Source organism: Pseudomonas sp. TAE6080, assembly GCF_018732265.1.
Taxonomy (GTDB): Bacteria; Pseudomonadota; Gammaproteobacteria; order Pseudomonadales; family Pseudomonadaceae; genus Aquipseudomonas; species Aquipseudomonas brenneri.
Map to the genome: position 1 here is coordinate 1 of NZ_JAHIDY010000010.1, position 161861 is coordinate 161861.

163 protein-coding genes, 2 tRNA genes and 4 pseudogenes are annotated in these 161861 nt (G+C 60.3%); 78 read left to right on the forward strand and 91 right to left on the reverse strand.

Annotation, left to right across the window (positions count from 1 at the left end; all coding sequences use genetic code 11):
- Positions 1–1688: 1688 nt before the first annotated feature.
- Positions 1689–1799 (forward strand): annotated as a pseudogene (locus KL786_RS30085) (hypothetical protein); the annotation flags it as partial.
- A 228-nt stretch (positions 1800–2027) separates the two neighbouring features.
- Positions 2028–2732 (forward strand): methyl-accepting chemotaxis protein, encoded by a 705-nt coding sequence (locus KL786_RS30090; RefSeq protein WP_370588167.1) that lies wholly within the window; start codon positions 2028–2030, stop codon positions 2730–2732.
- A gap of 55 nt (positions 2733–2787) precedes the next feature.
- Here KL786_RS30090 and KL786_RS09570 read toward each other — a convergent pair whose 3' ends face one another.
- The 4 genes from KL786_RS09570 to KL786_RS09590 all read right to left on the reverse strand — a co-directional run bounded on the left by KL786_RS09570 (position 2788) and on the right by KL786_RS09590 (position 4884).
- Complete coding sequence (locus KL786_RS09570) at positions 2788–3072, reverse strand: hypothetical protein (RefSeq protein ID WP_425311902.1); 285 nt, start codon at positions 3070–3072, stop codon at positions 2788–2790.
- A 216-nt stretch (positions 3073–3288) separates the two neighbouring features.
- Complete coding sequence (locus tag KL786_RS09580) at positions 3289–3570, reverse strand: type II toxin-antitoxin system YafQ family toxin (RefSeq protein ID WP_011282522.1); 282 nt, start codon at positions 3568–3570, stop codon at positions 3289–3291.
- Positions 3557–3820 (reverse strand): type II toxin-antitoxin system RelB/DinJ family antitoxin, encoded by a 264-nt coding sequence (locus tag KL786_RS09585; protein WP_020303033.1) that lies wholly within the window; start codon positions 3818–3820, stop codon positions 3557–3559. The genes KL786_RS09580 and KL786_RS09585 overlap by 14 nt, the downstream gene beginning before the upstream one ends.
- A gap of 170 nt (positions 3821–3990) precedes the next feature.
- Complete coding sequence (locus KL786_RS09590) at positions 3991–4884, reverse strand: cation efflux transmembrane domain-containing protein (protein WP_033902376.1); 894 nt, start codon at positions 4882–4884, stop codon at positions 3991–3993.
- 100 nt (positions 4885–4984) lie between these two features.
- Between KL786_RS09590 and cadR the strand changes: the two genes are divergently transcribed.
- The 7 genes and pseudogenes from cadR to KL786_RS29520 all read left to right on the forward strand — a co-directional run.
- Positions 4985–5392, forward strand: a complete 408-nt coding sequence (gene cadR, locus KL786_RS09595; protein ID WP_024015046.1) for a Cd(II)/Pb(II)-responsive transcriptional regulator — start codon at positions 4985–4987, stop codon at positions 5390–5392.
- A gap of 130 nt (positions 5393–5522) precedes the next feature.
- Positions 5523–5870 (forward strand): DUF3703 domain-containing protein, encoded by a 348-nt coding sequence (locus tag KL786_RS09600; RefSeq protein ID WP_024015047.1) that lies wholly within the window; start codon positions 5523–5525, stop codon positions 5868–5870.
- On the forward strand, positions 5867–6376 hold the full coding sequence (gene lspA, locus KL786_RS09605) for a signal peptidase II (RefSeq protein ID WP_003452327.1): 510 nt from the start codon (positions 5867–5869) through the stop codon (positions 6374–6376). The genes KL786_RS09600 and lspA overlap by 4 nt, the downstream gene beginning before the upstream one ends.
- A complete protein-coding gene (locus KL786_RS09610) occupies positions 6376–7122 on the forward strand; it encodes a helix-turn-helix transcriptional regulator (RefSeq protein ID WP_024015048.1) in 747 nt (248 codons plus the stop codon). Before lspA ends, KL786_RS09610 begins: the two co-directional genes overlap by 1 nt.
- Positions 7123–7190: 68 nt before the next feature.
- The gene (locus KL786_RS09615; RefSeq protein ID WP_024015049.1) at positions 7191–8057 is read left to right on the forward strand and encodes a sterol desaturase family protein; all 867 of its coding nucleotides are present in this window, start codon (positions 7191–7193) and stop codon (positions 8055–8057) included.
- A 307-nt stretch (positions 8058–8364) separates the two neighbouring features.
- Positions 8365–9228, forward strand: a pseudogene (locus KL786_RS09620) (integrase domain-containing protein); the annotation flags it as partial.
- Positions 9225–9473 (forward strand): annotated as a pseudogene (locus KL786_RS29520) (hypothetical protein); the annotation flags it as partial. The pseudogenes KL786_RS09620 and KL786_RS29520, both read left to right, overlap by 4 nt.
- A 149-nt stretch (positions 9474–9622) precedes the next feature.
- Here the strand turns inward: KL786_RS29520 and KL786_RS09625 are convergent.
- The 3 genes from KL786_RS09625 to KL786_RS09635 all read right to left on the reverse strand — a co-directional run bounded on the left by KL786_RS09625 (position 9623) and on the right by KL786_RS09635 (position 11617).
- Positions 9623–10846: a tyrosine-type recombinase/integrase gene (locus tag KL786_RS09625; RefSeq protein WP_060765846.1), complete on the reverse strand. Its 1224-nt coding sequence runs from the start codon at positions 10844–10846 to the stop codon at positions 9623–9625.
- 165 nt (positions 10847–11011) lie between these two features.
- A tRNA-Met gene (locus KL786_RS09630) sits at positions 11012–11088 on the reverse strand.
- 208 nt (positions 11089–11296) lie between these two features.
- Positions 11297–11617, reverse strand: a complete 321-nt coding sequence (locus KL786_RS09635) for a DUF6124 family protein (protein WP_065944320.1) — start codon at positions 11615–11617, stop codon at positions 11297–11299.
- A gap of 426 nt (positions 11618–12043) precedes the next feature.
- On the opposite strand from KL786_RS09635, the gene KL786_RS09640 reads away from it, so the two are divergent.
- Entirely contained in the window at positions 12044–13261 is a 1218-nt protein-coding gene (locus KL786_RS09640; protein WP_215517454.1) for an MFS transporter, read from the forward strand.
- Positions 13262–13299: 38 nt separating this feature from the next.
- Here KL786_RS09640 and KL786_RS09645 read toward each other — a convergent pair whose 3' ends face one another.
- On the reverse strand, positions 13300–13851 hold the full coding sequence (locus KL786_RS09645; protein WP_215517455.1) for an RNA polymerase sigma factor: 552 nt from the start codon (positions 13849–13851) through the stop codon (positions 13300–13302).
- A gap of 381 nt (positions 13852–14232) precedes the next feature.
- Here KL786_RS09645 and sctW point away from each other — a divergent pair, with 381 nt between their 5' ends.
- The 11 genes from sctW (at position 14233) to sctU (ending at position 24327) form a co-directional block, all read left to right on the forward strand.
- On the forward strand, positions 14233–15204 hold the full coding sequence (sctW, locus tag KL786_RS09650; RefSeq protein WP_353844655.1) for a type III secretion system gatekeeper subunit SctW: 972 nt from the start codon (positions 14233–14235) through the stop codon (positions 15202–15204).
- The gene (gene sctV / locus KL786_RS09655; protein ID WP_215517457.1) at positions 15201–17297 is read left to right on the forward strand and encodes a type III secretion system export apparatus subunit SctV; all 2097 of its coding nucleotides are present in this window, start codon (positions 15201–15203) and stop codon (positions 17295–17297) included. Before sctW ends, sctV begins: the two co-directional genes overlap by 4 nt.
- 69 nt (positions 17298–17366) lie before the next feature.
- The gene (locus tag KL786_RS09660; RefSeq protein ID WP_215517458.1) at positions 17367–18272 is read left to right on the forward strand and encodes an FHA domain-containing protein; all 906 of its coding nucleotides are present in this window, start codon (positions 17367–17369) and stop codon (positions 18270–18272) included.
- On the forward strand, positions 18269–19627 hold the full coding sequence (locus tag KL786_RS09665; protein WP_215517459.1) for a FliI/YscN family ATPase: 1359 nt from the start codon (positions 18269–18271) through the stop codon (positions 19625–19627). Before KL786_RS09660 ends, KL786_RS09665 begins: the two co-directional genes overlap by 4 nt.
- Positions 19614–20039, forward strand: a complete 426-nt coding sequence (gene sctO, locus KL786_RS09670; RefSeq protein WP_215517460.1) for a type III secretion system stalk subunit SctO — start codon at positions 19614–19616, stop codon at positions 20037–20039. The genes KL786_RS09665 and sctO overlap by 14 nt, the downstream gene beginning before the upstream one ends.
- A complete protein-coding gene (locus KL786_RS09675; protein WP_215517461.1) occupies positions 20036–20494 on the forward strand; it encodes a type III secretion system HrpP C-terminal domain-containing protein in 459 nt (152 codons plus the stop codon). Before sctO ends, KL786_RS09675 begins: the two co-directional genes overlap by 4 nt.
- Positions 20491–21513, forward strand: a complete 1023-nt coding sequence (locus tag KL786_RS09680) for a FliM/FliN family flagellar motor switch protein (RefSeq protein ID WP_215517462.1) — start codon at positions 20491–20493, stop codon at positions 21511–21513. The genes KL786_RS09675 and KL786_RS09680 overlap by 4 nt, the downstream gene beginning before the upstream one ends.
- Entirely contained in the window at positions 21510–22163 is a 654-nt protein-coding gene (gene sctR, locus KL786_RS09685; protein WP_032857804.1) for a type III secretion system export apparatus subunit SctR, read from the forward strand. The genes KL786_RS09680 and sctR overlap by 4 nt, the downstream gene beginning before the upstream one ends.
- A 7-nt stretch (positions 22164–22170) precedes the next feature.
- The gene (gene sctS, locus KL786_RS09690; protein ID WP_032857802.1) at positions 22171–22434 is read left to right on the forward strand and encodes a type III secretion system export apparatus subunit SctS; all 264 of its coding nucleotides are present in this window, start codon (positions 22171–22173) and stop codon (positions 22432–22434) included.
- Between the two features lie 10 nt (positions 22435–22444).
- Positions 22445–23233: a type III secretion system export apparatus subunit SctT gene (sctT, locus tag KL786_RS09695; RefSeq protein WP_215517463.1), complete on the forward strand. Its 789-nt coding sequence runs from the start codon at positions 22445–22447 to the stop codon at positions 23231–23233.
- Positions 23230–24327, forward strand: coding sequence for a type III secretion system export apparatus subunit SctU (gene sctU, locus KL786_RS09700; RefSeq protein WP_215517464.1), 1098 nt, complete (start codon positions 23230–23232; stop codon positions 24325–24327). The genes sctT and sctU overlap by 4 nt, the downstream gene beginning before the upstream one ends.
- Here sctU and KL786_RS09705 read toward each other — a convergent pair.
- The 19 genes from KL786_RS09705 to KL786_RS09790 form a co-directional block, all read right to left on the reverse strand.
- Complete coding sequence (locus KL786_RS09705) at positions 24324–24686, reverse strand: transcriptional regulator (RefSeq protein WP_215517465.1); 363 nt, start codon at positions 24684–24686, stop codon at positions 24324–24326. The two genes, sctU and KL786_RS09705, sit on opposite strands and share 4 nt — an antisense overlap.
- A 5-nt stretch (positions 24687–24691) precedes the next feature.
- Positions 24692–24895: an HrpT family type III secretion system protein gene (gene hrpT / locus KL786_RS29525; protein WP_252193671.1), complete on the reverse strand. Its 204-nt coding sequence runs from the start codon at positions 24893–24895 to the stop codon at positions 24692–24694.
- The gene (gene sctC / locus KL786_RS09710) at positions 24892–27033 is read right to left on the reverse strand and encodes a type III secretion system outer membrane ring subunit SctC (protein WP_215517466.1); all 2142 of its coding nucleotides are present in this window, start codon (positions 27031–27033) and stop codon (positions 24892–24894) included. The genes hrpT and sctC overlap by 4 nt, the downstream gene beginning before the upstream one ends.
- Before the next feature lie 14 nt (positions 27034–27047).
- Entirely contained in the window at positions 27048–27440 is a 393-nt protein-coding gene (locus KL786_RS09715; protein ID WP_215517467.1) for a type III secretion protein, read from the reverse strand.
- Position 27441: 1 nt separating this feature from the next.
- Positions 27442–27660 carry a hypothetical protein gene (locus KL786_RS09720; protein WP_032857794.1) on the reverse strand — a complete coding sequence of 73 codons (219 nt, stop codon included), beginning with the start codon at positions 27658–27660 and terminating at the stop codon, positions 27442–27444.
- Between the two features lie 96 nt (positions 27661–27756).
- Complete coding sequence (gene sctL, locus KL786_RS09725) at positions 27757–28362, reverse strand: type III secretion system stator protein SctL (RefSeq protein WP_353844657.1); 606 nt, start codon at positions 28360–28362, stop codon at positions 27757–27759.
- Positions 28352–28930 (reverse strand): type III secretion protein, encoded by a 579-nt coding sequence (locus KL786_RS09730; protein ID WP_252193672.1) that lies wholly within the window; start codon positions 28928–28930, stop codon positions 28352–28354. The genes sctL and KL786_RS09730 overlap by 11 nt, the downstream gene beginning before the upstream one ends.
- Complete coding sequence (sctJ, locus tag KL786_RS09735; RefSeq protein WP_215517468.1) at positions 28902–29711, reverse strand: type III secretion system inner membrane ring lipoprotein SctJ; 810 nt, start codon at positions 29709–29711, stop codon at positions 28902–28904. Before sctJ ends, KL786_RS09730 begins: the two co-directional genes overlap by 29 nt.
- A gap of 6 nt (positions 29712–29717) precedes the next feature.
- Positions 29718–30083, reverse strand: a complete 366-nt coding sequence (locus KL786_RS29530) for a hypothetical protein (protein WP_252193673.1) — start codon at positions 30081–30083, stop codon at positions 29718–29720.
- Positions 30084–30195: 112 nt separating this feature from the next.
- The gene (locus KL786_RS09745; RefSeq protein WP_215517469.1) at positions 30196–30396 is read right to left on the reverse strand and encodes a hypothetical protein; all 201 of its coding nucleotides are present in this window, start codon (positions 30394–30396) and stop codon (positions 30196–30198) included.
- A gap of 191 nt (positions 30397–30587) precedes the next feature.
- On the reverse strand, positions 30588–31511 hold the full coding sequence (locus tag KL786_RS09750; protein WP_215517470.1) for a sigma 54-interacting transcriptional regulator: 924 nt from the start codon (positions 31509–31511) through the stop codon (positions 30588–30590).
- A gap of 405 nt (positions 31512–31916) precedes the next feature.
- Positions 31917–33017: a redox-regulated ATPase YchF gene (gene ychF, locus KL786_RS09755; protein WP_032857783.1), complete on the reverse strand. Its 1101-nt coding sequence runs from the start codon at positions 33015–33017 to the stop codon at positions 31917–31919.
- A gap of 22 nt (positions 33018–33039) precedes the next feature.
- Positions 33040–33624: an aminoacyl-tRNA hydrolase gene (gene pth, locus KL786_RS09760; protein ID WP_032857782.1), complete on the reverse strand. Its 585-nt coding sequence runs from the start codon at positions 33622–33624 to the stop codon at positions 33040–33042.
- A gap of 168 nt (positions 33625–33792) precedes the next feature.
- Positions 33793–34389, reverse strand: a complete 597-nt coding sequence (locus tag KL786_RS09765; RefSeq protein WP_215517471.1) for a 50S ribosomal protein L25/general stress protein Ctc — start codon at positions 34387–34389, stop codon at positions 33793–33795.
- 138 nt (positions 34390–34527) lie between these two features.
- Positions 34528–35469, reverse strand: coding sequence for a ribose-phosphate pyrophosphokinase (locus KL786_RS09770; protein ID WP_003208392.1), 942 nt, complete (start codon positions 35467–35469; stop codon positions 34528–34530).
- Between the two features lie 45 nt (positions 35470–35514).
- A tRNA-Gln gene (locus tag KL786_RS09775) sits at positions 35515–35589 on the reverse strand.
- A 37-nt stretch (positions 35590–35626) separates the two neighbouring features.
- Positions 35627–36475, reverse strand: coding sequence for a 4-(cytidine 5'-diphospho)-2-C-methyl-D-erythritol kinase (gene ispE, locus KL786_RS09780; RefSeq protein WP_215517472.1), 849 nt, complete (start codon positions 36473–36475; stop codon positions 35627–35629).
- A gap of 1 nt (position 36476) precedes the next feature.
- Complete coding sequence (gene lolB / locus KL786_RS09785; RefSeq protein WP_032857778.1) at positions 36477–37094, reverse strand: lipoprotein insertase outer membrane protein LolB; 618 nt, start codon at positions 37092–37094, stop codon at positions 36477–36479.
- A gap of 4 nt (positions 37095–37098) precedes the next feature.
- A complete protein-coding gene (locus KL786_RS09790) occupies positions 37099–38823 on the reverse strand; it encodes a tetratricopeptide repeat protein (RefSeq protein WP_090292999.1) in 1725 nt (574 codons plus the stop codon).
- Between the two features lie 305 nt (positions 38824–39128).
- Between KL786_RS09790 and hemA the strand changes: the two genes are divergently transcribed.
- The 6 genes from hemA to KL786_RS09820 all read left to right on the forward strand — a co-directional run bounded on the left by hemA (position 39129) and on the right by KL786_RS09820 (position 44495).
- A complete protein-coding gene (gene hemA / locus KL786_RS09795; protein WP_215517473.1) occupies positions 39129–40418 on the forward strand; it encodes a glutamyl-tRNA reductase in 1290 nt (429 codons plus the stop codon).
- Complete coding sequence (gene prfA, locus KL786_RS09800) at positions 40415–41497, forward strand: peptide chain release factor 1 (RefSeq protein ID WP_029295658.1); 1083 nt, start codon at positions 40415–40417, stop codon at positions 41495–41497. The genes hemA and prfA overlap by 4 nt, the downstream gene beginning before the upstream one ends.
- Positions 41498–42328 (forward strand): peptide chain release factor N(5)-glutamine methyltransferase, encoded by an 831-nt coding sequence (gene prmC, locus KL786_RS09805; RefSeq protein WP_215517474.1) that lies wholly within the window; start codon positions 41498–41500, stop codon positions 42326–42328.
- Positions 42322–43077 (forward strand): molybdopterin-synthase adenylyltransferase MoeB, encoded by a 756-nt coding sequence (locus KL786_RS09810; protein ID WP_215517475.1) that lies wholly within the window; start codon positions 42322–42324, stop codon positions 43075–43077. The genes prmC and KL786_RS09810 overlap by 7 nt, the downstream gene beginning before the upstream one ends.
- On the forward strand, positions 43070–43864 hold the full coding sequence (gene murI, locus KL786_RS09815; protein ID WP_215517476.1) for a glutamate racemase: 795 nt from the start codon (positions 43070–43072) through the stop codon (positions 43862–43864). The genes KL786_RS09810 and murI overlap by 8 nt, the downstream gene beginning before the upstream one ends.
- 112 nt (positions 43865–43976) lie before the next feature.
- Positions 43977–44495: an acyloxyacyl hydrolase gene (locus KL786_RS09820; RefSeq protein WP_032857767.1), complete on the forward strand. Its 519-nt coding sequence runs from the start codon at positions 43977–43979 to the stop codon at positions 44493–44495.
- Between the two features lie 73 nt (positions 44496–44568).
- On the opposite strand, the gene KL786_RS09825 is transcribed toward KL786_RS09820, so the two are convergent.
- The 11 genes from KL786_RS09825 to KL786_RS09875 form a co-directional block, all read right to left on the reverse strand.
- Positions 44569–44874 (reverse strand): YkgJ family cysteine cluster protein, encoded by a 306-nt coding sequence (locus KL786_RS09825; RefSeq protein WP_215517477.1) that lies wholly within the window; start codon positions 44872–44874, stop codon positions 44569–44571.
- Between the two features lie 190 nt (positions 44875–45064).
- Entirely contained in the window at positions 45065–46336 is a 1272-nt protein-coding gene (locus KL786_RS09830; protein WP_215517478.1) for an SAM-dependent methyltransferase, read from the reverse strand.
- On the reverse strand, positions 46323–47126 hold the full coding sequence (locus KL786_RS09835) for a DUF1365 domain-containing protein (protein ID WP_215517479.1): 804 nt from the start codon (positions 47124–47126) through the stop codon (positions 46323–46325). The genes KL786_RS09830 and KL786_RS09835 overlap by 14 nt, the downstream gene beginning before the upstream one ends.
- A complete protein-coding gene (locus KL786_RS09840) occupies positions 47123–48370 on the reverse strand; it encodes an NAD(P)/FAD-dependent oxidoreductase (protein ID WP_215517480.1) in 1248 nt (415 codons plus the stop codon). Before KL786_RS09840 ends, KL786_RS09835 begins: the two co-directional genes overlap by 4 nt.
- On the reverse strand, positions 48367–49149 hold the full coding sequence (locus KL786_RS09845) for an SDR family NAD(P)-dependent oxidoreductase (protein ID WP_215517481.1): 783 nt from the start codon (positions 49147–49149) through the stop codon (positions 48367–48369). The genes KL786_RS09840 and KL786_RS09845 overlap by 4 nt, the downstream gene beginning before the upstream one ends.
- Complete coding sequence (locus KL786_RS09850; RefSeq protein ID WP_215517482.1) at positions 49146–49568, reverse strand: nuclear transport factor 2 family protein; 423 nt, start codon at positions 49566–49568, stop codon at positions 49146–49148. The genes KL786_RS09845 and KL786_RS09850 overlap by 4 nt, the downstream gene beginning before the upstream one ends.
- A complete protein-coding gene (gene phrB / locus KL786_RS09855) occupies positions 49561–51006 on the reverse strand; it encodes a deoxyribodipyrimidine photo-lyase (RefSeq protein ID WP_215517483.1) in 1446 nt (481 codons plus the stop codon). Before phrB ends, KL786_RS09850 begins: the two co-directional genes overlap by 8 nt.
- The gene (locus KL786_RS09860; protein ID WP_215517484.1) at positions 51007–51933 is read right to left on the reverse strand and encodes a MerR family transcriptional regulator; all 927 of its coding nucleotides are present in this window, start codon (positions 51931–51933) and stop codon (positions 51007–51009) included.
- A 3-nt stretch (positions 51934–51936) separates the two neighbouring features.
- Positions 51937–52908, reverse strand: a complete 972-nt coding sequence (locus tag KL786_RS09865; protein WP_215517485.1) for a YbgA family protein — start codon at positions 52906–52908, stop codon at positions 51937–51939.
- Positions 52909–53018: 110 nt separating this feature from the next.
- Complete coding sequence (locus tag KL786_RS09870) at positions 53019–53234, reverse strand: TIGR02450 family Trp-rich protein (protein ID WP_215517486.1); 216 nt, start codon at positions 53232–53234, stop codon at positions 53019–53021.
- Positions 53231–54217 (reverse strand): NAD(P)/FAD-dependent oxidoreductase, encoded by a 987-nt coding sequence (locus KL786_RS09875; protein WP_215517487.1) that lies wholly within the window; start codon positions 54215–54217, stop codon positions 53231–53233. The genes KL786_RS09870 and KL786_RS09875 overlap by 4 nt, the downstream gene beginning before the upstream one ends.
- 196 nt (positions 54218–54413) lie before the next feature.
- On the opposite strand from KL786_RS09875, the gene KL786_RS09880 reads away from it, so the two are divergent.
- On the forward strand, positions 54414–55313 hold the full coding sequence (locus KL786_RS09880; RefSeq protein ID WP_215517488.1) for a TIGR01777 family oxidoreductase: 900 nt from the start codon (positions 54414–54416) through the stop codon (positions 55311–55313).
- A 14-nt stretch (positions 55314–55327) separates the two neighbouring features.
- Positions 55328–56350: a ferrochelatase gene (hemH, locus tag KL786_RS09885; RefSeq protein WP_215517489.1), complete on the forward strand. Its 1023-nt coding sequence runs from the start codon at positions 55328–55330 to the stop codon at positions 56348–56350.
- Between the two features lie 46 nt (positions 56351–56396).
- On the opposite strand, the gene KL786_RS09890 is transcribed toward hemH, so the two are convergent.
- The 3 genes from KL786_RS09890 to algW all read right to left on the reverse strand — a co-directional run bounded on the left by KL786_RS09890 (position 56397) and on the right by algW (position 60464).
- Positions 56397–57116, reverse strand: coding sequence for a DUF4198 domain-containing protein (locus KL786_RS09890; RefSeq protein ID WP_215517490.1), 720 nt, complete (start codon positions 57114–57116; stop codon positions 56397–56399).
- A 12-nt stretch (positions 57117–57128) separates the two neighbouring features.
- Positions 57129–59234 (reverse strand): TonB-dependent siderophore receptor, encoded by a 2106-nt coding sequence (locus KL786_RS09895; protein ID WP_215517491.1) that lies wholly within the window; start codon positions 59232–59234, stop codon positions 57129–57131.
- A gap of 75 nt (positions 59235–59309) precedes the next feature.
- The gene (algW, locus tag KL786_RS09900) at positions 59310–60464 is read right to left on the reverse strand and encodes a Do family serine endopeptidase AlgW (RefSeq protein ID WP_032857740.1); all 1155 of its coding nucleotides are present in this window, start codon (positions 60462–60464) and stop codon (positions 59310–59312) included.
- 102 nt (positions 60465–60566) lie between these two features.
- Here algW and KL786_RS09905 point away from each other — a divergent pair, with 102 nt between their 5' ends.
- The 3 genes from KL786_RS09905 (at position 60567) to cysN (ending at position 64322) form a co-directional block, all read left to right on the forward strand.
- Positions 60567–61325 (forward strand): Nif3-like dinuclear metal center hexameric protein, encoded by a 759-nt coding sequence (locus KL786_RS09905; protein ID WP_032857738.1) that lies wholly within the window; start codon positions 60567–60569, stop codon positions 61323–61325.
- Positions 61326–61496: 171 nt separating this feature from the next.
- On the forward strand, positions 61497–62414 hold the full coding sequence (cysD, locus tag KL786_RS09910; protein ID WP_215517492.1) for a sulfate adenylyltransferase subunit CysD: 918 nt from the start codon (positions 61497–61499) through the stop codon (positions 62412–62414).
- A 9-nt stretch (positions 62415–62423) separates the two neighbouring features.
- The gene (gene cysN / locus KL786_RS09915; protein ID WP_215517493.1) at positions 62424–64322 is read left to right on the forward strand and encodes a sulfate adenylyltransferase subunit CysN; all 1899 of its coding nucleotides are present in this window, start codon (positions 62424–62426) and stop codon (positions 64320–64322) included.
- A 185-nt stretch (positions 64323–64507) separates the two neighbouring features.
- On the opposite strand, the gene yihG is transcribed toward cysN, so the two are convergent.
- Genes yihG through KL786_RS09930 form a run of 3 tightly spaced genes read right to left on the reverse strand, consistent with a single transcriptional unit; the run spans position 64508 to position 67906 of the window.
- Positions 64508–65407 (reverse strand): 1-acylglycerol-3-phosphate O-acyltransferase, YihG family, encoded by a 900-nt coding sequence (yihG, locus tag KL786_RS09920; RefSeq protein ID WP_215517494.1) that lies wholly within the window; start codon positions 65405–65407, stop codon positions 64508–64510.
- Positions 65408–67507, reverse strand: coding sequence for a phosphate acetyltransferase (gene pta, locus KL786_RS09925; RefSeq protein ID WP_032857730.1), 2100 nt, complete (start codon positions 67505–67507; stop codon positions 65408–65410). It lies immediately after the preceding gene.
- Between the two features lie 60 nt (positions 67508–67567).
- Positions 67568–67906 carry a DUF3565 domain-containing protein gene (locus KL786_RS09930; RefSeq protein ID WP_215517495.1) on the reverse strand — a complete coding sequence of 113 codons (339 nt, stop codon included), beginning with the start codon at positions 67904–67906 and terminating at the stop codon, positions 67568–67570.
- Here KL786_RS09930 and KL786_RS09935 point away from each other — a divergent pair.
- From KL786_RS09935 to KL786_RS09945, 3 genes are all read left to right on the forward strand, one after another.
- A complete protein-coding gene (locus KL786_RS09935) occupies positions 67875–68360 on the forward strand; it encodes an FKBP-type peptidyl-prolyl cis-trans isomerase (RefSeq protein WP_215517496.1) in 486 nt (161 codons plus the stop codon). The two genes, KL786_RS09930 and KL786_RS09935, sit on opposite strands and share 32 nt — an antisense overlap.
- A gap of 135 nt (positions 68361–68495) precedes the next feature.
- Positions 68496–68978, forward strand: a complete 483-nt coding sequence (locus KL786_RS09940) for a glutathione peroxidase (protein WP_215517497.1) — start codon at positions 68496–68498, stop codon at positions 68976–68978.
- 223 nt (positions 68979–69201) lie between these two features.
- The gene (locus tag KL786_RS09945; protein ID WP_215517498.1) at positions 69202–70305 is read left to right on the forward strand and encodes an NADH:flavin oxidoreductase; all 1104 of its coding nucleotides are present in this window, start codon (positions 69202–69204) and stop codon (positions 70303–70305) included.
- Between the two features lie 103 nt (positions 70306–70408).
- On the opposite strand, the gene KL786_RS09950 is transcribed toward KL786_RS09945, so the two are convergent.
- The 4 genes from KL786_RS09950 to cysZ all read right to left on the reverse strand — a co-directional run bounded on the left by KL786_RS09950 (position 70409) and on the right by cysZ (position 73979).
- Positions 70409–70771, reverse strand: coding sequence for a hypothetical protein (locus KL786_RS09950; protein ID WP_215517499.1), 363 nt, complete (start codon positions 70769–70771; stop codon positions 70409–70411).
- 118 nt (positions 70772–70889) lie between these two features.
- Complete coding sequence (locus KL786_RS09955; RefSeq protein ID WP_215517500.1) at positions 70890–72068, reverse strand: glycosyltransferase family 4 protein; 1179 nt, start codon at positions 72066–72068, stop codon at positions 70890–70892.
- A gap of 79 nt (positions 72069–72147) precedes the next feature.
- The gene (locus KL786_RS09960; RefSeq protein ID WP_215517501.1) at positions 72148–73140 is read right to left on the reverse strand and encodes a cytochrome-c peroxidase; all 993 of its coding nucleotides are present in this window, start codon (positions 73138–73140) and stop codon (positions 72148–72150) included.
- An 83-nt stretch (positions 73141–73223) separates the two neighbouring features.
- Positions 73224–73979, reverse strand: coding sequence for a sulfate transporter CysZ (gene cysZ / locus KL786_RS09965; RefSeq protein WP_215517502.1), 756 nt, complete (start codon positions 73977–73979; stop codon positions 73224–73226).
- Between the two features lie 294 nt (positions 73980–74273).
- Here cysZ and trxB point away from each other — a divergent pair, with 294 nt between their 5' ends.
- The gene (gene trxB, locus KL786_RS09970; protein ID WP_215517503.1) at positions 74274–75236 is read left to right on the forward strand and encodes a thioredoxin-disulfide reductase; all 963 of its coding nucleotides are present in this window, start codon (positions 74274–74276) and stop codon (positions 75234–75236) included.
- Positions 75237–75420: 184 nt separating this feature from the next.
- On the opposite strand, the gene KL786_RS09975 is transcribed toward trxB, so the two are convergent.
- The 5 genes from KL786_RS09975 to KL786_RS09995 all read right to left on the reverse strand — a co-directional run bounded on the left by KL786_RS09975 (position 75421) and on the right by KL786_RS09995 (position 77831).
- A complete protein-coding gene (locus KL786_RS09975) occupies positions 75421–75759 on the reverse strand; it encodes a HopJ type III effector protein (RefSeq protein ID WP_215517504.1) in 339 nt (112 codons plus the stop codon).
- Positions 75752–76048, reverse strand: a complete 297-nt coding sequence (locus KL786_RS09980) for a DUF1244 domain-containing protein (protein ID WP_032857713.1) — start codon at positions 76046–76048, stop codon at positions 75752–75754. The genes KL786_RS09975 and KL786_RS09980 overlap by 8 nt, the downstream gene beginning before the upstream one ends.
- Positions 76049–76071: 23 nt before the next feature.
- Positions 76072–76443: a dihydroneopterin triphosphate 2'-epimerase gene (gene folX / locus KL786_RS09985; RefSeq protein WP_032857710.1), complete on the reverse strand. Its 372-nt coding sequence runs from the start codon at positions 76441–76443 to the stop codon at positions 76072–76074.
- Between the two features lie 55 nt (positions 76444–76498).
- Positions 76499–77209 carry a dihydromonapterin reductase gene (folM, locus tag KL786_RS09990; RefSeq protein WP_215517505.1) on the reverse strand — a complete coding sequence of 237 codons (711 nt, stop codon included), beginning with the start codon at positions 77207–77209 and terminating at the stop codon, positions 76499–76501.
- Positions 77210–77270: 61 nt separating this feature from the next.
- On the reverse strand, positions 77271–77831 hold the full coding sequence (locus KL786_RS09995; RefSeq protein ID WP_215517506.1) for a putative antibiotic biosynthesis monooxygenase: 561 nt from the start codon (positions 77829–77831) through the stop codon (positions 77271–77273).
- A 215-nt stretch (positions 77832–78046) separates the two neighbouring features.
- On the opposite strand from KL786_RS09995, the gene KL786_RS10000 reads away from it, so the two are divergent.
- A complete protein-coding gene (locus KL786_RS10000; RefSeq protein ID WP_215517507.1) occupies positions 78047–79006 on the forward strand; it encodes a MerR family transcriptional regulator in 960 nt (319 codons plus the stop codon).
- Between the two features lie 2 nt (positions 79007–79008).
- Here the strand turns inward: KL786_RS10000 and KL786_RS10005 are convergent, their stop codons facing one another.
- Positions 79009–79614 carry a hypothetical protein gene (locus KL786_RS10005; RefSeq protein WP_215517508.1) on the reverse strand — a complete coding sequence of 202 codons (606 nt, stop codon included), beginning with the start codon at positions 79612–79614 and terminating at the stop codon, positions 79009–79011.
- 58 nt (positions 79615–79672) lie between these two features.
- Positions 79673–80140: a PAS domain-containing protein gene (locus tag KL786_RS10010; protein ID WP_215517509.1), complete on the reverse strand. Its 468-nt coding sequence runs from the start codon at positions 80138–80140 to the stop codon at positions 79673–79675.
- A gap of 128 nt (positions 80141–80268) precedes the next feature.
- Between KL786_RS10010 and KL786_RS10015 the strand changes: the two genes are divergently transcribed.
- The 7 genes from KL786_RS10015 to KL786_RS10045 all read left to right on the forward strand — a co-directional run bounded on the left by KL786_RS10015 (position 80269) and on the right by KL786_RS10045 (position 90262).
- Positions 80269–80724 carry a flavodoxin gene (locus tag KL786_RS10015; protein ID WP_215517510.1) on the forward strand — a complete coding sequence of 152 codons (456 nt, stop codon included), beginning with the start codon at positions 80269–80271 and terminating at the stop codon, positions 80722–80724.
- A gap of 243 nt (positions 80725–80967) precedes the next feature.
- A complete protein-coding gene (locus KL786_RS10020; RefSeq protein WP_215517511.1) occupies positions 80968–81750 on the forward strand; it encodes a class II aldolase/adducin family protein in 783 nt (260 codons plus the stop codon).
- Positions 81750–82685 carry an alpha/beta fold hydrolase gene (locus tag KL786_RS10025; protein ID WP_215517512.1) on the forward strand — a complete coding sequence of 312 codons (936 nt, stop codon included), beginning with the start codon at positions 81750–81752 and terminating at the stop codon, positions 82683–82685. The genes KL786_RS10020 and KL786_RS10025 overlap by 1 nt, the downstream gene beginning before the upstream one ends.
- Positions 82686–82816: 131 nt before the next feature.
- Positions 82817–83728 carry an SDR family oxidoreductase gene (locus KL786_RS10030; protein WP_065944289.1) on the forward strand — a complete coding sequence of 304 codons (912 nt, stop codon included), beginning with the start codon at positions 82817–82819 and terminating at the stop codon, positions 83726–83728.
- Between the two features lie 595 nt (positions 83729–84323).
- A complete protein-coding gene (locus KL786_RS10035; RefSeq protein ID WP_215517513.1) occupies positions 84324–86114 on the forward strand; it encodes a DUF1302 domain-containing protein in 1791 nt (596 codons plus the stop codon).
- A gap of 30 nt (positions 86115–86144) precedes the next feature.
- The gene (locus KL786_RS10040; protein WP_215517514.1) at positions 86145–87512 is read left to right on the forward strand and encodes a DUF1329 domain-containing protein; all 1368 of its coding nucleotides are present in this window, start codon (positions 86145–86147) and stop codon (positions 87510–87512) included.
- Between the two features lie 209 nt (positions 87513–87721).
- Positions 87722–90262 (forward strand): LuxR C-terminal-related transcriptional regulator, encoded by a 2541-nt coding sequence (locus KL786_RS10045; protein WP_215517515.1) that lies wholly within the window; start codon positions 87722–87724, stop codon positions 90260–90262.
- 131 nt (positions 90263–90393) lie between these two features.
- Here KL786_RS10045 and KL786_RS10050 read toward each other — a convergent pair whose 3' ends face one another.
- On the reverse strand, positions 90394–91182 hold the full coding sequence (locus KL786_RS10050) for an IclR family transcriptional regulator (RefSeq protein WP_215517516.1): 789 nt from the start codon (positions 91180–91182) through the stop codon (positions 90394–90396).
- Positions 91183–91301: 119 nt separating this feature from the next.
- Here KL786_RS10050 and hmgA point away from each other — a divergent pair, with 119 nt between their 5' ends.
- From hmgA to KL786_RS10070, 4 genes are all read left to right on the forward strand, one after another.
- Entirely contained in the window at positions 91302–92585 is a 1284-nt protein-coding gene (gene hmgA / locus KL786_RS10055; protein ID WP_215517517.1) for a homogentisate 1,2-dioxygenase, read from the forward strand.
- 3 nt (positions 92586–92588) lie between these two features.
- Positions 92589–93887: a fumarylacetoacetase gene (gene fahA, locus KL786_RS10060; protein ID WP_154843361.1), complete on the forward strand. Its 1299-nt coding sequence runs from the start codon at positions 92589–92591 to the stop codon at positions 93885–93887.
- A 12-nt stretch (positions 93888–93899) separates the two neighbouring features.
- Complete coding sequence (gene maiA, locus KL786_RS10065; RefSeq protein ID WP_032857679.1) at positions 93900–94535, forward strand: maleylacetoacetate isomerase; 636 nt, start codon at positions 93900–93902, stop codon at positions 94533–94535.
- Positions 94536–94665: 130 nt separating this feature from the next.
- Positions 94666–96024: an MFS transporter gene (locus KL786_RS10070; protein WP_215517518.1), complete on the forward strand. Its 1359-nt coding sequence runs from the start codon at positions 94666–94668 to the stop codon at positions 96022–96024.
- 82 nt (positions 96025–96106) lie between these two features.
- On the opposite strand, the gene KL786_RS10075 is transcribed toward KL786_RS10070, so the two are convergent.
- Positions 96107–96910, reverse strand: coding sequence for a SirB1 family protein (locus KL786_RS10075; protein WP_215517519.1), 804 nt, complete (start codon positions 96908–96910; stop codon positions 96107–96109).
- A gap of 188 nt (positions 96911–97098) precedes the next feature.
- On the opposite strand from KL786_RS10075, the gene KL786_RS10080 reads away from it, so the two are divergent.
- Positions 97099–98118: a Leu/Phe/Val dehydrogenase gene (locus KL786_RS10080; RefSeq protein WP_215517520.1), complete on the forward strand. Its 1020-nt coding sequence runs from the start codon at positions 97099–97101 to the stop codon at positions 98116–98118.
- Between the two features lie 81 nt (positions 98119–98199).
- Here KL786_RS10080 and KL786_RS10085 read toward each other — a convergent pair whose 3' ends face one another.
- Complete coding sequence (locus tag KL786_RS10085; RefSeq protein WP_215517521.1) at positions 98200–99159, reverse strand: hypothetical protein; 960 nt, start codon at positions 99157–99159, stop codon at positions 98200–98202.
- Positions 99160–99357: 198 nt separating this feature from the next.
- A complete protein-coding gene (locus KL786_RS10090) occupies positions 99358–99618 on the reverse strand; it encodes a YebG family protein (protein WP_003188807.1) in 261 nt (86 codons plus the stop codon).
- 423 nt (positions 99619–100041) lie between these two features.
- Between KL786_RS10090 and KL786_RS10095 the strand changes: the two genes are divergently transcribed.
- From KL786_RS10095 to KL786_RS10110, 4 genes are all read left to right on the forward strand, one after another.
- Positions 100042–100377: a DUF6124 family protein gene (locus KL786_RS10095; protein WP_215517522.1), complete on the forward strand. Its 336-nt coding sequence runs from the start codon at positions 100042–100044 to the stop codon at positions 100375–100377.
- Positions 100378–100531: 154 nt separating this feature from the next.
- Positions 100532–100720 (forward strand): type II toxin-antitoxin system RelB family antitoxin, encoded by a 189-nt coding sequence (gene relB / locus KL786_RS10100; RefSeq protein ID WP_076962803.1) that lies wholly within the window; start codon positions 100532–100534, stop codon positions 100718–100720.
- Positions 100710–100979 (forward strand): type II toxin-antitoxin system RelE/ParE family toxin, encoded by a 270-nt coding sequence (locus tag KL786_RS10105; RefSeq protein WP_215517523.1) that lies wholly within the window; start codon positions 100710–100712, stop codon positions 100977–100979. The genes relB and KL786_RS10105 overlap by 11 nt, the downstream gene beginning before the upstream one ends.
- Before the next feature lie 206 nt (positions 100980–101185).
- A complete protein-coding gene (locus tag KL786_RS10110; RefSeq protein WP_154841150.1) occupies positions 101186–101635 on the forward strand; it encodes a phosphate-starvation-inducible protein PsiE in 450 nt (149 codons plus the stop codon).
- Position 101636: 1 nt separating this feature from the next.
- On the opposite strand, the gene KL786_RS10115 is transcribed toward KL786_RS10110, so the two are convergent.
- The 3 genes from KL786_RS10115 to KL786_RS10125 all read right to left on the reverse strand — a co-directional run bounded on the left by KL786_RS10115 (position 101637) and on the right by KL786_RS10125 (position 104938).
- A complete protein-coding gene (locus tag KL786_RS10115) occupies positions 101637–101954 on the reverse strand; it encodes a DUF3509 domain-containing protein (protein ID WP_215517524.1) in 318 nt (105 codons plus the stop codon).
- A 257-nt stretch (positions 101955–102211) separates the two neighbouring features.
- A complete protein-coding gene (locus KL786_RS10120; protein WP_215517525.1) occupies positions 102212–103501 on the reverse strand; it encodes a serine/threonine transporter in 1290 nt (429 codons plus the stop codon).
- 60 nt (positions 103502–103561) lie between these two features.
- Entirely contained in the window at positions 103562–104938 is a 1377-nt protein-coding gene (locus KL786_RS10125; protein WP_215517526.1) for an L-serine ammonia-lyase, read from the reverse strand.
- 137 nt (positions 104939–105075) lie between these two features.
- Between KL786_RS10125 and KL786_RS10130 the strand changes: the two genes are divergently transcribed.
- Together KL786_RS10130 and KL786_RS10135 are read left to right on the forward strand one after the other, a co-directional pair.
- Positions 105076–106023, forward strand: coding sequence for a LysR substrate-binding domain-containing protein (locus KL786_RS10130; RefSeq protein WP_032857665.1), 948 nt, complete (start codon positions 105076–105078; stop codon positions 106021–106023).
- Between the two features lie 212 nt (positions 106024–106235).
- Positions 106236–106643, forward strand: a complete 408-nt coding sequence (locus KL786_RS10135; RefSeq protein WP_032857663.1) for an HPF/RaiA family ribosome-associated protein — start codon at positions 106236–106238, stop codon at positions 106641–106643.
- A gap of 198 nt (positions 106644–106841) precedes the next feature.
- Here KL786_RS10135 and fecA read toward each other — a convergent pair whose 3' ends face one another.
- The 3 genes from fecA to KL786_RS10150 all read right to left on the reverse strand — a co-directional run bounded on the left by fecA (position 106842) and on the right by KL786_RS10150 (position 110707).
- Positions 106842–109187 (reverse strand): TonB-dependent Fe(3+) dicitrate receptor FecA, encoded by a 2346-nt coding sequence (gene fecA / locus KL786_RS10140; protein WP_215517527.1) that lies wholly within the window; start codon positions 109185–109187, stop codon positions 106842–106844.
- Between the two features lie 90 nt (positions 109188–109277).
- Positions 109278–110222 carry a FecR domain-containing protein gene (locus tag KL786_RS10145; protein ID WP_215517528.1) on the reverse strand — a complete coding sequence of 315 codons (945 nt, stop codon included), beginning with the start codon at positions 110220–110222 and terminating at the stop codon, positions 109278–109280.
- Positions 110219–110707: a sigma-70 family RNA polymerase sigma factor gene (locus tag KL786_RS10150; protein WP_215517529.1), complete on the reverse strand. Its 489-nt coding sequence runs from the start codon at positions 110705–110707 to the stop codon at positions 110219–110221. Before KL786_RS10150 ends, KL786_RS10145 begins: the two co-directional genes overlap by 4 nt.
- A 374-nt stretch (positions 110708–111081) precedes the next feature.
- Between KL786_RS10150 and KL786_RS10155 the strand changes: the two genes are divergently transcribed.
- The 8 genes from KL786_RS10155 to dacB all read left to right on the forward strand — a co-directional run bounded on the left by KL786_RS10155 (position 111082) and on the right by dacB (position 119177).
- Positions 111082–111384 (forward strand): DUF3649 domain-containing protein, encoded by a 303-nt coding sequence (locus KL786_RS10155; RefSeq protein WP_215517530.1) that lies wholly within the window; start codon positions 111082–111084, stop codon positions 111382–111384.
- On the forward strand, positions 111381–112955 hold the full coding sequence (locus tag KL786_RS10160; RefSeq protein WP_215517531.1) for a PepSY-associated TM helix domain-containing protein: 1575 nt from the start codon (positions 111381–111383) through the stop codon (positions 112953–112955). Before KL786_RS10155 ends, KL786_RS10160 begins: the two co-directional genes overlap by 4 nt.
- Entirely contained in the window at positions 112955–113281 is a 327-nt protein-coding gene (locus tag KL786_RS10165) for a DUF3325 domain-containing protein (protein ID WP_215517532.1), read from the forward strand. The genes KL786_RS10160 and KL786_RS10165 overlap by 1 nt, the downstream gene beginning before the upstream one ends.
- 6 nt (positions 113282–113287) lie before the next feature.
- The gene (locus KL786_RS10170; RefSeq protein WP_032857649.1) at positions 113288–113866 is read left to right on the forward strand and encodes an RNA polymerase sigma factor; all 579 of its coding nucleotides are present in this window, start codon (positions 113288–113290) and stop codon (positions 113864–113866) included.
- Positions 113863–114840 carry a FecR family protein gene (locus KL786_RS10175; RefSeq protein ID WP_215517533.1) on the forward strand — a complete coding sequence of 326 codons (978 nt, stop codon included), beginning with the start codon at positions 113863–113865 and terminating at the stop codon, positions 114838–114840. Before KL786_RS10170 ends, KL786_RS10175 begins: the two co-directional genes overlap by 4 nt.
- 108 nt (positions 114841–114948) lie before the next feature.
- A complete protein-coding gene (gene ykgO, locus KL786_RS10180; RefSeq protein ID WP_020297337.1) occupies positions 114949–115098 on the forward strand; it encodes a type B 50S ribosomal protein L36 in 150 nt (49 codons plus the stop codon).
- A 110-nt stretch (positions 115099–115208) separates the two neighbouring features.
- Positions 115209–117638 (forward strand): TonB-dependent siderophore receptor, encoded by a 2430-nt coding sequence (locus KL786_RS10185; RefSeq protein WP_215517534.1) that lies wholly within the window; start codon positions 115209–115211, stop codon positions 117636–117638.
- Positions 117639–117707: 69 nt separating this feature from the next.
- A complete protein-coding gene (gene dacB / locus KL786_RS10190) occupies positions 117708–119177 on the forward strand; it encodes a D-alanyl-D-alanine carboxypeptidase/D-alanyl-D-alanine endopeptidase (protein ID WP_215517535.1) in 1470 nt (489 codons plus the stop codon).
- A gap of 82 nt (positions 119178–119259) precedes the next feature.
- Here dacB and KL786_RS10195 read toward each other — a convergent pair whose 3' ends face one another.
- Positions 119260–120141: a helix-turn-helix domain-containing protein gene (locus KL786_RS10195; RefSeq protein ID WP_215517536.1), complete on the reverse strand. Its 882-nt coding sequence runs from the start codon at positions 120139–120141 to the stop codon at positions 119260–119262.
- A gap of 138 nt (positions 120142–120279) precedes the next feature.
- Between KL786_RS10195 and KL786_RS10200 the strand changes: the two genes are divergently transcribed.
- Positions 120280–121191, forward strand: coding sequence for a DMT family transporter (locus KL786_RS10200; protein ID WP_215517537.1), 912 nt, complete (start codon positions 120280–120282; stop codon positions 121189–121191).
- Positions 121192–121231: 40 nt separating this feature from the next.
- Here the strand turns inward: KL786_RS10200 and norR are convergent, their stop codons facing one another.
- Positions 121232–122773, reverse strand: coding sequence for a nitric oxide reductase transcriptional regulator NorR (norR, locus tag KL786_RS10205; RefSeq protein ID WP_215517538.1), 1542 nt, complete (start codon positions 122771–122773; stop codon positions 121232–121234).
- Between the two features lie 155 nt (positions 122774–122928).
- Between norR and hmpA the strand changes: the two genes are divergently transcribed.
- Both hmpA and KL786_RS10215 read left to right on the forward strand, forming a co-directional pair.
- The gene (hmpA, locus tag KL786_RS10210) at positions 122929–124110 is read left to right on the forward strand and encodes an NO-inducible flavohemoprotein (protein ID WP_215517539.1); all 1182 of its coding nucleotides are present in this window, start codon (positions 122929–122931) and stop codon (positions 124108–124110) included.
- Positions 124111–124352: 242 nt separating this feature from the next.
- The gene (locus KL786_RS10215) at positions 124353–124859 is read left to right on the forward strand and encodes a disulfide bond formation protein B (protein ID WP_032857633.1); all 507 of its coding nucleotides are present in this window, start codon (positions 124353–124355) and stop codon (positions 124857–124859) included.
- 553 nt (positions 124860–125412) lie between these two features.
- Here KL786_RS10215 and KL786_RS29935 read toward each other — a convergent pair.
- Positions 125413–125627: pseudogene (locus KL786_RS29935) on the reverse strand (hypothetical protein).
- Positions 125628–125654: 27 nt separating this feature from the next.
- Here KL786_RS29935 and cyoA point away from each other — a divergent pair.
- From cyoA to cyoE, 5 genes are read left to right on the forward strand one after another with little or no spacing between them, the layout of a single operon-like run.
- Positions 125655–126593, forward strand: a complete 939-nt coding sequence (gene cyoA, locus KL786_RS10220) for a ubiquinol oxidase subunit II (protein WP_032857631.1) — start codon at positions 125655–125657, stop codon at positions 126591–126593.
- 3 nt (positions 126594–126596) lie between these two features.
- Positions 126597–128615, forward strand: coding sequence for a cytochrome o ubiquinol oxidase subunit I (cyoB, locus tag KL786_RS10225; protein ID WP_032857630.1), 2019 nt, complete (start codon positions 126597–126599; stop codon positions 128613–128615).
- Positions 128616–128618: 3 nt separating this feature from the next.
- The gene (gene cyoC, locus KL786_RS10230) at positions 128619–129242 is read left to right on the forward strand and encodes a cytochrome o ubiquinol oxidase subunit III (protein ID WP_029300213.1); all 624 of its coding nucleotides are present in this window, start codon (positions 128619–128621) and stop codon (positions 129240–129242) included.
- Positions 129242–129577, forward strand: a complete 336-nt coding sequence (cyoD, locus tag KL786_RS10235; protein WP_032857627.1) for a cytochrome o ubiquinol oxidase subunit IV — start codon at positions 129242–129244, stop codon at positions 129575–129577. Before cyoC ends, cyoD begins: the two co-directional genes overlap by 1 nt.
- Before the next feature lie 11 nt (positions 129578–129588).
- Entirely contained in the window at positions 129589–130476 is an 888-nt protein-coding gene (cyoE, locus tag KL786_RS10240; RefSeq protein WP_215517540.1) for a heme o synthase, read from the forward strand.
- Between the two features lie 200 nt (positions 130477–130676).
- Here cyoE and KL786_RS10245 read toward each other — a convergent pair whose 3' ends face one another.
- From KL786_RS10245 to KL786_RS10280, 8 genes are all read right to left on the reverse strand, one after another.
- Complete coding sequence (locus tag KL786_RS10245; RefSeq protein ID WP_215517541.1) at positions 130677–131381, reverse strand: hypothetical protein; 705 nt, start codon at positions 131379–131381, stop codon at positions 130677–130679.
- 107 nt (positions 131382–131488) lie between these two features.
- Complete coding sequence (locus tag KL786_RS10250; RefSeq protein ID WP_215517542.1) at positions 131489–132406, reverse strand: CobW family GTP-binding protein; 918 nt, start codon at positions 132404–132406, stop codon at positions 131489–131491.
- Entirely contained in the window at positions 132403–134139 is a 1737-nt protein-coding gene (locus KL786_RS10255) for an amidohydrolase (protein ID WP_215517543.1), read from the reverse strand. Before KL786_RS10255 ends, KL786_RS10250 begins: the two co-directional genes overlap by 4 nt.
- Positions 134140–134226: 87 nt before the next feature.
- Entirely contained in the window at positions 134227–135408 is a 1182-nt protein-coding gene (locus tag KL786_RS10260; RefSeq protein WP_215517544.1) for a pyridoxal phosphate-dependent aminotransferase, read from the reverse strand.
- A 21-nt stretch (positions 135409–135429) separates the two neighbouring features.
- Positions 135430–136119, reverse strand: a complete 690-nt coding sequence (locus tag KL786_RS10265) for an ABC transporter permease (protein WP_032857620.1) — start codon at positions 136117–136119, stop codon at positions 135430–135432.
- A gap of 12 nt (positions 136120–136131) precedes the next feature.
- Positions 136132–136845 (reverse strand): ABC transporter permease, encoded by a 714-nt coding sequence (locus KL786_RS10270; RefSeq protein ID WP_032857618.1) that lies wholly within the window; start codon positions 136843–136845, stop codon positions 136132–136134.
- 18 nt (positions 136846–136863) lie between these two features.
- A complete protein-coding gene (locus KL786_RS10275) occupies positions 136864–137637 on the reverse strand; it encodes a transporter substrate-binding domain-containing protein (RefSeq protein ID WP_215517545.1) in 774 nt (257 codons plus the stop codon).
- A gap of 47 nt (positions 137638–137684) precedes the next feature.
- On the reverse strand, positions 137685–138467 hold the full coding sequence (locus tag KL786_RS10280; RefSeq protein ID WP_029300232.1) for an ABC transporter ATP-binding protein: 783 nt from the start codon (positions 138465–138467) through the stop codon (positions 137685–137687).
- Between the two features lie 305 nt (positions 138468–138772).
- Here KL786_RS10280 and KL786_RS10285 point away from each other — a divergent pair, with 305 nt between their 5' ends.
- The 3 genes from KL786_RS10285 to KL786_RS10295 all read left to right on the forward strand — a co-directional run bounded on the left by KL786_RS10285 (position 138773) and on the right by KL786_RS10295 (position 143583).
- Positions 138773–139657 (forward strand): LysR substrate-binding domain-containing protein, encoded by an 885-nt coding sequence (locus KL786_RS10285; protein ID WP_032857614.1) that lies wholly within the window; start codon positions 138773–138775, stop codon positions 139655–139657.
- Positions 139658–139775: 118 nt separating this feature from the next.
- Positions 139776–141383: a 5-guanidino-2-oxopentanoate decarboxylase gene (locus KL786_RS10290; protein ID WP_215517546.1), complete on the forward strand. Its 1608-nt coding sequence runs from the start codon at positions 139776–139778 to the stop codon at positions 141381–141383.
- Positions 141384–141549: 166 nt separating this feature from the next.
- Positions 141550–143583, forward strand: a complete 2034-nt coding sequence (locus KL786_RS10295) for a c-type cytochrome (RefSeq protein ID WP_215517547.1) — start codon at positions 141550–141552, stop codon at positions 143581–143583.
- A 48-nt stretch (positions 143584–143631) separates the two neighbouring features.
- Here KL786_RS10295 and KL786_RS10300 read toward each other — a convergent pair whose 3' ends face one another.
- Positions 143632–144882: a 2-aminoadipate transaminase gene (locus tag KL786_RS10300; RefSeq protein ID WP_215517548.1), complete on the reverse strand. Its 1251-nt coding sequence runs from the start codon at positions 144880–144882 to the stop codon at positions 143632–143634.
- A gap of 158 nt (positions 144883–145040) precedes the next feature.
- Positions 145041–145937, reverse strand: coding sequence for a LysR substrate-binding domain-containing protein (locus tag KL786_RS10305; protein WP_215517549.1), 897 nt, complete (start codon positions 145935–145937; stop codon positions 145041–145043).
- Positions 145938–146085: 148 nt separating this feature from the next.
- Here KL786_RS10305 and KL786_RS10310 point away from each other — a divergent pair, with 148 nt between their 5' ends.
- The gene (locus KL786_RS10310; protein ID WP_215517550.1) at positions 146086–147114 is read left to right on the forward strand and encodes an amino acid ABC transporter substrate-binding protein; all 1029 of its coding nucleotides are present in this window, start codon (positions 146086–146088) and stop codon (positions 147112–147114) included.
- A gap of 3 nt (positions 147115–147117) precedes the next feature.
- Here the strand turns inward: KL786_RS10310 and KL786_RS10315 are convergent, their stop codons facing one another.
- The 4 genes from KL786_RS10315 to KL786_RS10330 form a co-directional block, all read right to left on the reverse strand.
- The gene (locus KL786_RS10315; RefSeq protein ID WP_215517551.1) at positions 147118–148122 is read right to left on the reverse strand and encodes a diguanylate cyclase domain-containing protein; all 1005 of its coding nucleotides are present in this window, start codon (positions 148120–148122) and stop codon (positions 147118–147120) included.
- A gap of 153 nt (positions 148123–148275) precedes the next feature.
- Positions 148276–150195, reverse strand: coding sequence for an alkaline phosphatase D family protein (locus KL786_RS10320; RefSeq protein ID WP_215517552.1), 1920 nt, complete (start codon positions 150193–150195; stop codon positions 148276–148278).
- A gap of 94 nt (positions 150196–150289) precedes the next feature.
- A complete protein-coding gene (locus tag KL786_RS10325) occupies positions 150290–150553 on the reverse strand; it encodes a hypothetical protein (protein WP_032857601.1) in 264 nt (87 codons plus the stop codon).
- Complete coding sequence (locus KL786_RS10330; RefSeq protein ID WP_215517553.1) at positions 150543–151328, reverse strand: MlaA family lipoprotein; 786 nt, start codon at positions 151326–151328, stop codon at positions 150543–150545. The genes KL786_RS10325 and KL786_RS10330 overlap by 11 nt, the downstream gene beginning before the upstream one ends.
- A gap of 164 nt (positions 151329–151492) precedes the next feature.
- On the opposite strand from KL786_RS10330, the gene KL786_RS10335 reads away from it, so the two are divergent.
- Both KL786_RS10335 and KL786_RS10340 read left to right on the forward strand, forming a co-directional pair.
- The gene (locus KL786_RS10335; protein ID WP_032857599.1) at positions 151493–152203 is read left to right on the forward strand and encodes a response regulator; all 711 of its coding nucleotides are present in this window, start codon (positions 151493–151495) and stop codon (positions 152201–152203) included.
- Entirely contained in the window at positions 152200–153516 is a 1317-nt protein-coding gene (locus KL786_RS10340) for a sensor histidine kinase (RefSeq protein ID WP_215517554.1), read from the forward strand. The genes KL786_RS10335 and KL786_RS10340 overlap by 4 nt, the downstream gene beginning before the upstream one ends.
- 35 nt (positions 153517–153551) lie before the next feature.
- Here KL786_RS10340 and KL786_RS10345 read toward each other — a convergent pair whose 3' ends face one another.
- Positions 153552–153929: a response regulator gene (locus KL786_RS10345; RefSeq protein ID WP_215517555.1), complete on the reverse strand. Its 378-nt coding sequence runs from the start codon at positions 153927–153929 to the stop codon at positions 153552–153554.
- A gap of 108 nt (positions 153930–154037) precedes the next feature.
- Positions 154038–154757 carry an SDR family NAD(P)-dependent oxidoreductase gene (locus KL786_RS10350; RefSeq protein ID WP_215517556.1) on the reverse strand — a complete coding sequence of 240 codons (720 nt, stop codon included), beginning with the start codon at positions 154755–154757 and terminating at the stop codon, positions 154038–154040.
- Positions 154758–154941: 184 nt separating this feature from the next.
- On the opposite strand from KL786_RS10350, the gene KL786_RS10355 reads away from it, so the two are divergent.
- Entirely contained in the window at positions 154942–155325 is a 384-nt protein-coding gene (locus tag KL786_RS10355) for a c-type cytochrome (protein WP_215517557.1), read from the forward strand.
- Positions 155326–155374: 49 nt separating this feature from the next.
- On the opposite strand, the gene phnX is transcribed toward KL786_RS10355, so the two are convergent.
- From phnX to KL786_RS10390, 7 genes are all read right to left on the reverse strand, one after another.
- Positions 155375–156202, reverse strand: coding sequence for a phosphonoacetaldehyde hydrolase (gene phnX / locus KL786_RS10360; RefSeq protein ID WP_215517558.1), 828 nt, complete (start codon positions 156200–156202; stop codon positions 155375–155377).
- An 82-nt stretch (positions 156203–156284) separates the two neighbouring features.
- Positions 156285–157157 carry a LysR substrate-binding domain-containing protein gene (locus KL786_RS10365; RefSeq protein WP_065944258.1) on the reverse strand — a complete coding sequence of 291 codons (873 nt, stop codon included), beginning with the start codon at positions 157155–157157 and terminating at the stop codon, positions 156285–156287.
- A gap of 37 nt (positions 157158–157194) precedes the next feature.
- Positions 157195–158490 carry an MFS transporter gene (locus KL786_RS10370; protein ID WP_215517559.1) on the reverse strand — a complete coding sequence of 432 codons (1296 nt, stop codon included), beginning with the start codon at positions 158488–158490 and terminating at the stop codon, positions 157195–157197.
- 92 nt (positions 158491–158582) lie between these two features.
- Positions 158583–159674 (reverse strand): iron-containing alcohol dehydrogenase PsrA, encoded by a 1092-nt coding sequence (psrA, locus tag KL786_RS10375; RefSeq protein WP_032857585.1) that lies wholly within the window; start codon positions 159672–159674, stop codon positions 158583–158585.
- A 205-nt stretch (positions 159675–159879) separates the two neighbouring features.
- Positions 159880–160251 carry a PH domain-containing protein gene (locus KL786_RS10380; RefSeq protein WP_029300265.1) on the reverse strand — a complete coding sequence of 124 codons (372 nt, stop codon included), beginning with the start codon at positions 160249–160251 and terminating at the stop codon, positions 159880–159882.
- A gap of 29 nt (positions 160252–160280) precedes the next feature.
- Positions 160281–160610: a hypothetical protein gene (locus KL786_RS10385; protein ID WP_215517560.1), complete on the reverse strand. Its 330-nt coding sequence runs from the start codon at positions 160608–160610 to the stop codon at positions 160281–160283.
- A gap of 149 nt (positions 160611–160759) precedes the next feature.
- On the reverse strand, positions 160760–161674 hold the full coding sequence (locus KL786_RS10390) for an AraC family transcriptional regulator (RefSeq protein WP_252193675.1): 915 nt from the start codon (positions 161672–161674) through the stop codon (positions 160760–160762).
- Positions 161675–161861 lie beyond the last annotated feature (187 nt).

The window sequence follows — 161861 nt, forward strand, 5'->3', positions numbered from 1 at the left end:
ACCAGCAGATGTGCAAGCTCGCCGATGGTGCCTTCGCTCCGGGTGAGCAGGTAGCTGTACCGGCTTGCAATCGAAAACGGCCGTGCTCGCAATCAGCGCAATTTCCGGCTCAGATTAACTGCGACTGACGGAGCCGTCTGGCTCAGATTATTTGCGAGCGAGCTTGCATTCAGCCGCGCCGGCTTGCATTCCATCGTTCCCTACTCACATTAACTGCAACTAGCCCCGTCTTTAGAGGTGGTAAAGATGCCGATGATGGCCATGGTGTTCTCCTTTCGGATTCATGGTCGCGCCCATCGCGTCCTTGTTGTGAGCCGATCGGCGGGTGAGGGCCGAACGCACTGCCAATGCAGCCGAAACGTAGAGAAGGACCTTGAGCTCCGAACAATTTGTTGCGCGAGAAAGCCGCTCGCCGGCGGGGAAAATGTTCGGTGGGAACGGTTGTGGGCCCAGGTCCGATCCCGCCAGGATTCACGACGACTCAAGGACGCATGGCTGACCGGCCGGACAGGAGTATTGGCCGACTCTAAACACCAGTCGTAGGCGCTGGAATCTCGCGACATGCGTAGCCCTTGCTTGGCGAAAAATATTCCCGATCGCCGAGCGCTCGATCTGACATTCGTCGTTCGGTATAGTAAAGAGTGTAGACCAGGCAGATAGGGGCGCCGGTAGCTTAAGGCCAAACCAGAGACGAGCCGCGCGAATGCTCGCCGAGGACCCGGTTTTCAAGCGCATGAGCTTATTTGACCGCGACGGAAACTTGGTCTCCTCAAGCCACGCGGATGAACCGCAAAAACTCCCTGCGGGTTGGCTGTCGCAACTGCGCGAACACACGGGTAGAAGTGCCCCGGCCAGGCGCGGAGGCTTCGATGAGCGCGGATCGGACATCTTGTCCTAACGGTCGACCCCGCCAGCGGGGGCTTCGTCAGCACCGCGCTGCAATTGCCGGCAGGGCTCTGGGACAACCATCTGCGTCTGGTCTGAAAGCGTTCAAGTATCGCAGCGGTACGCCGACATAAGGGGGCGAACGAACGGTCATTTGGCTGACCGCTCGCTCAATCTTGCGTATGACTCAAGCGCCCCCCTTTCGATACGAGACCGCCCAGATGCTCTTGAAAAAATCCCTGCGCGCTCAGCTGCTCACACTGATCGGCGGCAGCCTGTTGGTGATATTGCTGATCGCCTTCGCCAGTTTTTCCTTCTTGTCGGATGACATTTCCAAGTATCAACAACTACTCAAGGGTCCGATCGAAACGTCGCGCCTGATCGACGAAGCCAACGTGGAATTCAAAGTGCAGGTGCAGGAGTGGAAGAACGTCTTGCTGCGTGGCAAATCACCTGAAGCCTTGAGCAAGTACTGGCAAAGCTTCGAGAACCAGGAACGAAAGGTCCAGGACATCCTGGGCAGACTCGTTGAGCGAAGCGAGCACAACCCTGCCCTGTCAAAGCAGCTCCGCGACCTGCACGAGGAGCACCGGCGCCTCGGCGCCGCCTACCGCGCGGGCCGTGCGGCCTACATCGCCGGCGGAAACGATCCATTCGCCGGCGACGAGGCGGTTCAAGGCATCGACCGTGCCACCAGCGAACAGCTCAGTGGTTTGGTCATCCAGCAGCGCGATTCGGCGCTGCATCGTTCGGAAACCATCAGCGAAGCCGCAGATCGTAAAATAGTCGTCGGCTCGTTGGTAATGCTAGCCGCTGGCGTTTTCATCGCCTTGCTCAGCCTATGGTTGGTAAACCGCAATCTGATCGCCCCCATCCGTCACCTGATCGACCACATCGCCAAGCTCAGCCAGGGCGACTTTGCACAGCGCGTCGATGCGTCCCGTGCTGACGAATTGGGACGTCTGGCAGTTGCCGCGAATATCCTGCGTGACTTCCTTGCCGATACGTTCACCCTCCTGCAACGCAACACCTCGGACCTGGACAGCGCCAGTGGTGAATTGAGCGCCATCGCCGCACTGATGGGCCAAGGCACTCGCGAGCAGTTCTCGCGCACCGATCAGGTCGCTACCGCCATGCATGAAATGTCCGCTACGGCGCAGGAAGTCGCCCGTCACGCCGCCGAAGCCGCGCGTGCAGCGGATGCGGCCGATCATTCGGCGCAGCAGGGTGAGACCATGATGCGTTCGACTATCCAGACCATTACCCACATGCGCGGCGAGATCAGCAACACCGCCGAGGTAATACGCCGTCTGGAGACCGATAGCGGTCGCATTGGCAAGGTGCTGGAAGTTATTCGCGGCATCGCCGACCAGACCAATCTGCTGGCGCTAAACGCAGCCATCGAAGCCGCCCGCGCGGGCGATGCCGGACGCGGGTTTGCCGTCGTTGCCGACGAGGTGCGCACGCTGGCCAGGCGCACCGCCGACTCCACCGCTGAAATTCATCAGATTATCGACACGGTGCAGACCGGCGCGGTGGATGCGGTGCGTGCGATTGAAAATGGACAAACCCGCAGCAACGAAGGTGTCGAACAGGTTACGGAAGCGGGCAGCATGCTTCAGCGCATCACCCAAGAAGTCGAAGCGATCCGCGACATGAACCGTCAGATCGCTACCGCTGCCGAAGAGCAGACGTCCGTGGCGGAAGATATCTCGCGCAATCTGACCGAAATTACCGCCATCGCCACCACCAACCAGGACAATGTCGAGCGTACCGAGGCAGCCAGCCAGAACCTGCATACGCTGTCGGCCCAGCTCAGCGAAGTGACGCACCGCCTCGCGGGCTGACACAGGCTCTGCTCCGGCCCTAGATGATCGGTGTCACCACGTTGCTAGGTCCGACTCATCCGAGTTCGAGGGAGTTGGGGCAGGGCCGATCAACATGGCTTGTCTCGTGCTTGGTCGATTCGTTCCTGCATCGCCTGCATGACTTCTCGTGGGTGTACGACTTGGCGTTGGGGTCGTCGGCCTCACGGAGAGCTTCTTCGACCTCGCGGGTCATCCGCTCATATTCTTCTGGCCACAGCGCTTGCTCCATGCGCAGCGACGCCTGCCCCAGTAGGTGCAGACCGAACAGACGCATGTCATTGGTGGCGATGACGTGCTCTCGAATCCGCACCTGGATCACCTCATCGCCAGTTGATGCAGCTTCAACAGGTCGGTGCGCAGTTGCGGAGGCCCGCCGTCTGCGTTGTCACTCAATCGCCGCGCAGCTCGTCCACGGCATCGACTGCCCGCAGCAGTGCGGTGGTATCGAAACTCTCGGGAGTCAGTTCGTTCCAATCGTCGTCGGTGATGCTGATTGTCATGTAGCTTCTTTCCTTGTCCTGGGCAGACCCCGGCGTTACAGGCCAAGCTCGCTATGCGATCCGAGACGCACGAGTTGCAGCACGGCGTCATCCGGCTTGCGGTAAATCAACACCAGGTCGGGCTTGATGTGACAGTCCCGGTGGTCTTTCCAGTCGCCGGTGAGGGCGTGGTCACGGTGCTTCTCGGCCAGAGGCTGGTTATTCGCCAGGGCTGTGACGACGGCAATGAAATCGCTCGCCAGCGTCTGACGATGCGGGCCTTTGGCTTCGCGTTTATAATCGCGTTTGAACCGGCTGGTCTGTTCAATCGTCCGCATTCAGATCCGCCATCAGATCCTCGACGGAAGCGAACGACTTCAAGCCGCCACGGCGCGCTTCCTTCATCGCCTCGATGGTGGTGGCGTTCGGAATCAGCGGCTCGAACGGCAAGGCTTTCTCGCGGGCGACTCGGGTCAACATGATGCGGAAGGCGTCAGACACGGTGAGTCCCATCGCTGCCAGCACGACGGTCGCCTCTTCCTTGATGTGCTCGTCGATACGGGCACGGACTACAGCATTTGCGGACATGGTTTGATCCTCCAGATTGATGAGCTACATTGTAGCTCAATCCTTCCAGGAGTGCACCCAGCACACCTCGCCAGAGGCGTCTATCAAACGAAGGTTTATTGGACTGTCCGTACCATTGATGTTCACTTGTAGAAAGTGAGCCCATCGCGATGGAATACAGGATCGGTTGGTCAGGCTTTCAATGCCAGGATTCGGCGCGCACCGTTCAATACGATGAGGCCAACGACCGTACCAATCACCAAGTCTGGGTAGGGAGAGCCCGTCCACGCAACCAGCGCGCCGGCGACGATAACGCCAATGTTCGCGAGCACATCGTTGGCCGAAAAAATCCAGCTCGCTTTCATGTGTGCACCGCCTTCGCGATGGCCATAGATCATCAAGAGACAGCTGGCGTTTGCGACGAGTGCAACTAAGCCAATCCCCATCATCAGCATCGACTCAGGTTCGCTGCCATAGTGGAAGCGTCTAGCCACCTCCACGAGTACGCCCAGTGCCAACAGGATCTGAAAGAAACCCGCCAGGTGCGCAGCGCGAACTTGCAGCTGTGCACTGCGGCCGACGGCAAAGAGAGCCAAGCCATAGACGGCAGCATCCGCAAACATGTCCAGCGAGTCGGCAATAAGGCCCGTCGACTGAGCGATCAACCCTGCGCCCATCTCGATAACAAACATGGCAGCGTTGATGCCGAGCAAAATTTTCAGGGTGCTCGCCTCTTTCGACGCCGCTAATTCCTCATCAGCGCGATTGGTCGAGGCTGCTTCCTGACTAGCTGGTTGAGTCCCCAGTAGCGCTGCCCCTAGACCCAGGGACTCCAGCTTGGTAGTGATTGGGTCAACCGCCCCGTCATGGAAAGCGAGTACCTGCCTGCTGCTCAGATCAAAGGACAACGAACGAAGCTCAGGCAAGCTATTCAGCGCGAGCCGAATCATTCGCTCTTCCGAAGGGCAATCCATCTTGGGTACAGAAAAATGGCTGACCCAGGCTCCTTCGGTCGAGGGCGCGCTCGCTGCTTCAGCAGGCGCTGACACTGAACCGCAGCCACAGGATTTTTCACACGAGCTCATGATCCGCCTCTCCTATCAGGTTCAATTCTGGCAATTGAAAACCATATAGCAGGTATAGGGTCAAGCCTGGATATACTGGCTGTTTATCGAGGAGCAGCCTATGCGCATTGGTCAACTTGCACAGCTGACGGGAGCGGACATTCAGACCATTCGTTTCTATGAGCGCCAGGGCCTGCTTGCATCGCCCAATCGCCAGGCAAATGGCTACCGAGCCTACGAAGCGGATCATGTGGAGAAACTGCTGTTCATCCGCCGTTGCCGGTCCTTTGGCATGTCGTTGGACGAAATTGGTGTTTTGCAGAGCGTTCAAGCACAGCCGCAGCAACCGTGCGCGGCGGTCAATACGCTGCTTGATAGCCATATCGCCCAGGTCAGGGCCCAGATCGCATCCTTGCAAGCCCTGGAAAACCAGTTGGTGACGTTACGCAGCTGCTGCGATGACGAACGACAAAGCCTGGACTGCGGAATACTTTCGGGTCTAGTGGAGGGAGGCAAACGGCTTCCATAAGGCGCGCTAGAAAAGTGCCATTCGCTTCTGCTCAAAGCGTAGAGCTTGACCCTATAGCGGCTACAGGGTGTTCACTTGCACGATCGGCCCAGAATCATGGCCTTCCAACTGCTGCGCAAGTGAGTTCCAGATGAATACCGCCCTCCGCAATGCCATCGATGAAGCCTTTTTCCAGGCAAGGACAGCACTCCGTGAAAAGGCGCCAACCGAGGCATTCCCCTGGCTCGAGCGCGCCCACATCTTGAGCCAGCACATGCCCGTCCTGCATGCGCGGAGCCATTGGTTGATGCTAAGGGCTGGCTGGCAGTTGCGCGACTACCGGGAAATGTTCGGCCAAGCACCACGGATCATCGCTGCCGTGTTGTTCTCGAAGATCTGGGTACCGCTCGGCAATACCGGACGCGCGAGGATCAGTGCATTCGCGCCGATGCCCGTCTCACCCGGATTGCAGCGACTGTTTCAGGGAGCGAAACAATGAAATCGCCACTTGGAATGGCGCACCGTATCACTCCCGGGCTCTGGTGGACGCTATCGCTAGCCGTTGCCCTGGCCGACCAGGCGATCAAATATGTAATTGAGGGTTCGCTCTCGGTCGGCGCCGTGGTTCCTCTGACCCCAGTCTTCAATCTGGTCCATTTCTGGAATACCGGCGCAGCGTTCAGCTTCCTAGCTGACGCGGGCGGTTGGCAGCGCTACTTCTTCATTCTCCTCGCACTGGTTGTTTCGATTGGGCTCGCGTTGCTCTTGCGTAAGCCCAGGGCCAAGCTCGAAGCGCTGGGCTATAGCCTCATACTGGGAGGGGCAGTGGGGAATCTGATCGATCGCAGCTTCCGAGGCCATGTGATCGACTATCTGGATTTTTTCTGGCAATCCTGGCATTGGCCTGCATTCAACTTGGCGGACATCGGCATCGTGGGCGGTGCCGCCATGTTGCTCCTGAGCAGTGTGCTGAGTCCAAGCGCGGAACTGGACCGGGGCAGATAATGCGAAGCTCGGATGCCGCAGAAGTGGCTCGCTGGTCAGGCCATGCCTGGGTCGGCCCCGGTATCGGCGTCTTTCTCGGCCATGCCGCCCACCAGGATTGGCACCATCATCAAGCACATCAAATTGCAGTGGGGCTCGACGCCGCGATAACGGTTGAAACGCCGTTGGGTGGGCAATCTGGGGCTGCCATCTTGATTCCGGCAGGCTTGAAGCACCGGCTCAGTGCTGGGCATGTCCTGTCGATCTACCTGGATGTGCTGTCCGATGAGGCGCGTGCCTTGCGGGTGAGCGGAGCCGTGAGGCTGATGGAGATCGTAGCGGCCGATATTGCTGCGATGGTCGAGGCACTGAGGGCGTCGGGGCATTCGCCTGTCCAGTTGCAGGCGCAGGTACGTCGGCTGTTGCGGCTTGCCGATCCACCAATCCCTGATCCGCGCTTGACCAAGGTCACCGCAGCGCTGCGCGAAGGCCAAATGGGGCGTGAGGCAATGGCCGCGTTGGTGCATTTGTCACCCACGCGTTTTTCCCATTGGTTCGTGGAGCAAACCGGCCTGCCGTTGCGCAGCTATGTCAAATGGCTGCGCCTCACCCAAGCCCTGCAACACCTGGCCAAAGGGGGACGGCTGACCGAAGCCGCGCATGCGGCAGGTTTTTCCGACTCGGCGCATTTCTCCCGGACATTCAGGGCGCTGCTGGGCATCGATCCGTCCTCCGCCCTGGCTGCGGTCGATCTCCAGAAGTCATAGCTCTTTCGTTCAAGTCGAACGTCGTCCTCTGCACCTACCGTGAAGGCTCTCTACATAGGAGCTGAGCGATGTCCACTTCTCTTCGATTCGCCCTACGCTGGTTGAGCTATCCGCTCGTGTTTGGTGGCAGCGCCGCCTTCATGGTCTGGGCCTTGTACGCCGGGGTGCCGTACTGGCCCAGCACACCCTTGGTAGCCGCAGTCGGTCTATTGGCCGTCGCGGGGCTGGAGCGTATCCAGCCTTTCCGGGAGGGCTGGCTGGAGGATCACCAGGACACCCTGACCGACCTGGTGCATATGCTGGTGAATCTTTCCGTCATCCAGTTCACCGCCGAAATCCTGGCCAGGCTGGGCGATGCAGTGCCGGCTACAGTTCGTCTCTTCCCAGTCGAGAGTCCACTTTGGGTTCAGCTGCTGCTGGTCGCCGTCGTGCTCGATCTGAGCCTGTATGCCATGCACCGCATCAGCCACCACGTACCCTGGCTGTGGCGTTTTCACATGATTCACCACAGCGCCGAGCGCTTGTACTGGATGAATGGGGAGCGCCGGCATCCCCTACATGCGATGCTCATGGCTGGCCCGGGATTGGTGCTGCTGTTTGCATCCGGCGCGCCTTCGGCAGTGGTTGCCACCTGGTTCGGCATTCTGACCGTTCACTTGGGCTTTCAGCACTCGAACCTGGATTACCGGCTGGGTTGGCTGCGCCATGTCATCGGGGTGGCTGAAATTCATCGTTGGCACCACAAGCGCGACTTCGAAGATGCCCAGGTGAACTGCGGCGAATTTCTGATGGTGTGGGATCGGCTATTCGGGACGTTCTACGACAGTACAGGAAAGCAGGGCGACGCCAATGTCGGCTTGCGTGAGAGGGACTATCCCAAGGGTTACCTTGGTCAGTTGACCGAACCCTTTGGGCGAGACCGAGCCCGCACATAGCGTAGTGGGCCTCAAAGCTGTAGGCCCCATGTGTTTGCCTGGAATGATCTGGCTCGTGGGCGGAAGAGACTAGATGTTCCCGCATGCCAAGCAGACATGCGCTCTAACGAGGCAATCGATTCACTACCTATAAGCCCCGTCATTTGCAATTAATGCTGGTTGGTAGCCATGGAATGCAGGTCAGCGCGGATAAATGCAGGTTCATTCGCAGCTAATACTGGTTTGCCGGGCCGGTCAGTCGCAGTTAATTCCGGTCGAAAATCGTATTGATTGCAGGTCGGGACGTTTTCGTTTGCAAGCCGTTACACATAGTGATCGCTGGCAGGCGTTCGTGCGTTGGTGTCGATCCGATGAAGGACCGAGGGTCAACGACGCGCGCCAGATAGACCGCGACATCCTCATGCGGTACGCCGTTCACGTGCGGGAGCAGGTTGATCAGGGCAACGTCGGCATTGCCACCGCGCAGAACCGACTGTCCAGCGTGAACCGAACGATGGCCGCGCTGCGCGGTGATCAGTACGTCAAAATCCCCAGTCCGAGCAAGGCGATTGGCTTGCAGCGCTCAGGTGTGCGTAGTGAGGCCCCGCAAGGCCAAGACCGTGTCCAGGTCGAGTTGATCGCACAGGCGTTGTCAGAGCGAGGCCAGCAATCGAGGGTGAGTGCCATTGTGCTCCTTGCTCGGGAGACCGGCATGCGTCTGCGTGAAGCGATCTTGGCGGACTTGCCCCGGCTGCAACGTGAGGCTCGGCAACTGGGCAAGATCAATATCCAGGACGGCACCAAAGGCGGTCGATCAGGCGCATCGGCACCGCGTTGGATTGCGGTCACGGATCAAGTTCGTGGCGCCCTCGACAGGGCCAGCGAGGCTTCACCCAAGGGCAGTCGGAATCTGTTAACACCTGATGAAAGCTACAAAGATTTCCTACAGACAATCGTGCGACCGGCACGGGACATCCTGCATGAACATGGATTGAAAGGCTTTCATGAACTAAGGGCGGCTTACGCCTGTGAGCGCTATGAGCAACTGACCAGCTTCTCCGCGCCCATCAATGGCGGTCGTTGTCATCGAGAGGATCGAGCACTCGATCAGCGTGCACGCCAGCAGATCAGCCACGAATTGGGGCATAACCGCATCGACGTGGTGAGTGCCTACATCGGAGGTCGTCGATGAAGTCCGAGTTCGATATGGCGTTGTTTTTGAGCCCTCTGCTTAAAGGTGCGCATGCCACGCGGCAGCGGCACATCAGGCAAGCAGAAAGGATGCACGAGGCGATTCGTGAACGCTGGGGTTGCGCGACTCCCTGGTCTTGGAGGGAAAAACACGTGAGATGGTTTCTGGAGCACTATTTGCGATGCTCAGCTCCAGCTACCGTCTACTATTACGAGTTAACAACAGCTCTAATTCGTAGGCGGCGTGAAAGTATTAAAGCTGACATTCAGCTCAATTTGGATAAGTGCTCACCAAGCTGTGGCATCCCGCAACCTAAATGGTCGACTTCAAGCTAAGCCTATCAGGAAGCTCTGCGGACGCTCTTCACTGGGCAAGAAGCTAAGAGGCCGTAGTTTTATACGGCTCTGATATTTCCTGTTTCAAGCCCGTCAAGATGATCGGCGTACCACTGCATCATCGTCGTACGTTGCTCCAGGTACTGAGCCTTGTTATAGATCCCTCGGACACCTGTCGGCTTGTGACTGAGCTGGGCTTCAATGTGGTCCGCTGGAAAACCGTGCTCGTTGAGTACGGTGCTTGCAATATGACGGAAGCCATGTCCGGTCTGTCGTCCTTCGTAACCAAGGCGCCTTAGCGCCATCAGAAAAACGGTATCGCTGCGAGGCTTGGTTCGATCACTTCGACCAGGGAACAGCAATGGGTACGCTCCCGTGATTTTCCGTAGTTCAGTAAGAGCGCTTAGTGCCTGCTTGCAGAGTGGTACAAGGTGTTCACGCCCTTTTTTACGGCCTTTGCGTTCAACGGGGATGGTCCAAAGCCGTTTGTCAAAGTCGAACTCAGCCCAGTATGCCTCTCGAAGCTCGCTGGGGCGGACAGCCATGAGAGTAAGCAGTTGGAGGCCAAGCTGGACATCCCTGGCGTGTGGGTATGATCGTATTGCTCTGAGCAGTGCGGGAAGTTCTTCCAGGGAGACATGGGCGTAGTTCTCGACCTTTCCCGATGACAGAAATTTATGAACCCCCTCTAAGGGGTTGTTCATCGCCCTGCCGGTTACGCGAGCCAGGTCGTAGATGTCTTTGCAGTAAGCCCTCACGCGACTCATCTGCTCGAGGATTCCCTGACGTTCGAGCCCTCTCAAAAGCTCCATCCATTCCATCGACATGATGGAGACATAAGGACGTTTTCCGACAAGAGGGAACACGTGGCGTTCCAAGGCTCCAAGGACTCTTTTTGCTGTGCCGCTATCCCAGCCAGCCAAGCGAGACGTATGCCATTCACGAGCCAAGGCTTCAAAGGTTTCGTTTGTTGCTGCTATCTCCGCAGCTTTTCTAGCTTTCTTAGCGGCTATCGGATTTTTGCCTTCTGCTGCATCCGATCTCAATTCGGCAGCTTTTTGCCGAGCAAGGGCGCCGCTGACTTCTGGGTAACCGCCAAGCCCGAGCCACGACCATTTGCCGTCGGGCTTCTTATAGCGCAACTCCCACGATTTCTGCCCGTTAGGCTTTACTCTGAAATACAGCCCCGAGCTGTCTAGCTCACGGTAGGCCCCCGCTTCGGGAGCGAGATTGACTAGTGCGGTATCGGAGAGAGGACGGCGTTTAATATCGCTGCGTTTCATCCGTGTATGCCTCCAGTTCAATTTTTATTGAAGCATACATGGAGGCATACAAGATGTGAAGGATGTAGGTGGATCAGCTTGGACATCCAGATACAAGAAAGCCCGCACGAGGCGGGCTTCTTGAGGTGATTTATAGACATCCTTGGATCTCTATAAATCGGTACTTGGTGGCTACACAGGGACTTGAACCCCGGACCCCAGCATTATGAATGCTATGCTCTAACCAACTGAGCTATGTAGCCAAGTGGCGCGCATTATTCGCTCAGAACGAAGAAGCGTCAAGCGCTTTTTTTGAAAATTTATCTACGCTATCAACTGTTTAAGCAAAAACGCCGGGTGAGGCGACCAGTGGCTGGGGGTTTGCCCAGTTCTCCAGGCCGCGAAGATCTGAGTGTGGGAGCGAGCAAGCCCGCTCCCACATTGGGTCTGTGGTGTTCTACCGTCGGCGGACTAGGTTGCGCGCGGGTGCAGGCAGGTGATCGAGCGGTCGACCATGGCCTTGGCGATTTCCAGCAGGTGCCACACGGCGAGGACTTTGGCGCGTTCGGCGCTTTGCAGGTGTTCGCCACAGTCCATGGCGGTGGCCGAGGCGCTGTGCAGCAGGTCGGCGGTGTAGAGCAAGGCGTCTTCGAAGCTGATGTCGTCGCTGACGGTATAGACGTGAGGTGACGGTTGCGGCGGGTCGGTGGGTAAGTAGTGGTCGAGCGCGCGGTTGAAGGCGGCGCGGTCTTTGGCTTGGTCACGGGGTGGGTCGGGGACAATCTTGAACATGGTGTAGCTCCTATTGACCTGAGGAAGCTGTCACCGTCGCTGCTAAACGAGAGGTGGCGGCTGTACGCGGGTTAGCAGACCGGTCAATAGGAAAACCGGCGCACCCGAAGGTGCCCCACGCACAGCCACCATAAACTGGGGCGTAAAGCGTGTGCCTATTGAGTCCAGGCTGCTAAACCCGATCACTGAAAACCAGCGACGGACCGAAGACTAGCCACCGACCCCACCAGGCACAAGGCCGAAAGATTCTCTAGGAAACGTCCCTCAAATTAAAGGGATTCATCTTGCTGGCCCTTTACAAGGCATGACCGCTGCATCGATTCACCTACTCGTTAGCCTCCTAACGGGATAGCCTTCCTACCCACAAAAGTGGCACATTGTCACACCTGCACCTGTGCATCCATCTGCTGTACGGAAACGTTCCTCATGGCTCTTACCAACTCCCAGCCTTCAGTGGCTACGACACCGGCCGCCGGGCAATCCAGCCCCTTGGTCATGTCGATCATCGGCGCCGTGGCGCTGGCGCACTTGATCAATGACCTGATCCAGGCGGTGTTGCCGTCGATCTATCCGATGCTCAAGGAAAGTTATGGCCTGACCTTTACCCAGGTCGGCCTGATTACCCTGACGTTCCAGCTCACGGCCTCGTTGCTCCAGCCGTGGGTGGGGTATTACACCGATCGCCATCCCAAGCCATTCCTGCTGCCCTGCGGGATGATCTGTACGCTGATCGGCATTCTGATGATGTCCCAGGTCGGCAGTTTCCCGCTGATTCTGCTGGCGGCGGCGTTGATCGGCATTGGTTCCTCGACCTTCCACCCGGAGGCGTCCCGCGTGGCGCGCCTGGCGTCCGGTGGGCGCTATGGCCTGGCGCAGTCGACCTTCCAGGTGGGTGGCAACGCAGGTTCGGCATTTGGCCCGTTGCTGGCGGCGGCGATCATCATTCCGTTTGGCCAGGGCAACGTGGCCTGGTTCGGTTTGTTCGCGGTGTTTGCCCTGGGAGTGCTGTATGCAATCAGCCGCTGGTACCGCAACCATTTGAACCTGTTCAAGCTCAAGCAGGGCCAGGCCTCCACCCATGGCCTGTCGAAAAACCGCGTACTGGGGGCGCTGGTGGTGCTGGGGCTGTTGGTGTTTTCCAAATACTTCTACATGGCCAGCTTCACCAGTTACTTCACCTTTTACCTGATCGAGAAGTTCGACCTGTCGGTGGCCAGTTCCCAGTTGCATCTGTTCCTGTTCCTTGGGGCGGTGGCGGCGGGGACGTTCTTTGGCGGGCCGATCGGCGACAAGATCGGCCGTAAGGCGGTGATCTGGTTCTCGATCCTCGGCGTTGCGCCATTCACCCTGCTGCTGCCCCATGTCGACCTGTTCTGGACCAGCGTGCTCAGTGTGGTAATCGGTTTTATCCTGGCCTCGGCGTTCTCGGCGATTGTGGTGTACGCGCAGGAGTTGGTGCCAGGCAACGTAGGAATGATCGCCGGGGTGTTCTTTGGCCTGATGTTCGGTTTTGGCGGGATTGGTGCGGCGTTGCTGGGCTATCTGGCAGATATCCACGGCATCGAATACGTGTACACGCTGTGCTCGTTCCTGCCGCTGCTCGGGGTGCTGGCGATTCTGTTGCCACGGTCGAAAAAAGCCTGACAGCCGGGAGGGTGGCCCTATCCCTGGGCGATCCTCTCCTACTGGAACGGGTGAGATTTTGTCGCGCGTTTCAGCTGTTCCCGTGCCCGGGACAGGCGTGAGCGGACGGTACCAATCGGGATCGCCAGGGCATCGGCGGTGTCCTGGTAGCTGCCGTCGGTTTCCAGTGAGGCATACAAGGTATTGCGCATTTCCAGCGGCAGGTGCTGGATCGCATTGAGGGTGGTTTCCAGCCGGCGGTTGATCTCGAATTGGCGCGCCAGGTCCAGCTCTTCGTTCTGCCCGTGGGAAAGTGACTCATCGAACTCGCAATGCACTGGCTTGGCATAGAGGCGGCGAAAGTGATTGCGGATCAGATTCAGCGCGATCCCGCACATCCAGGTGCTCAGTGACGCCTGTGCGCTGAAGTGATGTCGGTTGCGCCAAGCCTCCAGATAGGTCAGTTGCAGGATATCGTCCGCATCCTCCGGGTTCAGCACACGCTTATGAATGAACCTGCGCAGGCGTTTGTGATGGTCGTCGGACAGATCCTGGATGGATTGGCTAGGGTCACGGGGAAGATTAACTAAAACACTGATAGGGATATCCATGATTTTTCCTCAGGGTATAAGCAGTCGAAATGGTTTCGACGAGAACCCTGTTAGCACCGCTTGTGCCAAACGAAAATAATCACTATCTATTTGAAAAATATAAGGAAATATCTTGTTTTAGGTGTTTTTTTTGCAATGGGTTGCACAAAGCACCGTGGGTTTGTGCCGGTATTTTCATCATTCATGCGACGAGGATGAAGATGGAACCGTATCGGGTGTTCCCGCCACACAAGGATACGAATCTCTTGTTCTGGCACTCCCATGAAAGTCGATCCCAACCTTGATGTGCAAAATCCCGCGCACCTGAATCAACCGGCACCTGCCCGGATTGAAAGTGGGTCGCTTTCTCAGATAAACCCCCCCGTTGTTGACGACCTCAGTGTGCTGTTCACCCAAGAGGTTGAACTCAACGCGAAGGCGCTGGGCCAGCGCCCACTGGGCTTGCGCGCACCTGCAGCCGAGCAGTTGACTCAGCTCTATGAGCAACTGGGTCATCCGGCCCAGGCGAAAATGGCGACCATCGCTCGTAATGCCAGGGTGCAATTGCTGCTCGGTGCCGGCGTCGGCAAGATGATGGAGCTCACCGGCAACGACCCGGCGCGGGCCTATGTGGTGCTCAAGCACGTAGCGCTCCAGGCGGATGCCGAGGGGCGTACCGCAGAGGCGACCCTGGCACGCGGTTCCCTGGCTGACCTGGAGGTCCACTACAAACCGCAGATCCAGGCGGGCCTGAACACCGCTTTGGCGCTACAGGCGGGCAGTGATGACCCGCAGCTGCGTCAGGCTGTACGCAGCATGTATTACACCAGCGTGGTCACGACCCAATCGCTGGCGACCCTGATGCAGTCGTTGCTGGGGCTGTTCGGTGAGGGGGATTTTGCGTCCGGGTTGAAGCTGATCCGCCGGGCCCTGGCCGATGATATTGCTGCGCAGACCTCGTCGGTCGACCGGGGTCAGCTGCGTACCCTGCTGTTGGGCCTCAACGACTGCAGTCGATTGAGTGGCGTGCTCGCGCGCTGCAAGGAGCTGATCGGGCAGTCCCTTCTTTTGTACCCCGAGCTGCACCTGGATCCGGTGGGTTTGTTGCAACGCTTGCTGGGGTATGCGGCCAGCGGTCTTACGCCCCACGAAATCAAGCACCTGGCCCGGGACTTGGGGGGAGATGAGCTGGTTCACCAGTTGAGCTCCCTCAGCGCTTTTTTCCCGGAACTCAAGGCTCTGCCCCTGGCCTGGTGGTGTGATGCAAGGCGGCGCGAAGAGGCGCTGAACAGCTACAAGCAGGTGCTGTTTGAATACGCTACGCAGGAGCGAGGCTCGCGGCACACCCACACTTGGCCGGGATTCAGGGCATGAGTGCCTTGCGGGCAATCAACGCGGTGCTGTTGAAGGTTGCACAACGTGCCGAGGTGCTGGGCGCGGTGGTAGTCATGGCCATTGTGTTTATCTTTATCGTGCCGTTGCCCACCTGGCTGGTGGATATCCTGATTGCTCTCAATATTTGTATTTCGTGCCTGTTGATCGTGCTGGCGTTGTACTTGCCGGGACCTTTGGCCTTTTCCTCGTTCCCGTCGATTCTGCTGTTGACCACGATGTTTCGCCTGGCGTTGTCGATTGCAACAACGCGCCTGATCCTGCTGGAACAGGACGCCGGTGACATTGTCGAGGCGTTCGGCAACTTTGTGGTGGGCGGCAATCTGGCGGTGGGCTTGGTGATCTTCATGATCCTGACCCTGGTCAACTTCCTGGTGATCACCAAGGGTTCGGAACGGGTCGCGGAAGTGGCGGCGCGCTTTAGCCTGGACGCAATGCCCGGCAAGCAGATGTCCATCGACAGTGACCTGCGCGCCGGTCTGATCGATGGCAACCAGGCCCGGGACAAACGTGAGCAACTGTCGCGCGAAAGCCAGTTGTTCGGGGCCATGGACGGGGCGATGAAGTTCGTCAAGGGGGACGCCATCGCGGGGCTGATCATTGTGGTGATCAACTTGCTCGGTGGTTTTGCCACCGGCATGTTCCAGCATGGCATGAGTGCCGGCGACTCGATGGCGTTGTACTCGGTACTGACTATTGGTGATGGCCTGATCGCGCAGATTCCGGCCCTGCTGATCTCGTTGACGGCTGGCATGATCATCACCCGTGTAGCCCCGTCCGGCCGCAACAAAGGCAGCAATAACATGGGCGCCGAGATTGCCCGGCAGATGACCAGCGAACCCAAGAGCTGGATGATTGCGTCGGTGGGCATGCTCGCTTTCGCGGCGCTGCCGGGGATGCCCACGGTGGTGTTTATCCTTATTTCGCTGATGACTGGCAGCCTGGGTTACTACCTGATGCGCCAGCGTCAGCGTGAGGAGAAATCGCAGGAACCCGTCACCGATACCATCCCGCCAGAGCAGAACGGGGTGGAGGACCTGCGTGGTTTTGATCCGTCGCGGCCGTACCTGATGCAGTTCCCGGTGGCCCTGCAGGATAGCCCGCTGGTGTCGGAAGTCATCCACGGGGTGCGCCAGAGCCGCAATAGCCTGGTGACCCAGATTGGCTTGACGCTACCGCCGTTTGAAGTCGAGTTCGCGCCTGCGTTGGCCGACGATGAGTTTCGCTTCTGTGTGCATGAAGTGCCCATGCTGAAGGCCACGCTCGGCCATTGGGTTGGCGTGGAGCTTGCGGCACTGCCGGCCGAGCCTGAAAGCGGGAGCAGGGGCCTGGCCGAGCGCGACGAACAGGACTGGGTGTGGTTTTCGCCCGAAGACCCCGTGCTTGCCGATGAACACCTGGCGCGCTCGACGGCGTACAGCTTGCTTCAGGAGCGGATGACCCGGGCGATGTTGCTCAGCGGCCCGCAGTTCCTCGGGATCCAGGAGAGCAAGGCGATTCTCAGTTGGCTGGAATTCAACCAGCCGGAGTTGGTGCAGGAGCTGCAGCGGATCATGCCGCTTTCGCGGTTTTCGTCGGTGTTGCAGCGCCTGGCCGGTGAAGGCGTACCACTACGGGCCGTGCGGTTGATTGTCGAGGCACTGATCGAGCACGGCCAGCATGAGCGTGAACCGGATGCCCTGGCCGACTATGCGCGCATTGCCCTCAAGTCACAGATTCTTCACCAGTACAGCGAAGTCGACGGCCTGCATGCCTGGCTGCTGTCACCACATACCGAAAACGTGTTGCGCGATGCCCTGCGCCAGACCCAGACGGGGGTGTTTTTTTCCTTGGATAACGAAAGCAGTGCGGCGCTGATCAGCCTGCTCAAGCAAGCCTTTGCCGTGCGCCCCAAGAGCAAAAGCGTATTGCTGGTGGCGCAGGATTTGCGCAGCCCCTTGCGCACCTTGCTGTTGGAGGAGTTCAACCATGTGCCGGTCCTGTCGTTCGCCGAGCTGAGTGCTTCGTCCAAGGTCAAGGTGCTTGGGCGCTTCGATCTGGCTCAAGAGAATCTGTATCGGGAGGAAGTGGCATGAGGGCGTTTTGGGTTCTGGCGCAGAGTCCTGAGCGGGTCGCTGTCGTTGTAGCAGTAGTGAGGCCCGGCGATGTTTGAGCTACGAGTGCTGGACGGTTCGCGCCAGGGGGCGGCGTTGCCGTTGTTTGGCGGGCAATGGAGTATTGGTGCGCATCCGGATGCCGACCTTTCGCTGTATGACGAGGGGGTTGCCGAGCGCCATGTGGTGTTGCGGTGTATCGAGCAGCGCTGGTCGGTGCAGGCTCAAGAGGGGTTGGTGCGGGCCAATGACGGTCAGCTCCTGGCACAGATTGCCGACTTGGCACTGGACGTGCCTTTTTCGATTGGCAGCATTCGACTGTGCATCACCCTGGCCGACCAGCCTTGGCCGCAATCCCCGGATGCCGCGCCCATTGCTCCACCGGTCCGGCCGGTCAATGAAGCGGTACCGACGCTGATGTTGTCCTCGATATCCGGGACGCAACAGAAACGGTTGATCAGCCTGGTGGTAGTGGTCGCGGCCATCATCATGGCGGTGGGCCTGGCCTCGACGGGAGAGCACGAGGCCCAGGCTTCGTTGATGCCGGTGCACAGTCAGAAAAGCGAGTTGGACTCACCCTACGAAGTCCGCCAACAGCTGCTGAAAATGCTCAATGAGCGTGAGTTGGGAAATCGGATCCGCCTGCAGGTGATCAATGGACAGGTGACGCTCGACGGGGATGTTGCCCAAGAGGAGGTGGGGCTGGTGTCGCGCATGCTCAGTCGTTTTGGCGAGCAGTTCGATACGCCTGTGCCGGTGATCAGCCGGGTCAAAGAGCGTAGCTCTGGGCTGCCGTTCAAGATTTTGCAAATCGTTGGCGGGCCCAATGGCCATGTGGTCCTGGATGAAGGCAGCCGGCTGTTTGTCGGGGATGAAGTGGATGGCTTGCGTCTAGTCCTGATCGACAATACCAAGGTGGTGTTCGACGGCGTACAGCGTTATGAGGTGCGCTGGTGAGTGCCGACTTGCAGGCACGCCTGGAGGCCTGGCAGCAGGACCGATCACAGGCGCTGGCCAGTTTTGCGCCGGTCTCGGTGCGTGGACGTATCCAACGCGTCAACGGCATGTTGCTGCAATGCCGTTTGCCTCACGCGCGTATCGGCGATTTGTGCCAGGTTGAAAAGTCCACCGGCGATTACATGCTGGCTGAGATCATCGGTTTCGATCAGCAGGACGCGGTGCTCAGTGCCTTGGGCAATCTTGAAGGCGTGCGGGTGGGCGCCAGTGTCGAGCAGTTGGGCGTATCACACCGGGTGCGTGTCAGTGATGACCTGTTGGGCCAGGTGCTGGACGGCTTTGGGCGCCCGATCACGGGAGAGGGGGCCAGTGCCTTTGTCGAGGCGCACGCCGAGGATACCAGCCTGGTGTTGTGCGAGGCGCCCTTGCCCACCGAGCGGCCCCGGATCCACCGGGCACTGGCCACTGGGGTACGTTCGATCGATGGTCTGCTGACCCTGGGCGAAGGCCAGCGCGTTGGCCTGTTTGCCGGGGCCGGCTGTGGCAAGACCACCTTGCTTGCGGAGATCGCCCGTAACGTTGACTGTGATGTGATTGTGTTTGGCCTGATAGGTGAGCGAGGCCGCGAGTTGCGTGAGTTTCTCGATCACGAATTGGATGAGCAACTGCGGGCCAAGGCGGTGCTGGTATGCGCGACTTCCGACCGCTCAAGCATGGAGCGCGCCCGTGCGGCTTTCACCGCGACGGCATTGGCCGAAGGCTATCGCCGCAAGGGCAAGCGGGTATTGCTGCTGATCGACTCCCTGACCCGTTTTGCCCGGGCCCAGCGTGAAATCGGCCTGGCGGCTGGCGAACCGCTGGGGCGTGGCGGTCTGCCGCCTTCGGTGTACAGCTTGCTGCCGCGCCTGGTGGAGCGTGCCGGCTTGACCCGCGAGGGGGTGATCACGGCGATCTACACCGTGCTTATCGAGCAGGATTCCATGAGTGATCCGGTGGCCGATGAAGTGCGTTCGCTACTGGATGGCCATATTGTTTTGTCGCGCAAATTGGCCGAGCGCGGCCATTACCCTGCGGTGGATGTCCTGGCCAGTCTTTCACGGATTCTGAGCAACGTCGCCGAACCTGCGCATATCCAGGCCGGCACGGCACTGCGCCGCTTGTTATCGGCGTACCAGCAGATTGAATTGATGCTCAAACTGGGGGAATACCAACCCGGTAGCGATGCCCTGACTGACCTGGCGGTGGACAGTCGCCAGGCGGTGGATGGGTTTCTGCGCCAGGACTTGCGCGAGCCCGCGCCGATGTCCATGACACTCGACCAACTGATGAGCCTGACCACCTATGTCCCTTTCTGAAGTCGAGACCTTGCGGCGCCTGCGTCGGCATCGGGCAGACCGTGCCGAGCGCGCGTTGCGTGAGGCCAAGCGGCACCAGCAGGCCTTGCTGGCGCAGATCCAGCAGGCCCAAGAGGCGCTTGAACAAACCCGCTTGCTGGAAATCCAGCAAACCGCGGAGCTGTTGGATAAGCACCAGGGGCAGGTGCTCTCGCTGTCGCAGCTCAAGTCCTGGAGTACCCAGGAGCGCAGTTTGTCTGCCGGGACCCGGCGTGAAGAAGGGCAGTTACATGAACTGCATGGCCAGAGGGAGCAGCAAGTGGTGCATATCGCCAGTGCACAGAAACAGGTGAGCCAATGCCTGCGCCAGGTCGAGAAATTGCAGGAGTTGTCCGTTTTGTTGATCGAGGAAGAGGTTCAGGAAGAGATATGACCCAAGTCCAAGCAAGCAAGCCTGAACGCCCGCGCCCGCGTGAGCCACGAGCGGAACAGGAGCCTGCATTGTCGGGTGTTGTGCCCTGGGAGCAGGGGCGGTTATTTGCCCAACTACTGGACAGCGATGCAGAGGGTGCAGGCTACGGCACCTCTGCGTCGGGAGCCGGGGTGTCAGCCGATACCTTGATGATCGAGGCAATGACGGCGCAATTGGCACCCCGGATCCACGGGAGTGCGCAATGGCCTTTGCAGGCGGTGCTTTACCTGCCGCGCCTGGGGCGGATCAACGCCAGTGTGCGCCGTGAGCAGGGTATGTGGCACATCGAGCTGGCGGCTGAGCAAGAGCTTGCCGCGCGTTGGCTGGGTGGCGTGCGGCAAGGCAGCCAGGAGCGTTTGGCCGAGGTGTTGGGCCAGCCTGTCGAGCTGCATCTGGTCCATGTGGGCGCGGCATGATCATGCCTGCTCTCGCTATACCTTTGGTCAAAAGTGCCACGGTTGCGGCACGCCTGCGTCTGGGGCGAGGTTTGCGCATGCCGTTTCAGGTGGCAGACCAGCACGGTGAACTGCTGCTTGAGCCTGGGCGTGCGCCCAGGAGCGCCGCCCCTCTGTACTTCGAAAGCGCCTGTGGACTGTTGGCCTTCAGCGAGCCAGGGCCCATGTTCAGCCTGCTGGGGGAGTGCCCAGTGACGCTGGCAGAGGCAGGCAATGATCCGGACTCCTGGTTCTGGGAACTGTTTCAGCACCACTTGAGCCCTCAGGTTCGAGCACTGTTTGGCTACCTGCGGTTAAGGGCATCCCCTGGAAAACTGAATTTCGGTTGTCGGCTCACGGTGACGTTGGGAGCCTCCAGGGTGGTGGGGTACCTGTTGCTGGCACCCGAGAGTTTGTTGGGACTGTGTGATGCGGGGCGCTGGCAACCGACAGCCTTGCCATTGCCACCCTCGTTTCAACTGACGGTTGCCGTGACGTTGGGACGCTTGCAGCTAGCCCTGAGCCAGGTTCGCAGCCTGCGCGCCGGCGACGTCGTGATGCTGGAACAGGCCTTTTTTGACGTGCAGGGCAGCGGTCGGTTACGGATTGGAAAGCATCGCCTGCATGGGCGCATTGACGATGAATCGGGGCCGGTGCTCCTGACACTTATATCTATCGAGGAAACGTCTGTGGACGAGGATCTTTCAGCACAACACTACTCGGGGTATGAAGAGCATGATCTTGATGAACCTGTGGTAGATGTTTTTGGCCATGAGCCTTTCGATGAGTTGAGCATGGCCTTGAATGTGCGCTGTGGAACGCTGAACTTGACCCTCGGTGAACTGCGCAATCTTGCCCCCGGTGCGGTGTTGAGCATCTCGGGCTACGCCCCCGGCATGGCAGGGCTCTACTATGGCGATCGACCGATTGGCCAGGGCCAGTTGGTCGAGATGGATGGACGCCTGGGCTTGCAGTTGTCCCGTGTGATTTTCGCACGATGACATTCCAGGGGGTTGAACCTCTTATTCTGGCGCTTTTCATCGCCGCATTGGCATTGATGCCGATGCTGTTGATCGTGTGCACGGCCTTTTTGAAAATCATCATTGTGCTGATGATCACCCGTAACGCCATTGGCGTGCAGCAAGTGCCACCCAGTATGGCGCTGAACGGCATCGCGCTGGCGGCGACCCTGTTTATCATGGCGCCGGTGGGGTATGCCATCGCCCAGAATATCGAGCAAGCACCGGTGGACCTGAGTAGCGTGCAACGCCTCCAGGAGACGGGGCTTGTGGCCATACAGCCGCTGCGCCTGTTCATGACTCGCAACACCGACCCGGACATCCTCACCCACCTGGTGGAAAACACGGCGCGCATGTGGCCGCCGGAGATGGCGCAGAACGCCCACCGCGACGACCTCATGCTGCTGATTCCGGCTTATGTGATTTCGCAATTGCAGGCCGGGTTCGAGATCGGCTTCCTGATCTATATCCCGTTCATCGTCATCGACCTGATTGTCTCCAACCTGCTGCTGGCCCTGGGCATGCAGATGGTCTCGCCGATGACCATTTCCCTGCCCCTCAAGTTGCTGCTGTTCGTATTGGTTTCCGGGTGGTCGCGGCTGCTCGACAGTCTGTTCCTTTCTTATCTGTGAGTGGCTTATGGAACCGATCGTACTGTTCAAGCAAGGCATGCTGCTGGTGGTGGTGCTCTCGGCGCCACCGCTGATCGTCGCGGTGATCGTTGGGGTGATGACATCCCTGGTACAGGCCCTGATGCAGATACAGGACCAGACATTACCCTTCGGGATCAAGCTGGTGGCCGTCGGTATCACCCTGATCCTGACTGGGCGCTGGATTGGCGTGGAGTTGATCCAACTGATCAATATGACGTTCGACATGATTGCCCGCTCGGCACTGAACTGAGGAACGACGCGTGCTCCTTTACCTTGAGTTTTTGCCCAGCCTGTTGATCAGCATGGCGCGCATCTATCCGTGCATGTTCCTGGTGCCGGCGTTTTGTTTCCAACATGTACGCGGGATGACCCGGCACACGATCGTGATGGTCGTGGCTTTGTTCCCCACGCCCGGCATTCATGCTGCATTGATGGGCAAGGACTACTCTGCGCTGATGCTCGGCGGGCTGGTTTTCAAGGAGATGGCCCTGGGGTTCTTGTTGGGGGTTTTGCTGTTCATGCCGTTCTGGATGGTCGAGTCGGTAGGCGCGTTGCTCGATAACCAGCGTGGCGCCTTGGCGGGCGGGCAACTCAACCCCTCGCTGGGGCCAGATGCGACACCGGTCGGGCATTTGTTCAAGCAGTTGGCGATTTTTCTATTGATAACGACCTTCGGGCTGGGCGCGTTGACGCAGGTTATCTGGGACAGCTATCTGATCTGGCCACCCACCGCTTGGGTGCCACTGCCAGCGGTCAACGGCTTCAGCGTGTTCCTGGGCCTGCTTGGCGATACCTTCGTGCACATGATGCTCTACGCGGCACCGTTTATTGCGGTGCTGTTGCTGCTGGAGTTCGGCTTTGCCTTGCTCGGGCTCTATAGCCCGCAGTTGCAGGTGTCGACCCTGGCAATGCCGGCAAAAAGCCTGGCCGGATTGGCTTTTCTGCTGCTGTATTTCCCGCTGTTGGAGGATTTGATCGCCGGGCGCATGGGCCTGCTGATGGACCTTAAACATTTCCTTGGCCTGATGTTTCGGGGCCCGGGGCAATGAGTGATTCGGGCGAGAAAAAACACGCGGCGACCCCCAAGAAGCTCAAGGACCAACGTAAGAAAGGCCAGGTTGCGCAAAGCCAGGACGTGGCCAAACTGCTGGTGCTCACTGCGATCAGCGAGATCGCCTTGTTCACTGCCGAAACCAGTATGCAACGCTTCCAACAATTGATGGCGCTGCCTTTTTCGCGCATGGGCCAGCCGTTTATCCGCGCCCTGGAAGAAGTACTGATGGATGGCCTGATCGTGTTTTTCTCGTTCGGCCTGCTGATGTGTGGGGTGGCAATTGTGGTAAAGCTGATGAGCAGTTGGATGCAGTTCGGCTTGCTGTTTGCCCCGGAAAGCCTGAAGCCGGATTTCAATCGCCTCAACCCGCTCAACCAACTCAAGCAGATGTTTTCCGCCCAGTCTGTGATCAACCTGCTGATGGGGCTGGGCAAGGCGTTGTTGCTCTCGCTGATCCTGTATGTGGTCATCACCCCTGCATTGCAGGTGCTGATCAACCTGGCCACCAGCGATCTGCAGAGCTATATCGTGGCGCTGATCGCCTTGTTCCGACACTTGCTGCATGCCTGCCTGGGGCTGCTACTGGTGCTCGCGCTGATCGACCTGTCCATGCAGAAGTATTTCTTTGCCAAGCGCATGCGCATGACCCAGGTGGAGGTGGTCAAGGAGTACAAGGACATGGAGGGCGACCCTCACGTCAAGGGCCAGCGCCGCTCCCTGGCCTACCAACTCGCTCAGGAAGAGCCGAAGGTCAAGCTGCCCAAGCTGGAAGAGTCCGACATGCTGGTGGTCAACCCCACGCACTTTGCCGTGGCGCTGTACTACAGGCCCGGCAAGACGCCGCTGCCGATGCTGGTGGACAAAGGCACCGATGTCCAGGCCCGCAAATTGATTGGACGGGCCAAGGCCGCCGATGTGCCGGTGATCCAGTGTGTGTGGTTGGCGCGCATGTTGTATGAGCGCAAGCTGGGGGCCCCGATTCCCCGGGAGAGCTTGCAGGCGGTGGCGCTGATCTATCGCACCTTGCGTGAGCTGGATGATGAGGCCAAGCGCCAGACCCTGGAGCTGCCGGAGCTTGCGCGCCGCTAGGGCGCGCGGTGTGTATCCAGGGTTTCGAGTTTGGCCAGCGAGAGCATCCGACTAATGATGTCATCGAGTGCCTGGACGTTTGATGTCAATGCATGCCAGATCATCAGGCTGCCCTTGGCGTCGAGATAGACAAAGCACCCATCGAACACAATTGCATGTGTAAAACGTCGTTCCAGGACCCGTTCCAGCTGGCCGGTTTGCAATGCCTGCGGCGCAATCTGCAAGGCCAGGCCAGGCTTCTGGCCTACATTCAAGCGGCACAGGCTGATGCCTGGGCACAGAGGCTGGTAAGCGGTGTTGCCGCTCACCAGATTGTCCAGAAGTACCTGGCGACGCGAATCATCGTCGGGCAATCCCATGGCGGTCATTGCTCCAGCGAGATCGTCTGATAGTCCGCCCTTTCGCCCGAGGGGCCAGGTTCGACACGCATCTGCGGCGGCCACCAGACCACCATCTTGCCAGCGCTCGATTGCGGCCGTGAGCAGGAGTCACCCTTGCACGTCGGTGTACACCCAGCCATAAGCAGCGCCAGGCCAAGGAGTGTGATGCAGGAGAGTCGCTGTTTCATGGCGCAGTCTTCCGTGTTGGGGTGAGCAGGGAGGGGCGGGACACACCGATATGTTCATCCTTGACCACCGGGCGCATGGCGATGAATACCTCCGCCTCTTCACCTGGCTTGAGCCAGGCCCTTGGCCAGACGCTGACGGCTAGGGTCTGGGCGTTGCTGCATTCGTTCTCATCGATGCGCACATTGCGCTTGAACTGATTGCGCATCACCACCACCGCTACGTTGAACTGCGGGCCGGCGTACCACTGGCTGCGTTCGGTATTGAGCGCCAGCAGGTTGCGTGGGTTGCACAAGGTGTTCAGGCCCAGGGGCATCGGCGCGGCGTTGAAGGTGTCAGGCACTTGCCCGGTCACGAGGTGGGCGAGGGCGCTGGTGATATCGCTGCGCTTGATCACCGGTTGATGCTCGGCATAGCGCCTGGCCAGGGGCTTGAGGGCTGCCTGGAGTTCCACCTGGTCGTCCTGGGGTAAATAACGTGACGGGTCGGCCTGGTCGCCGATCACCCGCGGGGTCAGGATAAACAGGCGTTCGCGACGGTTGTTCTTGCGCTCGGTGGAAGAAAACAGCGTCTTGCCCAGTAACGGGATGTCACCCAGTACCGGCACCTTGTTGCGTCTATCGGCGCTTTCAGTGACATGGAACCCGCCGACCACCAGCGAGCGTTTTTCCGCCATCACCGCTTGGGTACTGACTTTGCCTCGGCGTACATCGGGGCCGATCCGTTCGGGGTTGGTTTCGTCGAAGTTGCCGTCTTCAATATCCACCGCCAGATGGACCTGGTGATGTCCGCGCGTGGTGATGACCCGCGGCACCACCTGGAAACTGGTGCCGACGGTAATGGGCAGGATGGTCGCGTTTTCGACGCCAGCGGTCAGGTACTGAGTACGGTTGAAGTCAATGACGGCGGGTTGGTTTTCCAGGGTCAGTACCGAAGGGTTGGACACCATGGTCGCCAGGCCCTTGGCCTCCAGTGCCCGGATATCGGCATAGAAACGGTCGCGGTTTTCAATCGACATTTGCGCGGAGGTGCCCGGCGCCATATTTACACCGCCACGAAAACGGCTGTTCTGAAAGCCCCAGTTAACACCGAACTCGCGCAATTGCGTGCGCTCGATATCGAGGATGATGGCGTCGATCTCCACCAGCTTGCGTGCCACATCGAGTTGGGCGATCAGCTCGCGGTACATTGCCTGGCGCTCTGGCAGGTCGTAGATCAGTACGGCGTTGTTGCGCACATCCGCTTCGACACGGATCTTGCCTCTTGCAACCGGTGCCCTGGCGGTGAGCGACATGCCTGGATTCATCGGCCCAAGAGGAGCCTGTGAGCCGAGCATCTGGTCCAGCATCGGATTGCCCAGGCGGGGCAGGATCGGGGTGACAGGCGAGGGCTGCGATGATGAGGCGGGGCGTGGGCTCATAGACGACAGTCCTGAGTTGTCCCGAGGTTCCAATAACCCCCGCAGCATGCTGGCAACCCCTGAAATGACCAGCTTTTCGCCACGATAATCAATCGGGCGGTCTGCTGCGTTGGCGAACTTCAGCGGGAACGTCAGTACACTTTGTTTCTCATCGGGAGATTTACGCTGGCTGCTGAACTGCTTGATCTGGTCGATATAGCGCTTGGGGCCTGACACCAGCACCACGCCATCGTCGGGCAGTTCCCCCCAGCCGAAACGGCTATCGAGCAGGCCAATGTCCGTCAATGCCTGTTTCAAGTCGGCAACGGTTTCGGATGAGACCTCCAGGCGTGCGGACTCCTGCTGATCCAGGGTGCTGATGTACAGCGTGTTGTTGTACATGTACCACTGGAAGCGGTGTTCTACTCCCAATCGGTCGAGTAACGACTGCGGGGTATTGGCGCGTATCTTGCCATTGACGTTGCCCTCCAGCAGGCCGTCGATCTGCAGTTGCGTGCCAAAGGTCTGGGCGAAATCCTCCAGCACATCACGTACCTGCTTATGTTCGGCTTCATAGGCATACGCGGTATTTTTCCATTCGGCGGGAATAGCGGCGAGCGGGCTTTGCAAGGGCAAAAGCAACCAGGGCAGTACCAGCAGGTAGCGCCAATGGACGCCTTTTTGGGGCGCAGCAGGCGAGACGGCGCGCAAGCGAGTGCGCTTGTGTTTATTGTTATACATTGGGCGTTCTCTGATTAGTGCGGCGGCGAGCGGAGTGACGTGGGTTGGAACCGTTGGGCCGGTTTTGCAAGGCGTGTGATCATTGCGCGCCAGGTATCGCGCTGGTTGAGCAGGGCTTCGAGACTGTCTAGCAGACGCTTCTCGCCGGCGCTTTCCTGTAGGCACTGAGTCAACCAGAGCGCACCCGTTGCAGGTGCCTGCGCGAGTGCGCCCTGAAAGTGACTCAGGCTTGCGTTACCTAGGCGCATCCAGGTTTTGAGGTGTGATTTATCCGGGCGATCTCGGGTCAGTTGCACCTGCAATAACAGGGTGTTAGAACAATGGCGCAGGATTATTTCGTCATTGTCTTCGAGGAGTGTTAGTTCTTCGGTGCGGTTACTCAACCAGTTGCTAAGTAGTGCCTTCAATTTATTGTCCGCTGTCCAGACCAGACTTCAGTAGCATATGCCTTGCTCTGATATGTTCAGTGAAAACGTATTCGGACTTACGATTAGTCATCAAAAGTTCATAGAACAAAGCCATATCCTCCTCAGATCCAGAGTTTTCTTCCATCAAGTCGTAGACATCGCGTTTGCTGCGCTTCGCATCGCTTAGAAGCCGCTCTCTGTAACCTTCGTAGTAGCTCATGGCTTTGCTCCTTTTGTGTTTCCTCTCAGTGGTTTGTATTTCGAATTGGTTCCATGTGTAGCAGTTTATTTGAGGGGGTATACGCGTGTTTAAAAATCAATCGTCCACCCGCTTTTTGCTTTGGTCTAGAAAGGAGTCATGCATGGTGGCCCAATCAATACAGAAGTCCCCTTCTTCGGTCTGTAATAGCAGTGTCTGGGGTTTGATTGTGTCGTCGGCGCGTAGTACCCAGAGTGTATTATTGTGGGCTGCGAGATACTGTCGGGCGGCCTCCAGTTCAAGTGGATGGCACAGCAAGGCCGCCTTGACCACCGGCATCTGGCTGGCCATCAGTTGTTTGAGCAGGGCTGCCATGCGTTGTGGCGGGGGAGTCTCTTCCAGCAGGAGATGAATCGCCTGGTTGGCAATTGAAGAGGCATAGCGCTCAAGGTTGTCGTACATCGTCTGGCGTTCGACTTCCCAGCGCTTGAACTGGGCATCGGCACGTCGCCAGATTTCAAGGCCAGCGTTTTCCAGAAGTTTTTCACGCTGCTTTTCTGCCAACTTCAGTAATTGTCTGGCTTGGGCCTTTGCGTGCTCCAACGCATTATTGGCCTGCGTGTAACCCGCCAGTGTTTCGCGGGGGATCAGGGTTTCGGGAAAGGGGCCGGTACCTTTGGGCAAGTCGATTTTATGTCGGCAAAACATCGTTTCAGTCTCCATGGTCCTTGGCGTAAGGCGCTTTACCGTCGCTGTTGATCGTCGCAATACGCCAGACTACGGCGTGCCATAGGGTATCGAGGCGGCTATACGAGTCTCCGAGCGCAAGGGCTTTTTTTTCCAGGTCCAGAACGCGCTGTCTAGGGAATCTCAACCTGATGCGTTGCCAGGTGGCTGGGTTGACCCAGGTACGTAGCAACTGCAAGGGGTCGTCATCGGGCAGCAGCATATCCGGGGGTAATGCCTTGGAGAGTCTGTTGCACCACTGCTGGAGGTTTTCATTTAATGCACTGGCATAGGTCGGGTGACACGTGCTGTCGATCAATGCCAGTACCAGGTCAAGTTGGTCTGGCGATGCGAGAGCCAGTTGAAGCAGTGTGGGCTGAGGCGTTGGAGGCAGGCAGGGTGCGACGCCGTAGATTTTGCCGATGCGTAAGTGTCGACTGTGATAAAGCCCACTCAGCGCAGTGTGTTCATCAACCGTTCGCCAGTCTTCGCACGAATACAGCCAGGGGGTTGCCCACCACTGGACCCATGCCAGGTTACTCATCGTGCGGGCGGATTGGCGCATCAGGGGATGGTCCGGCCGATTGGGCATGCGGCAGCACTCGCTGTCCTCTGATCCGCCAGAACGTTACGGCGATAATGAGCAGCACTAAAATGATCATTGTGAAACTGACACTGGCCCGCCAAAAACCAATGTCATCTCCCGGCACCAGGAACGGACCGAAATAGGCCAGGCGTTGCTGCTCCAGATAGGCTGTCGCCGGGACGAATACCACCGTTAGTTTTTGCGGGTTTTCGACGGCGTTGGTCATACCTGGAATGCTGCTGGCGACCATCCGGCGAACACGGGCCTGGATATTGTCGGGGTCAAGCCGAGGATCGTGCTTGATGAACACTGAGGCGGAGGCGGGTTGTACCGGTTCACCCGGTGCCACACGCTCGGGCAGCACTACGTGGACTCGGGCGACGATCACCCCATCGATGTTCGATAACGTTGTTTCCAGCTCCTGGGACAAGGCATAGATGTAGCGCGCTCGCTCCTCAAGCGGGGTCGAGATGACCCCTTCCTTGCGAAAGGTGTCGCCCAGGGTAGTGCGGGCTGCCTTGGGCAGTCCGACGGCGTCCAGGGTGCGTACGGCACGCCCGATATCGGAGGCGTTGACCACAACCACAACACCGTCTTTGGCCGGAACTTTACTGGCGCGTATATGTTTGTCTGCCAACTCTGCAATGACCTCATTGGCTTCCTGCTCGGAGAGTTGACGATGAAGTTCGACATGGTCACTACAAGCATGCAGCATGAATGACAACACTAGTGTCAACGTAATACGCAGAAGGCGAGTCATGTTTATCTACTGGAGGTTGCAGATTTTATCGACGCATTGTGCGGTTTTACCCACACTCTTAACGAGAATATGCGTCAGCAATAACGTATCGGAAAGTTGGTCCGGATATTTTCGTGCTTCGTCAAACTTATTGTCGCCGCTCAAGGCGCGTAGGCTTTTGGTCATGCGCTGGGTCACGGAAGCCAGTTTGCCTGATGCGTCGGAAAGCATGCTCTGTGGCGTAGTGTAACTTGGCGCCGTACTGGCAAGTGCCGACGGGTCCATGAGTGAGGTAAAGTAGTTGACATCGGTGCGAGAGATTGATGATTCCTGTGCGCTAGAAGAACCATTGATATCATCATGTTCAGCAGAGCGTACTCTTCCTATAAACATATGGCGCCTCTTACATAAAAACTTAGGGGGGCGTGCTTGTTGTTATTGATGCGGCGGTGAAGTGACCCTCCCGCGACTAAATCCCGGGAAGGTCAAAAGGTGCCAGACTTGATTACAACCGGAGTGCATCAGAGGCTGTTTTTATACCCGCGGTATTTTGGTTTACCGCAGTTTTCCATGCGTTTTTCACACCGTCCGCTCTCTTTTTCGCTTCTGCGGCTTCAAGGCCTGCGTCCGCTTGTTCTGCACTCATGCCACCAGCGCCGCCACCGAAGGGGCTGGCCCCTGAAGAGCCAATTGAACCAATACTCATATTTTTTACTCCGTACTTGACGTTAATCTCACCGGACTTAAGCGATGCTGAGATATGGATGTGTCACATCCAATTTCGCTGTTCCACAATTTATGTGGCTCAGGAAATATATGCGTTCCAAATGCACCTGAGGGGTATGTTTCAAAAAGTGTAATTCTTTCGGAGCGTTGCTGGCGGGCCGTGGAATGTACTCAGGTCAGTGATATTGCCAATTGCTTCATCCGGTAATAGAGCGTGCGCTTGGCAACACCTAACTCAACGGCCACGACGTCTACGTTGTGGGCATGACGGTTCAGCGACGCTTCAATCAGCGACTTCTCGATTTGCTGTAGTCGTTCCTTGAGAGGTATTTCCATCTCTTGGCGCTCTGTTACAGGCACAGAGAGAGGGGGGAGCCCCAGGACGAAACGTTTGGCTGTCGAACGCAGTTCGCGCACGTTCCCCAGCCAGGGATGACACAGAAGCTGTGAAAGCAGGGCGCTGGCAGGGATGGGCACAGGGCATTTGAAGTACTCGGCCTCCTGGCGGATCATTTTCAAGAACAGGGGGATGATGCGCTCTCGTTGCTCGCGCAGTGGCGGGAGGTTGATATTGACGACGTTCAGGCGAAAGTACAGATCGCGCCTGAAGGCGCCTTGCTCGACCATCTCATGCAAGGATTGCTGGGCAGACGCGATCACTCGCATGTCTACGGGGATAAACCGCGTCGAGCCCAAACGTTCAACTCCTCGGGACTCCAGTACCCGCAGCAACTTGGCTTGCAGAGGGAGCGGCATGCTGTCTATTTCGTCCAGATACAAGGTGCCCAGGTGCGCCGCTTCGACAGAACCAGCACGTGATTGCATGGCCCCGGTGTAGGCGCCGCTGTTGACGCCGAACAGCTGGCTTTCGGCAAGGTTCTCCGGTATCGCGGCACAGTTGACCGCGACGAAATTGCCTCGTCGCCTTGATAGGCAATGAACACGTTGCGCCAAGGTGTCCTTGCCGGTACCTGTTTCCCCGAGTAACAGAATGTCGATGTTGAGCGGGGCGGTGTTAATGATGGTTGTTTCTATGTCTGGGCATTCATTGAACGGTGTATCTGTTTCAATTTCATTCTGATAGGAGGCCGACATATTGCTATTACTCCAATAGAGTTGTCGCTCGCTATTGTTTGAATTAGCTAGTGATATTGGCCAGTAGACCGGAAATTTTCCAGGTTGTCATCGCGAAAGGGTGTTTAGGTTAGCCCTGGTTTTACTAGATGTGCTGGATGGATTTGAACTTGAAAGATATTCAAGGTTTTGTAGGCATGGTATTTACGCTTTTGCGTAGGATAAGTCTTAAAGATTTTGTGGATTTTATTAATGATGAGGATCGTATGCTTGTGGTGTTTGTTTTATAGTTTATTGTCTATGTTGTTTTTTAAGTACGAAACGATGTCTTAATGTGTCATCGACATTTTAATCGTTGGATTGCCCACAAAAAAGCCGATGCAGGGCATCGGCTTTTTTTTCTACGGCTTGAGCCGTACAGGCAGCTTACACGTTGAAGCGGAAGTGCATCACATCGCCATCCTTGACGATGTATTCCTTGCCTTCCAAACGCCACTTGCCGGCTTCCTTGGCCCCAGCTTCACCCTTGAACTGGATAAAGTCGTTGTAGGCGATTACTTCGGCACGGATAAAGCCTTTTTCGAAGTCAGTGTGGATCACACCCGCAGCTTGTGGCGCGGTGGCGCCGACCTTGACGGTCCAGGCACGCACTTCTTCGACACCGGCGGTGAAGTAGGTCTGCAAGTGCAGCATTTCGTAGCCCGCACGGATCACACGGTTCAGGCCAGGCTCTTCCAGGCCCAGGGCCTCAAGGAACATGTCCTTCTCTTCGCCGTCATCGAGCTCGGCGATTTCCGCTTCGATCTTGTTGCACACCGGCACAACCATCGCGCCTTCTTCTTCGGCAATGGCCATGACCACGTCGAGCAGCGGGTTATTTTCGAAACCGTCTTCAGCCACGTTGGCGATGTACATCACAGGCTTGGTGGTGAGCAGGTGGAAGCCCTTGATCACGGCCTTTTCGTCGATGCTCATGTTCTTCATCAGGCTACGTGCAGGCTTGCCCAGGGTGAAGTGCGCGATCAACTGCTCCAGCAGGGCCTTCTGGACCACTGCGTCCTTGTCGCCGCCCTTGGCGTTGCGCGTGACCTTTTGCAGTTGCTTCTCGCAGCTGTCGAGGTCGGCGAAGATCAGTTCCAGGTCGATGATCTCGATGTCGCGTTTCGGGTCGACGCTGTTGGATACGTGAATCACGTTCTCGTCTTCAAAGCAGCGGACTACATGAGCGATGGCATCGGTCTCACGGATGTTGGCGAGGAACTTGTTGCCCAGGCCTTCACCTTTTGACGCGCCGGCTACCAGCCCTGCGATGTCGACGAATTCCATGGTGGTCGGCAGGATGCGCTTGGGATTGACGATGGCCGCCAGTGCGTCCAGGCGCGGATCGGGCATCGGCACGATACCGGTGTTGGGTTCGATGGTGCAGAAGGGGAAGTTCTCCGCCGCAATACCGGACTTGGTCAGGGCGTTGAACAGGGTGGACTTGCCGACGTTGGGCAGGCCGACGATGCCGCAATTGAATCCCATGGTGTTTCCCCTCGGGTAAAAGTCAGGCCTTCTGGCTGTGCAGGTTTTTCATCGCGCGGTTCCATTCACCGGCGAAGATATCCGGCAGCACGCCGAGGGCAAAATCGATGCTTGCATCGAGTTTTTCCTGTTCGGCGCGTGGCGCACGACCCAGGACGAAATTTGAAACCATACTGGCAACGCCTGGGTGGCCAATGCCGAGCCGCAGGCGGTAAAAGGTATTCTGATTGCCCAACTGCGCGATGATGTCGCGCAGGCCATTATGACCGCCATGGCCGCCGCCTTGCTTGAGCTTGGCAACGCCGGGTGGCAGGTCCAGTTCGTCATGGGCCACCAGGATTTCTTCGGGTTTGATCCGGAAGAAGCCCGCAAGCGCCGCGACAGCCTGGCCGCTGCGGTTCATGTAGGTGGTGGGAATCAGTAGACGAACATCCTGACCCTGATGCGAGAAGCGTCCGGTCAGGCCAAAATATTTGCGATCGGCCACAAGATTGATGCCTTGGGCGTGGGCGATGCGCTCAACAAAAAGGGCCCCCGCGTTATGCCGGGTCTGTTCGTATTCGGCGCCTGGATTTCCCAGGCCAACGATCAGTTTAATGGCAGTCACGACAGGGGCCCTTCCTTTGGAGTTGTGGATAACATCGCCGCAACCTCGTTGCGGCGAAAGTGGACGACAGGAGCTCACTTATCCAGAGATAAACTTCGCGTTATCGCCCGCTTTCTCGCTACGTTTCGGTCCGCGATGTTTCCTCAAGCTCCGACATTACAGAGTGAATTACTCTGCAGCGCCTTCTGCTTCTGGTGCAACGCGTGGAGCGTGTACGTTTGCAACAGCTTTGTCATCACCGTGAGCCAGTGCAACAAACTCAACGCCTTTAGGGGCCTTGAGGTCGGACAGGTGGATGATCGCGCCGATTTCAGCGTTGGTCAGGTCGACTTCGATGAACTCAGGCAGGTCCTTCGGCAGGCAGGAAACTTCGATTTCCGAAGTCACGTGCGAGATCTCGCCGCCTTTCTTGATCGGAGCCGCTTCGCCAACGAAGTGGACTGGAACGATAGCGGTCAGTTTCTGACCAGCAACAACGCGTACGAAGTCAGCGTGCAGTACGTGACCTTTGGACGGGTGGCGCTGCAGAGCCTTGATGATAACGTTCTGCTTTTTGCCGCCAACGTTCAGTTCGATAACGTGGCTGTAGGCCGCTTCGTTTTCGAGCAGTTTGGCAACTTCTTTAGCCAGCATGCTGATGGATTCAGGGGCTTTGTCGCCACCGTAAACTACAGCTGGAACCAGGCTTGCGAGACGACGCAGGCGGCGGCTCGCACCTTTCCCCAGGTCGGAACGCACTTCAGCATTCAGAGTAAAATCGTTCATGTTGTATCTCCAAAATAACCACATTCGCCCCAGCGTTTGCGACCAGCGCTAAAGGCGATATGGGCAAAAAAGCCCCGCCCCAACAATATGCTGGGGCGGGGCGCTTTTCGTCAGGTTGATGCCGCGAAGGTTTGACCCTTAGCGGAACATCGCGCTGATCGATTCTTCATTGCTGATGCGGCGAACCGCTTCGGCAACAACCGGTGCGATATCCAGTTGACGGATACGCGAACAGGCTTGAGCAGCTGCGGACAACGGGATGGTGTTAGTCACCACCAGTTCGTCCAGCATTGAGTTCTCGATGTTCTCGATCGCTCGGCCCGACAGCACAGGGTGTGTGCAGTAGGCGAAGACTTTTGCTGCACCGTGCTCTTTCAAGGCTTTTGCCGCGTGGCACAGGGTGCCGGCGGTATCAACCATGTCATCGACCAGAATACAGGTACGCCCTTCGACATCACCGATGATATGCATCACTTCAGAGTGATTGGCTTTCTCACGGCGTTTGTCGATGATCCCGAGGTCCACGCCCAGGGACTTGGCAACAGCTCGTGCACGCACGACGCCACCAATGTCCGGGGACACGATCATCAGGTTTTCAAAGCGCTGGTCTTCGATGTCATCCACCAGGACGGGGGAGCCGTAGATGTTATCTACCGGAATATCGAAGAACCCCTGGATTTGGTCAGCGTGCAGGTCAACCGTGAGAACACGGTCGATACCTACCACGGTCAGCATGTCAGCGACGACTTTCGCGCTGATAGCCACACGTGCGGAACGCGGACGGCGATCCTGACGGGCATAACCAAAGTAAGGGATTACAGCTGTGATTCGAGTCGCTGAGGAGCGGCGGAAGGCATCAGCCATCACGACGAGTTCCATCAGGTTATCGTTGGTCGGAGCGCAAGTCGGCTGAATAATGAAAACATCTTTACCGCGGACATTTTCATTGATCTCGGCTGTGATTTCGCCGTCGGAAAACTTACCGACAGAGATGTCACCGAGAGGGATATGCAGCTGACGTACAACACGCCGAGCCAGATCGGGGTTAGCATTCCCCGTAAAGACCATCATCTTGGACACGCGCAGTACCTAGAGGCTGAGGGTAACCTGGATGAGTATAGAAAATGGCAGGGGCGGCTGGATTCGAACCAACGCATGGCAGGATCAAAACCTGCTGCCTTACCGCTTGGCGACGCCCCTGTATCTGTTGCAACGAGTACCCAGTACTCGGTTCCTTTTAGAGCAGACTTTGCAGCTTGCGATGCAACATCGAAACGTTGCTTCCCTTTGCTACAAACCCTGTAAGGGTCTCTGTAAGAAGGGCCGAGACTTTATCAGCTTCAGCTTTGTTTGGGAAGCCCCCAAACACACAACTTCCAGTTCCGGTGAGTTTTGCTTCGGTAAATTTACCTAACAAATTCAATGCGTTACGTACATCTGGATAACGCCTTGCTACCACCGGTAAGCAGTCATTTCGACTGTTTCCCTTGGGAACGGGGCGCACTTTAATGGGAGAAGAGTTACGTGTCAACAACGGATCTGAAAAAATTTCTGCTGTACTTACAGATACTTGCGGAACAAGCACGACATACCACGGCTCTTCGGGGTCTACAGGGGTGAGTTTTTCCCCGATACCCTCAGCAAATGCGGCGTGTCCACGCACAAAAACCGGGACGTCGGCACCCAGCGTCAGGCCCAGCGCGGCCAGGCGATCTTCATCCCAGCCCAGTTGCCACAAGTGATTGAGACCGAGCAGGGTGGTCGCGGCATTCGAGCTGCCGCCGCCGATGCCGCCGCCCATGGGCAGGATTTTATCGATCCAGATATCGATGCCGAGGGGGCACGCGGATTGTTCCTGAAGTTTTTTGGCTGCCTTCACGATCAGATTGCTGTCGTGAGGCACACCTTCGAATTCGGTGTGCAGGCGAATCACGCCATCGTCGCGCACGGCGAAGGTCAGTTCATCGCCGTAGTCGAGGAATTGAAACAGCGTCTGCAACTCGTGATAGCCGTCTTCACGGCGACCGAGGATATGCAGCATCAAATTGAGTTTGGCCGGGGAGGGCAGGGTCAGGCGTTCGCTCATGTCACTGCCCCAGCTTGCGTGGTTGCCAGTCCTTGATCACCAGCGTGACGTCAAGGTTGCTGCCGTGCAGCTTGATGCGCTCGGGTAGCCAGTAGCCGCTTTGTTCCACGTAGCTCAGGTATTCGACCTGCCAGCCATCCTGTTCCAGAGTGGCCAGGCGGCTGTCGCCATTGAGGCTCAGGCGGCTCTTGCTGTCAGGTGCGGGCAGGCCGCGAACCCACCAGACCAGATGCGAGACCGGCAGCTTCCAGCCGACCTGCTCTTCGAGCAAGGCTTCCGGTGATGGCGCTTCATAGCGGCCCTGGTTGGCCACTTCGAGGCTCACTTGCCCCGGGCGCCCGGTCAGGCGTGCAGCGCCACGGCCCAGGGGGCCAGAGAGGCGGATATCGTAATAGTCCTGGCGTTGCAGCCAGAACAAGGTGCCGCTGCCCGAATCCTTCGGTGCGCGCACCCCGATCTTGCCTTCGATCTGCCAGCCATCAATGCTGCTGAGCTGATCCTTGTGTTGGCGCCACTGCGCCGGGTTGCCCTGGCCTTCGACGGACTCGCGGGCGCCGAAGCCCGCACAACCGGCGAGCAAGGCGATAAGACTGAAAACGATGGCGTGGCGCAAAAACATAGAATTAAAGAGTCTCGGATCCGGTCAGGCGCTTGATGGTGCTGCGCAGGATAGGGCTGTCGGGTTGTTCCTTGAGGAACTTGCCCCAGATTTGTCGGGCTTCGCGTTGTTTGCCCTGGGCCCAGAGCACTTCGCCCAGGTGAGCGGCGACTTCCTGGTCGGGAAACCGCTCCAGGGCCAGGCGCAACAGGCGTTCGGCTTCATCGAGGTTGCCCAGGCGGTAATTCACCCAGCCCAGGCTGTCGAGTACTGCCGGGTCTTCCGGGTTGAGCTGGTGGGCCTGTTCGATCAGGGTCTTGGCCTCGGCATAACGCGTCGTACGGTCTGACAAGGTGTAGCCCAGGGCGTTCAGTGCCATGGCATTGTCCGGATCGCGCTTGATGATCAGGCGCAGGTCCTTTTCCATCTGGGCCAGGTCATTGCGTTTTTCGGCCTGCATGGCGCGGGTGTACAGCAGGTTCAGGTCGTCGGGGTATTGCAGCAGGGCCTGGGCGAGGATTTTCCAGGCGCGCTCCCCCTGATTGTTGGCCGACAAGGTTTCGGCCTGGATCAGATACAGCTGGATGGCGTAGTCCGGCTCGGCATCGCGGGCAGCGGCCAGGCGTTTTTCGGCTTCGTCAGTGCGGCCGTTGTTCATCAGGATATCGGCCTGGCGCAGTTGGGCTGGCAGATAGTCGTTGCCGGGGCCGACCTGGGCGTATTCGATCAGCGCGCCTTGCGGGTCGTTGCGTTCTTCGGCGATGCGTCCCAGGTTCAGGTGGGCCGAATCGACATGGCTTTCGCGGGCGATCAGGTCTTCCAGATAACCCTTGGCCTCTTCCCAGGCCTTGGCTTCCAGGCACACCAGCGCCAGTGAATAGCGCAGTTCGTCGTCATCCGGGTATTGCTGGACCAGGCTGGCAAACTCGACCTTGGCGTCTTCCATGCGGTCCTGTTCCACCAGCATGCGCGCGTAGGTCAGGCGTAGACGCTTGTCGTCCGGATACTTCTTGATGCTTTTTTGCAGCAGCGGCAAGGCTTCCTTGCCGCGGTTGAGGCTTTGCAGCAGTCGCGCACGCAACAGCAGCGGGGCGATCTCACCTTCTTCCGGCGGGTTTTGCTCCAGCAGCTTGAGGGCGGCTTGCGGTTCGTCATCCTGTTGCAGCAGCAATGCCTTGCCAAACACCAGTTGGCTATTGCTCGGGTGCTTTTGCAGCAGGCGGTCGAAACTCTTCATCAGTCCGTCGCGGGTGTCCTGGTCGGTATCGGCGGCCGACAGGGCGAGGAAGTCGAAATGGGTATCGCCCTTGCCCTGCAAGACCTTCTCCATATAGACCATGGAGTCGTCGTAGCGCCCGGCGCGTGCCAGTTGGATGGCTGCGGCGCGCTGGGCTTCGAGGTCATCCGGCGCATTCTTCGCCCAGATCATCGCCGTATCCAGGGCTGCCTGGTCGGCGCCAAGGTATTCGGCGATGCGAAATGCGCGCTCGGAAATCCCCGGATCCTGGGTGTTGATGGCCTGGGTCACGTAGTTATCCAGGGCAATGTCGAATCGATTGCGCTGGCCGGCGAGCTCCGCGCTCAACAGGCTGAAGATCGTTTCTTCACTGAACGAGGAATAAACCTTGGGCTTTTCAGGGGCGGGGGTGCTGTCTTCCACTGGCGCAGGACTCTGCGACGATACGGGGGCCATGGACTGGCAGCCGCCGAGGAAGGCAAGGGCAAGGAGCAACGCGGAAGATCTATTCATATAGGAAGAGGACGACACTAACCTGCGGTCGGATCATCATGACACAAGCCCTCGGCCAAACATAACCGGGGCACTCCGATTGCCTTAAATGCTCCCCCTGTAGAAGCGAGCTTGCTCGCGAAAAACGCCAAGGCGCCGCGTTTACCCAGGGTGCCAGCGTTATCGTTGACGATTTTCGCGAGCAAGCTCGCTCCTACAACGGGCCTTTATAGGCATAAGGCATTAGGACAATAGACGACGGTGGTTGTTCTGAGTCAGTCGAAGTAGGACAATTGTCGGCTTCTCGACATCATCAGCGATATTGAATGGCCTTCCTTGCTCTGGGTATCAACCACAAGACTGCGTCTGTAGACGTCCGCGAGCGCGTGGCGTTTACCCCGGAGCAGTTGGTTGAGGCTTTGCAGCAGCTGTGCCGGCTCACCGACAGCCGCGAAGCTGCGATCCTTTCCACCTGCAATCGCAGTGAGCTCTATATAGAGCAGGAACATCTGTCTGCGGATGTCGTGCTGCGCTGGCTGGCTGACTACCATCATTTGAGCCTGGATGACCTGCGCTCCAGTGCTTATGTACACGAAGATGATGCGGCAGTTCGTCACATGATGCGCGTTGCGTCCGGGCTTGATTCGCTGGTGTTGGGTGAACCGCAGATCCTCGGCCAGATGAAGTCGGCCTACGCCGTGGCCCGCGAAGCCGGGACCGTGGGGCCGCTGCTGGGGCGTTTGTTCCAGGCCACCTTCAATTCGGCCAAGCAGGTGCGCACCGATACGGCGATTGGTGAAAACCCGGTCTCCGTGGCATTTGCCGCCGTCAGCCTGGCCAAGCAGATCTTCAGCGACCTGCAACGCAGCCAGGCCCTGCTGATCGGCGCGGGTGAGACCATCACCCTGGTCGCCCGGCACCTGCATGACCTGGGCGTCAAGCGTATCGTGGTGGCCAACCGGACCCTGGAGCGCGCCAGCATCCTGGCCGAAGAGTTCGGTGCCCACGCGGTATTGCTGGCCGATATCCCGGCCGAACTGGTGCGCAGCGATATCGTGATCAGCTCCACCGCCAGCCAGTTGCCGATCCTTGGCAAGGGCGCGGTGGAAAGTGCCTTGAAGCTGCGCAAGCACAAACCGATTTTCATGGTGGATATTGCCGTCCCCCGGGACATCGAGCCAGAAGTCGGCGAATTGGACGACGTTTATCTATATAGCGTCGACGATCTGCACGAGGTGGTCGCTGAAAACCTCAAGAGCCGCCAGGGCGCTGCCCAGGCTGCCGAGGAAATGGTCGCGATTGGTGCCGATGACTTCATGGTGCGCCTGCGCGAACTGGCCGCCGTGGATGTGCTCAAGGCCTATCGCCAACAGGGCGAGCGTTTGCGCGACGAGGAATTGATCAAGGCCCAGCGGCTGCTGGCCAATGGCGCCAGTGCTGAAGATGTTTTGATGCAATTGGCCCGTGGCCTGACCAACAAGCTGTTGCATGCTCCCAGCGTACAGCTTAAAAAACTGACTGCCGAAGGCCGCCTCGATGCGCTGGCCATGGCCCAGGAACTCTTTGCCCTCGGTGAGGGCGCGCCAGACAGCTCTTCGGATAAAAAACCGCAATGAAAGCGTCACTGCTCAATAAACTGGACGTGCTCCAGGACCGTTTCGAAGAACTGACCGCCTTGCTCGGCGACGGCGAGGTCATTTCCGATCAAACCAAGTTCCGTGCCTATTCCAAGGAATACGCCGAAGTTGAGCCGATCGTGACCACCTATTCACAACTGCTCAAAGTGCAGGCCGACCTCGAAGGTGCCCAGGCACTGCTCAAGGACAGCGACCCGGACATGCGTGAAATGGCCGTGGAAGAAGTCCGTGAGGCCAAAGAAAAGCTCGTCGAGCTGGAAGGCGACCTGCAACGCATGCTGCTGCCCAAAGACCCTAACGATGGGCGCAACGTGTTCCTCGAAATCCGCGCCGGTACCGGCGGCGACGAGGCGGCGATCTTCTCCGGCGACCTGTTTCGCATGTACTCGCGGTATGCCGAGCGTCGCGGCTGGCGCGTGGAGATCCTCTCGGAGAACGAAGGCGAGCACGGCGGCTATAAGGAAATCATCGCCCGGGTCGAAGGCGAGAACGTCTACGGCAAGTTGAAATTCGAATCCGGCGCTCACCGCGTACAGCGCGTGCCGGCCACCGAGTCCCAGGGCCGTATCCACACCTCGGCCTGCACCGTGGCGGTATTGCCCGAGCCGGACGAGCAGGAAACCATCGAGATCAACCCGGCAGACTTGCGCGTCGACACGTATCGCTCGTCGGGCGCCGGTGGTCAGCACGTCAACAAGACCGACTCGGCAATCCGCATCACTCACTTGCCGTCCGGCATTGTGGTGGAGTGCCAGGAAGAACGTTCCCAGCACAAGAACCGCGCGCGGGCCATGTCCTGGCTGTCGGCCAAACTCAACGACCAGCAGACCAGCGCCGCCGCCAACGCGATTGCCAGCGAGCGCAAGTTGCTGGTGGGCTCGGGCGACCGCTCTGAACGTATCCGCACCTACAACTACGCCCAGGGCCGGGTCACCGACCACCGGGTCAACCTGACCCTCTACTCCCTGGACGAAATCCTAGCCGGGGGCGTGGATGCCGTGATCGAGCCGTTGCTGGCCGAATATCAGGCCGACCAACTGGCGGCGATAGGTGAATAAATGACCATTATTGCCAGCTTGTTGCGCGCCGCCGACTTGCCCGACTCGCCGACCGCGCGCCTGGATGTGGAATTACTGCTGGCCGCTGCCCTGGGCAAGTCCCGCAGCTACTTGCACACCTGGCCAGAAAAAATCGTCAGCAGCGAGGACGCGTTGGTCTTCGCCGATTACCTGCAACGGCGCCGCAGCGGAGAGCCGGTGGCCTATATCCTTGGCCAGCAAGGCTTCTGGAAACTCGACCTGGAAGTCGCACCGCACACGCTGATCCCGCGCCCGGACACTGAGTTGCTGGTGGAAGCGGCCCTGGAACTGTTGCCCGCCACCCCGGCGACTGTCCTCGACCTGGGCACCGGCAGCGGTGCCATTGCCCTGGCCTTGGCCAGTGAGCGCCCGGCCTGGAGTGTGACCGCCGTTGACCGCGTGCTGGAGGCCGTGGCGCTGGCCGAACGCAATCGCCAGCGCCTGCACCTGGACAACGTCACGGTGCTCAACAGTCACTGGTTCAGTGCCCTGAAAGATCACACCTACCACCTGATCATCAGCAACCCACCTTATATAGCCGACAACGATCCACACCTGGTGGCCGGCGATGTGCGCTTCGAGCCGGCCAGTGCGCTGGTTGCAGGCGAGGATGGGCTGGACGACCTGCGCTTGATCATCGCCCAGGCGCCCGCGCACCTGGAGGCCGGCGGCTGGTTGTTGCTTGAGCACGGTTACGACCAGGCTCCCGCCGTGCGCGACCTGCTGCTGGCGCAAGGTTTTGACGAGGTCCACAGCCGTATCGACCTCGGCGGCCATGAGCGCATCAGCCTGGGACGCCGGCCGTGCTGACCGATCAGGAGCTGTTGCGCTATAGCCGACAGATTCTGTTGCAACAGGTCGACATCGAGGGCCAGTTGCGTCTGAAAAGCAGCCGCGTACTGATTGTCGGTCTTGGCGGCCTGGGGGCTCCGGTGGCCCTGTACCTGGCGGCGGCCGGTGTCGGCGAGTTGCATCTGGCAGACTTCGATACCGTCGACCTGACCAACCTGCAACGCCAGATCATCCACGACACCGACAGCGTCGGCCTGAGCAAGGTCGATTCGGCTATCAAGCGGTTGAGTGCAATCAACCCGGATATTCAACTGATTGCCCACCGCACGGCGCTGGACGCTGATTCGTTAGCCGCCGCCGTGGCCGCTGTGGACCTGGTGCTCGATTGCTCCGATAACTTTTCCACCCGTGAAGCGGTGAATGCGGCGTGCGTGGCGGCTGGCAAGCCACTGGTCAGCGGCGCGGCGATTCGCCTGGAAGGCCAGCTCTCGGTGTTCGATCCGCGACGCCCGGAAAGCCCGTGTTACCACTGTTTATATGGGCATGGCAGCGACACCGAACTGACCTGTAGCGAAGCCGGCGTCGTTGGCCCGCTGGTAGGGCTGGTTGGCAGCCTGCAAGCCCTGGAAGCCCTGAAGCTGCTGGCCGGCTTTGGCACACCGCTGGTCGGGCGCCTGCTGTTGATCGATGCCCTGGGCACACGTTTTCGCGAGCTGCGGGTCAAGCGTGATCCAGGTTGCAGCGTTTGCGGTAGCCAGCATGGTTAAGGATGCACCGATTGGTGTGTTCGACTCCGGCGTCGGCGGCTTGTCGGTGCTGGATGAAATTCATCGTTTGTTGCCCCATGAGTCGCTGCTGTACGTGGCGGATTGCGGGCATATCCCCTACGGCGAGAAAACCCCGGCATTCATTCGTGAGCGTTCGCGGGTGGTCGCAGAGTTTTTCCGCGAGCAGGGCGCCAAGGCCTTTGTGATTGCCTGTAATACGGCGACCGTGGCGGCGGTCGCTGACCTGCGCAGTGATTATCCGGACTGGCCACTGGTGGGCATGGAGCCGGCGGTCAAGCCCGCAGCGGCCGCGACCCGCAGCGGTGTGGTCGGGGTGCTCGCCACCACGGGCACCCTGCAAAGCGCCAAGTTCGCCGCGTTGCTGGATCGCTTCGCCACCGATGTGCGGGTGATTACCCAACCTTGCCCGGGGCTGGTGGAGCTGATCGAAGCCGGCGACCTGAACAGCCTGGCGCTGCGCCAGATGCTGCAAGGGTATGTCGCACCATTGGTCGAGGCCGGCTGCGACACCATCATCTTGGGCTGCACCCACTATCCTTTCCTCAAGCCATTGCTGGCGACGCTGCTGCCACCGACGATCATCCTGATCGACACCGGGGCCGCGGTCGCGCGTCAGTTGCAGCGCCTGCTGGACGAACGCCAACTGCTGGCCGAGGGCCCGCCTCGGACTGCACAGTTCTGGACCAGCGGTGATCCGCAACACCTCAGAAATATCCTACCCACACTATGGAAATTCACTGGCGTTGTGCGAAGCTTCGATCGGTAAAAAATCGTGAAATAGTCGGTTTTTTAGCTGAACTTCTGCGTAATCCAGGATTTCTATAGCTGTTGATACGTATCAAAAAACATACAACTTCGTTTGGTAAAGGATGTTTCTTATGAAGCGCTTGTTCTGTGTGGCTGCGATTGCAGCCGTAGTGGTGGGACACTCGGTTTCGGCCCAGGCTGCTGGCCTGGAATTTGGGGTGGGGCATACCAGTGATTCGACCATGACCTATCGTCTGGGCCTGCAATCGGACTGGGACAAGAGCTGGTGGCAGAGTGATGTCGGTCGCCTGACCGGCTACTGGAGCGGTGCTTATACCTTCTGGGATGGCGACAAACGCGCCAGTGTCAGCAGCCTGTCCTTTTCGCCGGTGTTTGTGTATGAGTTCGCCGGCGAGTCGGTCAAGCCCTACATCGAAGCGGGGATTGGCGTGGCGCTGTTTTCACGCACGCGTGTCGAAGACAGCAACATTGGCCAGGCTTTCCAGTTTGAAGATCGCCTGGGCTTTGGCCTGCGCTTTGCCGGTGGGCATCAGGTGGGGATCCGTGCCACGCACTATTCCAATGCGGGCATCAGCAGCCATAACGATGGTATCGAGAGCTACTCGTTGAACTACACAATGGCGCTCTGATATTCCCCAGGCACATGCCCAACCTATGTGGGAGCGGGCCAGCTCCCACATTTGATCTTCACCGTTTGCAGAATCAGCGGTAGACCGTCGCAATCCCCTGGCGCTCGTCAATGCACTCCGGCGCGCCCATCTCGAACTCCCGGCAAATCAACGGTCGCTTTTCATAGATGGTGCACATCATCGTGTCGCGATCCAGCGCCGCGCACCAGCCATCGTCCAGGCGCAGCATGACTTCGCCGCCCCAATCGTCGGTGTCGATAAAACGATCAGGCACGCCGGTGTCGGTGATCAGCATGACTTCCAGCTGGCAGCAGCAGGCTGCGCACGTGGCACAGGTGACGGCGGGTTCGGCGATTTGGGTGTGGGGGATGGTGGTCATGGGGCGCAGCTTCAAGCTTCAAGCGCCCAGCTGCAAGCAAAAGCCGACCGGTTTCAGTTTTTTTGCCGTTGTGTCGCTTGCCAACCCCTGTAGGAGCGAGCTTGCTCGCGAAGGGCTCCAACGATAACCCAGGTTTTCTGGTTAAACGCAGCGCTCTCAAGTTTTTCGCGAGCAAGCTCGCTCCTACGGTTCAAGCACTGAAGCGCCCCAGCAGCGGTTGTGTCACCGCGCAGGGCTTGGCCAGCAGCAATTGCGCGGTGCCGATAGTGCGTTCCATGAAGCCACCTTCGCAGTAGCACAGGTAGAACTCCCACAGCCGCAGGAAGTATTCGTCGTAGCCCAACTCCGTCAGCCGACCATGGGCGCGGCGAAAATTCTCATGCCACAAGCGCAGGGTTCGCGCGTAATGCAGGCCGAAGTCTTCCATGTGCAGCAGGTTCATATCGGTGTCGCGGCTGACGATCTGCAACATCTTCTGCACACAGGGCAGGGCCCCGCCGGGGAAGATGTAACGCTGGATAAAGTCGACGCTGCCCTTGGCCTGCTCATAACGTTGTTCGCGGATGGTGATGGCCTGCAACAACATCAGGCCGTCGCTCTTGAGCAAGTGTGCGCATTGCTTGAAGTAGGTGGGCAGGAAACGATGGCCCACGGCCTCGATCATTTCGATGGACACCAGCTTGTCGTACTGCCCGCTCAGGTCGCGGTAGTCCTGCAGCAGCAGCGTCACCTGATTCTGCAAACCCAAGGCCTGGATACGCTGTTCGGTGTAGGCAAATTGCTCTTTGGACAAGGTAGTCGTGGTGACGTGGCAGCCATACTGCTGCGCTGCGTACAGGGCCATGCTGCCCCAGCCCGTGCCGATTTCCAGCAGGTGGTCCGAGGGCTTGAGTGCCAGTTTCTGGCAGATGCGTTCCAGTTTGTTGAGTTGTGCCTGTTCCAGCGTGTCGTCGGCGGTGAGGAACTGCGCCGCCGAATACATCATGGTCGGGTCGAGAAACTCCTGGAACAGGTCGTTACCCAGGTCGTAGTGGGCAGCGATGTTTTTTTGCGAACCTTTGCGGGTATTGCGGTTGAGCCAGTGCAAGCCCTGGGTGAGGGGGCGGGCCAACTTGGCCAGGCCGCCTTCAAGGGCATCGAGTACGTCGAGGTTGCTGACCATCACGCGTACCACGGCGGTCAGGTCCGGGCTGCTCCAGAACCCGTGAATAAAGGCCTCGCCGGCGCCGATGGAGCCGTTGGCGGCCACCAGGCCCCACACGGCCGGGTCGAGGATCTGGATCTCCCCCAGCAAGTGTGCCTCGCGCGCGCCGAATACCCGGCGTTCACCGTCCTCGATGACCACCAGTTGGCCATGGCGCAACTTGCCGAGTTGGCGCAACACGGCCTTGCGCAACAGCGCGCCGGTCAGGCCATTGATATTCGGGCGATGGGATTTGACCGATAAGCTAGGGGATTTCATGGCGGTGATCCTTGGAATACCCAGCTGCACAGGCGCCATCGGCCGCCTGATGGGGAACAATCGGTGTGCGTTTGAGCAGCAGGCGCAGGGCTTGCCAGTAGATTGCCAGGCAAGTCTTGGCGGTCATCCACGGAAAGCGCCGCAGGTAACGATGCAGGCTGGCCTGGCTCAATGCTTCGCGTTGCAGGCTCAAGGTTGCGTCGAACACCTTGGCGTCACCTTGCCAGTCGGCCATATGCACCCCCAGGCGCTGGCCGGGTGGGCTGAAGCTCATGCGGTACTCCAGGTCCCTGGGCAAGAACGGCGACACATGAAAGGCCTTGGCGACCGCGAAATGCTGATGCCCGCCGCCCGCCAGGGCCCCGGCGGGCAGTACATAGTGATAGCGCTCGCGCCACGGGGTGTTGGTCACTTCACAGAGAATCGCGGCCAGTTGCCCATCGGCCTCGAAGCAGTAGAAGAAACTCACCGGGTTGAACGCCAGGCCCCAACTGCGGGCCTGGGTCAGCAGGCAGATAGCGCCCTGGGGAGCATGCCCCAGCGCAGTGCCGATGACTTGGCGCACGGCATTGCTCAAGCAGGTGCCGTCGCGGGTCAATGCCCGCAGGTAGTCCTGCTGGCGGAACGAAAAAGGCGCGAAGCGGCCACTACCGGCCAACGGTGACAGGCCCAGGACTTGCTCCTGTTCGCTGAGGTCCAGGTACAGCAGGCCGATGCGATAGCGAAAGGCATGCCCCTTGGGCGTGAATCGCCGGTGGGCGATCCAGCCACTGTACAGCGCGCTGTTCACAGGGTTTCCCCAAAGGCCTGGGCCACGCGCAGGGCGCTGACCACACCGTCTTCATGAAAGCCGCTGGCCCAGTAGGCCCCGCAATAATAGGTGTGCCGGGCACCATGCAACTCCTCCCAGCGCGCTTGCGCCGCGACCGCCGCCAGGCTGTATTGCGGATGGGCATAGGTGTAGCGGGCGAGGATTTTCAGCGGGTTGATAATCGCGGTCTGGTTAAGGCTGACGCAAAAGGTGGTGGCGCTGTCGATGCCTTGCAGGATGTTCATGGCGTAGGTGACGGCTGCCGGTTTGTGCGTGCTGGCGTCCAGCCGATAGTTCCAACTGGCCCAGGCCAGTGGGCGGTCGGGCAGCAAACGGGTGTCGGTGTGCAGGGCCACGTCGTTGTTGGCGTAGGTCATCGCCCCAAGGATCTGTTGCTCGGCCAGGCTCGGATCCTCCAGCAGGGCCAGGGCCTGGTCGCTGTGGCAGGCGAAAATCACCTTGTCGAAATGCTCACAGCCATCGGCACTGTGGATCACGACCCCCTCAAGCGTACGCTCGACCTTGTGCACCGGGCAGTTGAGGCGGATCTGCTGGCGGAACGAGCGGGTCAGCGGCTCGATATAGCGGCTGGAGCCACCTTCAATCACGCACCACTGCGGCCGATTATTTACCGACAGCAAACCGTGGTTATTGAAGAATCGCACGAAGAACTGCAGCGGAAACTGCAGCATGTCCGCCAGCGGCATCGACCAGATCGCTGCGCCCATGGGCACGATGTAGTGGCGGATGAAACGCGGGCCATAGTTGCCCGCCTGTAAGTATTCGCCCAGGGTCATCTGCGCGCTGATGCGTTGTTCCTGCAAATCCAGGGGCGCCTGGCGATTGAAGCGCAGGATGTCGCGCAACATGCCCCAGAAACCCGGGGACAGGATATTGCTGCGCTGGGCGAACAGGCTATTGAGGTTGTTGCCGTTGTACTCGACATTTTCCTCGGGAGCGCACACCGAAAAACTCATCTCGGTCGGCTTGAACGGCACGCCGATCTGCCCTAGCAGGCGGATGAAGTTGGGGTAGGTCCAGTCGTTGAACACAATAAAGCCGGTGTCCACCGCATACCGTTGGCCCTCGACCGTCACGTCGACCGTGTGGGTGTGGCCGCCAATCCGGTCGCCGGCTTCGAACACGGTGATGTCATGGCGGCGGCTGAGCAGATAGGCACTGGTCAGCCCGGAAATTCCGCTGCCGACAATCGCGATCTTCACAGGTTGTCCTTGTGCGGCGGCGGGCTGCGCAGCATGCGCTTGCCGATGATCAGTTGCGCGCGGTTCGGCAGTTTCGACAGCGGCCACAAGGTGGCGATAAACAGCGCCGGGAAGGCGATCTCCAGTGGACGCTTTTGCAGTTTGTCGAAAATATGCTGCGCGGCCTTATCGGCCGGCCAGCTCAAGGGCATCGGGAAATCATTGCGTTCGGTCAACGGCGTATCGACGAAACCGGGGCTGACCACGGTCACATCTATGCCTTCGGGAGACAGGTCGATGCGCAGGGATTCGAACAAGTAGCGCAGGCCAGCCTTGGATGCGCCGTAGGCTTCTGCGCGGGGCATCGGCAGGTACGTGACGGCACTGGCGACGCCTACCAGGTGCGGAGTCAGCCCCGCACGCAGCAGTGGCAATGCGGCCTCGATGCAATAACTGCTGGCCAGCAGGTTGGTGCGCACTACGTGTTCGATAATCGAGGCATCGAACTGCCGGGCATCCACGTATTCGCAGGTGCCGGCATTCAAAATCACTGTGTCCAGCGCGCCCCAGGCTTGCGTGATGTGTTCGCCGATTTCGCGTACCACCTGGCTGTTGGTCAAATCACCCTCCACCAGCAACACTTGTCCTGGGTAACGTTGGGCAAGCTGCTCCAGCGGTGCCTTGGAGCGCGCACTCAGCGCCACGTGGGCGCCGCTGTCGAGCAGCACTTCTGCCAGTGCGGCGCCAATGCCACTGCTTGCCCCGGTCAGCCAGTAACGGCGTGGCGATATCAGGCTCATGCCATTCTCCCTTTCAACCAACGGACGATTCGCCCCAGTACCGGCAGGTGTTCGTAAAGCAGCGCTCCGGCATCAAAATAGTCGCGGTGCCGGTAAACCTTGTCGTGCCATAACAGGTGGGAGCAGCCCTCGACCTGAATCTGCTGGCCGCCCGCCAGGCGCGGATGGCAAAAGCTCATGGTCCAGCGCAGATAACCCTCATTGTCGGCCGCATAGTCGAAGCCGTGGAAGTCAAAATGCAGTGCGTTGACGTTGCTGTAAAGCTCGGCAAAGTACGCTTTCAGCGCGCTGATGCCGTGGACCTGATGCAGTGGATCGGTAAACGATATGTCCTGGCTGTACAGGCTGTCGAGCAGGTGCAGGTTGTGTTTGTCCAGGGTGGCGAAGGACTGGGCGAACTGGCGCAGGAAATCACTCATACACGCCTCCCGCCGCTTGGCGCGAGGGCAGGGCGCGAAAAGCCTCCAGCGCGCGCTCACGGGAGCGCTTCAGATCGACGATGGGCCGTGGGTAGTCGGCCACGCCAAACAGGCCGCCGGCGGCGTCGGGGTTGTGTACGTCCTTCTTGTTCAAGCCCGACAGTTGCGGCAGCCAATGCTTGATGAAACGCCCTTCGCCATCGAACTTCTCGGACTGACTCAGCGGGCTGAAAATCCGGAAGTACGGCGCCGAGTCGGTGCCAGTGGACGAGCTCCACTGCCAGCCGCCGTTGTTGGCTGCCAGGTCGCCGTCGATCAGGTGGCGCATAAAGAAGCGCTCGCCCTCGCGCCAGTCGATCAGCAGGTTCTTGGTCAGGAACATCGCCACCACCATGCGCAGGCGGTTATGCATCCAGCCGGTTTCCAGCAACTGGCGCATCGCAGCATCAATGATCGGCAGACCGGTACGCGCCTCTTGCCAGGCGGCAAGGTCTTCGGGCGCGTGACGCCAGGCCACCGCTTCGGTTTCCGGGCGAAAGGCGCGATGGCGCGATACCCGTGGGTAGCCCACCAGGATGTGTTTGTAGAACTCACGCCACAGCAGCTCGTTGATCCAGGTGACGGCACCGGTGTCGCCACTTTCGAATTCACCCTGGTTGCTTTGCAATGCGGCATGCAAACACTGGCGCGGCGAAACCACGCCAGCCGCAAGGTACGCAGACAACTGGCTGGTGCCGGGCTTGGCCGGGAAGTCGCGTTCATCCTTGTAGTAGCTGATCTGTGCGTCGGCAAATTGCCCAAGGCGTCGGTGCGCCTCGTCCTCTCCCGCCGGCCAGAGTGCGCGTAGGGTGTCGCTGGGCGGGGCAAATCCCTTGACCTGCTCGGGAACGGCATCGCTGGCCAATGACTGTGTGGCCTGGGCCTTGGGGGTCGGTATCCGGCGTGGCAGGGCGCTGTGCAGGCGGTTGTAGCAGACCTTGCGAAACTGGCTGAACACCTGGAAGTAGGTGCCGGTCTTGGTCAGCACACTGCCGGGTTGGAACAGCAGTTGGTCCAGATAACTGTGAAAGCTCACGCCTTGTGTTTGCAGGGCCTGGGCCACAGCGGCATCGCGCAGGCTTTCGTGGATCCCGTATTCGTCGTTGACGTGAACCGTCTCGACCGACAAGGCCTGGCATAACTCGACCAGCACCTGTGGCACCTGATCCCAGGTGTCGGCATGGCGGATCAGCAGGGGAATATTCAGTTGGCCCAGGGCGTGGCTCAGCGTCTTGAGGTTGCGCAGCCAGAAGTCCACTTTGCACGGCGCATCGTCATGGGCCAGCCACTGCTCGGCAGTGATCAGGTACACCGCCGCTGTCGGGCCGCGCTGGCAGGCGGCCGCGAGGGCGGTGTTGTCATGCAGGCGCAGGTCGCTGCGCAGCCAGATCAAATGCATTTAGAGAAGCCCGCGCTGGGTCAGGAGCTGGTGGGCCGACAACGGGTCTTCGGCCAACAACAGTTCTGGGATGTCCTGGGTTAATACCGCCAACTCGGCCTGATGGATGCACACCGTTGGTCCGGCGATGAGGATTGGGCAACTGGCGTTGCTCAGTAGTTTCGACAGGGCTGCCAAATGGATGGCCTTGCTTGAGTACAGCAACACGGCCCGCGGTTGCAGGTGTTCGACCGCCAGGGCCAGTTCGCCGGTGGGCAGCGGCCAGTCGAAGACCTCCACCGGACAATCGGCGCTGCTGGCCAGCCAGGCGCTCAACCACAGGTGGGGCTCAAGTGGCAGGTCGGAATGATTGATCAGCAATAAAGGGCGGCCGTTAAGCTGGCGATTGTTGTGATACATCCGCGCGCCGAATTTACTGCGCAGCCAGGAATGGAAAAACACCCGCTCCATCTGCGCGCCGAATTGGCCCTGCCAGCGCTGTTCCAACTCCTTGAACAGCGGCAACAACAGTTGTTCGCACAGGGTGCGCGGTGGGTAGAGGGCCATGGCCTGGTTGAACACATCATCCACCCGGCGCTCGGCCAGTTGGCTGATGGCGTGTACCAGAGCCTGGCGCAGGTCCTGCCATTCGTTTTCGGCGCTGTCGTCCACCGGCTGGGCGTTGTCGATCAACTGCTTGACCTGGCTGACCGGCACGCCACGGTTGAGCCACGTCAGGATGGTCTGGATGCGCTGCACATGCTCGGTGCTGAACAGCCGATGGCCCTTGGGCGTGCGTTGCGGCACGATCAGGCCATAGCGACGCTCCCAGGCACGTAGGGTCACCGCGTTGACCCCAGTCTGGCGGGCCACTTCGCGGATCGGCAGCCAGCCTTGTTCCAGGGCCAGGGCCAAGTCTTCGGCGGGGTGTTGCGTAGAAACGTTCATGGGTTAAATCGCATTGCGCAGGCTGAGGTTTTCCGGATGCGGTTGCAGGTACGCCTGCTGCGCGATGTAGTGGTCCGGGTGTTGGCGAAAGTGATGCTTGAGCAGGGTCAGCGGTACCACCAGCGGCACGATGCCGTGACGGTATTGGCCGATCAGGGTCTGCATTTCCTGTTTGTCTTCAGCGCTGATGACTTGCTTGAGGTAACCGCTGATGTGTTGCAGCACGTTGGAGTGGGTGCCGCGGGTGGCGCACTTTTTCAGTGCGCTCATTAGCTCGCTGAAATAGTCAGCGGCAAGGGCTTGCAGGTCGCAGCCCTTGCCCATGCTTCCCAACAGGTTGCCCAGGCTTTTGTAGTGGGCCGGGCTGTGGGCCATCAACAGGTATTTGTAGCGCGAGTGGAAGGCCAGCAGACGGTGACGGGTCAGCCCTTCAGCGAGCAATTGCTGCCATGTGGCGTAGACAAACACCCGGGTCAGGAAATTTTCCCGCAACACCGGGTCGTGCAGGCGGCCATCTTCTTCCACCGGCAGGTTGGGGTGACGGGCGCAGAATGCCTGGGCATAGATCCCACGCCCGCCACCATCGACCGGGGTGCCGTTGTCGCGGTAGACCTTGACCCGCTCCAGGCCACAGGACGGTGACTTCTGCATGAAGATGTAGCCGCACAGGTCGGTATGCTCGGCGGCCACGTCCTGGCCGTAGGCGTCCAGTGCGCCGGTCACGTTCAGGTCGCGGTGGACGGTACCCACGGCTTGCGGTTGTTGCGGGTCGCCCACCAGGCGAATCGGCTCGCGGGGGACGCCCAGGCCGATGGCGACTTCGGGGCACAAGGGCACAAAGTCGAAGTAGTCGGCGAGTGCCTGGCTGCACAGGGGCGATTGCTTGTGCCCGCCATTGAAACGCACGTTCTCGCCGAGCAGGCAGGCGCTGATGGCGATCTTGGGTTTGCCGGTGGTGGGCGCGGGGCTGGGCATGGCAAACCTCTGCAAAATTCCTGTACAGGGATTATTTTCTGTACAACTAATCTCATCATAGGTTCTGATGTGTACAAGTCAAATATTTTGTACAGGTTTTTCGGTCGAGGTTACTTCCAGCCCATTTTCCAGTGCTCGGCATCTTGCAGGCTGTGCCAGGCCAGGCGTTCTGCCCGGTGGGTCAGCACGGCCTGCAGTTCAATCTCCAGTACTGTGCCCTGTTCATCGCGGAACAGCTCGGTGACCAGGAAATGTTTTTCCTTGTGCCGAGGGCGGGTTGCTGTCCATTTTGATAACAGCAACTTCGCCGGATTGATGCGGTTCATTGCAGGTGTTCAAGCAGGCGCCGCGCTGCTTCCTGGCCGCTGAGCCAGGCACCTTCAACCCGGCCCGACAGGCACCAGTCGCCACAGACATATAGGCCCAGGTCGGCATCGGCCAATACTCCCCATTCATGGCCGCCAGCAGGCCGGGCATACAGCCAGCGGTGGGCAAGGCTGAAGGAGGGCGCCGGCATGCTGCAGTGCAGCAGTTCGGCAAAGGCGCCGTGCAACAACTCGATGATGGCTTCCTTGGGCAAGTCCAGGTGCTGTTTGCTCCAGGCACTGGTGGCGTGCAGGATCCAGGTATCTGGCGTGGCGTCACGCCCTGGTTTGCTACGGTTGCGGGCCAACCAGTCGAGGGGGCTGTCTTGTACGAAACAGCCTTCCATCGGGGTATCCAATGGCGTTTCGAAGGCCAGGGCGACGGCCCAGGTCGGGTCCATTTTCACCCCGGCCGCCGTGCTCGCCAGTTTGGGCGCCGCAGCCAGCAGGGCTGTGGCCTGGTGCGCCGGCGTGGCGATGATCACGTGGCTGAAGGGGCCATGGTTATTGCCGTCGGCGTCCAGCAGGTTCCAGTGCTGCTGGCCCTGGAACACTTCGGTGATACGGCAGCCAAACTCCACCGGCAGGTCATCGAGCAGTGCGCGGGTGATGGCGCTCATGCGCGGGGTGCCGACCCAGCGGGTCTGTTCGTCAGGGGAGGGGCTCAGTTGTCCGGATTGGCAGTTGTAGAGCTGCGGCTCCCACTCGGCAGCCCAGCCATTGGCTTGCCAGCGTTGCACTTCATTGACGAAGCGTCGGTCGCGCGCGGTGAAATACTGTGCGCCCAGGTCCAGTGCGCCGGCCTCGGTGCGCTTGCTGGACATGCGCCCGCCACTGCCGTGGCTTTTATCGAAGAGTTGTACAACGTGCCCGGCATCGTTTAACGCTCGGGCGGCCGAAAGTCCGGCGATGCCGGTACCGATGATCGCAATGGGAACAGTCATGGGAGGCCTCGTTTTACCTTTGGGTACAGACTACGCCGACACCAATAGCTGTACAATATTGTTTTTTGGTATAAGTTTCGGCATGCCTTAACGTGTGGCGTGACCTATGGTTAAACCTAGGTCTGGCCAATTAAAAAGATCCCTGCTTATAAAATAGACCAGCGATGCCCGGCCAACGTTACAGGAGGAAGATCTCATGCATATTTTGCTGACCGGCGGTACGGGTCTGATCGGCCGCCAGCTCTGCCAGCACTGGAGCGCCCAGGGGCATCGGTTGACGGTCTGGAGCCGCAACCCCGCGCAAGTCGCCAGGTTGTGCGGTGAGCAGGTGCAGGGTGTCGCCCGTTTGCAGGACATAACGCAGCCGGTGGACGCGGTCATCAACCTGGCGGGTGCGCCGATAGCCGATCGCCTCTGGACGCACAAGCGCAAGGCGTTGCTGTGGAGCAGTCGGATCAGTCTGACGGAAACCTTGCTGGCCTGGCTTGAGGGCCTGGCGGTGAAACCTGCGGTCTTGATTAGCGGTTCGGCGGTGGGCTGGTACGGCGATGGCGGTGAGCGCGAGTTGACCGAAGCCAGCGGCCCGGTGCAGGACGATTTTCCCAGCCAGTTGTGCATCGCCTGGGAAGAAACCGCCCAGCGCGCCGAGGCATTGGGCTTGCGGGTGGTTTTGGTGCGTACTGGCCTGGTGCTAGCGGCTGAGGGCGGCTTTTTGTCGCGGCTGGTGCTGGCGTTCAAACTGGCCCTGGGCGGGCCTATCGGCAGCGGTCGGCAGTGGATGCCGTGGGTGCATATCAAGGATCAAATCGCCCTGATTGATTTTCTTCTGCACAAACCTGATGCCAGCGGTCCTTATAATGCCTGCGCGCCGCATCCGGTACGCAATCGCGAGTTCGCCAAGACCCTGGGCCAGGTCCTGCACCGCCCGGCGTTCATGCCCATGCCGGCGTTTGCTTTGCGGGTAGGGTTGGGAGAGTTGTCCGGCCTGTTGCTGGGCGGGCAGAAGGCGCTACCCGAGCGGTTGTTGGCTGACGGTTTCACTTTTCAGTTCACTGAGTTGCACGCGGCCCTGGACGACTTGTCCAGCCGCCTCTAGAGATAGGATGTTGCATGACGGATCACGCGTTGTTACTGGTCAACCTGGGTTCACCGGCGTCCACTTCGGTGGCCGATGTGCGCAGCTACCTCAATCAGTTCTTGATGGACCCGTATGTGATTGACCTGCCGTGGCCGGTCCGGCGCTTGCTGGTGTCGCTGATTCTGATCAAGCGTCCCGAGCAGTCGGCCCATGCCTACGCCTCGATCTGGTGGGACGAGGGCTCGCCGCTGGTCGTGCTCAGCCGGCGCCTGCAACAGCAGATGACCACCCAGTGGACCCAGGGGCCGGTGGAACTGGCGATGCGCTACGGCGAGCCTTCGATCGAGAGCGTGCTGACCCGCCTGGCCGGGCAGGGCATCCACAAGGTCACGCTGGCGCCGTTGTACCCACAATTTGCCGACAGCACCGTGACCACGGTGATCGAAGAAGCGCGGCGTGTGGTGCGAGATAAAAAGCTCGACCTGCAGTTCTCGATCCTGCAACCGTTCTACGACCAGCCGGAATACCTCGACGCCCTGGTGGCCAGCGCCAAGCCGCATTTGCAGCAGAACTACGACCACCTGCTGTTCAGCTTCCACGGCCTGCCGGAGCGGCACTTGAACAAACTCAACCCCGGGCATTCGCTCGAAGGCGCGGGTGACTGCTGCGCCAATGCCTCGCCTGACGTGCGCACCACCTGTTATCGCGGGCAATGCTTCAGCGTCGCCCGCGACTTTGCCGCGCGCATGGGCCTGCCAGACGATAAATGGTCAGTGGCGTTCCAGTCGCGCCTGGGCCGGGCGAAGTGGATCGAACCCTACACCGAAGCCCGCCTGGAAGCGCTGGCCCGGCAAGGCGTGAAAAAATTGCTGGTGATGTGCCCGGCGTTTGTCGCCGATTGCATCGAGACCCTGGAAGAGATTGGTGATCGCGGGCTGGAGCAATTTCGCGAAGCCGGGGGCGAGGAGTTGGTATTGGTGCCGTGCCTCAATGATGATCCGCAGTGGGCGGCGGCGCTCAATACCTTGTGTGAAAGAGCCCCCGTCAGCCTCTAACGTGGCAGCGGGCTTGTGTGGGAGCTCCCACAGGGTTCAGTGGTGTTTATTCGTGGTGCGGTTGGCCAAGGAAGGTCAGTGAGCTGAACAGCGCGCGAGTCTGAATCTCGCTATCGTCTTTGACCGGTACTTCCACTTGCGCCGCAATCACATTCAGCGCCTCGTTGCGCACCAGTACCTGGGCCCGGCCATCCTGGTCGGTCTCGGTGCTCAAGGTGTTCGGCGCGCTGCGGTAGTCGCCAATCAATTTGATCCCGGCCGCAGGCTTGCCATCGATCAGTACGCGCACGGGCAGCAGCTTGCCTGGGCCGACGGTCAGTGGGTCGACCTCGGGTACGATCACCATTTTCAACTGATCCAGGCTGGGCAGCTTCGCCCCGGCCTGATAGATCGCCAGGCTGTACTTCAGGGCCTGGGTGGTCTCGACGGCGCCGGGGACCTGGCTACGGCCCTGGTTCACCCATTTCTTGTCCGGGGTTTGCGACCACAAGCCATTATCAAACGCCACGGCCAGCACGGCAGGGGACTTGAGCGGCTGCAGGCGCGCCTGGTCGTCCAGGCGCTGCACGGTCACCGGGATCATCCGCCCACTTGCGTCATAGGCCCAGGCACCGCTGACCTTATTCGCCTTGAAGGCTTCGTCCTCGGCACCGTGGCCGTAGACCACTTCGATATGCCCACGGCGTTGCTCGGTCCACAAGCCATGGGCCGATACCTGGGTGGCGAACAGCAGGCCGAGCACGGCCAATGATTTGAGCGCTTGCATGGTGAGGTCCTTTTACAGGTTGAGGGTCAGGCTGACGGTAAAGTTGCGCGGCTCTCCGGGGGCGACCCAGTAGTTGCTGAAGGAGCGCTCGAAGTACTTTTCGTCGAACAGATTGTTGAGGTTCAGGCCCACGGTTACGTTATCGCTGGCCTTGTAATGGGCCAGCAGGTCGACGGTGTGGTAGGCCGGCAATTCAAAGCTTTTGCCGGCTTCGCCGGAGCGGTCGCCGACATAGGTAAAGGCTGCGCCAAGGTCAGAACCGCGCAGGGCGCCATCCTGGAACTCATACACGCCCAACAGGCTGCCACTGCGCTTGGCCACGCCGAGAATGCGGCTGCCGGTGGGGATATCTTTGTCACCCTTGGTCACTTCGGCGTCGATATAGGCAAAGGCGCCAATCACTCGCACGGCGTCAGTCAGTTGCCCGGTCAATTGCAGGTCGAAACCCTGGCTGCGGGCCTTGCCGATGGCGCGTTTGGTGTCGGTGGCCGGGTCCGTGGCCAGGGTGTTTTCCTTGTCGATATGGAAGACGGCGAGGGTGGTGCTCAGGCGGTCGTCGAACAGCTCGCTCTTGATCCCCACTTCATAACCGACGCCTTCCTCGGGCTTGAGGAAATCTCCGGCCGCGTCCAGATCGCTTTGCGGTTTGAATGAAGTGGACGCGTTGGCGAACACCCCCACTTGCGGCGTTAGTTGGTACAGCAGGCCGGCGCGCTGGGTTATGACGTCGTGGGTTTTCTGGCTTTTTTTACCGTTGGTGAAGTTATCCGAGCTTTGTTCAACGTGCTCCAGGCGCGCACCGAGCATGCCGCGCAAGCGGTCGGTAAAGATAATCTGATCCTGCAGGTTCAGCGCCTGGCTTTTGGTCTGGGCAAGGAAGTCACTGCCCGAGCGCTGGCCATTGGGCTTGGCCAGGCCGTAGATCGGCTTATAGATGTCGATGGGATAGCTGCCGGCGATGGCGGTGACGCGCTCTTTCTTGCGGTAGTCCTCGTACTCGGTGCCGATCAGCAACTCATGCTGCCAACTGCCGATATCGAATCGGCCACGCAGTTCCAGTTGGGTGATGCTGTCATGCCAACCCATGGAGCGCTCGCGGTAGCGGCGGTTGATGGTATGACCGTCGGCATTCAACGCGCGGTTTTCCGAGGCGTAGCCCCACAGGCTGCCTTGCTTGTAATGGCTGGCCAGGCGCAGTTGCCAGGCGTCGTTCAGGTGATGTTCGAGGGAGGCTTGCAGGCGGTTGTTGTGGTTATCGATATCACCGTCGTTGGGCTCGCCGAGGAAGGTCGAGCGGGACATGCCGCTCCAACGGTTATTCGGCGCGACGATGCCGCGGTCGAACGTCGAGCTGTGGCGCACGAACTCACTTTCCACCAGCAGGCGGGTGTCCGGGTCCAGTTGCCAGTTGAACGAGGGCGCAACAAACACCCGCTTGCTCTGCACGTGATCGCGGAAGCTGTGGTTGTCTTCCACTGCCAGGTTGACCCGCGACAGCACGTTACCTTCGCTGTCCAGCGGGGTGTTGATATCGAGGGCGGTGCGGTAGCGGTCCCAACTGCCGGCGCTGGTCTGCACAGTGGTGAAGGCTTCGGGTTGGGGTTTCTTGGTGACGATATTCACGGTGCCGCCGGGGTCGCCACGGCCATACAGGCTGGCGGCAGGGCCCTTGAGCACTTCGATGCGTTCGATATTGGCCGTGTCCGGCGTACTCGGGTAACCACGTGCAGCGCTGAAACCGTCCTGGTAGAACTCCGAGGTGGTGAAGCCGCGCACGCTGTATTCGTAGAGCGTCAGGCCACCAAAGTTGTTCTGCTTGGACACGCCGCCAGCAAATTCCAGGGCGCGTTCGACGTTGTTGCTGCCCAGGTCCTTGAGCACCGTGGCGGGAATCACACTGATCGATTGTGGAATATCCCGCAGGGCAGTGTCGGTCTTGGTCGCGCTGGCCGAACGGGTCGCGCGATAGCCCTTGACCGGGCCGGTGGCGGACTCATACGCCTCGCCGGTGATGCTGGTGGTGCCCAGTTCAAGGGTGTTGGTGTCTTCTGCAAACACCGGGTCCACCAGCAACCCCAAGGCGAGACCGGCCAGGGGGGCAAACTTTCGAGACGTCATGGTCTAACATTCCAATATCAATATTGAAATAATATAACATGACCATTGAGAATATATCTCTTTAAGGTGAGCCCTTTATTCTTGCTCTTTCACCGGTGCAGGCGGTGGACGCAGGCCCACTTCGGCCAGCAACTTGATCTCCTTGCCGTTGCGCATCACCTGGATCGCGACCTTTTCCGTCGGCTTGATCCGCGCCACCTGGTTCATCGACCGACGGCCATCGCCAGCCGGTTCGCCGTCGATGCTGAGGATCACGTCGCCGACCTGCATCCCGGCCTTTTCCGCCGGACCGCCGCGCAGGATGCCGGCGATCACGATGCCTGGGCGCCCGGTCAGGCCAAAGGATTCCGACAACTCCTTGGTCAGCGGTTGCACTTCAATCCCCAGCCAGCCACGGATTACCTGGCCGTGCTCGATGATCGACTTCATCACTTCCATCGCCAGCTTCACCGGGATCGCAAAACCGATGCCCTGTGAGCCGCCGGACTTGGAGAAAATCGCGGTGTTGATGCCCGTCAGGTTGCCACTGGCATCCACCAGCGCGCCGCCGGAGTTACCCGGGTTGATCGCCGCGTCGGTCTGGATGAAGTCTTCGTAGCTGTTGAGGCCCAACTGATTGCGCCCGGTGGCGCTGATGATGCCCATGGTCACGGTCTGGCCGACGCCAAACGGGTTGCCGATCGCCAGCGCCACATCACCGACCCGCAGGCCTTCGGAGCGGCCGATGGTGATGGATGGCAGGTTCTTCAGGTCGATTTTCAGCACCGCAAGATCGGTTTCCGGATCGCTGCCCACCACCCGCGCCAGGGTTTCGCGGCCATCACGCAGGGCCACCACAATCTGGTCGGCGCCGGTGCTCACGTGGTTGTTGGTCAGGATGTAACCTTGCGGGCTCATGATCACCCCGGAGCCGAGGCTTGATTCCATGCGCCGCTGCTTGGGCGAGTTATCGCCGAAAAAACGCCGGAACTGCGGATCTTCGAACAGCGGATGCGCCGGTTTGTTGATGACCTTGGTGGTGTACAGGTTGACCACGGCGGGCGCCGCGACCACCACCGCATCGGCATAGGTCACCGGGCCTTGTTGCACCGCGCTGGTTTGCGGTGCCTGTTGCAGGTTGACGTCCAGGCTTGGCAGGCCGACCCATTGCGGATAACGCTGAATGATCAGCATCGCGATCAGCACGCCGGCCAACAATGGCCATCCAAAAAAACGCAGCGCCTTGAGCATCAAGTAAGTCCTGACAGGTTGCAGGGGGCGTGGGAGCGCCCATAATGTCGCGCATTATACGAGGCCGCGAGCGCCTCTGAACGGGATATTTAGGAGTCTTTTATGGCCGTCGCCCTGAGCACCCTGGTTGAAGAAGCGGATCGCTACTTGAACAGCGCGAAAATTGCCGACTACTGCCCCAATGGCCTGCAGGTCGAAGGGCGGCCGCAGGTGTTGCGTATTGTCAGTGGCGTGACTGCCAGCCAGGCGTTGCTGGATGCCGCGGTGGAAGCCGAGGCGGACCTGGTGCTGGTGCACCATGGCTATTTCTGGAAGGGCGAAAACCCTTGCATCACCGGCATGAAACAGCGCCGGCTCAAGACCCTGCTCAAGCATGACATCAGCCTGCTGGCCTATCACCTGCCGCTGGACCTGCACCCGGACGTGGGCAACAACGTGCAGTTGGCCCGCCAGTTGGACATCACCGTCGAAGGCCCGCTGGACCCGGACAACCTCAAGGTCGTCGGCCTCGTAGGCTCCCTGGCCGAACCGCTGTCGGCGCGGGATTTCGCCCGCCGCGTGCAGGAAACCATGGGCCGCGAGCCGCTGCTGATCGAAGGCAGCGCCATGATCCGCCGCGTCGGCTGGTGCACGGGTGGTGGCCAGGGTTATATCGACCAGGCCGTGGCGGCCGGGGTCGACTTGTACCTGAGCGGCGAAGCGTCGGAGCAGACGTTCCACAGCGCGCGGGAAAACGACATCAGCTTCATCGCTGCCGGCCATCACGCCACCGAGCGTTATGGCGTGCAGGCCCTGGGGGATTACCTGGCCCGACGCTTTGCCCTGGAGCATCTGTTCATCGACTGCCCCAACCCGATCTAAGCCTCACTGCAATACACATGTGGGAGCTGTCGACGGGCAAACACAGTGGTATATCCATATACCGTTTCGATCTATCCAGCTCCCTGAATAGAAGAAGATGCTGTGCTAGCATGCCTCGCTCGAACACGGCCCGCAGGCCGTCCAAAAAGAATCGTTTTCCCGTGAGTAGCCATGGTCGACAAACTGACGCATCTCAAACAGCTGGAGGCGGAGAGCATCCACATCATCCGTGAGGTTGCCGCTGAGTTCGACAACCCGGTAATGCTCTACTCCATCGGCAAAGACTCCGCCGTGATGCTGCATCTGGCGCGCAAGGCATTCTTCCCGGGCAAGCTGCCGTTCCCGGTGATGCATGTGGACACCCAGTGGAAATTCCAGGAAATGTACAAGTTCCGCGACCGCATGGTCGAGGAACTGGGCCTGGACCTGATCACTCACGTCAACCCGGACGGTGTGGCGCAGGGCATCAACCCGTTCACCCACGGCAGCGCCAAGCACACCGATATCATGAAGACCGAAGGCCTCAAACAGGCCTTGGACCAGCATGGTTTCGACGCAGCTTTCGGCGGTGCCCGTCGCGATGAAGAGAAATCCCGTGCCAAAGAGCGCGTGTACTCGTTCCGCGACAGCAAGCACCGCTGGGACCCGAAAAACCAGCGCCCGGAGCTGTGGAACGTCTACAACGGCAACGTCAACAAGGGCGAGTCGATCCGTGTGTTCCCGTTGTCCAACTGGACCGAACTGGACATCTGGCAGTACATCTATCTGGAAGGCATCCCGATCGTGCCGCTGTACTTCGCCGCCGAGCGTGATGTGATCGAGAAGAACGGCACGTTGATCATGATCGACGACGACCGCATCCTCGAACACCTGTCCGACGAAGACAAAGCCCGCATCGTCAGAAAGAAAGTACGTTTCCGTACGCTTGGCTGCTACCCGTTGACGGGTGCGGTGGAGTCCGAAGCCGAGACGCTGACGGACATCATCCAGGAAATGCTCCTGACGCGAACTTCCGAGCGCCAGGGCCGGGTCATCGACCACGATGGCGCCGGCTCCATGGAAGACAAAAAACGTCAGGGTTATTTCTAAGGGGTTGTCATGTCGCACGTATCTGATTTGATCAGCGAGGACATCCTCGCCTACCTGGGCCAGCACGAACGCAAGGAAATGCTGCGCTTTTTGACCTGTGGCAACGTCGACGACGGCAAGAGCACCCTGATCGGGCGCCTGTTGCACGACTCCAAGATGATCTACGAAGATCACCTGGAAGCCATCACCCGTGATTCGAAGAAAGTCGGCACCACCGGTGACGACATCGACCTGGCGTTGCTGGTCGATGGCCTGCAGGCCGAGCGTGAGCAAGGCATCACCATCGATGTGGCCTACCGCTATTTCTCCACCGCCAAGCGCAAGTTCATCATCGCCGACACTCCAGGCCATGAGCAGTACACGCGCAACATGGCCACCGGTGCGTCCACTTGTGACCTGGCGATCATCCTGATCGACGCGCGCTACGGCGTGCAGACCCAGACCCGGCGCCATAGCTTTATCGCCTCGTTGCTGGGCATCAAACACATTGTGGTGGCCGTCAACAAGATGGACATCAATGGCTTTGACCAACGCGTATTCGAGTCGATCAAGGCCGATTACCTGAAGTTTGCCGACGGCATCGCGTTCAAGCCGAGCACCCTGGCCTTCGTGCCGATGTCGGCGCTCAAGGGCGACAACGTGGTGAACAAGAGCGAGCGTTCGCCCTGGTACACCGGCCAGTCGCTGATGGAGATCCTTGAAACCGTCGAGATCGCCAACGACCGCAACTACACCGACCTGCGGTTCCCGGTGCAGTACGTCAACCGTCCGAACCTGAACTTCCGTGGCTTTGCCGGCACCCTGGCCAGCGGCGTGGTGCACAAGGGCGACGAAGTCGTGGTGCTGCCGTCGGGCAAGAGCAGCCGCGTCAAGTCCATCGTCACCTTCGAAGGTGAACTGGAACACGCAGGTCCCGGCCAGGCCGTGACCTTGACCATGGAAGACGAGATCGACATCTCCCGTGGCGACCTGTTGGTGCATGCCGACAACGTGCCGCAAGTGACCGACGCCTTCGACGCCATGCTGGTGTGGATGGCCGAGGAACCGATGCTGCCGGGCAAGAAGTACGACATCAAGCGTGCGACCAGCTACGTGCCGGGCTCGATCACCAGCATTGTTCATCGCGTGGACGTGAACACCCTGGAAGAAGGTCCGGCCAGTGCCTTGCAGTTGAACGAGATCGGCCGGGTCAAGGTCAGCCTCGACGCGGCCATCGCCCTGGACGGTTACGCCAGCAACCGCACCACTGGCGCCTTTATCGTCATCGACCGTTTGACCAACGGCACCGTGGCGGCGGGCATGATCATCGCGCCACCGGTCGGCCATGGCGGCGCGGCGCAACATGGCAAGTTGGCCCACGTGGCCACCGAAGAGCGTGCGCAGCGTTTCGGCCAGCAGCCGGCCACCGTGTTGTTCAGTGGCCTGTCGGGCGCGGGCAAAAGCACCCTGGCCTATGCGGTCGAGCGCAAGCTGTTCGACATGGGCCGTGCGGTGTTTGTACTGGATGGGCAGAACCTGCGGCATGACCTGAACAAAGGCCTGCCACAGGATCGTGCCGGGCGTACCGAGAACTGGCGTCGTGCCGCCCACGTGGCGCGTCAGTTCAACGAAGCCGGCCTGCTGACCCTGGCCGCGTTTGTTGCGCCGGATGCCGAAGGCCGTGAACAGGCCAAGGCGTTGATCGGCAGTGATCGTTTGCTCACCGTATACGTGCAGGCATCGCCGCTGGTATGTGCCGAGCGTGACCCGCAAGGTTTGTACGCAGCCGGTGGGGATAACATCCCCGGCGAGTCGTTCCCGTACGACGTGCCGTTGAATGCCGACCTGGTGATCGACACCCAGGCCCTGTCGGTGGACGACAGCGTCAAGCAGGTGTTGGAACTGCTGCGCCAGCGCGGCGCGATCTAAACCTCGCCGCCATAAAAAGCCCGCCACCGATCACTCGGTGGCGGGCTTTTCACATTCTTAAGATCAACACCGTCAATGTGGGAGCTGGCTTGCCTGCGATGCAGGCACCTCGGTCTGTCAGTTACACCGTTGCGATTCCATCGCAGGCAAGCCAGCTCCCACAGGGAATTATGTCCACAGGTCGATCAGCGGTGGCCTGGGAAATCTGTGTGCAGCTTTTCCAGCAACGCATCCTTTTCAGTCCACAGGTTATTGATCCAGCCCTGGAACGCCAGCCGATACTCCCCATCCTGCTCATAATTCTTGCCAATGAACTCGGCCGGGATCTGCACCTCTTCAAACTGCACCACCACCTCCCGCACATTGCCGCACAGCAGGTCCCAATAGCCGGGACGCCCGCCAGGGTAGTGAATGGTCACGTTGACCAGTGACTTCAACTGCTCGCCCATGGCATCCAGCACAAATGCAATGCCACCGGCCTTGGGCTTGAGCAGGTAACGAAACGGCGACTGCTGCTGCGCATGTTTGCCTGGGGTAAAGCGTGTGCCTTCGGCAAAGTTGAAAATGCCCACCGGGTTGTCACGAAACTTCGCACAGGTCTTGCGGGTGGTTTCCAGGTCCTTGCCTTTCTTCTCCGGGTGTTTTTCCAGATAGGCCTTGGTGTAGCGCTTCATGAACGGGAAGCCCAGTGCCCACCACGCCAGGCCAATCACCGGCACCCAGATCAGTTCCTGCTTGAGGAAAAATTTCAGCGGGCGGATGCGACGATTGAGCACGTACTGCAACACCATGATGTCGACCCAGCTCTGATGGTTGCTGGTCACCAGGTACGAGTGCTGGTAATCCAGACCCTCAAGGCCCTTGAGGTGCCAGCGCGTGCGGCGCACCAGGTTCATCCAGGCCTTGTTATTGCTGATCCAGGCCTCGTGGGTGTGGTTCATCAGCCACTCGCTCAAGCGCTTGGCAAACGGCAGCAGCTTGCACAGCGCGACGATAAACAGGAACGAGCACAACAGGATCGTGTTCAACGCCAGCAGCAGCGAGGCGATTACCCCGCGCACGGCGGCAGGCAGAAAATCCAGCATTTAGATATCCATAGGTCGGTTGGCGGCTTGAATCGCGGTCAGGGCGATGGTGTAGACAATGTCATCCACCTGGGCCCCACGGGGCAGATCGTTCACGGGTTTGCGCAGGCCTTGCAGCATCGGGCCGAGGCTGACGCAATCGGCACTGCGCTGCACTGCCTTGTAGGTGGTGTTGCCGGTGTTGAGGTCGGGGAACACAAACACCGTGGCCTTGCCCGCTACCTGGCTGTTGGGCGCCAGTTGCCGGGCGACGCTTTCGTTGGCGGCGGCATCGTACTGCAACGGGCCGTCGATCAGCAGCGAACTCTGTTGTTCGTGGGCCAGCAGGGTGGCTTCGCGGACCTTCTCCACCTCTTCGCCGCTGGCCGAGTCACCGCTGGAATAGCTGATCATCGCCACCCGCGGGGTGATGCCGAAGGCGGCGGCCGAGTCGGCGCTTTGCAGGGCGATTTCCGCCAGTTCCGCTGCGCTTGGGTGCGGGTTCATCACGCAGTCGCCGTACACCAGCACCTGCTCGGGGAACAGCATGAAAAACACCGATGACACCAGGGTGCAGCCCGGTGCGGTCTTGATCAGTTGCAAGGCCGGGCGGATGGTATTGGCGGTGGAGTGGATGACCCCGGAGACCAGGCCGTCCACTTCATCGAGCGCCAACATCATCGTGGCGATGACCACGGTGTCTTCCAGTTGCTGCTCGGCCATCGGTGCATTGAGGCTCTTGCTCTTGCGCAGCGCCACCATCGGCTCGACATAACGCTCGCGGATCAGGTCCGGGTCAAGAATCTCCAGGCCTTCGGGCAACTCGATGCCTTGGGCACGGGCCACGGCTTCGACGTCGGCCGGCTTGGCCAGCAACACGCAACGGGCAATGCCCCGGGCTTGGCAAATGGCGGCGGCTTGCACGGTCAACGGCTCGCTGCCTTCGGGCAACACGATGCGCTTGTTGGCCGCCTGGGCACGCTGGATCAACTGGTAGCGGAACACCGCCGGTGACAGGCGCATCTCCCGTGGCGTGCCGCAACGCTGGTGCAACCAGCGCGCGTCCAGGTGGCTGGCGACAAAGTCGGTGATGATCTCTGCGCGCTCGCGGTCATCAATCGGAATTTCCTTGTTCAGGCTGTTGAGCTGGTTGGCGGTGTCGTAGGAGCCGGTGCTCACCGACAGCACCGGCAGCCCGGCCTGGAACGCGCCACGGCACAGATCCATGATGCGCGGGTCGGGCAGGGTGTCGCTGGTCAGCAACAGGCCGGCCAGGGGCACACCATTGATTGCGGCCAGGCTGACGGCGAGGATGATGTCGTCGCGGTCTCCCGGCGTCACCACCAGGACACCGGGCTTGAGCAGTTCCACGGTGTTGCGCATGGTGCGCGCGCAAATGATGATCTTGGTCATGCGCCGGGTTTCATAGTCACCGGCATTGAGCACTTGGGCGCCCATCAGGTCGGCCACGTCACGGGTGCGCGGCGCATTGAGCTCCGGTTGGAACGGAATGCAGCCCAGCAGGCGGAAATCGCCACTGCGCAGCAACGGCGAATGCTCCTTGAGGCGGGCGGCGAAGGCTTCCATGCTTTCGTCGGTCTGCACCTTGTTGAGGATCACGCCGAGCACTTTCGGGTCTTTCGGGCCGCCGAACAGTTGCGCCTGTAATTCCACGCGACCGGACAGTTCGGTCAGCACTTCGTTTTCCGGCGCCGAGACGAGGATGACTTCGGCATCCAGGCTTTTGGCCAGGTGCAGGTTGACCCGGGCCGCATAGCTGGCGCTGCGGGTTGGCACCATGCCTTCGACAATCAGCACGTCCTTGCCCACGGCGGCCTGCTGGTAAAGGGTGATGATTTCTTCGAGCAATTCATCGAGCTGGCCATCGCCGAGCATTCGCTCGACATGGGCCAGGCCCAGGGGTTGTGGCGGTTTCAGGCCGTGGGTGCGCGCCACCAGCTCGGTGGAGCGCTCAGGCCCGGTGTCGCCGGGGTGCGGCTGGGCAATCGGCTTGAAGAAGCCGACTTTCAGCCCGGCCCGCTCAAGGGTACGCACCAGCCCAAGGCTGATGGAGGTCAGACCCACACCAAAATCGGTGGGCGCGATAAAAAAAGTCTGCATGCGAATTCTCTGAAGGTGCATGGCTTGGGTGGCGCTCTATGGTTGAGCGTCGACCGCGAATCAGGTGCCAAGGGTATCGTTATCCGGGCCCTGCGCACACCAGCCACAGGCAAAGGGCTGGCCTATTTTTGCCAGGCGTTGCGCCGGGTCAAGGACCCAGGCCCGGGATTGCCAGGGCGGCTGGTGGCGCAGGTGCTGCGTATGGCCGCAGGACAGCGCGACAACCCAGTGTCCGTCTGCGTCCTGCTGAAATCCTGCGACCGTCGGGTCACCGGATCGACCCCGTCTGTCCGGGTTCTGTTCGCTTTCGGGCAAATCCTTGTTTAGACTTGTCCGTTCTTCATTCTTATGCAAAAGGTCTCGCCCCATGACGATCGCCGCTAACAAGGCTGTCTCCATCGACTATACCCTGACCAACGACGCTGGTGAGGTCATCGACAGCTCCTCCGGCGGCGCGCCGCTGGTCTACCTGCAAGGCGCAGGTAACATCATCCCAGGCCTGGAAAAGGCCCTGGAAGGCAAGAACGTTGGTGATGAGCTGACCGTTGCCGTAGAACCTGAAGATGCCTACGGCGAGTACTCGGCCGAACTGGTCAGCACCCTGAGCCGCAGCATGTTCGAAGGCGTTGACGAACTGGAAGTGGGCATGCAGTTCCACGCTTCCGCGCCGGATGGCCAGATGCAGATCGTGACCATTCGCGACCTGGACGGCGACGACGTGACCGTCGACGGCAACCACCCGCTGGCAGGCCAGCGCCTGAACTTCCAGGTCAAGATCGTTGCCATCCGCGACGCTTCCCAGGAAGAAGTGGCTCACGGCCACGTGCACGGCGAAGGTGGTCACCAACATTAATTGACGGTCATAGCCCGTCAGTTGAAAAGAAAGGCGCCTTCGGGCGCCTTTTTTGATTGGCGGCTATTCTTGCCGACTTGACGGTTGTAATCTCGAATGGCCGTTACGAAGAATATGGGAAATCTGGAGTTTGTCATGAGTGCTTTCCACGACCTGAAACTCAAAGCCCTGGATGGTCAGGAGCTGCCTCTGGCGCCCTACAAGGGGCAAGTCGTGCTGGTGGTCAATGTCGCCTCCAAATGTGGGCTGACCCCGCAATACGCCGCGCTGGAAAACCTCTACCAGCAATACAAGGACCAGGGGTTTACCGTACTGGGCTTGCCGTGCAACCAGTTTGCGGGGCAGGAGCCGGGAACGGAGGAAGAAATCCGCGAATTTTGCAGCCTCAACTACGGCGTGACCTTTCCATTGGGCAGCAAGTTGGATGTGAACGGTCCTGATCGCCATCAGTTGTATCGCTTGCTGGCGGGCGAGGGCGCCGAGTTTCCCGGGGATATCACCTGGAATTTCGAGAAGTTCCTGCTGGGCAAAGATGGACGGGTTTTGGCGCGGTTTTCCCCGCGCACAGCGCCTGATGACCCCACGATTGTCCAAGCCATCGAAAAAGCCCTGGCCTGACCTGTTTAGGAGCCGGCTTGCCGGCGATGGCGCCTGGAAGAGCACCTCGGTGTCAGGTAGACAACATCACCGTTAACGCGCATCGCCAGCAAGCTGGCTCCTACAGTGTTTTGTGTAGCTCCCGGCTTTTGCACCTTAATCACCGCAATCAATAGTGCTATCCAGCCCTCCGCGCGCGCCATATTATCCGCATCATAAAATCCCTCTGCCGCGGAGTGCTCCCATGCCTGTCCAAGCCTTGTTCAAACCTTTCCAGCTCGGCGCACTGCAATTGCCGACCCGCGTGGTCATGGCGCCGATGACTCGCTCGTTTTCCCCCGGTGGCATACCGAACGCCAAAGTGATCGAGTACTACCGTCGCCGTGCGGCGGCCGGTGTAGGCCTGATCATTACCGAAGGTACGGTGGTGGGCCATCAGGCTTCCAACGGGTACCCGAACGTTCCGCATTTCTACGGTGAAGCGGCATTGGCCGGCTGGAAGAAAGTCGTCGATGCGGTGCATGCCGAAGGTGGCAAGATTGTTCCGCAACTGTGGCACGTGGGTAGCGTGCGGCGCATCGGCACCGAGCCGGATGCCAGCGTGCCGGCCTATGGCCCGATGGAAAAGCTCAAGGATGGCAACGTGGTGGTCCACGGCATGACCGCCCAGGATATCAAGGAGGTGATCGCGGCCTTCGCCCAGGCTGCCAAGGATGCCCAGGATATCGGCATGGATGGCGTGGAAATCCACGGTGCCCACGGTTACCTGGTCGACCAGTTCTTCTGGGAGGGCAGCAACCAGCGCACCGATGAATACGGTGGCAGCCTGGCCAATCGTTCGCGCTTTGCCATTGAATTGATCCAGGCTGTTCGGGCCGCAACAGGGCCTGAGTTTCCGATCATTTTCCGTTTCTCCCAATGGAAGCAGCAGGATTACACCGCGCACCTGGTGCAAACCCCTGAGGCGTTGGGGGAGTTTCTCAAGCCGTTGTCTGACGCCGGTGTGGATATTTTCCACTGCTCCACCCGCCGGTTCTGGGAGCCTGAGTTTGATGGCTCCGAGCTGAACCTGGCGGGCTGGACGCGCAAGCTCACGGGCAAGCCGACGATCACCGTGGGCAGTGTCGGGCTGGACGGCGAGTTCCTGCAGTTCATGGTCAACACCGACAAAATCGCACAGCCGGCGAGCCTGGAAAAACTCTTGGAGCGCTTGAGCAACGATGAGTTCGATCTGGTGGCTGTGGGCCGGGCGTTGCTGGTGGATCCGGATTGGGCGTTGAAGGTCCGTGAAGGCCGTGAAGGCGATATCTTGCCGTTCAGTCGTGAGGCGTTGATGACACTGGTGTAAAGATAGCGGTGAGCCGTCTAATGGCACCGAACATCTTAGCTGCTGTGGATGGCAGGGCTGTCCGGTGCCCTTGAAAGTGCCTTATTTTTAGGCTGAAAAATATTTATGACGTTAGGAATGGCAGAGGCTTCAAAATAGTCCGACGGTTGTCAGTCGTGGGTGCAACCCCCCCGTTGGGGAATTGGCTAAAAGGGTGCTGCTTTGACGATATTCCCAGTTCCCCCCGGAGCTGGTTTCGTGCCATTTTTTGTTTGAGTGCTGTTTCATCAGGGAGGTCCGCCTCGAGCGTGAGCCGGTGGAATCGTTTACTGCTGAGCAGTTTTTGCTCATTGGCGGTGTATGGTTCCATATCCCTGCCGTACTTTTGCCATAGTTGATCGTTCTGTGTTTGATCTTGATGGCTGTTTTGCGTGATCGTAGTGGGCGCAATTGATTGAAATGTGTGGGTATTGAGGTTGATTGACATGTTTTATGACTCCGTCTGGTGATTGCCAACCCTAGGCCGAACGTACCTGAGGGCGAATCACTTCTTGTATGGCGCCAGACTAGTTTGGGGTTCCATGTCTAAAGTAAACAGATGTGTGTCATACCCAATGCGAGTTGCCTGTAGCCACACGGTTTTCATCACAAGCCCCGCGTAACTGGCCCTCGAACTGCTCGATAATCGCCGGCCAACCCTGGCGGCTGGCATGCTGGCGCGCATTCAGGCGCACCCGGCGCAAACTCTCTGGCTCTTCGAGCAACCAACTGGCCGCGTCGCAAAATGCGTCCTCGTCTCCCGGCATTGCCACCGCACCACTGTAGCCATGGCGGATATGCTGGGTGGCGGCCGCCTGGTCGTAGGCGACCACGCCCAGTCCTGATGCCATCGCCTCCAGCACCACATTGCCAAAGGTTTCGGTGAGGCTGGGAAACAGAAACAGGTCCCCGCAGGCATAGTGTCGGGCCAATTCCTCACCGCGTTGCGCCCCGCAGAAAATCGCTTCTGGAAGAGCCTTTGCCAATGCTTCGCGTTGCGGTCCGTCACCGACGACGATCAGCTTCAAACGCCGTTGTGGATAAGTCGCCTGCAACCCGTCGAAGCAGCGTTTGAGCAGCCCCAGGTTTTTCTCCGGCGCCAGGCGCCCGACATGCACGATTGCAATATCTTCATTGCCCAGCCCCCATTGCCCACGCAGGGCATTGTCACGTCTGGCCGGGTGGAACAATTGGCTGTCGACGCCGCGTGACAACAGGTCCAGGCGCTCGAAGTGGCGGCGCTCCAGCTCCAGGCGCTGGCTGACGCTGGGCACCAGGGTCAGGGTGGAACGGTTGTGGAACCAGCGCAGGTAATGGGTCAGCACCCGGCTGAGCATGCCCAGGCCGTACTGGCTGGAATACTGCTGGAAGTTGGTATGAAAGCCGCTGACCACACTGATCCCCAGGCGCCGTGCCGCACGCAGGGCCGACAAACCCAGTGGGCCTTCGGTGGCGATATACAGCACGTCGGGGCGCCGGCGCTTCCAGCGGCGTAGCAGTTTGTGCATTGAAGACTGGCCCCATTGCAGCCCGGGATACCCCGGCAAGGGCCAGCCGCGACACAGCAGCAGGCCGTCGTCGCTGGGGCGACTCTGGTCGCCACCCTGGCGCGGGCGCACCAGTTCCACCTGATGCCCACGTGCGCGCAGGCCGTCACATAGGCGGCCAAGGGTATTGGCCACGCCGTTGATCTCGGGTGGGAAGGTTTCGGTAATCAGGGTGATATTCAGGAAAGCTGTCGTCATGCTGCCAGTGTCGGCGCGGGCCATGTCGTCATTGTGTCATCGCAATGACGGATTTATGACGACAGGGCCCGCTACTGGCTTAGTTGAACGGTGTAGGACGCGGGGTCTTGGCCGAGGACGGCGGCAGGATCGGCAGCTTGAAGTCCGGCTGGTCGCCGGTCAGGGTGTCGAGGAACGCGACAATCTGGCTGACCTCATCGGTGCTCAACTTGCGCCCCAGTTGCAGGCGGGCCATGACGTCCACCGCTTCGGTCAGGTTCCAGTAGGCACCGTCGTGGAAGTAGGGGTAGGTCAGGGCGACGTTACGCAAGGTTGGCACCTTGAACATCATCCGGTCCTGATCCTTGCCGGTCAGGCCCGCCACGCCCTGGGCCGGATTTTTGGTGGCGTAGGGTTCGACCATGCCCATTTTCTGGAAGGTGCTGCCACCGACCGCCTCGCCGTTATGACAGGCCACGCAGCCGATGCTCTTGAACAACTGGTAGCCCTGCGCTGCCGTGGCGCTGATGGCTTTTTTATCGCCCAGCAGCCAGCGGTCGAACGGGGCGTTGGGGGTGACCAGGGTTTCTTCGAAGGCGGCGATGGCGTTGGTCACATCGTCGAACTTGATGCCGTCATCGCCATACACGTTCTTGAACGCGGCCTGGTATTGGGGGATCGAGCGCAGCACGTCCACGGCCAGGTCATGGGTGAAGCCCATTTCGCCCGGGTTGGCGATCGGGCCACCGGCCTGTTCCTGCAGGGTCGCTGCGCGGCCATCCCAGAACTGCGCGACGCTCATGCTGGAGTTGAGCACCGTCGGTGAGTTGATCGGCCCCTGGTGCCAGTTATGCCCGATGGAGGTGGGCAGATTGTCACTGCCGCCCATGCTCAGGTTGTGGCACGAGTTGCAGGAAATAAAACCGGACTTGGACAGGCGCGGGTCGAAGAACAATTGCTTGCCCAACTCGACCTTGGCGGCGTCAGTGATTTTCGCCGGCTGCACCGGCAGGATCGGCTCGCTGGCGGCTGCGGCCCCCCAGGCCTCACCGCCCAACATCAACCCAAACATCAGCATCAACGGTCTGTACATGGCTTGCTCCCCACAGGCTTATAGTTTTAATAACCATGTGCTTTATGTGGGTAAATCGTCATGATCCAGGTCAATCGAACCGATCAGGGTTTTTCCGCCAGCATGGTTTCGGCGCCGCGCTCACGGACCCAGAACAATGTGGCCCCGGCCACCGCCGCCGGCATCATCAGCAGGTTGACCACCGGCACCAGCAACACGAGGTAGACGATCCCGCCAAAGCTCATGCTCTGCCAGCGCTTCTGGCGCAGCCAGGCGAGCATTTCGTTCCAGCCCAGTTTGTGGTTATCCGCCGGGTAGTCGATGTATTGGATCGCCATCATCCATACCCCGAACAGCAGCCACAGGGGGGCGGCGATCAGGTTGACCACGGGAATGAACGACAGGATAAACAGGCCGATGGCGCGTGGCAGGAAGTAACCGAGCTTGCGCATTTCCCGCGCCAGTGTGCGCGGGACCATGGCGAACAGCTCGGCCCAACTGAAAGCCGGGAAGTTATCGGTACCGCGCACCACCACTTCGACCTTCTCGGCGAGAAAACCATTGAAGGGTGCCGCGATGATATTGGCGAGCATGGTGAAGCTGAAAAACACCATAAAGGCCACCAGCAGCACAAACAGCGGCCACAGGATGTAACTGAGGAAGCTCAGCCAACTGGGCAGCGTCGGCATCAAGGTGTCGACCCATAGGCTGAACTGATGACCAGCAAAATAGATCAATCCGACGAACAGTATCAGGTTGATCGCCAGGGGCAGCAGGACAAACAGACGCAGGCCTGGGCTCAAGACCAGTTTCAGGCCTTCGCGCAGGTATTGTGGGCCTGACAGAACGGGGGCGGGCATGGGTAACTCCGGGTAAAAGGGCAAACGCGCCGACCTTACCGGCTTTGCGAAAGCGGTGAAAGCACGGTCAGCGAGTCGACATTAACGGTAACAAACATGTCGATTAATAGGGGGTACAGGATAGAGACCACCTATGAGCTGGATTGTTATTCCGTATTTCCTTAATCTTGCCCCCCTCTATACGCTGCACCCATTATTTTTCAGGACCTTGCGAGTTCAAGCCTTCCCCAAGTGCTTCGCGGTCCTTTTTTATTCCAGCCGCTCTGTAGTCCGGGCGGTCGATAGGAGTGAGTCATGTCTGATAGCCGTCATTCGCGAGTGATTATTCTCGGTTCCGGCCCTGCCGGTTACAGCGCTGCGGTCTACGCGGCCCGGGCCAACCTCAAGCCGTTGCTGATCACCGGCATGCAGGCGGGTGGTCAGTTGACCACCACCACTGAAGTCGACAACTGGCCGGGCGATGTCCACGGCCTGACCGGCCCGGTGCTGATGGAACGCATGAAAGAACACGCCGAGCGCTTCGAGACCGAAATCGTCTTCGACCATATCAATGCCGTGGATTTCTCGAAAAAGCCCTACAGCCTGACCGGCGACAGCGGCGTCTACACCTGTGACGCGCTGATCATTGCCACCGGCGCCAGCGCCCGTTACCTGGGCCTGCCGTCGGAAGAGGCATTCATGGGCAAGGGTGTTTCGGCCTGTGCAACCTGCGACGGTTTCTTCTACCGCAACAAGCCAGTGGCTGTGGTCGGTGGCGGCAACACGGCGGTGGAAGAGGCGCTGTACCTGGCCAACATCGCCAGCACCGTGACCCTGGTTCACCGCCGCGAAACCTTCCGCGCCGAGAAGATCCTGATCGACAAGCTGCACGCGCGGGTTGCCGAAGGCAAGATCATCCTCAAGCTCAACGCTACCCTGGATGAAGTCCTGGGCGACAACATGGGCGTGACCGGTGCCCGCCTGAAAAACAACGATGGCAGTTTCGACGAGCTGAAAGTCGACGGCGTGTTCATCGCCATCGGCCACACCCCGAACACTTCGCTGTTCGAAGGTGTGCTGGAAGCCAAGGACGGTTACCTGGTGGTGAAGGGCGGCCGTGAAGGCAATGCCACCGCGACCAACCTGGAAGGCATCTTTGCTGCTGGCGATGTGGCTGACCACGTTTACCGTCAGGCCATCACCTCGGCCGGCGCCGGTTGCATGGCGGCCCTGGATGCCGAGCGTTACCTCGATGGTTTGAAAGACGCTTCTTTCTAAACCGTTGCAATAAAAAAACCGGCCAAAAGGCCGGTTTTTTTGTGTGTAACTGGACGAGCGCCGCAATCTCAATCTGGCAATCCAATCAATGTGGGAGCTGGCTTGCCTGCGATGGCGGTATGACAGTCACCACCGCCATCGCGGGCAAGCCCGGCTCCCACATTGACCGGGTTTGCAAGCGGGATCAGCGGCGGGTCAAAGGCGGCTGGACAAACTTCACTCCCGCCAACCCATGCTCGATCAACGCGCGGATGTTGCTGTGATCTGTGCCCTCAGGCGTGGCCAGTACCGAACGGTAATGCTCACCAAACGCCAGCAGTGCTTGCTGGTCGCTCAAGCCTTCAAGCAGTGCCAGGCCCAGGGTCTTGCACGAACCTTCGTTCTGCCCGGCGGCGTTTTCTACGCTGCCATTGGTGAAGGCCTGTGGCTGGTAGTCGTAGCCGGCGGCAATAAAGGCCAGGGTATCGGCAAAGAGGTGTTCGCCGCTGTCGAGGCTGGCGCGCAGGGTGTTCAGGTCAGTCATGGGTTTTTCCTTTGGCAAACGCCGCTTGTTGTTCGGCGCTGGCTTCTTGCTGGTATTGGGCTTTCCACTCGGCGTACGGCATGCCGTAGACCACTTCGCGGGCGTCATCGAGGCTGACCTCGATCTGGCGCTCATCGGCCTCGGCCTTGTACCACTTGGACAGGCAGTTGCGGCAGAACCCGGCAAGGTTCATCAGGTCGATGTTCTGTACATCCTTGCGGCTGTCCAGGTGCGCCACCAGTCGGCGGAAGGCAGCGGCTTCGAGTTCCAGGCGTTGTTGATCGGTCATAGGGTTCACGCAGATTCAGGGGGTTAACGGCTGGCCGCGAGCGTAATCGACACCGACTCGGCAAAGCGCAGCGCATGGGGCTTGTCGACTTCGACTTCGGCATACAGCACCGACTCATTGCTCATCACCAGGTCCAGCAGTTCCTGGGTCAGGCGTTCGAGCAGGGCAAAGCGATTGCCTTCGACGTGGGCGATGATGGCCTTGGTGATGGTGCGGTAGTTCAAGGCATGGTCGATGTCGTTGTCGCGCACGGCGTCTTGTGCGGCATACAGGATGGTCAGGTTGATCAACACGTCCTGCTTGTTGAGGATCTCATCCTCGTTGATGCCGATAAAGGTGCGCAGACACAGGTCCTTGACCCGGATGCGCGCCATACCTGGTTGAAGTTGTGGCATTGCTACTTGCTCCGTCCAATCAGTTGCAGGAACCCCAGGCGGCTGGCGTTCGGGTTTACTTGACATGCCGCCCGCCGTTGACGGTCAGGGTGGTGCCGGTCACATAAGGGTTGTCCAGCAGGTAACGCACGCTCTGGTAAATCACCTCGGGCCCGGGCTCGATGCCCAGCGCCGACTTGGCCAGGACCTTGGCACGGTAGGCCGCATCGTCGCTGTCGTTGAACATCACCATGGCCGGCGAGATGCCATTGACCTTGATCCGGGGCGCGTATTGGGCGGCGAAGGACAGGGTCAGGCTGTCGAGCCCGGCCTTGGTGGCGCAGTAGGCGATGTGCTGGCGGCTGCCCTTGCGGGTGACATCGTCGCTGATGTGCACAATGTCGGCCAGTGTCGAGCGGTGCAACAAGTCTGCACAATGCAGGTTGATCAGGTACGGCGCAAGCATGTGTACGCTGAACATATCGATAAAGGCGTGGGCTTCGTCACCGGGTGTTTCTACGGCCCAGGTCGAGGCATTGTGGACGATCGCCCGCAGGCTATCGGTATGGGTCTTGAGTTCGCTGATGAACGCCAGGATACCGGCCTCGCACGAGAAATCGGCAAATACGCCAATCGCGCCACGCTCGCGCAAGGCCTGTACGCCAGGGCGTTCATTGCGATAGCTGAAGATCACCGGTTGGTTGTCGTCCAGCAGGCGCAGTGCGCAGTGCAGGCCGACACGTTGGCCGGCGCCGGTAATCAGGATCGGGGCGGGGGTGACGGTCATGGGAGGCTCGGGTCGCGGGCAAGCTAAAACTATACCAGCGACCGGCCTGTTGCGGATGGGCTCAAACGGTTGCTTCGGCAGGTTTGACCCGTGACGGTGCAGGATTGAGCCAGCCTGCCAGCAAATGGGTCGACAAGGGGATGAACAGATAGACCATCAATGGCGTCAGGGCCAGGGTGCTGACCAGCACGCGACTGAACATGCCCAGCTCGGCCAGCAACGGCTCAAGGCCAAAGTTGAACAGCAGCGATACCGGGAAAAATGCCAGCCAGATGGCGACGGCCTGTTTCCAGCGCGGCGGGCGCTGGTCCACGGCACCAAACCAGCCTTCCATGCCGCTGACGCGATGCTCCATGGGGTCTGCGAACAACTCGCTGCCACGTCCGAGCCAGGCGCTGCGCGAGGCCGAGAACTCCCAGGCGTGCAGGGTTTTTTCGTCGGCGAAGCGGAAGATAATCTGGAATTCGCCGCCATCGGCCGGCGGTGCAAGCACGCCTGAGCCCAGGTAGCCGGGAAAGTCGGTAGCCAGTTGCTCGCCTTCACGCAGCCAGCTCATCATGTCCTGATAACGACCTTGGGCAGCGCGGCGCGCGACCATCAAGGTGACGGGTAGGGTAGACATTGTGTATCTCCGAATATGTGGGAGCGCTGCACCGGGTAGGTAGGCGTCCCTGGCGAAACCGCGGGGTAGGGCGGTTACGCAAAAAAACAAGCAAGGATTATTCCTGATTTGACGAAATACGCCAGCAACATTGGACGGCTGGCCGGATCCCTTGAAAAAGACAGGTAGATAAGCGTTAAATGGGATCCAACTATGCATAAATTTTTGGTTCATTGATGTCTGTAATCACAGCACCCTCCCACGGTCTTGAACAAGGCGACCCGTCCGTTACCGATGAGTTGTTCCCGATTCGTGAAGTCGCAAGATTGACAGGTATCAACCCGGTCACCCTGCGGGCGTGGGAGCGGCGTTATGGTTTGATCCAGCCGGTACGCACCGAAAGTGGGCACCGCCTGTACACACAGAAGGACATCGAGACCGTTCATCGAGTTATGGATTGGATCGAGCGTGGTGTGGCTGTCAGCAAAGTTGGCAAGATTCTCGCGCGCGACGATGCGCAGGCCTCTTCCCTGCGCCAGTTGCAGGGTGGCAGCGATGAGCACGAATGGACGCAGTGGCAGCAGCAGTTGCAACTCGCCATCGGCGTTTTTGATGACTTGCAACTGGAACGCCTCTACGGCCAGATTTTTGCGGCGTACCCCGCTGCGGTGGTGTTCCAGGACATCCTGATGCCCCTTTGGCATCAGTTGTTGCGGCATCAGGGGCGTTTCGGCCAAGCCAGCGAATGGCTGTTTTTCGACAGCTTCCTGCGCGCGCGGGTTTCCCAGCGCCTGCAAGTGACCCGCGCAGGCCGCACACCGCAGGTATTGCTGGCAGCCATTGCCGGTGAATGCCGAGAGCTGGAATTACTGGTCGCAGGGCTCATGTTCAGTGGTGATGAACTGGCGGTTCATGTGCTGAGCGTGGGCCAGCCCCTCGATGAGTTGACGCTGATCTGCGAGAAGACGCGCCCGCAGGCGCTGGTGCTGTTCTCTAACCGTTCACCGACCCAGGAACTGCCCAAGCGCCTGGAACGGTTGGCCCTGACCCTGGAATGCCCGCTGCTGCTGGCCGGTGATGCCGCGGACATGGCCGAGCAGCAACTGGCCGGCAGCGCAATAGGTTGCCTGGGCAATGAAGGACGGTTGATGCAGCGGCGCTTGCAACAGTTTCTCGGTGGAACCCTGGATACCTGAAATCAGGCATGCACTTCGGGGTGGGCCAGGCGATGCTGTTGCAGGATGAACTGGCGCAGGCGTTCGGTTTCATCCACATCGGTCTGGTTCAAGCGGTAGGCAAACAGGCCGCGAGCGGTCTCGCGCTCCAGTGTGCCACGCACCGCAATCCGCTCGTAGCCCGACGGGCTGAACCACATCGAGAAGGTGCGTGGTGGTTTGCTGCGGCCCCGGGACTGCACCAGCAGGCCCTTGAACGACACTTCATGCACCCACAACGCACCCGGCTGGCCCCTGACGTTTTCCAGGGCGACCGGCTCTTCGAGCACCAGGCGCCAGGGCCGGATCATCGGCCCGTCCTCGAAAATGCTCGGCACCCCAAGACGCAAGTGCAGGGCATGGAACTCGTCTTCCACCAGTTGCAGTGGAAAGGTCATTTGCTGGTTATCGAATTGCGCCTGGATCGTCACATGCTCATGGGCCGCAAGCCGCGTGAGCAGGTCGCGGATCTGCGCGCCGCCGTTGACCGTCAGGCTCGACGTCACATCCCGCACATTCAGTTGCGGGTTGTGGTGCATGTTCTGGATGAAGTCCAGCTCGTCCTGCGTCAAAAGCGCGTCGCGTTGCATTGATCTGGCTCAAGAAAAGGCGTGGTAAAAGCGATTATCACCCTAAAGACCGCATTTTCTAAAGTTTGTTAGATCCGCTCGTCGCCCGGAGCGCTGCCAACTGCGCCGTAAGCTCGGCCACCTGGGCTTCCAGCTGGGTTACACGCTGCTGGGCCTTGACCTGAGTCGTGACATCTTTTTGTACGCCGACGAAGTAGGTTTGCTTGTCGGCACTGTTGTAAACCGTCGAAAGTGACAGTTCATTCCAGAAGTGCGTACCGTCCTTGCGGTAGTTGCGCAGGATTTCCCGGCACGCGCCGCCACTGTCCAGGGCTTCGCGAATGGCCATCAGGGCCGGCTGGTCGCGGTCGCCCGATTGCAGGAAGCGGCAATCCTGATAAAGGATGTCGTCCAGGGCGTAGCCAGTCAGGCGTTCGAAGGCCGGGTTCACGTAAATCAGTGGCTTGTCCTTGCCTTCCCTTTCTGCCACGACGATCCCGTCGTTGGAGGCGTTGACCACCATTTGCATCAGCTTGGCGTTAATCATCGAGCGATCCATTGCTTGTTTGTGGACCTGGCAGTGTAAGACACCCCGCCAAGCTGTCCACTGGCTGCTGTTCAATAGTGTGAAGCTGTTAATATCCCAGGCTTTCACTCAACTACAGGATCAGATTGATGAAAGTCGCCATCCTTTCCGGCTCGGTCTATGGCACCGCAGAAGAAGTCGCCCGCCACGCCCTGGAGATACTCAAGGCCGCCGGTTTCGAGGCCTGGCATAACCCGCGGGCGACCCTGGCCGATGTACAGGCCTTCGCCCCGGATGCCTTCCTGGCCGTCACCTCCACCACCGGCATGGGTGAGTTGCCGGACAATCTGATGCCGTTGTATTCGACCATCCGCGATCAATTGCCAGGCGCCTGGCGCGGATTGCCGGGGGCGGTGATCGGCCTGGGCGACGCCAGCTACGGCGACACCTTCTGCGGTGGCGGCGAGCAAATGCGCGAGCTGTTTGGCGAGCTGGGCGTGCGCGAAGTGCTGCCGATGCTGCGCCTGGATGCCAGCGAAAGCGTCACCCCCGAAGCGGACGCCGAGCCCTGGCTGGCAGAGCTGGTCACGGCCCTGCGCGGCTGATCGGGAACTCACGTAGCAACACCACGTCCTTCGTCATGCTCGGCGGGGTGTTGCTCAAGTGGTTGCCGCACCTTATTGGCGTCGCTTCTCTGACGCCACATTGTACGAATCCGAACTATCCTCACGGTTGACCCGCTCGGTCATCAAGCTGGCTGCCAACGCAACTACGGCTTGCCCGAGGTCTGACTAGACTGGCCCTTCACCCCAAAATAATAAGAACACCACAGCGTCGAGGTCATTGCCGTGAGCCTAGCCCCCGTTCAATCGACACAGAGTGTAAAAGACCAGGTCAGCGCTGCCGAATGGCAGACCCGTGTCGACCTGGCAGCCTGCTATCGCCTGGTGGCCCTGCATGGCTGGGATGATCTGATTTTCACCCACATCTCGGCCAAGGTGCCGGGCACCGAAGACTTCCTGATCAACCCGTTCGGGCTGATGTTCCACGAAATCACCGCCTCCAGCCTGGTCAAGGTCGACCAGGCCGGCAACAAACTGATGGCCAGCCCCTACGAAATCAACCCGGCGGGCTACACCATCCACAGTGCGGTACACGAAGTGCGACACGATGTGGTCTGCGTGCTGCACACCCATACCGCCGCCGGTGTGGCCGTCTCGGCGCAGAAGCAAGGTGTATTGCCCATCAGCCAGCAGTCGCTGTTTGTGCTGTCCAGCCTGGCCTATCACGGCTATGAAGGCGTGGCGTTGAACCACGAGGAAAAGGCCCGCCTGCAAGCCGACCTGGGGCCGAACAATTTCCTGATGCTGCACAACCATGGCTTGCTGACCTGTGGCGCGACCATCGCCGATACGTTCCTGATGATGTTCACCTTCCAGCGCGCTTGCGATATCCAGGTGCTGGCGCAAAACGGCGGAGCCGAATTGATCGCCATCGAGCCGCAGATTCTCGCGGGTGCCAAGGCGATGATTGCCGGCGTGACCAAGAGCGCCCAAGGCATGGGCGGCGCGCTGGCCTGGCCGGCGCTGTTGCGCAAGCTCGACCAACAAGACCCTGGATACCGACTCTGATGCCGCTGACAGAGATTCCCCTGAGTGCCTGGCGCAAGTGCGGGCAGAGCTTTGTCTTTCGCGGGCAGACCATCCGTTATTGGGTGGCCGGGCAGGGCGAGCCATTGCTGCTGATCCACGGCTTCCCCAGTGCCAGTTGGGATTGGCATTACCTCTGGCAACCCCTGGCCCAGCGCAACCAGGTGATCGCCTGCGACATGCTCGGCTTCGGTGACTCGGCCAAGCCCCTGGACCACACCTATTGCCTGCTGGAACAGGCTGACCTGCAACAGGCCCTGCTGGCCCATTTGCGGGTGCGGCAGCCGGTGCATGTCATGGCCCATGACTACGGCGACAGTGTGGCCCAGGAACTGCTCGCCCGGCACTACGAGGGCAGGTTCCAACTGGCCAGTTGTGTATTTCTCAATGGCGGGTTGTTCCCCGAGACCCATCGTGCGGCGCTGGTGCAAAAACTGTTGCTCAGCCCCTTGGGGTGGATGATCGGCCGCGCCTTTGGGCGCAACGCCCTGGCCGACAGCTTCAAGCAGATCTTCGGCCCGGCGACCCGCCCCAGTGAAAGTGCCCTGGATGATTTCTGGAGCCTGATCGAAAACAACGGTGGCCCGCGGATATTGCACAAACTCATCGCCTACATCCCCCAGCGCCGTCAACAACGCGAGCGCTGGGTGGCGGCCATGCAACGTGGCGAGGTGCCGTTGCGGGTGATCGATGGCGAAGTCGACCCGATTTCCGGCGGGCATATGGTCGCGCGTTATCGCGAGCTGATAGCGGATGCCGACACGGTATTGCTGCCCAATATCGGCCATTACCCGCAGGTCGAAGCGCCGGTGCAGGTGCTCAAGCATTACCTGGCATTTCGCGAGGGCATTGAAAACAACCAGGATCGCCTATGGGAACTGGCTTGTGTGGGAGCAGGCAAGCCAGCTCTCACATAAGCCAGCTCCTACACGAGCCGATCATCCCCGTACCTTATTGCGCACCATTCACCCCCGCCCGTATTTATTGTGACCAGAAGCCCCGTGCCCGACACTCAGCCCATCGTCCACTGTCATTGCTGGAGTTCCCTATGAGTGAGTCTGTGCAGTTCCAAGATAAAGTCGTGATCGTCACCGGTGCCGGTGGCGGTTTGGGTCGTGCCCATGCGCTGCTGTTCGCCAGGCACGGGGCCAAAGTATTGGTCAACGACCTTGGTGGCTCGACTCAGGGCGAAGGCGCCAATGCGTCGGCCGCCGACCGTGTGGTGGCCGAGATTCGCGAGGCCGGCGGGATTGCCGAGGCCAACCATGATTCGGTGACCGACGGCGAAAAGATCGTGCAACACGCCCTCGATGTGTTTGGCCGCATCGACGTGGTGGTGAACAACGCCGGGATCTTGCGCGACAAGACCTTCCATAAAATGGAAGACGGCGACTGGGACCTGGTTTACCGGGTGCACGTCGAAGGTGCCTACAAAGTGACCCGCGCCGCCTGGCCGCATATGCGCGAGCAAGGCTACGGCCGGGTGATCTTCACGGCGTCCACTTCCGGCATCTACGGCAACTTCGGCCAGTCCAACTACGGCATGGCCAAGCTTGGCCTGTATGGCCTGACCCGCACCCTGGCGCTGGAAGGGCGCAAGAACAACATCCTGGTCAATGCCATCGCGCCCACTGGCGGTACGCGCATGACCGAAGGCCTGATCCCGCCACAGGTGTTCGAACGCCTCAAGCCCGAGTTGGTCAGCCCGCTGGTGGTGTTCCTGGGCAGCGAGGCGTGCCAGGAAACTTCCGGGTTGTTTGAAGTGGGCGGCGGTTGGATCGGCAAGACCCGCTGGGAACGCAGCCTGGGCGTAGGTTTTGACCCCGAGGCTGGTTTCTCGCCAGATGACGTGGCGGCGCACTGGCAGCAGATTTGTGACTTTGAAGGGGCGGCCCACCCCAAGGACAACATCGAAGCCTTGAAGGAGATGATGGACAACCTGCAGAAATACAGCCTGTGATCGTTACCTGAAAAACATTCAATCCTGCGGGGCGCTGATGGCGCCCCGTTTTGTTTCAGGCATAAAAAAGGCCGCTGCATTAGCAGCGGCCGAAGTAAGACGTTGGATCAAGGAGCTACAAATCAACGTCAGTGAACACGGGTAACAGACTGAAAATACGCTTCAATCTGTTGAAGACTGGCTTCCAGGAAACACATGGTTTGTTCTGAAAGTTCGGTAAGAATAGTCCCTTGTAACGGAATGAAAAATACTGATTCAGGACAAGGACTGTTACCAAAACAACAACAGTGCCAGCCCCCTGTAGGAGCGAGCTTGCTCGCGAAAAACGTTAACGATGACGCGTTTTGTCTGGTTTAACGCGGCGTCCTCAAGTTCTTCGCGAGCAAGCTCGCTCCTACAGGGGGCGGGAGAGGGAGGGGGTTATCCATTCTCTTGATAGCGCTTCATCCACTGCGTCGATAGGCCCGCCAATACCCACGCTAGAGCCTGTGTTAATCCTTTCGAGCGACAAAACGAATACCTCCTTGGTGCGCTTATCGCTCCTGATGGCGGGCAGTAGGGTGGGGCCTTCTGTCACACCACCCTAGGAAGACGCATGACAAAAACAACAATGCGCGCCATCTTCAGGCCACAGGCGCTGGCCGCTGCGGTTGCTTTGGGTTGCTGCGTCCAGGCGCAGGCTGTTTCATTCAACATCGGCGAGATCGAAGGGCAATTCGACTCGTCGCTGTCGGTCGGTGCCAGCTGGGGCATGCGCGATGCCGACCGCAAGCTGGTGGGCACGGTCAATGGCGGCAGTGGCCAGGCTTCCACTGGGGATGATGGGCGCCAGAACTTCAAGAAGGGCGAGACGTTCTCGAAAATCTTCAAGGGCCTGCACGACCTGGAGCTCAAGTACGGCGACACCGGTGTATTTGTGCGGGGCAAATACTGGTACGACTTCGAGCTCAAGGACGAAGACCGCGAGTTCAAGCCCATCAGTGACCACAACCGCAAGGAAGGCTCCAAATCCAGCGGTGCGCAGATCCTCGATGCCTTCGTCTATCACAACTATTCCCTGGGGGACCTGCCGGGCACCGTGCGCGCCGGTAAACAGGTGGTCAGTTGGGGCGAAAGTACCTTCATCGGCAACTCCATCAACAGCATCAACCCCATCGACGTCTCGGCCTTCCGCCGGCCGGGCGCCGAGATCAAGGAGGGCCTGATTCCAGTCAACATGCTGTTCGCGTCCCAGGGCCTGACCAACCAACTGACCGTGGAAGGTTTCTACCAGTTGGAATGGGACCAGACGGTGCTGGACAACTGCGGCACCTTCTTTGGGGGTGACGTGGCGGCCGATGGTTGCACCGACAACTACACCGTTGGCAGCCCGGCGATCCGTCCGCTGCAACCGGTGGCCGCCGCGTTCGGCCAGGGTTTTGGCGTGACCAATGAAGGGGTGATCGTGCGCCGCGCCGCCGACCGTGACGCGCGGGATTCCGGGCAGTTCGGCATGGCCTTGCGCTGGCTTGGCGATGACACCGAGTACGGCCTGTACTTCATGAACTACCACAGCCGCACGCCGACCGTGGGCACCCTCACGGCCAACACTAACCTTGCGACCATCGGCAATATTATCAACGCGGCCAACGGCATTGCCCCCGGCAGCGGCGCCGGCCTGGCGCAGAGCGTGATGCTCGGACGCGGCCAGTACTACCTGGATTACCCGGAAGACATTCGCCTGTACGGCGCCAGCTTCTCCACGACCCTGCCCACCGGCACGGCCTGGACCGGGGAAATCAGCTACCGCCCCAACGCCCCCGTGCAACTCAACACCACGGACCTGACCCTGGCCTTGGTCAACCCGATTGCCGGCAACGCCGCCTCGCCGATCAAAAGCTCATTCGGTGCCGACAATACGGGCTACCGGCGCAAGGAAATCACCCAGTTCCAGACCACCATGACCCAATTCTTCGACCAGGTACTGGGCGCCGAACGCCTGACCGTGGTGGGCGAGGCGGCCATCGTGCGGGTCGGCGGGCTGGAGAACAAAACCAAACTGCGCTACGGCCGCGATTCGGTCTACGGCCAATACGGCTTTGGTGGTGATACCGATGGCTTCGTCACGGCGACGTCCTGGGGTTATCGCGCCAGGGCGATCCTGGACTACAACAACGTGATCGCCGGGATCAACTTCAAGCCCAACCTGTCCTGGTCCCATGACGTCAAGGGCTACGGCCCCAACGGCCTGTTCAACGAAGGGGCCAAGGCGCTCAGCGTCGGGGTCGATGCGGACTACCGCAACACCTACACCGCGAGCCTGAGCTACACCGACTTTTTTGGCGGTGACTACAACACCCTGACCGACCGCGACTTCCTCGCCCTCAGCTTCGGCGTGAACTTCTGATTCGGCTTAAAAAGAACAAGGACAACAACCATGCGTAAGATGATTTTGCAGTGCGGTGTGCTGGCCCTCAGCCTGTTGGCCGCCAACGTGATGGCCGCCGTGTCACCGGAAGAAGCTGCCAAGCTGGGGAGCACCTTGACCCCGATGGGCGCGCAGAAGGCCGGTAATGCCGATGGTTCGATTCCGGCCTGGACCGGTGGCATCCCGAAAAACGCCGGGGCGGTGGACAGCAAGGGCTTTTTGGCCGACCCGTTTGCCAATGAAAAACCGCTGTTCGTGATCACTGCCGCCACCGTCGACAAGTACAAGGACAAGCTGTCGGATGGGCAGGTGGCGATGTTCAAGCGTTACCCTGAGACCTACAAGATCCCGGTCTACACCACTCACCGTACGGTCAACCTGCCCGAGGATATCTACGAATCGATCAAGCGCAGCGCACTCAACGTCAAGTCGATCAACGACGGCAACGGCCTGGAGAACTTCACCGGCAACCGTTACTACGCCTTCCCGATCCCGAAGACTGGCGTCGAGGTGTTGTGGAACCACATCACCCGTTACCACGGTGGCAACCTGCGGCGCATCATCACCCAGGCCACCCCGCAGACCAACGGCAGCTACACGCCGATCCGCTTCGAGGAAGAGTTGGCGGTGCCGCAATTGATCCCGGACATGGACCCGGCCAAGGGTGCCAACGTGCTGACCTTCTTCAAGCAGTCGGTCACCGCCCCCGCGCGCCTGGCGGGTAACGTACTGCTGGTGCACGAAACCCTCGACCAGGTGAAGGAACCGCGCCTGGCCTGGATCTACAACGCCGGGCAGCGCCGCGTACGGCGTGCGCCGCAAGTGGCCTACGATGGGCCGGGCACCGCGTCCGACGGCCTGCGTACCTCGGATAACTTCGACATGTTCTCCGGCGCGCCAGACCGCTACGACTGGAAGCTGGTGGGCAAGAAGGAAATGTACATTCCCTACAACGCCTACAAGCTCGACTCGCCGTCGCTCAAGTACGACGACATCATCAAGGCCGGCCACATCAACCAGGACCTGACCCGCTACGAGTTGCACCGGGTGTGGGAAGTGATCGGCACGGTCAAGCCAAACGAACGGCACATCTACGCCAAGCGCCACATGTACATCGACGAAGACAGCTGGCAGGTGGCGCTGGCCGACCACTATGACGGTCGTGGCCAACTGTGGCGCGTGGCCGAAGGGCATGCGCAGTTCTACTACAACAACCAGATCCCCGCCTACACCGTCGAGACCCTGTACGACATCATCGCCGGGCGCTACATCGCCCTGGGCATGAAGAACGAGGAGAAGAGCAGCTTCGTGGTTGGCTTCAAAGCCAAGGCAGCGGACTACACCCCGGCAGCCCTGCGGGCCTCGGGCGTGCGCTGATCTATCCGATTGCAACGCGATCAAAATGTGGGAGCGGGCCTGCTCCCACACTTGGCCATGTTTCAGTATTCAGATTTTGTGCCGGGTTTCATTTGAAACCCGGCTTTTTTATGTCCGGCAATCAGCCCGCTGAATACTTCTTCAACAACGCCCATTGACAGGACTACGGTAGACCGCACGCCGCATAACAATAAAAAAGGGACGCTGGAATGACCGCCATGACCCGTCGCCTGGATCGCCCTGGATTCATGCCGCGTTTGTCTTGCCACCATTTGCTGCGCCCACGCCTGGCCGAGCCGTTGCTCCATGCCGAGGCGCGGGTGAAATTGCTGTGCGCGCCGGCCGGCAGTGGCAAGAGCGCCTTGTTGGCCGAATGCGCCCTGCAGGCCCCGGCAAACTGCCAGGTGTATTGGTTGCCACTCAATGGCGCCGCCCTGGAGCCGCTGGATTTTTGCCAGCGCCTGGCACAAAGCCTAGGGCTGGCGTTTGTCGACGAAGCCAGCCTGTTGCTGGACCTGAGCCGCTGGCAAGCGCCGGCCTGGCTGTTTCTCGATGACTATTGCCGGGTGGCGGCGCCGGCCTTGGATGCCTTGCTCGATCGCGTGTTGGCGGCCAGCAGCCCGGCCTTGATCTGGTGGCTGGGCGCGCGGCGCCGACCTGCCTGCAATTGGCCGCGGCTGTTGCTCGATGATGAACTGTGGGAGTGCGGTACTACGGAATTGGCGTTCGATCAGCAAGAGGTCCTGCAATTGATCGAGCATCACGCCGGTGCCGGGCAGACCGCCGACAAGGTCCTGCAATTCAGCGCCGGTTGGTGTGCCGGCGTGCGTATCGCCCTGCTTGAAGGCGACAGCCATCCCGACAGCGGCGCCTGGCATGGTCGTTCGCAGACCTTGCTCGACTACCTGCAACACGAACTGTTCAGCACGTTGCCCAGCGAGCTGGAGGAAGTTTGGCGTGTCCTGGCGCACCTGCCGCGTTTCAACCCGGGATTGTGCGAGCACTTGTTCGGGTTTGGCGATGGAGCCGACTACCTGCGTGATCTTCAGGCCCTGGGTGCGTTTATCGAGCCCTGGGAAGATTCGCCGGACTGGCTGCAAGTCTTCACCCCCCTGGCCCAACTGCTGCGCGACGAACCCTGGCCGGCCCGGCGCTCCTGGCACCGGCGCGCCTGCCAATGGTTCACCGCCGCGCAGGATTGGCAGGCGGCGTTTGAGCAGGCGCTGTTGGCTGAGGAATACGAAGTGGCGGTCAGCCTGTTGGAGCACTTCAGTTTCGAAGACCTGTTCCGCCAGCAGAATGCGGTGCTGCTGTTACGCCTGCATGAGCAACACGGCGATGAGTTGATGCTCGGCTCGGCGCAACTGGTGGGGCTGGTCACGGCTGCCTTGCTGTTTGCCGGGCGTTTCGACCAGGCTGCGCAATGCATTGATCAACTGGCGCGTTTCACCCCGCAACCCACGGCCGCCTTGCAACGGCATTTGCTGGCGCGCTGGCAGGCGCAGTGGGGTTGGCTGTTGCACCTGGGAGGCGAAGCGGCGCGGGCGCGGGCGCACTTTCTCGATGCCTTGAATGATCTGCCGGACAGCGCCTGGACATCGCGCCTGATGTGTCTGTCCGGGTTGACCCAGCAAGCGTTGTTGCGCGGCGAACTGGACGTGGCACAGGCCCTGAACCGCGAGGCGCTGTGCCTGGCGCGGGCCCATGGTTCACTGCTGCTGGAGGCGGTGCTGGAACTTGATCATGCGCAATTGCTGGAGCAGCGGGGCGCCCCGTATCGGGCCCAGAGCCTGCTGGAAGGCGTGCAGGCGATGCTGCTCCAGCAGCGTCTCAAGGCCGGGCCGCTGATGGGCCGGATCGCCCTGCGGCGTGGACACCTGGCATTGCGCCAGGGGCACGACGCCCTGGCCATCGAGTGCCTCGAAGCCGGCCTGGGCATGTGCCTGCACAGCCAGGACAAGCGCGTGCTCTATGGGTTTCTCGGGTTGTCGATGCTGGCGGCCAACCGCGGCGACTATGCCCAGGCATTTATCCAGTTGCGCGACGCCGAGCGCCTGATGCAGCGCCGGCATGTTCCCGACACGGTCTACCGGGCCGTGTTGCTGTTGCTCAGCGGGCATTTCTGGTTGCAGCAGGGGCGCGCCGAACTGACCCTGGAAGCCGTCAGCCGAGTGCTGCGCCACTTCCATGGCCCCCAGGCGAAACAGGCGCCGCCGGCGACCCTGGAGCTGATCCCCAGGCTGGAATACCTATTGGTGCTGGCTCAGGTGAAGCTGCGCCAGGCTGATCAACCGATCCTTCGGCTTACGGCCTTGCTGGACACCGCTCGCGAACGTGGCATGCAGTGCCTGGAAGTGGAGTTGCAGTTGGTGTTGGGCGAGGTGGCCTGGCAACTGGGGGAGCGGGCCTTGGCGGTGCGCTCGCTGCAAAGCGGCCTGGCCCTGGCGGCGCGCTGCCAGGTGCAGCAGGCGGTGCGTGAACTGCGCCTGCGCCAACCTGGGCTGCTCAGTGAGCTGGGGCTTGAACCTCAGGAGACGGTGGCGGCACCTGGAGAAAACCCGCTGAGCCAACGGGAGTTGGAGGTGTTGCAACTGATTGCGCTGGGCAATTCCAACCTGGAAATTGCCGATCTGTTGTTTATCTCGCTGCACACCGTGAAGACCCATGCACGGCGGATCCACAGCAAGTTGGGGGTGGAGCGCCGTACCCAGGCAGTGGCCAAGGCCAAGACACTGGGCCTGATGGCCTGATTATTCCAGGCAACGCAGATCAAAATGTGGGAGCGGGCTTGCTCGCGAAGGCGGTGTGTCATTCAGCGCATGCCTTGACTGATCCACCGCCTTCGCGAGCAAGCCCGCTCCCACATTGGCCCGCGTTTCTGTCAGGGCTGATAGCCCATGCGCCAACTCACCGCCTGGCTCGCGGCAAGCAATTGCCTGGCTGCCGGCCCATCTTCATCGGCATGGAATAACGACGTCGGCCCCACCACGGTCATCACCGCCACCACGTGCCCCATCGCATTAAATACCGGCGCCGATAGCGCATCGACCCCAGGCATCAGCAAGCCATGGACAAAGTGCAGGCCGCGCTGGCGAATCTGCTCGCACGTTTGCGCATGCGCCTGATTGTCCGCCAGTGCATGGGCGGTGCCGGCCTGGATTTCCAGTTTGCGCAGGTCGACGGTTTCCCGCTCGGGCAAGAAAGCACTGAACACCAGCCCCGTGGATGAGCTGAGTAGCGGCAGCACCGACCCCAGTTGCGTCACCACCGTGACCGCGCGCACCGCCGGTTCGATATGCACCACGGTCGCGCCATGGTTGCCCCACACCGCGAGAAAGCAGGTTTCATTCAACTCATCGCGCAACTGCGCCAGGGGCAGGGTGGCGACTTTCAACACGTCCATGCTGCCCAGCGCCGCGAGCCCCACGCGCAAGGCCTCGCGGCCCAGGCCGTAATGGTTGGTGGCAGTGTTCTGTTCGGCAAACCCCGAGGCAATCAGGGCCTGCAAGTAGCGGTGGACCTTGCTGGCTGGCATCTGCACATGTTCGGCCAGGCGCGACAGGGACGTGGCCGGCGACAGTTCAGCCAGGGCCTTGAGGATATCGGTTCCGACCTCGGCCGAACGGACTTTCTGTTTGCTTGTGTCGCGGGGGGCGGGCGGCTTTTCCATGGAGTGCGTGTGTCCGAAAGACGAATGGCGGTCTTTATAGCTTGACGGTGGATACGGAGCAAATTACGTTATGCGTAACTGGATTACGATAAAAACAACTTCCCTACTGAGGACGATCCATGACCCTCGAATACCAATCGGGCTTTGGCAATGAATTCGCCAGCGAAGCCTTGCCTGGCGCCCTGCCTGTCGGCCAGAACTCCCCGCAAAAAGCGCCCTACGGGCTGTACACCGAACTGTTCTCCGGCACTGCCTTCACTATGGCGCGCAGCGAAGCCCGGCGCACCTGGATGTACCGCATCCAGCCGTCGGCCAATCACCCGGCGTTTATCAAGCAGAAGCGGCAGTTGGCCGGTGGCCCGCTGGGTGAGGTGACGCCCAACCGCCTGCGTTGGAACCCGCTGGATATTCCCGCAGAACCTACCGACTTTATCGATGGGCTGGTGGGCATGGTGGCCAACGCCGGTGCTGAAAAACCTTCCGGCATCAGCATCTATCACTACTGCGCTAACCGCTCCATGGAGCGAGTGTTCTTTAATGCCGATGGCGAACTGTTGATTGTTCCCGAGCAAGGTCGCCTGCGCATTGCCACCGAGTTGGGCGTGCTGGAGGTCGAGCCGCTGGAAATCGTCGTGCTGCCGCGGGGCCTGAAGTTCCGCATCGAGCTGCTGGATGCCCAGGCGCGCGGCTACGTTGCCGAAAACCACGGCGCACCGCTGCGCCTGCCCGACCTGGGGCCGATCGGCAGCAATGGCCTGGCCAACCCGCGGGACTTCCTGACCCCGGTTGCCCACTACGAAGACCTCTCGCAACCCACACCCCTGGTGCAGAAATTCCTCGGCGAGCTGTGGGGCTGCACCCTGGACCATTCGCCGCTGAACGTGGTGGCCTGGCACGGCAACAACGTGCCGTACAAATACGACCTGCGCCGCTTCAACACCATCGGTACGGTGAGTTTCGATCACCCGGACCCGTCGATCTTTACCGTATTGACCTCGCCCACCAGCGTCCATGGCCTGGCCAACCTCGACTTCGTGATCTTCCCGCCGCGCTGGATGGTGGCCGAGAACACCTTCCGTCCACCGTGGTTCCACCGCAACCTGATGAACGAATACATGGGCCTGATCCAGGGCGCCTACGATGCCAAGGCCGAAGGCTTCCTGCCGGGTGGCGCGTCGCTGCACAGTTGCATGAGCGCCCACGGCCCGGATGGCGAGACCTGTACCAAGGCCATCGCCGCGGACCTGGCGCCGCACAAGATCGATAACACCATGGCCTTCATGTTCGAGACCAGCCAGGTGCTGCGCCCGACCCGCTTTGCCCTGGACTGCCCGCAACTGCAAAACACTTACGACGCTTGCTGGGCCACGTTGCCGGCAACCTTCAACCCGAATCGGAGATAAACCATGACTCAGTCCACTCTCACCCGTAGTTGGGTGGCCTCGGCCAACGGTCACACGGATTTCCCCCTGCAGAACCTGCCCCTGGGCATCTTCAGCCTCAACGGTTCGGCACCGCGCAGTGGCGTGGCGATTGGCGAGCATATTTTTGATCTGCAAGCGGCCCGTGAGCTGTTTGACGGGGATGCCCGCCGCGCCGTCGACGCCATGGCGGACGGTCAATTGAACGCCTTCTTCGAACTGGGCCGTGCCCCACGGGTTGCCCTGCGGGCCCGCCTGCTGGAACTGCTCGCCGAGGGCAGCCGCCAGCAAGCGCAACTGCAAGGCCTGGGCGCCCAGGTGCTGCCACTGGCTGCCGATTGCCAGATGCACCTGCCAGCGAAAATCAATGATTACACCGACTTCTATGTCGGCATCGAGCACGCGCAAAACGTCGGCAAACTGTTCCGCCCCGACAACCCGTTGCTGCCCAACTACAAGTACGTGCCGATCGGTTATCACGGCCGGGCTTCGACGATTCGCCCGTCCGGCACCGACGTACGCCGGCCCAAGGGGCAAACCCTGCCAGCCGGCCAGACCGAACCGACTTTCGGCCCTTGCGCGCGGCTGGACTATGAGCTGGAACTGGGGATCTGGATTGGCCAGGGCAATGCCATGGGCGACTCGATTGCCATTGGTGATGCGGCCGATCACATCGCCGGTTTCTGCCTGCTCAACGACTGGTCGGCCCGGGACATCCAGGCCTGGGAATACCAGCCGCTGGGGCCGTTCCTGTCAAAAAGCTTTATCACCAGCATTTCGCCGTGGGTGGTCACCGCCGAAGCCCTGGAGCCGTTCCGCAAGGCCCAGCCCGCCCGCCCGGCCGGCGACCCACAACCGCTGCCGTACCTGCTGGACAAGCGCGATCAAGCCGGCGGCGGTTTTGACATCGAACTGGAAGTGCTGCTGACCACCGCCGCGATGCGCGAGCAGAACCTGCCAGCCCATCGCCTGACCCTGAGCAACACCCAGCACATGTACTGGACCGTGGCGCAAATGGTGGCGCACCACAGCGTCAACGGCTGCCAGTTGCAGGCCGGCGACCTGTTTGGTTCGGGCACCTTGTCGGGCCCAGCGGCAGGCCAGTTCGGCAGCCTGCTGGAAATCACCGAAGGCGGGAAAAAACCAATCGAACTGGCCTCCGGTGAGGTGCGCAAGTTTCTTGAAGACGGCGACGAAATCATCCTGCGTGCCCGCTGCCAGCGTGATGGATTTGCCTCCATCGGCTTCGGCGAATGCCGTGGCACCGTGGTCGCGGCGCGCTAAGAGGGCAGGGGCATGGAACTCTATACCTACTACCGTTCCACGGCGTCCTACCGGGTGCGCATCGCCCTGGCGCTCAAGGGTCTGGGCTTCACCGCGCTGCCGGTCAACCTGCTGGTGCCCAAGGGTGGCGCCAACCGCCAGCCCGAGTACCTGGCGATCAACCCGCAGGGCCGGGTGCCGGCCTTGCGTACCGACGAGGGCGAACTGTTGATCCAGTCGCCGGCGATCATCGAGTACCTGGACGAACGTTATCCACAGGTACCGCTGCTCGCCAAGGACTTGGCGATGCGCGCCCACGAGCGCGCGGTGGCGTCGATCATCGGCTGTGACATTCACCCGCTGCACAACTCCAGTACCCAGAACCTGCTGCGCCAGTGGGGGCATGACGAGGCGCAGTTGCTGGAGTGGATCGGGCACTGGATCAGTCAGGGCCTGGGCGCGGTGGAGCAATTGATCGGCGACCAGGGTTACTGCTTCGGCGAGCAGCCGGGGATGGCGGATACATTCCTGATTCCGCAGTTGTATGCGGCAGAGCGCTTCAAGGTGGCACTGGATGGCTACCCACGAATCCTGCGGGTCGCCGCATTGGCGGCCAAACACCCTGCATTCATCCAGGCCCACCCCGCCAACCAACCTGACACCCCCTAGATCAATGTAGGAGCTGGCTTGCCTGCGATGGCGGTGTGTCAGTCAATATTCCTATGACTGATACACCGCCATCGCAGGCAAGCCAGCTCCTACAAGTGATACCCCATAAAAACAATACAGGTACCTTGCGATGCACAATCAGATTGCCAGCTTTCGCGCGGCACTCGACGCCCGTCCGGTGTCGCGCTACCAGTGGTTGATTCTCCTGTTGTTGGCGTTGTTGCTGGTCACCGATGGCTACGACGCCCAGGTGCTGGGCTACGTGGTCCCGGCGCTGGCCCAGGACTGGGGCCTGGAAAAAGCCGCCTTTGGCCCGGTGTTCAGCGCCAACCTGCTGGGGTTGACCCTGGGTTCCCTGGCCGTGACACCCCTGGCCGACCGCTTCGGTGTGCGCCGCATCCTGCTCGCTTGCGTGCTGATCTACGCCTGCCTCACGGTGTTGATGGTGTTCGCCAATTCCCTCGAAACGCTGATGGTCGCGCGGTTCATCTGCGGCATAGGCATGGGCGGGGCGATGCCCAGCGCCATGGCCCTGATGTCGGAGTATTCGCCACCACGCATGCGCACCTTGATGGTGACGTTGGCGGCGTGTGGTTTCTCTTTCGGCGGTGCGGCGGGTGGTTTTGTCGCGGCGGGTTTTATCGACAGCTTCGGCTGGCAGGCCGTATTCCTGGCGGGGGGCGTAACGCCATTGCTGCTGTTTCCGTTTCTGGCATGGCTGCTGCCTGAATCCCTGCCACGTCTGTTACGCGATGCACCGCCTTATACACGCCTGCAAAAAGTCACGGCGCGCATGCTGCCAGGCTGGCAGGCACCAGCGGCGAGCGAGGAACAGAATCGCCAGGAGCAGGGCAGCAAACTGACGGTGGTGGAGTTGTTTCGCAACGGTTATGCACGGCCAACGCTGCTGATCTGGTCGACCTTTTTTGTCAGCCTGATCCTGCTGTACTTCATGATCAGCTGGTTACCGTCGCTGCTGCTGGAAAGTGGCATGACGTTGAACAAAGCCAACCTGGTGACCTCGATGTTCCTGTTCGCGGGCACCCTGGGCGCGATTGGCATGGCCTGGTTTGCCGACCGCCTGAAAAGCAAAGTGCGCCTGCTCTCGGGGGTGTTGGCCGGCGCCGCGGTGTGCACGATCCTGCTGGGGCTCAACCATGACAACCCGCGCTACCTGGTGGCGTTTGTGTTTGCCGCAGGCTTTTGCATCATTGGCGGCCAGTTGACCCTCAATGCGTTTGCCAGCAACTTCTACCCGGCCCATGTGCGGGCTACCGGCACCGGCTGGGCCCTGGGCGTGGGGCGCTTTGGTTCGATCCTGGGGCCGCTGTTTGGCAGCATGCTGCTGGCGATGCAGGTGCCGGTGCAGCAGATTTTCTTCTTCTGTGCGATTCCGGCAGTGATTGCGGCGTTGCTGATCATTCAGGTGCGTTCGCCCGGGGCCACGACGCCAAAAGATTCGCTGCGTGGCGATATTCTCAAAACCTGAGGAGCACCCTGCCTACCTGTGGGAGCTGTCGAGCCACGGCGAGGCTGCGATGGGGGCGACGCGGTTTAACGCTCGACCCCATTCAATGCACCACCGCGCCAGGTGGCAGGTGGCCCAGGCGTTCCGTCAGTCTCAGCCGCTGCACCGGGTCCTCGCTGAGCAACAGCGCATGCTCAAGGTCAAAACGCTCGGCATTCGGGCAGTCCAGATGTTTATACAGGCTGGCCCGTGCCAGATAGTCGGCAGCATTGGCATTACCCAGCTCCACCACCCGTTCAGCGTCAATCAGCGCCGCCAGGTGATTGTCATGGGTAAGGTGCAACTGCCGCAGGTTGCGCGACAGTCGTTGCAGGATCAGTCGTGGTTCGGCGCTATGCAGGTGACTGGCTTGCAACTTGAGGTTGGGACCGTACTGGCGTTGCAGCAGTTCGCGGCAGTCATTGGGGTACAGCCGCCGCCCGCCACAGGGGTCAAGCAAATGATCGGCACCGATCACCCGTAGCAGAAAATGCCCCGGAAAGTTCACCCCGACCATGGGGATCCCCAGGCGCCGCGCCAACTCCAGGGCAATCAGGCCCAGGGCCAGGGGTTGCCCGCGCTGGCGCTGCAAGACCTTGTCCAGCAGCGCGGCGGCGGGGCGCAAGGGGGTAAAGTCATCCTGGGCGAACCCCAGTTCATTCATCATCCGCAGCAATGGCTGGCCCAGTTCATCGGCGGGCAACAGCGGCATGCCGAGGCTGACCTGCTGTTGCAGCAGGCTGAAGTCAGCCAGGATCGTTTGTGGGACCACGGCCGGGTCGTGCTCGGCAGCGATCCATAACGCAGCTTCAAACAGCGCCGGAGGCGAGCGGTACAAACATTCGAAAAAGGCTTGGCGGGGATTCATGACGTTCTCCGACGGATGTCCCGTTTTAGCCTTGCCGAGAACTTTCGTCCAGCTTCTTGAGAAACCACCTACCGGGTTATGTCGCAAAACCTGTAATTACCGTCTGCTTATTCCCGCGCATTCCAGCAACCTTTTGCCATCGGCCTATACTTGGCGACAACCAGAAGTGATTCGGGAGCTCGACGACGATGTTTGCTCTCATGCACAGCACCCGCCTTGAATCCCTGCACCTGAGCGTTGACCCGGTGACCGGGTTGAAGGCGGTCATTGCCATCCATAGCAGTCGCCTGGGGCCGGCCCTGGGCGGTTGTCGCTACCTGGCCTACCCCGACGACGAAAGCGCCGTGGCCGATGCCGCGCGCCTGGCCCAAGGCATGAGCTACAAGGCCGCGCTGGCGGGCCTGCCGGTGGGCGGTGGCAACGCGGTGATTGTCCGCCCGGCCCATGTGCAAAGCCGTGCCGCACTGTTCGAAGCCTTTGGCCGGTGTATCGAGCAACTCGATGGCCGCTATATCACTGCCATCGACAGTGGCACCTCCGTGGCCGACATGGACTGCATCGCCCAGCACACCCGTTTCGTCACCAGTACCACTGCCTCCGGCGACCCGTCACCGCATGCGGCCATGGGCGTATTCGCCGGTATCCGCACCGCCGCCATGGCCCGCCTGGGCAGCGATAACCTGGAAGGCCTGCGCGTGGCAATCCAGGGCCTGGGCAACGTCGGCTACGCCTTGGCCGAACAACTGCACGCCGCTGGTGCCGAATTGCTGGTCAGCGACATCGACCCTGGCAAAGTGCAACTGGCCATGGAGCAACTGGGCGCCCACCCGATTGCCAACGACGCCTTGCTCAGCACCCCGTGCGACATCCTCGCGCCCTGCGGGCTGGGCGGCGTCCTCAATCGCCAGAGCGTCGCCCAATTGCGCTGCGCCGCCGTGGCCGGCTCGGCCAGCGCCCAGTTGACCCACCTGCCCGTGGCCGACCAGTTGGAGGCGCGCGGCATCCTCTACGCGCCGGACTACGTGATCAACTCCGGCGGCCTGATCTACGTTGCCCTCAAGCACGGCGGTGCAGACCTGGCGACCATCACCGCGCACCTGTCGAACATCGGCACACGCCTGACCGAAATCTTCGGCCATGCCCAGGCCGAAAAACGCTCGCCTGCACGGGTGGCGGACGCACTGGCCGAACGCCTGTTGTACTCTTGAACGCCTGTCAAAAGGCCCTTCAAGCGAGGACCTGTGCCGTGGACACCTATTGAAACAGGCTTGAGCGCCGCGAGGTGGGTGTCAGGTCAAGAGAAATACTTCGCCATGGGTAACTAGCCCATTTCGCGTGCCCCACAACTCTTCAATACCATTCACAACTACCATCGAATGCCCACCGGTTTCCCCTTCGGGGTTAGTAACATCCCTGTTCACTATGCCGATCGCGCCATTTTGCAAGTCACTGACGGAGCCCTGTTTTATATGATCTTTCAGGCCCAGGCGCATGAGGCCTTCGTCCCCATCTTCACCATCTTTAAGCGTTTCCAGCGCCTGAGTAAAACTTTGTGCCGCCGTGCCATCGTTATTTTCCATCTGTGCCCGTTTGGCACTCACGGCATACATAAAGTTTGCATCTTTCATCATCTCGGGATCATCACCTTTGATCTTGGAGTTTGCCGTCGCCTGCTCCAATTCATCCTTGGATAAATGCACCTTTACGCCATCTCGCATCGTCACGTCATAACCGTCGCCTACCTCTTTTACTTCCTTGAATACGTCAGCTGGTTTCTGGCCAAAACGCATCATTGCCGCCTTGATTCCCGAAATCGTAAGGCAGTCCCCGTTTTCCCCTTGAGAAAAACCACCCCAGATATCTTTCGGTTTGACGCCTGAGCCGGATTCAGCAGAGCCATTGTCGTAGTCAGGGGCGTTTCTTGCGCTTGATGCCATGGAAGGAGCGGAAAATGACTGACGCCTAATGCGACTACCCGCCGGCTCGGTTGCTCCGGATTGTTTCCAGGACAATGGAGTCCCGTCGTCGTAGGCATAGCTGGCTGGAGTTGGGAGGGCAAATGACCTGCGGTTGTCATTGCCCATAGCATAATTGATTGCTTGAGGCCTGCTATCAAAAGAGGGTCCTGATGAGCCTCGCTGGGCTATGGGATAGGCCAGGTGCTTCTGTGTTGTGCTTTGCCCGGGAGCCGCATGGTTTCCTGTAGATGATGGCCACCCGCCATGGCCTGGTATTGCAGTGCTTTCCATAGGTTCCCCTTTTTTGCGACCGCTGTAGAGCGCTCGCAAAGACTGTTTTCACCGGTTGCGCGAAGACGCTCCTATGGGTGGCAGTCCCTACGGCTCGGTTCCAACAAAGGGGGAACTTAAGGTTTATCGTGGCTTGGCTACTCCTGCGGTATTAAAAAGGCCCTGAATCAACGATTCAGGGCCTGTTCAATTCGGGCTTTATTCCGCCGCCGGGTTCAGCAATTCGGACAACGCATCCGGCTGGCTCTTGAACGCCTTGGCAAACACATCGCGATTCTTCGCCATGTAGATCCCGGCTTCCTCCACCTGCTGCTCGCTCAGGGACGGCACGGCTTTTTGCAACACTTCTGCCAGCAACTCAGCGAGTTCAAGCATCTTGTCATGACGGTCAGCTTCGGCTTTATCCATGAACAAACGCTCCAGATCTCGGCTGCTGCGGTATACCACTTCGACGGCCATTCACCACCTCACATGCCTTCACGATAGTTGTCTATTGCGACTACTGTATCTATATACAGCTAAAAGGATAAGCCAATCCATGGGGTTTGGGTAGCAGCTTTTTAATGTAGTCGGGAAATGGGGCTTTGCTACAACGGAAATTTCTGACAACTTGCCGGGGTTGCGCTGGATTTGTCCGGTGGCTTACCTTCCTCGGGCGCTGCGTAGGCAGCGAGTGGGCTTGGCGGCCCAGCAAGGAAAGCGCAACAACCCTCAATGAGCTTGCAGGCATTTTTGCATTTGCATTCTTATGTCATGGCGGGTTGCGCATGGACCCTTCGGGGTGCCGGGTTGCTTCCTTACCGGTCCGCCAACCTTGTGCAATCCGTCACCCAACCTGCTTGGCGGCAGGCGGTGATGGTTTCTTTTCTAAGGAACTACACCATGAAAAAACACTCCCCCAACCCCCCAGATATTTCACGCAATGACACTCGGCTGCAAGCAGCAGCTAATCGGGCCATTGATCACTACCTGCGGCCTGAATCGCCTCAACCTGCTCCGGAACCGTCCGCGACGCTTTTCAGCGTAACGCCTCGGGCTGATACGCAAACCTTATTGGCCAACGCCAGCGAAACCTTGAACAGTGCCCGTGAAATGGCAAGCACACTGGCATTCGACCTTGATGGCTCACAGCGCAGCTTGCTGCTGGCGGTTCACCAGTTGGTGGAGATGAGCGGTTTGCTGGTGGACCGAGCGCTGGAGCAGGTCGCACCCGCGTAATCCCATAACCTGGATCGTCCCCTCGCTTACGGGAACGATCCAGGAAGTAGTCGCGGGGGGCTTCGATTTTTTCTGTTACTCACTTCATCGCTTGGAGCACGACAGCCAAAACGCCAACGACTAGACTCCTTCTTCATCGACAATGGAGGCTTTTATGGACACTTCCTTTTCCTCTGCGACCCCCGCAGATACTGAAGAGCAGGCCGACAGCTATGACCGTTGGTTTCGCGCCAAGGTGCAAGCCGCTCTTGATGACCCAAGGCCAGGTATTCCTCATGATGAGGTGATGGCTGAGATGCGCGCACTGATCGAATCCAAACGCAAGAAAGGCGATGCTGATTGAGTGGGCCCCCGCAGCGCGGGCGCAACTCAGGCAAATTATTGATTACATCAGCGACCGCAATTCAATTGCAGCGCTTGAGCTAAACCAGGCAATAGAGGCCTCTGTACTGGCTCTATCCCGTAGGCCCCATCTTTACCGACCCGGACGTGTTATCGGCACGCGGGAGATGGTGGTTCATCCAAATTATCTGGTTGTCTATCAGGTGACGGACTACATCCGGGTGCTTTCGGTCTTGCACGCACGCCAACGGTATCCCTGATAAGTCGGCCTCTCGGATGCTCAGAGTTAATGTGTTTTTCTGTATGCGTGTCTCCTGTCATTCCACCATCATCTCATTCTGCAATCTCTGGCCTTCTTTCTGCATGCAGAGAAATCGTCATGCCAAACGGGCATTATCCACCCGGGGCGGAGCCTGGCGCAGGCAATGGCAAAAAGTTGGCTATTTTTAAACAGTGGTGGTGAGCAATGACAGAAATGAAGTGGGCCGACAAAGTGCGCAAAAGCTTGCACGCGAACGCAGATTCCCTGGGCAATCTGGCGGTGGAGGCGTTTCACTACCTGGCGCTTTTTGGTATCGGTGCAATCACCGCCTATGCGGCAATAATGACCTTTATCGACATGTTGCAAAAAGGTGGCATCAGCGTGGATGACATCCTGCTGCTGTTTATCTACCTGGAACTGGGCGCCATGGTGGGGATCTATTTCAAGACCAACCACATGCCCATCCGCTTCCTGCTCTACGTGGCAATCACCGCGTTGACCCGCTTGCTGATCGGCGACGTATCCCACCACAACGCCCCGGACCTGGGGATTATCTACCTGTGTGGCGGGATTCTGTTGTTGGCGTTCGCCATCCTGGTGGTGCGTTTTGCCTCGTCGCGCTACCCGTCGGTCAAGGAAAAGTCCGAGCCCTGAGTCAGAGCCCGGCCGTCATCGGCGGTCGGTTGCCGGGCGGGCGCTGCAACAGTTTGTGGCTCTCGCCGTCGGTCATCACCGCCAGAATCTCCATGGCGCTGTGTCCCTGTTCAATGGCAATACCGAATTGCACGCTTTGCACCAGGCGTTTGAGACGTTGCGGGTCGTTGCGTTGTGCGGCGCTGATCATGCGTTTGGCAACCACGCCGCTGTCGTCGGAGAGGGTCAGCATGATGCTGCCGTCCAGGCGCTGGATGCTCAGGTTGACCCGGTATTGGGGGGTGAACGTGTCGGTGATGAGCTGAAAAGGATTGTCCATGGTGCGTTACCGCCTGATAAGAACATGCACTGATTGACGACCGGTAGCGGGATTGGTTCGTGTTGCCTGACCACCGGTCACAAGCTCCGTTTTCCTTCAGTGGGTGTACAGCAAGGGGCGTGCCGTACAGGAATCTTTCAGACGATGAGTTACCCCTGTAGGAGCGGGCTTGCCCGCGATTGCGGTGGATCAGCCAACCATTCAGTGGCTGACATACCGCCATCGCGGGCAAGCCCGCTCCTACAGGGTGATCTGTTTCAGGGCACCAGCGAGAAAATGACCGCAGACAGCGCAATCAACCCCACCAGCACCACAAACACGTTGGATACCTGGCCCGAATACTGGCGCAAAGATGGCACGCGACGGATCGCGTACATCGGCATCAGGAACAGCAAGCACGCGATGATCGGCCCGCCCATGGTTTCGATCATGCCCAGGATGCTTGGGTTGAAGGTGGCGACGGCCCAGCAACTGAGGATCATGAAGACGGCGGTGCAACGCTCCAGCCAGCGCGCCGACAAGGTGCGGTTGCGTCCGCGCAGGGATTTGACGATCAGGCCCTGGAAGCCTTCGCTGGCGCCGATGTAGTGGCCGAGGAAGGATTTGGTGATGGCCACCAGCGCGATCAACGGCGCCGCATAGGCGATGACCGGGGTCTGGAAGTGGTTGGCCAGGTAGGACAGGATCGAGATGTTCTGTGCCTTGGCGGCGGCGAGATCTGCCGGCGACAGTGCCAGCACGCAGCTGAAGCAGAAGAACATCACCGTCAGCACCATCATGCCGTGGGCCATGGCCAGGATGCCGCTGCTCTTGCGTTCGGCTTGGGCGCCGTACACGCGTTTCTGGTCCACCGCGAAGGCCGAGATGATCGGCGAATGGTTAAACGAAAACACCATCACCGGAATCGCCAGCCACAGGGTCTTGAAGAATGCCGGCAGGGGCATACCCTCGCTCGCCGAAGCGAAGAACGCACCGTTCCAGTTGGGGATCAGGCTCAGTGCCAGCAACAGCAAGGCGGCGACAAACGGGTAGACCAGCACACTCATGGCCTTGACGATCACGCCTTGGCCGCAACGCACGATGGCCATCAGGCCGAGGATCAGCACCAGGGACAGGATCGCCCGTGGCGGCGGCGTCATGTGCAGTTGGTGTTCCATGAAACTGCCGAGGGTGTTGGTCAGCGCGACGCTGTACACCAGCAGGATCGGGAAGATGGCGAAGAAGTAGAGCAGGGTGATCAGCTTGCCGGCACCGACGCCGAAATGTTCTTCCACCACGTCAGTGATGTCGCCGGATTTGCCCGACAGCACAAAACGCGTCAGCCCACGGTGGGCGAAGAAGGTCATGGGGAAGGCCAGCAGCGCCAGTATGATCAACGGCCAGAAGCCACCGACCCCGGCGTTGATCGGCAGGAACAGGGTGCCGGCGCCGATGGCGGTGCCGTAGAGGCCGAGCATCCAGGTGGTGTCGTGCTTGCTCCAGCCGGTTGTTACGGTTTGTGTGACAGAAGCGGGATTTTCGGCAGCAGGTGTACGTACATCGGTCATCGTTATTGCCTCGTTATTATTTTTGCGCGGGCTCACGTTGGGGCGGTCAGGGAATGCTCCTCAGCATTCCACCCAGCTCACGGCCAGGCCGCCCCGTGAAGTTTCTTTGTATTTGTCATGCATATCGGCGCCGGTATCGCGCATGGTGCGGATCACCCGGTCGAGGGAGATAAAGTGCTTGCCGTCACCGCGCAGGGCCATTTGCGTGGCGTTGATGGCTTTTACGGCGGCGATTGCATTGCGCTCGATGCACGGCACCTGGACCAGGCCGCCGACCGGGTCGCAGGTCAGGCCGAGGTTGTGTTCCAGGCCGATTTCAGCGGCATTTTCCAGTTGCTCCGGGGTGGCGCCGAGAATATCCGCCAGGCCCGCCGCGGCCATGGCGCAGGCCGAGCCGACCTCGCCCTGGCAGCCGACTTCGGCACCGGAGATCGAGGCGTTTTTCTTGCACAGGATGCCGACGGCGGCCGCAGCCAGGAAGAAATTGACCACATCATCATCAGACGCGTCGGCGTTGAATTTCATGTAGTAGTGCAACACCGCCGGGATGATCCCGGCTGCGCCGTTGGTGGGGGCGGTGACCATGCGCCCACCGGCGGCGTTTTCTTCGTTGACGGCGAGGGCGAACAGGTTGACCCATTCCATCGCCGACAAGGTTGAAGTGATCACATTCGGTTTACCGATTTCCAGCAAACTGCGGTGCAGCTTGGCGGCACGACGCGGCACATCCAGGCCGCCGGGCAAGATGCCCTCGTCGCGCAGGCCTTGCTCGACGCATTCGCGCATCACCGACCAGATATGCAACAAGCCGCTACGGATGTCTGCGTCACTGCGCCAGGCGCGCTCGTTGGCCATCATCAATTCGGATACCCGCAGGCCGTGTTTGTTGCACAGGGCCAGCAGTTCAACGGCGCTGGAAAAATCGTAGGGAAGTTCGACTTCGCTTGTGGGAGCAATGCCCGACTCGGCCTCGGCTGCCTCGATGATGAAACCGCCACCCACCGAGTAGTAGGTTTGCTCGCTCAGCAGGCCCTTTTCTCCATAGGCATGCAGGGACATGGCGTTGGGGTGGTAAGGCAGGCTCTCATCCAGCAGCAGGAGATCGTGTTGCCAATTGAAGGCAATGTCCTGTTTACCGGCAAGCAGCAAGCGGCCGGATTCGCGTAACTGTTGGATGCGTGGGGCAATGGAGGTGGGATCCACCCGGTCTGGCCATTCGCCCATTAACCCCATCACGCAGGCCCGGTCGGTGGCATGGCCCACGCCAGTGGCGGACAGAGAACCGTACAGGCGCACTTCAACGCGCTGGGTTTGCTCCAGCAATTGCTGGTCTATCAGGGTCTGGGCGAAGGTGGCTGCTGCCCGCATGGGGCCCACGGTATGGGAACTGGACGGGCCGATGCCGACCTTGAATAGATCAAAAACGCTGATAGCCATGCTAAAGCCTTACAAGCAATGGAGTAGGAATCGCTGCCATGTTTTGTAGGACAAGCGGAATTGGCGCGATACTGAGCCTCTAGATCGGCACTGACCAACGAATTATCCTAAGACACCCTTTAGCAGGACTAAACTCTATGGCTCGCCCGCTTCATGCCCAGACCTATGTCTGGCTGCACGTCTTTGCCTGCGCTGCGCGGCATTTGTCGTTCACCCGTTGCGCCGAAGAACTGCACATCACGCCAGGGGCGGTCAGCCAGCAGATTCGCCAATTGGAAGAGCGTCTGGGCTTTCGCCTGTTTCATCGACGCGCGCGCGGCGTGGAATTGAGTGCCGAAGGGCAGCGCTTGGCGATCACGGTGAGCGAGGCCTACGGCAGCATCGATGCCGAGTTGCAGCGCCTGGATGCGGGGATGATCAGCGGCACCTTGCGCCTGCGCTCCATTCCGTCCTTCCTCGGTAAATGGCTGACGCCGCGCTTGCCGCGTTTGCAGCAGCGCTTCCCGGATATCCAACTGCGCCTGGTGGCTGAAGACAGCAGCATTGCCCTGCACGAAGGCGACTTCGACCTGGCCATCGACCTTAACGACGGCAGTTATCCCGGTTTGTTATCCACCGCCTTGCTCGATGAGCAGATATTCCCGGTATGCGCGCCGAGCCTGTTGCGCGGGCGTCCACCACTGCATGGCCCGGCCGACCTGGCCCATTTCCCGTTGCTGCACGACATCACCGCCTGGCGTGGGAGTTATGAGTACGCCGAGTGGGAGTTTTACCTGAACGCTATCGGCTATCACGACGCTGATGTGCGGCGCGGCCACACCTTCAACCGTAATCACCTGACCATCGAAGCGGCCATTGCCGGCATGGGCGTGGCGATTGCCCGAAGAACCCTGCTCAATGACGAATTGGAGCGTGGCACCCTGATCGTGCCGTTCGGCCTCGCGGTGCCGAATCACAAACGTTATGTGCTGCTCTATGCACCAGGCGCGCTGAATCATCCGGGCGTGCGTGCGGTGCATGACTGGCTGGTGGAAGAGGCGGGGATCTTTCGCGGATTGCACCCCTTGGGAGAGGGGCAATTGTGAGGATTTATTGAGGTAGGAGGATGTACCCAACTCCCGACGATAACAGCGCTTTGGGCGGTTGTCAGACTTAATTTGTAATGTAGGATTTATCTTTGCAAAGGGGTTGAATTGTTCCGTCAGGTGCTCAATTGTGTAATCAAGAGGTCATGGTTTCACCGCATCGGTGTTGCAGTTGTGACCTCTGGCGAGCTAGCTGAAATAAGGGAAACACTATGCAAATCCAAGTCAACAGCGACAACCATATTGAAAGCAGCATCCGACTGGAGGAGTGGGTACGTACTACCATTGAGAGCACGCTCGAACGTTATGAAGAAGACCTGACCCGCGTCGAGGTTTACCTGCGCGATGAGAACGGCGACAAGCCGGGCCCCCACGATTTGAGTTGCCGCCTGGAAGCGCGGCCAAAGGGTCATCAACCGATTTCGGTGCTTCAGAAAGCCGACACCCTGGAACAGGCGATCGACGGGGCGGCCACCAAGCTGGAACACGCGCTGAGTAATCTGTTCGGCAGGCTGCAGGGCAAGCCGCGTGCAGAGAAAAGCACGCCAAACAACCAAGTCGATGATGCCGGGCTTGAAGAGGAATTCCTGGAAAACGAACAGGCTGCGCTTAACAGCTGATTGCTGAGTGTTTTTCAACCCCAAAGAAACGGGCCTGCAAATGCAGGCCCGTTTTTTTTGTGTCTGATGGACGCTTCACTGTAGGAGCGAGCTTGCTCGCGAAGGGCGTTAACGATAGCGCGGGGAACCTGATTCCCCGCATTACCCTCAGGTTTTTCGCGAGCAAGCTCGCTCCTACATAAGCCTGTAGCCAGGTCGTCAGAACGCGACTGAGGTTTGCACATATACCGTACGCGGCTCACCCACGTATTTACCCTTGTTGTTATCGTCAAACGAGCGGGTGTAGTACTGGGTGTTGAAGATGTTCTTCACCCCCACCGCCACATTCAAGTCCGACAACTGCGGGCCGAAATCATAGGCGGCGCGGCTGCTGAACAGCATGTAGCCGGGGATACGCCCGGTGCTGCCATCAGCGCTTTCGGCCTGGGTGTTGGCGTTGTCGGCGAACTGGCTGCTCTGGTAGGTGCTGTCCAGGTTCAACTTCCATTGGCCTTCGGTGTAACCCACGCCCAGGGTGCCTTTGTGCTTGGACGAGAACGGCACGCGGTTGCCTTTGTTCGGGCCGTCTTCGCGGATGGTTGCATCGACGTAGGCGTAGCTGGCGTACACATCAAAACCGGCCAGCGCCGGGCTCAAACCGTCGAGGGCGTAGTTGAGGCTGGACTCGATGCCTTGGTGGCGGGTTTCGCCCCGGGCGATCACCGAGTCGTTGGTCTGGTTGCTTTCATACTGGTTGTCGAAGTTGATCAGGAAGGCGCCGATTTCCGCACGTAGCGCACCGTTGTCGTAGCGCGTGCCGACTTCCCAGGTGCGGGCCTTTTCCGGCTTGACCGCGCCGCTGCTCACACGGTTGGGCATCTGGCTGTACTGCACGCTGCCGAAGGAACCTTCGGTGTTGGCGTACAGGTTCCAGTCGTCGGTCAGGTGATAAAGCACGTTCAACGCCGGTAAGGCGGTGTTGTAGTCGCCCTTGTATTTGACGTTGGTCAGGTTGTTGGTCTGTTGCGACTTGATCATTTCGTAGCGGATGCCAGGGGTCACGGTCCACTTGCCGATATCAATCCGGTCGTCGACAAAGAACGCATTGGCTTCGGTGCCGCCCCGGGTATCGCGGTCGTTGCGGCTGTCGGTGTTGGGCAATTGCTGGTTGGCGCTGATCGGCGTGCGGTAGCGCAATTCGTGCCCGGCTTCGTTGATGTAGCGGTAGCCGACGCCCACTTCATGGCTGGTCGGGCCGAGGTCGAAGCCTTGCGCCAGGCGTGTTTCCAGGCCGCGTACCCAATACTCGCGCGGGGACAGCGAGAGGAAGCTGCCCTGGTCCAGATAACCGCTGCGCAAGGTCTTGGTGAAGAAACTGTTGACGGTGAATTCGCGGCGGTCTTCCTGGTAGCGATAGCCGACGTTGAACATCGTACGGCGGCCCCAGAACTTGTCGTAGGGGCGGGTGGATTGATACGGGTCTGCCTTGTAGGCCGCAGTGCTCAAGCCGCCGGGCATATCGGCCTGACCTTCGTAGTACTGGGCCATGGCATTGAAACTGTTGGCCTCATCCAGTTGGTAGTTGCCCTTGAGGATCAGGTCGTCGATTTGTGTATCGCTGTGTTCGCGCCAGTCACCGCCACGGGTGCCGGAATACAGAATCGCGCCGCCCAGGCCGTTGTCGGCGGTACCGCCCGCCAGCAGGTTGCCGGTGGTCTTGAAGCCATCATGGCTGGAGGACGGGCTGGTCTCGGTCTGCAGGCCACCCTTGACGGTCGGCGCATCGGGAATCGCCCGGGTCACGAAGTTGACCACGCCGCCGACGTTCTGCGGCCCGTAACGCACGGCGCCGCCGCCGCGCACCACGTCCACCGCATCCATGTTGCCCATGCTGATCGGCGCGAACGACAGTTGCGGTTGGCCATACGGTGCGAAGGGCACCGGGATCCCGTCCATCAACACGGTCGAACGTGACGCCAGGCGCGGGTTGAGTCCGCGAATGCCGAAGTTCAGCGCCATGTCGTGGCTGCCGGTGCCGTTGTTTTCTGGAGCATTGACCCCGGGAATGCGGTTGAGCACATCGCGGGCCTGGGTGGCGCCCTGGCGCTCGAACTCTTCGCGACGGATCACATCACGGGCACCGGGGTGTTCGAAAACATTGGTTTGCGCGGCATCGCCCAGCCAGTCGCCGACCACATTGGAGGTGCCTAGCTCCAGGGTGGCCGGGGCGTTCAGCGGTTGCAGGCTGTAGGCATTGTGACCCTCGGCGCGGGCTTGCAGGCCGGTGCCCTTGAGCAGTGCATTCAAGCCTTCTTCAGGGGTGTAGTTGCCCGTCAGGCCCTGGCTTTGCGCGCCGGCCGTCACTTGCGAGCCAAAGGAAATCAGCACGCCGGCTTCACGACCAAATTGATTCAGCGCCGCCTCCAGGGATGACGGGGCGATGTGATAAGGCTTGGCCTCGGCCGCCATGACGTAGGGCAGGGCGCTGAAACTGAGGCTGGCGCCCAGCAACAAATGGCGCAGGGTACGGGCAAGTGGCGTCAGGCGAGTCGGTTGCTGGGGCATGAAGAACATTCCTGAGAGAAGGGAATCCGGGTGGCTTTCCTTGTCTGTCACGCGAGATCGGGAAAACGGCTCACGCTTGCAGAAAATAATTCACGCACGGGCTTCGACGCTGACCCAGTAACGGGTAAAACGCCGGACTTTGACCGGCAGGCTGATTTGCAGCAGGTCCAGAATGCGTTCGCTGTCGTCCAGCGGGTAGCTGCCGGAGATCAGCAGGTTGGCCACCTGTGGATCACACTGCAATTGGCCGCGGCGATAACGGCTCAGTTCCTCGAGGAAATCGGCCAGGCGCATGTGCGACGCCACCAGCATGCCATCGGCCCAGGCGCCGGTGTTGGCGTCGGTCAGGCGCGGCGTGTCCCAGCCTTTGCGGGTAAGGTTGGCCTGGCGGGATTTTTCCAGGGTCAGGGGCAGGCCGCTGTAGGACCTGGGTGCAATCTCCACCTGGCCGTCCAGCACCGCGACCTGGGTGTGATCGTTGAACTGGCGCACATTCACCTGTGCTGCCTGGGTGGTGACGATGCCCTGGCCGGTGATGATCTGCAACGGGGTGTTGGCGCGCAGCAATATCTCGCCTTCGAGCAGGCGGATCAGGCGTTGTGGGCCATCGAACTGCACGTCCACCGCACTGGCGGTATTGAGTTGCAATTGGCTGCCGTCGGCCAGTTGCACCTTGCGCCGCTGGCCGAGGGGGCTGCGGTAGTCGGCGCTCAGTGGCGGGATCAGGTGTTGCTGGCGCAGGCCCCAAGTCGCGGCGCAGCCGGCACCGAGGATCAGCAGCAGTTTCAGTGCCTGGCGCCGGCTGCTGGATTTCGGTGCGTTCAACGCTGCATGGGCCAAGGGCGATGGCATCCCGCGCAGGCGCTGGTTGACCCGCTGGATATGCTCCCATGCCCGTTGATGTTCGCTGTGGGCGTCCAGCCAACGTTGCCAATTGGCCTGCTGGCGCGGGTTGAGCGGGCCTTGCTGCATTTGCATCAGCCACTGCACCGCCTGTTCGGCGACCTGGGTCGAGAAGTTCGCGGCGGGGCTCATAGGGCAAAGTAGCAGCGCATGGCGGCTTTATGCAGATGACGTTTGACCGTGGCGATGGAAATCCCCAGTTCGGCAGCGATCTGTGGATAAGTCAGGCCGTCGAGTTGGGCCAGCAGGAAGGCGCGCTTGACCAGCACTGGCAAACCATCGAGCAACTGGTCCAGCTCCATCAGGGTTTGCAGGATGATGGCCCGGTCTTCTTCCGAAGGCGCAACGTGCTCGGGCATCTGCGCCAGGGCGTCGAGGTAGGCGCGCTCCAGGTCCTGGCGACGGTAATGGTTGAACAGCACGCGTTTGGCGATGGTCGTCAGGAAGGCACGCGGTTCGATCAGCGCCGGTGTGTCACGTGCCGTCAGCACACGGATGAACGTGTCCTGGGTCAGGTCGGCGGCGCTTTGCGGGCAGCCGAGCTTGCGTCGCAACCAGCCGGTCAGCCAGAGGTGATGGTCGTGATACAGGACTTCGACGGTATTGGACGGCCGCAACGCGAACACTCCGGCAGCATCTGCATGCTGTAGGTAACGAGAATTGTTCGCATTGTAGGGTGGCGAGGTGGCATTCGGCAATCAGCAGGAGACCGATGGGGGCTTTATAGCCGCTACAGAACCCTGTAGGAGCGAGCTTGCTCGCGAAGGACGTCAACGATAACGCGTGTTTGCTAGGTAAACGCGGCGCTCTCAAGTTCTTCGCGAGCAAGAACTAGGCGTCCCCCTCGCTCCTACAAAATGGCTTAACTGACTGGCATTAAGGCAAGCCAGCTCCCACATTTGATTTTCGTTGTTAACTTCATCCGTTCTCTTTTGCTTATGAGAATATTTATCATTAAACTCGCGGCCCTGATGAACCAGGCGCCTTCGGCATGAAAAGCAAAGCCTCACTTCCTCTTTCTTATCGTCTTGCTGTGACCTCGCGGCTGTTGGCCGCTGTCGTCGGCGGCTACATGCTGGCGTCCCTGGCCAGCGTCTGCCTGACCTTATGGCTGCCCATTTCCCGTGCCGATGCGGTGGTCAGCGGCATGCTCAGTTCCTTTGTGTTCTACCTGTTGGCGGTGATCTGGTGTTTTGCCTGCCGCACAGCCGCCCGTGCCTGGTTTGGCGTGCTGGTGCCCAGCGCGATATTGGCCACCCTGGCTGGCCTGGCCTATTGGATGGCGCGCCCATGAAAGAGGGTTTCCGTCAGGCAATGGCCTGGTTGCACACCTGGGCCGGGTTGATTTTCGGCTGGTTGCTGTTCGCGATTTTCCTCACTGGCACCCTGTCTTACTTCAAGGGCGAAATCACCCACTGGATGCAGCCGGAAGTCCCGGCCCATGCGGTGGACGATGCCCGCAGCGTGGCCGTGGCACAAAGCTATCTGGAGCAGCATGCGCCCACGGCGGCGCGTTGGTTTATCGGCCTGCCCAATAGTCGCGACCCCGGTTTGTCGGTGATGTGGCAAGACAAGATCGACCCAGGCCGGCGGGGCAATTTCATCGAGAAAATCATCGATCCGGTTTCCGGCGAGCAACTCCAGGCCCGTGAAACCATGGGCGGCGAATTCTTCTATCGGTTCCATTTCCAGTTGCAGATGCCCCATCCCTGGGGCCGCTGGCTGTCGACCATCGCGGCGATGGTGATGTTTGTCGCGCTGATCACCGGGATCATCACCCACAAGAAAATCTTCAAGGACTTCTTCACCTTCCGCCCGCGCAAGGGCCAGCGCTCCTGGCTCGACGGGCACAACGCGGTCGGTGTGCTGGTGCTGCCGTTCCACCTGATGATCACCTACAGCAGCCTGGTGATTTTCATGACGATGGTCATGCCGGCCAGCATCCTTGCCTCTTATGACGGCAACACCCGTGCATTCTTCAATGAACTGTTCCCGGCCACCAACAACGCGCCAGCTCTCGGCCAACCGGGCAAACTGCTGCCGTTGGCGCCGTTGGTGGAGCAGGCTCGGGCGCAGTGGGACGGTGGGCATGTAGGGCGCTTGGCGGTGAACAACCCAGGCGATGTGAATGCCTCGGTCAATGTCTCCCGCGCCGGCTCTGACCGGGTGGTGCATGAGTTCGGCAGCACCGTGTCCTTTAATGGCACCACCGGTGAGGTGCTGCGCGTCAGTGCCGAACAGTCGCTGCCGATGGCGATTGGTGGCAGTTTCTACGGCTTGCACATGGGCCACTTTGCCGGCCCGGTGCTGCGCTGGCTGTACTTTATCTGTGGCCTGGCGGGTACGGCGATGATCGGCACCGGCCTGGTGATCTGGCTGGGCAAGCGTCAGCTCAAGCACGCAAAAACCGGAGTGATGCCGTTTGAGCTGCGCCTGGTGGAGGTGCTGAACATTGCCAGCATGTCCGGGCTGGTCATCGCCATCGCCGTGTTTTTCTGGGCCAATCGCTTGCTGCCTGCGCACTTCACCGAACGTTCGGACTGGGAAGTACAGAGCTTCTTTATTGCCTGGGGCCTGACCCTGTTGCACGCCATGCTGCGCCGTGGCCGCCGGGCCTGGGTCGAACAATTGGCGGTGGGTGGCTTGCTGTTTATCGGCGTGCCGCTGCTCAACGCGCTGACCACCTCCGAGCACTTGGGCGTGTCGCTGCTCAAGGGCGATTGGGCGATGGCCGGCTTTGACCTGACATGCCTGGGCAGTGGCCTGTTCCTAGCCTGGGCCGCGTGGAAGATGCAGTACCGCAGCGCTGCGCAGCCCAAGGCCGAGCGCGCCCGGCCGTTGACGCTCAAAGGCGAGGTGAACTGATGTTGTTGGCTTGGTTGTTGTGCTATGCGGGCTTCACCGCGCTGTGCCTGTCCCTGGATCGCCATCACGGCGAGTTGCTGCACAGCAAACCTTCGCCACGCCGGCGCCTGGGTTTGCGCCTGGGCGGTTGGCTGCTGTTGCTGGTGTCGATCTGGCCGGCAGTGCAGGCGGCTGGTTGGAGTCGCGGGCTGGTGGACTGGTGTGCGGTGCTGATGCTCAGTGCGCTGTTGCTGGTGTTGTTGATGCCCTATCGGCCAAGGCTGGCCCTGATCCTGGCGGGCGTCGGCTTGCTGGCCAGCCCCGTTGCGGCCTTCGCGACCCTCTGAGCCGCCTTGATGATCACCACGCCGCCCGAATCCCAGGATCACCCCCGCGCTGAATCGTCGGGCGGGCGCGCACATTTCCTACAGGTGTTTTTGTCCCAACGGTCACAGATGGAGGCCTTGGTCAGCCGCCGCGTAGGCTGCCGTGCGACGGCAGCGGACCTGGTGCAGGACTTGTTCCTGCGTTTCTGGCGCCGGCCCCTGGTGCAGGTTGAGGAACTCAGCACCTACCTGCTGCGCTGCGCCGGCAATATCGCCATCGACCACCTGCGCAGCGAAGGCGCGCGGGTGCGCGGCAATGAAGGCTGGCTGCCGGAACAGCAGGATCATTCTGGCTGCGAGCCCCAGGCCGCGCTGGAGGCCGGCAACGACCTGCGCCATGTCGAAGCGGCGCTGCGCCGTTTGCCGGAACGCACACGGCAGATTTTTTTGCTCAACCGGATCCACGGGCGCAAGTACGCCGAAATCGCCAAGGCCATGGGCCTGTCCCAAAGTGCTGTGGAAAAACATATGATGCGCGCCCTCGAAGCCTGCAAGGCCAGCCTTCGGGAAGCCCATCCGCCACGCTCGCCAGGGAAAGCACCGTGACCACCACCCCGACGCCCGCCCAGGAACAGGCCGCCCTGGCCTGGCTCAGCCTGCTGCACGATGCGCCCAGCAGTGGCGACCAGGCCACGTTCAGTCGCTGGCTGCGTGCCGACCCGGCCCACGTCGAGGCGTATGCCCAGGCGCAGGTGTTGTGGGAGTTGAGCGAAGTGCCGGCGAGCACCCTGGCCGACGAAGACGCCTTGGCTTTGCAGCGTTACCTGAAGGCCATGGACGCCGCGAAGCGCTCCCGTGTGCGCCGCTGGTCGGGGGCCTTGGCCCTGGCGGCATGTCTGTTGTTGATGGTGTCGATGGGCGCGGGCTGGCAGCCGCAGCGCTGGGTCGATGACCTGGGCGCCGATTACGTCAGCTTGCCTGGGCAAGTCAAAACCGTGATCCTGGCCGATCAAAGCCAGGTCACCTTGGATGCCGACAGTGCGATTGCCGTGGATTTTCGCCACGGCGAGCGGCATATCCAACTGCGCCGAGGCGCCGGTTTTTTCAGCGTGACCCACACCGGCCAGCCTTTTGTGGTGCACGCCGGCAGCGGCGAAGCGCGAGTGCTGGGCACGCAGTTTGAAGTGCGCCTGCAGCCGGCGGGCGCCCAGGTGACCGTGTTGTCGGGGCGGGTGGGGGTCAAACCGTCGGCGCAGGGTACTCAGCAGATTCTGACGGCCGACCAGCAAGTGGCCTACAGCGAGGGTGTGGCCGACGAGATGCATGCGGTGGACAGCGAAGCGCGCATGGCCTGGCGTGATGGCTGGCTCAATTACTACAAGACCCCTTTGGCCGATGTGGTCAAAGACCTTTCCCGCTATTACCCCGGCCGTATCCTGCTGCTCAACGACGCACTCGGCGCCCGCCGGGTCAGTGGCAGCTTCCCGAGCAACGATCCCGAGGCGGTGCTCAAGGCCTTGCAGGCGGTGCTGGGTTTTGAGCAGCACAGCGTGCTGGGCCGGCTGATCGTCGTCCGCTAACAAAAACACCGCCTCCCACAGGAATAGCGGATAACTGAAAGAAAGTTGATAACGGTTCTTATTTGTATTTATGATATGTTATTACATTCATATCCAGGAGCCTCCCCCATGAAAGTGCTGTCCTCACTCAAAGAAGCCAAGAACCGTCATCGCGACTGCCAGATCGTCAAGCGTCGGGGGCGGATCTATGTGATCTGCAAGTCCAACCCGCGCTTCAAGGCCCGTCAGGGCGGGGCGAAAAACAAGAACAAAGGCTGACGGTGAAATTATTTTCAATTTCACCTGAGGTAAAACCCCGCGCCATCCGTGTAGTGCTTGAAACTGCGATCAATTCGCATTAACAGCGTTTTCTACACGGGTGCTCAAGCATGAAGTCCAGGGCAAAGTCGGCGGCAGGCGGTTCGGTTAAACAGTGGCTGGGAGCCTCCCTTCTGGCCGCTTCAGGTCTGGCAGTATTGCCCTTGAGCCTGGCGCAGGCGGCAGATGCGCAGCAGCAAAGCACGCTCTTCAACTTCGCGCTCCAGGCCAAACCGTTGCCCCAGGCCCTGAGCGATTTCAGCCGCGTGACCGGCATCAGCGTGGTCTATACCGACGAAGCCCCCTACACCCTCAACGCACCGGCTGTCAGCGGGCGGATGAGTGCGGCCCAGGCCCTGCAGCGCTTGCTGGGCAATACCGGCTTGACCTTGCGCCAGATCGACGCGCGCACCCTGGCGCTGGAGCCGGCACCCACCGAAGGCGCATTGAACCTGGGGGCCACCACCATCAGTGGTGTCAACCCGCAGCAAACCACCAGCTACCAGCCACCGCCCACCAGTTCGGTGATGCGTTCCCAGGGATTGCTGTTGGAAACCCCGCAAACCGTGAACATGGTGCCGGCCCAGGTGATGCGCGACCAGGTGCCGCGCAACCTCGATGATGCCTTGGGCAATATCAGTGGCATCACCCAGGCCAACACCTTGGGCAGTACCCAGGATGCGGTGATGTTGCGCGGTTTTGGCGACAACCGTAACGGTTCGGTCATGCGCGACGGTATGCCCGTGGTGCAGGGCCGGGCGCTGAACGAAACCGCCGAGCGTGTCGAAGTGCTCAAGGGCCCGGCGTCGTTGCTGTATGGCATCCAGGACCCGGGCGGCGTGATCAATATTGTCAGCAAGAAACCCGAGTTGACCCAATCCACCGCGCTGACCGTGCGTGGCTCGACCTATGGCAGCGGCAAGAACGGCAGCGGCGGCAGCCTCGACACCACCGGCCCGATTGGCGACAGCGGCCTGGCTTACCGGTTGATCGTCGACCATCAGGACGAAGACTACTGGCGCAACTTCGGCACCTATCGTGAAAGCCTGATCGCCCCCTCCCTGGCCTGGTACGGCGACAGCACCAAGGTGTTGCTGGCCTACGAGCACCGTGAGTTCCTCTCGCCGTTCGACCGTGGTACGGCCATCGACCCCAAGACCAATCACCCGCTGGACATCCCGGCCACGCGTCGCCTGGACGAGCCGTTCAACAATATGGAAGGCCGTTCCGACCTGTATCGCCTTGAGGTCGACCACGATCTGAACGACGACTGGAAGGCCCATTTCGGCTACAGCTGGAACCGCGAAACCTACGACGCCAGCCAGGTGCGCGTGAGCAAGGTCAACGCCAATGGCACCCTGAACCGCAATATGGACGGCACCCAGGGCGCGCTGACCACCGACCGCTTCACCACCGTCAGCCTCGAAGGCAAGGTGGACGTGGCCGGCATGCGCCATGACCTGGTGTTCGGCCTGGATGACGAGTACCGCAAGATCTACCGCGCCGACCTGATCCGCCAGGCCAGCCGCAGCGTGTTCAATTACAACGACCCGGTGTATGGCCGTGAAGTGGCGGGCACTACCGTCAGTGCGCCGGACAGCAACCAGACCGACCTGCTGCGCAGCGACTCCGTGTTTTTTCAGGACGCGATCCACCTGACCGACCAGTGGATCCTGGTGGGCGGTGCGCGCTTCCAGGCGTACGACCAGTACGCCGGCAAGGGCCGCCCGTTTACCGCCAACACCGATAGCAACGGCCAGAAGTGGGTGCCCCGCGCCGGCCTGGTGTACCGCTACACCGATGAGTTGTCGTTCTATGGCAGCTACACCGAATCGTTCAAGCCCAACTCCACCATCGCGCCGTTGGATAACAAAATGGTGATTGACGGCAGCATCGCCCCGGAAGAGTCCAAGTCCTGGGAACTGGGAGCCAAGCTCGATATGCCGGGGCGCATCACCGCCAACGTCGCGTTGTTTGATATCCACAAGCGCAACGTGCTGGTATCGATCACCGAGGGTGCGACCTCGATCTACAGCGTCGCCGGCAAAGTGCGCTCCCGTGGCCTGGAGATGGACCTGAGCGGGCAATTGACTGACCAGTGGAGCCTCATCGGCAGTTATGCCTACACCGATGCAGAAGTCACCGAAGACCCGACCTACAAGGGCAAGAGCCTGCAAAACGTGGCGAAAAATACTGCGGCTTTATCCGCCGTGTATGACTTCGGCACGATCGTGGGTGGCGATCAACTGCGCGTCGGTGCGGGTGCCCGTTACGTGGGCGAACGTGCCGGTGATGCGCTCAACAGCTTCGACCTGCCGGGCTACACCGTGGCCGATGCGTTTGCCACCTATGACACCCGGGTCGACGGGCAGAAGGTCAAGTTCCAGCTCAACGTGAAGAACCTGTTTGATCGTACCTACTACACCTCGGCCGTCAGCCGTTTGTTTGTGTCCATGGGCGATGCGCGCCAGGTGTCGTTGTCCAGCACCCTGGAGTTCTGACCATCGGCGATGACGCTGGCGGCCTGAGCTGCTAGCGTTGCGCTCTTTGTTGATCGCCAGGACGTGTTGATGCAGTTGGGACGATGGATACACACCCGCGCCATGCTGGTGGGCATGAGCCTGTTGTTGGGTGGCTGTGCCACGCCTTCGACAACCCGCGAGCAGGCGCTGGACCGATTACTGGCCGATCCGGCCCTGGCGGGCGCCAGCGTTTCATTGATGGTGCGCGATGCCCGCAGCGCCAGCACGCTGTACCAGCACAACCCACGGACACGGCTGGTGCCGGCCTCCAGCCTGAAACTGCTGACCACGGCGGCGGCGATGGATGTGCTGGGCCCGCAGTATCGGTTTTCCACGCAGTTGCTGAGTAATGGCCGCCAACAAGGCGTGCGCCTGATGGGCAATCTGTACCTGCGTGGCATGGGCGATCCGACGATCCAGTGGGCGGACTACCAGGCGCTGGCGGCGAAGCTGGCCGGGCAGGGCATCCGGCAGGTGACGGGGGATCTGGTGTTCGATGACAGCTGGTTCGACGCCGAGCGCCTGGGCGTCGATTGGGCCCATGACGATGAGGACAAATATTACGGCGCGCAGATCTCCGCGTTGACGGTATCGCCCAATGCCGATTTTGATGCGGGTACCTTGATCGTCACGGCCAGGGCGCCCGCGGCAATCGGCCAAGCGGTGAGTGTCAGCCTCAGCCCGGCCACTGATTATGTGCAACTGAGCAACCTGGCGGTCAGCGGCCCGGGTAACAGCTATGGGCTCAATCGCCAGCACGGCAGCAACCTGCTGCGTCTGAGCGGCGCCTTGCAGCCGGGGACGCAAAGCCGTCAATGGGTCAGCGTCTGGGAGCCGACGCAACTGGTGGCCAACCTGTTTGAGCGGGCCTTGGCGGAGCAGGGGATCAGCGTGCAGGGCCGGCGGGTGATCGGCGGCGTGAGTCCAGAGGCGGCAACCGTGTTGGCGGTACATGAGTCGGCGCCGTTGCAGGAGCTGATCAGGCCCTTGCTCAAACTGTCCAACAACAGCATGGCCGAAGCGCTGCTCAAGGCCATGGGGCGCAAACAGGCGAATGCCGGCACGGCGGCTGCGGGTGTGGTGGCGGTTGCGGATTTTCTGCGCCGCCAGGGCCTGGATCCGGCGACGTTGAATCAGGTGGACGGCTCGGGTTTGTCGCGACGTAACCTGGTGTCGGCGCAGAACTTCACCGACCTGCTGTTGGCCATGGGCAAACAGCCGTGGTTCAACGCCTGGCACGACGCGCTGCCGATTGCCGGCAACCCGGATCGCCTGAATGGCGGCAGCCTGCGTTACCGCCTGCGCGGGACAGCAGCGCAAGACAACCTGCAGGCCAAGACGGGCTCCATGGGTGGGGTGTCTTCGTTGACGGGCTACGTCACCGATGCGGATGGGCGGCGGTTGGTGTTTTCGATGCTGACCAATAACTACGTGGTGGAGGGCAGTCGGATCAAGGCTCTGGAGGATCGACTGGCGACGATCCTTTGTAGGAGCGAGCTTGCTCGCGAAGGTCGTTAACGATAACGCGGGGAACCTGACGCCCCGCATTGCCCTCAGGTTTTTCGCGAGCAAGCTCGCTCCTACAGGGATGTGTGTATGTTCAGGGGCGGGGTTGGAACGCCTGCCGGTATTCCCCCGGTGTCGCCCCCATCGCCTGGCGAAACCGGTTGGTAAAGTGGCTGGCACTGGAAAACCCGCACGCCAGGGCGATCTCCCCCAACGGCAGTAACCCGCTGCGTAACATCGCCTGGGCCCGAGCCAGGCGGCGGGCCAGTAGATATTGGTGAGGCGGCAAGCCGAAGCTTTCGCGAAACATCCGCGCAAAGTGGTACTCCGACAACGCGCACAATCCGGCCAGTTGCCCCAGGCTGATCGGCTCGGCCAGTTGCTGCTCAATGTAGTCCACCAACTGCCGGCGTTGATGCGCAGCAAGGCCACCCTTGAGGCGCAAGCCTTCACGCAGGCCGACCTGGCTGAGCAGGGTGTGGCTGAGCATTTCATGGGCCAGGCTGCTGGTCAGCAGGCGTTCGGCAGGTTCCTGCCAGTTCAGGCCAATCAACTGGTGAAAGCGCCGGGCTTGCCGCGGGTCTTCCAGGAACGTACTTTCGCGCAGTTGCAGCGCCCGGGGTTCGCGGTCCAGCAGGGTGACGCAACCCAGGGCAAATTGCTCCGCGCTGAAATACACATGGGCCAGGCGGATCTCGCCGTTGATCACCCAGGCCGACTGATGCTCGGCGGGCAGGATGCACAATTTGTCAGGGCCGCCCTTGGTGCCGGGCTGGCCGCGCCGAAATGTCTCGGTGCCACCGCCCACGTAGCAGGACAGGGTGTGATGGCTGGGCGCCTCGTAGTCCTGGGCGTCATGGTGGTTGCTCCACAAAGCCGCAGACAAGCCGTCCCCAAGCTCGGCGCTGAGCTCAAGGCGAGCGTTGGGCGAGCGGTTGAGGGCTTGAAAGACTTGCAGGGTTTCCAGGGTAGGCATAATTCGTTCTCTGGGACGTCTTGCATCCTACTCCCGGCAGTTGGTGCTGTGATCCCTCGGCCCGACAAAAGCGCAAGAATCTGCAAGTGCGCAGCATCAGGGCAGGGCGACACTGTGGCTCAACCTCCGGAGTGCGCCATGAACCTTTCCCTGTATTTACTGACTGTGCTGATCTGGGGCACCACCTGGATCGCCCTCAAGTGGCAATTGGGCGTGGTGGAAATTCCGGTTTCCATCGTCTATCGCTTCGGCCTGGCAGCACTGGTGCTGTTTGTGTTGCTGCTGCTCAGTCGCAAATTGCAGGTGATGAACCGGCGCGGGCACTTGATCTGCCTGGCCCAGGGGTTGTGTCTGTTTTGCGTGAACTTCATGTGCTTCCTCACGGCCAGCCAGTGGATCCCCAGTGGCCTGGTGGCGGTGGTGTTCTCCACCGCGACGCTGTGGAACGCGTTGAATGCCCGAGTGTTCTTCGGCCAGAAAGTCGCGCGCAATGTGTTGCTGGGCGGCGGCCTCGGCTTGCTCGGCCTGGGCTTGTTGTTCTGGCCGGAACTGGCCGGACATACCGCCAGCCCCGAGACGCTATTGGGCTTGGGCCTGGCGTTGCTGGGGACGATGTGTTTCTCGGCGGGCAACATGCTGTCGAGCCTGCAACAGAAGGCCGGGCTCAAGCCGTTGACCACCAACGCCTGGGGCATGGCTTACGGCGCGTCGATGCTGGCGCTGTACTGCGTGATCCAGGGCATTCCTTTTGAAATGGAATGGAACACCCGCTATATCGGTTCGTTGCTGTACCTGGTGATCCCGGGCTCGGTGATCGGCTTTACCGCCTACCTGACCCTGGTCGGCCGTATGGGCCCGGAGCGGGCGGCGTATTGCACGGTGTTGTTCCCGGTGGTGGCGCTGAACGTCTCGGCGCTGGTCGAGGGCTACCAGTGGACGACCCCGGCACTGGTGGGGTTGGTGCTGGTGATGCTGGGGAATGTGTTGGTGTTTCGTAAGCCCAAACCCGCCCGTGTCATGAGCCCGGTCTATAAAACAAAGCAGATCTAAAAATGTGGGAGCTGGCTTGCTCCCACATTTTAGACCCGCGTTATTTGAGGCCCAGGCGCTTGGCCATGCGCCCCAGGTTGGCGCGGTCCAGCCCCAGCTCTCGGGCGGCGCTGGCCCAGTTGTGCTGGTGGCGTTCCAGGCAGGCGCCGATGACTTGCCTCTGGTAGTGCTCGGTGGCCTGGCGCAAGTCACCGGTCACCACGGGTAGCTCGGCCTGTTCCTCAATCAGCGGCGCCGACTCACTTGGCAAGTCCAGGTCCTTGGCGCTGAGGCTGAGAATCTTCGGCCGCTCCCGGTGGTTGCCCAAGGCTTTCAGGGCACTGCGACCAATCAAGTGTTCCAGCTCCCGCACATTGCCGGGCCAGCCATAAGCCAGCAACGCCGCCTGGGCATCGCTGGTCAGGCGCAGGCTACCCAGGCCCATGCGCGAACGGTTCTGCTCAAGGAAGAAACCCGCCAGCAGCAACACGTCGCGCCCACGTTCACGCAGGGCCGGGACTTGCAGCGGGTATACGCTCAGGCGGTGGTAGAAATCGGCACGGTAACGGCCATTGCGCACTTCTTCGGCCAGGTCGCGGTTGGTGGCGGCGATCAGGCGCACGTCCACTTGATGCTCCTTGTCCGAGCCCAACCGTTGCAACTGCCCGCTTTGCAGGACCCGCAGCAGCTTGGCCTGCACGGTCAGCGACAATTCGCCCACCTCATCAAGGAACAACGTGCCGCCATTGGCCAGCTCGAACTTACCCCGCCGTTCATTCAGCGCGCCGGTAAACGCGCCGCGAACGTGACCAAACAGTTCACTCTCCACCAGGGTTTCCGGGAGGGCGGCGCAGTTGAGGCTGATCAGCGGTTTTTCGCTGCGCGATGAGGCCGCGTGGATGGCCTGGGCCACCAGTTCCTTGCCGACCCCGGTTTCGCCGGTGATCAGCACGGTCAGGTCGCTGCCGCCCACCAGCTTGATTTCCTCTACCAGGCGCTTGTGGGTCTTGCTCTGGCCGATCATTTCCTTGTGCTGCTGGCCGCTGGCCTGGCGATAGATTTCCGCGCGCTGGTGTTCATCCTCGGCGCGCAATGCCAGGTGCTCGATACGTTCGGCGACATTGACCGTGGCGGCGGCGAGGCTGGCAAAGGCTTGCAAGGCGTCCAGCTCGACACGCTCGAAGCGCTCGGTGTCGAGGGCATCCAGGGTCAGCAGGCCCCAGGGGCGGTCGTCGACAAACAGCGGGCAGCCCATGCAGTCGTGGACTTGCAGATGACCGTGCAGGCCATCGACCAAGCCGTCATAGGGGTCGGGCAGTTCGCTGTCGCTGTCGAAGCGGGTCGGGCCGGGGCTGCTCAATAGCACTTCGAAGCGCGGGTGTTCGCTGATCTTGAAGCGTCGGCCCAAGGTGTCCGGGCTCAAGCCGTCCACCGCCAGTGGCACCAGCCATTCACCGTCTAGGCGCAGCAGCGCGGCGGCATCGCAGGGCAGCAGGGTGCGCATGGCTTGCAGCAGGCGTCGGTAGCGCTCGCCTTCGGGCAGTTCGCGGGAGAGGTCGGCGACCAATGGCAACAGGGTGGTGAGCAGGGAGTGTGCAGTCATAATGACTCCTTGTAGTCCTAATGACTATAATGTGTAGGAAGTCATATTGACTATGTTTAAATTAAGCTATTGATAAATAACGAATTATTAGTTGGCACGAATACTGAGTATCACAAGGTAATCATTCAGAAGCCTAAAAGCTCAGGAGTCTCCCCATGCTTAGCGTTCAAGACCGTGCCATCGTCAAGTCCACTGTGCCACTGCTCGAAAGCGGTGGTGAAGCCCTGATCACCCACTTCTACCGCATGATGTTGTCCGAATACCCCGAAGTGCGCCCGCTGTTCAATCAGGCCCACCAGGCCAGCGGCGACCAGCCTCGCGCCTTGGCCAATGGTGTGCTGATGTATGCGCGGCATATCGACCAGTTGGATCAGTTGGGCGACCTGGTGGCCAAGATCATCAACAAGCACGTGGCCCTGCAAATCCTGCCGGAGCATTACCCGATTGTCGGCAACTGCCTGCTGCGGGCGATTTCCGAGGTGCTGGGTGATGAAATCGCCACCCCTGAAGTGATGAGTGCGTGGGGCGCGGCCTATGGGCAACTGGCCGATATCCTGATCGGTGCCGAAAGTGCGATCTACGACGAAAAAGCCCGGGCCGTTGGTGGCTGGCGTGGTGCGCGGCCGTTTCTGCTGGTCAAGCGTGTGGAGGAGAGCAGCGAAATCATTTCCCTGTACTTTGCCCCGGTGGATGGCGGCCCGATCCTCGCGGCCGAGCCTGGCCAGTACATCGGCCTGAAACTGCTGCTCGATGGCGAAGAAGTGCGCCGCAACTATTCGTTGTCGGCGCGCACCGATTCGGGCCTGTACCGCATCAGCGTCAAACGTGAAGCGGGCGGGCGGGTCTCCAACTACCTGCATGACCAGATGCACGTGGGTGCGACCCTCGACCTGTTCCCGCCATCGGGGGAGTTCACCCTGGTGCCCAGCGACAAACCCCTGGTGCTGATCAGCGGCGGGGTGGGCATCACGCCAACCCTGCCGATGCTGGAAGCGGCTTTGGCGACCGAGCGCCCGGTGCACTTTATCCACTGCGCGCGTAATGGCGGTGTGCATGCATTCCGTGACTGGGTCGATGCGTTGGCCGTGCAGCATCCGCAACTGCAACGCTTCTATTGCTATGCCGAGGATGATGGCATCAGCCCGGCGGCGGACAAGCTGGGGATGTTGACTCAGGAGCAATTGGCGGCGTGGTTGCCTGAGGAGCGTGATGTGGATGCCTACTTCCTGGGGCCAAAGGGCTTTATGAGTGCGATCAAGCGTCACCTCAAGGCACTTGGTGTGCCTGAGAAGCAGAGCCGGTATGAGTTCTTTGGGCCGGCGGCGGCGCTGGAATAATAAGCAGCAGGCCTTTAAACCGCATTGGCTTCATCGCAGGCAAGCCAGCTCCCACATTTGAATGTATTCACAAATCAAATTGTGGGAGCTGGCTTGCCTGCGACGGCATCCGAAAGACCACCACATTAATGCGCCGTTAACCCATTTTGCCTACCCTCCCGCTGCCTACTGCTAAATTTTCACCTCCTGTGTGTAAACTTGCGGCCATTGGCACAACCATCATTAGGCAAAGGGAAACGGGGATGATTGACGAAATGCGGTTAGGGCGTGAACGGCGCTTCCTGGTGTTGTTGGGGATCATCTGCCTGGCGCTGATCGGTGGCGCGCTCTATATGCAAATAGTGTTGGGCGAAGCGCCATGCCCACTGTGCATCCTGCAGCGCTATGCCTTGTTGCTGATTGCGCTCTTTGCCTTTATCGGCGCGGCGATGCGCACCCAACGCAGTGTCACGGTCTTTGAAGTGCTGGTGGTGCTCAGTGCCCTCGGGGGTGTCGCTGCCGCCGGGCACCATGTGTATACCCAGTTCTATCCGGCCATCAGTTGCGGTATCGACGTGTTGCAACCGATTGTCGATGACCTGCCCCTGGCGAAGATCTTCCCGCTGGGCTTCCAGGTCGACGGTTTCTGCAGCACGCCGTACCCGCCGGTCCTGGGCTTGTCCCTGGCTCAATGGGCGCTGGTGGCGTTCGTGTTGACGGTGATCCTGGTGCCCCTGGGCATTTACCGTAACCGCAAGCACAGCGCTTAAATCGTCCTACAAAACGCCCCGGTCCTGCTGATGCAGGCCGGGGCGTTTTTGTGTGCGGGCATTTTGTGAAGGGACCGTGACGCTGGACAAGAATGGCAGCGCGCAACGTGCGACACGTTGTCACACTGAAGGTGCCGCAGGACGTTTCCCACCCTGTGCCACGATGCTTGATCAACCGTTGACCAGGCGTTTTTGCCTGTCACTTTCCATCCAGGCCGACCCCGCGCACGGCGTGCGGTACAGAACTTCCAGTGAGCTGTGAATGCCTTGTTTTTAGCGGGCTTGCCTAGGGTTTACGGGGGGCAGGAGAGGGCGCTGAATGCGACAAAATGGGCAATAACACGGCATTTTTTGTGGTTTTTGTTGAGAATCAAACGCGATACGATCCCGGACCTTTGCAACAATGGCGCAGGATTATTGCTGTAATCGATAAAAATAATTTCTTTATAAGTCATGGTTTATACATCGCTAGCTAACTACAATCGCCCGCACTGAATGTCCGGTGCTGCTCAACCCTGAGCAAATAGGGCGGTCGAGAGGCGAAAACATTGCTTCATGCGACCCCAGGTGCCGGCAGCCTTTCAACTATCCGCACCAAATGGAATTGGTCTGTAACAAGGCCTTTGACCAACGAAATCGAATAAGAATTCACCGCCAGACCTGGACGTGTCGATCAGCGCATGAAGCGCCGGGCAGGCCCTTATTCAATCGAAGAGAAATGCCAACCCTTGGCAGGGTGAAGTGTTGGCGATCAAAACCCAACTGCATTGCGCAAGCTGCTTTAGAGGTCGTGAGATGAGTAAAAACAGGTACACCCGATTACTAGGCATAGTGCCGCTTTTCGGCATGTTATTGCTGGGAGGCTGCAACTGGACGCTGCTCGACCCTGTGGGTCAGGTCGGCGTGGAGCAACGTAACCTGATCATCACCGCTACGCTGCTGATGCTGTTGGTCGTAGTGCCGGTGATCGTGATGACCTTCGCGTTCGCCTGGAAATACCGCGCGTCCAACACCAAGGCGACCTACGCGCCGAAGTGGTCGCACTCCACCAAGATCGAGATCGCGGTGTGGCTGGTACCTGTACTCATCATCATCGCCCTGGGTTACATCACCTATAAGTCGACCCACGAGCTGGACCCTTACCGTCCGCTGGAATCCGACGTGCCGCCAATCACTATCGAAGTGGTCGCGCTGGACTGGAAGTGGCTGTTCATCTATCCCGAGCAAGGGATCGCCACCGTCAACAAGATCGTGTTCCCGGCTAACACCCCGATCAACTTCAAAGTGACCTCTGACTCGGTGATGAACTCGTTCTTCATTCCGGGCCTGGGTGGCCAGATCTACGCAATGGCGGGCATGCAGACCAAGCTGCACCTGATTGCCAACCAGAACGCCGAGCTCGACGGTATCTCCGCCAACTACAGTGGCGCGGGCTTTACCGGTATGAAATTCAAAGCAATCGCCACCACTCAGGAAGATTTCAATGCCTGGGTACAAGAAGCCAAGAGCTCACCAAAACAGCTGGAAAAAGCTGAATACGAAGCCCTTGCCAAGCCAAGCCAGAACAACCCTGTAGAGCTGTACTCCTCGTACACGCCGGACCTGTTTGACAAAATCATCGATAAGTATGAAGCGATGAAGCCAGGCAAGCCGGTCAAGCACGAGAAGAAAGAAGTGGCTGCTGTGGAAGGGACGGACGCAAATTCGCATTCAGCTGCCGGGGCAGAGGAGTAAACGATGTTTGGTAAATTAAGTTGGGAAGCGGTGCCGTTCCACGAGCCGATCGTGATGGTGACCATCGCCATGATCGCGCTGGGTGGTCTGGGGCTGTTTGCGGCAATCACCTACTTCAAGAAGTGGACCTACCTGTGGACCGAGTGGCTGACGTCGGTCGACCACAAGAAAATCGGCGTGATGTACATCATCGTCGCCATGGTCATGCTGCTGCGTGGTTTTGCCGACGCCATCATGATGCGGACCCAGTTGGCCATGGCCACCGAGGGTTCGCCTGGCTACTTGCCGCCTGAACACTATGACCAGATCTTCACCGCCCACGGTGTGATCATGATCATCTTCATGGCGATGCCTTTCTTCACCGGCCTGATGAACCTGGCAGTGCCGCTGCAGATCGGTGCGCGTGACGTTGCGTTCCCGTTCCTCAACTCCCTGAGCTTCTGGCTGCTGGTTTCCGGCGTCGTGCTGATCAACCTGTCCCTGGGCGTCGGCGAATTCGCCAAGACCGGTTGGGTTGCCTATCCGCCGTTGTCGGGGCTGCAATACAGTCCGGGCGTAGGGATGGATTACTACATCTGGGCGCTACAGTTATCCGGGTTGGGTACGACGCTGACGGGGGTCAACTTCCTGGCCACCGTGCTGAAAATGCGTACCCCAGGCATGAAACTGATGGACATGCCGATCTTCACCTGGACCTGCACCTGGGCCAACGTCCTGATCGTGGCTTCGTTCCCGATCCTGACCGCTACCCTGGCACTGCTGACGCTTGACCGTTACATGGATTTCCACATTTTCACCAATGAACTTGGTGGCAATCCAATGATGTACGTGAACCTGTTCTGGGCATGGGGTCACCCTGAGGTGTACATCCTGATCCTGCCAGCGTTCGGTATCTTCTCCGAAGTGATCTCGACCTTTACCGGCAAGCGCCTGTTCGGTCACCACTCGATGGTCTACGCATCGGGCGCAATCTCTGTACTGGGCTTCATGGTCTGGCTGCACCACTTCTTCACCATGGGCTCGGGGGCCAGCGTCAACGCCTTCTTCGGCCTGGCGACGATGCTGATTTCGATCCCGACGGGGGTGAAGCTATTCAACTGGCTGTTCACCATCTACCACGGCCGTCTGCGCTTCACCAGCCAGGTTCTGTGGACCCTGGGCTTCATGGTGACCTTCGCTATCGGCGGCATGACCGGCGTACTGCTGGCCATCCCGGGTGCTGACTTCGTACTGCACAACAGCCTGTTCGTGATCGCTCACTTCCACAACGTGATCATCGGCGGCGCGGTATTCGGCTACATCGCAGGTTTCAGCTTCTACTTCCCGAAAGCGTTCGGCTTCAAGCTGCACGAAGGCTGGGGCAAGGCTGCATTCTGGTTCTGGATCACCGGCTTCTTCGTCGCGTTCATGCCGCTCTATGCACTGGGCTTCATGGGCATGACCCGTCGTCTGAACGCCAGCACCAACCCTGAGTGGGTGCCGTACCTGTACGTTGCCATGTTCGGTGCGGTGATGATCGCTGTGGGTATTGCCTGCCAGTTGATCCAGCTGTACGTGAGTATCCGTGACCGCAAGCAGAACGCCTGCGACTCCGGTGACCCATGGAATGCACACACCCTGGAATGGTCGACCTCGTCGCCACCGCCGTTCTACAACTTTGCCGTGCTGCCTAAGGCCGAGACGATCGATCCGTTCACCGAAGCCAAGGAAAACGGTACTGCGTACCAGCGACCTGTGCGCTACTCGCCGATCCACATGCCGAACAACACCGCCACTGGCGTGGTGATGGGCGCGCTGTTGACGGTATTCGGTTTCGCGATGATCTGGCACATCTGGTGGCTGGCCATCGCTAGCCTGGCTGGCACCGTGATCTATTTCGTGATCCACGCGGCTCGTGATGATCAAGGCTACATGGTGCCGGTCGACGTGATCGAACGCATCGAAGCCGAGCAGCACGCTCGCCTGGTTGCCGAGAAGAAGATTCCGGCCAACCGTGTTGAAACCTCGTTGGAACAGGCTTAAACCATGTCGAACTTAGTGACCAATGCTGGACACGCCCATGTCGATGACCATGGGCACGATGACCACCACGACGCGGGCGAGATGACCGTCTACGGTTTCTGGCTCTACCTGATGACCGACTGCATCCTGTTTGCGTCGATCTTCGCGGTGTATGCGGTACTGGTAAACAACGTAGCGGGTGGCCCGTCGGGCCACGACATCTTCGAATTGAATTACGTACTGGGCGAAACCGCCTTGCTGCTGTTCAGTTCGATCACCTACGGCTTCGCCATGCTGGCGTTCTTCCGTGGCAACAAGGCAGGCGTGCTGAAGTGGCTGGGCCTGACCTTCCTGCTCGGCCTCGGCTTTATCGCCATGGAGATCAACGAGTTCCACCTGCTGATCTCCGAAGGCTACGGCCCTAGCCGCAGCGGCTTCCTGTCGGCGTTCTTCACCCTGGTCGGTACCCACGGTCTGCACGTAACCGCCGGTCTGATCTGGATGGCGATCATGATGTACCAGGTCAACAAGCATGGCCTGACGTCGACCAACAAGACCCGCCTGAGCTGCCTGAGCCTGTTCTGGCACTTCCTGGACGTGGTCTGGATCTGCGTCTTCACCGTTGTCTACTTGATGGGGACTCTGTAATGGCTAACGCACACTCCCATGACAGCCATGATGCGAGCCACGGCAGCGTAAAGTCGTACGCCATTGGCTTCATCCTGTCGGTGATCCTGACTGTCATCCCGTTCGGTCTGGTGATGTACCCAACCTTGCCGAAGGCCACGACACTGGCCATCGTGCTGTTGTTCGCGGTGATCCAGGTGGTTGTTCACCTGTATTACTTCCTGCACCTGGATCGCTCCCAGGCCCAGCGCAACAACGTGGTTGCGTTTGTGTTCACGGCCATTGTGATCGTGCTGCTGGTTGGCCTGTCGTTGTGGATCATGTTCAGCATCCACACCTACATGATGGCGAAGTGAGGTAAGACCCGATGTCGCTTAAGCACTTTATCCAAATCACCAAACCGGGGATCATTTTCGGTAACGTGCTTTCTGTGGCAGGCGGTTTCTTCCTGGCCTCCAAGGGGCATGTCGATCTGGCCATCTTCCTGGCGGCAATGATCGGCACTTCCCTTGTTGTGGCGTCCGGTTGCGTGTTCAACAACTGCATTGACCGTGACATCGATATCAAGATGGAGCGCACCAAGAATCGCGTGCTGGTCCAGGGCCTCATCTCCCTGAAACTGGCACTGATCTTCGCGACCGTCCTCGGTGTTGCCGGCGTGGCATTGCTGTACACGGTGGCCAATCCGCTGGCGGCGTTGTTTGCCGTGATCGGTTTTGTCATCTACGTCGGCCTCTACAGCCTGTACCTCAAGCGCAAGTCGGTTCACGGCACGCTGGTGGGCAGTCTGTCGGGGGCGATGCCGCCGGTGATTGGTTATGTGGCTGTGACCAATAGCTTCGACATGGCTGCGCTGGTGCTACTGGTGATGTTCAGCCTGTGGCAGATGCCGCACTCTTACGCCATTGCGATCTTCCGTTTCAACGACTACCTGGCAGCTTCGATTCCGGTACTGCCGGTCAAGCGTGGCATCCAGGTGGCGAAGAAACACATCCTGCTCTACATCCTGGCCTTCCTTGTGGCGACCTTGATGTTGACCTTCAGTGGCTACGCCGGCATGAGCTACCTCGCCGTGGCCGCAGCCATGGGCATGTACTGGTTGTACATGGCCTGGACTGGCTACAAGGCGGTGGACGATACCGTCTGGGCGCGCAAGTTGTTCGTCTTCTCGATCTTCACCATCACTGCCTTGAGCGTGATGATGTCCCTGGATTTCCAGGTGCCGAAAGAGTTGCTGCTGACTTCTGCCCACTGAGTTGGGATGCAATGAAAAGCCCCGCCTTCGAGAGAAGAGCGGGGCTTTTTATTGAGCTCTGAAAATACCGCAGAACCCTGTGGGAGCGGCGGTGCGACGATTCGACTTGCCCGCGATAGCAATGAATCAGTCGATATATGTGTTGGCTGACCCAACGCTATCGCGGGCAAGCCCGCTCCCACATTTTTTGGGGGTAGGGCTTATTGCTGGGCGATGCTGTAACCGTCAAACGCCGTCTGCTGCTGCAGCGCGGTGACGATGCTCTTGCGCGTCAACGGCTGTTCAGCACCGGCGTTATCCACAAAGGTCTCGCTCTCAAGCTCGGCCTCATCGCCTTCACCCACAAAGCTGAAACCGAGGAATTCCAGCGCCTCGCGGTCAACATTGAGTTTGGAGCGCGGTGTGCGCAAGGGCAGGGTGACGCTGATGCCATCCTTGCTGATCACAAACACTTCCACTTCCTTTTTCACCCGTGCGGCCTTGCCTTTGCCGGCGCTTGGGTTGCTGATGGCCTGGTGGGTCTGGTTCAGCACCTTCAGCGCCAGGCCGTAGACCAGTTCCTGGAACTCTGGGTCGTCCTTGAAGCTGGAAAGGATGCGGCTGATCGAGAACTTGCTGCTCAGGTCTTCGAGGGCGGCGTTGTCGGCGGCTTCGGCGTCCTTGAGCTGCTTGAGCTGGCCCATCAGGTCGTAGGCCTGGTCATCGTCAAAGGCGTCGTGGGCCTGGCGGATGGCGATGCGCAATTCGCGGATCTGGTCGCTTTCCTTGGAGGTATGGAAGGCGTCCAGCACCATTTCACTGATGTTCTTGGCCGCTGGCACATGCTGTGAAAGATTGATGGCGTTTTCGTATTCAGCTTTGGATTGCAAGGTGACTACGGATTCTTCGGTACGGGAATCAGACATTGAAATTTCACTACTTCTGTAAGCGGGGAGACGAAAAAGCGTCGGGCATTTTCAAGGGCCAGGGTAGCAAGGTCAAGGCGGCACTCTGCCTTCATCGTCATCCTCGTCTACAGGCCCTGCATCTCCTGCAGTTGCGCTTCCAGCGCTGCCCGCAAGCCACTGCCGCGTCGGGCGATAAACACCAGTTGTGCCGAGTTCTGTGCATGTTCGCCGCTGGCCAGGGTGAACTGGCTGCGGTTACCCACGTGTTGCAGCCAGAACGGCTGCTCGTTGCCCTGCAAATGCACCAGGCCTTTTAGGCGGAACACGTCCTTGGGCAGTTGCCCCAGCCAGTCGCGCAGGGCCTTGGCCGGCAGGGCCTGGGTGCCTTGCCAGGTCCAGCTTTCAAACAGTTCGTGGTGCGGCGCAGGCACGGGAGTGAAGCCGTTGCGCGGGCTGCGTTCGCCCAGCAGCAGGGCATCGGGGATCTGCGCCTGCACGGTGCTGATCACCCGCGTGCGCGCGCCGATAGTTGCACGCAGGCTTTGCAGTTCGGCGGCGCTGACCAGATCGGCCTTGTTCAGCAGCACCAGGTCGGCGCAGGCCACCTGGGCGCGGGACAGCCGGGCGAACTCGCCTTCCAGGTGGCTATAACCGCTGGCGTCCACCAGGGTGATCACGGTATCGAGGTGCAGGTGCGCCTTGAGCTGTGGATAACCCAGGGTCTGCACAATGCGCTGCGGGTCGGACACGCCACTGCACTCGATCACGATGCGATCCAGGCGTGGGTGCAATTGGCTCAGGCTCACCAGTTGCGCCAGCAGATCCTCCTGCACCGTGCAGCAGATGCAGCCGTTCTGCAGGCTGAATACCGCATCGGTGACTTCGGCGATGATCGCCGCATCGATATTCAGCTCGCCAAAGTCATTGACGATCACCGCCATCCGCCCGTGTTGCGGCTGCTGCGCGATGCGGTTGAGCAGGGTGGTCTTGCCGGCGCCGAGAAAGCCCGAGACCAGCGTGACGGCAATGCTGTCGTTATTCATTCGATCACCGGCGGCAGGCCTTGCCACACGGCTTGCAACGCCGTATCTGCAAACGCGTTGAGACGGTCGTAGACCGGGCGGCCATCGACAAAGGTCAGCAGCACCTGGGTCTGGTGGATGTAGTTGCGTGCCGGCTGGGCGAACAGGTCGCGGTCGATCACGATCAGGTCGGCGCACTTGCCCACTTCCAGGCTGCCGGTGGAATGCTCCAGGCCCATGGCGTGGGCGCCGTTGAGGGTCGCCACTTGCAGTGCCTGCTCCAGGGTGATCGGTTCGCCGAAGCAGTCCGGTTCCTGGTTCCACGGGTTCTGCCGGGTGACCATGGTTTCCAGGGCCAGCCACGGGTCAATCGAGGCCACCGGCCAGTCAGTGCCCATCACCGCCAGGCCACCTTCGGCCAGCACACCTTTGAAGTCGTAGATGCGCTTGAGGCGTTCGGCGCCATAACCGGAGCGGGCGCCACTGGCAAACGGCGTCGGGTACCAGGCCGCTGGGGAGAACTCGGCGATCACGTTCAGCGCCTTGAAGCGCTTGAGGTTGCCCGGATGTAGCAAGGTGCTGTGGGCGCACTGGTGCCGGATGCCGCTGTCGCCATTGACCCGCCGCGCCTCGGCCACCGCATCGAGGAACACATCGGAAGCGCCGTCGCCGGTGCAGTGGGCGATCACCCGCAGGCCGCGACGGTCCATGTCTACCACCATGTCGGTGATGTGTTCCGGGGTCAGGTTGAGCTTGCCGCGCCAGGTGGAATCCGCTGCCCATGGGGTCATCAGGTACGAAGACTTGGGCTCCACGGTGCCGTCGAAGTGGAACTTCACCGCGTTGGCATTGAGCCGCGCGCTGCGGTAGTAGTGACGCTCGCCACCGAGCAGTTCCCAGCGCCGGCGCACCGGGAAGATATCGTCCTGCCAACTGATCGCCGCTTCCACGCGCACGCTCAATTCGCCGGCGTCGTCCAGTTCCTTGAGGGCGTCCAGGCGCCGCTCGCAGACGTGTACGTACTTGGTCGCGGTGACACCGCGCGAGCTCTGGAAATGCACGCCGTCGCGATAGGCCCGGCGCAGCACTGCCACCGGGGTTGGTGGCATGGCTGCATGGATCAGTGCGTAGGCGCCGTCGATCAGCAGGCCGTTGGGCTCGCCGTTGAGTTCGTCGCGCTCCATATAGCCGTTGCGCGGGTCGGCGGTGTGGCGGTCGATGCCGGCCAGTTGCAGGGCCTTGGAGTTGACCATCATGGTGCCCCACATGCGGTCCAGCAGTGCCACCGGGCGGTCGGGCATGATGCTGTCGAGCCACTCGCGACCTGGGGTCAGCCCGGCTTCGCGGAAGGTGTAGCGCACCCAGTATTGGCCGTAGATCCAGCCATCACCGGGGTGGGCGTCGGCATAGGCGTGGATCGCCGCCGCCAGTTGTTCGGGGGTGGGGTCTTCGATACCCACATCCAGGTCATCGCTGTAGCGCGGGGCCAGGGCGAGGTCGGGGTGGGTGTGCATGTCGTGCAGGCCGGGCATGCAAAATGCACCTTGCAGATCATGTTGGCGGGTCTGCGGGCCGATCAGGTGTTGCAGGTCGGCGAACGTGCCCACTGCGATAAAACGTCCCCCGCGAATCGCCACCGCTTCGGCCCAGGGCTGGGCCGGGTCGAGGGTGTAGAGGCGGCCGTTGTGCAGCACCAGGTCAGCGTGCTCGCCGACAACGGAGTGGGTGGAAGTGAATTGGTCGGAAGCGGTCACGGGGGAAACCTCAATATTCAAGACGAACAAAGATCAAATGTGGGAGCAGGCTTGCCCGCTCCCACATCAATCCCAGTGTTCACATAATCAGCGGTTGGCTCTCAGGCCCTCGACAAACCCGGCAATGCGCTGGCAGGCGTCTTTGAGGGTGTCGTCGGCGACGGTAAAGGAGATGCGCACAAAGCCCTCGGCACTGGCGCCAAACGCCTGGGCATCGAGCACCGAGACGCCGGTGGCACGGAACAGCTGCCAGGCAAAGTCCATGCTCGACAGCCCCGTGCGGCGCACGTCTACCAGCATGAACATCCCGGCTTGCGGCACCCGGCAATCGAGGTCGGTAATACCACCGAGGCCCGCTACCACCAGGTCACGCCGACGGCGATACACCGTGCGCGCATCGCTGACCACTTCGTCATCCAGTTCCAGGGCCTTGACCGCCGCTTCCTGGATAAACCCGGGCAAGCCATAGAGCATGCACAGCAGCAGGTTATCCAGGTGGCCCACCAGTGCGGTTGGCGCTACCACCCAACCCACGCGCCAGCCGGTCATGGCGTGGGTTTTCGACAGGCTGTTGAGCACCACGGTACGCTCGGCCATGCCCGGCAGCGAGGCGATGCTCAGGTGTGGCTGGTCATACGTGATTTGCCCGTAGACCTCATCGGAAATCACCCACAGGTCATGCTCACGGGCGACTTCGGCCACCAGTTCCAGCTCTTCGCGGCTGTAGACATTGCCGGTGGGGTTGCACGGCGTGGCCAGGGCAATGCCCCGGGTCTTGGCGCTAATGGCTTTTTCCAGGGCGGCGCGGGTCAGGCGGAAACCGTTGGCCGCCGGTTGCTCGATGGTTGCGATGCGCGCACCGGAAGCGTGGATGCACGCTTCATACGTCAGGTACATCGGTTCCGGCACCAACACTTCGTCGCCCTGGCTGAACAGGCACAGCGAGGTGGCGAACAGGCCGTTTTGCGCACCGGCCACCAGGGCCACGTTATCAGCGTGTACGGCAATCCCTTGCAGGCGGCTTTGCTTGGCGGCAATCGCTTCGCGCAGGGCCGGTCGGCCAAGGACGTGGGTGTAGTGAGTGTCGCCGGCGCGCAGGGCGTCGACGGCGGTTTCGCAAATGGCGCTGGCGGTGGCGAAGTCCGGGTCGCCCACGCTCAACACAATCACATCTTCGCCACGGCCACGGGCTTCGACGGCCGCGTAGTGAATATCCCAGGCGCTGACGGACTCGCCACTAATGCGCTCGACAAACGGTGAATAACGCATCCTTGTTCTCCTAAAATTGATTCAAGCCTGGCGCTGCGGGACTTTGCCCCAGCGCGAGAAGACGTGTTCGATCACGAACGCCAGGACAATGTAGATCACCGCCACGGCCAGCAGGGGTTCGTACACCCGCAGGGTCTGCGCACGTACCAGGTTGGCGGCGCCGAGCAAGTCGGTGACGGCCACGGTGGAGGCCAGCGCGGTGGCCTTGAGCAGCAACACGGTCTCGCCGACCAATGTCGGCTTCACCAGCTCCAGCGCCCGTGGCAGCCAGACCCGGCGCAGCACCATCAGGCGCTTCATGCCAAAGGCCCGCGCCGCTTCCAGCTCGCCCCGTGGCACGGCACGCAGGGCGCCGCGCAACACTTCGCCGACATAGGCGCCGACACACAGGATCAGCGCCAGGGCCACGTACCAGAAACCTTCACGCAAGTACGGCCAGAGGAAGCTGCCGCGAATCAGCGGGTAGCTGGCAAACACGCTGCCTACGCCGTAATACAGGATGTAGATCTGCACCAGCAGCGGCGTGCCCCGGAATACCGCGGTGTAGGCGCGCAGCGGCGCACTGATCAGCGGGTTCGACGACAAGCGTCCCAATGCCACCAGCACCGCCAGCAAGAAGCCGAACACCCCGGACAAGGCCAGCAACTTCAGGGTGATACCCAGGCCATGCAGCAGTTCGTTGGCAAAACTGTTGATCCATGAAAAGTCCATCAGCTGCGCTCCTTAGTGCTGCGGCATCCAACGGTTGATCCGACGTTCGAACACCCGGAAGGCGCCGTTGGAAACCAGGGTGATGATGAAATACACCGCTGCCACTGCCAGGTAGAACACCAGGTAATGCTTGGTGGAACCGGCCGCCTGCTTGCCCACCGAGAGCAGCTCGCTGTAGCCGACGATGCTGATCAGCGCGCTGTCCTTGACCAGCACCAGCCACAGGTTCGACAGGCCGGCCATGGCAAACGGCAGCATGCTGGGCAGCAACACCCGGCGTACCAGCAACCAGCGCTCGATGCCAAAGGCCCGCGCGGCTTCCAGTTGGCCGACGGGAATGGCCTGGATCGCGCCACGAATGATTTCTGCCGAATAGGCGCCCTGGACGATGCCCAGCACCAGCACCGCGGCGATAAAGCCGTTGACGGTCACGCTGTCGCGCCCCATCGCCGCCATCGCCATGTTCAGCAGGTCGGTGCCGGCGTAATACAGCAGCAAAATCAGCAGCAACTCTGGCACCGCGCGGTACAGCGTGGTGTAGAGGTTGGCCAGGCGTACCAGCCAGCGCGGGCCCTTGAGTTTGATCATGGCCACCAGCAGGCCGATGCCCAGGCCCAGCACAAAAGCCCCGGCGGAGATCTGCAAGGTCACCACCGCCCCTTGGAGCAGGGCGTTGAGCCAGCCGTCGGCGACGAACAGCTGGGTGAGTTCGGACAAAGAAATCATGGCGCTTTCCGTTGGACGTTATTGCGCGGAAATATCGACGCTGAAATAGCGGCTGCGAATTTTGTCGTAGGTGCCATCGGCCTTGATTGCCGCCAGCGCCGTGTTGAGCTGCTCGCGCAGCGGGGTGTCACCCTTGCGCACGGCGGCCCCGATGCCCGACCCGAACAACGGGTCTTTCGGCGCCAGGCCCTTGTCGGCCAGGCCGCTGCCGGCGGCGGACTTGAAGATCGGTTCGATGGTCAGGGCGTCGGCCAGCATCACGTCGATCCGCCCGCTTTGCAGGTCGGCGGTCATGTCGTCCTGGGTGTTGTAGTAGCGCAAGGTCGAACCCTTGGCGTAGTAGGCCTTGAGGTAGGTGGCGTTGGAGGTCGAGCCCTGCACGCCGATCAGCTTGCCTTTGAGGCCCTCGGGCGTGGTGACCAGCTCCAGGCTCTTGTCGGCGACCCACATGGCCGGGGTCTGGTAGTAAGGCGCGGTGAAGTCGATGACCTTTTCGCGCTCCTCGGTGATGCTCAGGGAGTTGAGGATCACGTCGATCTGGCTCGATTGCAGCGCCGGAATCAGGCCGTCCCAGGACACTTCCTTGAGCGGGCATTGGGCTTGCAGGCGTTCGCACAGGGCCTTGATCAGGTCCGGTTCGAAACCGCTCCAGGCGCCATTGCCGGCTTTTTCGGAGAATGGCGGGTAGGGTTCCAGGGCGATGCCGAAGACGATTTTGTCGGCGGCAACGGCACTGTGGGACAGCACGGCGAGCACGCAGCCGGCGGCGAGGGATTTCAGAGAGTTGTGCATGGCTTGACCCTTTCGAAGTTATTGTTTTGAAGGATGGAAGCGGCAGTTCAAACGCGATTGTCCTGGGCCATGACGAACTGGCGGCAACGCTCGCTTGTGGGGTTCTGGAAGACTTGCTGTGGCGTGCCTTCTTCTTCAACCAACCCTTGGTGCAAAAACATGACTTTGCTCGATACATCGCGGGCAAACGCCATTTCGTGGGTGACGAGGATCATGGTGCGGCCTTCTTCGGCGATGCCCTGGATCACCTTCAGTACTTCGCCGACCAGCTCCGGGTCGAGGGCCGAGGTGGGCTCATCCATCAGCAAGACGCGCGGGCGCATGGCCAGGGCGCGGGCAATGGCCACGCGCTGTTGTTGGCCGCCGGACAGGAAGGCGGGGAAGGCATCGCGCTTGCTGGCCAGGCCGACTTTTTCCAGCAGGTGTTCGGCGTGGGCGATGGCGTCCTTGCGGTCTTCACCCAGCACATACACCGGTGCTTCGATGACATTTTCCAGCACGGTGCGGTGGGGCCACAGGTTGAAGCTCTGGAACACCATGCCCAGTTGCGTGCGCAGGCGAGCGACTTGATCCGGGTCGGCAATCAGCGGGTTGCCGGCGCGGTCCTTTTTCAGGCGCACTTCTTCGCCGTTGATGCGCAGGCTGCCGCTGCACGGGATTTCCAACAGGTTGATGCAACGCAGCAGGGTGCTTTTGCCCGAGCCGCTGGAACCGATCAACGACACCACATCGCCTTCGTTGGCGCGCAGGGAAATGCCTTTGAGAACATGGTGCGCGGCGTAGCTCTTGTGCAGAGCATCAATGGCGACCACCGGGGTGACTGGGTTCAAGGGTTATCCCTCTTTATTTTTGTAAATTGATCAACCTGGACACCGCCCCCTGTAGGAGCTGGCTTGCCAGCGAAAAACGCAAGAACACCACGTTTATCCAGCGTGCCCACGTCATCGTTGACGACCCGCGCCGGCAAGTTTGGGAGTGCCGTGCTGAAGATCGAGAATAGCCACTGGCCATTTGAGGTCAATCGAGCATTTTTCCGTCGATCTTGAAATTTAATTCAACTGTCCGCTTTACGAGTGGCTATGTCTGAGGGTCGATTACGGCTATGGTGCGGGTAACTTTGAGCAGGTGAACATCCATGCGTTACCCCTCCATGACCGCTTTGCGGGCGCTGGACGCGGTGGCCCGGCTGGGCAGCGTGTCCGAGGCTGCCACCGAGCTGAACCTCACCCCCAGTGCCATCAGCCACCAGATCAAGAGCCTGGAGCAGACCCTGGGTTTTGCCCTGACCGAGCGCACCGGGCGCAATATCCGCATCACCTGGCAGGGCGAGCGCTATGCCCGTGATATCCATGGGCTGCTGGCCAATATCCTTGAGGCCGGGCAGCGGTTCGATGGCCAGCAGGTCAGCGGGCGCCTGTGTATCAGCAGCCCGGCAGGGTTTGCCACTTATTGGCTGTGTACCCATATCGCCGACTTCCAGGCACTTTATCCACAGGTCGAATTGCACCTGATTTCACCGCGTACGCCAGACGACACCAGCGACCACGGCGCCGACCTGTTTATTGCCTACGGTATGGGCGACTGGCCCAACCAGCATGTGCAGAAGATCGTTTCGCTGCGTTATTTTCCGGTGTGCAGCCCGCGCCTGGTCAACACCATGGGCGGCCTGAAGACCCCGGAACACCTGGCGGGCGCGCCTTTGCTGCACATGATCGACTACTCCGACTGGCGCGTGTGGCTGGCCGCCGCCGGGGCGCCGAATGTCGATGTGCAGCGCGGCATCGTGTTTGCCGATGCGCATTTTGTGCAGTCGGCGTGCATCGCTAGCCAAGGCATCGCCATGGGCGACAACTTGATCAGTGGCGAGGCCCTGGCCAGGGGCTTGCTGGTGCGGCCGTTCGAAACCGAGATCGAGTCCAATCGCGGTTATTACCTGGTGGCCGATCACCAGAAAGTCGAGCGCCCGGTGGTGCAGGCGTTTGGCGAGTGGGTGAAGTCGCAGTTGGGGGGCGGGCTTTAGTTTCAGGCGATCCGTGAATTTTTTTTGCCAATGGCCGGCAAAATTTTTGCTTGTCCGCCCTCGGAGTGCCGCCTAAGGTCTGGCCAATCGACACAGAACAATAAGAAGGAAATGAGCAATGACCACCTGCGCCCAGTCCCTGGTTCGCCTGCTGGAAGGTTATGGGGTAGATACCGTCTTTGGCATCCCCGGCGTGCATACCGTCGAGCTCTATCGCGGCCTGCATGGCAGCCGCCTGCGCCATATCAGCCCGCGCCATGAACAGGGCGCCGGCTTTATGGCCGACGGCTACGCCCGCGCCAGCGGCAAGCCGGGCGTCTGTTTCATCATTACCGGCCCAGGCATGACCAATATTCTGACCGCCATGGGCCAGGCTTATGCCGACTCGGTGCCGATGCTGGTGATTTCCACCACCAACCGCCGTGAGCATCTGCGCCTGGGCCACGGGCATTTGCACGAGTTGCCCGATCAGCGCGCGATGGTGGCGGGGGTGTGTGCGTTCAGCCACACGTTGCAATCGCCTGAGCAATTGCCCGAGCTGCTGGCCCGCGCTTTCGCCGTGTTCAAATGTGCGCGCCCGCGCCCGGTGCATCTGGAAATCCCCCTGGATGTGCTGGACATGCCGGCCATCGATCTCAACCTGATGCCCCGCAGCCTGCCAGGCGCACCGGCCCCGGCGCCGGCCTCGTTGCGTGCGGCGTTGAATTTGCTCAACGACGCGCGCCGGCCGCTGATTCTCGCCGGCGGCGGTGCCCGTGATTGCGCCGAGGTGTTGCAGCAACTGGCCGAGCGCCTGCAAGCGCCGGTGGCCCTGACCACTAATGCCCGTGGCTTGCTGCCCATGGGCCACCCCTTATTGCTGGACGGCGTGCAGTCATCCAAACATGGCCGCTCGCTGTTTGACGAAGCCGATGTGATCCTTGCCGTGGGCACGGAGCTTGGGGAAACCGACTACGACTTCTTCGGCCTTGGCCCACTGAAATTCAAGGCACCGCTGATCCGTCTGGACATCGACCCCATGCAAGTCATGGGCGTGCAACGCGCCCATGTCGGGCTGGTGGGCGATGCCCGCGAAGGGTTGCAGGCGCTGCTGGATGCGGTCAGCCCACCCGCTCCGAGCGGGCGTTGGGCACTGGACAGCGTACAGCGGGTCAACCGTCTGGAGCGCGAGAGCTGGACCACCAAGCAACAAGGTCTGCAAGGTCTGCTGGACCTGCTGCGCGACAGTCTGGTCGACCCGCTGATCGTCGGTGACTCGACCCAGCCGGTGTACCAGGGCGCGGTGGGTTACCAGGCGCCGGCGGCCAACAGTTGGTTCAACGCCGGCACTGGCTACGGCACCCTCGGCTATGGGTTGCCGGCCGCTATCGGTGCCAAGCTGGCCAAGCCCGAGCGACCGGTGGTGGCGCTGGTCGGCGATGGCGGCTTGCAGTTTGCCAGCAACGAACTGATCGCGGCCCGTGAGTCAGGCGTCGGCGTGATTCTGGTGGTGTGGAACAACCAGTGCTACGGCGAGATCCGTGACTATATGCAGGCCCGTGAAATCGCCCCGCTGGGCGTGGATATCATGACCCCGGATTTTGCCGCCATGGCCCGCAGTTTCCATGTCGCCCACCATCGGGCCGACACGCCGCGGGACTTGCACGCCTTGCTGCACACCCTGGGTGACATTCGCCAACCGGTGATGATCGAACTCGACGCTACGCAATACCTGCAAAACGCCTGAACCTCCCCCGGCCCTGATCCATATCAACGGGCCACCTCTGAAAATCCGCTACAACAAAACCGGGGCTTACAAAGCCCCGGTTATCCGCCTGATGACCTCATAAAAACGTAAATAAACCTGTACCCAGGGGCCAACCCCCAGGCCAGGTGATTAAAGGAATAATGCGATGGCCCTTTCTCTGTCACGTCTGGCCTTGATGGGGGCGACGCTGTGTCTGGCGCTTCCCCTGCACGCCAACGAACCCGTCAAACCGGATACCGACCTGATCGCCCAGGGCAAATACGTGGCCCAGCTCGGTGACTGCATCGCCTGCCACACCGCCAAGCAAGGTCCACAGATGGCCGGCGGCCTGGAACTGAGCACGCCCATGGGCACCATCTATTCCAGCAACATCACCCCGGACCGCGAGACCGGCATCGGTAACTACAGCTTTGAACAGTTCGACCGCGTGATGCGTGAAGGTGTGACACCGGCTGGTATGAACCTGTACCCAGCCATGCCGTATCCGTCCTACGCGAAGATGAGCGAAGAGGACATGCGCGCCTTGTTCGCCTACCTGATGCATGAGGTCAAGCCAGTGAGCCAGGCCAACCTCGAAGCCGACATGGGCTTCCCATTCAACCAGCGCTGGGGCCTGGCGTTGTGGAACTTCATGTTCCTCGACAAACAACCGTTCCAGGCCGACCCGGCCCGCGATGCAGTGCTCAACCGTGGCGCCTATCTGGTCCAGGGCCTGGGCCACTGCGGTTCGTGCCATACCCCGCGCGGGATCGCCTTCCAGGAAAAAGCCATGAGTGACACTGGCAGCGGCGGCGAGCACTACCTGGGCGGGGAAACCGTTGAGCATTGGCGCGCCTTGAGCCTGCGCAACCTATGGACGGTGCAAGACACCGTGCAACTGCTCAAGACCGGGCAGAACCGCTTTGCCACAGTGTCGGGCAACATGGTGGACGTGATCCGTCACAGTACCCAGCATTTCACGGACGCCGACCTGACGGCCGTCGCGACGTATCTCAAATCCCTGCCACCGGGCAAGGACGACCTGCCAATGCCGGCTGTCGCCAAAGGTCCTGCCGAGTTGCCCAAGGACTTGTTCACCAGCCGTGGCGGCCTGGGCTATATGCAGTTCTGCAGCGATTGCCACCGCAGCGACGGCGCAGGTGTGAAGGGCCTGTTCCCGGCATTGGCCGGCAACGCCGGCGTGGTTGCCAGCAACCCGACCTCGTTGCTGCACATCACCCTTACCGGTTGGGAAACCGCCGAGACCGCAGCCCATCCACGGGTCTACACCATGCCGGGCTTTGCGCGCCTGGGGAACAACGAAGTGGCGGAAATCCTCACCTTTGTGCGCACGCGCTGGGGCAACGAGGGCTCGCCGATCAGCACCGCCCAGGTGAAGAAAATGCGTGACCAGCTCAACCCGGTCAGCACTGATTCCTCGGCCTTCGAAACGCCGCGCCTGGCCAACCTGCTGGCGGCGTCGAATGCCGACCAAGTGGTGCGCGGCATGCGCTTGCACCTGCAAACCAAGGAACTGCTGCCTGATAACGTCGGCAACTCGCTGAACTGCACCAGTTGCCATCTCAACGCCGGCACCGTGGCCGATGGCTCGCCGTTTGTGGGCGTCTCGGCGTTCTTCCCCAGCTACGCCCCGCGTGCTGGCAAGGTGGTGAGCCTGGAAGAGCGCATCAACGGTTGCTTCCGCCGTTCGATGAATGGCAAACCAGTGCCGCCACAATCGGCGGACATGCAGGCGATGGTGGCGTACTTCGACTGGATGAAAAACAACACCAAGCCCGAGGACAAAGTCCCCGGCCGTGGCGTCGGCAAGATCGACCCGGCCATCAAGCCGGACATGGCCAATGGCGAGCAGGTCTACGCCAAGCAATGCGCGGTGTGCCACGGCAATGACGGCGAGGGCCTGGCCCGTGCTGACGGCACCCTGGTGTACCCGCCGCTGTGGGGCGAGCAGTCCTTCAACATCGGCGCCGGCATGGCCCGCACCTACACGGCTGCTGCGTTCGTCAAACGCAACATGCCGATCGGCTTCCACGAGAAATTCCCGCTGGGCCAGGGAGGCTTGTCGGACCAGGAAGCGGTGGACGTTGCCGCCTACTTCTCGCAAAAACCACGCCCGGACTTCCCGGACAAGGTGAAGGACTGGCCGAACGGCGGTAAGCCGGTGGATGCACGCTACTGACCCCCGCCCTGTAGGAGCCGGCAAGCCGGTTCCTACAGTGGGGCTGTGTCAATCGAGCTGTTGCAGGCATGCTTCAAAAATATCCAACCCTTGCTCCAGCACCACCGGCTCGATGGTCAGCGGTGCCAACAGGCGGATGATGTGTCGGGCCTTGCCGCTGGGCATCAGTAGCAGGCCGGCATCGCGGGCCAGGTTCAATAGTTGGTTGAGTTGCGCGGTGGCGGGGGTGCCGTCGGGTTTTATCAGCTCGATTCCCCGCATGGCGCCGACCCCGGTCAGGCGGCCGAGGTAGGGCGAGCGTTTTTTCGCCTGCCAGGCGGCATGGCGCCTGGTGATTGCGGCCTCCTGTTGTTCGCCCCACGCTTGCAGGTTTGCATCGCTCATTGCATCCAGGGTGGCCAGTGCGGCTGCGCAGGCAATGGGGTTGCCCGAGTAGGTGCCGCCCAGTCCGCCTTTAGGCAGGTTGTCCAGCAAGGCCTTGCGCCCGACGACGGCGCCCAGTGGCACGCCGCCAGCGATGCTTTTGCCCAGCAGGATCAGGTCGGGTTCGATGCCCAGGCGCGAGAAGGCGAAACGCTGGCCAGTGCGGCCAAAGCCGGATTGGATTTCGTCGGCGATCAGCAGGATGCCGTGTTCATCGCACAGGTGGCGCAGGGCTTTGGCAAATGGGGTGTCGAGGGCGAGGAACCCGGCTTCGCCCTGTACTGGCTCGATGATGAAACAGGCGACGTCGGCGATGTCGATTTCGACGCTGAACAAGCGTTCCATGGCCTTTAGCGCATCACCTGTGGTCACCCCATTGTCTGCGCTGGGGTAGGGCAGGTGGTAGACCGGGCCGGGCAGGACCCCGACTTTTTGCTTGTAGGGCGCCACCTTGCCGTTGAGGTTGAGGGTGGCCAGGGTGCGCCCGTGGAAGCCGCCGTCAAAGGCAATCACTGCAGTACGGCCGGTGGCGCCACGTGCGATTTTCAGCGCATTTTCGCAAGCTTCGGCGCCGCTGTTGGTCAGCATGCCGCTGACCGGGTAACTCACCGGGATAAAGGCGCTGAGCCGCTCCATCAACTCGATATAAGGCGCGTGTGGCGCGGCGTTGAACGCGTAATGGGTGAGTCGGGTGGCTTGTTCGCGAATGGCTTCCACCACGCCGGGGTGGCAATGGCCGAGGTTGAGCACACCAATGCCGCCGACAAAGTCTATATAGCGCTTGCCCGCGGTGTCCCAGACCTCGGCATTGCGCCCGTGGCTCAGGCAGATGGGGTGGACGATGGCAATCGACTGGCTGATGCTTGCGTGGCTCATGGATCACGGGCTCGGAAAGGGCGGTGTGCGCCTATCTAAGCTGCGTGCCCCATGGCCCCGCAAACGAAATAAAGTCGCCGGGTCATTCGCAAAAATCGGGATGTGGCAATGCATCGCAAGCCATGGCACAGATCCAATGTGGGAGCGGGCTTGCACATTCAGGTCTTGGCGGTCTGCTGCGCCATGTACTCCACTATCCACTGCAAAAATGCCTTCACCTTGGGGATCTCCCCGGCATGTTCGGCATGGGCGATAAAGTGTGCGCCGCTGCTGGGCATCGCGTAGTCCCATGGCACCACCAGACTGCCCTGGGCCAGTTCGTCGGCCACCAGGTAGTGCGGCACCAATGCCACGCCGTAGCCGGATTGCGCTGCACGAATGCACATGTAGAACGTGTCGAAGCGCGGCCCGTGGTAGCTGTTCTGTGAGTGCAGGCCCTGTTCCAGGAACCACTCGTGCCAGGCCTCGGGTCGTGAGGTGCATTGCAACAGGGTGTGGCTCGATGAAGCATCACTGCCCTGGGCGACAAATCCCGGCGCACACACCGGCACCACTGCTTCGAGAAACAGCTCGATGCAGGTGGCGCCCGGCCAGGAGCCCTGGCCGAAGAAGAAGGCGATGTCGGCCTTGGCCTGCAGCACGTCGAAGGGTTCCAGTTCGTTGCGGATATCCAGATGGATGTTCGGGTGGCGGGCAGCAAAGTCCTTGAGCTTGGGCACCAGCCAACGATCGCCGAAAGTCGGTTGAGTGGCGATGCGCAGCACTTCGGTCTCGCCGCCGTAGGTGAGGATGTAACGGCTGGAAATGTCCACCTGGGTCAGGATCTTGTGTACTTCCGCCAGGTACAACGAGCCCGCCGGCGACAGGTACAGACGCTGGCGCACCCGCTCGAACAGCTTGTGGCAGAGCATTTCCTCCAGTTGCGCCACTTGCTTGCTCACCGCACTTTGGGTCAGGTGCAGTTCCTCGGCGGCACGGGTGAAGCTCAGGTGACGGGCCGCAGCGTCGAAGCATTGCAGGGCCGTCATCGAAGGGGTCAAGCGTTTTGAAATCATGGGAGTTCATTCCAAACAGGAAGGAGCCTTTGCCTAAACGTCGTTTGTGACCCAGGTGTAAAGCCGTTGATACTGACCGGCAACACTATAAATAAACTGGCCCGGGTTTGCGGCGCCAAATAAGAACGACCGACACGGAGAGCCTTGCATGAAGCATCTTAAATCCACCCTGGCGGCACTCACCGCTGCTGCCGCCATGAGCTTGGCCGGCGCAGCTCATGCGGGCGCGACCCTGGACGCGATCCAGAAAAAGGGCTTTATCCAATGTGGCGTCAGCGATGGTTTGCCAGGCTTCGGCGTGCCGGACGCCCAGGGCAAGATGACCGGCATCGACGTTGATGTGTGCCACGCCGTCGCCGCAGCCGTGTTCGGCGATGCCTCGAAGGTGAAGTTCACCCAACTGACTGCCAAGGAGCGTTTCACTGCGTTGCAATCCGGGGAAATCGACCTGATCTCGCGCAACACCACCTGGACCAGCTCCCGGGATTCCGGGATGGGGCTGGTGTTTACCGGCGTGACCTATTACGACGGCATCGGTTTTCTGGTGAACACCAAGCTGGGGGTGGCCCATGCCAAGGAGCTGGATGGCGCGACCATCTGCATCCAGGCCGGCACCACCACCGAGCTGAACGTCTCTGATTACTTCCGCGCCAATGGCATGAAATACACCCCGATCACCTTCGACACCGCCGATGAAAGCGCCAAGGGCCTGGAAGCCGGACGCTGCGATGTGCTGACCACTGACCAGTCGGGCTTGTACGCCCAGCGGATCAAGATGGCGCATCCGGCTGAGTTCATCGTGCTGCCGGAAGTGATCTCCAAGGAACCCCTGGGCCCGTTGGTGCGCAAGGGCGACGATGACTGGTTCAGCATCGTCAAGTGGACGCTGTTTGCCATGCTCAATGCCGAAGAGATGGGCATCACTGCGCAAAACGTCGAAGAACAGGCCAAGACCACCAGGAACCCGGATATCGCCCGTCTATTGGGTGCCGACGGTGAGTACGGCAAGGACTTGAAATTGCGCAAGGACTGGGTGGTGCAGATCGTCAAGCAAGTGGGCAATTATGGCGAGGTGTTCGAGCGCAATATCGGCCAGGGCAGCGTGCTGAAGATTCCGCGCGGCCTCAACGCCCTGTGGAACAACGGTGGCATCCAGTACGCGCCACCGGTGCGCTAGCGGTCATGGCGACACCCGGTTCTTGCCCGCGGCCTTGGACCGGTACAGCGCCTGGTCTGCCCTGGCCATCAGGTTGGCGGGTGTCTCGTCATTGAGGCGCTGTACCACGCCCAGGCTCAAGGTCACCTTGAACTCGCCCACGCTGGGTAAGTCGAGGATGGCCAGGCGGATGCGCTCAGCCAGTATCCTGGCAGTCTCCACCGTGCTTTTGGGCAGGATCACCATGAATTCATCACCGCCCCAGCGCGCCAGGAGGTCGCCCTGGCGCACGCAATGTTCCAGGCGCTCGACTACCTGTAACAGGGTGCTATCGCCCACGGCATGCCCGTGCTGGTCGTTGATCGACTTGAAGTCATCGACATCCATGGCAATCACCGCCAATGGCAGGCGAAACCGCTGGGCGCGCTCACATTCTTCCAGCAGGGCTTTTTCCAGGCGGTAGCGGTTGGCTATACGGGTCAAGGTATCGCGCTCGGCCAGGGAGCGATTTTCGTCCAGTTGCAGCCGCAATTGCTGGTTGACCCGCGACAGTTCGCGCGTGCGTTCGGCCACCAGTGCTTCAAGGGATTGATTGCGCCGCTCAAGTTGTTCCATGGAGCGTTTGCGCTCATGAATGCTGCGGTGGGCGCCGACCATGCGCCACACCGAGCCGTCGGCATTGCGGGCGATCACGTAGCCGCGGTCTTCGATCCACAACCAGGTGCCGTCCTTCTTGCGGCAGCGGTATTCGGCTTGATAGTGGGAGGTGCGGCTACAGATGTAGTCGTCGAAGACTTTCATCACATGGGGATAATCGTCGGGGTGGATCACGCTTTCCCAGGTGAAGACCGTGTTTTCCAGGGAGTGGTGATCGTAGCCGAGCATCTCGTACCAGCCTGGGTTGCGATAGACGAACCCAGTGTTGGCGTTCCAGTCCCAAACACCATCGCTGACCAGTTCCATGATGGCATGGGCCAAGTCAGCATTGACGTCGAAAAGCTCATTCTTCAACGGATCCATATCGACCATCTGCGCGCTCCCTGCGAGGATGCTGGCTCATTCTGGCCAGTCAGGTGTTAACGCCGATACTCCGTGGCTGGACGTACTGTACAACGAGGTTTGGCCGCATAGAAAGAGCCTACAGGGTTGTGGCTAAAAGCCACTATTTGCGGGGGCTCAAGGCTATTGCGGCTCCATCATGCGGGTGGGTGGCAAGCCATTGGCATTGTGCTGGTAGATTGCCTCGGGCTGCCCTTGCTCGTTGAAGAATACCTGGCCGATGCCGGCACTGTTCCAGAGCCGTTCGCCGGCTTCGGCGTGTGCCGGGATATACGGCACCACTTGCATGCGGCGGCGCCGAGTCAGCCAGTTCAAGGGCGAGCGTGGCGAGTAGAGCCAGCGGTTGAGGCGGTCGAACCACTCCAGCAGGCGGGGTGGGAATTGGTTCTTGATGCCACTGCTGGTGATCTGCCAGATCTGCGGCCCGGCATTGCGATGGCGGATCAGCACTTTGTAGACGAACGAGTAATGCACATCCCCCGACAGGATCACGTAGTTACCCGGGGTGCGTGAGTGGCGGAAGATATTCAGGATCACTTGCGCGGCGCCACGGTGGGCCATCCAGTTTTCTGCATCGACCAACAGCGGGTAGCCGCACCAACTGAAGACTTTCTGCACGGTCTCGATCAGCTTGACGCCGAAGATCGGCGCGGGCGAAACGATGATGGCTGACGGATGGTCGAGCAGTTCCTGTTGCAGTTCGCTCAAGGCTTCCCAGTCCAGCAGGCCGGACGGTTGCTTGAGGGTGAACTCACTGCGCCAGCGCCGCGTGCGGGTGTCGATGACGACCAGCGCGGGAGTGGTGGGCAGCACGTAGTGCCATTGCTGGAACTGCAGCAGATCTTCCAGCAATTGGTCCTGGGTGGGTGCGTGCAGGTGATTGTCGTAGTCCTGGGCCGTCGCGGCCAGGGCCAGGGTTTTTTCCACGAGCTGGGCGAAGGCATCGGGGTTGTTGCCCCAGCCCTGGCAGAGCATGTAGGCCAGCAAGGCGTTGCCGATGATGCGCTTGGAGAATGGGTTGCCGTAGGCGGTCTGTTCCCACTGGGCGCTGAGGTTCCAGTCATCGGTGATGTCATGATCATCGAAGATCATCAGGCATGGAACGTGGGCGAACACCCGGGCGACACCGGCCAGGCCGTCGCGAAACTTATCCACAGGCACCTGCTCGCGGACGTAGCGGGCCTGTTCTTCAGGTGCCAGCCGTGTGGGCGCTTGCGGGGCGATCAGGGTCCAGGGTGTTGGCGACCAGGCCAGCAGGTACATCGCCATGACTTCGGCGAAGGTCACCAGGTGGTTGTCGGCGGTGCTGCTGGTGAAGATCGGTTTCTTCACCCCGCCAAAAAAGCGTTCGCGCAAGGTTTCGTTGCTTTCCAGGGCCGGCAACAGATCGGCGCGATGGTAGTAGCTGGCGGGGTGATCGTAGAGCCTGGTGCTGTCGTCCACCACCGCGCCATCGAGGTGTTCATCGAACAGGCCCAGACGGGCAATCAGCCCATGAATGGCACGCAGCATCGGCCCGGCCACATCGTCGGCGTACACCTGGTCGCCACTCATCATCAACAGGGCGGGGCGATGTTCGAGGCTGCGGTCTTCGGCCAACAGGCGATCCGCGCACAGCAGGCCTTCATCGGCGTAATGGTGGGGTTTGCGGCAAGAACCGTGCAGCAACTGGCGAATACGGCTGTGCAGGATGAAATCCGGGCTCTGGGCATTGGCATACAGCAGGTGCGGCGCCCATTGGGCGATGCCGGTTCCATCGTTGAGCAGCAAGTCATAGCTGATGGGCACGTCCTGGGGGAGCGGCGTGGCCAGCGGTACATCGATCAGGTGGATAAAGGCTGCGCGGCCCACGGGAATGACCTGGCAGCGGGTGGCGTCGAGGTCGATCTCCAGGGACTGCTGGCACTCGTCCTGGCGAAACTGCAACCGCAAGGTCAATGCCAGTGCCCGGCTGCCCACCAGCCACAACACCAGGCGCCCCGGCTCCAGGCGACGCAGCAAGGGGCCGGCGAGGACGGCGGGTAGTGAAGCGGCTTGCAACATGAAGAACACGGCTCTATGCGGGAAAGGACGGCAGAGGATAGCGCAACGGATGTCGGCGTTTTGTCAAAGTAACAGGGGCGGGCAGCCTTGATCACTACAGCATGTTTGCCCGCTCAAGGCTGCTGACTGACGACTCTCCCTGGGCAATCAGCCAGCGCAGCACATCGCTCACCGCCACGCGGTGCTGGCGCTCGATCCAGCGTACGCCTTGTGGGGTGTACTGTTCCACATACCGGCTGAGCACCAGTTGATGTTGGTCGGCAGACAATTGCAAACGGGTTTCCCGACAAATCAGCGCGCGATCACCACGTTTGTGTATCTTCTGCTGCAGGAGCATGGAGCTGGCATCAGAAATCATCGCCTGGGCCTTGTGTGCATGAGGTTACGGTGGGTGTGGTTGCCCCTTCCTTGCCTTCCAGCACATAGGCTGCACGGTGTTCAGCCACGACGTTACGCAATGCGCTGTAGTAATCGGGCAACTGTTGCAGGCTGTCGGTCAGTGGCAGCAGGGCTGCCCGGGTGTCTACGGTGTCGCCGACCAGGCTGATGGTGCCCAGGGTTTGCACCGTGTCGCTGTCGCCCAGTGGCGCCACCAGGAAACTCAGCACTTTACCGGCAGCATCTCGACTGTTGCCGGTACCCAGTAACGGCAGTTCGACGATTGGCCCGTTACCGATGCCCCATACACCGAATGTCTGGCCGAAGTCGGCCGTGTGGCGGGGAATGCCCAGCGAGTCGGAGACATTCAACAGGCCCACCAGGCCCACGGTGGTGTTGACCGCGAATCGTCCCAGCGTGTTGACGGAGCGCTGTGGGTTGCCTTGCAGCAGGTCGTTGATAAACACCTTGGGTTCACTGAAGTTGCTGGAAAAGTTATGCACACCCTGCTGGAAAAAATCCGGCAGGTGTTGATAGCCACGGGCGACAGGTGCCAAGGCATAGTCATCGACGGTCCGGTTGAACGCAAAGACCCCGCGATTGAACGGCTCGACGGGGTCGTACACCGGGTAATCAACCTGCGCACAGCGCACGTTCGCCTGTGGCGCGGGGCTGGCACAGCCTGTCAGGTACGAAACAGTCATCAACAGTGCAGCCTGGCGAGCCAGGTGGCGGGGATACGTCAGCGCACGCATAAACACAGTCTCCGAAAAAGGGAGGCCGATGCTGGCATTCGCAGTTTGCCTGAAGATGTCTGCTTTATTACTGCGATGACGCTTTGTTGCAGGATTGAAATATGTGACGAGTCGCTGCGAATGGTTTTGAATGTCGCCTCGACCAAACCAAGTGATGCCAGCCGGTGAGCAACCTTTTAATCGTGGACGATGACCTTGAGGTCCTCGCGCTGCTGAAGAAATTTTTCCTGCAACATGGCTACGCGGTACGGACCGCAGCCAATGGCACAGCACTGTGGGCGGCCATGGAACAGCAGGTTGCAGACCTGATCATCCTCGACCTGATGCTGCCGGGCGACAATGGTCTGTTGCTGTGCCAGCGCCTGCGCCAGCAATACGCCACGCCGGTGATCATGCTGACCGCCATGGGCGAACTCAGCGACCGGGTGGTGGGCCTGGAAATGGGCGCTGATGACTACCTGAGCAAACCCTTCGATGCGCGTGAGTTGCTGGCCCGGGTGCGCGCAGTGTTGCGTCGCGCCGGTGAAAGCCGGGGCCCCTCGGGCGACAGTTCACGGCCGTTGATTCGCTTCGCCGGCTGGCAACTGGACCTTACCCGGCGCGAATTGCGCTCGCCGGACCAGGTGATGATCCCCTTGTCGTCCGGGGAGTTCGACCTGCTATTGGTGTTCGTCGAGCATCCTCAGCGGGTGTTGTCGCGCGAGCAGCTGTTGAACCTGGCCCGTGGCCACAGCCACGATGCGTTTGATCGCAGTATCGACGTGCAGGTCAGCCGTCTGCGGCGCAAGCTGGAGTTCGATACCAAACGCCCGGCGATGATTCGCACGGTGCGCAATGGCGGCTATCAATTTACCGCCAGTGTGAGTCGCTCATGAAGCGTCCTCGCGACACTGTGGCCCGCTGGATTGCCCTGACCATCCTGATCGCCATGTTCACCGCCCTGGTGCTCAATACTCTGTTTACGCAACTCGCTGGCGTCTGGGCCCGACCACCCTTGAGTGAAACCGGCCTGCTGGACAAGGTGGCGGTGATTGTCCGGATGATCGAGACGGCGGATCCTGCCGAGCGCCCCAGCCTGGCCCGCTCGGCAGGCGACAGTATGTTCAGCGTGCATTGGGCGGTGGATGCCAAGCGTTTCGGCTTGCCCCAGGTCAAGGACGATAATTACAGCACGGGAAAAGAGCTGTTCGTGAATGCGCTGGCCTGGCCAGAGCGCCGGGCCGAGGGCTTTGAGCCGGCCGACTGGGCAGGTCCCGGTGGGCACTATGCGTTGCTGGTGGAGCTGACCGATCACTCGTGGCTGATGGTCAGCGCCGCGTCGCGCAGTTGGGGGCTTGCCGAAGGACCGCGTAGCGTCATCGTGTTGGTGCTGGTGCTGATTTCCACCGCGCTGGTGACCCTTATTGCCACCCGGCGCCTGGCGAGGCCCCTGCAACATTTCGCCCAGGGCGTCCGGCGTTTTGGTGCCGACTTCCGGGCGCCGCCGATCGAGCCGGTGGGCCCGGAGGAAATTCGCCAGGCGATCCTGGCATTCAACGGCATGCAGGCGCAGTTGCAGCACTTTATCCAGGACCGCACCCAGATGCTCGCGGCTATTTCCCATGACCTGCGCGCGCCCTTGACGCGGCTGCGGCTACGCGGTGAGTTCATTGAGGACCGCGATCAGCAGCAGAAACTGTTTCGCGATGTCGATGAAATGCAGGCGATGATCAATACCGCCCTGGAGTTCTTTCGCGACGATGCACGCCTGGAGCAGGCCACGGCGCTGGACTTGTCCGAGTTGCTGCAAACCCTGGTGGATGATTACCGCGACCAGTCCATCGACATCGCCTTCAGTGGCCCGCCACGGTTGGTGTATTTCGGCCGGCCCCTGGGGCTCAAGCGGGTGATGACCAACCTGGCGGACAATGCGATCCACTACGGCCACGCGCCCGAAATCCAATTGCAGCAACAGCCGGGGCAAGTGGTGATTCGTGTGCTGGACCGTGGGCCGGGGATTCCCAGCGGATTTCACGAACAGGTCTTCCTGCCGTTTTTCCGCCTGGAAGGTTCACGCAACAAAAGTACGGGTGGTGTCGGCCTGGGGCTTTCCAGCGCCCGGGCGATTGTCCTGGAGCATGGCGGCACCCTGACCCTGCGAGATCGCCAGGGCGGCGGGTTGGAGGCGGTGGTGATACTGCCGGTGTAGTGAGGAGGGTGATCCATTGCAGATGTGAGCCGTATTCAATGCAGGGATGAATCCTGCCCCAAGGCTTGTTGTACACAGTCGAGCAAACGCTCAGTGCTCCATGGCTTGGGCAGGAATCTCACGGTGCTGCCCAATTGCGCCGCCATCGCGGTGTTGCCCGAGGTCAGGACCACGGGCAATGAAGGCCAACGGTGCGCCACTACTCGGCTCAGGTCATACCCGTTGAGCAGTCCAGGCATCTGGATATCACTGACAATCAAGTCCACCGGATCACTGGAGCGTTCCAGAAAAATCATCCCCTCATCCGCCGATGGAAACGAAATGACCTGTGCGCCGAATTCTTCCAGCACATCCACCATGAGTGAGCGAATGATTTCGTCGTCTTCCAATACCAATATCGATGGCTGAGCCATGATCACTACTCCACCATCAGAGGTCAGTAAGGTGGAGTGGGCGATGAATGGATAGGTTCGATTGGATATTTTATATTCGATGGGTGGTCGTTTGGCTGGTTTTCCCCCTCAGAAGCGCTCATCCAGCAGGGCCGGCAAGGTCAGTTCCTTGACGAAGCTGGCCGATGACAGGCTCAAGGCCATACGCACCACCTGCACCACATCGTGTACCGGGATCAACTGCCCGTCGCCGCGTTGTTCGGCTTCTTGCCTGGATGTGCTCAACGGATCTTCGGTATTCAGGTAGCCCAGGTTCAGGCAGGTCACCCCCAGGCGCTGGTGCCGATAACCTTCGCGAAGGGCATCGGCCATGCCACGCAAGGCGAATTTCGATGCGCCGAACGTGACTTCTGGGCGCCCGCTCTGGGGCAGGCCCGAGGTCGAGCCGGTAAGAATGATGCGTGGGTTCGGGCTCTTCAGCAGCACGGGCAGCAGGCGCTTGATCAGCAGCAGCGGCGCGGTGACGTTGCAACTGACAATGGCTTCGAGCTGCGTATCCTCGTCCTTGAGAAAACTGTAGGCCTCGTCGAACGCCCGTTCTTCCCAGATGCCCAGGTTATAGATCAGCGTGTCCAGGCCGTCCTGCACCACCGCGTGTTCGATGAGTTGCGCGGCCTGTGCTGGCTGGCCAAGGTCGGCTTCCACCCACAGCACTTCGGCGCCGGTCGCGGATACCAGGTTGGCAGGACGGCTGCGCGAGACACCGACCACGGTATCCCCCACACCACCCAGGCCTTCCATAAATGCCCTGCCCAACCCCTTGCTTGCACCGACCACCATGGTTCTCATCGATCTCTCCTGAACTGACGTGCTGATGGGAAGGCGCATGCAAACAGAGGGGGCGAGTGATGGCAATTGAATGGCTGTATCCAAATGTTTTGCCAGGAGGCGGTTCCACGATTTGGACGAACATAAGAAAACAGCAGCATAATTGACACCTTTGCTACCTGCCCCCCCCGATCTGGAGCCCCTGATGAAATTCGTTGCCTTGCTGCCTCTTTTACTCTCGGCCACGCTCTTCAACACTTCGGCGACGGCAGCGGGTGATGCCGAGGCGGGTGGCAGGTTGTTCACCAAGACGTGTGGCGGTTGCCACAGTGTCGGGCTGAACGCCCGTGGCGGCTTCGGGCCGCAGCTCAATGGGGTGATCGGGCGGCTGGCGGGCGCTACGGCGGACTATCAGTATTCCGACGCGATGAAAAACTCAGGCGTGGTGTGGACGCGGGAAACACTCGCGGCCTATATCGAGAACCCGAAGAAAGTGGTGAGCGGCACCCGCATGATTTTCTGGGGGATCAGCGATCAGGAGAAGATCGAGAATCTGCTGGCGTATCTTGAGACCTTTCAGACGCAATAGCCGCATTGCAGGAGCCGGCTTGCCGGCTCCTGCAGGATAGGCACTGATTTCAACTGCCCTGTGGTGTTTCCCCGCGTGCCAGCCGCGCATTGATGTCGTCGATCACCGCCGGCAGGTCGACGATGGTATCGATCAGGTAATGCGGGCGTGAACCCTCAAACATCTGGGTAATGCGCTCGCGCTCCTGCGCCAGTTCATCGGCCGGCAGCGCCTTGAATTGCGCATAGGTAAGGCCCAGCGCGTTGCCGGAGCAGGTCAGCGCCACCGTCCACATCCCGGCACTGCGTCCTTCCAGAATCCCCGGCCAGGTGTCATCGACCTTGACGCACGCCGCCACATCGCTGATGCCCAGGGCTATCACATTGGCCAGGGCCTGGGCCGGATGCGGGCGCCCGTTGGGCACTTCATCAGTCGCCACCACATGATCGGCCACGTAGCCGTTTTGTCGCGCCAGCTCGACCACCTTGGCCATTACCACGGCCGGATAGCCCGAGCAGGAGCCGATCTTCAAGCCCTTGCCGCGCAGGGTTTCAATCGCCTCCAGCGCGCCGGGGATGAGCGCTGAGTGCAGGGCGATTTTCTCGATCTGCAACGGCATGAAACGCTCATACAGGGCGGTGACGTCCTCGTCGCTCGGCTGGCGGTTGAATACGGCGCGATAACGTTCGGCAATCTGCGGTTGATTACACAGGGTGCGGATGTGATCCCACTTGCCCATGCCCATCGGCCCGCGTGCTTCCTCCAGGGAAACGGCAACACCGAACTCGGCAAAGGCTTCGACGAAAATCTGCGTGGGGGCGAAGGAGCCGAAGTCGACGACGGTGCCGGCCCAGTCCAGGACCACGGCTTGCAGCTTGGAAGGTGGTTGGTAGTTCATGGTCAATCTCCATTTTCGGGTATGAGCAGGCCGTCCCTCGATAAATGAGGTAAGCCGGTTGAGTGCAAAAGGGTGAAGCGAATCAGGTAGCCGGTATGGGGCTGGCCTCGAACAGTTCGGCGATCATCGGGCGGTTGCGCCGGATGCCCAGGCAACACAGGTGGTAGTCGATGGAAAACGGGTGGTCGACAAAAGTGATCGGCGTGGTGCCCGGTGTTTCGGCGTATTCCACCGCCGACACAAAACCAATGCCGATGCCCTTGGCGATGGCATGCACGATTGCCTCGCGACTGTTGAGTTGCATCACGCAGTTCAGGTCCACACTCAGGCGCTTGCAGCTCTCTTCCACCAGTTGGCGGGTGCGTGAGCTGCGTTCGCGCATGACCCAGCGCTCCTGGCTGATCTGTTCGACGTGGACCTCTTTCTGCGCAGCCCAGGGATGATCATCGCGCACCACCGCGATGATCGGGTAGCGCCGATACAGCTGCGTATCGAAGCGTTGGTCAAACTCCGAGAGGGCCAGGATTGCCACATCGATATCAAAGTTGAACAGGCGGTCGAGGGTTTCCTTCTCCGGGGAAAACGAGGTCTCCAGCTCGATATCCGGGTGGCGTTGCATCAGTTCGTACGTCAGGTTCATCGCAATCGGCGGCGACACTGCGCCCAGGCGCAGCATCCCGGTCTTGCGCTGCTTGAAGCTGTGCAGCAATTGCATGGCTTCATCCTCCTGGCCGAACAGGCCCTGGGTGATCCCGTAGAGCGCGTGCCCGGCCGAACTCATTTCGATAAACCGGCCACGGCGGTGGAACAACTCCACGGAGAACTGCTTTTCCAGGGCGTTCACCTGCTCGCTGACCGTTGGCTGACCGACGCTCAAGTACTCGGCGGCGAGGGTGAAACTGCCGGTCTTCGCCACCGCATGAAAGGAGCGCAGCCACTTGTGGTACTGGTACATAACCCATCCTGTTCCAGGGCTCAGCCGAGCCGGTTGATCAACGGCGGATAAACAGGGCTACCACTGCGCTGCACAGGCAGGCCGAGGTAACGACGATGAAGATCAGCGACGTATTGCCGGTACTGTCGAGCATACTGCCGATCAGCGGTTCCGCCAGGCCAGCAAACAGATAAGACGAGAAGTTCATCACACCCGTGGCCGTGCCTGCGCGCTTGGCGCCTACCAAGTCCGGGCACAGTGCCCAGAAGCTGGATGCCGGGCCGTAGACAAAGAACCCGCACAAAAACAATGCCACCAGGCCGATTGCACTATGGGGCGGCAGGCTCCACATCCACAGGCTGGTGGCGGCGCCGAGGAACATATAGAGCATGATCGCCAGGTAGCGCTTGGAGCCGAACAGCTTGTCGGACACCCAGCCATTGCTCAGGGCGCCGACGGCCATGCCGACTGGCAGGGCGACGGTGATCCACTTCGGATCGATCATGCTGTCGCCGCTTTTCCAGTTGGCGCCGAGGAAATGTACTGGCACCCACACGATCAAACCGTAGCGCGCCGCGTTCTGGAAGCCCAGGGACACGGCGGCGATGATCAGGCGCGCGTTTTTCAACACGGCCTTGTAGCGTTGTGCCGAGGTTTCCTCTGTGCCGTGGGCCACTTCATGGCCCTTGTCATCGGCGTTGGCCACGCCGGTATCGGCCAGGGGCTCGAAGCCCAGGTCTTGCGGGCGTTCACGGGCCACCAGATAAAACAGGATGCCCCCGGCCAACATCAGCAGGACCGGCAGACGGAAGATCCAGCGCCATTCCAGATGCAGCACCTCCAGCACCACGATGGAGGTCACATAGGACAGCACCGACGCACAGCCGGCGGCGAATACATAGAAGCCATAGACCCTGCCACGCTCGCTGGCGCTCCACCAATTGGAGATCAAGCGGCTGCCCGGCGCCCAGCCCAGGGCCTGGAAGTAGCCGTTGATACCCCACGGCAGGATCAACCCGGCAAAGCCACTGGCAAAACTGGTGACCCAGTTGGCGCCACAGGACAGCACCGCGCCCAGGGTCATGATGCGCCGGCCGCCGAACTTGTCGGCCAGGTTGCCGTTGATTGCCTGGCCAATGGCATAGGCCCAGAGCATGGCGGCCGAGATCCAGCCCAGCACCTCCTTGGTCAGGCCGAACTCGGCCTGTATCCCCGGGATGGCGAAGCCGAAGGTCTGGCGTCCGGTGTAGAAAAACAGGTAACAAAACATCGCCGCCAGCAGCATGCGCCACTGGGCAACACGGAACGATGCCGAGCGAACGGCAGGGACAGGCAGGGTGTGTGCACGATTCATGATGTTTTCCTTATTGTTATTCGCCCCCGAAACCGCAGCTACGGGGTGGCACGCTTTACAGGTGCAAGAGGAAAGACTGAATTGCGTTGGGCCTAGGCGGCCCTGGAACCGATAAAGTTCTTGCCGCGCGCACCTTGCAGGGCGAAGCGGATCATTGCGGCGGCCTCGGTGGGCGTGACGCCGTAGTCGGTAAATTCGGTTTTCACGTCCAGGCTATGCAGGAACGTGCGCAGTTGGGCCTGGGCTTTGTCCAGGTCATCGCCAAACACCCGCTGCAATGTGCGATCGCGCGCGGCGTCATGCCCCCATGCCAACCCCAGCACCAACGGCAAGGTAAAGGAGCAGGCGATGCCATGGGGCAGACCGTGGTGCAAGGTCATCTCGTAGGAAATGGAGTGGGCCAGGGCCGTCTTGGTATTGGAAAAGGCCAGGCCGGCCTTGAGCGCTGCCAGTGCCATGCGTGAGCGCAACTCCGGATTGCCAAGGTCGCGCCGTAGTTGCGGCAGGCATTCCAGGATGTCCTCGATGGCCGACACCGCAAAAGTGTCAGAAACCGGGTTGGCGTTGATATTCCAGATCGACTCCAGGGCGTGGGATAAAGCATCGAGCCCTGTCGACACGGTGACCCCGGCTGGCACCGTGAGCATCAACTGTGGGTCAACAATTGCTACCTTCGGCCAGGTGCAGTCCAGGTGCAGGGAATACTTCTTGTGGCTGGCTGAATCCCAGATCGTCGCCCAGGGCGTCACCTCGCTGCCGGTACCCGCGGTGGTCGGCGCCGCGATCAACGTCTTGCAATGGGCCGGCACAAACGGCTGGCCGGTCGCCAACAACGCCAGCAACTCATCGAACTGCCCGGACTCGGTGCCGACAATCAACGCCTTGGCCGTATCAATTGCACTGCCGCCACCGACGGCCAGCACCACATCACAGCTCCCGGCTTGCTGCCAGAAACGCTCGTAGGTGCCACGCAGTTGAGCGACATCGGGGTTGGGCTGCACATCCTCGACCACATACACCAAGCGCTCGCCCAGCAGTGCCTGGATCCGCTCCACCAGGCCCAGCGCGCGGGCTTCCGGAAAGGTGACAAGCGTGACGGTCTGCTGCGCGGTGATACTGGCCAGGTCTTGCAGGCAACCCCAGCCGAAACGGGTGTCTACCGGGTTATGGAATCGGGCAGTCATGGCGTGTTCCTGGTTTTTGTTGTTGGAAGTGGCGCCAATAGTCGGGGAGGGTGGGAAAGAGCTCAAATCGATAGATTGGGGGGATGGATTGGTTGGGCCGATAGTGGGGGCGGTGTGGTTCTGGCATTTGATTGCGTACACCCATTGAATCAGTAATGCATGCAGTAAAAAGACCTCGGTGTTCCCAGGTCTTTTTGCCTACAAATCAGCCCAACAGGTGTTTGGAAATCAGCCTGGAGATTTCGACAATCGAGGTCTTGCCGGTGAACTCGAATTTCACTTTGCCCAGCGATGAAAAGTAAATCTCCAACTCCGAATCCAGATCGAACGTGCCGGAGGTTTCCACCGAGTACGCGACGATGTTCTTGTAGGGCAGGGAGGTGAAGTCTTTCTTGCTGCCGGTGATGCCTTGCACGTTCACGGCGATGATGCGCTTGGTGGTGAACACTACGCCGTCGCGCATGGCTTTGTAGGCATCGACTACTTGTTCGTCATCCAGCAACAGCGAGGCAACGCGTTCGGCGTATTCGTTGTTTTGCTTGAGTTTGAAGAAGCCTTTGTTGTTGAAGTCGATCATTGGACGGTCCTTGTGTGTCTGGGAGGGGGCTACAGGATTGCCTTGAGGTAATCCTTGAGTGCTTCGAGTGGGAGCTTCAGTTCCTCTAGTGCCGAGGCTTGCTGGACGTCAGTCATAAGCTTTTGCAGCTCGCGGCCCAACACCGTGTCGGCTCCGCCCAAGGCCGCCAGGGCCTGCTTGGTGCATTCATCTACCTTGTGTTGGATGGTTGGCAGGTCGCCACTGCGCACCAACAATCCAAACACCTCCCGCTCGTAACCATCCATGACCAGATCGTCGCGCAGGATCGGGCTGCCATCTTCGGTCTCATGCACCAGTTTGAGGGCGAATAGAGCAACGGCTTCGAGCGTCAATTCCATGGTCCTGGGTCCTCTCCTATGGAGTGCGGCGGGGGTGGTCATTTTTCTGCAGGCGAAAAAAAGACCTTGAGTTTCAAGGTCTTTCTTTAAAACATTAATGGCTTGATTTGTATAGATTAAATTGGATGTGGCGGTAGGTGGGTGGCGCGTTATTGCAGCGGTACATATATATCAGTCTGCCATTGATCCTGCGGGGTCTCGGGATAAACGCTCAGATAATCGAAGAACAGGGGGTGGTCCCGCAGTTCCTCGCCGCTGGTGGGTAGCCAGTCGCGGTAGATCGGGTAGATCGTCTCGCCGATGTGGTCCGTCGAGCCCACGTGGCGCACGACAATGCAACGTCCTCCTGGGATAACGCGCTCGGTTACGCCGAACTCATTTGTGGCCACGGCCTCGTTAATTTCGCCGCAGAGTGCAAACCGGAATGCTTCGGGCGGGGTTGTATCGGGGTTGCCGAAAGGAATGCCAAAGCTGCGACTTGATTGCACGGGCGACTGTCCGCTCTGCATGCGCCACTCGGAAAACTTGCGCACACTCTCGCTAACGAGCCCGGGAGCGCCACAGTGTTCGAGTGCTGCCACTCTGACGGGGTGAAACTCTACGATTCGTACGTGCATGATGATGCTCCTTGAGAAGTGAGGGATGGTGAACACCGAACTCCAGACCTGCCAACTGGGCTGCTTCCTGAACGCACTCGGTGCTATACCGAACGCTCGCCTGAATGCCCTGGAAAAAGCCTCGGGGCTTTCGAAACCTGCACCGAACGCTGCTTCCAGTACCGAGTAACCCCGGGTGGCGGCCAGGCAATGCGCCGCGCGTCGTAGCCGCATCAACTGTACATAGCGTGAAACAGGCACGCCGACGAAGGCGGTAAATTGCCGATGGAAGTGAAACGCCGAAAAATTCGCCACTTGGCTCAACGCCTTCACGGACAGGTCACCTTCTAGATTGGCTTCTATATAGGTGAGGACTGCATTGAAGCGTTGTGTGTAGGCGGCGTTGCTCGGCAAGTCAGGCACTGGATGGAGGCTCCTGGGGTTTCGGTAGGCATCAGAGTCAGCCATCCCGGCTTGCCTGCGCCTAGCCGTGCTTGCTGAGGTAGTGATTGGGTTGTCTTGGACGTTTCATAATGGCAACCCAGGCGCTTTGGAAAGAATTTTCAGGCGGGGGTTGACCACGTATTTTAATCCTGTACTATTCGCCTCCCGCTGACGAGAGATCGAAAGCGCAAGTGGTTGAAGTTGTTAAGGA

Bases quoted from the DNA above. Each gene is read 5' to 3' on its own strand.
- KL786_RS09865 (WP_215517485.1), bottom strand. From the start codon at position 52,908: ATGCCCAGCCCCGCGCCCACCACCGGCAAACCCAAGATCGCCATCAGC.
- KL786_RS10120 (WP_215517525.1), bottom strand. From the start codon at position 103,501: ATGACCGATGTACGTACACCTGCTGCCGAAAATCCCGCTTCTGTCACA.
- KL786_RS09930 (WP_215517495.1), bottom strand. From the start codon at position 67,906: ATGGAGACAGCCTTGTTAGCGGCGATCGTCATGGGGCGAGACCTTTTG.
- KL786_RS10310 (WP_215517550.1), top strand. From the start codon at position 146,086: ATGAAGCATCTTAAATCCACCCTGGCGGCACTCACCGCTGCTGCCGCC.
- KL786_RS30090 (WP_370588167.1), top strand. From the start codon at position 2,028: ATGTCCGCTACGGCGCAGGAAGTCGCCCGTCACGCCGCCGAAGCCGCG.
- prmC (WP_215517474.1), top strand. From the start codon at position 41,498: ATGACCATTATTGCCAGCTTGTTGCGCGCCGCCGACTTGCCCGACTCG.
- KL786_RS09680 (WP_215517462.1), top strand. From the start codon at position 20,491: ATGATCATGCCTGCTCTCGCTATACCTTTGGTCAAAAGTGCCACGGTT.
- KL786_RS10355 (WP_215517557.1), top strand. From the start codon at position 154,942: ATGAAATTCGTTGCCTTGCTGCCTCTTTTACTCTCGGCCACGCTCTTC.
- KL786_RS10155 (WP_215517530.1), top strand. From the start codon at position 111,082: ATGAAAAGCAAAGCCTCACTTCCTCTTTCTTATCGTCTTGCTGTGACC.
- KL786_RS09635 (WP_065944320.1), bottom strand. From the start codon at position 11,617: ATGTTCAAGATTGTCCCCGACCCACCCCGTGACCAAGCCAAAGACCGC.
- KL786_RS09610 (WP_024015048.1), top strand. From the start codon at position 6,376: ATGCGAAGCTCGGATGCCGCAGAAGTGGCTCGCTGGTCAGGCCATGCC.
- KL786_RS09660 (WP_215517458.1), top strand. From the start codon at position 17,367: ATGTTTGAGCTACGAGTGCTGGACGGTTCGCGCCAGGGGGCGGCGTTG.
- KL786_RS09940 (WP_215517497.1), top strand. From the start codon at position 68,496: ATGAGTGCTTTCCACGACCTGAAACTCAAAGCCCTGGATGGTCAGGAG.
- KL786_RS10295 (WP_215517547.1), top strand. From the start codon at position 141,550: ATGGCCCTTTCTCTGTCACGTCTGGCCTTGATGGGGGCGACGCTGTGT.
- phnX (WP_215517558.1), bottom strand. From the start codon at position 156,202: ATGAACTACCAACCACCTTCCAAGCTGCAAGCCGTGGTCCTGGACTGG.
- cysD (WP_215517492.1), top strand. From the start codon at position 61,497: ATGGTCGACAAACTGACGCATCTCAAACAGCTGGAGGCGGAGAGCATC.
- KL786_RS10250 (WP_215517542.1), bottom strand. From the start codon at position 132,406: ATGAATAACGACAGCATTGCCGTCACGCTGGTCTCGGGCTTTCTCGGC.
- hemH (WP_215517489.1), top strand. From the start codon at position 55,328: ATGACGGATCACGCGTTGTTACTGGTCAACCTGGGTTCACCGGCGTCC.
- sctC (WP_215517466.1), bottom strand. From the start codon at position 27,033: ATGTATAACAATAAACACAAGCGCACTCGCTTGCGCGCCGTCTCGCCT.
- KL786_RS29530 (WP_252193673.1), bottom strand. From the start codon at position 30,083: ATGTTTATAGGAAGAGTACGCTCTGCTGAACATGATGATATCAATGGT.
- KL786_RS09585 (WP_020303033.1), bottom strand. From the start codon at position 3,820: ATGTCCGCAAATGCTGTAGTCCGTGCCCGTATCGACGAGCACATCAAG.
- KL786_RS09580 (WP_011282522.1), bottom strand. From the start codon at position 3,570: ATGCGGACGATTGAACAGACCAGCCGGTTCAAACGCGATTATAAACGC.
- KL786_RS10080 (WP_215517520.1), top strand. From the start codon at position 97,099: ATGTTTGCTCTCATGCACAGCACCCGCCTTGAATCCCTGCACCTGAGC.
- KL786_RS10045 (WP_215517515.1), top strand. From the start codon at position 87,722: ATGACCGCCATGACCCGTCGCCTGGATCGCCCTGGATTCATGCCGCGT.
- KL786_RS10160 (WP_215517531.1), top strand. From the start codon at position 111,381: ATGAAAGAGGGTTTCCGTCAGGCAATGGCCTGGTTGCACACCTGGGCC.
- KL786_RS09645 (WP_215517455.1), bottom strand. From the start codon at position 13,851: ATGGATATCCCTATCAGTGTTTTAGTTAATCTTCCCCGTGACCCTAGC.
- norR (WP_215517538.1), bottom strand. From the start codon at position 122,773: ATGACTGCACACTCCCTGCTCACCACCCTGTTGCCATTGGTCGCCGAC.
- KL786_RS09950 (WP_215517499.1), bottom strand. From the start codon at position 70,771: ATGTCAATCAACCTCAATACCCACACATTTCAATCAATTGCGCCCACT.
- KL786_RS10345 (WP_215517555.1), bottom strand. From the start codon at position 153,929: ATGGCTCAGCCATCGATATTGGTATTGGAAGACGACGAAATCATTCGC.
- KL786_RS09745 (WP_215517469.1), bottom strand. From the start codon at position 30,396: ATGAGTATTGGTTCAATTGGCTCTTCAGGGGCCAGCCCCTTCGGTGGC.
- KL786_RS09625 (WP_060765846.1), bottom strand. From the start codon at position 10,846: ATGAAACGCAGCGATATTAAACGCCGTCCTCTCTCCGATACCGCACTA.
- KL786_RS10115 (WP_215517524.1), bottom strand. From the start codon at position 101,954: ATGGACAATCCTTTTCAGCTCATCACCGACACGTTCACCCCCCAATAC.
- KL786_RS09905 (WP_032857738.1), top strand. From the start codon at position 60,567: ATGGCCGTCGCCCTGAGCACCCTGGTTGAAGAAGCGGATCGCTACTTG.
- KL786_RS09890 (WP_215517490.1), bottom strand. From the start codon at position 57,116: ATGCAAGCGCTCAAATCATTGGCCGTGCTCGGCCTGCTGTTCGCCACC.
- fahA (WP_154843361.1), top strand. From the start codon at position 92,589: ATGACTCAGTCCACTCTCACCCGTAGTTGGGTGGCCTCGGCCAACGGT.
- KL786_RS09720 (WP_032857794.1), bottom strand. From the start codon at position 27,660: ATGAGCTACTACGAAGGTTACAGAGAGCGGCTTCTAAGCGATGCGAAG.
- KL786_RS09955 (WP_215517500.1), bottom strand. From the start codon at position 72,068: ATGACGACAGCTTTCCTGAATATCACCCTGATTACCGAAACCTTCCCA.
- trxB (WP_215517503.1), top strand. From the start codon at position 74,274: ATGTCTGATAGCCGTCATTCGCGAGTGATTATTCTCGGTTCCGGCCCT.
- lspA (WP_003452327.1), top strand. From the start codon at position 5,867: ATGAAATCGCCACTTGGAATGGCGCACCGTATCACTCCCGGGCTCTGG.
- KL786_RS10290 (WP_215517546.1), top strand. From the start codon at position 139,776: ATGACCACCTGCGCCCAGTCCCTGGTTCGCCTGCTGGAAGGTTATGGG.
- dacB (WP_215517535.1), top strand. From the start codon at position 117,708: ATGCAGTTGGGACGATGGATACACACCCGCGCCATGCTGGTGGGCATG.
- KL786_RS09945 (WP_215517498.1), top strand. From the start codon at position 69,202: ATGCCTGTCCAAGCCTTGTTCAAACCTTTCCAGCTCGGCGCACTGCAA.
- KL786_RS09850 (WP_215517482.1), bottom strand. From the start codon at position 49,568: ATGAGTGATTTCCTGCGCCAGTTCGCCCAGTCCTTCGCCACCCTGGAC.
- KL786_RS09820 (WP_032857767.1), top strand. From the start codon at position 43,977: ATGAAGCGCTTGTTCTGTGTGGCTGCGATTGCAGCCGTAGTGGTGGGA.
- KL786_RS09880 (WP_215517488.1), top strand. From the start codon at position 54,414: ATGCATATTTTGCTGACCGGCGGTACGGGTCTGATCGGCCGCCAGCTC.
- KL786_RS10085 (WP_215517521.1), bottom strand. From the start codon at position 99,159: ATGGAAAGCACTGCAATACCAGGCCATGGCGGGTGGCCATCATCTACA.
- KL786_RS09875 (WP_215517487.1), bottom strand. From the start codon at position 54,217: ATGACTGTTCCCATTGCGATCATCGGTACCGGCATCGCCGGACTTTCG.
- KL786_RS09790 (WP_090292999.1), bottom strand. From the start codon at position 38,823: ATGAATAGATCTTCCGCGTTGCTCCTTGCCCTTGCCTTCCTCGGCGGC.
- KL786_RS10095 (WP_215517522.1), top strand. From the start codon at position 100,042: ATGAAAAAACACTCCCCCAACCCCCCAGATATTTCACGCAATGACACT.
- KL786_RS10125 (WP_215517526.1), bottom strand. From the start codon at position 104,938: ATGGCTATCAGCGTTTTTGATCTATTCAAGGTCGGCATCGGCCCGTCC.
- KL786_RS10300 (WP_215517548.1), bottom strand. From the start codon at position 144,882: ATGAGCCACGCAAGCATCAGCCAGTCGATTGCCATCGTCCACCCCATC.
- hrpT (WP_252193671.1), bottom strand. From the start codon at position 24,895: ATGAAACAGCGACTCTCCTGCATCACACTCCTTGGCCTGGCGCTGCTT.
- KL786_RS10320 (WP_215517552.1), bottom strand. From the start codon at position 150,195: ATGTTGCAAGCCGCTTCACTACCCGCCGTCCTCGCCGGCCCCTTGCTG.
- KL786_RS09895 (WP_215517491.1), bottom strand. From the start codon at position 59,234: ATGACGTCTCGAAAGTTTGCCCCCCTGGCCGGTCTCGCCTTGGGGTTG.
- KL786_RS09870 (WP_215517486.1), bottom strand. From the start codon at position 53,234: ATGAACCGCATCAATCCGGCGAAGTTGCTGTTATCAAAATGGACAGCA.
- psrA (WP_032857585.1), bottom strand. From the start codon at position 159,674: ATGACTGCCCGATTCCATAACCCGGTAGACACCCGTTTCGGCTGGGGT.
- KL786_RS09705 (WP_215517465.1), bottom strand. From the start codon at position 24,686: ATGGGATTGCCCGACGATGATTCGCGTCGCCAGGTACTTCTGGACAAT.
- KL786_RS10215 (WP_032857633.1), top strand. From the start codon at position 124,353: ATGATTGACGAAATGCGGTTAGGGCGTGAACGGCGCTTCCTGGTGTTG.
- KL786_RS09860 (WP_215517484.1), bottom strand. From the start codon at position 51,933: ATGAACGTTTCTACGCAACACCCCGCCGAAGACTTGGCCCTGGCCCTG.
- KL786_RS10110 (WP_154841150.1), top strand. From the start codon at position 101,186: ATGACAGAAATGAAGTGGGCCGACAAAGTGCGCAAAAGCTTGCACGCG.
- maiA (WP_032857679.1), top strand. From the start codon at position 93,900: ATGGAACTCTATACCTACTACCGTTCCACGGCGTCCTACCGGGTGCGC.
- cyoE (WP_215517540.1), top strand. From the start codon at position 129,589: ATGTCGCTTAAGCACTTTATCCAAATCACCAAACCGGGGATCATTTTC.
- sctO (WP_215517460.1), top strand. From the start codon at position 19,614: ATGTCCCTTTCTGAAGTCGAGACCTTGCGGCGCCTGCGTCGGCATCGG.
- KL786_RS09675 (WP_215517461.1), top strand. From the start codon at position 20,036: ATGACCCAAGTCCAAGCAAGCAAGCCTGAACGCCCGCGCCCGCGTGAG.
- cysZ (WP_215517502.1), bottom strand. From the start codon at position 73,979: ATGCCCGCCCCCGTTCTGTCAGGCCCACAATACCTGCGCGAAGGCCTG.
- KL786_RS10105 (WP_215517523.1), top strand. From the start codon at position 100,710: ATGCTGATTGAGTGGGCCCCCGCAGCGCGGGCGCAACTCAGGCAAATT.
- cysN (WP_215517493.1), top strand. From the start codon at position 62,424: ATGTCGCACGTATCTGATTTGATCAGCGAGGACATCCTCGCCTACCTG.
- cadR (WP_024015046.1), top strand. From the start codon at position 4,985: ATGCGCATTGGTCAACTTGCACAGCTGACGGGAGCGGACATTCAGACC.
- KL786_RS09825 (WP_215517477.1), bottom strand. From the start codon at position 44,874: ATGACCACCATCCCCCACACCCAAATCGCCGAACCCGCCGTCACCTGT.
- sctS (WP_032857802.1), top strand. From the start codon at position 22,171: ATGGAACCGATCGTACTGTTCAAGCAAGGCATGCTGCTGGTGGTGGTG.
- phrB (WP_215517483.1), bottom strand. From the start codon at position 51,006: ATGCATTTGATCTGGCTGCGCAGCGACCTGCGCCTGCATGACAACACC.
- KL786_RS10145 (WP_215517528.1), bottom strand. From the start codon at position 110,222: ATGAGCCCCGCCGCGAACTTCTCGACCCAGGTCGCCGAACAGGCGGTG.
- sctR (WP_032857804.1), top strand. From the start codon at position 21,510: ATGACATTCCAGGGGGTTGAACCTCTTATTCTGGCGCTTTTCATCGCC.
- KL786_RS10015 (WP_215517510.1), top strand. From the start codon at position 80,269: ATGAAAGTCGCCATCCTTTCCGGCTCGGTCTATGGCACCGCAGAAGAA.
- KL786_RS09750 (WP_215517470.1), bottom strand. From the start codon at position 31,511: ATGTCGGCCTCCTATCAGAATGAAATTGAAACAGATACACCGTTCAAT.
- KL786_RS10285 (WP_032857614.1), top strand. From the start codon at position 138,773: ATGCGTTACCCCTCCATGACCGCTTTGCGGGCGCTGGACGCGGTGGCC.
- KL786_RS09845 (WP_215517481.1), bottom strand. From the start codon at position 49,149: ATGAGCCTGATATCGCCACGCCGTTACTGGCTGACCGGGGCAAGCAGT.
- KL786_RS10275 (WP_215517545.1), bottom strand. From the start codon at position 137,637: ATGCACAACTCTCTGAAATCCCTCGCCGCCGGCTGCGTGCTCGCCGTG.
- KL786_RS09640 (WP_215517454.1), top strand. From the start codon at position 12,044: ATGGCTCTTACCAACTCCCAGCCTTCAGTGGCTACGACACCGGCCGCC.
- KL786_RS10385 (WP_215517560.1), bottom strand. From the start codon at position 160,610: ATGGAATTGACGCTCGAAGCCGTTGCTCTATTCGCCCTCAAACTGGTG.
- pta (WP_032857730.1), bottom strand. From the start codon at position 67,507: ATGCAGACTTTTTTTATCGCGCCCACCGATTTTGGTGTGGGTCTGACC.
- KL786_RS10165 (WP_215517532.1), top strand. From the start codon at position 112,955: ATGTTGTTGGCTTGGTTGTTGTGCTATGCGGGCTTCACCGCGCTGTGC.
- KL786_RS09765 (WP_215517471.1), bottom strand. From the start codon at position 34,389: ATGAACGATTTTACTCTGAATGCTGAAGTGCGTTCCGACCTGGGGAAA.
- hmpA (WP_215517539.1), top strand. From the start codon at position 122,929: ATGCTTAGCGTTCAAGACCGTGCCATCGTCAAGTCCACTGTGCCACTG.
- KL786_RS10340 (WP_215517554.1), top strand. From the start codon at position 152,200: ATGAAGCGTCCTCGCGACACTGTGGCCCGCTGGATTGCCCTGACCATC.
- KL786_RS09830 (WP_215517478.1), bottom strand. From the start codon at position 46,336: ATGAAATCCCCTAGCTTATCGGTCAAATCCCATCGCCCGAATATCAAT.
- folM (WP_215517505.1), bottom strand. From the start codon at position 77,209: ATGACCGTCACCCCCGCCCCGATCCTGATTACCGGCGCCGGCCAACGT.
- hmgA (WP_215517517.1), top strand. From the start codon at position 91,302: ATGACCCTCGAATACCAATCGGGCTTTGGCAATGAATTCGCCAGCGAA.
- fecA (WP_215517527.1), bottom strand. From the start codon at position 109,187: ATGCCCCAGCAACCGACTCGCCTGACGCCACTTGCCCGTACCCTGCGC.
- KL786_RS10030 (WP_065944289.1), top strand. From the start codon at position 82,817: ATGAGTGAGTCTGTGCAGTTCCAAGATAAAGTCGTGATCGTCACCGGT.
- cyoB (WP_032857630.1), top strand. From the start codon at position 126,597: ATGTTTGGTAAATTAAGTTGGGAAGCGGTGCCGTTCCACGAGCCGATC.
- sctL (WP_353844657.1), bottom strand. From the start codon at position 28,362: ATGGAGACTGAAACGATGTTTTGCCGACATAAAATCGACTTGCCCAAA.
- sctU (WP_215517464.1), top strand. From the start codon at position 23,230: ATGAGTGATTCGGGCGAGAAAAAACACGCGGCGACCCCCAAGAAGCTC.
- KL786_RS10090 (WP_003188807.1), bottom strand. From the start codon at position 99,618: ATGGCCGTCGAAGTGGTATACCGCAGCAGCCGAGATCTGGAGCGTTTG.
- KL786_RS09960 (WP_215517501.1), bottom strand. From the start codon at position 73,140: ATGTACAGACCGTTGATGCTGATGTTTGGGTTGATGTTGGGCGGTGAG.
- KL786_RS09935 (WP_215517496.1), top strand. From the start codon at position 67,875: ATGACGATCGCCGCTAACAAGGCTGTCTCCATCGACTATACCCTGACC.
- ispE (WP_215517472.1), bottom strand. From the start codon at position 36,475: ATGAGCGAACGCCTGACCCTGCCCTCCCCGGCCAAACTCAATTTGATG.
- KL786_RS09975 (WP_215517504.1), bottom strand. From the start codon at position 75,759: ATGACTGACCTGAACACCCTGCGCGCCAGCCTCGACAGCGGCGAACAC.
- KL786_RS09615 (WP_024015049.1), top strand. From the start codon at position 7,191: ATGTCCACTTCTCTTCGATTCGCCCTACGCTGGTTGAGCTATCCGCTC.
- KL786_RS10040 (WP_215517514.1), top strand. From the start codon at position 86,145: ATGCGTAAGATGATTTTGCAGTGCGGTGTGCTGGCCCTCAGCCTGTTG.
- KL786_RS10260 (WP_215517544.1), bottom strand. From the start codon at position 135,408: ATGCGTTATTCACCGTTTGTCGAGCGCATTAGTGGCGAGTCCGTCAGC.
- KL786_RS09730 (WP_252193672.1), bottom strand. From the start codon at position 28,930: ATGCGCCAATCCGCCCGCACGATGAGTAACCTGGCATGGGTCCAGTGG.
- murI (WP_215517476.1), top strand. From the start codon at position 43,070: ATGGTTAAGGATGCACCGATTGGTGTGTTCGACTCCGGCGTCGGCGGC.
- KL786_RS10330 (WP_215517553.1), bottom strand. From the start codon at position 151,328: ATGCGTGCGCTGACGTATCCCCGCCACCTGGCTCGCCAGGCTGCACTG.
- KL786_RS10370 (WP_215517559.1), bottom strand. From the start codon at position 158,490: ATGAATCGTGCACACACCCTGCCTGTCCCTGCCGTTCGCTCGGCATCG.
- KL786_RS10005 (WP_215517508.1), bottom strand. From the start codon at position 79,614: ATGCAACGCGACGCGCTTTTGACGCAGGACGAGCTGGACTTCATCCAG.
- algW (WP_032857740.1), bottom strand. From the start codon at position 60,464: ATGCTCAAGGCGCTGCGTTTTTTTGGATGGCCATTGTTGGCCGGCGTG.
- KL786_RS10200 (WP_215517537.1), top strand. From the start codon at position 120,280: ATGAACCTTTCCCTGTATTTACTGACTGTGCTGATCTGGGGCACCACC.
- KL786_RS10050 (WP_215517516.1), bottom strand. From the start codon at position 91,182: ATGGAAAAGCCGCCCGCCCCCCGCGACACAAGCAAACAGAAAGTCCGT.
- KL786_RS09995 (WP_215517506.1), bottom strand. From the start codon at position 77,831: ATGTCTACCCTACCCGTCACCTTGATGGTCGCGCGCCGCGCTGCCCAA.
- KL786_RS10010 (WP_215517509.1), bottom strand. From the start codon at position 80,140: ATGATTAACGCCAAGCTGATGCAAATGGTGGTCAACGCCTCCAACGAC.
- sctJ (WP_215517468.1), bottom strand. From the start codon at position 29,711: ATGACTCGCCTTCTGCGTATTACGTTGACACTAGTGTTGTCATTCATG.
- sctV (WP_215517457.1), top strand. From the start codon at position 15,201: ATGAGTGCCTTGCGGGCAATCAACGCGGTGCTGTTGAAGGTTGCACAA.
- KL786_RS09600 (WP_024015047.1), top strand. From the start codon at position 5,523: ATGAATACCGCCCTCCGCAATGCCATCGATGAAGCCTTTTTCCAGGCA.
- KL786_RS10185 (WP_215517534.1), top strand. From the start codon at position 115,209: ATGAAGTCCAGGGCAAAGTCGGCGGCAGGCGGTTCGGTTAAACAGTGG.
- KL786_RS09980 (WP_032857713.1), bottom strand. From the start codon at position 76,048: ATGACCGATCAACAACGCCTGGAACTCGAAGCCGCTGCCTTCCGCCGA.
- folX (WP_032857710.1), bottom strand. From the start codon at position 76,443: ATGCCACAACTTCAACCAGGTATGGCGCGCATCCGGGTCAAGGACCTG.
- KL786_RS10315 (WP_215517551.1), bottom strand. From the start codon at position 148,122: ATGGTCGATATGGATCCGTTGAAGAATGAGCTTTTCGACGTCAATGCT.
- KL786_RS10245 (WP_215517541.1), bottom strand. From the start codon at position 131,381: ATGTCTGATTCCCGTACCGAAGAATCCGTAGTCACCTTGCAATCCAAA.
- KL786_RS10390 (WP_252193675.1), bottom strand. From the start codon at position 161,674: ATGGCTGACTCTGATGCCTACCGAAACCCCAGGAGCCTCCATCCAGTG.
- KL786_RS10265 (WP_032857620.1), bottom strand. From the start codon at position 136,119: ATGGACTTTTCATGGATCAACAGTTTTGCCAACGAACTGCTGCATGGC.
- KL786_RS10075 (WP_215517519.1), bottom strand. From the start codon at position 96,910: ATGAATCCCCGCCAAGCCTTTTTCGAATGTTTGTACCGCTCGCCTCCG.
- yihG (WP_215517494.1), bottom strand. From the start codon at position 65,407: ATGCTGGATTTTCTGCCTGCCGCCGTGCGCGGGGTAATCGCCTCGCTG.
- KL786_RS10195 (WP_215517536.1), bottom strand. From the start codon at position 120,141: ATGCCTACCCTGGAAACCCTGCAAGTCTTTCAAGCCCTCAACCGCTCG.
- KL786_RS09590 (WP_033902376.1), bottom strand. From the start codon at position 4,884: ATGAGCTCGTGTGAAAAATCCTGTGGCTGCGGTTCAGTGTCAGCGCCT.
- lolB (WP_032857778.1), bottom strand. From the start codon at position 37,094: ATGTTTTTGCGCCACGCCATCGTTTTCAGTCTTATCGCCTTGCTCGCC.
- cyoC (WP_029300213.1), top strand. From the start codon at position 128,619: ATGTCGAACTTAGTGACCAATGCTGGACACGCCCATGTCGATGACCAT.
- cyoA (WP_032857631.1), top strand. From the start codon at position 125,655: ATGAGTAAAAACAGGTACACCCGATTACTAGGCATAGTGCCGCTTTTC.
- prfA (WP_029295658.1), top strand. From the start codon at position 40,415: ATGAAAGCGTCACTGCTCAATAAACTGGACGTGCTCCAGGACCGTTTC.
- hemA (WP_215517473.1), top strand. From the start codon at position 39,129: ATGGCCTTCCTTGCTCTGGGTATCAACCACAAGACTGCGTCTGTAGAC.
- KL786_RS10135 (WP_032857663.1), top strand. From the start codon at position 106,236: ATGCAAATCCAAGTCAACAGCGACAACCATATTGAAAGCAGCATCCGA.
- KL786_RS10325 (WP_032857601.1), bottom strand. From the start codon at position 150,553: ATGATTTCTGATGCCAGCTCCATGCTCCTGCAGCAGAAGATACACAAA.
- KL786_RS10035 (WP_215517513.1), top strand. From the start codon at position 84,324: ATGACAAAAACAACAATGCGCGCCATCTTCAGGCCACAGGCGCTGGCC.
- KL786_RS10130 (WP_032857665.1), top strand. From the start codon at position 105,076: ATGGCTCGCCCGCTTCATGCCCAGACCTATGTCTGGCTGCACGTCTTT.
- relB (WP_076962803.1), top strand. From the start codon at position 100,532: ATGGACACTTCCTTTTCCTCTGCGACCCCCGCAGATACTGAAGAGCAG.
- KL786_RS10380 (WP_029300265.1), bottom strand. From the start codon at position 160,251: ATGATCGACTTCAACAACAAAGGCTTCTTCAAACTCAAGCAAAACAAC.
- KL786_RS10305 (WP_215517549.1), bottom strand. From the start codon at position 145,937: ATGATTTCAAAACGCTTGACCCCTTCGATGACGGCCCTGCAATGCTTC.
- ykgO (WP_020297337.1), top strand. From the start codon at position 114,949: ATGAAAGTGCTGTCCTCACTCAAAGAAGCCAAGAACCGTCATCGCGAC.
- KL786_RS10350 (WP_215517556.1), bottom strand. From the start codon at position 154,757: ATGAGAACCATGGTGGTCGGTGCAAGCAAGGGGTTGGGCAGGGCATTT.
- KL786_RS10270 (WP_032857618.1), bottom strand. From the start codon at position 136,845: ATGATTTCTTTGTCCGAACTCACCCAGCTGTTCGTCGCCGACGGCTGG.
- KL786_RS10025 (WP_215517512.1), top strand. From the start codon at position 81,750: ATGCCGCTGACAGAGATTCCCCTGAGTGCCTGGCGCAAGTGCGGGCAG.
- cyoD (WP_032857627.1), top strand. From the start codon at position 129,242: ATGGCTAACGCACACTCCCATGACAGCCATGATGCGAGCCACGGCAGC.
- ychF (WP_032857783.1), bottom strand. From the start codon at position 33,017: ATGGGATTCAATTGCGGCATCGTCGGCCTGCCCAACGTCGGCAAGTCC.
- KL786_RS10365 (WP_065944258.1), bottom strand. From the start codon at position 157,157: ATGTACCAGTACCACAAGTGGCTGCGCTCCTTTCATGCGGTGGCGAAG.
- KL786_RS10070 (WP_215517518.1), top strand. From the start codon at position 94,666: ATGCACAATCAGATTGCCAGCTTTCGCGCGGCACTCGACGCCCGTCCG.
- KL786_RS10000 (WP_215517507.1), top strand. From the start codon at position 78,047: ATGTCTGTAATCACAGCACCCTCCCACGGTCTTGAACAAGGCGACCCG.